This window comes from Micromonospora sp. NPDC000089 (assembly GCF_042899365.1).
Taxonomy (GTDB): domain Bacteria; phylum Actinomycetota; class Actinomycetes; order Mycobacteriales; family Micromonosporaceae; genus Micromonospora.
Map to the genome: position 1 here is coordinate 1 of NZ_JBIAZT010000003.1, position 225880 is coordinate 225880.

General features: G+C 73.1%; 208 protein-coding genes, 4 tRNA genes, 2 pseudogenes and 1 riboswitch (1 of these 215 cut by a window edge). Of the genes and pseudogenes, 118 read left to right on the forward strand and 96 right to left on the reverse strand.

Features of this window, described 5'->3' with window-relative positions; all coding sequences use genetic code 11:
* Positions 1-123: 123 nt before the first annotated feature.
* Positions 124-726, reverse strand: a complete 603-nt coding sequence (locus ACFY3U_RS06575) for a bacterial proteasome activator family protein (RefSeq protein WP_387196010.1) — start codon at positions 724-726, stop codon at positions 124-126.
* Between the two features lie 84 nt (positions 727-810).
* Here ACFY3U_RS06575 and ACFY3U_RS06580 point away from each other — a divergent pair, with 84 nt between their 5' ends.
* Together ACFY3U_RS06580 and ACFY3U_RS06585 are read left to right on the forward strand one after the other, a co-directional pair.
* The gene (locus tag ACFY3U_RS06580) at positions 811-1656 is read left to right on the forward strand and encodes an alpha/beta hydrolase family protein (protein WP_387196013.1); all 846 of its coding nucleotides are present in this window, start codon (positions 811-813) and stop codon (positions 1654-1656) included.
* A gap of 29 nt (positions 1657-1685) precedes the next feature.
* The gene (locus tag ACFY3U_RS06585; protein WP_387196016.1) at positions 1686-2906 is read left to right on the forward strand and encodes an ABC transporter substrate-binding protein; all 1221 of its coding nucleotides are present in this window, start codon (positions 1686-1688) and stop codon (positions 2904-2906) included.
* Positions 2907-2978: 72 nt separating this feature from the next.
* Here ACFY3U_RS06585 and ddaH read toward each other — a convergent pair whose 3' ends face one another.
* On the reverse strand, positions 2979-3812 hold the full coding sequence (gene ddaH / locus ACFY3U_RS06590) for a dimethylargininase (protein WP_387196019.1): 834 nt from the start codon (positions 3810-3812) through the stop codon (positions 2979-2981).
* Between the two features lie 59 nt (positions 3813-3871).
* Between ddaH and ACFY3U_RS06595 the strand changes: the two genes are divergently transcribed.
* Positions 3872-4330 (forward strand): Lrp/AsnC family transcriptional regulator, encoded by a 459-nt coding sequence (locus tag ACFY3U_RS06595; RefSeq protein WP_387196022.1) that lies wholly within the window; start codon positions 3872-3874, stop codon positions 4328-4330.
* A gap of 2 nt (positions 4331-4332) precedes the next feature.
* On the opposite strand, the gene ACFY3U_RS06600 is transcribed toward ACFY3U_RS06595, so the two are convergent.
* The 4 genes from ACFY3U_RS06600 to ACFY3U_RS06615 all read right to left on the reverse strand — a co-directional run bounded on the left by ACFY3U_RS06600 (position 4333) and on the right by ACFY3U_RS06615 (position 7411).
* Entirely contained in the window at positions 4333-5466 is a 1134-nt protein-coding gene (locus ACFY3U_RS06600; protein ID WP_387196025.1) for a hypothetical protein, read from the reverse strand.
* Positions 5467-5673: 207 nt separating this feature from the next.
* Positions 5674-5934: a DUF6457 domain-containing protein gene (locus ACFY3U_RS06605; protein ID WP_387196028.1), complete on the reverse strand. Its 261-nt coding sequence runs from the start codon at positions 5932-5934 to the stop codon at positions 5674-5676.
* The gene (locus tag ACFY3U_RS06610; RefSeq protein WP_387196031.1) at positions 5931-6545 is read right to left on the reverse strand and encodes a molybdenum cofactor guanylyltransferase; all 615 of its coding nucleotides are present in this window, start codon (positions 6543-6545) and stop codon (positions 5931-5933) included. The genes ACFY3U_RS06605 and ACFY3U_RS06610 overlap by 4 nt, the downstream gene beginning before the upstream one ends.
* A gap of 113 nt (positions 6546-6658) precedes the next feature.
* Complete coding sequence (locus ACFY3U_RS06615) at positions 6659-7411, reverse strand: TetR/AcrR family transcriptional regulator (protein WP_387196034.1); 753 nt, start codon at positions 7409-7411, stop codon at positions 6659-6661.
* Positions 7412-7413: 2 nt separating this feature from the next.
* Between ACFY3U_RS06615 and ACFY3U_RS06620 the strand changes: the two genes are divergently transcribed.
* Together ACFY3U_RS06620 and fdhD are read left to right on the forward strand one after the other, a co-directional pair.
* Complete coding sequence (locus tag ACFY3U_RS06620; protein WP_387196037.1) at positions 7414-8310, forward strand: alpha/beta hydrolase family protein; 897 nt, start codon at positions 7414-7416, stop codon at positions 8308-8310.
* Positions 8311-8662: 352 nt separating this feature from the next.
* Positions 8663-9517: a formate dehydrogenase accessory sulfurtransferase FdhD gene (fdhD, locus tag ACFY3U_RS06625; RefSeq protein ID WP_387196039.1), complete on the forward strand. Its 855-nt coding sequence runs from the start codon at positions 8663-8665 to the stop codon at positions 9515-9517.
* A gap of 24 nt (positions 9518-9541) precedes the next feature.
* Here fdhD and ACFY3U_RS06630 read toward each other — a convergent pair whose 3' ends face one another.
* The 5 genes from ACFY3U_RS06630 to ACFY3U_RS06650 form a co-directional block, all read right to left on the reverse strand.
* On the reverse strand, positions 9542-10249 hold the full coding sequence (locus tag ACFY3U_RS06630) for a GAP family protein (protein ID WP_387196043.1): 708 nt from the start codon (positions 10247-10249) through the stop codon (positions 9542-9544).
* A 118-nt stretch (positions 10250-10367) separates the two neighbouring features.
* Complete coding sequence (locus ACFY3U_RS06635; RefSeq protein WP_387196046.1) at positions 10368-10766, reverse strand: hypothetical protein; 399 nt, start codon at positions 10764-10766, stop codon at positions 10368-10370.
* Positions 10763-11014 (reverse strand): hypothetical protein, encoded by a 252-nt coding sequence (locus ACFY3U_RS06640; RefSeq protein ID WP_387196049.1) that lies wholly within the window; start codon positions 11012-11014, stop codon positions 10763-10765. Before ACFY3U_RS06640 ends, ACFY3U_RS06635 begins: the two co-directional genes overlap by 4 nt.
* Positions 11015-11060: 46 nt before the next feature.
* Positions 11061-12107, reverse strand: a complete 1047-nt coding sequence (locus tag ACFY3U_RS06645) for a DUF4192 domain-containing protein (RefSeq protein WP_387196052.1) — start codon at positions 12105-12107, stop codon at positions 11061-11063.
* Between the two features lie 127 nt (positions 12108-12234).
* Positions 12235-12483 carry a flavin reductase gene (locus ACFY3U_RS06650; protein ID WP_387196055.1) on the reverse strand — a complete coding sequence of 83 codons (249 nt, stop codon included), beginning with the start codon at positions 12481-12483 and terminating at the stop codon, positions 12235-12237.
* 384 nt (positions 12484-12867) lie between these two features.
* On the opposite strand from ACFY3U_RS06650, the gene ACFY3U_RS06655 reads away from it, so the two are divergent.
* The 8 genes from ACFY3U_RS06655 (at position 12868) to ACFY3U_RS06690 (ending at position 21752) form a co-directional block, all read left to right on the forward strand.
* On the forward strand, positions 12868-13614 hold the full coding sequence (locus ACFY3U_RS06655) for a helix-turn-helix domain-containing protein (RefSeq protein ID WP_387196058.1): 747 nt from the start codon (positions 12868-12870) through the stop codon (positions 13612-13614).
* Entirely contained in the window at positions 13602-13796 is a 195-nt protein-coding gene (locus ACFY3U_RS06660; RefSeq protein ID WP_387196061.1) for a DUF397 domain-containing protein, read from the forward strand. Before ACFY3U_RS06655 ends, ACFY3U_RS06660 begins: the two co-directional genes overlap by 13 nt.
* Before the next feature lie 48 nt (positions 13797-13844).
* Positions 13845-14912, forward strand: coding sequence for a helix-turn-helix domain-containing protein (locus ACFY3U_RS06665; protein WP_387196064.1), 1068 nt, complete (start codon positions 13845-13847; stop codon positions 14910-14912).
* Between the two features lie 45 nt (positions 14913-14957).
* The gene (locus tag ACFY3U_RS06670) at positions 14958-15869 is read left to right on the forward strand and encodes a fructosamine kinase family protein (RefSeq protein ID WP_387196067.1); all 912 of its coding nucleotides are present in this window, start codon (positions 14958-14960) and stop codon (positions 15867-15869) included.
* The gene (gene moaA / locus ACFY3U_RS06675; RefSeq protein ID WP_387196070.1) at positions 15866-16879 is read left to right on the forward strand and encodes a GTP 3',8-cyclase MoaA; all 1014 of its coding nucleotides are present in this window, start codon (positions 15866-15868) and stop codon (positions 16877-16879) included. The genes ACFY3U_RS06670 and moaA overlap by 4 nt, the downstream gene beginning before the upstream one ends.
* A 3-nt stretch (positions 16880-16882) precedes the next feature.
* Positions 16883-17128 carry a MoaD/ThiS family protein gene (locus ACFY3U_RS06680; protein WP_387196073.1) on the forward strand — a complete coding sequence of 82 codons (246 nt, stop codon included), beginning with the start codon at positions 16883-16885 and terminating at the stop codon, positions 17126-17128.
* 12 nt (positions 17129-17140) lie between these two features.
* The gene (locus tag ACFY3U_RS06685; RefSeq protein WP_387196076.1) at positions 17141-18463 is read left to right on the forward strand and encodes a metallophosphoesterase; all 1323 of its coding nucleotides are present in this window, start codon (positions 17141-17143) and stop codon (positions 18461-18463) included.
* Between the two features lie 94 nt (positions 18464-18557).
* Positions 18558-21752 (forward strand): UvrD-helicase domain-containing protein, encoded by a 3195-nt coding sequence (locus ACFY3U_RS06690; RefSeq protein WP_387196079.1) that lies wholly within the window; start codon positions 18558-18560, stop codon positions 21750-21752.
* 46 nt (positions 21753-21798) lie between these two features.
* Here the strand turns inward: ACFY3U_RS06690 and ACFY3U_RS06695 are convergent, their stop codons facing one another.
* Complete coding sequence (locus ACFY3U_RS06695; protein WP_387196082.1) at positions 21799-22770, reverse strand: EamA family transporter; 972 nt, start codon at positions 22768-22770, stop codon at positions 21799-21801.
* A gap of 321 nt (positions 22771-23091) precedes the next feature.
* On the opposite strand from ACFY3U_RS06695, the gene ACFY3U_RS06700 reads away from it, so the two are divergent.
* Together ACFY3U_RS06700 and ACFY3U_RS06705 are read left to right on the forward strand one after the other, a co-directional pair.
* On the forward strand, positions 23092-23727 hold the full coding sequence (locus ACFY3U_RS06700; RefSeq protein ID WP_387197564.1) for a hypothetical protein: 636 nt from the start codon (positions 23092-23094) through the stop codon (positions 23725-23727).
* Between the two features lie 140 nt (positions 23728-23867).
* The gene (locus ACFY3U_RS06705) at positions 23868-25106 is read left to right on the forward strand and encodes an AAA family ATPase (protein ID WP_387196085.1); all 1239 of its coding nucleotides are present in this window, start codon (positions 23868-23870) and stop codon (positions 25104-25106) included.
* Positions 25107-25134: 28 nt separating this feature from the next.
* Here ACFY3U_RS06705 and ACFY3U_RS06710 read toward each other — a convergent pair whose 3' ends face one another.
* Positions 25135-25680 carry a GNAT family N-acetyltransferase gene (locus ACFY3U_RS06710; RefSeq protein ID WP_387196088.1) on the reverse strand — a complete coding sequence of 182 codons (546 nt, stop codon included), beginning with the start codon at positions 25678-25680 and terminating at the stop codon, positions 25135-25137.
* Positions 25681-25814: 134 nt separating this feature from the next.
* Between ACFY3U_RS06710 and ACFY3U_RS06715 the strand changes: the two genes are divergently transcribed.
* On the forward strand, positions 25815-26360 hold the full coding sequence (locus tag ACFY3U_RS06715) for a DoxX family protein (RefSeq protein ID WP_387196091.1): 546 nt from the start codon (positions 25815-25817) through the stop codon (positions 26358-26360).
* A 204-nt stretch (positions 26361-26564) separates the two neighbouring features.
* The gene (locus tag ACFY3U_RS06720; protein WP_387196095.1) at positions 26565-28025 is read left to right on the forward strand and encodes a glycosyltransferase 87 family protein; all 1461 of its coding nucleotides are present in this window, start codon (positions 26565-26567) and stop codon (positions 28023-28025) included.
* On the opposite strand, the gene ACFY3U_RS06725 is transcribed toward ACFY3U_RS06720, so the two are convergent.
* The 5 genes from ACFY3U_RS06725 to ACFY3U_RS06745 form a co-directional block, all read right to left on the reverse strand.
* Entirely contained in the window at positions 28012-28437 is a 426-nt protein-coding gene (locus ACFY3U_RS06725) for a molybdenum cofactor biosynthesis protein MoaE (protein WP_387197566.1), read from the reverse strand. The two genes, ACFY3U_RS06720 and ACFY3U_RS06725, sit on opposite strands and share 14 nt — an antisense overlap.
* Positions 28434-29696 carry a molybdopterin molybdotransferase MoeA gene (locus tag ACFY3U_RS06730; protein ID WP_387196098.1) on the reverse strand — a complete coding sequence of 421 codons (1263 nt, stop codon included), beginning with the start codon at positions 29694-29696 and terminating at the stop codon, positions 28434-28436. The genes ACFY3U_RS06725 and ACFY3U_RS06730 overlap by 4 nt, the downstream gene beginning before the upstream one ends.
* Before the next feature lie 85 nt (positions 29697-29781).
* Entirely contained in the window at positions 29782-30252 is a 471-nt protein-coding gene (locus ACFY3U_RS06735) for a molybdenum cofactor biosynthesis protein B (protein WP_387196101.1), read from the reverse strand.
* Positions 30249-30740 (reverse strand): cyclic pyranopterin monophosphate synthase MoaC, encoded by a 492-nt coding sequence (gene moaC / locus ACFY3U_RS06740; protein ID WP_387196104.1) that lies wholly within the window; start codon positions 30738-30740, stop codon positions 30249-30251. Before moaC ends, ACFY3U_RS06735 begins: the two co-directional genes overlap by 4 nt.
* Positions 30741-30978: 238 nt before the next feature.
* Complete coding sequence (locus ACFY3U_RS06745) at positions 30979-33990, reverse strand: tetratricopeptide repeat protein (RefSeq protein ID WP_387196107.1); 3012 nt, start codon at positions 33988-33990, stop codon at positions 30979-30981.
* A gap of 506 nt (positions 33991-34496) precedes the next feature.
* Here ACFY3U_RS06745 and ACFY3U_RS06750 point away from each other — a divergent pair.
* The 5 genes from ACFY3U_RS06750 to ACFY3U_RS06770 all read left to right on the forward strand — a co-directional run bounded on the left by ACFY3U_RS06750 (position 34497) and on the right by ACFY3U_RS06770 (position 40196).
* Positions 34497-37031, forward strand: coding sequence for a putative bifunctional diguanylate cyclase/phosphodiesterase (locus ACFY3U_RS06750; protein ID WP_387196110.1), 2535 nt, complete (start codon positions 34497-34499; stop codon positions 37029-37031).
* Between the two features lie 29 nt (positions 37032-37060).
* Complete coding sequence (locus tag ACFY3U_RS06755; protein ID WP_387197568.1) at positions 37061-38356, forward strand: glycosyltransferase 87 family protein; 1296 nt, start codon at positions 37061-37063, stop codon at positions 38354-38356.
* Positions 38357-38366: 10 nt separating this feature from the next.
* On the forward strand, positions 38367-38999 hold the full coding sequence (locus ACFY3U_RS06760) for a phosphoribosyltransferase (protein ID WP_387196113.1): 633 nt from the start codon (positions 38367-38369) through the stop codon (positions 38997-38999).
* 31 nt (positions 39000-39030) lie between these two features.
* Positions 39031-39435: a zf-TFIIB domain-containing protein gene (locus tag ACFY3U_RS06765; RefSeq protein ID WP_387196116.1), complete on the forward strand. Its 405-nt coding sequence runs from the start codon at positions 39031-39033 to the stop codon at positions 39433-39435.
* An 86-nt stretch (positions 39436-39521) separates the two neighbouring features.
* On the forward strand, positions 39522-40196 hold the full coding sequence (locus ACFY3U_RS06770) for a maleylpyruvate isomerase N-terminal domain-containing protein (protein WP_387196119.1): 675 nt from the start codon (positions 39522-39524) through the stop codon (positions 40194-40196).
* Positions 40197-40213: 17 nt separating this feature from the next.
* Here ACFY3U_RS06770 and ACFY3U_RS06775 read toward each other — a convergent pair whose 3' ends face one another.
* Together ACFY3U_RS06775 and dnaB are read right to left on the reverse strand one after the other, a co-directional pair.
* Positions 40214-40963: a hypothetical protein gene (locus ACFY3U_RS06775; protein ID WP_387196122.1), complete on the reverse strand. Its 750-nt coding sequence runs from the start codon at positions 40961-40963 to the stop codon at positions 40214-40216.
* A gap of 185 nt (positions 40964-41148) precedes the next feature.
* Positions 41149-42537 (reverse strand): replicative DNA helicase, encoded by a 1389-nt coding sequence (dnaB, locus tag ACFY3U_RS06780; RefSeq protein WP_387197571.1) that lies wholly within the window; start codon positions 42535-42537, stop codon positions 41149-41151.
* A 413-nt stretch (positions 42538-42950) separates the two neighbouring features.
* On the opposite strand from dnaB, the gene ACFY3U_RS06785 reads away from it, so the two are divergent.
* The gene (locus tag ACFY3U_RS06785) at positions 42951-44492 is read left to right on the forward strand and encodes a hypothetical protein (protein WP_387196125.1); all 1542 of its coding nucleotides are present in this window, start codon (positions 42951-42953) and stop codon (positions 44490-44492) included.
* A gap of 120 nt (positions 44493-44612) precedes the next feature.
* Here the strand turns inward: ACFY3U_RS06785 and rplI are convergent, their stop codons facing one another.
* The 4 genes from rplI to rpsF form a co-directional block, all read right to left on the reverse strand.
* Positions 44613-45059, reverse strand: a complete 447-nt coding sequence (rplI, locus tag ACFY3U_RS06790; protein ID WP_387196129.1) for a 50S ribosomal protein L9 — start codon at positions 45057-45059, stop codon at positions 44613-44615.
* Positions 45060-45073: 14 nt separating this feature from the next.
* Positions 45074-45313, reverse strand: coding sequence for a 30S ribosomal protein S18 (gene rpsR, locus ACFY3U_RS06795; protein ID WP_007073789.1), 240 nt, complete (start codon positions 45311-45313; stop codon positions 45074-45076).
* A gap of 41 nt (positions 45314-45354) precedes the next feature.
* Positions 45355-45888, reverse strand: a complete 534-nt coding sequence (locus ACFY3U_RS06800; RefSeq protein ID WP_387196132.1) for a single-stranded DNA-binding protein — start codon at positions 45886-45888, stop codon at positions 45355-45357.
* 79 nt (positions 45889-45967) lie between these two features.
* Positions 45968-46258: a 30S ribosomal protein S6 gene (rpsF, locus tag ACFY3U_RS06805; RefSeq protein WP_067301247.1), complete on the reverse strand. Its 291-nt coding sequence runs from the start codon at positions 46256-46258 to the stop codon at positions 45968-45970.
* 559 nt (positions 46259-46817) lie between these two features.
* Here rpsF and ACFY3U_RS06810 point away from each other — a divergent pair.
* Together ACFY3U_RS06810 and ACFY3U_RS06815 are read left to right on the forward strand one after the other, a co-directional pair.
* Positions 46818-47600 carry a deoxyribonuclease IV gene (locus ACFY3U_RS06810; RefSeq protein ID WP_387196135.1) on the forward strand — a complete coding sequence of 261 codons (783 nt, stop codon included), beginning with the start codon at positions 46818-46820 and terminating at the stop codon, positions 47598-47600.
* Positions 47601-47603: 3 nt separating this feature from the next.
* On the forward strand, positions 47604-49751 hold the full coding sequence (locus ACFY3U_RS06815; RefSeq protein ID WP_387196139.1) for a hypothetical protein: 2148 nt from the start codon (positions 47604-47606) through the stop codon (positions 49749-49751).
* Here the strand turns inward: ACFY3U_RS06815 and ACFY3U_RS06820 are convergent.
* Positions 49748-51268 carry a glycosyltransferase family 87 protein gene (locus ACFY3U_RS06820; protein WP_387196143.1) on the reverse strand — a complete coding sequence of 507 codons (1521 nt, stop codon included), beginning with the start codon at positions 51266-51268 and terminating at the stop codon, positions 49748-49750. The genes ACFY3U_RS06815 and ACFY3U_RS06820 overlap by 4 nt on opposite strands.
* Before the next feature lie 107 nt (positions 51269-51375).
* On the reverse strand, positions 51376-53649 hold the full coding sequence (locus tag ACFY3U_RS06825; RefSeq protein ID WP_387196146.1) for a transglycosylase domain-containing protein: 2274 nt from the start codon (positions 53647-53649) through the stop codon (positions 51376-51378).
* Between ACFY3U_RS06825 and ACFY3U_RS06830 the strand changes: the two genes are divergently transcribed.
* On the forward strand, positions 53648-54304 hold the full coding sequence (locus tag ACFY3U_RS06830; protein ID WP_387196149.1) for a hypothetical protein: 657 nt from the start codon (positions 53648-53650) through the stop codon (positions 54302-54304). The two genes, ACFY3U_RS06825 and ACFY3U_RS06830, sit on opposite strands and share 2 nt — an antisense overlap.
* 127 nt (positions 54305-54431) lie before the next feature.
* Here the strand turns inward: ACFY3U_RS06830 and ACFY3U_RS06835 are convergent, their stop codons facing one another.
* Positions 54432-54890 carry a DUF5318 domain-containing protein gene (locus ACFY3U_RS06835; RefSeq protein WP_387196153.1) on the reverse strand — a complete coding sequence of 153 codons (459 nt, stop codon included), beginning with the start codon at positions 54888-54890 and terminating at the stop codon, positions 54432-54434.
* A gap of 174 nt (positions 54891-55064) precedes the next feature.
* On the opposite strand from ACFY3U_RS06835, the gene ACFY3U_RS06840 reads away from it, so the two are divergent.
* Both ACFY3U_RS06840 and ACFY3U_RS06845 read left to right on the forward strand, forming a co-directional pair.
* Complete coding sequence (locus ACFY3U_RS06840) at positions 55065-55703, forward strand: PadR family transcriptional regulator (protein WP_387196156.1); 639 nt, start codon at positions 55065-55067, stop codon at positions 55701-55703.
* A gap of 23 nt (positions 55704-55726) precedes the next feature.
* A complete protein-coding gene (locus ACFY3U_RS06845; RefSeq protein ID WP_387196159.1) occupies positions 55727-56806 on the forward strand; it encodes an inositol-3-phosphate synthase in 1080 nt (359 codons plus the stop codon).
* A 70-nt stretch (positions 56807-56876) separates the two neighbouring features.
* Here the strand turns inward: ACFY3U_RS06845 and ACFY3U_RS06850 are convergent, their stop codons facing one another.
* Both ACFY3U_RS06850 and ACFY3U_RS06855 read right to left on the reverse strand, forming a co-directional pair.
* Positions 56877-57824: a hypothetical protein gene (locus ACFY3U_RS06850; protein ID WP_387196161.1), complete on the reverse strand. Its 948-nt coding sequence runs from the start codon at positions 57822-57824 to the stop codon at positions 56877-56879.
* A 179-nt stretch (positions 57825-58003) separates the two neighbouring features.
* Positions 58004-58483, reverse strand: coding sequence for a methylated-DNA--[protein]-cysteine S-methyltransferase (locus tag ACFY3U_RS06855; protein ID WP_387196163.1), 480 nt, complete (start codon positions 58481-58483; stop codon positions 58004-58006).
* A 39-nt stretch (positions 58484-58522) separates the two neighbouring features.
* Here ACFY3U_RS06855 and ACFY3U_RS06860 point away from each other — a divergent pair, with 39 nt between their 5' ends.
* The 3 genes from ACFY3U_RS06860 to ACFY3U_RS06870 all read left to right on the forward strand — a co-directional run bounded on the left by ACFY3U_RS06860 (position 58523) and on the right by ACFY3U_RS06870 (position 61219).
* On the forward strand, positions 58523-59044 hold the full coding sequence (locus ACFY3U_RS06860; RefSeq protein WP_387197575.1) for a hypothetical protein: 522 nt from the start codon (positions 58523-58525) through the stop codon (positions 59042-59044).
* A 27-nt stretch (positions 59045-59071) separates the two neighbouring features.
* The gene (locus ACFY3U_RS06865; RefSeq protein WP_387196166.1) at positions 59072-60598 is read left to right on the forward strand and encodes a flotillin family protein; all 1527 of its coding nucleotides are present in this window, start codon (positions 59072-59074) and stop codon (positions 60596-60598) included.
* Positions 60599-60733: 135 nt separating this feature from the next.
* Entirely contained in the window at positions 60734-61219 is a 486-nt protein-coding gene (locus ACFY3U_RS06870) for a SigE family RNA polymerase sigma factor (RefSeq protein WP_387196169.1), read from the forward strand.
* A 12-nt stretch (positions 61220-61231) separates the two neighbouring features.
* Here ACFY3U_RS06870 and ACFY3U_RS06875 read toward each other — a convergent pair whose 3' ends face one another.
* Genes ACFY3U_RS06875 through ACFY3U_RS06885 form a run of 3 tightly spaced genes read right to left on the reverse strand, consistent with a single transcriptional unit; the run spans position 61232 to position 65102 of the window.
* Positions 61232-63223: a hypothetical protein gene (locus ACFY3U_RS06875; RefSeq protein WP_387196172.1), complete on the reverse strand. Its 1992-nt coding sequence runs from the start codon at positions 63221-63223 to the stop codon at positions 61232-61234.
* Positions 63223-64377, reverse strand: a complete 1155-nt coding sequence (locus ACFY3U_RS06880) for a purine phosphorylase (RefSeq protein ID WP_387196175.1) — start codon at positions 64375-64377, stop codon at positions 63223-63225. The genes ACFY3U_RS06875 and ACFY3U_RS06880 overlap by 1 nt, the downstream gene beginning before the upstream one ends.
* On the reverse strand, positions 64374-65102 hold the full coding sequence (locus ACFY3U_RS06885) for an NUDIX domain-containing protein (protein WP_387196178.1): 729 nt from the start codon (positions 65100-65102) through the stop codon (positions 64374-64376). The genes ACFY3U_RS06880 and ACFY3U_RS06885 overlap by 4 nt, the downstream gene beginning before the upstream one ends.
* Before the next feature lie 98 nt (positions 65103-65200).
* Here ACFY3U_RS06885 and ACFY3U_RS06890 point away from each other — a divergent pair.
* Together ACFY3U_RS06890 and ACFY3U_RS06895 are read left to right on the forward strand one after the other, a co-directional pair.
* Positions 65201-65296 (forward strand): annotated as a pseudogene (locus tag ACFY3U_RS06890) (SigE family RNA polymerase sigma factor); the annotation flags it as partial.
* Positions 65297-65575: 279 nt separating this feature from the next.
* Entirely contained in the window at positions 65576-66409 is an 834-nt protein-coding gene (locus tag ACFY3U_RS06895) for a TolB family protein (RefSeq protein WP_387196181.1), read from the forward strand.
* A 4-nt stretch (positions 66410-66413) separates the two neighbouring features.
* On the opposite strand, the gene ACFY3U_RS06900 is transcribed toward ACFY3U_RS06895, so the two are convergent.
* Entirely contained in the window at positions 66414-67874 is a 1461-nt protein-coding gene (locus ACFY3U_RS06900; RefSeq protein ID WP_387196185.1) for a CCA tRNA nucleotidyltransferase, read from the reverse strand.
* Positions 67875-68003: 129 nt separating this feature from the next.
* On the opposite strand from ACFY3U_RS06900, the gene murJ reads away from it, so the two are divergent.
* From murJ to ACFY3U_RS06935, 7 genes are all read left to right on the forward strand, one after another.
* Complete coding sequence (gene murJ, locus ACFY3U_RS06905) at positions 68004-69755, forward strand: murein biosynthesis integral membrane protein MurJ (RefSeq protein ID WP_387196188.1); 1752 nt, start codon at positions 68004-68006, stop codon at positions 69753-69755.
* 441 nt (positions 69756-70196) lie between these two features.
* Entirely contained in the window at positions 70197-71795 is a 1599-nt protein-coding gene (locus ACFY3U_RS06910) for a protein kinase family protein (protein ID WP_387196191.1), read from the forward strand.
* A gap of 43 nt (positions 71796-71838) precedes the next feature.
* Positions 71839-72642 carry an RNA polymerase sigma factor SigM gene (gene sigM, locus ACFY3U_RS06915; protein WP_387196194.1) on the forward strand — a complete coding sequence of 268 codons (804 nt, stop codon included), beginning with the start codon at positions 71839-71841 and terminating at the stop codon, positions 72640-72642.
* Positions 72639-73616: a hypothetical protein gene (locus ACFY3U_RS06920; protein ID WP_387196197.1), complete on the forward strand. Its 978-nt coding sequence runs from the start codon at positions 72639-72641 to the stop codon at positions 73614-73616. The genes sigM and ACFY3U_RS06920 overlap by 4 nt, the downstream gene beginning before the upstream one ends.
* Positions 73617-73794: 178 nt before the next feature.
* Positions 73795-74748, forward strand: coding sequence for a thioredoxin-disulfide reductase (gene trxB, locus ACFY3U_RS06925; RefSeq protein WP_387196201.1), 954 nt, complete (start codon positions 73795-73797; stop codon positions 74746-74748).
* Between the two features lie 38 nt (positions 74749-74786).
* Positions 74787-75110, forward strand: coding sequence for a thioredoxin (gene trxA / locus ACFY3U_RS06930; RefSeq protein ID WP_387196204.1), 324 nt, complete (start codon positions 74787-74789; stop codon positions 75108-75110).
* A gap of 211 nt (positions 75111-75321) precedes the next feature.
* Complete coding sequence (locus ACFY3U_RS06935; RefSeq protein ID WP_387196207.1) at positions 75322-76479, forward strand: N-acetylmuramoyl-L-alanine amidase; 1158 nt, start codon at positions 75322-75324, stop codon at positions 76477-76479.
* Positions 76480-76515: 36 nt separating this feature from the next.
* Here the strand turns inward: ACFY3U_RS06935 and ACFY3U_RS06940 are convergent, their stop codons facing one another.
* The gene (locus ACFY3U_RS06940) at positions 76516-77181 is read right to left on the reverse strand and encodes a GNAT family N-acetyltransferase (protein WP_387196210.1); all 666 of its coding nucleotides are present in this window, start codon (positions 77179-77181) and stop codon (positions 76516-76518) included.
* 294 nt (positions 77182-77475) lie between these two features.
* Between ACFY3U_RS06940 and ACFY3U_RS06945 the strand changes: the two genes are divergently transcribed.
* Both ACFY3U_RS06945 and ACFY3U_RS06950 read left to right on the forward strand, forming a co-directional pair.
* The gene (locus ACFY3U_RS06945) at positions 77476-78783 is read left to right on the forward strand and encodes a PLP-dependent aminotransferase family protein (RefSeq protein ID WP_387196213.1); all 1308 of its coding nucleotides are present in this window, start codon (positions 77476-77478) and stop codon (positions 78781-78783) included.
* Positions 78784-78791: 8 nt separating this feature from the next.
* Positions 78792-79793 carry a D-alanine--D-alanine ligase gene (locus ACFY3U_RS06950; protein WP_387196216.1) on the forward strand — a complete coding sequence of 334 codons (1002 nt, stop codon included), beginning with the start codon at positions 78792-78794 and terminating at the stop codon, positions 79791-79793.
* Positions 79794-79799: 6 nt separating this feature from the next.
* On the opposite strand, the pseudogene ACFY3U_RS06955 reads toward ACFY3U_RS06950, so the two are convergent.
* The 10 genes and pseudogenes from ACFY3U_RS06955 to rpmH form a co-directional block, all read right to left on the reverse strand.
* Positions 79800-80722, reverse strand: a pseudogene (locus tag ACFY3U_RS06955) (hypothetical protein).
* A 2390-nt stretch (positions 80723-83112) separates the two neighbouring features.
* The gene (locus ACFY3U_RS06960; RefSeq protein ID WP_387196219.1) at positions 83113-83313 is read right to left on the reverse strand and encodes a hypothetical protein; all 201 of its coding nucleotides are present in this window, start codon (positions 83311-83313) and stop codon (positions 83113-83115) included.
* 267 nt (positions 83314-83580) lie between these two features.
* Complete coding sequence (locus tag ACFY3U_RS06965; protein ID WP_387196222.1) at positions 83581-84603, reverse strand: ParB/RepB/Spo0J family partition protein; 1023 nt, start codon at positions 84601-84603, stop codon at positions 83581-83583.
* Positions 84604-84630: 27 nt separating this feature from the next.
* Positions 84631-85980 carry a ParA family protein gene (locus ACFY3U_RS06970; RefSeq protein WP_387196224.1) on the reverse strand — a complete coding sequence of 450 codons (1350 nt, stop codon included), beginning with the start codon at positions 85978-85980 and terminating at the stop codon, positions 84631-84633.
* 201 nt (positions 85981-86181) lie between these two features.
* Positions 86182-86925: a 16S rRNA (guanine(527)-N(7))-methyltransferase RsmG gene (gene rsmG / locus ACFY3U_RS06975; protein ID WP_387196227.1), complete on the reverse strand. Its 744-nt coding sequence runs from the start codon at positions 86923-86925 to the stop codon at positions 86182-86184.
* Between the two features lie 202 nt (positions 86926-87127).
* A complete protein-coding gene (locus ACFY3U_RS06980) occupies positions 87128-87715 on the reverse strand; it encodes a protein jag (protein WP_387196230.1) in 588 nt (195 codons plus the stop codon).
* Between the two features lie 212 nt (positions 87716-87927).
* Positions 87928-88920 carry a membrane protein insertase YidC gene (gene yidC / locus ACFY3U_RS06985; RefSeq protein WP_387196232.1) on the reverse strand — a complete coding sequence of 331 codons (993 nt, stop codon included), beginning with the start codon at positions 88918-88920 and terminating at the stop codon, positions 87928-87930.
* Between the two features lie 3 nt (positions 88921-88923).
* Complete coding sequence (yidD, locus tag ACFY3U_RS06990; RefSeq protein WP_387196235.1) at positions 88924-89211, reverse strand: membrane protein insertion efficiency factor YidD; 288 nt, start codon at positions 89209-89211, stop codon at positions 88924-88926.
* Complete coding sequence (gene rnpA, locus ACFY3U_RS06995; RefSeq protein ID WP_387196238.1) at positions 89208-89624, reverse strand: ribonuclease P protein component; 417 nt, start codon at positions 89622-89624, stop codon at positions 89208-89210. The genes yidD and rnpA overlap by 4 nt, the downstream gene beginning before the upstream one ends.
* 36 nt (positions 89625-89660) lie before the next feature.
* A complete protein-coding gene (gene rpmH, locus ACFY3U_RS07000) occupies positions 89661-89798 on the reverse strand; it encodes a 50S ribosomal protein L34 (RefSeq protein WP_067300964.1) in 138 nt (45 codons plus the stop codon).
* A 634-nt stretch (positions 89799-90432) separates the two neighbouring features.
* Here rpmH and dnaA point away from each other — a divergent pair.
* From dnaA to ACFY3U_RS07025, 5 genes are all read left to right on the forward strand, one after another.
* Complete coding sequence (dnaA, locus tag ACFY3U_RS07005; protein WP_387196243.1) at positions 90433-92394, forward strand: chromosomal replication initiator protein DnaA; 1962 nt, start codon at positions 90433-90435, stop codon at positions 92392-92394.
* Between the two features lie 785 nt (positions 92395-93179).
* Complete coding sequence (gene dnaN, locus ACFY3U_RS07010; RefSeq protein WP_387196246.1) at positions 93180-94313, forward strand: DNA polymerase III subunit beta; 1134 nt, start codon at positions 93180-93182, stop codon at positions 94311-94313.
* Positions 94314-94351: 38 nt separating this feature from the next.
* Positions 94352-95224: a phosphogluconate dehydrogenase (NAD(+)-dependent, decarboxylating) gene (gene gnd / locus ACFY3U_RS07015; protein ID WP_387196249.1), complete on the forward strand. Its 873-nt coding sequence runs from the start codon at positions 94352-94354 to the stop codon at positions 95222-95224.
* Between the two features lie 16 nt (positions 95225-95240).
* Positions 95241-96374: a DNA replication/repair protein RecF gene (recF, locus tag ACFY3U_RS07020; RefSeq protein WP_387196252.1), complete on the forward strand. Its 1134-nt coding sequence runs from the start codon at positions 95241-95243 to the stop codon at positions 96372-96374.
* A 274-nt stretch (positions 96375-96648) separates the two neighbouring features.
* Positions 96649-97173, forward strand: a complete 525-nt coding sequence (locus ACFY3U_RS07025) for a DUF721 domain-containing protein (protein WP_387196255.1) — start codon at positions 96649-96651, stop codon at positions 97171-97173.
* A gap of 35 nt (positions 97174-97208) precedes the next feature.
* Here ACFY3U_RS07025 and ACFY3U_RS07030 read toward each other — a convergent pair whose 3' ends face one another.
* Positions 97209-97793, reverse strand: coding sequence for a hypothetical protein (locus ACFY3U_RS07030; protein WP_387196258.1), 585 nt, complete (start codon positions 97791-97793; stop codon positions 97209-97211).
* A gap of 525 nt (positions 97794-98318) precedes the next feature.
* On the opposite strand from ACFY3U_RS07030, the gene gyrB reads away from it, so the two are divergent.
* The 7 genes from gyrB to ACFY3U_RS07065 all read left to right on the forward strand — a co-directional run bounded on the left by gyrB (position 98319) and on the right by ACFY3U_RS07065 (position 106346).
* Positions 98319-100265 carry a DNA topoisomerase (ATP-hydrolyzing) subunit B gene (gene gyrB, locus ACFY3U_RS07035; RefSeq protein WP_387196260.1) on the forward strand — a complete coding sequence of 649 codons (1947 nt, stop codon included), beginning with the start codon at positions 98319-98321 and terminating at the stop codon, positions 100263-100265.
* 271 nt (positions 100266-100536) lie between these two features.
* Entirely contained in the window at positions 100537-104181 is a 3645-nt protein-coding gene (gene gyrA / locus ACFY3U_RS07040) for an intein-containing DNA gyrase subunit A (protein ID WP_387197578.1), read from the forward strand.
* A 4-nt stretch (positions 104182-104185) separates the two neighbouring features.
* Positions 104186-105073 carry a DUF3566 domain-containing protein gene (locus ACFY3U_RS07045; RefSeq protein WP_387196263.1) on the forward strand — a complete coding sequence of 296 codons (888 nt, stop codon included), beginning with the start codon at positions 104186-104188 and terminating at the stop codon, positions 105071-105073.
* A gap of 136 nt (positions 105074-105209) precedes the next feature.
* A tRNA-Ile gene (locus tag ACFY3U_RS07050) sits at positions 105210-105283 on the forward strand.
* A 46-nt stretch (positions 105284-105329) separates the two neighbouring features.
* Complete coding sequence (locus ACFY3U_RS07055; RefSeq protein ID WP_387196266.1) at positions 105330-105458, forward strand: DLW-39 family protein; 129 nt, start codon at positions 105330-105332, stop codon at positions 105456-105458.
* A 12-nt stretch (positions 105459-105470) separates the two neighbouring features.
* A tRNA-Ala gene (locus ACFY3U_RS07060) sits at positions 105471-105546 on the forward strand.
* A 275-nt stretch (positions 105547-105821) separates the two neighbouring features.
* Positions 105822-106346 carry a fasciclin domain-containing protein gene (locus tag ACFY3U_RS07065; RefSeq protein ID WP_387196269.1) on the forward strand — a complete coding sequence of 175 codons (525 nt, stop codon included), beginning with the start codon at positions 105822-105824 and terminating at the stop codon, positions 106344-106346.
* A 376-nt stretch (positions 106347-106722) separates the two neighbouring features.
* On the opposite strand, the gene ACFY3U_RS07070 is transcribed toward ACFY3U_RS07065, so the two are convergent.
* Complete coding sequence (locus ACFY3U_RS07070) at positions 106723-107469, reverse strand: phosphotransferase family protein (protein ID WP_387196272.1); 747 nt, start codon at positions 107467-107469, stop codon at positions 106723-106725.
* Between the two features lie 49 nt (positions 107470-107518).
* Positions 107519-108649 (reverse strand): LysR family transcriptional regulator, encoded by a 1131-nt coding sequence (locus ACFY3U_RS07075; protein ID WP_387196275.1) that lies wholly within the window; start codon positions 108647-108649, stop codon positions 107519-107521.
* A 273-nt stretch (positions 108650-108922) separates the two neighbouring features.
* Here ACFY3U_RS07075 and ACFY3U_RS07080 point away from each other — a divergent pair, with 273 nt between their 5' ends.
* From ACFY3U_RS07080 to ACFY3U_RS07100, 5 genes are all read left to right on the forward strand, one after another.
* Positions 108923-109489: a hypothetical protein gene (locus ACFY3U_RS07080; protein WP_387196278.1), complete on the forward strand. Its 567-nt coding sequence runs from the start codon at positions 108923-108925 to the stop codon at positions 109487-109489.
* Positions 109490-109566: 77 nt separating this feature from the next.
* Complete coding sequence (locus ACFY3U_RS07085) at positions 109567-110430, forward strand: hypothetical protein (protein ID WP_387196281.1); 864 nt, start codon at positions 109567-109569, stop codon at positions 110428-110430.
* Positions 110431-110562: 132 nt separating this feature from the next.
* On the forward strand, positions 110563-111003 hold the full coding sequence (locus ACFY3U_RS07090) for a helix-turn-helix transcriptional regulator (protein WP_387196284.1): 441 nt from the start codon (positions 110563-110565) through the stop codon (positions 111001-111003).
* Positions 111004-111013: 10 nt separating this feature from the next.
* Positions 111014-111424, forward strand: coding sequence for a VOC family protein (locus ACFY3U_RS07095; RefSeq protein WP_387196287.1), 411 nt, complete (start codon positions 111014-111016; stop codon positions 111422-111424).
* 81 nt (positions 111425-111505) lie between these two features.
* On the forward strand, positions 111506-112459 hold the full coding sequence (locus ACFY3U_RS07100) for an L-threonylcarbamoyladenylate synthase (protein ID WP_387197581.1): 954 nt from the start codon (positions 111506-111508) through the stop codon (positions 112457-112459).
* A 22-nt stretch (positions 112460-112481) separates the two neighbouring features.
* On the opposite strand, the gene ACFY3U_RS07105 is transcribed toward ACFY3U_RS07100, so the two are convergent.
* Positions 112482-113999 carry a protein kinase gene (locus ACFY3U_RS07105; RefSeq protein ID WP_387196290.1) on the reverse strand — a complete coding sequence of 506 codons (1518 nt, stop codon included), beginning with the start codon at positions 113997-113999 and terminating at the stop codon, positions 112482-112484.
* A 118-nt stretch (positions 114000-114117) separates the two neighbouring features.
* On the reverse strand, positions 114118-118575 hold the full coding sequence (locus ACFY3U_RS07110) for an HAD-IC family P-type ATPase (RefSeq protein ID WP_387196293.1): 4458 nt from the start codon (positions 118573-118575) through the stop codon (positions 114118-114120).
* Between the two features lie 215 nt (positions 118576-118790).
* Here ACFY3U_RS07110 and ACFY3U_RS07115 point away from each other — a divergent pair, with 215 nt between their 5' ends.
* The 5 genes from ACFY3U_RS07115 to ACFY3U_RS07135 all read left to right on the forward strand — a co-directional run bounded on the left by ACFY3U_RS07115 (position 118791) and on the right by ACFY3U_RS07135 (position 121860).
* Positions 118791-119051 carry a hypothetical protein gene (locus ACFY3U_RS07115; protein WP_387196296.1) on the forward strand — a complete coding sequence of 87 codons (261 nt, stop codon included), beginning with the start codon at positions 118791-118793 and terminating at the stop codon, positions 119049-119051.
* A 68-nt stretch (positions 119052-119119) separates the two neighbouring features.
* Positions 119120-120490 carry an MFS transporter gene (locus ACFY3U_RS07120; RefSeq protein WP_387196299.1) on the forward strand — a complete coding sequence of 457 codons (1371 nt, stop codon included), beginning with the start codon at positions 119120-119122 and terminating at the stop codon, positions 120488-120490.
* A 37-nt stretch (positions 120491-120527) separates the two neighbouring features.
* Positions 120528-121019 carry an SDR family oxidoreductase gene (locus tag ACFY3U_RS07125; protein ID WP_387196302.1) on the forward strand — a complete coding sequence of 164 codons (492 nt, stop codon included), beginning with the start codon at positions 120528-120530 and terminating at the stop codon, positions 121017-121019.
* The gene (locus ACFY3U_RS07130) at positions 121013-121207 is read left to right on the forward strand and encodes a hypothetical protein (protein WP_387196305.1); all 195 of its coding nucleotides are present in this window, start codon (positions 121013-121015) and stop codon (positions 121205-121207) included. Before ACFY3U_RS07125 ends, ACFY3U_RS07130 begins: the two co-directional genes overlap by 7 nt.
* Before the next feature lie 104 nt (positions 121208-121311).
* Positions 121312-121860 carry a YbaK/EbsC family protein gene (locus ACFY3U_RS07135; RefSeq protein ID WP_387197584.1) on the forward strand — a complete coding sequence of 183 codons (549 nt, stop codon included), beginning with the start codon at positions 121312-121314 and terminating at the stop codon, positions 121858-121860.
* A 49-nt stretch (positions 121861-121909) separates the two neighbouring features.
* On the opposite strand, the gene ACFY3U_RS07140 is transcribed toward ACFY3U_RS07135, so the two are convergent.
* From ACFY3U_RS07140 to ACFY3U_RS07170, 7 genes are all read right to left on the reverse strand, one after another.
* Entirely contained in the window at positions 121910-122539 is a 630-nt protein-coding gene (locus ACFY3U_RS07140) for a DsbA family protein (protein WP_387196308.1), read from the reverse strand.
* A 20-nt stretch (positions 122540-122559) separates the two neighbouring features.
* Positions 122560-122985 (reverse strand): SufE family protein, encoded by a 426-nt coding sequence (locus ACFY3U_RS07145; RefSeq protein ID WP_387196311.1) that lies wholly within the window; start codon positions 122983-122985, stop codon positions 122560-122562.
* Positions 122986-123046: 61 nt separating this feature from the next.
* The gene (locus ACFY3U_RS07150) at positions 123047-123472 is read right to left on the reverse strand and encodes a CBS domain-containing protein (RefSeq protein ID WP_387196314.1); all 426 of its coding nucleotides are present in this window, start codon (positions 123470-123472) and stop codon (positions 123047-123049) included.
* Between the two features lie 57 nt (positions 123473-123529).
* On the reverse strand, positions 123530-125299 hold the full coding sequence (locus tag ACFY3U_RS07155) for a proline--tRNA ligase (RefSeq protein WP_387196317.1): 1770 nt from the start codon (positions 125297-125299) through the stop codon (positions 123530-123532).
* A 76-nt stretch (positions 125300-125375) separates the two neighbouring features.
* Entirely contained in the window at positions 125376-125555 is a 180-nt protein-coding gene (locus ACFY3U_RS07160; RefSeq protein ID WP_387196320.1) for an HAD hydrolase-like protein, read from the reverse strand.
* Positions 125552-125746 carry a hypothetical protein gene (locus ACFY3U_RS07165; protein ID WP_387196323.1) on the reverse strand — a complete coding sequence of 65 codons (195 nt, stop codon included), beginning with the start codon at positions 125744-125746 and terminating at the stop codon, positions 125552-125554. The genes ACFY3U_RS07160 and ACFY3U_RS07165 overlap by 4 nt, the downstream gene beginning before the upstream one ends.
* A gap of 150 nt (positions 125747-125896) precedes the next feature.
* Complete coding sequence (locus tag ACFY3U_RS07170) at positions 125897-127021, reverse strand: LPXTG cell wall anchor domain-containing protein (RefSeq protein WP_387196326.1); 1125 nt, start codon at positions 127019-127021, stop codon at positions 125897-125899.
* 238 nt (positions 127022-127259) lie between these two features.
* Here ACFY3U_RS07170 and ACFY3U_RS07175 point away from each other — a divergent pair, with 238 nt between their 5' ends.
* The 4 genes from ACFY3U_RS07175 to ACFY3U_RS07190 all read left to right on the forward strand — a co-directional run bounded on the left by ACFY3U_RS07175 (position 127260) and on the right by ACFY3U_RS07190 (position 130218).
* A complete protein-coding gene (locus ACFY3U_RS07175; protein ID WP_387196329.1) occupies positions 127260-127790 on the forward strand; it encodes a SigE family RNA polymerase sigma factor in 531 nt (176 codons plus the stop codon).
* Entirely contained in the window at positions 127787-128884 is a 1098-nt protein-coding gene (locus tag ACFY3U_RS07180; RefSeq protein ID WP_387196332.1) for a hypothetical protein, read from the forward strand. The genes ACFY3U_RS07175 and ACFY3U_RS07180 overlap by 4 nt, the downstream gene beginning before the upstream one ends.
* A gap of 111 nt (positions 128885-128995) precedes the next feature.
* The gene (locus tag ACFY3U_RS07185) at positions 128996-129769 is read left to right on the forward strand and encodes an SGNH/GDSL hydrolase family protein (RefSeq protein ID WP_387196335.1); all 774 of its coding nucleotides are present in this window, start codon (positions 128996-128998) and stop codon (positions 129767-129769) included.
* Between the two features lie 2 nt (positions 129770-129771).
* Positions 129772-130218, forward strand: a complete 447-nt coding sequence (locus tag ACFY3U_RS07190; RefSeq protein ID WP_387196338.1) for a hypothetical protein — start codon at positions 129772-129774, stop codon at positions 130216-130218.
* A 16-nt stretch (positions 130219-130234) separates the two neighbouring features.
* On the opposite strand, the gene ACFY3U_RS07195 is transcribed toward ACFY3U_RS07190, so the two are convergent.
* Together ACFY3U_RS07195 and ACFY3U_RS07200 are read right to left on the reverse strand one after the other, a co-directional pair.
* Positions 130235-131455, reverse strand: a complete 1221-nt coding sequence (locus ACFY3U_RS07195) for a WD40/YVTN/BNR-like repeat-containing protein (protein ID WP_387196341.1) — start codon at positions 131453-131455, stop codon at positions 130235-130237.
* Positions 131448-131978, reverse strand: coding sequence for an RNA polymerase sigma factor (locus ACFY3U_RS07200; RefSeq protein ID WP_387196344.1), 531 nt, complete (start codon positions 131976-131978; stop codon positions 131448-131450). Before ACFY3U_RS07200 ends, ACFY3U_RS07195 begins: the two co-directional genes overlap by 8 nt.
* Positions 131979-132094: 116 nt before the next feature.
* Here ACFY3U_RS07200 and ACFY3U_RS07205 point away from each other — a divergent pair, with 116 nt between their 5' ends.
* A complete protein-coding gene (locus tag ACFY3U_RS07205) occupies positions 132095-132997 on the forward strand; it encodes a sulfurtransferase (protein WP_387196347.1) in 903 nt (300 codons plus the stop codon).
* Here the strand turns inward: ACFY3U_RS07205 and ACFY3U_RS07210 are convergent.
* The gene (locus ACFY3U_RS07210) at positions 132963-134255 is read right to left on the reverse strand and encodes an MFS transporter (RefSeq protein ID WP_387196350.1); all 1293 of its coding nucleotides are present in this window, start codon (positions 134253-134255) and stop codon (positions 132963-132965) included. The genes ACFY3U_RS07205 and ACFY3U_RS07210 overlap by 35 nt on opposite strands.
* 111 nt (positions 134256-134366) lie before the next feature.
* Between ACFY3U_RS07210 and ACFY3U_RS07215 the strand changes: the two genes are divergently transcribed.
* From ACFY3U_RS07215 to ACFY3U_RS07225, 3 genes are all read left to right on the forward strand, one after another.
* The gene (locus ACFY3U_RS07215) at positions 134367-134993 is read left to right on the forward strand and encodes a TetR/AcrR family transcriptional regulator (protein ID WP_387196353.1); all 627 of its coding nucleotides are present in this window, start codon (positions 134367-134369) and stop codon (positions 134991-134993) included.
* Between the two features lie 100 nt (positions 134994-135093).
* Positions 135094-136431: an acetyl/propionyl/methylcrotonyl-CoA carboxylase subunit alpha gene (locus tag ACFY3U_RS07220; RefSeq protein ID WP_387196356.1), complete on the forward strand. Its 1338-nt coding sequence runs from the start codon at positions 135094-135096 to the stop codon at positions 136429-136431.
* A 161-nt stretch (positions 136432-136592) separates the two neighbouring features.
* Entirely contained in the window at positions 136593-137513 is a 921-nt protein-coding gene (locus ACFY3U_RS07225; protein ID WP_387196359.1) for a hydroxymethylglutaryl-CoA lyase, read from the forward strand.
* Positions 137514-137611: 98 nt separating this feature from the next.
* Here the strand turns inward: ACFY3U_RS07225 and ACFY3U_RS07230 are convergent, their stop codons facing one another.
* A complete protein-coding gene (locus tag ACFY3U_RS07230) occupies positions 137612-138175 on the reverse strand; it encodes a snapalysin family zinc-dependent metalloprotease (protein WP_387196362.1) in 564 nt (187 codons plus the stop codon).
* Between the two features lie 152 nt (positions 138176-138327).
* A complete protein-coding gene (locus ACFY3U_RS07235; RefSeq protein WP_387196365.1) occupies positions 138328-138666 on the reverse strand; it encodes a rhodanese-like domain-containing protein in 339 nt (112 codons plus the stop codon).
* Positions 138667-138700: 34 nt separating this feature from the next.
* On the opposite strand from ACFY3U_RS07235, the gene ACFY3U_RS07240 reads away from it, so the two are divergent.
* The 4 genes from ACFY3U_RS07240 (at position 138701) to ACFY3U_RS07255 (ending at position 145089) form a co-directional block, all read left to right on the forward strand.
* On the forward strand, positions 138701-139342 hold the full coding sequence (locus ACFY3U_RS07240; RefSeq protein ID WP_387196368.1) for a TetR/AcrR family transcriptional regulator: 642 nt from the start codon (positions 138701-138703) through the stop codon (positions 139340-139342).
* 121 nt (positions 139343-139463) lie between these two features.
* The gene (locus tag ACFY3U_RS07245; protein ID WP_387196371.1) at positions 139464-140996 is read left to right on the forward strand and encodes an acyl-CoA carboxylase subunit beta; all 1533 of its coding nucleotides are present in this window, start codon (positions 139464-139466) and stop codon (positions 140994-140996) included.
* 103 nt (positions 140997-141099) lie between these two features.
* Positions 141100-142254: an acyl-CoA dehydrogenase family protein gene (locus ACFY3U_RS07250; RefSeq protein ID WP_387196374.1), complete on the forward strand. Its 1155-nt coding sequence runs from the start codon at positions 141100-141102 to the stop codon at positions 142252-142254.
* A 105-nt stretch (positions 142255-142359) separates the two neighbouring features.
* Positions 142360-145089, forward strand: a complete 2730-nt coding sequence (locus ACFY3U_RS07255) for an ATP-binding protein (RefSeq protein WP_387196378.1) — start codon at positions 142360-142362, stop codon at positions 145087-145089.
* A 91-nt stretch (positions 145090-145180) separates the two neighbouring features.
* Here the strand turns inward: ACFY3U_RS07255 and ACFY3U_RS07260 are convergent, their stop codons facing one another.
* Complete coding sequence (locus ACFY3U_RS07260; protein WP_387196381.1) at positions 145181-145687, reverse strand: MarR family winged helix-turn-helix transcriptional regulator; 507 nt, start codon at positions 145685-145687, stop codon at positions 145181-145183.
* Between the two features lie 103 nt (positions 145688-145790).
* Between ACFY3U_RS07260 and ACFY3U_RS07265 the strand changes: the two genes are divergently transcribed.
* Both ACFY3U_RS07265 and ACFY3U_RS07270 read left to right on the forward strand, forming a co-directional pair.
* Positions 145791-146372, forward strand: coding sequence for a YceI family protein (locus tag ACFY3U_RS07265; RefSeq protein WP_387196384.1), 582 nt, complete (start codon positions 145791-145793; stop codon positions 146370-146372).
* Positions 146373-146612: 240 nt separating this feature from the next.
* Positions 146613-148091 carry a glutamate--cysteine ligase gene (locus ACFY3U_RS07270; RefSeq protein ID WP_387196387.1) on the forward strand — a complete coding sequence of 493 codons (1479 nt, stop codon included), beginning with the start codon at positions 146613-146615 and terminating at the stop codon, positions 148089-148091.
* A gap of 35 nt (positions 148092-148126) precedes the next feature.
* Here ACFY3U_RS07270 and ACFY3U_RS07275 read toward each other — a convergent pair whose 3' ends face one another.
* The gene (locus ACFY3U_RS07275) at positions 148127-149437 is read right to left on the reverse strand and encodes a hypothetical protein (RefSeq protein ID WP_387196390.1); all 1311 of its coding nucleotides are present in this window, start codon (positions 149435-149437) and stop codon (positions 148127-148129) included.
* Positions 149438-149627: 190 nt separating this feature from the next.
* On the opposite strand from ACFY3U_RS07275, the gene ACFY3U_RS07280 reads away from it, so the two are divergent.
* A complete protein-coding gene (locus ACFY3U_RS07280; protein ID WP_387196393.1) occupies positions 149628-150335 on the forward strand; it encodes a PASTA domain-containing protein in 708 nt (235 codons plus the stop codon).
* Positions 150336-150458: 123 nt separating this feature from the next.
* Positions 150459-151280 (forward strand): PASTA domain-containing protein, encoded by an 822-nt coding sequence (locus tag ACFY3U_RS07285; protein ID WP_387196396.1) that lies wholly within the window; start codon positions 150459-150461, stop codon positions 151278-151280.
* Between the two features lie 33 nt (positions 151281-151313).
* Here ACFY3U_RS07285 and ACFY3U_RS07290 read toward each other — a convergent pair whose 3' ends face one another.
* Complete coding sequence (locus ACFY3U_RS07290; RefSeq protein ID WP_387196399.1) at positions 151314-151745, reverse strand: hypothetical protein; 432 nt, start codon at positions 151743-151745, stop codon at positions 151314-151316.
* Between the two features lie 107 nt (positions 151746-151852).
* Positions 151853-152137, reverse strand: a complete 285-nt coding sequence (locus ACFY3U_RS07295; protein ID WP_387196403.1) for a hypothetical protein — start codon at positions 152135-152137, stop codon at positions 151853-151855.
* Between the two features lie 632 nt (positions 152138-152769).
* On the opposite strand from ACFY3U_RS07295, the gene ACFY3U_RS07300 reads away from it, so the two are divergent.
* The 3 genes from ACFY3U_RS07300 to ACFY3U_RS07310 all read left to right on the forward strand — a co-directional run bounded on the left by ACFY3U_RS07300 (position 152770) and on the right by ACFY3U_RS07310 (position 154420).
* Positions 152770-153651, forward strand: a complete 882-nt coding sequence (locus ACFY3U_RS07300; protein WP_387196406.1) for a helix-turn-helix domain-containing protein — start codon at positions 152770-152772, stop codon at positions 153649-153651.
* A complete protein-coding gene (locus tag ACFY3U_RS07305) occupies positions 153621-153842 on the forward strand; it encodes a DUF397 domain-containing protein (RefSeq protein ID WP_387196410.1) in 222 nt (73 codons plus the stop codon). Before ACFY3U_RS07300 ends, ACFY3U_RS07305 begins: the two co-directional genes overlap by 31 nt.
* 170 nt (positions 153843-154012) lie before the next feature.
* Entirely contained in the window at positions 154013-154420 is a 408-nt protein-coding gene (locus ACFY3U_RS07310; protein ID WP_387196412.1) for a hypothetical protein, read from the forward strand.
* On the opposite strand, the gene ACFY3U_RS07315 is transcribed toward ACFY3U_RS07310, so the two are convergent.
* The 4 genes from ACFY3U_RS07315 to ACFY3U_RS07330 form a co-directional block, all read right to left on the reverse strand.
* The gene (locus tag ACFY3U_RS07315; RefSeq protein WP_387196415.1) at positions 154403-155071 is read right to left on the reverse strand and encodes a hypothetical protein; all 669 of its coding nucleotides are present in this window, start codon (positions 155069-155071) and stop codon (positions 154403-154405) included. The genes ACFY3U_RS07310 and ACFY3U_RS07315 overlap by 18 nt on opposite strands.
* A 106-nt stretch (positions 155072-155177) precedes the next feature.
* A complete protein-coding gene (locus ACFY3U_RS07320; protein ID WP_387196418.1) occupies positions 155178-155987 on the reverse strand; it encodes a WecB/TagA/CpsF family glycosyltransferase in 810 nt (269 codons plus the stop codon).
* Entirely contained in the window at positions 155984-157099 is a 1116-nt protein-coding gene (locus ACFY3U_RS07325) for an NAD-dependent epimerase/dehydratase family protein (protein WP_387196421.1), read from the reverse strand. The genes ACFY3U_RS07320 and ACFY3U_RS07325 overlap by 4 nt, the downstream gene beginning before the upstream one ends.
* A 65-nt stretch (positions 157100-157164) precedes the next feature.
* Positions 157165-157250: transfer RNA gene (locus tag ACFY3U_RS07330), tRNA-Leu, on the reverse strand.
* 227 nt (positions 157251-157477) lie between these two features.
* Here ACFY3U_RS07330 and ACFY3U_RS07335 point away from each other — a divergent pair.
* From ACFY3U_RS07335 to ACFY3U_RS07370, 8 genes are read left to right on the forward strand one after another with little or no spacing between them, the layout of a single operon-like run.
* On the forward strand, positions 157478-158272 hold the full coding sequence (locus tag ACFY3U_RS07335) for an FhaA domain-containing protein (RefSeq protein WP_387196424.1): 795 nt from the start codon (positions 157478-157480) through the stop codon (positions 158270-158272).
* A 6-nt stretch (positions 158273-158278) separates the two neighbouring features.
* A complete protein-coding gene (locus ACFY3U_RS07340; RefSeq protein WP_387196428.1) occupies positions 158279-158767 on the forward strand; it encodes an FHA domain-containing protein in 489 nt (162 codons plus the stop codon).
* Positions 158764-160185 carry a protein phosphatase 2C domain-containing protein gene (locus ACFY3U_RS07345; protein WP_387196431.1) on the forward strand — a complete coding sequence of 474 codons (1422 nt, stop codon included), beginning with the start codon at positions 158764-158766 and terminating at the stop codon, positions 160183-160185. Before ACFY3U_RS07340 ends, ACFY3U_RS07345 begins: the two co-directional genes overlap by 4 nt.
* Before the next feature lie 28 nt (positions 160186-160213).
* A complete protein-coding gene (locus ACFY3U_RS07350) occupies positions 160214-161704 on the forward strand; it encodes an FtsW/RodA/SpoVE family cell cycle protein (protein WP_387196434.1) in 1491 nt (496 codons plus the stop codon).
* Positions 161701-163206: a peptidoglycan D,D-transpeptidase FtsI family protein gene (locus tag ACFY3U_RS07355; RefSeq protein ID WP_387196437.1), complete on the forward strand. Its 1506-nt coding sequence runs from the start codon at positions 161701-161703 to the stop codon at positions 163204-163206. Before ACFY3U_RS07350 ends, ACFY3U_RS07355 begins: the two co-directional genes overlap by 4 nt.
* Before the next feature lies 1 nt (position 163207).
* Positions 163208-164644 (forward strand): protein kinase, encoded by a 1437-nt coding sequence (locus tag ACFY3U_RS07360; protein ID WP_387196439.1) that lies wholly within the window; start codon positions 163208-163210, stop codon positions 164642-164644.
* Positions 164641-166464 (forward strand): Stk1 family PASTA domain-containing Ser/Thr kinase, encoded by a 1824-nt coding sequence (pknB, locus tag ACFY3U_RS07365; protein WP_387196441.1) that lies wholly within the window; start codon positions 164641-164643, stop codon positions 166462-166464. The genes ACFY3U_RS07360 and pknB overlap by 4 nt, the downstream gene beginning before the upstream one ends.
* 24 nt (positions 166465-166488) lie before the next feature.
* Positions 166489-167166 (forward strand): vancomycin high temperature exclusion protein, encoded by a 678-nt coding sequence (locus ACFY3U_RS07370; protein ID WP_387196444.1) that lies wholly within the window; start codon positions 166489-166491, stop codon positions 167164-167166.
* Between the two features lie 3 nt (positions 167167-167169).
* On the opposite strand, the gene ACFY3U_RS07375 is transcribed toward ACFY3U_RS07370, so the two are convergent.
* The 4 genes from ACFY3U_RS07375 to ACFY3U_RS07390 are packed head-to-tail and all read right to left on the reverse strand — an operon-like array spanning position 167170 to position 170896.
* On the reverse strand, positions 167170-167820 hold the full coding sequence (locus ACFY3U_RS07375) for an aminodeoxychorismate/anthranilate synthase component II (RefSeq protein ID WP_387196448.1): 651 nt from the start codon (positions 167818-167820) through the stop codon (positions 167170-167172).
* A 5-nt stretch (positions 167821-167825) separates the two neighbouring features.
* Positions 167826-168122 carry a hypothetical protein gene (locus ACFY3U_RS07380; RefSeq protein ID WP_387196451.1) on the reverse strand — a complete coding sequence of 99 codons (297 nt, stop codon included), beginning with the start codon at positions 168120-168122 and terminating at the stop codon, positions 167826-167828.
* Positions 168123-168128: 6 nt separating this feature from the next.
* Positions 168129-170093, reverse strand: a complete 1965-nt coding sequence (locus ACFY3U_RS07385; RefSeq protein WP_387196454.1) for a class E sortase — start codon at positions 170091-170093, stop codon at positions 168129-168131.
* Entirely contained in the window at positions 170090-170896 is an 807-nt protein-coding gene (locus ACFY3U_RS07390) for a DUF881 domain-containing protein (RefSeq protein ID WP_387196457.1), read from the reverse strand. Before ACFY3U_RS07390 ends, ACFY3U_RS07385 begins: the two co-directional genes overlap by 4 nt.
* A gap of 231 nt (positions 170897-171127) precedes the next feature.
* On the opposite strand from ACFY3U_RS07390, the gene ACFY3U_RS07395 reads away from it, so the two are divergent.
* Positions 171128-171391, forward strand: a complete 264-nt coding sequence (locus ACFY3U_RS07395; RefSeq protein ID WP_387196460.1) for a cell division protein CrgA — start codon at positions 171128-171130, stop codon at positions 171389-171391.
* A 326-nt stretch (positions 171392-171717) separates the two neighbouring features.
* Complete coding sequence (locus ACFY3U_RS07400; RefSeq protein WP_387196463.1) at positions 171718-173919, forward strand: heterodisulfide reductase-related iron-sulfur binding cluster; 2202 nt, start codon at positions 171718-171720, stop codon at positions 173917-173919.
* A gap of 253 nt (positions 173920-174172) precedes the next feature.
* On the opposite strand, the gene ACFY3U_RS07405 is transcribed toward ACFY3U_RS07400, so the two are convergent.
* A complete protein-coding gene (locus ACFY3U_RS07405) occupies positions 174173-174847 on the reverse strand; it encodes a GPP34 family phosphoprotein (protein ID WP_387196466.1) in 675 nt (224 codons plus the stop codon).
* A 107-nt stretch (positions 174848-174954) separates the two neighbouring features.
* Between ACFY3U_RS07405 and ACFY3U_RS07410 the strand changes: the two genes are divergently transcribed.
* From ACFY3U_RS07410 to ACFY3U_RS07425, 4 genes are all read left to right on the forward strand, one after another.
* Positions 174955-176259, forward strand: a complete 1305-nt coding sequence (locus tag ACFY3U_RS07410; protein WP_387197587.1) for a hemolysin family protein — start codon at positions 174955-174957, stop codon at positions 176257-176259.
* On the forward strand, positions 176252-177256 hold the full coding sequence (locus ACFY3U_RS07415) for a hemolysin family protein (protein ID WP_387196469.1): 1005 nt from the start codon (positions 176252-176254) through the stop codon (positions 177254-177256). The genes ACFY3U_RS07410 and ACFY3U_RS07415 overlap by 8 nt, the downstream gene beginning before the upstream one ends.
* A gap of 177 nt (positions 177257-177433) precedes the next feature.
* On the forward strand, positions 177434-178435 hold the full coding sequence (locus ACFY3U_RS07420) for an NlpC/P60 family protein (protein WP_387196472.1): 1002 nt from the start codon (positions 177434-177436) through the stop codon (positions 178433-178435).
* Positions 178436-178599: 164 nt separating this feature from the next.
* Positions 178600-178736, forward strand: a riboswitch (cyclic di-AMP (ydaO/yuaA leader).
* Between the two features lie 13 nt (positions 178737-178749).
* Positions 178750-179790: an NlpC/P60 family protein gene (locus ACFY3U_RS07425; RefSeq protein ID WP_387196475.1), complete on the forward strand. Its 1041-nt coding sequence runs from the start codon at positions 178750-178752 to the stop codon at positions 179788-179790.
* A gap of 58 nt (positions 179791-179848) precedes the next feature.
* On the opposite strand, the gene dcd is transcribed toward ACFY3U_RS07425, so the two are convergent.
* Positions 179849-180427, reverse strand: coding sequence for a dCTP deaminase (gene dcd / locus ACFY3U_RS07430; RefSeq protein ID WP_387196478.1), 579 nt, complete (start codon positions 180425-180427; stop codon positions 179849-179851).
* Positions 180428-180505: 78 nt separating this feature from the next.
* Between dcd and ACFY3U_RS07435 the strand changes: the two genes are divergently transcribed.
* Complete coding sequence (locus ACFY3U_RS07435) at positions 180506-181066, forward strand: pyridoxamine 5'-phosphate oxidase family protein (protein ID WP_387196482.1); 561 nt, start codon at positions 180506-180508, stop codon at positions 181064-181066.
* 85 nt (positions 181067-181151) lie between these two features.
* Here ACFY3U_RS07435 and ACFY3U_RS07440 read toward each other — a convergent pair whose 3' ends face one another.
* Positions 181152-182162: a zinc metalloprotease gene (locus ACFY3U_RS07440; protein WP_387196485.1), complete on the reverse strand. Its 1011-nt coding sequence runs from the start codon at positions 182160-182162 to the stop codon at positions 181152-181154.
* 232 nt (positions 182163-182394) lie between these two features.
* Between ACFY3U_RS07440 and ACFY3U_RS07445 the strand changes: the two genes are divergently transcribed.
* The 4 genes from ACFY3U_RS07445 to ACFY3U_RS07460 all read left to right on the forward strand — a co-directional run bounded on the left by ACFY3U_RS07445 (position 182395) and on the right by ACFY3U_RS07460 (position 186576).
* Positions 182395-182468 (forward strand) — tRNA-Gly (locus ACFY3U_RS07445).
* Positions 182469-183131: 663 nt separating this feature from the next.
* Positions 183132-184253, forward strand: coding sequence for a hypothetical protein (locus tag ACFY3U_RS07450; RefSeq protein ID WP_387196488.1), 1122 nt, complete (start codon positions 183132-183134; stop codon positions 184251-184253).
* A 352-nt stretch (positions 184254-184605) separates the two neighbouring features.
* Complete coding sequence (locus ACFY3U_RS07455) at positions 184606-185661, forward strand: MerR family transcriptional regulator (RefSeq protein WP_387196492.1); 1056 nt, start codon at positions 184606-184608, stop codon at positions 185659-185661.
* A 30-nt stretch (positions 185662-185691) separates the two neighbouring features.
* Positions 185692-186576: an LLM class flavin-dependent oxidoreductase gene (locus ACFY3U_RS07460; protein WP_387196495.1), complete on the forward strand. Its 885-nt coding sequence runs from the start codon at positions 185692-185694 to the stop codon at positions 186574-186576.
* Positions 186577-186601: 25 nt separating this feature from the next.
* Here ACFY3U_RS07460 and ACFY3U_RS07465 read toward each other — a convergent pair whose 3' ends face one another.
* From ACFY3U_RS07465 to ACFY3U_RS07475, 3 genes are read right to left on the reverse strand one after another with little or no spacing between them, the layout of a single operon-like run.
* A complete protein-coding gene (locus ACFY3U_RS07465) occupies positions 186602-187033 on the reverse strand; it encodes an ASCH domain-containing protein (protein ID WP_387196498.1) in 432 nt (143 codons plus the stop codon).
* A gap of 45 nt (positions 187034-187078) precedes the next feature.
* Positions 187079-188215 (reverse strand): hypothetical protein, encoded by a 1137-nt coding sequence (locus ACFY3U_RS07470; protein WP_387196502.1) that lies wholly within the window; start codon positions 188213-188215, stop codon positions 187079-187081.
* Between the two features lie 33 nt (positions 188216-188248).
* Positions 188249-188800 carry a phosphoribosyltransferase gene (locus ACFY3U_RS07475; protein ID WP_387196505.1) on the reverse strand — a complete coding sequence of 184 codons (552 nt, stop codon included), beginning with the start codon at positions 188798-188800 and terminating at the stop codon, positions 188249-188251.
* Positions 188801-188984: 184 nt separating this feature from the next.
* On the opposite strand from ACFY3U_RS07475, the gene ACFY3U_RS07480 reads away from it, so the two are divergent.
* From ACFY3U_RS07480 to ACFY3U_RS07495, 4 genes are all read left to right on the forward strand, one after another.
* Positions 188985-189638: a septal ring lytic transglycosylase RlpA family protein gene (locus tag ACFY3U_RS07480; protein ID WP_387196508.1), complete on the forward strand. Its 654-nt coding sequence runs from the start codon at positions 188985-188987 to the stop codon at positions 189636-189638.
* A gap of 88 nt (positions 189639-189726) precedes the next feature.
* On the forward strand, positions 189727-190854 hold the full coding sequence (locus ACFY3U_RS07485) for a PP2C family protein-serine/threonine phosphatase (RefSeq protein WP_387196511.1): 1128 nt from the start codon (positions 189727-189729) through the stop codon (positions 190852-190854).
* Positions 190855-191008: 154 nt separating this feature from the next.
* Positions 191009-192865 (forward strand): acyl-CoA dehydrogenase, encoded by a 1857-nt coding sequence (locus ACFY3U_RS07490; protein WP_387196514.1) that lies wholly within the window; start codon positions 191009-191011, stop codon positions 192863-192865.
* A gap of 766 nt (positions 192866-193631) precedes the next feature.
* On the forward strand, positions 193632-193901 hold the full coding sequence (locus ACFY3U_RS07495; protein ID WP_067300694.1) for a DUF6458 family protein: 270 nt from the start codon (positions 193632-193634) through the stop codon (positions 193899-193901).
* A gap of 119 nt (positions 193902-194020) precedes the next feature.
* On the opposite strand, the gene ACFY3U_RS07500 is transcribed toward ACFY3U_RS07495, so the two are convergent.
* A complete protein-coding gene (locus ACFY3U_RS07500; RefSeq protein WP_387196518.1) occupies positions 194021-194560 on the reverse strand; it encodes a SixA phosphatase family protein in 540 nt (179 codons plus the stop codon).
* Positions 194561-194678: 118 nt separating this feature from the next.
* Between ACFY3U_RS07500 and ACFY3U_RS07505 the strand changes: the two genes are divergently transcribed.
* Positions 194679-194966 carry a DUF6458 family protein gene (locus tag ACFY3U_RS07505; protein WP_387197590.1) on the forward strand — a complete coding sequence of 96 codons (288 nt, stop codon included), beginning with the start codon at positions 194679-194681 and terminating at the stop codon, positions 194964-194966.
* Positions 194967-195153: 187 nt separating this feature from the next.
* Here the strand turns inward: ACFY3U_RS07505 and ACFY3U_RS07510 are convergent, their stop codons facing one another.
* Entirely contained in the window at positions 195154-195831 is a 678-nt protein-coding gene (locus ACFY3U_RS07510; RefSeq protein ID WP_387196521.1) for a hemolysin III family protein, read from the reverse strand.
* Between the two features lie 107 nt (positions 195832-195938).
* Here ACFY3U_RS07510 and ACFY3U_RS07515 point away from each other — a divergent pair, with 107 nt between their 5' ends.
* Genes ACFY3U_RS07515 through ACFY3U_RS07525 form a run of 3 tightly spaced genes read left to right on the forward strand, consistent with a single transcriptional unit; the run spans position 195939 to position 198128 of the window.
* The gene (locus ACFY3U_RS07515; RefSeq protein WP_387196524.1) at positions 195939-196550 is read left to right on the forward strand and encodes an allophanate hydrolase subunit 1; all 612 of its coding nucleotides are present in this window, start codon (positions 195939-195941) and stop codon (positions 196548-196550) included.
* Positions 196448-197395 carry a biotin-dependent carboxyltransferase family protein gene (locus ACFY3U_RS07520; protein WP_387197593.1) on the forward strand — a complete coding sequence of 316 codons (948 nt, stop codon included), beginning with the start codon at positions 196448-196450 and terminating at the stop codon, positions 197393-197395. The genes ACFY3U_RS07515 and ACFY3U_RS07520 overlap by 103 nt, the downstream gene beginning before the upstream one ends.
* Positions 197379-198128: a LamB/YcsF family protein gene (locus ACFY3U_RS07525; protein ID WP_387196527.1), complete on the forward strand. Its 750-nt coding sequence runs from the start codon at positions 197379-197381 to the stop codon at positions 198126-198128. The genes ACFY3U_RS07520 and ACFY3U_RS07525 overlap by 17 nt, the downstream gene beginning before the upstream one ends.
* Positions 198129-198144: 16 nt before the next feature.
* On the opposite strand, the gene ACFY3U_RS07530 is transcribed toward ACFY3U_RS07525, so the two are convergent.
* Positions 198145-199983, reverse strand: a complete 1839-nt coding sequence (locus ACFY3U_RS07530) for an NHL domain-containing thioredoxin family protein (protein ID WP_387196530.1) — start codon at positions 199981-199983, stop codon at positions 198145-198147.
* 58 nt (positions 199984-200041) lie between these two features.
* Entirely contained in the window at positions 200042-200233 is a 192-nt protein-coding gene (locus tag ACFY3U_RS07535; protein WP_387196533.1) for a helix-turn-helix transcriptional regulator, read from the reverse strand.
* A 338-nt stretch (positions 200234-200571) separates the two neighbouring features.
* On the opposite strand from ACFY3U_RS07535, the gene ACFY3U_RS07540 reads away from it, so the two are divergent.
* On the forward strand, positions 200572-200823 hold the full coding sequence (locus ACFY3U_RS07540; protein WP_387196536.1) for a flavin reductase: 252 nt from the start codon (positions 200572-200574) through the stop codon (positions 200821-200823).
* Positions 200824-200896: 73 nt separating this feature from the next.
* On the opposite strand, the gene ACFY3U_RS07545 is transcribed toward ACFY3U_RS07540, so the two are convergent.
* The 10 genes from ACFY3U_RS07545 to ACFY3U_RS07590 all read right to left on the reverse strand — a co-directional run bounded on the left by ACFY3U_RS07545 (position 200897) and on the right by ACFY3U_RS07590 (position 214710).
* Entirely contained in the window at positions 200897-203902 is a 3006-nt protein-coding gene (locus ACFY3U_RS07545) for a hypothetical protein (protein ID WP_387196539.1), read from the reverse strand.
* A gap of 344 nt (positions 203903-204246) precedes the next feature.
* Positions 204247-204384, reverse strand: coding sequence for a hypothetical protein (locus ACFY3U_RS07550; RefSeq protein ID WP_387196542.1), 138 nt, complete (start codon positions 204382-204384; stop codon positions 204247-204249).
* A gap of 221 nt (positions 204385-204605) precedes the next feature.
* The gene (locus ACFY3U_RS07555; RefSeq protein WP_387197596.1) at positions 204606-206120 is read right to left on the reverse strand and encodes a dihydrolipoamide acetyltransferase family protein; all 1515 of its coding nucleotides are present in this window, start codon (positions 206118-206120) and stop codon (positions 204606-204608) included.
* A 5-nt stretch (positions 206121-206125) separates the two neighbouring features.
* Positions 206126-207115, reverse strand: a complete 990-nt coding sequence (locus tag ACFY3U_RS07560; protein WP_387196545.1) for an alpha-ketoacid dehydrogenase subunit beta — start codon at positions 207113-207115, stop codon at positions 206126-206128.
* Positions 207115-208293, reverse strand: coding sequence for a pyruvate dehydrogenase (acetyl-transferring) E1 component subunit alpha (gene pdhA, locus ACFY3U_RS07565; protein WP_387196548.1), 1179 nt, complete (start codon positions 208291-208293; stop codon positions 207115-207117). Before pdhA ends, ACFY3U_RS07560 begins: the two co-directional genes overlap by 1 nt.
* Before the next feature lie 651 nt (positions 208294-208944).
* Positions 208945-209106 carry a hypothetical protein gene (locus ACFY3U_RS07570; protein WP_387196551.1) on the reverse strand — a complete coding sequence of 54 codons (162 nt, stop codon included), beginning with the start codon at positions 209104-209106 and terminating at the stop codon, positions 208945-208947.
* Positions 209107-209109: 3 nt separating this feature from the next.
* Positions 209110-209748, reverse strand: a complete 639-nt coding sequence (locus tag ACFY3U_RS07575) for a hypothetical protein (protein ID WP_387196554.1) — start codon at positions 209746-209748, stop codon at positions 209110-209112.
* 86 nt (positions 209749-209834) lie between these two features.
* Complete coding sequence (locus ACFY3U_RS07580) at positions 209835-211061, reverse strand: hypothetical protein (protein WP_387196557.1); 1227 nt, start codon at positions 211059-211061, stop codon at positions 209835-209837.
* 41 nt (positions 211062-211102) lie between these two features.
* On the reverse strand, positions 211103-212764 hold the full coding sequence (locus tag ACFY3U_RS07585; protein WP_387197600.1) for a GTPase: 1662 nt from the start codon (positions 212762-212764) through the stop codon (positions 211103-211105).
* 17 nt (positions 212765-212781) lie between these two features.
* Positions 212782-214710, reverse strand: coding sequence for an ABC transporter (locus ACFY3U_RS07590; protein WP_387196560.1), 1929 nt, complete (start codon positions 214708-214710; stop codon positions 212782-212784).
* Between the two features lie 209 nt (positions 214711-214919).
* Between ACFY3U_RS07590 and dnaK the strand changes: the two genes are divergently transcribed.
* The 5 genes from dnaK to ACFY3U_RS07615 all read left to right on the forward strand — a co-directional run bounded on the left by dnaK (position 214920) and on the right by ACFY3U_RS07615 (position 219731).
* Entirely contained in the window at positions 214920-216788 is a 1869-nt protein-coding gene (gene dnaK / locus ACFY3U_RS07595) for a molecular chaperone DnaK (RefSeq protein WP_387196563.1), read from the forward strand.
* Between the two features lie 48 nt (positions 216789-216836).
* Complete coding sequence (locus ACFY3U_RS07600) at positions 216837-217592, forward strand: nucleotide exchange factor GrpE (protein WP_387196566.1); 756 nt, start codon at positions 216837-216839, stop codon at positions 217590-217592.
* Between the two features lie 82 nt (positions 217593-217674).
* Positions 217675-218874, forward strand: a complete 1200-nt coding sequence (dnaJ, locus tag ACFY3U_RS07605) for a molecular chaperone DnaJ (RefSeq protein ID WP_387196569.1) — start codon at positions 217675-217677, stop codon at positions 218872-218874.
* Between the two features lie 29 nt (positions 218875-218903).
* Positions 218904-219341: a heat shock protein transcriptional repressor HspR gene (locus ACFY3U_RS07610; protein WP_387196572.1), complete on the forward strand. Its 438-nt coding sequence runs from the start codon at positions 218904-218906 to the stop codon at positions 219339-219341.
* 180 nt (positions 219342-219521) lie between these two features.
* Positions 219522-219731, forward strand: a complete 210-nt coding sequence (locus tag ACFY3U_RS07615) for a hypothetical protein (protein ID WP_387196574.1) — start codon at positions 219522-219524, stop codon at positions 219729-219731.
* Between the two features lie 91 nt (positions 219732-219822).
* Here the strand turns inward: ACFY3U_RS07615 and ACFY3U_RS07620 are convergent, their stop codons facing one another.
* The 3 genes from ACFY3U_RS07620 to ACFY3U_RS07630 all read right to left on the reverse strand — a co-directional run bounded on the left by ACFY3U_RS07620 (position 219823) and on the right by ACFY3U_RS07630 (position 222139).
* On the reverse strand, positions 219823-220251 hold the full coding sequence (locus ACFY3U_RS07620; RefSeq protein WP_387196576.1) for a hypothetical protein: 429 nt from the start codon (positions 220249-220251) through the stop codon (positions 219823-219825).
* Between the two features lie 173 nt (positions 220252-220424).
* Complete coding sequence (locus ACFY3U_RS07625) at positions 220425-221633, reverse strand: cation:proton antiporter (RefSeq protein ID WP_387196578.1); 1209 nt, start codon at positions 221631-221633, stop codon at positions 220425-220427.
* A 5-nt stretch (positions 221634-221638) separates the two neighbouring features.
* Positions 221639-222139, reverse strand: coding sequence for a cation:proton antiporter regulatory subunit (locus tag ACFY3U_RS07630; protein ID WP_387196581.1), 501 nt, complete (start codon positions 222137-222139; stop codon positions 221639-221641).
* A 30-nt stretch (positions 222140-222169) separates the two neighbouring features.
* On the opposite strand from ACFY3U_RS07630, the gene ACFY3U_RS07635 reads away from it, so the two are divergent.
* Positions 222170-223279, forward strand: coding sequence for a hypothetical protein (locus tag ACFY3U_RS07635; RefSeq protein ID WP_387196584.1), 1110 nt, complete (start codon positions 222170-222172; stop codon positions 223277-223279).
* 89 nt (positions 223280-223368) lie between these two features.
* A protein-coding gene (gene clpB, locus ACFY3U_RS07640) for an ATP-dependent chaperone ClpB (protein WP_387196587.1) crosses the window boundary here: on the forward strand, positions 223369-225880 show its 5' portion. The gene runs 80 nt beyond the window's last position; 2512 of the gene's 2592 nt are visible here — the first part of the coding sequence; it begins with the start codon at positions 223369-223371; the stop codon falls past the right edge of the window.

Genomic DNA, 225880 nt, shown 5'->3' on the forward strand with positions numbered 1-225880 from the left:
GTGCGGGGCCGGGGGGGGGGGGGGGGGGGGGGGGTTTTGTGGGGGGGGGGGGGGGGGGCGGGGGGGGTTGGGGGGGGGGGGGGGGGGGGGGGGGGGGGGGGCCCCCCCCCCCCCCCCCCCGCCTCAGAGGTACTGGCCGGTGTTGTGTCCCTCGCCGCCGGACGGCTGGCCCATGCCGGGCATGCCCGGCACCATGCCGGCCGGGCCGCTGGGCAGCGCCTGCCGGCCGGAGCGCATCTGCTCCAGCTGCACCCGGGCGGCCATCTGCTGGGCGACCAGCGCGGCCTGGATGCCGTGGAACAGCCCCTCCAGCCAGCCGACCAGTTGGGCGTGCGCGATCCGCAGCTCGCTCTCGCTGGGCGCCTTCTCCTCGGTGAAGGGCAGCGAGATCCGCTCCAGCTCGTCGCGCAGCTCGGGCGCCAGGCCCTCCTTGAGCTCGACGATCGAGCGCTGGTGGATCTCCCTCATCCGGTGCCGGCTGGCGTCGTCGAGCGGGGCGGCCTTGACCTCCTCGAGCAGCTGCTTGATCATGCTGCCGATCCGCATCACCTTGGCCGGCTGCTCGACCAGGCGGGTCGGGTCCTCGCCGGCGGCCTCGTCGGTCTGCACGGTGCCGACCGGCCGGCCGTCCGGCCCGACCACCACCACGGTGCCCGGCTGCGCGGCGTCGTCCCGGTGCGGTCCGTCGTTCTGTCCAGCGGAATGCGCTTCGGTCATGGGTCCCATCCTTACCCACGCCGGCCCGGCCCACGCGCCCGGTCCGGCTCCCCCGCCCCCGGCCGGGCCGCCCGGCGCGCTAGCGTCGCCGGCATGGCCGCCGACCCCCGCGAGGTGCTCACCCGTCCGGCCCCGCCGCCCGATTCCACCGTGCCGTACGGGGACCACCCGGAGCAGGTGGTCGACCTGCGCCGACCGGCCGGCGACGGCCCGGCCCGGCCGCTGGTCACCGTGCTGCACGGCGGGTTCTGGCGGGCCGAGTACGACCGGACCCACACCGGCCCGCTGGCCGCCGCGCTCGCCGCCGCCGGCTGGCCGGTCGCCCAGCTGGAGTACCGGCGCACCGGCCAGCCCGGCGGCGGTTGGCCGGGCACCCTCACCGACGTGCTGGCCGGGGTGAGGGCGCTGCCCCGGCTGGTCGCCGACGCGCTGCCGGGCGTCGCCGCCGCCGGAGCGCCGCTGCTGCTCGGGCACTCCGCCGGTGGTCAGCTCGCCCTCTACGCCGCCGCGCACGCCCCGGACGCGGTCGCCGGGGTGCTCGCGCTGGCGCCGGTCGCCGACCTCGCCGAGGCGTACCGGCGGGACCTGGACTCGGGGGCGGTGGCCGCGCTGCTCGGCGGCGGGCCCGCCGACCACCCGCAGCGGTACGCGGCGGCGGATCCACGGGTGTTGGTGCCTCTGCGGCCACGCACGGTGATCGTGCACGGCGGGCGCGACCGCCAGGTCCCGGCCGACCTGAGCCGCTCGTTCGTCGCCGCCGCCCGCGCCGCGGGAGCCGCCGTCGACCTCATTGAGCTGCCGGAATGCGAGCACTTCGGGCTCATCGACCCGGAGTCGGCGGCCTGGCCGCGGGTGGTCGCCGCGTTGCAGTCGCTGCACAAAGATCAAGAGGCATTGACGCAGCGTCGCGGAGCAGGTAGAACGCCGGAGGGGCGATGACGCCCGGCAACTCCTCCGGAGGGATTTGGGTGTCGCAGATGAACCGCAGGCAGGCCCTTCAACTCCTCGCCGCGCTCGGGACCACCGGGATGCTGGCCGGCTGCGGCTCGAACGACGACGACACCAGCGCCACCGACGGCTCGCCGATCAAGATCGGCCTGGTCGCACCGCAGACCGGCCCCGGCAAGACGGTCGGCGCGGAGCTGATCAACGGGTTCCAGCTGTACCTCATGCTCAATGACCAGCGGCTGGGCGGCCACCCGGTCACCCTGGTCACCGCCGACGAGGGCGCCAACCCCAAGAGCGGCCAGGCCGCCATCGACGGCCTGATCAAGCAGGGCGTCCTCGCGCTCACCGGCGTGGTGAACGCCGCCGTGCTCTCCGCCGTACGGGACCTGGTCGAGAAGGCGCGGGTGCCGCTGGTCGCCTCCAACGCCTCGGCGTCCAGCCTGCAGAGCGTGGTCTACATCTGGCGCACCGCGTACGTGCTGGACGAGCCGGGGCGGGCGCTCGGGGCGTACCTGAAGGAGACCATGCCGGCCGGCGACCGGATCGCCGTCATCGCGCCAGAGGGAGCCGCCGGCCAGGACGTGGTGAAGGGCTTCCAGGAGGCGTTCGGGCCCGACGACCCGCGGCTGGCGGGCCAGCCGGTCTGGACGACCGCCGCGGCCAACCCCGGCGACAACGCCTTCGGCTACGACCTCAACCAGGTGCTCGCCCGCAAGCCGGACGCCCTGTTCTGCTCCTTCGCCGGCACCGCCGCCGCGCAGTTCCTCCGCCAGCTGCGCGCCCGCTCGTGGAAGGGCGCCCTCTACGGGCCGGGCTTCCTCACCGAGGGGACGGTGCTCAACGAGGTGGCCAGCAGCCTGGCGGACGTGGAGACCCAGCGGCTGCGGCCGGGCACGATCCAGACCGCGATGAACTACTCGGCCGACCTCAACAACTCGGCCAACCGGATCTTCACCTCGGAGTACCGGCGGGCGTTCAACGCCTCCCCGACCGCGTACGCGGTGGCCTCGTACGACGCGGCGCAGGCGCTGGACAAGGCGATCCAGCTGGCCGGGCCGAACCCGAACCCGCAGCAGGTCAACCTGGCGATGGGCAAGGTCGGCCAGATCGACAGCCCGCGCGGCGTGTGGCAGTTCAATCAGCCGCGCACCCCGCAGCAGCAGTGGTACCTGCGCAGGGTCCAGTACGACGGGCAGCTGCTGTCCAACGTCCTGGTCACCGAGATCGCCACGCTCGGCTGACCTTCGTACGACGAAGGGCCGGCACCCCCCGGGTGGGGGCCGGCCCTTCGCGGTGTCCGCGCGAGGGTTGGCTCAGTGGCGCAGCTCGGCGATGCAGCACTTCACGCTGCCGCCGCCCTTCTTCAGCTCGGCCAGCTCGACCGGCACCGGGGTGTAGCCGGCCGCCTTGAGCTTGCCGGCCAGCCGGGTCGCCTCGCTGTTGAGCACCACGTTCGCGCCGTCGCTGACCAGGTTCAGGCCGAAGGCCAGGGCGTCCTCGTCGTCCGCGACGACGGCGTCCGGGAAGAGCTGGGCGAGCACCCGCTGGCTGGCCGCCGAGAACGCGCCCGGGAAGTACACCACGTTCCCGTCGTCGATCGAGGCCAGCGCCACGTCCAGGTGGTAGAAGCGCGGGTCGACCAGGTGCAGCGAGATCACCGGACGGCCCAGCGCCTCCTGCGCCTCGGCGTGCGCCGGCAGCTCGGTACGGAAGCCGTGCCCGGCGAGGATCAACCCGCCGTGCGCCTCCGGCAGGTACGCGAAGTCGCCCTCGCCCTCGTTGGTCTCGCTCGGGGCGATGAAGTGCCAGCCCTGCGCCTCGTAGAAGGCCCGGTGGGCGGCGGCCTCGGCGGCCCGCTGCTCGTGCTTGAACTGGGCGCCGTAGACCGTCCCGTCCACCACGAACGCGCCGTTGGCCGCGAAGACCATGTCCGGCAGGCCGGCCTCGGGAGTCAGCAGGTGCACGTCGTGACCGAGACCGACCAGGGTCTCGCGCAGCCGGTTCCACTGCTTGACCGCCAGGTCCACGTCGACGGCGGTGGTGACGTCCATCCACGGATTGATCGCGTACTCGACGGCGAAGTGCTCCGGGGCGCACATGAGATATGTCCGCTTACGCGGGACTCGCTGCTGGTTCACGGTGACCAAGGGTAGGTAGCCTGGAACGTCGATAACAGCCAGAACCATTGCTTCCCAGAGGCGGAACGTTGCAGATAGACGCGGTGGACCAGCGAATCATTGCGCTACTCGTCGCCGACGCCCGGGCGTCGTACGCGGATATCGGAACCCGCGTCTCACTCTCCGCGCCGGCGGTCAAACGTCGCGTGGACCGACTCCGCGCCGCCGGGGTGATCCGGGGATTCACCGCCGTCGTCGACCCGGCCGCCGTCGGCTGGACCACCGAGGCGTTCGTCGAGCTCTTCTGCGCCGGCCGGACCACGCCCGCGCAGATCGGCGTGGCCGTCCGGCGGCACCCCGAGGTGGTCGGGGCGTACACCGTCTCCGGCGAGGCGGACGCGCTCGTGCACCTGCGCGCCGCCGACATCTCGCACCTGGAGGAGGCGCTGGAACGGCTGCGCGCCGAGTCGTTCGTGACGTCCACCCGGAGCACCATCGTGCTCTCCCGGCTGGTCGAGTCGCCCGGCGTCGGGCCGTCCGGCGGCTGAGGTCAGAGATACATGCCGGTGCGGTGCTCGGTCTCCCCGCGGCCCGGCTTGTCGCCCTCGCCGAAGAAGCGCCTGCCGCCGAACTCGCCGTGCAGCCGGTCGTCCAGCTCGTCGGCCAGCCCGGTCATCACCTGCACGGCCAGCATAAGGTGGGTGGCCTGGAAGTTGCGACCGAACACCGGGATGGACGCCCAGACCGTGTCGTCCGCGCAGTACAGCCGGCCGATCGGCATCCGGTTGGTCAACTCGGAGAGCTTCACGTAGAGCCGCTCGGTCGGCTCCACCTCGGTCAGCACCGGGGACAGCACGTCGACCAGCGGCGGATTGTCCCGCACCCGGACGAAGACCATCGCCGAGCCGGCCCGGATGTTGATGTCCCCGTCCGAGTCGACCTGCAGCTGGTCGGCCTCCGACTTCAGCATCGTGGAGACCACCGTGCGGACCCGCTCCTCCAGCGCCAGCACGTCGTTCCCGCCCACCTGGGCGCTCGCCGCAGCGGCCAGCGCCTCGTCCAGGTCGGCCTCGACGTCCCGGTCCGGGCCGAACTCGCTGCGGGCGGTGCCGAGCGGCTGCACCGGCAACGGCTCACCCTCGGCATCCTGCGTCAGGTAGACCAGGAAGGCCGGGTGCGGCGCCCCGTAGACATCCCGCAGCGTGCGGGAGAGCAACCCGGCCAGCTTGCCCGCGTCGGCGACGACCGTGTCCAGGCCGAACTGCGCGCCGGAGCCCTCCGCCACCCCGGGCGGCGACCAGCCGAGCGCGACCATGTCGGCGACCGCGGCCCGGTCCAGCCGGTAGCCCTGCGGCAGGGTGGCGTTGCCGACCGCGCGCGCCGAGAGCCGGCCACCGTCGGCGGCGTCGACGCTGATCGAGTAGACCGCGTCACCCGTGCCTGACGCGGTCGGGTCGAGCGTCAGCTCCAGGTGCGCCCCGGCCGGCAGGCCACGCAGCAGCTCGGCGAGCGCCCGGGCGAACTCCCGCCACGCGTCGGTGACCTTCGCCCGCAGGTCGGCCGTGGTCGGCTCGTCCAGCAGGACCGACTCATACTGCTCCGGCGCGCCGCCGGGCTGCTCGCCCTGCTCCGGCGTGCCGCCAGGCTGCTCGCCGGTCGGCACCGGGGGGTGGTCTGCCGTCATGATCGCCTCCGTCCGTCAAGGTCACCCTACCCAGACGTGCCGGGGGTCGAATCCACCGCGACCGGGATCGGACACCCGCGCGCCGCCGGTCACTCCTCGCGCGCACAGTGCCCGCTTCGCTCGCGACTGCGGGGCTCGCAAACCCGGCTCACTCCTCGCGCTCACAGTGCCCGCTTCGCTCGCGACTGCGGGGCTCGCAAACCCGGCTCACTCCTCGCGCTCGGGTCCGCCGCCCAACTCCACCGGCCAGCCGCCGGCCAGGGCGCTCAACCGGGCCGCCGCCTCCGCCGGTGCCGCGCCGCGTCCCACGGCGACCCCCAGCAGGTACGCGGTCACCGGCGCGCCCGGCCGCAGCACCTGGTGGGCGACGTCCTTGGCCAGGTCCAGCACCATCGGCACCGACACGTCGGCCGGGTCGAGGTCCAGCTCGGCGCAGGCCGCCGTGACCCAGTCGTCCATCACCGTCATCGCGTCCACTCCTCCGCCCGGCGTACGTCCGAGTCAGTGTCGCAGTCGAACCACGGTGGCGGGCCCGCCCCGCGCCAGGCCACCTCCCGGACGGCCAGCTCGGAGAGGAGCTCCCGCATCGCCGCGCCGTCGAGCGTGCCACCGCGCCGGCCGGCGATCCGGTCGAGCGCGGCGCGCAGCGGGGCCACCCGCCACACCCCGCACAGCGGCTGCCGGCGACCGTCGTCGTCCAGGAAGCAGGCCCCGTCGGGGATCGGACCATCGGGCGCCGATCCGGGCCCGGCCGCTTCCAGCAGGGCGCCGATCGCCTCCCGGGTGAGCAGCGGCAGGTCGGCGGCGAGCAGGGCGACGGTGGTCGTACCGGGTGGGAGCAGGGCCAGTCCCGCCGCGGCGGCGGCCACCGGGCCCCCGCCCGGCGGCTGTTCCCGGGTGGACAGCACGTCGGCGAGGGCCGGGGCGGGCCCCACCAGCACGCGTGGCGCGGCGTCGGCCACCGCGGCCAGCACCCGGTCGCGCATCGGCCGGCCGGCCACCGGCAGCGCGGGCTTGTCCCGACCACCCATCCGGCGGGCCGCGCCGCCGGCGAGCACCACCGCCGCGTACGCCGCCACCCGGCCACCGTAGCCCCGTCCCGCGTCCGGGTCAGCTCGCGGACTGGGCCGACTGGGCGGACTGGGCCGACTGGGCCGACTGGGCCGACTGGGCGACTCAACTCGACGGAGTCTCAGTCCGGCGGATCCGACCGTGCCGGTAGCCACCCAGGTTGGGTCTGACGAAGGCCCGCGACAAGCAGCGTGACGATTCGCCGTACGTCATAGTCGGGGTCCTGCACGGTCCACGCGACGAGGTCACCGACGGCTCGGATCAGCTCGTACGGCCGAATGTCCGCGACCACCTCGCCGGACTCGGTGGCCGCGTCGAGCAGGTCGGACAGGACCGGGACCAAGCGGTCGAGGAAGAGCTGGTGCAGCGCCGTGTAGCCGGCGTCGTCGCCCTGCCACACCTTCGCCAGGCCGTGCTTGGCGCCGAGGAAGTCGACGAAGAGGTGGATCCAGTCGAGCAGCGCGGCGAACGGTGACGGCGCCGAGGCGAGCAGCGCGGGACCGGCCTCCGCGCAGGCGTCTATCTGGTGTCGATAGACCGCCACCATGAGATCCGCCCGCGTCGGGAAGTGGCGGTAGAGGGTGCCCATCCCCACACCGGCGGCCGCAGCCACCTCGCGGACCGGGGCGTCGACGCCGGAGGTCGCGAACACCTCGGCCGCCGCGTCGAGCAGCGCGCGCTCGTTCCGCGCGACATCCGCCCGGCGCTTCGGCGCCGCACCACCTGGTTCCGTCGTCGCCACCCGACGATTGTGCCACGCGTCCCGGTGAAGCGGAGCGATGTTCCGTTCCGCCTTGAAAACCGGAGCAAGGCTGGGTACGTTGATATGGAGCGTTGCTCCGCTTCGCTGCAGAACGCCTCTCGTGAAGGACATCCATGCCCATCCTGTCCCTTAAGCCTGTCGTACTCACTGCACCCAGCCGCGGCGATGACCTCCAGGTCCGCGTCTCCGCGCCCACCTCCGGCACCGACCTGCCGGTGATCGTCTTCGCGCACGGCTTCGGCGGCGCGATGGACTGGTACGACCCGCTCGTCGACCACTGGGCAGCGAACGGTTTCGTCGTCGTGCAGCCCACGTTCCTGGACTCCACGACGTTCGGCCTCACGCCGGCTGATCCGCGATATCCCACGATCTGGCAGACCCGGGTCGACGACCTGGCCCGCGTCATCGACGACCTCGCCACGATCGTCGCCGCGGTGCCCGGCCTCGCCGACCGCGTCGACCACGAGCGCCTGGCGATCGCCGGTCACTCGTGGGGAGGCCAGTCCGCAGGAATGTTGCTTGGCGCACGCGTCCTCGGGACCGATGGGCAGCCAGGCGAGGACCGCACCGACCCCCGCGTGAAGGCCGGCGTCCTGCTGGCCACCACCGGGCTCGGCGGAGCGGAGTTGGCCCCGTTCGCGCGGGAGCACTTCTCGTTCATGAACCCGGACTTCGACTCCCTGAAGACTCCGACCCTGGTCGTCGCCGGCGACGACGACCAGTCGGCGCTCTCGACGCGCGGACCGGACTGGTTCACCGACGTATACCGCCTCAGCCCGGGAGCGCAGAGCCTGGTCACGGTGTTCGGCGGGCAGCATTCCCTCGGCGGCATCCACGGCTATCGCGCGGCCGACACGACCGACGAGAGCCCCGAGCGTGTGGACCTGATCCGCCGAACCTCGACCGCGTTCCTGAGGATGTCACTCGACATCGACGCCACCGCGTGGAACACCGAGATCGCAGCTGTCAGCGCGGAGCCGAACCCGGCCGGCCGCATCGACTCGAAGTGAGCCAAACGCGCACCGGGTCCTCGGATCCGGTGCGGCCGCGGCCAGCGGTTTCCGGAACACCGGGACGACCCTCACCGGGCTCAAACCCCTGGTGGGCGCCCGCGCCCGCTCGCTGCTCGAACACGACCCGCCAGACATGTGTCAGCAGCGGTAGATCCACCCTCGGCTGGGCTACCGGCTGAACGCGATCCGGGAGATCCCGAGGCAGGTCCCCCACAAGATCGGCAGGACGCGCCCCAGTCGGCCTGCGGGCGCCTCCGGGCCGAGGAGGAGCCAGGCGTACGCGGGGTGGCCGGGGCGGAAGCGGTGGCGCGCCGTGCGGGGTGGCCGGGGCGCGGGGCAGGATGGCGGGATGGGACGGGCGACTGACCGGCGTGGCGTGCTCCGAATCGACCTCGACGCGGTGGGCGACGGACGCCCACCGGTACGCCGCCCGGACACCCTGTCGGTGGAGGAGCCGTTCGAGATCCGGGTCGGTCCGGCCGGTCCCGGGCGGCGCCGGCCGCTCGCGGTGACCATGCGAACGCCGGGCGACGACATCGATCTGGCGATCGGGTTCCTGCTCACCGAGGGGCTGATCCGGTCGACCGAGGACGTGCTGACCGCCCAGCTCTGCGCGGGCGCCGAGACACCCAACACGTACAACGTGGTGGACGTGGTGCTCGCCCCCGACGTGCCGGAGCCGACCACCGACCCGTCGCGGAACTTCTACACCACCAGCTCGTGCGGGGTCTGCGGCAAGGCCAGCATCGACGCCATCCGCACCCGCTCGCCGTACCCGGTGGCCGGGGACGGCCTGCGGGTCCCGGCGGAGCTGCTGTCCGGGCTGCCGGACCGGCTGCGGGCGGCGCAGCGGGCGTTCGACCGCACCGGCGGGCTGCACGCGGCGGGACTGTTCACGCCGGACGGCGAGCTGGTGGTGCTCCGCGAGGACGTCGGCCGGCACAACGCCGTCGACAAGGTGGTCGGCTGGGCGGTGCGGGAACGCAAGTTGCCGCTGGCCGGGCACGTGCTGCTGGTCTCCGGTCGGGCCAGCTTCGAGCTGACCCAGAAGGCGTGGATGGCCGGGGTACCGCTGCTCGCCGCGGTCTCCGCGCCCAGCTCGCTCGCCGTCGACCTGGCCGAGGAGGCCGGGATGACGCTCGTCGGTTTCCTGCGCGGCCGGACGATGAACGTCTACGCCGGCCCGCAGCGGATCGTGGTGTGACCGCGTCGGGCCGGCCGCCCGATCTCAGTCGAAGATCCGCTCCAGCAGGCCGAGCTTGACGGTGGCGTCCCGGGCCACCAGGAACCCGGCGATGCCCAGCACCCAGCCGAGGGCGCTGCCGGCCCGCTTGTCGATCCAGGCGTTCAGCCGGACGAGCAGGGGCTCCAGCAGCCCGGGCAGGCCGACCCGCGCCGCCGTCAGCAGCACCGCCGGCAGGACCATGACCAGGCAGTACGCCCCGAGCAGCGCCACCATCGTCGGGCCGCCCAGCTCCGACGTGGTGAGCAGCCCGATCGCACCCAGGTACGGCAGCATCGTGGCCACCTCGACGAGCGCGGCGAACAGGGCCAGCCCGACCAGCGCGCGTACCGAGGCGTTCCCCGCGGTGGCCCGGTCCCGCCAGCGCAGCATCGCCCCGCGGCCCGAGTCGCGCCTGCCGTCGTACCGGAAGCTGAGCAACAGCAGGAGGATGCCGACGACGAGTTGCGCCCAGAGCACCGGTCGGGCGTCCAGCGCCCCACCGAGGCGGTCGACGATCCAGGTGCCGGCGAACATCAGCACCAACCCGACGGCGAAGTAGAAGACCGTGATGGTCGCCAGGTACGCCAGGATCCGCGCCACGCTGACCCGGCCGGGGGCGAGCAGCAGCCAGATGGGGATGAAGAGGGTGCCGATGCTGGTGCTGTCGATCAGCGCCAGGCCGGCGAGCGAGAGGAGCAGGCCGTAACTCATCGGGGAACGGAGGGGTCGGGCATCGGCCCATTCTCCCGGATCCCGGTGAGACGGCGTCAGCCCGAGGTGTGATGGCGGGGTAGCTCGCCCGGTGGATGCCCCAGGCGCGTGGGCCGGATCAGTCCAGCGTCAGGATGCTCCAGTTGCCGGGTAGCGCCTTGGCGGCCTCGGTGGGCCGGGTGGTGACGTAGTGCGCCTCGTGGGCCAACGCCACCTGGACCGCGTGACCGACCGCGAGGTCGGCACCGGCCGCCCGAGCCAGCACGCCGGTCTCCTCGGCGTCGTTCCCGGACAACGGCAGCAGCCGAACGACGGGCGTGGTCATCAGCAGGCGCAGCAGCGCGGCGTCGATGTCCGAGCGGACGTTCGCCTGGGCAGCGGCAAGGCACACGGCAGGGACGGCGACCTGTCGCCCCTGGTCGGCGACCTCCGCGACCAACTCGCCGACGGCGACCCGGCCCTCGACGTACGCGGTGAGGGCGGTGGCGTCCAGCACGACCGCGATGTCGGCGCTCACGTCGGCTCCCCCCGCATCCGCCGCCCCTCGGCCAGCGCGTCGGCCGGGATCGGCGCGGCGAGCCGCTCCCGCCAGCGGGCCTTGCCGGCCTCGGTGACCTCGATGCCAGCCCGCCGCAGCACCTCGTCCAACTGGGTGCCGGCCATCTGGACGCGCACGGCGGCGGCGATCGCGGCGGAGACGTTGGGCTGCCGGTCGAGCCACTCCGCGACATCGTCGGGCAGGCTCACCGAGCGCTTCGAGGTCATGCCCGCGAGTGTACCAGTAGTAGCACCGGCGGTGCTACCGATTCGGTCAACGGGGACGGCGGCGCCCCCGTCGACGCGGGCGGCGGCGCAGCACCCCCGGCTCGCCCACCGCCGGCCAGCCGTCCAGCTCCGACGGCGGCACCCCGCGGCGCAGCAGGTCGTCCAGCAGTTGGGCCAACGAGTAGTCGGGATGGGCGGCCAGCACCCGCTCCAACGCCACCGCGGCCAGCGCGCCCTGCCCGGCCCGCCAGGCACCGAACGCCAGCAGGCTGCCGGGGCCGGCGATCAGCTCCTCCTCGGCGCGGCGCAGCACGTCACCCCAGAGGTCGATGTCCTCGTCCCGGCCGTCGGTGCGCTCCCACGCGTGGTCCCGCACCGGCAGGTGGGTGAGCAGCAGGCTCAGCCAGGCCACCTCGTCGTCGGTGAGCCGCTCGCCCCGGCGGTGCCGACGCATCGCGGCCCGGACCGCGGCCACCCCCGCCGCCCGGACCGACCGGCCGCCCACCACGTCGGCGCTGGGCGCCTCCCGCAGCAGGTCGAGCAGCCGCCGCTCGGCCCGGACTCCGGCGGCGCGCATCGCGCCCCGGTCACCGGCCGGGGCCACCTGGGCGGTCAGCGCGGCCCGGTCGGGCAGCGCCACCTGCCCGGCGAAGACCGCCGCGGCGGCGACCTGGCTGGCCCCGGGGTCGTACGCGGTGCCGTCGGGCGGGCAGCAGTCCACCTCGGTGCAGAGGTACGACCAGAACCGCCCGTCGGTCACCCGCAACGCCTCCAGCACCGGCAGCCCGGTGTCGGCCAGCGTGGCCCGGAGCGCGTCGACGGTGGAGGTCACCCGCTCGGCCGGCCCGTAGCCGATCACGGTGACCGTCTCGGCGTCCTGCCGGTGCAGCACCCCACCGAGGTGGCGGGCGGGCAGTCGCGGGTCGGTGTCGTGGTCGGGCAGGTCGGCGCGGGCGGCGAAGATGATCCGCCGGCCGCGCAGCGCCAGCACCACCACGCTGTCGGCGGGGTGGAAGCCGAGCAGGTACGGCACGGCGGCGATCAGGTCGGCGGGCGAGCGGACGGTGAGCCGGGGGCGGTCGGTCGCGTTCATGCAAGCAGCGTCCGGCGGACCGGGCGGCGACGACAGCCCCTGTGGACGACACGCCGCTCATCCACAGCTACGGAGAGTATTACCGCAGGTGGACGCGTTTCGCGACGGTCCAGCATGGCCCACGCCACTACCGGGCCCGCGCCCAGGACAGGAAGCGCTCGGTCAGATTCTCCGGCATGGCGTGCCCGTTGAGCTGGGAGAGCTGCGCACCCGCCTCCGCCATCAGCGTGCTCAGATAGATGAGCAGCGCCGTCCGGTCGGCGCGGTACTCCACCAGCAACGCGAGCCGGGCCGGCTGGCACGGCCATTCGGCACCACAGTTCCGGCAGCGCCAGAGCGGGCGCATCGGCAGGTGCGGCGGCGCCGACCGGATCACCTCGGACCGCCGTTCCCGCGCCACCCGCCGGCCCGCCAGCGCTGCGCCGGAGTCAGGTTGCCGGCACGACCCGGGCCGCTGGTGGGATAGACGTAGGTCGGTTGCGTCACTTAGCTCGGCCGCGCGGTCGGCGGCACCGGCGGTGGCGACGGCGGGCTGGGCTTGCGGCGCAGGAAGTGCACGGCGATTCCTCCTTCAGCAGCGATGGAAGGGGGCCGTCCCGCCACCCCTGCCGGGACGGCCCCACTGCGAACGCGACCGCCGGGTCTCGGGTCCTCCACCGGCCGCGCCACCTGCAGGCAAGACTTCCAACCGTTGCCAGACGAATACACAGCGTTGCACTATGCACTTCGGACGTTCGCGAGGCAGGGGGATGAACACGGGATGAATCGGATTGTCATGGCAGCGATGCATCAGGCCGGGGAGACGGCCGAAAGCTTGGCAGGTCAGATAGGCGTCGACCCCAAGACCGCTCAACGCTGGGTGAGCCAGGGACGAATTCCTCAGACTCGACATCGCGCCAAGGTCGCCTCCATCCTCGGCAGGGATGTAGACGAGCTCTGGCCCGAAGCGATGAAGCGACGCGAGCCGACATGGTTCCGGCCATGGACGGACGTCGAACGAGAGGCCACCGGGCTGCGTTGGTTCGAGTCGTCGGTGCTGCCCGGCCTGCTGCAGACAGAGGCGTACGCCCGAGCGGTGCTCGCCAGTGGGCCGCTCAACGCTGATGCGGACGCCCATGTCGAGTCGCGCCTTCGGCGTCAGGCCGCGGTGTTCGAACGCCCCCGTCCCCCACTGACGGTCTTCGTGATCGATGAAGCGGCGTTACGCCGGGGCCGAAGGGACGTGATGAGTGATCAGCTCGACCATCTGGCGGTGATGGCCGAGCGGCCAACGGTGATGGTGCACGTGCTACCGCTGAGCGCCGGCCTCCACCCAGGCCAGGCTGGGCCGTTCATCATCGCGACCGTGGCCGACGGCGAAGAGGTCGGCTACCTCGACGACCAGGCCGAGGGCAGGGTCAGCAAAGACGTTGCCCCACTGTGGGCGGTCTGGGATACCGTTAGGTCCCTAGCCCTTCCGCGAGACCAGACCATCGACTTCCTGAGAGCGCGAGCATGGATGACCTGATCGGCGTGCAGTGGCGCACCAGCACCCGCAGCAGCTCGAACGGCGGCGCGTGTGTCGAGGTCGCCGACAATCTCTCCGGCGTCGTCGCCGTACGGGACAGCAAGGACCGAGCCGGCGGGACGTTGACGTTCCCGCCGGCGGCATGGCGGGCGTTCATCGCTCAGGTCGCCCAGCAGGGCTGAGCGACCCGGCGACGCGACGATGCCCTCAGCGCTTCAGCAGGAGGGCCAGTGGGGGACCTCGGCGCGCAACTACGGCAGGCTCGCACCGAGGCCGGCGTCTCGCTGGCATCGGTGGCGGTCCGGTCGTGCTATTCGGCGTCGCACCTGAGCAACGTCGAGGCAGGGCGCCGGACCGCGACTCCGGACATCGTGCTCGCCTATGCGCGGGCCCTCGGGGAGGGCGACGTGAACCGTCGGCAAGTGCTCGGCCTGGCGGCCGGCGTCGTCGGCCCGGTCGTGGCCGGTGAACTCATCCGAGCCGGCTTCACCGCTGCGCTCGACGGCCGCGGGGCGGAGGAGGACTGGCGCGAGCGGGTCGACCAGTACGGCCGCGATTACATGGCGGTCGGGGCGGCGGCGCTCCAGGCCCGGTTGGCGGGCGACCTGGTGATCCTGCAGCAGCATCTCGACACCCCACGCATGTGGTCGCACGCCGCGCGGGCCCTGGTGACGTACGGGAAGACGACGTCCAACCCCGCCGAGGCGATCCGCTGGTACGACCTGGCGGCGACGGCCGCGGATCGGTCCGACGACCTGAGCGTCCGGATCTGGGTGCGGGGGCGGGCGGCCATCGCCCTCGCATACGAAGGCGCGGCCCTGCCCAGCGCGCAGCGGTACGCCGACCACGCCCTGGGGTTGTCCGACCGGCCGTCGCTCGGCCGCGTCCAAGCCCTCATGGCGGGCGCGCACGTCGCGGCCGGGCGCGGAAACAGGGAGGCCGCGATCGCGCTGGACACCGACGCGCGGCGGGCCTTCGACCACGTCGCCTCCGCCGACGGTGAGGTGTCGGACACCGCCGTACCGCCGTGGCGGATGGCGACCTTCCGCAGCATGCTCTACGCGCGACTGGGCATGCCGGGGCCCGGCGGCGAAGCTCAGGAGGAGGCCGACCGGACGCGGCCGGTGGGACTGCCGCGCTTCGCGACGCATGTCGAGCTGCACCGGGGCCTCACGATGGCGAAGGCCGGCGACCGGGCCGGTGGCGTGGCGTACGCCCGGCGGGCCTGGGAGGCGCTTCCCGCCGAGCGACGGTCGCAGAGCCTCGCCCTGATGCTGCGCGAGGTCGAGCGGGCGTAGTCCGACCGGACCCCTGGTGTCGGGCCGAGCGGTTACCGTGCGCGGATGGACCTGGCGTACCTGCGGGCGCATCCGGAGCACCTGCCGACGTTCCTCACCCACCAGCGGATCCGGGAGACGCCGGTCTCCGGCGGGGACATCTGCGCCGCGTCCCGGCTCACCCTGGACGACGGTCACTCGGTCTTCGCCAAGAGCTGGCCGGAGCGGGCCGGCCGGCCGGTGCCGGAGCACTTCTTCGCCACCGAGGCGGCCGGGCTGCGCTGGCTGCGCGAGGCCGGCGCGGTGGCCGTACCGGAGGTGGTGGTGGCACTGCCGGAGCTGCTGGCGCTCGACTGGGTGGAGCCCGGCGAGCCGACGCCCGAGGCGGCCGAGCGGTTCGGCCGGGAGCTTGCCGCGCTGCACCGGGCCGGCGCACCCGCGTTCGGCGCGGACTGGCCGGGCTTCATCGGCGCCCTGCCGCAGGACAACACCCCGGACGACGGGCCGTGGTCGCGCTGGTTCGCCGAGCGCCGGCTGCTGCCGTACCTGCGGATGTCGGTGGCGAACGGCGCGCTGACCGGCGCGGAGGCCGCCCTGGTCGAGCAGCTCATCGGCCGGATCGACGAGTTCGGTGGCGACGAGCCGCCGGCCCGGGTGCACGGCGACCTGTGGCCGGGCAACCTGCTCTGGGCGCACGACCGGGTGTGGCTCGTCGACCCGGCGGCGCACGGCGGCCACCGGGAGACCGACCTGGCCCAGCTCGCCCTCTTCGGCGGCCCGCCGCACCTGGACCGGATCCTGGCCGGGTACGACGAGGCGTGGCCGCTGACCGACGGATGGCGGGCCCGGGTGCCGTTGCACCAGCTGCACCTGCTGCTGGTGCACACCGCGATGTTCGGCGCGACGTACCGGGACGCGGTCGCCGGGGCCGCCCGCGCCGCGCTGCGCGGGCCCGGTCGCGCTACGGTCGACAGGTGACCGCCGCCCCGACGACCGACGGCGTCCTCGTCGACCGGTACGGCCGGGTCGCCCGGGACCTGCGGGTGTCGTTGACCGACAAGTGCAACCTGCGCTGCACGTACTGCATGCCCGCCGAGGGGTTGCCCTGGCTGGCCGGCTCGCAGCTGCTGAGCGACGAGGAGATCGTCCGGCTGGTCCGGGTGGCGGTGGAGCGGCTCGGGGTGACCGAGGTGCGGTTCACCGGCGGTGAGCCGCTGATCCGGCCCGGGCTGGTCGGCATCGTGGCCGCGGTGGCCGGGCTGCGGCCCCGCCCGCGGATCTCGGTGACCACCAACGGCCTGGGGCTGGAACGGCTCGCCGACACCCTGCGCGACGCCGGGCTGGACCGGGTCAACGTCTCGCTGGACACCGTCGACCGGGAGCGGTTCGCCCGGCTGACCCGCCGGGACCGGCTGGCCGACGTGCTCGCCGGGCTGGCCGGGGCGGCCACCGCCGGGCTGACCCCCGTGAAGATCAACTCGGTGCTGATGCGCGGGGTCAACGAGGACGAGGCGCCGGCGCTGCTGCGCTTCGCCCTGGCGCACGGCTACGAGCTGCGGTTCATCGAGCAGATGCCGCTGGACGCACAGCACGGCTGGGACCGCACGACGATGGTCACCGCGGACGAGATCCTCGCCTCGCTGGCGGCGGAGTTCCACCTGACCGCCGATCCGGCCGAGCGGGGCGCCGCCCCGGCCGAGACCTGGCTGGTCGACGGCGGCCCGGCCCGGGTCGGCGTCATCGCCAGCGTGACCCGGCCGTTCTGCGGAGACTGCGACCGCACCCGGTTGACCGCCGACGGTCAGGTCCGGGCCTGCCTGTTCGCCACCGACGAGTCCGACCTGCGGGGCGCGCTGCGGGCCGGCGCCGACGACGCCGAGCTGGCCCGCCGCTGGCAGGCGGCGATGCGCGGCAAGCGGGCCGGGCACGGCATCGACGACCCGACCTTCCTGCAGCCGACCCGGCCGATGTCGGCGATCGGCGGCTGAGCGGTGTCAGTGACCGTCCGTTACTTCGCCGGCGCCCGGGCCGCCGCCGGCCGGCCTGAGGAGACCGTGCCCGCGGCCGGCGGGCTGGACGACCTGGTCGGTGAGCTCGGCCGGCGGCACGGGCCGCGGCTGGCAGGGGTGCTGCACGTTTCGAGCTTCCTGGTAAACGGCGTGACCTGGCATGATCGCCGGACACCGCTGCCGGCCGGGGCCACGATCGACGTGCTGCCACCCTTCGCGGGCGGCTGAGGAAGAGGCGGCATGTTGGCGATCCTGGCGTTCGTCGCCACCATCGCGCTGGTCATCGGTCTGATCCACTTCTACCTGTGGAAGCGGCTGGTCCGGGACACCACCCGCTCCCGGTGGTGGCGCCGGGCCGGCGGGGTCGCCGCGCTGGTGCTGGCGCTGCTGGTGCCGGCCACCATGGTGGGCACCCGGGCCGGCGCGAACTGGCTGGCCTGGCCGGGCTACCTCTGGCTCGCGGTGATGTTCTACCTGCTGGTGCTGCTGCTGGTGCTGGAGGTGCCGAGGGCGGTCGTGACGCTGGTGCTGGGCCGCCGGGCCAGGGCCGCCACGTCGACCGACACCGCGCCGGACCCGGCGCTGATCGGGGCTGCCGGCCGCCCGACCGACCCGGCGCCGACCGACCCGGCCGCAGTGCGCGCCGGGACCGCCCCGACCGATCCGCCAGTCGACCCGACGAGCGCCGGCACCGCCGTACCGCCGGTCCCACCGGCGGACCACGACCCGTCCCGCCGGCTGCTGCTCGCCCGGGGGGCGGCGATCTTCGCCGGTCTCACCGCCGCCGGCATCACCGGGTACGGCGTCCGCACCGCGATGGGCCCGCCCCGGCTGGACCGGGTCCGGATCCCGCTGGCGAAGCTGCCCCGGAGCATGGACGGCCTGCGGATCGCCACCGTCTCCGACATCCACCTCGGTCCGCTGGCCGGCCGGTCGCACACCGAGCGGATCGTCGCCGCGATCAACCGGCTCGACGCCGACCTGGTAGCGGTCGTCGGTGACCTGGTCGACGGCACGGTCGCCGAGCTGGGCGACGCGGCGGCGCCGCTGGCCGACCTGCGTTCCCGGTACGGCAGCTTCTTCGTCACCGGCAACCACGAGTACTACTCCGGCGTTGAGGAGTGGGTGCGCGAGGTGGACCGGCTCGGCCTGCGGGTGCTGCAGAACGAGCGGCAGGAGATCCGCGCCGCCGGCGGCGTGCTGGACCTCGCCGGGGTCAACGACGTGACCGCCGCGGGCACCGGCCTGGCCGCCCCGGCGGACTACGCGGCGGCGCTCGGCGACCGGGACCCGAGCCGGCCGGTGGTGCTGCTGGCCCACCAGCCGGTCGCCGCGCGTGAGGCGGCGAAGTTCGGCGTCGACCTGCAGCTGTCCGGGCACACCCACGGCGGGCAGATGGCCCCGTTCAACCTGCTGGTGCCGCTGCAGCAGCCGGTGGTCTCCGGGCTCGGCGAGGTGGACGGCACGAAGGTCTACGTGACCAACGGCGCCGGCTTCTGGGGCCCGCCGGTACGCGTCGGCGCGCCGCCGCAGATCACCCTGGTGGAGCTGCGCACCCCATAGCGGGTACGGGCCGCCACGTCCAGCACCGCATTGCTCAGGTCACGCGTACGCGTGGCGGCGGGCGGGTAGTGCAGCGGCCGTGACAGGATGCGGCGTGCCTCCGTTCAACGCCGCGCCCTCCGGGGGCGTCCCGTCGTTCGTCGCGGACCTGCACATCCACTCGAAGTACTCCCGCGCGTGCAGCCGTGACCTGACCCTGCCGAACCTCGGCTGGTGGGCGCGGCGCAAGGGCATCGGCGTGCTGGGCACCGGCGACTTCACCCACCCCGCCTGGTACGACCACCTGCGGGAGAACCTGCACCCGGCCGAGCCGGGCCTGTACCGGCTGAGCCCGGAGGCGGAGGCGGACATCGCCCGCCGGTTGCCGCCCCGGCTGGCGAGCGGGGCCGAGGCGGACCCGGTCCGGTTCATGCTCAGCGTGGAGATCTCCACCATCTACAAGCGGGACGACCGGACCCGCAAGGTGCACCACCTGATCTACCTGCCGGACCTGGACGCGGTGGCCCGGTTCAACGCGGCGCTGGGCCGGATCGGGAACCTGGGCTCGGACGGCCGGCCGATCCTCGGCCTGGACTCCCGCGACCTGCTGGAGATCACCCTGGACGCCAGCCCGGACGGCTACCTGGTGCCGGCGCACATCTGGACGCCGTGGTTCTCCGCGCTGGGCTCGAAGTCCGGCTTCGACGCGATCGCGGACTGCTACGCCGACCTGGCCGAGCACGTCTTCGCGGTGGAGACCGGCCTGTCCTCCGACCCGGGAATGAACTGGCGGGTCGGCAGCCTGGACCGGTACCGGCTGGTCTCCAACTCGGACGCGCACTCCCCGCCGGCGCTGGCCCGGGAGGCGACCGTCTTCGACTCGGCGCGCGACTACTTCGCGATCCGCGAGGCGTTGCGCACCGGCGACGGGCTGGCCGGGACGATCGAGTTCTTCCCCGAGGAGGGCAAGTACCACGCGGACGGCCACCGGCTCTGCGGCGTCAACTGGTCGCCGGAGCGGACGCGGGAGGCCGGCGGGCGCTGCCCGGAGTGCGGCAAGCCGCTGACCGTGGGCGTGCTGAGCCGGGTGGCGGAGCTGGCCGACCGGCCGGAGGGGCATCGGCCGGCGCACGCCCGGGACGTCACCCACCTGGTGCCGCTGGCCGAGATCCTCGGTGAGCTCAACCGGGTGGGCGCCCGGTCGAAGAAGGTCGACGGGAAGCTGCACGAGCTGGTCGCCGCGCTCGGCCCGGAGCTGGAGATCCTCACCGGCACGCCGCTGGACGAGATCGGCCGGGTCGGCGGTGAGCTGCTCGCCGAGGGGATCGGCCGGCTGCGTCGGGGCGACGTCCGCCGGGTGCCGGGCTACGACGGCGAGTACGGCGTGATCAGCCTGTTCGACCCGGCCGAGCTGGACGCGTCCTCGACCCCGACCGGTCAGGACACCCTGTTCGACGTACCGGTGCCGGCGCAGCGGCGGCCCGCGGAGTCGGCGCCGCCGGCGAAGGCCCGGCGCCCGGCGGTGGCGAAGGCCGAGCCGAAGCGCAGGGTGACTCCCGCCCCGGCGCCGCCGATCGCCCCGGCGCCCTCGCCGCACGAGCCGTTCGAGCCGATGCTGGCCGGCATGGAGGAGGTCGGCACCGGCCTGCTGGACCGGCTGGACGCGATGCAGCGGGTGGCCGCCTCCGCGCCGGGCGGCCCGCTGCTGATCGTGGCCGGCCCCGGGACCGGCAAGACCCGGACGCTGACCCACCGGATCGCGTACCTCTGCGCCGAGCTGGGCGTCTTTCCCGAGCAGTGCCTGGCGATCACCTTCACCCGGCGGGCCGCCGAGGAGCTGCGGCATCGGCTGGACGGGCTGCTCGGCCCGGTGGCCGAGGACGTCACGGTGGGCACCTTCCACGCGCTGGGGCTGACCATCCTGCGGGAGAACGCCGCCGCGGCCGGCCTGCCGGCGGAGTTCCGGATCGCCGACGACGCCGAGCGCACGGCGGCCCGCGCCGAGGCCGGCGACGACGACGCCCGGTACGCGGCGCTGCTGCGCAAACAGGACCTGGTCGACCTGGACGAGCTGCTCACCCTGCCGGTCGCGCTGTTGAAGGGCGACAGGAAGCTGGTCCGGGAGTACCGGGACCGCTGGCGGTGGATCTTCGTGGACGAGTACCAGGACGTCGACGCGGTCCAGTACGAGCTGCTACGGCTGCTCAGCCCCGCCGACGGCAACCTGTGCGCGATCGGCGATCCGGATCAGGCGATCTACTCGTTCCGGGGCGCGGACGTCGGGTACTTCCTGCGCTTCTCGCAGGACTTCACCGACGCCCGGCTGGTCCGGCTGAACCGCAACTACCGCTCGTCGGCGCCGATCCTGGCGGCCGCGGTGCAGGCCATCGCGCCGTCGTCGCTGGTCCGCGGCCGCCGGCTGGACCCGGCCCGGCTGGACCCGGAGGCCCCGCAGGTCGGTCGGTACCCGGCGGCGTCCGTCGCGGACGAGGCCGATTTCGTGGTACGCACCATCGACGAGCTGATCGGCGGCCTGTCCCACCGCTCGCTGGACACCGGGCGGATCGACGGCCGGTCCACCGCGCTGGCGTTCTCCGACATCGCGGTGCTCTACCGCACCGACGCGCAGGCCGCACCGATCGTGGATGCGCTGGTCCGGGCGAACATCCCGGTGCAGAAGCGCTCGCACGACCGGCTGCGTGACCGGCCCGGGGTGGCGGCGATCGCCCGGGAGCTGCGGCACGCCGACGGCCTGGGTGGTGGCCTGCCGGCCCGGGTACGCCTCGCCGGCCAGGTGCTCGCCGAACGCTTCGCCGCCCCCACCCTGGACGGCTCCGGCGCGGTACGCCCCGAGGACGTCCGGACGGCGGTCGACCTGCTCACCCCACTGGCCCGGCGCTGCGGCGACGACCTGGAGCTGTTCCTGGCCCAGCTGGCCACCGGCGCCGAGATGGACGCCCTGGACCCGCGCGCCGAGGCGGTCACCCTGCTCACCCTGCACGCCGCGAAGGGCCTGGAGTTCCCGGTGGTGTTCCTGGTTGGCGCCGAGGACGGCCTGCTGCCGCTGCGCTGGCCCGGCGGCGAGCCGGACGCGGACGCGGTCGCCGAGGAGCGCCGGCTCTTCTTCGTCGGGCTGACCCGCGCCCAGGATCGGCTGTACGTCAGCCACGCGGCCCGCCGGGTCCGGCACGGCGCGGAGCGCGAGTGCCGCCCGTCGCCGTTCCTGGACGCGATCGACCCGGGCCTGTTCGAACGGTTCGGCGAGGCGGAACCGCGCCGGCCGAAGGACCGTCAGCTCCGGCTGATCTGAACCCGGGCGGCGTACGACACGGCGATGGCGGCCCCGGGTGGCCGGGTCAGCGCCCGGGCGCCTGGTCGGGGGCCGGGGCGGCCGGCCGGCGGGGACGCTCGGTGGTCACCACCAGCGCCACCCCGGCGACGATCACCGCGCCGCCGAGCAGCACCTGGGCGGTGATCGGCTCGGCGACCAGCAGCGCGCCCAGCGCCACCGCCACCGCCGGGTTGACGTAGGCGTACGTGGAGACCAGCGAGATCGGGGCGCGGGCCAGCAGCCAGACGTACGCGGTGAAGGCGATCAGCGAGCCGGCCACCGTCAGGTACGCCAGGGCCAGCCAGGACCGGGTGGTCACCTCGGCCGGGGAGAAGCCGCGCAGCTCGCCCCGGCCGACGGCCAGCACGGCGAGCAGCAGGCCGCCAGCGAACATCTCGTAAACGGTCGCCACGAACGGGTCGGCGGGCATCCGCAGCCGGTTGGAGAGGAACGACCCGACCGACCAGGACGCCGCCCCGGCGACCACGATCAGCGCCCCGGCCAGCGGCACCGCCCCCGTGCCGCCGGTCGGCAGGACCAGCAGCACCAGCCCGACGAAGCCGAGCGAGACCCCGACGAACGTCCAGGCCCGGGGCCGGTCGCCGGTGACGGTACGCAGCAGCACCACCAGCAGCGGCACGGTGGCGACGAGCAACGCGGCGATCCCGGACGGCACCGCCGCGCCGGCCGGGCCGGACTCGGCGAGCACCACCAGGCCGTTGCCCCCGGCCAGCAGCAGCGCGCCGACCAGGGCGGCCGAGCCGAGCTGGCGCCGGTCCACCCGCAGCGCGCCCGGCCCACGCCGCAGCCGCAGGACCGCGCCGAGCACCAGGCCCGCGGCGGCGAACCGGATGGCGGCCGAGGCGAGCGGCGGCAGCGACTCGACCGCGATCCGGATGCCGAGATAGGTGGAGCCCCAGAGCACGTACACCAGCAGCAGCGCGGTCCAGATCAGGGCGGGACGGGTGGGCGTCGCACTTCCAGGACGTGAGCTCATCGGTTGTGCACGCTACGGTGGCCGGGACGTCGGCGTCCCTCCCGGGGTGACCGGCCTTCGGTACTCGTACGCGGGAGGGCGTGCATGGTGAACTACGGACCCCCCGGTGGCGGTTCCCCGGAGCCGTGGGCCGGGCGACACCCCGAGGACGGGTACGGCGGACCGCCCGAGCAGCGCGGCTGGGACGGCTACCCGGGTCGGGAGCCGGCCGCGCCCGGTCAGCCCTATCCGCCCCAGCCGGGCCAACCTGGCCCGGCCGGTCACCCGGGCCAACCCGGCTATCCCGGCCAACCCGGCTACCCGGGCCAGCCCGGTGTTCCGGTGCAGCCCGGCTACCCCGGCCAGCCCGGCTTTCAGGGGCAGCCCGGCTATCAGGGACAGCCGGGCTATCAGGGGCAGCCGGTCGAATACCCGCCGACCACGGGCTTCCAGCCGTACCCGCCGAACGGGCCGGGAACGTACCCGGGAGGTCCACCGGCCGGCGCCACGGCGCCGAAGCGCGGCCGGGGCCCGCTGATCGCGGTGCTGGCGGTGCTCGCGGTGCTGGTGCTCGGCGGCGCCGGGATCATCTGGTACCTGCTCGGGCAGGACGACGATCCGGCGCCGACGGCGGACACCCCGCCGGTGGCGACCGCACCGGTCGAGCCGAGCGCGACGACCGCCGTCCCGGCGCAGCCGGCGCCCACCACGCCGGCGCCCGCCTCCTCCGCCGACCCGCGCTTCGTCAAGGCCGGTCAGTGCGTCCGCAACGACGCGCCGTCCGGCAGCAAGCCGAAGCTGCTGATCAGCCCGTGCGGCGCGAAGACGTACGAGGTGCTGCGGCGCTTCGACGGGGCGACCAGCGGGGAGAAGGACGCCGAGGCCAAGTGCGCCAAGGTGGAGGGCTACACCAACTGGTTCTTCTTCGACAGCGAGCTGGACACGCTGGACTTCGTGCTCTGCCTGAAGCAGCGCTGACCTGGCCGGTAAGCGAATCTGGGGCTGTCTAGCGTGAATGCTAGACAGCCCCAGATTTGTGTCGAGGGCGGCAGACACGCCGGTAGCTCCATCTATCCATTTCTAGCCTCCGGGCTAGACGGGCCGATACTGTGCGATGCGTGGATCCGGTCCGCAACCCGTACGCCCCCGGCGCCGGCCAGCGCCCACCCGAGCTCGCCGGCCGCGGCCGCGAGCTGGACGTCTTCGACGTGGTGCTGGAGCGCATCGCCCGGGGCCGACCCGAACGCAGCCTGATGCTCACCGGCCTGCGGGGGGTCGGCAAGACGGTGCTGCTCAACACGCTGCGCTCGCAGGCGATCAACCACCTCTGGGGCACCGGCAAGATCGAGGCCCGCCCCGACCAGTCGCTGCGCCGCCCGGTCGCCGCCGCGCTGCACATGGCGGTCCGCGAGCTGGCCCCCCGGCACCGGGCACCGGACCGGATCGACACCTTCCTCGGCGTGCTCAAGGCGTTCGCCCAGCGGTCCGCGCCGACCGGGCGGGCCGCCGCGCCGAAGCTGCGCGACCGCTGGCAGCCCGGCATCGACGTGCCGGCGGCCAGCGGCCGGGCCGACTCCGGCGACATCGAGATCGACCTGGTCGAGCTGCTGACCGACGCGGCCGGGGTGGCCAGCGACGTGGGCACCGGGGTGGCGATCTTCATCGACGAGATGCAGGATCTCGGCGCCGAAGACGTCTCCGCACTCTGCGCCGCCTGCCACGAGCTGTCCCAGCTCGGCGCGCCGCTGATCGTGGTCGGCGCCGGGCTGCCGCACCTGCCGGCCGTGCTCAGCGCCGCGAAGTCGTACTCCGAGCGGCTCTTCCGCTACCAGCGCATCGACCGGCTCGACCGGATCGCGGCCGACCAGGCGCTCTGCGCGCCGGCCGACCGGGAGCAGGTCGAGTACGAGCAGAAGGCCCTCGACCTGCTGTACGAGAAGTCCGGCGGCTACCCGTACTTCGTCCAGGCGTACGGGAAGGCGACCTGGGACCACGCCCCGCGCTCGCCGATCACCGCCGCCGACGTACGGGTCGCCGCGCCCGAGGCGGAGGCCGAGCTGGCGGTGGGCTTCTTCGGCTCCCGGTTCGAGCGGGCCACCCCCGCCGAGCGCGAGTACATGCGGGCGATGGCCACGTTGTCGCTGGTCGAGGGCGAGGCCGACGGCGGTGGCCGGGACGACATGGACGCCGCGGTGCCCACCGCGGAGATCGCCCGGGCGCTCGGTCGCAAGCCGGCCAGCCTCTCCCCGGCCCGGGACGCGCTGATCAAGAAGGGGCTGATCTACTCCGGCGAGCGCGGCACGGTCGCCTTCACCGTCCCGCACTTCGGCCGGTACCTGCGCACCCAGCCGGCCTGACGCCCCGGCCGGGCGAACCCACGCTCCGTCAGACCCGTGACCAGGGCTCGGGGAAGATCACCTCGCCGCGCGGCGGGGGCGGGTCGCCGCTGGTCGACGCCGGCAGCACCAGCGCCTGCCACGGCTCGCCCAGACCTGACCACGGGCTGGTCAGACCCATCCGGTCCGCTCGGGTGAACCCGAACCGCCGGTAGTACGCGGGATTGCCGAGCACCACCACCAGCCGCTCACCCAGCTCGGTGGCCGCGTCCAGCACCGCCTGCACCACCGCCGTGCCGTGCCCGACCCGCTGCCGGTGCGGCGCCACCCCGACCGGGCCGAGCGCCAACGCGGTCTCCCGGGTGTCGTCGGACTCCACCCGCACCCGGCTCAGCAGCGCGTAGCCGACCACCTCGCCGCCGTACTCGGCCACCATGGCCAACTGCGGGATCCACGCGTCGCCGCCGCGCAGCTCGTCGACCAGGGCGACCTCGCCCGGCACGCTGCCGTCCGGCCGCGCGAAGGCCCCGGCCAGCACCCCGCGGACCGGGCCGTCGTCGGCCGGGCCCTCGGGTCGTAACCGCAGGGTCGTCACCCGGGGGAGGTTACCCGCAGTGACGGGTCCATCAGTGACGGTCGCTCCGATCGGCGTGGCGGCACGTGCATGTCGGCCGATCCGGATCGGCCGTTGGCCGGGTACCGGCGCCCGGGAAGGGGTATGACTGATCCATGAAACCCGTGCGCTCCCTCGCCCGAGTCATGTTGAGCGGCATCTTCGTGGTCAGCGGCGTCCGCAACTTCCAGCACCCCCAGCGCCTGGTCCCGGCCGCCAAGTCGGTCACCGACCGGGTCGCCCCGCTGATCAACCAGGCCGCCCCCCAGCTGCCAACCGACACCGAGACGCTGATCCGCGTCAACGCGGCCGTCCAGGTCACCGCCGGCCTGATGTTCGCCACCGGCCGGCTCACCCGCCCGGCCGCCATGGTGCTGGCCGGCACGTTGGTGCCCGTCACGATCGCCGGTCATCCCTTCTGGAACAACGACGACCCCGCCGCCCGGAACAACAACCAGATCCACTTCCTGAAGAACCTCGGCCTCTTCGGCGGGCTGCTGCTGGCTGCCGCCGACACCGAGGGGAAGCCGGGCCTACGCTGGCGGACGAGTCACCGCATCGGCCACTCTCGACGTTCCCTGCAGCGCACCGTACGCACCGCCCGCCGGGAGGCGCGCATCGCCGTCCGCTCGGCGTCGGCCGGTCGGAGGCTTCCGGGCTGACCTGCGTCTATTCGGCCGCCACCCCCCGCAAGGCCGCGAATCACCTGAACCACCAGACATCCGTTAACGCGGTGAAAATGTCAAGAACATGTGTGGGATCGGACACGGTCGCATAACGCGGGAGGCATCGACGTGAGGCGCCGTTCTAGGCTCCGTACCGGACCTGGACGGGTGGGACGACGTTGGTACGGGGGTGGCAACGCCATGCCGACGACCGTCGGTAGCCGGCCGGACCGCATCGCCCCGACCCGGCCCGCACCGTTGGGGATCGACCGTACGACGGCCGTCCGGGTCGGTGTGGTGGCTGCGGTGTCCTACGCCGCCTGGCTGGCCATCGGCGTCTTCGGGCGGCCGTACAACTTCTTCGACATGAAGATCTACCACGGCGCGGTGGTGTGGTGGGCCAGCGGGCACGATCTCTACGAGTTCATCGCGCCCACCACCACCCTCGGCTTCACCTATCCGCCCTTCGCGGCGCTGCTGATGCTGCCGATGGCCCGGCTGCCGATCGCGGTCGCCGGTTGGATCAACGCGGTGGGCAGCATCGCCGCCCTGGCCGTGGTGCTCGCCGCCCTGCTCCGCCCGATCGTCGACCGGCTCGGCCGGCCGCTGTGGTTCACCGTGGCGATCGCGACCCCGATGGCGGTCGCCCTCGAACCGGTCCGCGAGACGCTCGGGTACGGCCAGGTCAACCTGCTGCTGTTCGCGTTGATCATGGCGGATCTGGTCGGGCTGCGCTGGCGCTCGCGGCGGGGCACCCACGGCCGCGCCACGGACGGGCCGCTGCTGCGGTTCGTCCACAGCGGAGCCTGGGCTGGCGTCGGCATCGGTCTGGCCACCGCGGTGAAGCTGACCCCGGCGCTGTTCATCGGGTACCTGCTGGTCACCCGGCAGTGGCGGACCGCCGCCACTGCCGTGGGCACCACCGTGGGCGTCACCATGGGCACGTTCGCGCTGGTCGGGACGGAGTCACGGGCGTACTTCGGCGGGGTGCTGTGGCAGACCGAGCGGGTCGGCGCCGCGGACATGACGCCCAACCAGTCGCTGGCCGGCCTGCTGGCCCGGCTCTACGACTCGATCGAGGCGCCCGGCCTGCTCTGGCTGGCGTTCGCCGTCGTGCTGCTGGCGCTCGGGTTGTCCCGGGCGGCCAGCGCGCGCGCCGACGGCGATGAGCTGACCGCCTTCACCCTGGTCGGGCTCACCGCCAACGTGATCAGCCCGATCTCCTGGTCGCACCACCTGGTCTGGGTCATCCCGGCGATCATCGTGCTGGCCGACGCCGCGGTACGCCGCCGCGAGGCCAGCCGAGGGACACCGGGCCGCCCCGGCCAGCTGTCCTCGTACGGCGGCCCGCCCGGGGTGGCCGGGCTGCGCCCGCCGATCTGGTACCCGACGCTCACCGGCCTGCGGCACGGCGTCGCCGCGGCGGTGCTCTACCTGCTCTTCGTGATCTCGCCGATCTGGCCGTACGAGCACCAGCTTCCCGAGGTGTCCCACTATCAGGACGGCCTGTTCGGCGCGCTGATGGAGAACTCCCTCGCGGTGGCGCTGATCGTGCTGGTGGCGGCGCTGCCCTGGCGGCCGGGCGCCGAGCCGGCGTTCTACACCGACCGGCCGGCCCGGCTCGCCGCCGCCGCCCGCCGCGCGGCGGTCAGGGGCAGTTGACCCACTCCTCGGTGCCGTCGGCGAAGACCTGCCGCTTCCAGATCGGCAACCGCGCCTTGACCTCGTCGACCAGCCGGGCGCAGGCCGCGAAGGCCGCCGCCCGGTGCGCCGTGCTGACCGCCGCCACCAGCGCCACGTCGCCGATCTCGAGCCGACCGATCCGGTGCGACACGGCCACCGCGTACACCTCGGGCTCGGCGGCGATCTCCGCGGCCACCTCGCGGAGCACCTCGGCGGCGCTGGGGTGACCCTCGTACTCCAGCAGGGTGACCGGCCGGCCGTGGTCGTGGTCGCGGACCACGCCCTGGAAGGAGACCACCGCGCCGGCCCGGCGGTCGGCGACCGCCGCCTCGTGCGCGGCCAGGTCGAGCGGGCGGTCGGTCACCGCCAGGACGGTGAGACCGGCGGTCACCACGAGCGCTCCCCGGGCAGCAGGGGCAGCGGCACGACCGGCACCCGCGCGCCGACCGCGCCACTGGTGCCCGGCCGGATCACCGCGAAGCCGTCCGCGCCGGCCAGCCCGCGCAGCATCGCCGAGCCGACGTGCCGGACCGGGTGGGCGGTGCCGGCGGCCCGGTCCAGCCGGACCAGGGCGAGATGGGTGTGGTCGCCGCGACCCGGCACCGCCTCGGCCAGCGTGGCGTGCGGCAGCGCCGGCATCGCCCGGCCCTGCAGGCCGGCCAGCAGCGGGGCGACCAGCGACACCAGCGCGACGATCGCGGACTGCGGGTTGCCGGGCAGCCCGGCGACGAAGCGGACCCGCCCGTCGTCGCCGGCCAGCCGGGCCAGCAGCATCGGGAAGCCCGGCCGGACTGCGACCGTGTTGACCACGTAGTCGGCGCCGAGCGCCTCCAGCGTGGGGTGCAGGTGGTCGACCGGGCCGTGCATGGTGCCGCCGGTGGTGCAGACCAGATCGGCGCCGGTCAGCGCGGCACGCAGCGCCGCGACGTGGGCGGGCAGCGTGTCCGCCACCGGGCCCACCACGTCGGCGGGGCGCACCTGGCAGCCGTACCGGCGTAGCCAGGCCGGGACCGCCGGGCCGAGCGCGTCCCGGACCCGCCCGGCCCCGGGCGGCCCGGCGGTGAGCAGCTCGTCGCCGAAGACCAGCAGCGCCGCCCGCGGCTGCCGGCGGACCCGCAGCTGGTCGTGCCCGCAGGAGGCGGCCAACCCGATCAGCGCCGGGTCGACCGGCGTGCCGGCGGGCAGCAGCTCCTCGCCGGCGGCCGCCTCCTCACCCGGCTCACGCCACTCCGGCGCCGGCCGCGGGGTGCCGGTCACCAACCCCTCGGCGGTACGGCCCGACTCCTCGATCCGCAGCACGGCCGCCGTCCCGGCCGGGACCATCGCGCCGGTGGCGATCTCCACCGTCGTCCCGTCGGTGTCCAACGGCTCCGGGGTGCCCCCGGCGAGCACCCGGCCGACGACCCGCCACGGCCCCTTACCGCGCACCGCCCAGCCGTCCACGCTCGAGGTGGGGAAGGCCGGCAGGTCGGTACGGGTGGTCAGCGGCTCGGCCAGGGTGTGCCCGTCGACGTCCGGGAGAGCGCGGTTGACCGGCGGCAACGCGGCGGCGAGGCCCACCGCGTACACCCGGGAGCGGGCCTCCTCCCAGCCGGCCGGCGGCGGCGCGGCGACCTGCGACGCGGCGGCGGCGGCGGTTTCGGTGCTCACCGGGCTGGCCCTCCGTTCGGCGAATCGGGCGACGGGAGTGCCGCGCCCACCCGGCGAGCCTATCGCCGCGCGGGTCGCGCCGCCGTCAGTGGTCGCCGCCGCCCAACTGGTCGACCGCGTGGCCGAGGATCGGACCGAGCACGGCCAGGCCGTCCCGCGCGCCGCCGGTCGAGCCGGGCAGGTTCACCACCAGCGTGCGGCCCACCACCCCGGCCACCCCGCGGGACAGCACGGAGGTGGGCACCCGGTCGCGGCTGTACGCGCGGATCGCCTCGGCGATCCCCGGAATCTCGTGGTCGAGCAGCCCGCGGGTCACCTCCGGGGTGCGGTCGGTGGGGTTGATCCCGGTGCCGCCGCTGGTCAGCACCACGTCCACCCCGTCGGCGACGGCGGCGCGCAGCGCCTCGCCGACCGGCTCGCCGTCGGGCACCACGACCGGCTCGTCGACCACGCAGCCCAGCTCACGCAGCCCCGCGACGAGCAGCGGGCCGCTGGTGTCGGCGTACACGCCGGCGGCCGCGCGGTTCGATGCCACCACCACCCGGGCCCGGATCACGGCCGGTCCTCCGGACGCGCCCAGCGGCCGGTCTTTCCGCCCTCCTTGCGCAACACCCGCACCCCGTCGACCGAGGCGGCCGGGTCCACCGCCTTGACCATGTCGACCAGCGCCAGGCCGGCGACCGCCACCGCGGTGAGCGCCTCCATCTCCACGCCCGTCCGGTCGGCCGTCCGGGCGGTGGCGGTGATCTCCACCGTGTCGGCGGTGAGCCGCAGGTCGACCGTGACGCCGTGCAGCGCGATCGGGTGGCAGAGCGGGATCAGGTCGGGGGTGCGCTTCGCGCCCATGATGCCGGCGAGCCGCCCCACCGCCAGCGCATCGCCCTTGGGCAGGCCGTCGCGGCGCAGCAGGTCGACCACCTCGGCGGTGGTGCGCAGCCGGCCGGCGGCGGTGGCCTCGCGGCCGGAGACCGGCTTGGCGGAGACGTCGACCATCCGGGCCGCGCCGGCCTGGTCGACATGGGTGAGCTGCGCGGGTTCCGTCACGGTCGCGAGCCTATCTTTCCGGTACGACCGCGGCGGCCGCCCCGGGATCGGGAGGGGTACCGCCGGGTGCCCCGGGCCGTACCCCTCCCTCTCCCTACCCGCCGTCGAAGTCGCTGGGGGGACCTTGACGCGCGGGGGTCTCGTCGGCCCGGTTATGACCCACGGCCAGAACCTCCCCCGTTACGCCGACGGACGGGGACGTTACCGAGGCGATCGATAAGAAATCGATAAACCGGCATCACAACTGGTCAGGCGGCAAAGGTGGACCGCTGGACCACTCGGGGACGACTCCCATTCGCTCGAAGATCGCCTCCGCCCGCTGACGGTAGCGCCGCGCCTCGGTCGGATCGTCGAGGTGTTCGGCGAGGGCCATCAACGCTCGTGCCTGCTCGTACGGATGACCGATCCGGGTGGCGAGGGTCAACGCCTGGGAGTGAGACTTCATCGCCTCGGCCGTCCGGCCGTCGGCTGCCGCGGTCCGGCCGAGGTCGTTGAGCACCGCCGCCTGGACATGTCGTTCCCCGGAGTCGATCGCCATTTCGAGTGCCAGATCGTGCTGTGCCCGAGCATCCTTCCATCGACCTAGGGCTCGATACACGACGGCCAGGTCGTTGCGGGTCTCCCCCTCCGCGAACCGGTGCCCGGTGCGGTCACGCAGCCGGAGCGAGGCGGTCAGCAGGCGGATCGCCTGCTGATGGCGACCCAGCCGGGCCTGCACCGCGCCCAGGTGGCCCAGGGCATTCAGGATGCCGAACTGATCCCCCACGCACCTGGCCAGGAACAGGTGCGTTCGGTGGACCTGCAACGCTTCGTGATGTCTGGCCGACGCCGCCAGGGCGATACCGAGGTTAGGCAGCGCGACGATCGATTCGCTGAGGGTGGCACGTCGCGCCCGCAGGAGTTGACGACCCAGCGTGACCGCCTGCTCCAGGTTTCCGACCAGCCAGTGCACCACCACCAGGTTCGACCGGTAGCGGTTCTCGTTGGAATGGTCGCCAAGCACCTGGCAGATATCGACCGCCGCCTCCAGGTGCCGCAGCGCGATCTGGTAGTTGGCGGTCCGGGTGTACGCGGAGGCCAGGTAGTTGTGCATAGCCGACTCGGCACGGCGATCTCCACCGCGCTGGGCGGCGGCCAGGCCGGTGCGATGGGTTGCCACGATGTCGTCGAAGTACCCGCGGATGTAGCTGAATCGCCATAGCGCGCGGGCGAGTCGCCAGGCGTACCCGAACGACCCGATCTCTTCGGCGACGCCGACCAGGGCGACGAGACTGGACCGCTCCCGCTCCACCCATTCGACATCGGCCGGTTTGGCGTGGTCCAGCAGGTCGGGACGCTCCGGCGGGCCGAGGTCGAGCTGCCGCCGCAGCCTGGCCGGCTCCAGGTGCTCGGTCCGGTGAACACTCACGTGCAGAACGTGGTCCAGAAGCCGCCGGACGGCGGCAATGCGCGCAGACTCCTCGTCGAGGTCCCGGGAGAGCTCGACCGCGTACTGCCGCATCAGGTCATGCAGTCGGTAGTGCCCACTTCCCGTCTCACCGAGCAGATGCCGATCGACAAGGTCGTCCACCACCCGGCTCGTCGCCTCGAGTGGCAGGTCGACGAGCGCGGCCGCCGCCGTGAGGGTGAAGTCCTGGCCGGGATGGAGCGCCAGCAGGCGAAATACGCGTCGGGCCTGCTCACTGAGTGGCTCGTACGAGGTGCCGAATGCCGAGGCGACGGTCTTCTGTTCGACGGCCAACTGGCTGACCGCGCTGTAGCCGTCGATGAGGCGCTGGGCCAGATCCGCCACCCGCCAACTTTTCCGATGTGCCAGCCGGGCGCCCGCGAGCCGGATGGCCAGGGGCAGATAGCCGCAGCGGCGGACGACCTCTGCGGCGGCGTCGAGTTCGGTTCGTACCCGATTCTCGCCCGCCGTCGCGGCGAGCAGGTCGACGGCCTCGTCCGGCGTCAACACGGACAGCGACTCGGGTAACCCGACCTCGGCGGCGAAGACCCGGCTGCGGGCGGTTACCAGGACCACGACGCCGGGAGCGGTGGGAAGCAGCGGTTGGATCTGCGCTCCGCCCGCAGCATTGTCCAGCACCACGATCGTCCGGCGAAGGGCCAGCTCACGACGCCACAACTCCACCCGGTCCGCGAATTCGACCGGCACCCGGCCTGCGGGCACACCAAGTTGTCGTAGCAACGTGAAGAGGATTGCTTCGGGCTGGAGCTGAGCCGCCTCGCCATGCCCCCTGAGGTCTATGAAGAGCTGAGCGTCGGGGTAGTCCTCGGCAAGCCGGCCGGCCAGATGCACGGCCAGGGCCGTCTTGCCGCAGCCCGCCATTCCGTCGATGACCCGGACGACCGGGCCGCCGGCGCTCGCGCGGCGGATGTCATCCAGCAGCCTGGCGACGACGTCCGCCCGTCCAATGAAGTCCGGCACAGCGGGCGGCAGCCAACTGGTCGACCGCCGGAGGTACGGAGCCCTCGCCTGGACCGGGCCGTCCGGCAGGGCGGGGCTGCGCCGGGCGCGGACGGCCGCGTGATGCAGTTGTTCCATCTCCTCGCCTGGGCGCACACCCCACTGCTGCTGCAGCGCCTGTCGGGTGGCCTGGTACACCGCGATCGCCTCGGTGTGGTCGTTCACCGCGAGCAGCGCCCGCATCAACAGGGTTCGCAGGCGTTCTCTGACTGGGTGCCGCGCTGTCCACGTTCGTAAAAGGGGTAGGGCCAGGTCGGGCCGACCTGAGTCGATCTGAAGACCTGCCAGGAGTTCCACGACCGACTCTGTCTCCCGTTCCACGGCCTCCCGCCAGCCGAGCAGCACCGGACCCGGTTCCAGGCCGGCAAGCAGGTGGCCCGGCTCTCGGTCGAGGACCGCAGCCAGGAGTGCCATCGCTGATTCGACCTGACCCGACCGAGCCAGGTTTCGCGCTCTGGCGTGATCGTCCAAGAGCCGTAGCACGTCCACCGATGAGCGGTCGATCATCAGGCGGTAGCCCAGGCCGTCCCGGACCAGCACGCCCGGCGTCGTACTCACCGCGTCGAAGGCGCGCCGCAGATTGGCCGCGTAGGTGCGAACGTTGGCCACCGCCGATCGGGGTGGTGCCTCCGGCCACAGCTCGTCGACCAGTTCGGCGACCGTGACGAGGCGGCCAGCGTGGACCGCCAACATCGCCAGGACGAGCTGTTGCTTCGGAGTACCGACCGGGATTGCCGCCCGCCCAAGCGATGCCTCTGCCGCCCCCAGCAGGCGAATGCCCATTGGCTCGACTCCGTCTGACCGGCAGGCCTCTCCCGGCATACTCAGCGCCATACCCCCTCAACCGGCTCTAGTTTCATGAACACCACACTCGATCAAACCAGAAACCTGCCGGAGAGCAACGGCGCCTTCTCGCTGCGTCAGACCGTCTTTCGCTCTGCCCGATCGTGGGGAGCGCCGGGCACGAACGGGGAGGGACAGCAGCATGGCCCGCTCCGATAATCGGCAGTGATCGTGCTGCCGATGGCGCGCTACGTCCTGAATCAAAGACGCTGAGTGAGAGGCGACAGCCACATTAGCGCAATATGCGCATATGGACACTTAATAGTCCTAACCCGGCGCAAGCTCCCATAGCATTGACTCCATCGACGGGCGCGCGACACGCGTCCCCCGGTTGAGAGAGGTGGAGCCGATGCGCGTCAACGACTGGCTGTGACTGAAGCCCTTCTCTGCGGCGGCGTGAACCCGTAGAGTACCGAGGCACGCATCGTGTTGAATGCCATGGAGGCATGCACGTGACCTCGGTCAACGCACGCGACAACGAGACCGATCAGCGGCTGCGTCTGCTTGTCGGTCTCGTCGTGCTCTCGGCCGCGATCGTTCAGTTTTTTGCAATTGCGACCATCGGCCGCCGGGGAATTTCGAGCTTCCACGAGATCGCACAGGCCGCTGCCGTCGCTTTCTTGGTAGCCGTCGGCGCCACGGTCAACGTCAGGATTCGAATCCGAGCAACCAATCACGGTGTCTCATGGACCGAGGTTGGATTCATTATCGGTCTCGTGCTCGCCCCAATACCCTGGGTCATCGTCGCCACCGGTCTTGGCGTAGGAATCGCTCGATCGGCCGGCCGGCTGGCTCCGATCAAGCTCGCCTTCGGAGTTGCCAAGGACACCCTGCTGGCGGCTGCCGGCGGTGCCGTCCTTATGCTCGCCGGCTGGGAGTGGCCGTGGCGGGACTCCTTCGCAACCGGCTTACCCGCCTTGGTCGGGGCGTATCTGACGATCGTCGTACTGGACGAGATCCTCACGATGCCGGTCATCGCCCTGGCCACCCGCACCCGCGCCCACGACCTGTTCCGTAGGCACATCGACCTGAGGCTCGCCAGCACTGTCGCCCGCTTCGTGGTCATCGTCGCGACGCTGCTGATCCTGCGAGGGAACCCCAGCTTCCTCATTGTTGTCCCTCCACTGGTGCTAAGCCTGCACCTCGCCTATTCGAGTCGAGTTCGCAACCGGGCCGAACGGGACGCTTGGCAGCGGCTCGCTCGGACCACCGACGCGCTCAACGTGGTCGACCTGGACAAGGTCCTCAGCACCGCGGTCACTCAGGCGGCCGAGCTCTTCTCCGCCGACGAGGTGGAGATCGAGTTGCACGACGGAGCCCGGATCATCCGGGGCGCCGGCGGGGACATCACCTACGACGGCACGGCCGGGGAGCCGAGCACCATCGACGGGTCGGTGGTGCCGGCCCGGCTGGAGGGGCACGACCGGACGGCCGACGTCGGGATGCTGCGGCTGCGCTTCCGCGGCCCGGTCGAGCTCTCCGAGCGCGAGCGGTACACCCTGCGTACCTTCGCCTCCGCGCTGTGCACCGCGGTGCGCAACGCCCAGGCGTACGCCGAGCTGGCCCGGGTGGCGCAGGAGCACGCGCACGCCGCCACCCACGACCCGCTCACCGGCCTGGCGAACCGCCGGCAGCTGATGGAGCGCGGCACCGAGCAGATCGCCGAACGGCACGCCGAGGGCGTCACCGCGCTGGTGCTGATCGATCTCAACCACTTCAAGGAGGTCAACGACACGCTCGGCCACGCCGCCGGTGACCAGGTGCTGATGCAGGTCGCCGACCGGCTGCGCGCCGCCGCGCGGCCGGACGACCTGGTGGCCCGCCTCGGTGGCGACGAGTTCGCCGTGCTGCTGCGCGGGTTGCCCGCGCCGGCGGTCGCCGCGCACCGGGCGGAGACCCTGCTCGGGGTGCTGCACGAGGCGCTGGACGTGGACGGGATGCGGATCAGCGTGGAGGCCAGCGGTGGGATCGCGGCGGCCCCGACCAGTGGCGGCATGCCGGAGCTGCTACGCCGCGCAGACGTGGCGATGTACCAGGCCAAGCGGACCGGCCAGCGGACCGCCACGTACGCCCCGACCCGGGACACCGCCGACCTGGGCCGGCTTACCCTCGGCGGCGAGCTGCCCCGGGCGGTCGCCGACCACGAGTTCACCGTGACCTTCCAGCCCATCGTCGACCTCGGCACCGGGGAGGTGACCGGCGCCGAGGCGCTGGCCCGCTGGCACCACCCGACCCACGGGGTGATCGACCCGCTGCGCTTCATCGAGGCGGTGGAGCGCTCCGGGATGCTCCCCGCGTTCGCCGAGGCGATCCTCGACCAGGCGCTCATCGCCGCCGTCGGCTGGCGGGACGCCGGCTTCGACCTGCCGGTGTCGGTGAACGTCTCCCCCCGCAGCCTGCTCGACGCCCGCTTCCCGGGGGCGGTGCTGGCCCGGTTGCGCGCCCACGACCTCCCGCCCGACCGGTTGGTGCTGGAGCTGACCGAGACGCTGACCCTGAGCCAGCTCGACGTGGTCGACCGGGTGCTCAGCCGGCTGCGGGACTCCGGCGTCCGGCTCGCCCTGGACGACTTCGGCACCGGCTACTCCTCGCTCTCGCTGCTGTCCCGCATTCCGGTGCACGAGCTGAAGATCGATCGGAGCTTCGTCACCGCGATGGAGAGCTCGGTGGAGGCGGCCGCGGTGATCCGCTCCACCCTCGACCTGGGCCGCAGCCTCGGCTTGGCGGTGGTCGCCGAGGGGGTGGAGAGCGAGCCGCAGCGCCGGGCGCTGTGGGAGCTCGGCTGCGGCGCCGGGCAGGGCCACCTCTTCGCCCGCCCGCTGCCCGCCGGCACTCTGCTCGCCGCCCTGCAACGCGGCTCGGGCGGCCGCCCCGGCGCCCTGGTCCCGCCGCTGCACGACACCGGCGCGGTGATCCGGCTTCCCGGCCGCCGCCAGCCCGGACGGACCCGTACGACCGGTCTGCCACACTTGCCCGCGTGACCGTCGCCGACCGAGCCGCACCCGCCCGCGTGCCCGCCGGTCGCGCCGCCCGAGGCTGGCGGGCCGTCGACTCCGCCGCCGGTGGCCTCGCCCTCGACCTGGGCCTGTACGCGGTGTCCGCCGCGTTCGCCGCGATCACCGCCGGCACCTCCACGCTGGCCCCGCACCGAGCCTGGGGTGGCGTCGCCGCGTACGGCTACCTGCTCGCCGCGCTGCTGGTCGGCGGCCAGCTGCTGGTCCGCCGGCGTCGCCCCGGCTGGGCGGGCACCCGGGCACGGGCACTGGTCACCGGGCTGACCTGGGTCACCACCGCGCTGCTGCCACTGGCCGTGCTGGCCGTCGCGCGGGCGTCGGGGCGTACCGACCGGGCGCAGGAGGAGGTGCTGGTGGTCGAGCACGCCGGCGACCGGCTCGCCCACACCGGCACGCCCTACCTCGGGCCGGACGCGATCGCCGCGCTGCCCGCCGACGAGCGGCTGCTCGGTTACACCCCGTACCAGCCGGGCATGGCGCTGTTCGGGCTGCCCCGGGCCGCCGTCGACGCCTGGTGGACCGACTCGCGGGTCTGGTTCGCACTGGTCAGCGCCCTGGCCCTGGGTCTGGCGGTGGCCGCCCTGCGTGACCGGCAACCGACGGCCGGCGAGCCGCACCCGGCGGCGGCGGTGCTGCGCGGGGTGCAGGCGGCGACCGTACTGCCCATCTGCGCGCTCACCCTCGCCACCGGCGGCGACGACCTGCCCGTACTCGCGCTCTGCCTGCTGGCGTTGGCGTCGGCCGCCGCCGGGCGGCCGGGCGCGGCCGGCGGCGCGGTCGGGCTCGCCGGCGCGTTGAAGCTGTTCGCCTGGCCGGTCGCGGTGGTGCTGATCTTCTGGGGCGCGACCCGGCGGACCGGTGGGCGGGTAGCCGTCGGCGCCCTCGGCCTGCCGCTGCTCGCACTGGTCCCGGCACTGCTGGTGGACCGCGCGGCGCTGGTCGAGAACGTGCTGCGCTTCCCGCTGGGCCACGGCCAGGTGACCAGCCCGGCCCAGTCACCGTTCCCCGGGCACCTGATCGCGACCGGGCTGCCCGCCGGCCGGGTGGTCGCCGCCGCGCTGCTCGTCGCGGTCGGCGCCGCGATCGCCGTACGGCTCGTTCGCCGCCCGCCGCGCACCGCCGCGACCACCGCGCTGATCTGCGGCTACGGCCTGCTCGCCGCGATCGCGCTGATGCCCTCGACCCGCTTCGGCTACCTGCTCTACCCGCTCGCGCTGCTGGCCTGGGCACCGGCGCTCACCCTGCCGGACGTTTCCGCCGACTCCCGGGCAAAGCCGCTCGCCAGGGCGTAGACCTGGAGACATGAGCACCTACCGCGACCGTTCCGACGCCGGCCGCCAGCTCGCCGACCGGCTCTCCGCGCTGATCGGCGAGCCCGACGTGATCGTGCTCGGGCTCGTCCGGGGCGGGGTCCCGGTGGCCCGGGTGATCGCCGACCGGCTCGGCGCGCCGCTGGACGTGCTGGTGGTCCGCAAGCTCGGCCTGCCGTGGGCGCCCGAGGTGGCCTTCGGCGCGCTCGGCCCCGGCGGGGTCCGGGTGCTCAACGAGGTGGTCGCGGACCGGCTGGAGGCCGACACCGTCACCGAGGTGCAGCGCCGTGAGCAGGCCGAACTGGAACGCCGGGAGGCCCGCTACCGGGGCGGCCGACCGCCGTTGGAGCTGTCCGGGCGTACCGCGGTGATCGTCGACGACGGCCTGGCCACCGGCGCCACCGCCCGGGCCGCGGTGGAGGTCGCCCGCCGGCTCGGGGCCCGCCGGGTCGTCGTGGCCGTGCCGGTCGGCGCGCAGGAGGCGTACGAGATGCTCAGCGCGGAGGCCGACCAGGTGGTCTGCGCGCAGCGGCCGGCCGAGTTCGGCGCGGTCGGCGCGTACTACGAGGACTTTCACGAGGTGGACGACGACGAGGTGACCGCCGCGTTGATCGCCACCGCCTGAACGCCTCGACCAGACCGGGTACGGTCGAACGATGCAGCAGCTCACCTGTCCCAAGTGTCACGCAGACATGCGCCAGTACGAGCGCAGCGGAGTGGTCATCGACCAGTGCGCCGAGTGCCGGGGGATCTTCCTCGACCGCGGCGAGCTCGAGAAGCTGTTCGAGGCCGAGGCGAACTGGAGCCAGCAGCAGGGGGCGCCCGGGCAGCAGCACGCCCACGCCCAGGGTGGGTACGCCCCGCCGCCCCCGCCGCCGCACCAGCCGGGTTACGGCGCGGTACCGCCGCCGCCCCCGCCGCCCGGTTACCCGGCGCAGCCGGGGCACGGCTACCCGCCGCAGCCCGCGTACGGCGGCCACGGCCAGCAGCAGCACTACGGTTACCACGGGCACTACAAGCGCAAGAAGCACAAGGGTTTCCTGGGCGAGCTGTTCGACTGAGCACCTCCGCCGCGGCCGGCCCGGTTCCCCTACCGTTCCGGCCGCGGGCGTGCCGGGGCGGTCGCCGTCGTGCGACCCTGGGCGACATGACGCTCGCCCGGCAGCACATCGCGCTGGCCCAGGCCTACGACGGGATCACCCGGGTGGTCGCCGACCTCGACGACGCCGAGTTGCAGCGGCCCACCCGCTGCCGGGGCTGGCTCGTGGCCGACCTGCTCTTCCACGTCCTCTGCGACGCGCAGCGCGCCCTGGTCACCCTGGCCAGCCCGCCCGACGGCCCGCCCGACGTGGACGACGTCAGCTACTGGCGGTCCTTCCCGGGCGGCCCGTCCGACGGCCGGCACGCCTGGTGGGCCCGCCGCTCCGCCGCCGCCTTCGACCGCCCCACCGGCGTGGTACGGCTCTGGTGCGACACCGCGCCGGCCGCCGTCCGCGCGGCCGCCGCGGCGGACCCGGACGGCTGCGTCACCACCCAGGGGCACGTGCTGCGGGTGCCGGACTTCCTGGCCACGCTGACCACCGAGGCGGTGATCCACCACCTCGACCTGGTGGTCGACCTGCCGGGCGCTCCGCCACCGGGCGAGGCGGCCGCCCGGGTCGCGGTGGCCACCATGGACGGCCTGCTCAGCGACGACGCCGTCCGCCCGACCGGCTGGAGCGACGCCGAGTACCTGCTCAAGGCCGCCGGCCGGGAGCCGTTGACCGATCGGGACCGGCAGGAGCTGGGCGAGGCCGCCGGCTGGTTCCCGCTGCTCGGCTGACGGCGTATCGCCGCCCCTCAACCTCCTACGCGCTGCCGCGCAGCCATCCGTGCGGCAAGCTCCGCCTTGCGCGCCAGAGCCGTCAGAGCATCCTCGTAGAGCAGGGCGGCTATTCTCTCAGCCGGCCCACACGTGGTGCCGACGGCGAAGATGCTTCGATGCGGCCGCACCGATAGCCCGGTAATCCCCTCGCGCTCAAGGAAGGCCACGAGCTCCTCCATGATGTAGCGCCGTCCGACCGCTCTGAACTGGGCGAACGAACGGGTGCTGGGAGCAGGGCGCTGGTAGATGCCGAGCGATCCGTCGCCATCGACGATGCCGCGCCAGAAGTCACGTGAGGCGAGCAGCCGTCTGTCAACCGGTTCACGGTAGCGGCCCAACTCGATGAGTCGTTCCGCCAAGCGATGTGAGCGCACTGAGAACTGGCAGGACCCGTGGGTCGGGCTCGTCCGCGAAATGCTGTTGTCGCAGCCCAGGAAACTCCGGAGGGCCACCAGATGCTCCCGGTCCCGCGCAGCCAACCCAACGGAGATCTGCGGGATGTGACCTGGGCGGTAGCTGACACATCCGTCAGCGAACAGGAAGCCGATCCAGTAGTCGGCATTCGGCTCCGGCTCGTCGAAGGCGTCGTGCCGCAACCCGTGCGATACCGAGCGGATCTCAATCCCTCGTCGGGTCACAAGGCCGCGAACAGACGGCTCAGACACGCCGAAGTGGTCAGACACCTGGCGAAGGGAAGTTCCTTCGAGCACCATGCTGACGGCCATCGCCCGCTGAGCGTCCGTTAGTTTGCCGACCCGGCGGGCTGGTACCCCATGTCGACGAAGGAGCGCTCGGATCGCCTGTCTCGTCACGCCGTAGCGTGCACCGATGGCAGTGTTGCTCTCGCCCTTGTTCGCTAGGCGGATGGCCTCTTCACGCTCGGCAGGCGTCAGATTACGAGCTGCCCCGGTCACACGATGGCCATGTCGACGAAGCGGGACAGGTGCAGCTGGGCGGCGACGGTAATGCTGTCGGTCGGGCCATTCCTGTGCTTCGCGATTATGAAGTCCGCCTCGCCCGCGCGCGGGGACTCCTTGTCGTAGTAGTCGTCCCGGTGCAGCAGGATGACGACGTCAGCATCCTGCTCGATCGAGCCGGATTCACGCAAATCGGACAGTTGCGGCCGCTTGTCGGTGCGCTGCTCCGGGCCACGGTTCAGCTGGCTGACCGCGATCACCGGGCACTCGACCTCCTTGGCCAGCAGCTTCAGGCCTCGGGACAGGTCGGCGACTTCCTGTTGGCGACTCTCCGTACGCTTCGGCGAGGTCATCAGCTGGAGATAGTCGACCACGATCATCTTGAGGTCGTGCTTCTGCTTGAGCCGGCGCGCCTTGGCCCGGATCTCCATCAGGTTCATGCTCGGGGTGTCGTCGACGAACAGCGGCGCCTCGCTGATCTCGCCCATGCAGCGGGCCAGCTTGGTCCAGTCGTCGTCGGAGAGCTGGCCACTGCGCAGCACGTGCAGCGGCACCCGCGCCTCGGCCGAGAGCAGTCGCATGACGATCTCGACCTTGCTCATCTCCAGTGAGAAGATCGCCGCCGCCTGGTTGGCCCTGATAGCCGCATTTCGGGCAAAGTCCATACTTGCCGTAGACTTGCCCAAACCGGGCCTGCCGGCCACGATGATCAATTGTCCCGGGTGCAGGCCGTTGAGCAGCCGGTCAAGGTCGGTGAACCCGGTCGGCACGCCGGTCATCACCCCGCCCTGGGCGCCGACCGCCTCGATCTCGTCCAGCGTCGGCTGGAGCATGTCGGCCAGCACCGCGAAGTCCTCGCTGACCCGGCGCTCGGTGATCTCGTAGACCGCCTGCTGGGCCAGGTCGACGACGTCGTCGACGTCCCGGCTGCCGCCGGCCGCGGTGCCGTAGCCGAGCTGGACGATCCGGGTGCCGGCCTCGACCAGCCGGCGCAGCACCGCCCGCTCGCCGACGATCCGGGCGTAGTAGGCGGCGTTCGCCGCGGTGGGCACCGCCGCCATGCAGGTGTGCAGGTAGGGCGCGCCGCCGACCCGGGCGAGGTCACCGGAGTCGGCCAGCGCCGCGGCGACCGTGATCCCGTCGGCGGGCTCGCCGCGGCCGTAGATGTCGAGGATCGCGTCGAAGATGGTGGCGTGCACCGGGCGGTAGAAGTCGCTCGACTTCAGGATCTCCACCACGTCGGCGATGGCGTCCTTGGACAGCAGCATGCCGCCGATGACGCACTGCTCGGCGGCGACGTCCTGGGGTGGGGTCTTGTCGAACTGCCCGTCGCGCGGGACGGGCGCGGGGGACGGGCCGCCGGCCCGGGGCTCCGCTCGCATGTCATCGGTGATCGACACGGAACCCCCTCCACTGCCACGTCTTCCACCAGCTTGGCCGCCGGGTGCGACAACTTCCGGCGGACCGGTCCTGCTCGATCGGGGGCCATCGCGCGACCGGTCGGTGCCCCACGATACGGACTCCGGGGCCGCACCCCAACCGGCCCGGTGGACGAGCCTCGGGACAACCTGTGGACGGGGCGGACCAACATGTGCGCAGCGTGTGCACAGCCCTGTGGAAAACTGTTGGGGATTTCCGCCGGAATCGTCCTTGAGCTGGGAAAACACGGTCCCCACCCTGTGGACGGGAAATTTCCGGTCGGGTCGCTCGCCGGGACTTCCCGTACTATCTCCTGCGGACGACCACACCTGTACAACGGATTGCGCTTTCGGTTGAGAAGGGTCACGCTCCGGCCGTGAGTTACCGGGACTGGGAGCGCGGGGAGGGCACCCCGCGCGAGCGCCAGCCGATCGCCCCGTGGGGCGACCTCGGCGAGACGATCCCGGCCGACCCGTACTCGTCCGGCACCGACCGATCCCGCACCCCCAGCCGTCGCCGCGCGGTCGAGCGCGGCCAGGAGGAGCCGGTCGACGCGTATCTGCCGCGCTGGGCGGTGGAGTCCGGGATCGCGCACGCCGACGGGCGCGGCCGGCACGCCGCGCCGGAGGACGCCGAGGACGCCGACCCTCCCGTCTCGGGCGAGGGCCGCCGCGCGGCCCGCCGGCGCCGGGAGGCCGAGCGCACCGAACTGCGCGCGATCAGCGCGGCCCCCGAGTCCGACCACACCGGCGGTTGGACCGTCGAGCGGCCGTCCGAGCAGGGGTACGTCGGGAGCCGGCGGGCCGATGCGTCCGAGGATGAGCCGGTGTCCGGGGTCGGGCCGACGACCCGCCCGCGCCGGGCCCGGTCCCGCCGGCCGGAGGTGATCTGGTCCGGCGTGGAGGATGAGCCGGGTGCCGGCTCGGCGGGTGACCAGCCGGAGCGGCGCACCCGGCGGGCCCGGCGGGTCACCGCGGACGCCTTCTGGGCCCGCCCGCCGGACGAGCCGCGGCGGCGCGGCGGCGAGCCGGTGGTGGAGCCGGAGCCGGAGTACCGGCCGGCGGTGGACCCCTGGGACGCCTCCGGTGTGCAGTCGTGGCAGGGCGCCGGTGCGCCCGACCGGTGGGACCGCGGGTCCGGGGTCGGGCGCCGGGACGAGCCGGACAGCACCGGCCAGTGGGACCGGTTCACCGAGACGGGCCAGTGGAGCCGCGGCGAGGTGGGGCAGTGGGGCGGCGCGGTCGACGCCGAGCGGTGGAGCCGTGGCGGCGCCGGCCGCTGGGACCGGACGGAGGCACCGGGCCCGGCGGAGCCGACGACCGGGGAGGGCTGGGGCTGGGCGGAGCAGCCGGAGGGGTTCTGGGCGGGGACCCGGTTGGCCGGGGACGATCCGCGGTGGATGGATCCGCCGCCGTCGGCGCCGCGTTCGCCGGTGGTCTCGTACACCGCTCCCCGACCCCGTACCGCCTCCCGCCGACGCGTGGAGCCGGCGCCCGCGCCGCTGCGGGATCGGTTCGGCGGTGGCGGGGTGTGGCACCGCCGGCTCGAGGACGACCTGCTCGATCCGGATCCGGGCGGTCCGTTGCGGCCGCTGGTCTACACCGCGGCGTGCTACGTGGTGCCGGCGGTGCTGGTCTTCCTGTTCCTGCTGACGCTGAGCGGTCAGGCGCCGGCCGGCTGCGTGACGGACATCAGCGGCGGCGGCTGCGACTCGCCGCGGGCGCACGCCTTCGCCTCGCTGGTGCAGGGCGGGCCGCGGTTCGGGTTGGCGCTGGTCAGCAGCCTGGTGGTGGCGGTGTTGTTGCGCCGGGTCGGGACGACCTGGCGGTCGACCACGGTCGCCCTGGCCGCCGCGGTGGTCGGCGGCGGCCTGTCCACGGTCATGATCAGCGCGGTGACCGGCCAGCCGATCGGCTGAGCGCCCCCTCGGGATCGACGGCGAAGCGACGCCCCGTGCTGTCCCCGCCCCGGGCGGGGGCGCAACGGCGAGGGCCCGCACCGGAGATCCGGTGCGGGCCCTCGCGTCGTACGGTCGGTGTCAGCCCTTGACGACGTTGAGGTCGAAGGAGGCGGTCACCTCGGGGTGCAGCTTGATCCGCACCGGGTAGGAGCCGGTCGACTTGACGTGACCGGGCACCTCCAGCCGACGACGGTCGAGGACCGGGCCGCCGGCCGCCTTGACGGCATCGACGATCTCGGCCGACGTGACCGAGCCGAAGAGCCGGCCACCGTCGCCGGCGCGGGCCTTCAGGTTGACCTTCAGACCCTCGAGCTGGGCCTTGACCTCGTTGGCGTGGTCGAGGTCCCGGATCTCGCGGGCCGAGCGGGCCCGCTTGATGACCGTGACCTGCTTCTCCGCACCCTTGGTCCAGCTGATCGCGAAGCCCTGCGGCAGCAGGTAGTTACGGCCGTAGCCGTTCTTCACCTCGACGATGTCGCCGGGGGCACCGAGACCGGAAACTTCCTGAGTCAGGATGATCTTCATGTCGGTGCCTCCTCTCAGCGGGCCGTTGCGGTGTACGGCAGGAGCGCCATCTCACGGGCGTTCTTGACCGCACGGGCGATCTGCCGCTGCTGCTGCGAGGTGACGCCGGTCACCCGTCGAGCGCGGATCTTGCCGCGGTCGGAGATGAACTTGCGCAGCAGCGCGGTGTCCTTGTAATCGATGTAGGTGATCCCGTCCTTGTCGAGCGGATTCACCTTCTTCTTCGGCTTGCGAAGTGCCGCAGCCTTGGCCATTGACCTTGCTCCTGGTTTGCGATCGCGGGCGCTCGGCGCCATTAGAACGGAGGCTCCTCGTCGAAGTTGGCGCCCGAACCAGCGCGGGACGGAGAAGGCGCGGCCGAAGCCCAGGGGTCGTCGAAGTTGCCTCCGCCGCCACCCTGGTTGCCACCACCACCGGAACCGAAGCCACCGCCACCGCCACCGGAGCGCGACATCTTCTGCACCTTCGCCGTGGCGTAGCGCAGAGACGGGCCGATCTCGTCGACCTCGAGCTCGATGACGGTGCGCTTCTCACCCTCGCGGGTCTCGTACGACCGCTGACGCAGCCGACCCGAGACGATCACGCGGGCGCCCCGCTGGAGCGACTCGGCGACGTGCTCCGCCGCCTGCCGCCACACGGTGCAGGCCAGGAAGAGCGGCTCGCCGTCCTTCCATTCGTTGGTGGTCTTGTCCATGAACCGGGGCGTCGAAGCGACCCGGAACTTGGCGACCGCCGCACCGGACGGGGTGAACCGCAACTCGGGGTCATCGGTCAGATTGCCGATGACCGTGATGGTGGTGTCTCCTGCCATGACCATCTCCTCGCGCACTCATCGTTGCGTCGTACAGGCTCTCAGAGCCCTACGACAACGCCGATGAGGCTGATCCGGGCGAACCGGGGTTGAATGCTTAGCGCATCTCCGGCCGGATGACCTTGGTGCGCAGCACGGACTCGTTGAGCCGCAGCTGACGGTCGAGCTCAGCCACGGCCTCAGGCGTCGCCTGAAGGTCGATGACGGCGTAGATGCCTTCGGCCTTCTTGTTGATCTCGTACGCGAGGCGCCTGCGGCCCCACACATCGGTCTTCTCCACCGAGCCGCCGGCAGTCCGGATCACGTTCAGGTACGTGTCGAGGGACGGGGCGACGGTGCGCTCCTCGAGGCTGGAGTCGAGGATCACCATGACTTCGTAATGACGCAAGACGTGCTCACCTCCTATGGGCTGTGCGGCCACGGTCCTTCCGTGGCAGGAGGTCGTGCGTCGTCGCCGCTCCGGGAACGGGGGGACCCGGCCGGACGCGGACAACCGGACCAGAATACCTGGTCCGGACGATCATGCCCGGGCAGGTCGGGGCGACCATCCCGGGCGCGGCGACAGGGGCCCGCCTCCGTCGCCCGAAGGCGGGTGGCGGACCCCTGTCCACGAGGCCGCGGGGCGTCCCGTCCGCATTCCTTGGGTGGGACCTGGGGAGGAACGACCACACCGATGAGGTTGGATCGAGGACACCCCGCGGAGCTTTTCTGTTGTTATCCCACCGTACAGCCGCAATCGACGCGGCATGGGCGAAATCCAACTATTCAGGGGAGAATTTCGCTGGTCCGGGTCGCCCGGCACGCCCTCGGCGGAGCGTCCACGGTCGATTCCACCCAGGTCAACGACCACCGGGCCGGTGGGTGACGCGACCGGTCCGGCAGCCCGCCCACCCGACTCCCCGCCACCGTCACCCGGATGGTCGGCGGCGGGACGTAGGCTCGCGGGCATGCGTATCGGAGCCCACGTGGACCAGACCGACCCGCTGGCGGAGGCGGCCGCCCGCTCCGCCGACGCCGTGCAGTTCTTCCTCGCCGACCCGCAGGGTTGGAAGGCCCCGAAACCCCGGGCGGACGCCGACCGGCTGCGCACCGCCGAGACGGACGTCTACGTGCACGCGCCGTACGTCATCAACGTCGCGACGCTGAACAACCGGATCCGGATCCCGAGCCGCAAGCTCCTGCTCGGGCACGCCGCCGCCGCGGCCGAGGTCGGCGCGAAGGGGCTCATCGTGCACGGTGGCCACGTCAACGCGGGTGACGATCTCGCCGTCGGCTTCGACAACTGGCGCAAGACCTTCGCCTACGCGGCGGACTCCGGCGGCTTCCCGTTGCCGGTCCTGATCGAGAACACGGCCGGTGGCGAGAACGCGTGCGCCCGGCGACTCGACGCGCTGGCCCGGCTCTGGGACGCGATCGGCGACCATGAGGTGGGCTTCTGCCTGGACACCTGCCACGCGTACGCCGGCGGTGAGGAGCTGCTCGACCTGGTCGACCGGGTCAAGGCGATCACCGGCCGGATCGACCTGGTGCACGCCAACAACTCCAAGGGCGGCTTCAACTCCGGGCAGGACCGGCACGACAACCTGGACGCCGGCACGATCGACCCGGAGCTGGTGGTGGCGGTGATCCGGGCCGCCGGCGCACCGGTCATCGTGGAGACCCCCGGCGGCGTCGACGGCCAGGGCGCCGACATCGCCCTGCTCCGCGACCGACTCGGCACGGGGGCCTGACGGATGACAGCGCGCGCGACCGGCGGCCAGCCGACCGGCCAGACCGGCCCCGACGCGACCCGGGCCGGGGCCAGCACCTCCGCGGACGCGACGAGCACCGCGGAGGCGGGCAGCGACCAAGCCGACCCGAAGCCGTCCGGCGCACCCGGGTCCAGCGGGGCGGAGACCGGCACCGTCCCGGACGCCGGCGCCGACTCCGCCGAACCGGTCGACTCCACGCCGGCCGGGACCAAGCCGGCCGCCACGGACACCGCGAGCAAGCCGGCCAGCTCCACCACGGACGCCGAGAGCAAGCCAGCCGACTCCGCCGAGGATGCCGAAGCGGCCGGGAAGGACAGAACTGCCGGGAAGAAGGACCCCGGCGACGACGTGGCAGCCGACCCCTGGTCGGCGTTCGCTCCCGCGCCCGAACGGCTGCCGGGTCGCGTGGGCCGGGTGACCCGGGCGACCGGCCGGGTGCTGCGCCACGAGTGGACCGTGGCCGCGCTCGGCGCGCTCGCCCTGGCGGTCGCGCTGACCTGGCCGACGCTGCGCTACCCGCTCTACACGCTGCCGCAGGACTACTGGGACCCGAGCCTCCAGTCGTGGCAGATGGCCTGGTCGGGGCACATCCTGCTGAGCAACCCCGGGCAGCTGTGGCAGGCCAACACCTTCTTCCCCGAGCCGTACAGCTTCGCGTTCTCCGACACCCTGCTCGGCTACGCGCCGGTCGGCATGATCGGCACCGGCCCGGACGCCGCCGTGCTGCGCTACAACATCATGTTCGTGCTGGCCCACGCGGTGGCCACGTTCGGCGCGTACGTGCTGGCCCGGCAGTTGGGCGCGGGCCGGGCCGGCTCGGCGGTGGCCGGGGTCTCCTACACGTACGCCCCGTGGCTGCTGGCCCAGGCCGGCCACCTGCACATCGTGTCCAACGGCGGGATCCCGCTGGCGCTGGCCATGCTGGCCCGGGGGCACGGCTGGTCGCTGCGGCACGGTTACCGGCCGGAACGCACCCGGATCGGTTGGGCGTACGCCGGCTGGGCGGTGGCCGCCTGGCAGCTGAGCCTGGGCTTCGGCATCGGCCTGCCGTTCGCGTACCTGCTCGCCGGCGTGGTGCTGGTCGCCGCGGTGACCTGGGGTCTGCGCCGGTGGGTGTTCGGCCGGCGGCGGCGGCCGTTCGGCGCCTGGCTGCTGGTCGCCGACGCGGTCGGCGGCGCGGTCTTCGCCGCGGTGGGCGCGCTGCTCGCGGTCCCGTACTTCCGGGTCGCCGAGCAGCACCCGAACGCGGCCCGCACGATCGGCGACATCGAGGTCTACTCGCCGCCGGTGAGCGGCTTCTTCACCGCACCGGCCGAGTCCCGGATCTGGGGCGGCCTGCACGAGGGGGCACGGGCGGCGCTGCCCTGGCACCCGGAGATGACCCTGCTGCCCGGCTTCGTGCTCTACGCGCTGGCCGCCGGTGGGCTGTTCTTCTCGGTCTGGCGGCTGCGGCACCGGCTGCTGCTGCTCGCCGGCGTGCTGCTCACCATGGCGCTCGGCATGGGCACCCGGTTCCTGGGCGGCCGGTTCACCTACGTGCCGCTGTTCGAGTACCTGCCCGGCTGGAACGGGCTGCGGACGCCCGGCCGGATGATGCTCTGGACCACGCTGCTGCTCGCTCTGCTCGCGGCCGGCGCGGTCAGCGCCTTCGCCGAGCGGGTACGAGAGATGTCCGCCGAGCGCGGGCCGACCCGCCCGTCACCGTGGTTGCGGGTGGCCCTCGTGCTGCCGGTGCTGCTGGTCGCCGTGGAGGGTCTCAACACGACGCCGCACCCGGTGGTGCCGGAACAGCCGGCGGCGCTGCGCACCGTGGACGGCCCGATGCTGGTGCTGCCCAGCGGTCAGAACCTCGACCAGCCGGTGATGCTCTGGACCACCAGCCGGTTCCAGCAGGTGGTCAACGGCGGCAGCGGCTTCACGCCGATCCGACAGGACGAGGCGCGCCGGGTGACGCTCTCCTTCCCCGACCGGACCAGCGTCGACTACCTGCGCTCGCTGGGCGTGCGCAACGTGGTGCTGCTGCGCGACCAGATCGTCGGGACGCCGTGGGAGTCGACCATCGACGCGCCGGTCGACGCGCTCGGCATCACCCGCGAGGAGGTCGGCAACGCGGTGGTCTTCCGCCTCTAGCCGCTCGCGGCGGTGGCCAGCGACCGGGTGCGGCGGCGGCCGGCGAGCCAGGGGGCGTCGGGGGCGCCGTCGAGGACGCCGCCGTCCGGGTCGTCGGCGTACGTCTGCCGCACGGCGTCCCGCTCCGGGTGCAGGACGTCCCGGATGATCAGCACGCAGAGCAGCGCGACGGTGCCCAGCCGGAGGGTGGCGGCGAGGACGAAGACGCCCTCGGGGAAGACCGGCCGGCTGGTGGCGGAGCCGAGCAGCTCGCCGTAGAACGCGGCGAAGTAGGCCACCTCGGCGAGCTGCCAGGCCAGGAAGGCGCCCCAGCGGGGGCGGGCCAGCACGGCCAGCGGCAGCAGCCAGAGCACGAACTGCTGGGACCAGACCTTGCTGAAGATCAGGAAGGCGGCGACCACCAGGAAGGCGAGCTGGGCCAGGCGCGGGCGGCGCGGCGCGAGCAGCGCCAGCGCGGCCACCCCCAGGCAGGCCAGCCCGAACAGGGCGTACGACAGGGTGTTGAGCGCCGGGATGTGGTTGTTCAGCCACTGGAACGGGCCCTGGGACTCGGCGCCGCCGAGGTTGATCCGGCCGTCCAGGTAGCGCCCGATGTACCAGAGCGTGCCCCAGTCGATCGGCCGGGTGCTGTTCAGCTCGAAGAAGCGTCCCCAGTTCTTCGGGTAGGGGATGGCCGCCGGGAGGTTCACCAGCACGACCGTCAGCACCGCGGCGGCGACGGACACCGCGGCGAACGCGAGCCGGCGGCCGCGGATCGCGAGCACCAGGATCGGCCCGAGCAGGAACAGCGGCCACATCTTCGCCGCACCGCCGAGCCCGAGCGACACTCCGGCCAGACCGGCCAGCAGGCCCCCCACCGGCCCCGGCCGGGTACGCCCCCAGGCGAGCAACCCGAACGCGGCCAGCCCGATGGCGAGGAAGTCCCAGTTGACGGTGGCGGTCAGGAACAGCGCCGGAGCCAGCGCGAAGAGGGCGGCGTCCCAGGGTCGTCGGCGGCGCAGGGCGAGGATCACCGCCGTGGTGGCGACGGCGAGCGCGCCGAGCGTCAGGGCGGTGAGGTTGTAGAACCACTGCCCCTGGTTGAGCTGCGGATCGTCCGCGCCGAGAGCGTGCACCGGCAGGCCGATCGCGCCCATGAAGTAGCCGGTGAGCACCGGGTACTCCACCGGGTGGTCGCGGTAGGGCACCTTGCCCTCGTTGAGCCCCTCGGCGTAGTAGAGCGCCAGCACGTCGGTGTAGCACATCCGGGTGTACTGGACGTTGTTCTGCCAGGCGCCGTCCTGGCAGGGCGACTTCTGCACCCAGTGCAGGGCCAGCGTCAGGCAGGCCATGGCCAGCACGATCCGGGCGACCGTCCAGAAGCGCCGCTCCCGGCCGGCGGGCCGGTCGAGCGCGACCGCATGGTCGCCGAGCGGTCCGCCGATCACCTCGGAGACGCCGCGGACGAAGCCGTCCGAGCGGGACGGGTGGTCGCTGGTCTCGGCGTCGCCGATGCCGGCCGTCGACTGGGTGCTCATGGGAAGGCATCCTGCCGTACGACGGGCCCTCCCGTGGAGTCCCGGACGGCAAAACGCCGCCGGCGACCGGACGCAAGGTCCGGTCGCCGGCGGCGGTGTCGAAGGTGCTACTGCTGCTTGGGCAGCAGGGACGGCAGGAGGCCGCCACCGTTGCCGCCGCCGCGGGGGCGGGGATCGGTCGGGTTGCCCGGTCCCTGGTTGCCCCCGGCGGGGTTGCCGCCACCCGGGTTCATCGGCGTGCCGCCCTCCGGGCAGAACAGGCCCAGCGGGCCGCAGTCCTGCGGCTGCTGCGGCTGCTCGGGGGCCGGCGGCGGGGGCGGCGGCGCGGGCGCGTTGCCGGAGTTCGGGTCGCCGACGTGCGCGGCGGGCGGGAACTTCAACTTGTCCTTGCCGTCGAGCGCGGCATCCATGAAGCGTTCCCAGATCGCACCGGGCAGCGTCGAGCCGCTGATCTTGTTGCCGCTCTTGTCGCGAATCGGCTCCCGGCCATTCAGGTTGCCGATCCAGACCGCGGTTGCGATCTGCGGGGTGTAGCCAACCGTCCAGGCGTCGCCGTTCTCCTCCGTGCCCGGCTTCTGCTCCCAGGTGCCGGTCTTGGCGGCAGCCTCCCGGCCACCCTCCAGCTTGTGCTTGATCCTGGCCGGGTACTTCTCCAGTACCGAGGTCACGTCCGCCACCACGTCGGAAGGAATCCGCTGCTCCGGCTTCAACTGCTCGCCGCCGAGCTTCTGCCAGGTGCCGGTCGCCGGGTCCTGCTTCTCGAACTTCTTCACGAAGTGCGCCTTGTTGTAGACGCCCCCGTTGGCGAAGGTGGCGAGGCCGTTGGCGTGGTCGAGGACGGTGATCCCGTACTGGCCGAAGCCGATGAAGTAGTCGAACGGGTCCCGGGTCAGTTCCTTCGGGTCCTTCATCTTGGTCAGGTCGTGCACCTTCGGGGTCCGGCTCTCCTGCATCGCGGTGATGCCGGCCTGCTTGGCCATCTCGAGGACCTTGTCCGCCCCGATGTCCTGGGTGACGTGGAAGAACGGCACGTTCAACGACTTCAGGGTCGAGGTCTCCAGGGTGCAGGAGTCCCCGCAGTCGGGGTTGTCGTCCCCGGCGTTGCTGATCCAGACCGACTTCGGATAGCCCTCGGGGTTGAAGCCCTTGCCCTTCCACCGGGAATCGATGGACTTGCCCGCCTTCAGTGCCGCCGCCAGGGTGTAGACCTTGAAGCTGGAGCCCGGCGGGTGCAGGCCGCTGACCACGCCGTTCTCGTAGTTCTTGCCCGCGTAGTCGGTGCCGGTGCCGTTGTCGCCGCCGTAGTAGGCGAGCACGCCGCCGGTCTTCGGGTCGACCGCCACCACGGCCGCCATCAGATTCTTCGGCTGCCCCTCCATCAGCGAGCCCTTGGCCTTGCGCTGCGCCAGCGCGACCGCCGACTGCTGCACCTTGTCGTCGATGGTGGTGGTGATCCGGTAGCCGCCGGCCTTCAGAGCCTCCGAGCAGAGCGGCTTGAGCTTGGTGACCGCGGCCTCGTCATCGGTGCACAGGCTCTTCTCCCGCATCTCCTGGGCCACGTAGTTGATCACGTTGCCGTACGGGGAGTCCACGCCGAACTTCACCCCGGCGTTCGCCAGCTTCGGGCTCTTGAGCTTCTTCGTCGGGTACACGGTCGGATGGGCTGGCTTGCCGGGGGCGTCGACCCAGTGCATCTGGATCATGTTCTGGACGACGTAGTCCCACCGCTCCTTGGCCGCGACCGGGTTGATCGCCGGGTCGTAGCCCTTGTGGCTGGCGCTCGGCTCCGGCTGCTTGATCAGCGCCGCGAGCACCGCCGCCTCATCCACGGTGATCTTCGATACCGTCGTGCCGAAGTACGCCTGCGCGGCCGCCTCGATGCCGTACGCGTTGCGCCCGAAGTAGATCGTGTTGAGGTAGTGCTCCATGATCTGGTCTTTGCTGAACTCGTCGTTCAGCTTGGAGGCCACGATCGCCTCCTTGACCTTCCGGGCGTACGAGTCGTCCTGGAGGTTCTCGTAGGCGTTGCGGGCGTACTGCTGGGTGATCGTCGAGGCGCCCTGCTTGTCACCGCCGGTGACGTTGTTCCAGGCGGCTCGGGCGATGCCCTTGTAGTCCACGCCGGAGTGCTCGTAGAAGTTCTTGTCCTCGGCGGCGGCCACCGCGTCCCGCATGAACTGCGGGATCTGGTTGATCGACACGAAGGTGCGGTTCTGCTCGCCGACCCGCGCGATGACCGTCTTGCCGTCGTTGGCGTAGACCGTGGTGGCCAGCGGGAGCTTGATCTGGTTCGGGAGCACCACGTTGGTCGAGTAGTAGGTGAAGCCGATCACGCCGACGCCGGCGAGCATGATGAAGACCGCGAAGGCGGCGATCAGCATGTTGACCCGCTTGCGCTTCTTCGCCCTGGCGGCAGCGCCCGGGTCACGCGCCGGACGGCCGCCGAAGCCGCCGTACCCCGGTCCACCCGGCCCACCGGGTCCGCCCGGGCCGCCGCCGGCGAAGCCCGGGGCGCCCGCCCGACCGACCGACGCCCGGCCGGCCGAGGCCGCGCCCACGGACGCCGCTCCCACGCTGGCCCGGCCCGCCGGCGCCGCGCCGACGCTCGCCCGGCCCGCCGGCCCGGCGGCCGGAGAGACCGGCACCGAGGCCCGCCCCGCGCCGGCCCGACCGGCCGCCGGAGCCGCCGGGGAGACCGGCACCGAGGCCCGGCCCGCGCCGGCTCGACCGACCGAGGCCGAACCCACGGACGCCGACCCGGTCGCGCCGCCACCACGCGGCGGAGGCACCGCCGCCGAGGCCCGCCCGGTGGGCGCGCCGTCCGCCGCGCCGACCGAGGCCCGCCCGGCCGGCGCGGCGGCCCGGGCCTCACCGGCCGGCCGCCGGTACGCGTCGTCCGCGCCGGGCCCGGGACCGCCGTTCGCGCCCGGTACCTGGGCCCGCGCGCGCGCGGAACTGGGATCGCCGTACGAGTTCATTCCTCACACCCTGCCGGTCGCGGTGGGACGCGGGGGCGCCACCACCGGGTTGCCGTGAGCTGACACACGCGACGAGGGCTCCCACGGGAGCCCGGACGACGTCACGTTATACGTACTAATCGGGCCAATCGGGCTGCCGAGCCGCCGGTCGTGCGGAGCAGGGGGGTCGACCGGTCCCGCCAGCGTCACCGTTGCGCCTCTCGCCTTCGCCCACCGGCCGGGCCGGCGCCCGGGACAACCGCGTCGCCCGCCGCACCCTGCTCCGGCCCCTCTTCGGTCAGCCCGTCCCGGCCGAGCGTGAACTGCTCGACCAGGTGGTTCCAGTCACAGCCGAGGCAGACCTCGACCACGAACACCTGAAACTCACGCAGCGTCATCGCCAACGCGGGCAACTCCGCCACGGTACGCGCCTGGCCGGCGGACTGGCGGAGTTCGTCGCCGTAAATGTAGTGGACGTGGGTGAGGTTCTCGCTGCGACAGATCGGGCAGCGCTCCTCGGTGGGCTCGCCGTGGAAGCGGGCCGCGTTCTTCAGGTAGGGCGACGCGTCGCAGACGTCGTACGTGCCGACCCGGCCGGCCAGGAGGTCACGCAGGACCGCTCGCTTCCGAAGCGAGTAGTCCACCACCTGACGCGACGTACGCATGCGGAGAAGGGTACGCGGTCCGGCCGGGCGAGGCGACCATGGTCACGATGAGTGACATGAACGGCGCGGAACGGGGGTTTGCCCTGGCGGCGATCGAGGTACTAACGTGCGATGTATCGGCCCGATACATCGAGGCGGTGAACGTCCGATGGCGGAGGTAGGAAGGGATGGCCCGTGCTCGAGCTCGCCATCCTGGGCCTCCTGCAGGAGTCGCCGATGCACGGCTACGAGCTCCGCAAGGAGCTCACGGCCAAGCTCGGCGCCATCCGGGCGGCGATCAGCTACGGCTCGCTCTACCCGACCCTGCGCCGGTTGCAGGCGGCGGGCTGGATCACCGAGGCCGCGGAGACACCCGCGACCGCCGAGGAGATACCCGCTCTGACCAGCCGACGAGGTCGGGTGGTCTACAAGATCACCGCAGACGGCAAGGAGCGCTTCGGCCAGCTGATCGGGCAGGCCGGGCCCGAGACGTACGACGACACGGGCTTCGGCGTGCACTTCGCGTTCTTCGCCCGGACCGACCAGGCGACCCGCCTGCGCATTCTGGAGGGTCGCCGCCGCACCATCGAGGAACGTCGCGAGGGCCTTCGCGACGTGCTGGGCCGGGCGGCCGAGCGCCTCGACGCGTACACCCTGGAACTGCAACGCCACGGGCTCGACGCCTGTGAGCGCGAGGTCCGCTGGCTGGAGGAGCTCATCGCCAACGAGCGCTCCGGCCGAGCCCCGACCGTCCCGCAACCCGGGACAGCCGGCGGTCGACGAGATGACAACAGCCCGCCTCCGCCTGGAACGTCCAGGAAAGAGCGGCCGTGATGAAGAAGAAGGAGGCAGACGCTATGGGCTCCGTCCGCGTCGCCATCGTCGGTGTGGGTAACTGCGCCTCTTCCCTCGTGCAGGGAGTGGAGTACTACCGCAACGCCGACCCGAACGACCGCGTCCCGGGTCTCATGCACGTCACCTTCGGCGACTACCACGTCTCGGACGTGGAGTTCGTCGCGGCGTTCGACGTGGACGCCAAGAAGGTGGGCATGGACCTCGCGGAGGCGATCGTCGCCAGCGAGAACAACACCATCAAGCTCTGCGACGTGCCGCCGACCGGCGTCAGCGTGCAGCGCGGTCCGACCTTCGACGGTCTGGGCCAGTACTACCGCGAGATCATCGAGGAGTCGGACGCCGAGCCGGTCGACGTGGCCCAGGCGCTGCGCGACGCGCAGGTCGACGTGGTCGTCTCCTACCTGCCGGTGGGCTCCGAGCAGGCCGACAAGTTCTACGCCCAGGCCGCGATCGACGCCGGTTGCGCGTTCGTCAACGCACTCCCGGTCTTCATCGCCTCCGACCCGGAGTGGGCGAAGAAGTTCGAGGACGCGGGCCTGCCGATCGTCGGTGACGACATCAAGAGCCAGGTCGGCGCCACCATCGTGCACCGCGCCCTGGCGAAGCTCTTCGAGGACCGCGGGGTCGAGCTGCTGCGCACGTACCAGCTCAACTTCGGCGGCAACATGGACTTCATGAACATGCTGGAGCGCAACCGGCTGGTCTCGAAGAAGATCTCGAAGACCCAGTCGGTCACCTCGCAGATCCCGCACGAGATGGTCAAGAGCGACGTGCACATCGGCCCGTCGGACCACGTGCCGTGGCTGGACGACCGCAAGTGGGCGTACATCCGCCTGGAGGGCCGCTCCTTCGGTGACACCCCGCTCAACGCCGAGCTCAAGCTCGAGGTGTGGGACTCGCCGAACTCGGCCGGCGTCATCATCGACGCCGTCCGGGCCGCGAAGATCGCGCTGGACCGCAAGATCGGTGGCCCGATCCTGTCCGCGTCGTCCTACTTCATGAAGTCCCCGCCGGTGCAGTACGCCGACCACGACGCGCACGCGGCCGTGGAGGGCTTCATCGCCGGTGAGGTCGAGCGCTGACCCGCTGACCACCAACAGCACCGCCGAGGGGGCAGGGTCCGGACGGACCCTGCCCCCTCGTCGTCTCCGGTCAGCGCCAGCTCGGGCGGCTCCACCGGGCCTCGAGGGAACGGGCCGCCGCCAGGTCCGCCACCGCCTGCTCGGTGTGCGCGGTTCCGGCGGGGAGCGGCAGGACGGCCGGGTTGACGGACCCCACACCGATCACGAACGCCGCCACGTCGATGATCACGTGGGTGGTCCGCTGGGCGTAGACCGAGATCCGGTCGCCCTTGAAGCTGATGCCGGACATGAAAGAGTTCGACAGCGTCTGGTTCGCCGTGAAGTTGATCGACGCGTAGGTCGTCGGACGACTCACGCCGTACGGGAAGATCTGCACGAAGCCCGCCGCGGTCGGGCCGGTGACGGTGACGTTGCCGAACAGCGCGTCGCCGAAGTGCACGAAGTCGGTCAGGTCGATGTGGATCGTGTGGCCGGCCAGCAACCGTCCGGAGCTGTCCAGATTGTCGGTGGGGTTGACGATCCGCGTCCGGCTAGCGGCGGACCGGGTGTCGATCAGCCGCTGCGGCACCACCGGCACGATGCGGTTGGCGTTGACGCTGGTGTGCACGGTCGCCACGACCGCCGAGGAACCACCGTCGTTCCTCCCGACGACCTGCAGCTCACCACGCCGGGTGAACCCGATCGAACCCGGCTCCATCTGCTCGTGCAGGGTGTCACCCTTCGGCAGCAGGCACAGCGGCGCCTCGGACAGCACCAACCCGTCCTGCCAGTCCTGCCCGGGCCAGGTCAGGGTGTTGGTCAGCTGGAGGGTGGCCTGCCCCGCGGAGTTGCTGATCCTGGTGGTGCCCGGGCCGGTCTCGTTGAGCTTGCCCTGGAGTACCGGATCGCCCACGGCGGCCTCCGCCGGCGCGGCGGCGGTGGCACCCACCGCCGCGGTCCCGGCCAGGCCCGCGGCGACCGTACCGGCCCGCCGCAGCAGCCGTCGACGATTGACGCTCTGGTGGTGATTGTCCTTCATTGTTCCCCCGTGTCTGAGGTGGGCGTACGGCGGTAGATGCTGCCAATCGACGGAACTGATACGCATCGACCGAACGGCCACCCTTGTCACGGAACCGAACCGGCTGCCCGGCGCGCCACCCCTGACCTCGGGTTCCGGCGGTCCACTCCCGGCTCGACCTACCGTCAGAGCAGCCCTCGTCACATCCAGGCGAGGCGCAGCGCCACCCCGGCCTCCAGCTCCAGCAGCGTGACCTTGCGGTCCAGCCCGCCGCCGAAGCCGACCAGCTTCCCGCCCGCGCCGACGATCCGGTGACACGGCACGATCACCGGGATCGGGTTGCGGTTGCAGGCCACCCCGACCGCCCGCGCCCAGCCGGCGTCCCCGACCCGGCGCGCGACCTCGCCGTAGGTGAGCGTCTCCCCGTACGGGATGCGGGTCATCTCCCGCCACACCGCCCGCTCGAAGTCCGATCCGCGCGGCGCCGCCACCGGCACGTCGAACTCGGTCAGCTCGCCGGCGAAGTACGCCCGCAGCTCGTCGACGACGCGTCGGGCCAGCGGGTCGCCGGGCTCCTCGAGCGCCGACGCCACCCGGCCGAAGTGCGCCCCGCACACCGCGTCGGCGTCGGTGGCCACGGAGAACTCGCCGATCGGTGAGTCGAGCACGGTCCAGCGCATGGCCTCATTGTCGCCGATCGGTTGCGACGTATCGATACCGTGCGGGTCGTGGCCACGGGGACGCTCATCTTTCTGATCATCGGCGGGGCGGGTGTCGCCGTGCTGGTGCTCTCCCTGCTCGGCGCGGAGCTCCTGCACCTCGGCCACCCCGACCTCGACGGCCCGGTCTCGGTCGAGGCGGTCACCGGTTTCCTCGGCGCTTTCGGCTTCGGCGCGGCGATCGTCAACGAGCTGCTGGGTGGGCGTACCCCGGGAATGATCGCGGCGGCGGTGGCCGGCGGCGTGCTCGCGGCCGTGCCCACCGCGTGGCTGGCCGCCCGGCTGAGCCGGGCGGCCCGGAACATGCGCACCGACCCCACCCCCACCCGCGACGACATGGTCGGCGCGATCGGCCTGGTGGTCACCCCGGTCCCCGCCGACGGGTACGGCGAGGTCCGGGTCCGCTTCGCCGGCCAGCCGGTGAAGCTCAACGCACGCGCCGACCGGCCGATCCCGGTCGGCGCCCGGATCTTCGTGGTCCAGGCGCTGAGCGAGACCAGCGTCCATGTCGAGTCCTACTGACCCTCTCGCAGAGACGGAAGTCTGCCCATGCTCCTCGTCATCGCCATCGGCGGCGCGGTCCTGCTGGTCCTCGTCCTCGTGCTCTTCGTGCTCTCCCGGATCAAGGTGGCCGGGCCCAACGAGGCGTTCATCGTGACCGGCCGCAAGGGCCGGACCACGCAGACCGCCGACGGCGGACGCTCCACCGACAACTCCGGCCAGAAGGTGGTCCTCGGCGCCTCGGTCTTCGTGCTGCCGGTGGTGCAGAAGCTCCAGTCGCTCGACCTGTCCAGCCGGCGGATCGACGTGGGCATCCGGGGCGCGGTCAGCAAGCAGGGCATCCGCGCCGACCTGCACGGCGTGGCGATCGTCAAGGTGGGCGGCACCGAGGACGCGATCCGGGCCGCCGCCCAGCGGTTCCTGCACCAGCAGGCCGAGATCGACAACTTCACCCGGGAGGTGCTGGCCGGCGCGCTGCGCTCGATCGTCGGCCGGCTCACCGTCGAGGAGGTCATCCGGGACCGGGCGGCGTTCGCCAGCGCGGTGGCCGAGGAGGCCGAGCACTCGATGACCAACCAGGGCCTGGTGCTCGACACCTTCCAGCTCCAGGACATCCTGGCCGAGGGTTCCTACCTGGCCGACCTGGGCCGGCCGGAGGCGGCCCGGGTGCTCAAGGACGCCGCCATCGCCGAGGCCCGGGCCCGGCAGGCCGCCGAGCAGGAGCGGCTGCTCGCCGAGGAGGCGATCGCCGAGGCGAACCGGAACCTGTCGCTCAAGCAGGCCGGCATCCAGGCCGAGATCGACGCTGCGAAGGCCCGCTCGGCGGCGGCCGGCCCGCTCGCCCAGGCCGAGCGGGACCAGGCGATCCTCACCGAGCAGCAGAAGGTGGCCGAGCGCAACGCCGAGCTCAAGCAGCGCCAGCTCGACACCGAGGTGCGCAAGCCGGCCGACGCGGCCCGGTACAAGGTCGAGCAGGAGGCGGAGGCCTCGCGCAACGCGGCGGTGCTGAACGCCGACGCCCGCCGGCAGGCCACCATCGCCGCCGCCCAGGCCGAGGCCGAGCAGGCCCGGCTCACCGGTGAGGGCGAGCGGGCCCGCCGGGCCGCGCTGGCCGAGGCGAACGCGATCGAGGGCGCCAAGGAGGGCGAGGCCGAGCAGCGCCGCCGGTCCGCGATCGCCGAGGCGGTCGAGCGGGAGGGCCAGGCCGAGGCCGCGGCCATCCTGGCCAAGGGCCAGGCCGAGGCGGACGCGATGGCCCGCAAGGCCGACGCCTTTGCCGCGTACGGGGAGGCGGCGGTGCTGGACCTGCTGGTCAAGGTGCTGCCGCAGGTGGTCGAGGCGGCCAGCGCCCCGATCGGCGCGATCGACAAGATGACGGTCATCTCCACCGACGGGGCGTCCTCGCTGACGAAGTCGGTGGCCGGCAACGTGGCGCAGGGGCTGCAGCTCGGCTCCGACCTGACCGGCATCGACCTGCCCGGGCTGTTGGCGAAGCTCGGCTCGGCCTCCTCATCCGCCGCGCCGGCCGGCAACGGCAAGACGCCGGTCGAGGGAGGCGCGGTCGAGCGCCGCTGACCGGGCGTACCGCCGGGCGCCGTCCTCCCACACCGGGAGGGCGGCGCCCCCGCCTGTCCGACGGGGGCGGAAACCCGTCGGCATGTCGAGGCAAGGTTCCGCCGCTCCGGCGCGTCTTGGGTACGGAGGTGAGCGGTGGCTGAGGTGATCGACGGGGAGTTCACCGCCTTCGTCGACGAGCGGGGTCCCGCCCTGCTGCGCGTCGCGTACGCACTCGCCGGCAACCAGCACGCGGCGGAGGACCTGCTGCAGAACGCGCTGGCCAAGGCGTACGCCCGGTGGCCCCGGATCCGGGGCGACGCCGAGCCGTACGTGCGCCGGATCCTCTACCACGACCAGATCTCCGGCTGGCGGCGGTTGTCCCGTCGGCGGGAGGTGTCGGTCGCCGTGCTGCCCGAGCGGGCCGAGGACCGCGACGGCGGCCACGACGCCGACCTGCGCCTGCTGCTGCGGGACGCGCTGCTGGCGCTGCCGCCCCGGCAGCGGGCGGTGCTCACTCTGCGTTACCTGAAGGACATGAGCGTCGAGCAGACCGCCGCCGTGCTGGGTTGCCGGCCCGGGACCCTGAAGGTGCACCATCCAAATGCATTTGCTCCCGCCCAATCTCGACAATGGTGTTGATACCAGCCTGACCTAGTCGAGCAGCCCGCGTATGGCGCTCGCGAGGTTGGCAAGCCTTTCGTCTGCGCGGTCGCGTCGGTGTTTGACCCATTCCTTGCCTTCGGCGGCGACGCCTTCGAGGACGTGCAGGGTGTGACCGAGCCCGGCAGCGTCCAGCGACAGCTCAGCGATCTTGGTTGGGTTCTCGTCGTGCTGGAGCGTCCCGTTGTCAGGATCGCTCACTCGGATTGAGATCGGTTCTCCGTTGAACAGGGTCAGCTCGAAGGTCTGCTGTCGGGTGGCGATGCCGTCGATCCGTACGGCGGCGACGGCGTCGAAACGGTAGTTGAGCCGTTGGGTGGTGCGGCTTACGGAGGTTTCGAAGTCGAGATTGATGTTGACCTGCCGGACGCCGTCGGCGGTGAGTAGAAACAGCAGCAGTCGATACCGGGAGTACCGCCATGGTCCTTGCGGGTAGCGGGCCTTTTTGCATGAGGGTGCCGGCGCCTCGATGAAGGCGTGTGCGATTACCTGGCTGGGGCGGAGTCGGTATTGCTGCATGGCCTGGTCGACCTGGACTTTGCGGTCGCTTTCCAACCAGGTGGCCATCTCGGTGTCCGACGGCTTGTCGGCCAGCTTGTGGCACCACCGGTGGTATGCCGCCCAGCGGGCCGTGTCCTTGTCGTTGCGTTCCGCATGGTCGTCGGCGACCCTGCGTCGCTCGGCGATGATCCGAAACGACGAGCGCATCGCCGGCACCGCGGACGCCACCGCGAGCACGAACCAACCTGTGCCGGACAAGGGGGCGCTGGTCACGACGGCAGGAACGGCCCAGAGGCTCCCCCCGGCAAGGAGGGCCAGTCCCCCGACGTGGAGGGCCTTGGTCCTGGCAGGGTTACGCAGCTGCTGGCGGTACGCCGTCAGTGTGTCTCGTTCCCATTGCCCTCGGACATCTCCCACCAGGTGTCGGACGAGCCAGGCGACCCGTTCGGCCTCAATGCGCTGTTCCCGGTAGAGCTCGACCACCTCGTCGCGGAGGTGCCGCCGGATCCCCGCCGTCTGGTCGAGCCAGTAGGCTCGGTCGGTTCCTTCGGGCACGTACCGGCGGAAGTAGCGGTCGAAGAGCCGGTCCACCTTGCGGGCGAAGCCTCCCGGTGGCGCCTCTCGTCGCCGCTGCCGGGGTGGACGGATCAGTGCTTCCTTCGCGCGCAGCCGTGTTCCGCGGTAGTACCGGTCCGCCCCACCGACGCAAAACGCGGCCAGTCCGACCAGGGCGGCGAGTAGACCGAGGAACGGGTCGAGCGTGCCGCGGGCCGCCACCAGCACGATCATTTGCACCACGGCGAGGGCGAACACAGCAGTGCCGGCGCCGGCGCGTAGCCAGTCGCGCAGCGCAACAGCAGCGGGCTGCACCGGCAGGGTCCGAGGCGGTACGGGTGTGGGGTGGAAGAACTTCCAGATCCGGTTGAATCGGTCGCCGTCTGTGCGCTGCGAATCCGCCAGGGCGACGGACTTCCGCCACATCTCTTCTTCCATCGCGCCTTCAAGTAGCGCCTCGAGGTGGCCGTAGATTCCGTCGCGTTGACGCTGGTTCAGCGCGTCGATCTCTTTGACCACGAGATCTGTCTCGGCGGCGCTGACGGGGGCCAGGAGGCGGATGATTACCTTCAACCCCGCCGTCCACTCGTCATGGTCGTCGAGGTGGGGCAGGCTGGAGCAGATAGCGGTGAGGCGATCCAGCTCCTCGGAGGCGAGTTGGCGAAGGGTACGTCCGCTCAACAGGGCGATGAGCCGGTAGAACTGGACCTCGGTGGTCCCATACCCACCGGCGACAGCCTTTTCGATGAGATTGCGCGCCTGATCACGAACTCGCGCGTCGAGATACTTCAGCGCGAAGGCGAACTGCTCCTCTGGACTCGGGTTTGGCGGCAGCCGGTAGAAGTTGATGTCACCGTGGACTACGCCTGCCTGTACGTCGACGTGCGCATCTCCTTGGGCGAGGTTGGTCGGGGTCGGGGTCGTCATCACATGCCCCGCACCACGGCGATGATCGCCGCAAGCCGCGCCGCCAGCTCAGACACGTCGGCTACCAGGCCCCGCAACCGCTTGAGCGCGACCATCAGGCCACTCTTCTTTTCGGCTGTGCCCGCCGAGACGCATGCCGTCGCCGCCTCCAGTTCCGACTCGGCCGCGGCGTAGGTTTCTTCGTCCAACTGTCCGTCGAGGTGGGCCTGCTTGAGGTTGGTTCGCAGGTCTGCGATGCTCGCTGCCAGATCGATCGGCTGCTCGGCGCCAGCGCCGACGGTGACGTTGCCGTAGATCTGCCCGGCTTGCACCCCGACGTGGGCGTTCCCGGTGGCGATGTTGCGGTTGGTCGTCGGCATCGTGGGGCTCCCGTCCCGGTCCGCGCCGCCTCGGCTGGCCGGCCCGTCGATGATCAGTTCTCGCGCCAGTGCGGTGGCGAACGCGGCGGCGTGGCGTGCGGCCTTCGGTTGCCAGTCCTGTCCGTCCGTGGCTGCCTTGCTGCCGTCGGCGTGGTCGCTGATGCCGCGCACGACCACTACGGGCAGGGCACGGTTGAGATGGCCCGCCTGGGCCACACCGGCCGCTTCCATCTCGATCGCTACGGCGTCGTTGTAGTGCTGGCGGATCCAGCGGGCCTGCTCGGAGATTCCCGAGTCTTGCACCACTTCCCCTGCGGCGATCGGCCCGAAGTGGACTTTGGGTGCTGCGCCTACGGGAAGACCACGGCGCCACGCGGCGGACCTGTCGACGTGGTGGGCGATCTGGTCGGCCTCGTGGGGGATCTCCCATGCCTTCGGTCGGGCCTTCAAACCGTCGTCCTCGCTGGTGCCGCCGTGGTAGGCGTAGATTTTGCTGGCGACGACGACGTCACCGAGTCGGATGTTGGGCCAAAGGCCACCGGCGACTCCCACGAAAAGCACAGCGGCCGGGGAGAACTCGGCCATCGCCCGCTCGGCGAGCACCGCGGCCGGATGATTGCCCTTACCGACCAGCCCGAGGGCGACCCGGCAGTCGCTTTGGCTGATGCGGCCGACCTCGAAGCGGGTGCCGGCGGCGTGCCGCCGTACACGTAGGTCGGTCAGTTGGTCGCGGACCGCTGCGTATTCGAGGTCCAGCGCCGTGAGGATCACGACGAGACCGCTGTTCGTGCTCACGCTGTCTCCCTGTCTGCCTGGCTGAGGGGTCGGATCATCGGAGGGTGAAGAGTCGTGCGGGGCCCGGGACGGAATAGCCGAGCGGGACGCCCACCATCGGTCTTGCGACTCGGCCCGGCGGGGACGATGAAGCCGTCCAAGCTCTGCACTTTCCGGTAGAAGTTCCGCGCATCGAGCGGCACGCCCCACACCGCCTCGTAGACGTCCTGAAGCTCGGAGATCGTGAAGGTCGGACCACAAAAGGCGGTGGCGAGCGCTGAGCGCTCCAACTTCTCCCGTGCCCGGTCGATCCCATCGGTCAGGATCTGCTCATGATCGAAGGCGAGTTGCGCGTAACTGGACAACGCCTGCGCCACTGGGGTCCAACATGCCCGGGATGCGTCGCTGCCGGCGACCGGCTCGGGTAGCCGAGGGGCGATGGCCAGGTAAGCCGCAGAGACCACCCGCCCTCGGGGGTCACGATCCGGCGCACCGTAGACGCCAAGTTGTTCGAGGTGCAACCGGTCCGGCCCCAAGCCCGCCTCCTCGGCAAGCTCTCGATGGGCAGCCGTCACGAGGTCTTCCTTCTCGTGGCCGAGGAAACCGCCAGGCAGGGCCAAGGTGCCCTGATAGGGCTCAATCCCGCGCTCGATCAACAGCACATGTAGGCAGGATTCCCGCAAGGTGAGGATGACGAGGTCAACCGCAAGAAGAACAGTCGGCGGAACCCAGCGATCGTCAGACATGAATCGACCATAGACTTATTGTCACTCTGACAGGAAGACCTCCGAGTGTCGGATTTCGGCATCCATACACGCGAGCTGGCTTCTTTCGGCCCTTGACTACGGTGGCGAGTCAGGCGTCCCGGGCGCTGGCCCGGCTCCGCGAGCTGGTGCCGGCCCTCGACGACCTGACCACCCGCCCGGAGGTGAAGCGATGAGCAGGCAGGTGGAGGACGCGCTGCGGTCCGCCGTACACGAACTGTCGACGCAGGCGCGGCCGGTGCCGGGCCTGGCGGCGGTGGCCATCCGACGCGGTCGCCGGTTGCGGGCCCGCCGCCGGGCCGCGACGACCGGGGCGGTGCTGGCGGCGGTGGCCGCGGTGGTGCTGCCGTTCGCGCTGCTCCGGCCGGACCGCCCCGCCGGCCCGGCCCACGCCGACCCCGACGCCCAGCCCTCGGCTGCTGCCCGCGCCGGGCCCGGACTGGACCGCCCGGCCGTTGGCACTGCCCGGGGGCTGGGTGGTCAGCGGCGCGGTGTCCGGCGGCGGGCTGTCCGCCGGCGTGCCCGGCGGCGGGGTGGGCCAGGTGCTGGACCGGGCCCACTCCCGCTACGTGCGCACCGCCGGGTACGACGAGGTGCTGCCGGCGCCGACCGGCACGGTCACCGCCGTCCGGGACGAGTCCCGGCCCCGGCAGGTCGGCTTCATCGACACCAGGCGGGCGACGGTGCGCTGGGTACGCGTCGGCGCGGGCGCCCGGTTGCCGCAGTGGTCGCCGGACGGCCGCCGGCTCGCCCTGACCGGCTTCCACCAGGGCCGGAACTTCCTGGGCGTGCTCGACCTGGACGGCCGGTACCGGGACTTCACGATCGACCCGGCCCGGTACTTCTGCACCGACGTCTGCGCGTTCACCTGGACCCGCGATGGTCGTGAGCTGACCCTGCCACTGACCGACAGGCCCGTGCCGTTCTCCGAACGCGATCTCCGGCGCGTCCGCCGGGGGGTGCAGTTCTTCTCCGCCGACGACGGCCGGCCCACCCGGTTCGTGGCGATCCCCGGCGACCCGGCCGGACCGTGGGCCTGGTCACCGGACGGGCGGTACGTGGTGGTGCAGGGGAAGCTCGAGCCGCAGCTGGTCGACGCGGTCACCGGGGCGGTGCTGCGGACGGTGCCGACCGCCGATGTCGCGTGGGTGACCGCCGACCGAATGCTCTACCGGCTCCCGTACGGCAGCGGCGACGTGGTGCTCGCCGGCGTCGACGGCCGGCAGTGGGAACGCCAGCCGCTGCCGAAGGAGCTGGTCGGGCGGACGCTCACCGTGGCGCCGCGATGAGCCCTCAGGCGACGATGCCCTGTTCGCGGGCCCAGCGCAGCAGCTCCGCCTCGGCCTCGTCGCGGTCCAGCGGGCCGCGCTCCAAGCGCAGCTCCTTCAGGTGCTGCCAGGCCCGGCCGACCACCGGCCCCGGCGGCACGCCGAGCAGCTCCATGATCGCGTTGCCGTCCAGGTCGGGGCGGACCCGGGCCAGGTCCTCCTCGGCCGCGATCCGGGCGATCCGCTCCTCCAGCGCGTCGTAGTCGGCCGCCAGCTGGGCCGCCTTGCGCCGGTTGCGGGTGGTGCAGTCCGACCGGGTGAGCTTGTGCAGGCGGGGCAGCAGGTCACCGGCGTCGGTCACGTACCGGCGGACGGCCGAATCGGTCCACTCGCCCCGGCCGTACCCGTAGAAGCGCAGGTGCAGCGCGACCAGCTCGACCACCTGCGCGGTCACGTCCTTCGGGTACCGCATGGCCTTCATCCGGGCCTTGGTCAGCCGGGCGCCGACCACCTCGTGGTGGTGGAAGCTGACCCGGCCGTCCGGGCCGACGGCCTTGGTGCCGGGCTTGCCGACGTCGTGCATGAGCGCGGCCATCCGCAGCACGAAGTCGGGGCCGTCGGTCTCGTACGACACCGCGTTGCTCACCACGGTCAGCGTGTGCTCGTAGACGTCCTTGTGCTGGGCGTGCTCGTCGATCTCCAGCTTCAGCCCGGTCAGCTCCGGCAGGAACCGCTCGGCCAGCCCGGTGTCGACGAGCAGCCGCAGCCCGGTGATCGGGTCGGCGCCGCAGAGCAGCTTGGTGAACTCGTCCCGGATCCGCTCGGCGGTGATCCGGTCGAGGTCAGTGGCCATCCGGGTCATCGCCGCGTGCACGTCCGGGTGGACGGCGAAGCAGAGCTGGGCGGCGAACCGGGCGGCCCGCAGCATCCGCAGCGGGTCGTCGCCGAACGACTCCCGCGGGGTGCCGGGGGTACGGATCACCTTGGCCGCGAGGTCGTCGAGCCCGCCGTACGGGTCGGTGAAGCGGTGGTCGGGCAGGCTCACCGCCATCGCGTTGACGGTGAAGTCCCGCCGCCTGAGGTCGTCGGTCAGGTTGTCGCCGTACACCACGACGGGGTTGCGGCTGACCTGGTCGTACGCCTCGGCGCGGAAGGTGGTGACCTCCAGCCGCAGGCCGTCGCGCTGCAGCCCGATGGTGCCGAACTCGCGCCCGGTCTCCCAGATCGACTCGGCCCAGCCGCGGACGATCCGGATCGTCTCGTCGGGGTGGGCGTCGGTGCAGAAGTCCAGGTCGTCGCCGAGCCGGCCGAGCAGCGCGTCGCGGACCGAGCCGCCCACCAGGTGCAGCTCGTGACCGGCGGCGGCGAACCGGCGGCCGAGCTCGTCGGCGACCGGCGAGACGCGGAGCAGTTCGGCGACGGCGTTGCGCTGCGCGGCGGTGAGTTCGCGGCGGTCGGCGGCGTGGGGTGCGGAGGCTTCGGACATGGGATCGCCAGCCTATCGGTCGAGGGCGGGATCCGATCCGCCGGGCGCGGGTATGACGCGGGGGTTGACTATGGTTCTGGGCGTGCGAACCGGTGGTCCGGTTCTGACGTACCCCCTGGGAGGCTGGAGATGAGCGGCGGGCTCTACCGCAGCGCGAACGCCACGCCGGACGGCGCGATTCCGCCGACCGACGAGGCGACCTTCATCTCGGCCGAGCCGCTGAACCAGCCGGCGGTGGAGGCGACCGCGCCGCCACCGGAGGTGGTGGCGGAGACCAGCGCCGCGGCGAACAGCGCGGTGATGGCGGTCGGCAGCCTGATCAGCCGGGGTACCGGCTTCATCCGCAACCTGATGATCGGCGCGGCGCTCGGCACCGCCCTGGGTGACGCGTTCACCACTGCCCAGTTCCTGCCGAACCAGGTGTACGAGTTCCTGCTCGGCGGGGTGCTGACCAGCGTGCTGATCCCGGTGCTGGTACGCCGACGCAAGACCGACGCCGATCGCGGGGAGGCGTACGCCCAGCGGCTGTTGACCCTCGCCGTGCTGGCGCTGGCCGCGACGGTGGTCATCGCGCTCGTGCTGGCCCCGGCGCTTACCGCGATCTACGCGGCCGGCAGCGACGACGGCGACTACAAGGGCCTGGTCACCAGGCTGTCCTTCCTGATGCTGCCGATGCTGTTCTTCACCGGGGTGAGCGCGCTGATCGCCGCGGTGCTGAACACCCGGGGGCACTTCGCCGCGCCGATGTGGGCGCCGATCCTGAACAACCTGGTGGTGATCGGCACCTTCGGCCTCTACATCGTGGTGTTCGGCGCGCAGGCGCTGCGCCCGGGCGAGGTGGGCTGGGACCGGATCCTGCTGGTCGGCGGGGGCAGCCTGCTCGGTGTGGCGGTGCAGGCGATCGGGCTGTTGCCGGCGCTGCGCAAGGTGGGCTTCCGGTGGAAGCTCCGGTTCGACTTCCGCGAGCTGGGCCTGCGCGAGCTGGCGAAGCTCGGCGGCTGGATGTTCTGCTACGTGGCGGTCAACCAGCTCGGCCTCTTCGTGGTGGTCAACCTGCTCGGCCGGGCCACCGGCGGCGACGGCAAGAACGCCGGCCTGCTGATCTACAACAACGTCTTCCTGCTGCTGATGATGGCGCACGGCATCATCGCCGTCTCGATCATCACCGCGCTGATGCCGCGGATGAGCGCGGCCGCCGCCGAGGGTCGCTTCCACGACGTCACCGCCGACCTGTCCCGGGGCACCCGGATGGTCACCGCGGTGCTCGCCCCGATCGCGGTCTGCTACGCGGTGCTGGCCGGCCCGATCTCGGTGGTGGTCTTCCGGTACGGCGCGTTCACCGGGGAGAACGCGGTCGCCACGTCGACCGTGCTGCTGGTGGCGGCGATCGGGCTGGTGCCGTTCGCGATCAGCCAGCTGTTCACCTTCGCCTTCTACGCCCTGCCGGACACCCGGATGCCCGCGCTGATCAACATTCCGGTGGTGGTGCTGCGGGTGCTGCTGCAGGTGGGCCTCTTCCTCGCCTTCTCGGCCACCTTCGCCGCCGCCGGCATGATGCTCGGCAACGCCGTCTCCTATCTGGCCGCGGCGATCGTCTCGGCGATGCTGCTGCGACCGAGGGTCGGCCGGATCGGGCTGGGCGGGATCATGCGGACCATCGGCAAGGTGGTCCTCGCCGCGCTGGGAGCGGCCGTGGTCGGCCTGCTGGTGGTGAAGGTGCTGCCCGGTGACCCGGCGCAGCTGAGCTGGCTCGCGGCCGCCGTCCAGCTGCTGATCGGCGGCGCGGTGATCGGGGCGACCTACCTCGGGCTGGCCATGGTGCTGCGGATCGGCGAGATCACCGAGGTGGTCGGGATGGTCCGCCGGCGCCTCGGCCGCTGACCCGCCAGCGCGGCGGGAGCAGCGCGCACGGAGGGTGAACGAGGATCACCAGCCTGGGGACACGGCTGTGGATAACTCCGCGTTTCCCGGGTCAGTGACCGAATCGGCCTGTGGACAACCAGCCGTACGGACGAGCATGGCGGACCGTACGGCGGGAACCTGACCGGACGGCGCCGCCACCGTGGCGTCGGGGCCGGGCCCCCACGGAGACCGCTTGCGGTCGCCCTCTAGATTGGCCAGTACATGTGCCAGCAACGTGGCCGAGAACGGGCGAAACTCGACGCTCCCCGGAGAATCGGACGGTCTGCCGGGCGCGGCGGGAAGATGACATGTCGGGATGAGGGGCAGTCCGGGTAAGGTCGCTCTCGACGGACACGGCGAACGGCCGACGCTCGCGTCGGCGGCGCAACCGGTTCCTTCGAAGGCGGAGCGGGAAGCCACATGCCCAGCAGCGTGGGTCCATCGATCGACACGATCACCGAGGGAGGACGGGTGACCCAGGTCGGCGAGGGTCAGGAGGCGGAGGAGACTGCTCCGCCCGTCATGACCTTCGGTGCTCCCACGGCCGGTGAGATCCTCGCCGAGCGGTACGAGCTCGTCGAGCACATCAACAACGACAGCGCCGGCCGGCTGGTCTGGCGCGGGGTCGACGTCATCCTGCGCCGCCCGGTCGCCGTGGTGCTGCGCTATCCCGGCGGCGACTCCGCCACCGAGATGCTCCAGGCCGCCGTCGCGGCCAGCCGCGTCGTCCACCCCAACCTGGTCGGCGTCTACGACGCGATCGACGAGGACGAGCGGGCGTACGTCGTCCGCGAGTGGGTCGACGGCCGTTCGCTGCGGGAGCTGGTCGCCGAGGGTCCGCTCGACCCGGCCCGGGCCACCGCCGTCGGCAACGCCGCGGCGAGCGCCCTCGCCGCCGTGCACGCCACCGGCATGCTGCACGGCAATGTGCACCCCGGCACCGTGATGATCAGCGACGACGGCCGGGTGGTGCTGGCCGACGCGCGCACCGACGGCGCGGACAGCCAGGAGAGCGACGTCCGGGCGGTCGGCGGCATCCTCTACTTCGCGCTGACCGGTCACTGGCCGCACGCCGAGGTGCCGCTGCACGGCGCCACCGCCGGGCACGGCCGGGCCGCCATCCCCGACGCGGTACGCGACGGCAGCGGCGCGATCGCCGCCCCCCGGCAGGTCCGCGCCGGCGTTCCCGCGTACCTCGACGACCTGACCATGGACCTGCTCGACGTCGAGATCGCGCCGCCCTCGTCCGACGTGCTCGCCGCCGAGCTGGCCCGCCTCGACGTGCCCTCCGAGGACCACTTCCTCGACCATGGCGGTCCGCTGCGCTTCACCGCCGATCCGGGCGACGAGCCCTCGCCGCTGGCCGGCGCGGGTGGCCGGAAGGTCGCGATCGGCATCGCCGGGCTGCTGGCGGTCGCCCTGGTCGGCCTGCTGATCGGGATCAGCACGCTGGGCGGCGACGACAAGACGCCGAAGACCGAGCCGGTGGCCCGCCCCTCGGCGAGCGCCCCGGCGGCCGGCGACACCCCGCCCGCCCCGGCCGTCCGCCCGCTGCCGATCCAGGACGTGCGGATCATCGACCCGGACAGCAGCAAGCGCGACGAGCTCAACGGCGCCGAGAAGGTCAGGGACGGCGACGACACCAAGGGCTGGGGCACCCAGACCTACACCAGCGCGAACTTCGGCAACATCAAGAGCGGCATGGGGGTCTGGATCGACCTCGGCTCGCCGCACACGGTCAAGTCCCTGCAGGCCGTGGTCTCGAACGACGGCATCACCGCCCAACTGCTCGCCGGCAACGCCGAGTTCCCGCCCACCTCCAAGGGCGACAAGGACCTGGTGAAGAGCTACCTGGGCAACAAGATCGGGGATCCGTTCGAGGACTACGACGGCACCACGATGACCTTCAACGGGTTCGACCCGGAGAAGAAGTACCAGTACCTCCTCTTCTGGATCACCAAGCTGCCGGCGGACGACTTCCAGATCGACGTGCTGGAGATCAAGGTCCAGGGCTCGTGAGTCGCTCGCCGCGTCCCCGTCACCGCCCTCACCGGGTGCGGTGATGGCCGGCCGCGGCGGGCGTACCCCCGATCCGGCGGCCGGCGACGCGGTACCCGTGGCCGCCCCCCGGTCGGTGCCGCTGGCCGAGGCCACCGACGCCGACCTGCTCCGGGCCCACGTGGCCGGTGACCGGGACGCCTTCGCCGAGCTGTTCCACCGGCACCGCGACCGGCTGTGGGCGGTGGCGCTGCGGACCATCGGCGACCGGGAGGAGGCGGCGGACGCGCTCCAGGACGCGCTGCTGTCCGCCCACCGCGCCGCCGCCCGCTTCCGCGGCGACTCCGCCGTCACCACCTGGCTGCACCGGATCGTGGTGAACGCCTGCCTGGACCGGATCCGACGGCGGCAGGCGCACCCGACCGTGCCGCTGCCCGACGGCACCCGCACGGAGGACGGCGGCAACGGCAGCGTGGAACCGGCCGCGCCGGCCCACGACCACGACACCGCCCTGGTGGTACGCCAGGCGCTCGCCGCCCTGCCGGCCGAGCAGCGGGCCGCCCTCGTCCTGGTGGACGTGCAGGGCTACTCGGTCGCCGAGGTGGCCCGGATCCTCGGGGTGGCCGAGGGGACGGTGAAGAGCCGCTGCGCCCGTGGCCGGGCCCGCCTCGCCGGGCTGCTCGGTCACCTGCGGACCGGCGAACAACCGACGGGCGGCGGCACCCCGCCGGCGGCCGGTTCCGGCGGCGCCCCCACCCGGGCGGGCCGGGACGAGTCGGGCGTCACGGTCGGGAACCCCGGGCCGGCCGACGGCGTCCGATCGGGGTCGGGGCACGCCCGGCGGGAAGCCCACCAGGAGGAGCCGTGACGGCCCGGGAGTTCGGGGAGGTCGACCACGACCTGCTCGCCGACTACGTCGGCGGGGCGCTGGACGGCACCCCGGAGGAGAGCACCGTCGCGCGGCTGGTCGAGGCGGAACCGGCGTGGGCGGACGCGTACGCCGCCCTGGCGCCGGCCGTGGCGCGGGTCACCGCCGACCTGGCCACCTGGGGCGAACCGGCTCCCGAGATGCCGATGGCGGTGCGGGATCGACTCACCGCCGCACTCGCCGGCGCCGGTCCGGCCACGCAGCCGGACCACGTCGCCGCCGTCGGGCAGCCGGACGACGGCACCGCCGCGGGTGGCCGTACCGTGCCGGCGCAGGGCGGCGGGCCGGCCCGGCGTACCGGCGGCTCCCGGCCCACCGAGCAGCGTCCGGAGCCGACCGGCCCGGGGCGCGGCGGACGGCGGTGGACCCGGCTCGCCGGGCCGGTGGCGCTGGCCGCGGCGTCACTCGCCGCGGTGGGCCTGGGGGTGGGGCAGCTGATCGACCGGGCCGGGGACGGTGCCGCCGACCGTACCGCGGCCCTGCCGGCCGGCACCGCGGCCGCCGACGGGGCGGCCGTCCGGTTCAGCGGTGAGCCGCTGCGCACCGGCACCGACTGGACGCCGGAGACGCTGGCCGGCGGCACCCCGCCGCCGCAGATCGCCAGCGGCGGCCCGCAGCTGCAACCGGGGGACGGGCCGAGTGGCCGCCCCCAGCAGAAGCGCACCGCGCCGGGCGGGCTGGACCGGCTCACCGACCGGGCGGCGCTGGACGCCTGCCTCACCGAGGTCTCCGCGGCGCACGGGCGCGGGCCGGTCAGCGTGGAGCTGGTCGACTACGCCGCCTTCCGCGGTGAGCCGGCGCTGGTGGTCCGCTTCGTCGACCCGGCGGGGGAACGCTGGGCCTGGGTCAGCGGCGCGGAGTGCGGGGTGCCGGGCTCCGGCCCCGACACGCGCTACCAGGCGCGGGTAGGGTGAGGACGCGGGCGGCGACCGTCCGCCCCCGCGTGACGTGACCCACCGGACGACCGGTCCGGGAATTCCCACTTCGTACGATGGCGTTCTGTAGGTCAGTCGCCGACGTCGTCGAGCCGTCGGCACTCGGATCGACATCGGTGCGCATGCCGGTGCCGAACACACACATCGGGAGACGGCAGTGGACGAGGTCCGCAACCTGATCATCATCGGCTCCGGGCCGGCCGGTTACACCGCGGCGGTGTACGCCGCGCGTGCCAACCTCAAGCCGCTCGTGATCGAGGGCGTGCAGTCCGGCGGCGCGCTGATGACGACGACCGAGGTGGAGAACTTCCCCGGTTTCGCCGACGGCATCCTCGGTCCTGAGCTGATGGACAACATGCGCAAGCAGGCCGAGCGGTTCGGCGCCGAGTTCCTCACCGACGACGTCACCCGGGTCGAGCTGGCGGACACCGGGATGGTGGGATCGGACGCGGTCAGCACGGTGTGGGTCGGCCAGGCCGCGTACCGGGCTAAGTCGGTCATCCTCTCCACCGGTTCCGCCTGGCGCCCGCTGGGCGTGCCGGGCGAGCAGGAGTACCTGGGCCACGGCGTGTCGTCCTGTGCCACCTGTGACGGCTTCTTCTTCCGCAACCAGCACATCGTGGTGGTCGGCGGCGGTGACTCCGCGATGGAGGAGGCCAGCTTCCTGACCCGGTTCGCCGAGTCGGTCACCATCATCCACCGGCGGGACTCGTTCCGGGCCAGCAAGATCATGGCCGACCGGGCGCTCAGCAACGACAAGATCAAGGTCGAGTGGAACACCACCGTCGAGGAGGTCCTCGGCGAGGACGGCAAGGTCAGCGGCGTACGGGTCCGCAACGTGCACACCGGCGAGACGAAGGTGCTGGACGTCACCGGCGTCTTCGTGGCGATCGGTCACGACCCACGCAGCGAGCTCTTCCGCGACCAGGTCGAGCTGGACGACGAGGGGTACGTGAAGGTCCAGGCGCCCAGCACCCGGACGAGCGTCCCGGGCGTCTTCGCCGCGGGCGACGTGGTCGACCACACCTACCGTCAGGCGATCACGGCGGCCGGCACCGGTTGCGCCGCGGCGCTGGACGCCGAGCGCTTCATCGCCACGATCAGCGGCTGAACAACCGAACATCCGAAAGTCTGAGGAGGAGGGTCATAGTGGGAGCAACGAAGGTCGTCACCGACGCGAACTTCGCCACCGACGTGCTGAAGTCCGACAAGCCGGTTCTGGTGGACTTCTGGGCCGAGTGGTGCGGGCCGTGCCGCAAGGTCTCGCCGCTGCTGGAGGAGATCGCCGGCGAGATGGCCGACCAGGTCACCATCGTCAAGCTCAACATCGACGAGAACCCGGAGACCGCCCGCACCTACCGGGTGATGTCCGTGCCGACCCTGACCATCTTCAAGGACGGCGAGCCGGTGCAGTCGATCGCCGGCGCGAAGCCGAAGGGCGAGCTGGTTCGGCTGATCGAGTCCGCGCTGTAGTTCCCCCGTACCACCGGAACCCCGCACCCCGCCCGGTGCGGGGTTTCCGCGTATCCGGGCCGGGGTTCGGGGGCCGCCACCTGCGGGAACAGCGGACCCCACCGGGACCGCTCACGGTACGCTCCGTAAGCGTCCGCTACGCGGAGTGCCCGTGTCGGAGGTCCGGTCGTCGACCGTGCCGCCCGGCCGGCCGGTGCAGAGGGGGTCGAGCGTGCATCCGATCCGACCCGGCGACCGGGGAGCCGCGGTGACGGAGATCCGTACCGTCCTGACCGGCCTGGAGCTGCTCCCCCCGTCGCCCGGCGACGAGTTCGACACCGACACCGAGCGGGCCGTCCGCGCCTTCCAGCAGTCGCGCGGGCTCAGCGTCGACGGCCGGGTCGGCGCGGAGACCTGGCGGGCCCTGGACGCCGCCCGCTGGCGGCTCGGCGCCCGCACCCTCTACCACGCGGTGCCCGAGCCACTCACCGGCGAGGACGTCCGCTCGCTGCAGGAACGACTCCTGGAGATGGGGTACGACGCGGGCCGCGCCGACGCCATCTACGGCGTCCGGACCGCCCGGGCGGTCGCCCAGTTCCAGCGCGAGGTCGGGCTGAAACCGGACGGCTCCTGCGGGCCGCACACCATGGGCGCGCTGCGCCGGCTCGGCCGCAAGGTGGTCGGCGGCCGACCGCAGTGGCTGCGCGAGTCCGACGCGATCCGCCAGTCCGGGCCCACCCTGGTCGGCCGAACCGTGGTCATCGACCCCGGCCACGGCGGCACCGACCCGGGCGTGGTGGTCGCCGACGGTCCGCTGCGCTGGACCGAGGCGGAGCTGGTGCACGACCTGGCCAGCCGGCTGGAGGGGCGGTTGGCCGCGGCGGGGGTACGGGTGCAGCTGACCCGGGGGCCGGCGCCGGAGAGCTGCCTGCCGGACACCGACCGGGCGCAGTTGGCCAACTCGCTCGGCGCGGACGTCTTCATCTCGCTGCACACCGACGGGCACGCCAACCCGGAGGCCGACGGGGTGGCCACCTACCACTACGGCACCGACAACGGGGTCACCTCGGCCACCGGTGAGCGGCTGGCCGGGCTGGTGCAGCGGGAGATCGTCGCCCGGACCGGGCTGCGCGACTGCCGCACCCACGCCAAGGCCTGGGACCTGCTGCGGCTGACCCGGATGCCGGCCGTCCGCGTCGAGGTCGGCTACCTCACCTCGCCGCGGGACCGGTCCCGGCTGGTCGACCCCCGGTTCCGGGACACCCTGGTCGAGGCGATCGTGGCGGCCGTGCAGCGGATGTACTTCCCGATCGAGCGGGACGTGCCGACCGGCTCGATCGACGTCAGCGAACTGCGCGCGGTGGTGGCCGCCGGCGCGGTGGTGGACTGACCGCTCAGCGGGTGGCGCGGTGGTGGACCGACCCGCTCAGCGGGTGGCGCTGCTGGTCGCCGGGGCCGGGCGGACCGGGCGCAGCAGAGACTCCGGGCTCATCGAGCCGAGCAGCTTCTCCAGCGCGTACTCCACGTCCGACTTCCAGCTCAGCGCGGTGCGCAGCTCCAGCCGCAGCCGGGGGTAGCGCGGGTGCGGCCGGACGGTCTTGAAGCCGACCGAGAGGAAGAAGTCGGCGGGCGCCACGCAGGCCCGGGTGGGGTCGTCCCCGTCGCCGAACTTCGCGTCGCCGAACGCCTCGATCGCCTTGATGCCGCGCTTGGTGAGATCCCGCGCGACGCCCTGGACCAGCATCCGGCCCAGCCCGCCACCGGCGAACGCGGGCACCACGTTGGCGGTCATCAGCAGCGCCGCGTCGGCCGAGACCGGGGAGGTGGGGAACGCCATCGAGCGGGGGACGTAGGCGGGCGGCGCGTACATCACGTACCCGGCGGGCATGCCGTCGACGTACGCCAGCTTGCCGCAGGAGCCCCACTCCAGCAGGGTCTGCGAGACCCACGCCTCCTTCTCCAGCCCCGGGTCACCGGCCGCGCAGGCCCGGTCGGCGGAGACCGGGTCGAGCTCCCAGTAGACGCACTGCCGGCACGGGCGGGGCAGGTCTTCCAGGGTGTCCAGGGTCAGACTGACCAGGCGTCGCGACATCGGTGGCCCCCACAATAGGCTCGGAGGTGGAACCGGCGCGGAGGTACGCGGCCGTCATCCGGCCCCCGACGAGCGATCGTACGCCGCCCCTCGACCGTACGGGAGGGGACGCGCGAACGCCCAGCCGAGCCGGTGACCCGGCGCCCGGGATGTGGACGTACGCCACGTGCGAGCGACCGGGGGCGGCCGGCCGGACTACCATCGGGCAACCGGCGTCCCCGCGCCGCCATGGTCGCCGGCACCGCGGGTACCACACCGGGCGGCAGCCCGACCGACACCCGACGAGGTGATGTCATGACCGGCACGACGCTCGACGACTACACCGACCGGTACGCCCGGCGGGTCCGGGGAATGACCGCCTCGGAGATCCGGGCGCTCTTCGCGGTGGCCAGCCGACCGGAGGTGGTGTCGCTCGCCGGCGGCGCGCCGTACATCGCCGCGCTGCCGCTGGACGCGGTCGGCGAGATGCTCGGCCGGCTCGGCTCGGAGCACGGCGTCACCACCCTGCAGTACGGCATCGGTCAGGGCACCCTGGAGCTGCGCGAGCGGATCTGCGAGGTGATGGCGCTCTCCGGCATCGACGCGGCCTGCGGTGCCTCCCCGGAGGACGTGGTGGTCACCGTGGGCGGCCAGCAGGCGCTCGACCTGGTGGCCCGGCTCTTCCTCGACCCGGGTGACGTGGTGCTCGCCGAGGGCCCCACCTACGTGGGCGCGCTCGGCGTGTTCCAGGCCGCCCAGGCGCAGGTCGCGCACGTGCCGATGGACGACCAGGGGCTGATCCCGGAGGCGCTGGAGGTGGCGATCGCCGACCTGGCCCGGGCCGGCCGGCGGGTGAAGTTCCTCTACACCATCCCCACCTACCAGAACCCGACCGGCGTCACGCTGAGCGAGGAGCGCCGGGAGCGGGTGCTGGACATCTGCGAGCGCGCCGGCCTGCTGGTGGTGGAGGACGACCCGTACGGTCAGCTCGGTTTCTCCGGTGACGCCCCGGCGCCGCTGCGGGCCCGCCGCCGCGACGGGGTGTTCTACCTGAGCACCTTCTCCAAGACGTTCGCGCCGGGGCTGCGGGTCGGCTGGATCCTGGCCCCGCACGCGGTGCGCGACAAGCTGGTGATCGCCAGCGAGGCGCAGATCCTCTGCCCGAGCGGCTTCGCGCAGGCCGCCGTCGCGACGTACCTGTCCACCATGCCGTGGCGTCAGCAGCTGAAGGTATACCGCGAGGTCTACCGGGAGCGGCGGGACGCCATGCTCTCCGCGCTGACGGACCTGATGCCCGCCGGCACCACCTGGACCACGCCCGCCGGCGGTCTCTTCGTCTGGGCGAACCTGCCCGACGGGTTGGACGCCAAGGCGATGATGCCGCGGGCGATCGCCGCCCGGGTGGCGTACGTGCCGGGCACCGGCTTCTACGCCGACGGCTCCGGCGCCGGCAACATGCGGCTGAACTTCTCCTTCCCGCCCCCGGAGCGGATCCGGGAGGGGGTGCGCCGGCTGGCCGGCGTGATGGAGCAGGACATCGCCATGCGCAAGGTCTTCGGCCCGCTCGGACCGGCCGGGCGCCGACGGGGCGGCCCGGACGCCCCCGGCCCCGACTTGGCATGATTCCCGGCATGGCTGAAACCGTCGCCGAGCGCTCCCCGGTCACCGATCCCGCCACCCTCACCGACCTCCGGGTCCTGGTGCTCGCCGGTGGCCTCTCGTACGAGCGGGACGTCTCGCTGCGCTCCGGGCGCCGGGTGCTCGACGCGCTCCGCACGGTCGGCGTGGAGGCGGAGCTGCGCGACGCGGACGTGGCCCTGCTGCCGGCACTCGCCGCGGACCCGCCGGACGCGGTGGTGATCGCCCTGCACGGCGCCACCGGCGAGGACGGCTCGCTGCGCGGCGTGCTCGACCTGTGCGGCGTGCCCTACGTCGGCTGTGACGCCCGTGCCTCCCGTCTCGCCTGGGACAAGCCGTCGGCCAAAGCGGTGCTGCGGGAGAACGCCATTCCCACGCCCGACTGGGTGGCGCTGCCGCACGACCGTTTCTCGGAGCTCGGCGCCGTGGCGGTGCTCGACCGGATCGTGGACCGGCTCGGGCTGCCGCTGATGGTCAAGCCCACCCAGGGTGGTTCGGGCCTGGGCGCCGCGGTGGTCCGGGACGCCGCGGCCCTCCCGGCCGCGATGGTCGGTTGCTTCGCGTACGACTCGACAGCGCTGGTCGAACGGTACGTGCCCGGCATGGACGTGGCGGTCTCCGTGGTCGACCTGGGCGACGGCCCGCAGGCGCTGCCACCGGTGGAGATCGTGCCGCGCAACGGCGTGTACGACTACGCGGCCCGCTACACGGCCGGCCGGACGACCTGGCACGCACCGGCCCGGCTGGAGCCGGCGGTCGCCGACACCGTCGTCGAGGCCGCCCTCTCCGCCCACCGGGCGCTGGGTCTGCGTGACCTCTCCCGGGTGGACCTCATCGTCGACGCCGACGGTCGTCCGCACGTGCTGGAGGTCAACGTGTCGCCCGGCATGACCGAGACGTCGCTGCTGCCACTGGCGATCCAGGCCGCCGGGATGGACTTCGGGCGGGTTCTCGGGTCGCTGGTGGCCCGGGCCGCCACCCGCCGCTCCGGCTGACCCGAGTCAACCGCCGCTCAGGCTGACCCGAGCCGACCGCCGCGTCGGGGCGATAACCGCGGTCTCGTCGCATCGGCCGGAATTGAGTGACGCCGCCGGGCCCCACTCAGGCGGGCCCGGCGGCGCCTTCTGCCTCCGGTGGCTGGGCGCCCGGCTGACCTGGCGGCCGGAGGGCGCTACCGCTCTTCGGTGGAGTCGGCCGCACTGGGCGGACCGTCCGACCCGGCGTCGGATTCGGCCTCCTCGGGCGCCGGCTCGGGGATCTCCTCGGCGGCCTCGATCACCGACACCGGCTCCTCGTTGGCGTCCGGCGCGTCGGTGGTGGGCTGGGCGGTGAGGCTGGACGGTGCCTGCCACTGGATGCGCGGCGGCTCGGCCAGCGGGCGACCGCCGAACTCGGCCAGCCAGGCCGCCACCATGGCCAGGTTCTCCCGCCACTGCGTCTCGGAGATCGGGGGCAGGATCGAGTCCCACAGCGAAAGGAAGGTGCCCCGCAGCTGAAGCCGCCCGTACGGCCGGGCGAGGAACCACATGTGCAGGTGGGCGGAGCCGTCGCCCCAACGGTTCACGTGAACCCGGGCGACACCGTCCAGCGACCGGATGGCGCGCTCCAGGCGTACCGTCATCACGCCCAGTTCGGCCGCCAGCAGGTTCGGCAGGTCGCCGAGATCGAGGTGCGAACGGGACTCCAGGATCAACACCATCGGCAGACCGGTGGGGCGGTCCATCGCGCGCACCCGCCAGCGTTCGCCGACCCAGATGTAGGCGTCATCGGGGGCGTTGCAGGCCGTGCAGTCACGGTGCCCCTCGCCCTTGCGAGGAGGCTCCACCGAGACCGGATCATCAAGGTGCTTGACGCGAAGGTCGCCTTCGAAGGGAAACGAGGGCCACTGGGTGAAGTCCGGGACTGAGGGAGGGGTGTCGTGCACGACGCTGACCCTAACCGAGTCGGCGACCGCTGTCCCTACCGAGAACCCCGGCGTTCGCGAGGAGTTTTCGGGCACCGGAAACCGTCACTCACGGCGTGCGAAGACGACCTCTGCGCAGTTGTCCACAGGCCAACATCGGTGTCTGTGCGGGCCGTCATCCACAGGTCAGGACGCTGTTTCACGCCTCGTTTCACGTGAAACGGCGGGTGCCTGTGGACAACCGCTGTGGATAACTTCGTGGCTCATCCACAGCGCTCGCCAGGCCGGCACCGGACCCTTCCTTCCCAACGACCGAGGGTGCGGTTGGCTGCTGTCACGGGAGGACCTTTCCGGCGGGGCTTCCCTCCCTGGTGCCTCTCGCCGCCGCCGTGGACCGTCGTCGACGACGCGGTCGACGATCCCTCCAGACGCCCGGCGTCTCCGCCGTGTTCAGCAGGCAAGGCCGATCGCCTCGTAGCAGGAATATCGAGCGAGCCTGCGGAGGGGCGGCCCTTGCCGTCGTGGGCCAGGAGCGGGTGAGGGTTCGGCGATGGGCGTGGTGTCGACCGGCCACTTGCACGGATCGGCGTCGCTAGCCGATCGGGGCGACGCAGTGGGGATGTGGGGATCGCCTTCTCGCCACGACGGCACGGGAGACGGGAGCGGTTGGCACCCGGCTGTAGACGTTCCACGTGAAACGGCCTGGGCGACCCATCCGGCACTGGATGCGTCGAGCCCGTCGAGCTGCCCGGCGGTGCCACCATCACGGTGTGCAACTCGCGGCGAACGGCGCGATCGGCATCCGACCCACCGGCCTGGCCGACCTTGATGCATCGGCATGTGAGCCGCGGGCCCGGTCGGCCGACCGGAGTGCCAGTGGCTCCCACCTCCACCGTCACGCTGCACCGCATCCACCCGGCGCTCCGACCGCACCATCCCCCGTGGCCCCACCCCCTAGCGCGGGCTACCGGGACACTGCCGGTTGCCGGCAATCGCGCCGCCGCCGTCAGCCACCTGGTACGGCCCGGAGAACCCGGGAGGGAGGGCGCTAGCCATCGCGATCGAAGCGACCTGCAGGGCGAGTCGACTCGAATGAGGTGGGACGGGAGAGCGTAGGTCAAGCCCTCCGGCAAACGTGGCGCTCCCGTTTCACGTGAAACCGGATTCGGACCCCGCGCGTACGACCATCGCGCCCTCACGTCCTCGCTTCCTCACGTCCTCGCTTCCTCACGTCCTCGCTTCCATGCGCCCCGCGTCCCCGCCTCCCCGCGTGCTCGTGTGCTCGCGCCTCTGCGCCCCTCGCGGCCCTTCTGCCCCCTTGCGTCCCGCTCTCAGGATTCTTCGCCCGCCCATCGCCCCGGCTTGCGTGCGTCGTCGGGCCGCCGGCTAGGGCCCCGGTCGAACGGACCCTCAGCTCGCGCTCCGGCTGCCTGGCCCTTCGGTCGGTGCCCGCCCTCAACTCTGCCGAGTGCGTGCTATCGCTTCCGACCAACTCCACGAACTCCACGACGCCCCGTGACTCTGGCGCGGTCGGCGTGGGTCAGCGCGGCCCGTCAGTTCGCCCGGACCCGACGGCGCGCGTAGGCCGCCTGGCCCTGCCTTGGAGGTCCTCGCCGGGCTGCCGCCCTCACCGCCCGCGCGAAGCGCGCCGACCTCGCTGCCCCGCGCCGACCTCGCCGCTGCTGCGCGCCGACGTAGCCGCCCCTGCACCGCCCGACCGCCCGAGAAAAGTCGCGCACCGCACGGACTTGCAACGCCCTGCACCACTTCGCGCCGAGGCGCGCCGGCCCGCGTGGCATAACCATGCCCGGCCCCCGTGCCGCACGACTTTGGCCACGCTGGCGGTCGCTTCAACCGTTTCACGTGGAACGCAGCTATGAGCCGCCAACCGCCCGCGCCTCTCTTAGCGTCGTGGCGAGGAGGTGCCCCGACCCCGCGAACGGCCCGACGCGGAGGCGAACGAATTCCCGAGCCGTTCCAGGGGCCGGCTGTCGTCCCCGAGTGCAGACTCCATCGCCTCCCGGCGCGGACTCCCTCGCCGTTCCACGTGAAACGAGTACTCGCGCTGGCACGGGTTTTCCACCGGAGGGACAGCCAGTTCAGTGGGCAGCCACCGCACCTCTGCGCCAGGGCGGTTCCCGATCCGTGGCCACCCCGACGGGTCATCCCGCGAGGCGGCAACAGCTCAGTGCGGTGTGCTATCGCGGGCGCCGAGCGTAGGTGCGAAGAAGGCAGGCTCTGTCGTCGGCCACCCCGCTGCCCGGTCGCCCAGTCATGGCACCCAGACGGGTCGCTTCACGGGCTGTCGGAAGCGCCCGCCGGAAAGACGAGCCCCCACAACCCATCGGCCACCCGAGCGTCCACACCCCACCGTTCGGCGAGATCGAGGATCGTCGCGTACTCCTCAGCCGTCAGCCACACCGGTAGTCGAGGACGTTGGCGCAGAGCTTGTCGAGCCCGATCTCCTCCTCGCCCGCCCGCACATCCATCAGCGAGTCGGCCGACCGCGGATCCAGCGGCGCACCCATCTCCACCTCACCCGACGCGTTCGCCCGGCCCGACAGCGCCTCGACCAGGTGCTGAAAACGTCGACATTCCTCGGCCCAGTACACGGATCGGAGCCTTGCACAGCGGGACCTGATGGCCCCACGACCGGAAGACCGCACGGGCCGAGGACCCAACAGCGGCCAGCCAGTTGACCGCGGTTCGCGGCGGCCCCGTGCTACGCCACGACAACGTGGGTGACCACAGGCTCGGCGAACCCGTTCGCACCGACAGGGCACCCCCCCCTCCCGAGCACCCCAACTACGGCTCGAGATGAGAACCGGCCGCGCATCCTGAGAAAGCGGAGTCGCGGCCGGTGTCCTCATAGGATCGGGTCAGCCCTCGGGCTCCTGCTGCTCGACGCCGATGATGCCGACGATCCGTTCCAGGTCATCCACCGTGGCGAACTCGATCGTGATCTTCCCCTTGCTCCGGCCGATGTCGACCTTCACCCGGGTGTCGAAGCGGTCCGAGAGCCGATCGGCGAGATCGGTGAGGGCCGGGGCGTGCGGCCGCGACCGGCGCTTCGCGGGCGTCTTCGCCGGCCCGTCGTTCAGCGCCAGGGCCACCACTTCCTCGGTGGCGCGTACGGAGAGGCCCTCGGCGACGATCCGGAGGGCGAGCTGCTCCTGCGCCTCGGCGTCGTCGAGGCTGAGCAGCGCACGCGCGTGCCCCGCCGACAGCACGCCGGCCGCCACCCGCCGCTGCACCTGCGCCGGCAGGTTCAGCAGGCGGATGGTGTTGGAGATCTGCGGGCGGCTGCGGCCGATCCGCCGGGCCAGCTCCTCATGGGTGGCACCGAACTCCTCCAGCAGCTGCTGGTACGCGGCCGCCTCTTCCAGCGGGTTGAGGTTGGCCCGGTGGATGTTCTCCAGGAGCGCGTCCCGGAGCATCGCGTCGTCCTTGGTGTCCCGGACGATGGCGGGGATGCTGTCCCGGCCGACCGCCTGCGCGGCCCGCCAGCGCCGCTCGCCCATGACGAGCTCGTACTTCTCGCCGTCGAGCTGGCGTACGACGATCGGCTGAAGGAAGCCGACCTCCTGGATCGAGGTCTTCAGCTCCTCCAGGGCCTCCTCGTCGAAGACCTGCCGTGGCTGCTTCGGGTTCGGCACGATCGAGTCGACCGGGATCTCGGCGAAGCGGGCACCGGGCACCGGGCTCAGCTGTGCCTCGGGTGCGTCCGACCCCAGCGGAGCCGGTGCCGGCGTGGGCGCCGCAACGGGCGCCTGCTCGTCGGTGATCCGCACGGTGCCGTTCGTCGGCGCAGCGGCGGCAGTATCCGGCTCCTCGATCACCGGCGCGGTGGGGATCAGCGCCCCGAGTCCTCGACCCAGACCGCCACGGGGTCGGTTCTTCATGCCACGCCTCCCAGCGAATCGTCCGCGTCACGCATTACGGCTCACCGGCTCCTTGGCGCCGCGCTCCGCGATCTCCTGGGCGGCCTCGAAGTAGCTGGTGGCCCCCCGCGAACCGGGATCGTAGGTCATCACCGACTGGCCGTAGCTGGGCGCCTCGGACACCCGCACGTTCCGCGGGATGACGGCCTGGAGCACCTTGTCCCCGAAGTGGTTCCGGACGTCCTGCTCCACCGCGTCGGCCAGCCGGGTGCGGCGGTCGTACATGGTGAGCAGGATCGTGGAGACCTCCAGCTTCGGGTTCAGATGCTGGCGGACGAGGTTGATGTTGTTGATCAGCTGGTTCAGTCCCTCCAGCGCGTAGTACTCGCACTGGATGGGGATCAGCACCTCCTGGGCCGCCACGAGCGCGTTGACCGTGAGCAGCCCGAGCGAGGGCGGGCAGTCGATGAAGACGTAGTCGAAGTGCCCCGGGTACGCGTTGATGGCCCGGGAGAGCCGCGACTCGCGCGCCACCACCGAGACCAACTCGATCTCCGCACCCGCGAGGTCGATGGTGGCCGGCACGCACCAGAGGTTCGGGATGCCCTCGACCTCCTGGGCGACCTCCGCCAGCGGCTCGCTGTTGATCAGGCAGTCGTACACGTCCGGGATCCCGGTGTGGTGCGGGACGTTGAGCCCGGTCGAGGCGTTGCCCTGCGGGTCGAGGTCGACCACCAGCACCCGGTTGCCGTGCAGGGCGAGCGCCACCGCCAGGTTCACCGTGGTCGTGGTCTTGCCCACGCCGCCCTTCTGGTTGGCGACGCACATGACCCGGGTCCGCTCGGGGCGCGGCATGGTCACCTCGCCACTCGGATTAAGGATCTGCACGGCGCGCATCGCCTCCATAGCCAACGGTGGGTCATCCTCTTCGCGCGTCGGGGTTTCACGTGAAACGTACGCGGCTCCGGCGGACTCGCCGGCCACCATGTCGGTCATCGCGGCCGGCGTGTCGACGGCGACGGACCCGTTGTCCGCCGCCGCGCTCGCGGGCGGCTGGGACGGCACCTGCGGCGGCACGTTGCCGGCGACCGGGGTGTCGAACCGGGAGGGCACCACCGCGTTACGTGGCGCCGGCGCGGATCGATCGCTCGGGGCGTTCGCGGGCCGACCGTCCGGGGTGGACGCCGACACCGCGCCGTACGCCTCGGCGTGCGAACGTGCGGAGCCAATCGCCGGCACGTCCCGGCGAACCACCGGGTCGCACTCCGGTGGGTCTTCCGCGGGCCGACCCTCGGTCGGCCACCGAGGGTCGGTTTCACGTGAAACGGGGCCCGGACCGGAGGGTGGGCCCTCGGGTCGACTCACCCGTGGATCGTCGTACCTGCCGTCGTCATGCACCTGTCATCCCTGCCCGCTCCGGATGGTCGGTCCGCACCTCGTCAACTGATCGCGACCGCGCGAACCGCGCGGCGGAAGCGGTCGCGACCGGCACCCGGCACGTCGCCCGCTCCACACTATCGACGCGCGGTCAGCCTACGGGGACCGGCGCGGCCGGTCCATCGCGGCGACCCCCGTGACAGCGATCACGCGCCGCGCGGATCAGCGAGTCGGCTTCCGGCCGCCGCGGGAACGCTTCGGCGGCTTCACCCCCGCCGGGCGGACCAGCCGCTCGCGCACAACCTCCACCACGGTGGTGGGTGGGTCGATCGTGCCCACTCCGCACAGCTCGACGCTCGGCTCACCGCCGCCGAGCCGGCGTACCGCCTCGGCGTGCTCGGCGATCTCCTCGCCGGCGGACGCGCCCTTCAGGGCGACCAGGCGGCCACCACGTACGGCCAGCGGCAGGCACCAGCCGGCGAGCCGGTCGAGCGGTGCGACCGCCCGTGCGGTGACCACGTCGGCCGTGAACGGGCCGACACCGCTCGCGCCCGAGGCCGCCTCGTCAGCACGCCCGCGGAAGACCCGAACCGTCCGGGCCAGGCCGAGGCGCTCCACCGCTTCCACGAGGAACGAGGTACGCCGGGCCAGCGGCTCGACAAGGACGACCGTCAGGTCGGGGCGGGCGATCGCCAGCACCAGTCCCGGCAGGCCGGCACCGGAGCCGACGTCGATCACCGAGGCGCCCTCCGGGATCCGCTCGGCCACCGCAGCGCAGTTGAGCAGGTGACGGTCCCAGATCCGGGGTGCCTCCCGGGGGCCGATCAGGCCGCGGACCACCCCGTCGGTGGCGAGCAGTTCGGCGTACCCGGCCGCCAGGTCGAGCCGGTCGCCGAAGAGCGTGCGCGCCGCGCCGGCGACCTCGGCGGGCAGCGCGGCGTCCTGCGGCGAGGGCTGGGCCCGCACCGCCGAGGAGTCAGCTCCGGCGGGCGAAGGGTCAGACCCGCCAGACCCGGCCAGTGAAGGCTCGGCCGGGCCCGACGAAGGATCCGGGCGGTGCGCGGAGGCCGTGGACGGGGCGGTCGCGGGGCGGACAGGCGACGGCCCGGGCGGCGTGCCGCCCGGGCCGGTCACGGCGGCCGCCGCGTCGTGGTCGGGTGTCACCAGGTCAGTCCGCCGGCCGTACGACGATGCGCCGGTTCGGCTCGACGCCCTCGGACTCGCTCTCGACGCCGCTCATGGCGTTCACCACGTCGTGCACGCACTTGCGCTCGAAGGCCGACATCGGCTCCAGCCGGACGGCCTCGCCGTGCTCCTTGACCTTCTCGGCCGCGTTCTTGGCGACCGCGGCGAGCTCCTTGCGCCGGTTGGCGCGGTAGCCGCCGACGTCGAGCAGCAGCCGGCTCGGGGTGCCGGTCTGGCGGAAGACCGCAAGCCGGGCCAGCTCCTGGAGCGCCTCCAGGGTGGCGCCGCGCTGACCGACCAGGTTCTGCAGCCGGGCGCCGACCACCTCGACGACCGGGCGGCCGGCGGAGACCAGCTCGTCGATGTCGCCGTCGTAGTCGAGGATGTCGAGCAGGCCCTCGATGTAGTCCGCGGCGATCTCGCTCTGCGCGAACAGCTCGCTCTCGCCGGGGGACTTCTTCTCCCGGGTGCCCGGCTCCGCGTCGGTGTCCTCGGCGTCGCCGTCGGCGGTCGCGACGGTCTCCTCCTCGTCCAGGTCGGCGTCCGTGCGGGGGATGCTGGTGTCGGTCACGGTTCATCTCCGTACTCGCTCGGCGGACCGTCGGATCCGCTGGTTTCCCGGGGGACCGGCGGGAGCCGGCCGGTGCCCACGGGCACGTCCTGTACGGGCAGTCTCGCCCGCGACCGCGGCACGCGCGGCGGGTTCCGGCCCGGCGCCGGCCGTACGGCGGCTGCGCGGTACCGGAAGGCCGCCGTCGGTGTCCCGACGGCGGCCCGGGTGGGTCAGCCCTGGCGCTTGGCCGGCCCCTTCTTGGGGTTGGCCGGCTTGGCACCCGGCTTCGGGCCGGCCACCTTCGGCGCGACGGGCTTCGCGGGCACCTGCGCGGCCGGCTTGTTGCGGTTGAGGAAGCCGGCGGCCTTGGCCGGCTGCACGGGACCGCGGTTGGGGGTGCCGGCCTTGTTCGGTACGCCCTTGTTCGTCACCAGCGGCGGGAACTTGCGCAGCACCCACTGCTGCTGGCCGAGGGTGAAGAGGTTGTTGGTGACCCAGTAGATGATCACGCCGATCGGGAAGATCGAGCCGGAGATCAGCAGGGAGAGCGGGATACCGTAGAGCATCAGCCGCTGCACCATCCGCTGCTGCGGGTCCTCCGCCCAGCCGGTCTTGAGGATCATCTGACGGCTGGTCAGGTAGGTGGTGCCCATCATGACCAGCACCAGGATGCCAGCGATGGTCTTGACGGCTGTGCTGTTCGCACCCAGTTCCGCAAGCTCCTGGGGAGTAGAGCCGAACTTCCCGGAGATCGGCGCGGTGAAGAGCTTGGCATTCGACGCGCTGTTGAACTGGTCGACCGACCAACCGTAGAGGGTCTTCAGCGGGTTGTCGGGGTTGAGCCGCTTCAGCGTGTGGAAGAGACCGAGGAAGACGGGGATCTGAAGGAACATCGGAAGGCACCCCATCAGCGGGTTGGCCTTCTCCTTCTTGTAGAGCTCCATCATCTCTTTCTGGAGCGTCTCCCGGTCACCCTTGTGCTTCTCCTGCAGCTCCTTGACCTTGGGCTGGAGCGCCTGCATCGCCCGCTGGGACTTGATCTGCTTCACGAAGACCGGGAACAGGATCACCCGTACGGTGACCACCAGGAAGACGATGGAGAGGATCCACGCCCAGTTGGTGCCGAGGAACGCGTTGACCGGCACCCCGATGGCGTCCCAGGCCGAGTGCCAGGTCAGCAGGATCCACGAGATCGCGTAGTAGATCCAGTCAAGACTGAACAATTCTCAGGCTCCAGTCACATCGGCACGGCGGCGGCCGCCCGGCTCGGGCACCGGGTCATGTCCACCTGGGTGGAAGGGGTGGCAGCGCAACAGCCGCCGGACCGTGAGGCCGGCCCCCCGGAGCGCACCGTGCCGGGTCACCGCCTCCAGGGCGTACGCACTGCACGAGGGGTAGAACCGACAACGGGCCGGCAGCGCCGGGCTTATCCAACGACGGTACGCGATGACGGGCGCGATCAGCACCCGGGCACCCCGGCTGGCCGGCCTCGGCACGGCGGACTCCCCGCTCATCGCGGCCGCCGTCCCCGGGGCGCCGAAGCCGCGACGATCGCCGCGTCCAGGTCGCCGCCCAGCCGGGCGAACGACGCCTCGGCGGCGGCCGGCAGCGCCCGCACCACCAGGGTGCTTCCGGGCGGCAACCCGGCCAGGCGCTCGCGGACCAGGTGTCGCAGTCGCCGCTTCACCGCGTTGCGGACCACCGCGGGGCCGACGGCCTTGGACACGACGAAGCCGGCGCGGGTCGGTGCGGAGATCAGCTCCGCACCGGATTCCCGCGCCGGCTCCGGCGAGGTTGTCGCGGTGGGGTCGGGCCCCGGCGGCAGGGTCAGGTGGACGACGACCGCGCCGCGGCCGGCGCGTCGACCACCTCGGACCGCCGCGGCGAAGTCGGTGCTACGCCGCAGTCGCTGTGCGGCCGTCAGCACGACTGCCCACGCCCTCCGGACCGGCCCCGGTCGGCCTCAGGCCGACAGGCGGGTGCGGCCCTTGGCCCGACGGGTCGACAGGATGGCGCGGCCGGCACGGGTGCGCATGCGCAGCCGGAAGCCGTGGGTCTTCGCGCGCCGGCGGTTGTTCGGCTGGTAGGTGCGCTTGCTCACGTCAGGCTCTCCGTTTTCGTACGTCCCCGGCACGGGTTCGCCCGGGGTCGTGTGGCGGTCCAGGTCACCTCGGCGGTGGCCCCCGATCGGTGCTGCCCGGCGATGCGGAACCTCGACGATGCCGGAGGCGACCGCGGGCAGCAAGCACCCATCACCCTAGCAGAGGGCAACAGAGCAGCCGTTCCAGCCTACGCAGGGGGGCAACGACCGTCAACCGACCCGCGCGGGCCGGCACTCCGGGCGCCGACCCGACCGATCAGGTGGTTTTCGCGGATACCGACAAGCGTGGCGGGGTGCCGTCGGTTGATGGTGCACCACCGTCGCTGTTACCGTGCGCGTTTGCGGTCGGCGTCGGGGGTGCGAGATGACGCCGACCGGCTACCGGACAGGGCAGTGAATCGTTCGGCACGGTGAACCCGCTTCAACGCCCTCCCGACAGGGGGCACAGGCCGACCCGCGTCCGGTGGGCGGCCCCCGTCGCTCGGTACCCACAGCCTGTGGATAACTTGTGGATGCCGGTCGGCCAGCCGTCCGGCGGGTCAGGCACCACCCGCTCGAACGCGGTGGCGGGCCCGGTACGGCCGACTGGACCACAGCGGCGGCCGGGAGCAGAGGCGAGGGGGGTGGCACGACGGTGGCTGGAACGATCGACCTTGCCGCGGTGTGGACCGCGGCGACGGACGAGCTCGCCGACGAGATCATCTCCGCGCAGCAGCGCGCGTACCTTCGGCTCACCCGGCTCCGCGCGATCGTCGAGGACACCGCCCTGCTCTCCGTGCCGGACGCCTTCACCCGGGACGTGATCGAGTCCCGGCTGCGGCCGGCGATCACCGAGGCGCTCACCCGCCGGCTGGGCCGGCCGATCCAGGTGGCGGTCACCGTCCGGATCGCCGAGGACGGCACCGGCCGCCCCGCCGGGACGGTCTACCGCAGCGGCCCGGAGTCGACGCAGTCGGAGTTCGACGCCGCCCCGCCCGGGTTCGACGGCCCGGAGCCGGGCCTCCGCGACCAGCCCGAGCAGCAGGCCTTCCCGGACGCGCCGGACCAGCAGCGGTATCCGCACCAGCCCGGCCCTCACGAGCAGCGCGGATACCGCGACCAGGACGCCTCCCCGGCGTACCAGCAGCAGGTCTTTCCCGGGGCCGACCAGCAGTTCCCCCGGGCGGACCAGCAGGAGCAGGGCTACCCGCAGGAGCAGGGCTACCCGCAGCGGGCCGCCGAGCCGGCGGCCGGCCGGCCGGCCCACGACGGGCAGCGGCCCGGGTTCATCCCGGCCAGCCGCAACGGCGGCCAGGAGAGCCTCTTCGGGGCCGCGTTCGCCGAGCCGGTGCCGCAGAGCCGCCCGCCCGAGCGGCGCGGCTTCGAGGACCGCTCGCGCCCCGACGCCCACGACCCGGACCGGCGCGGCTACGAGCCGCCGTACCGGGACCAGGGGCGCCCGCCGTCCCGGGACACCCAGCCGCCGCGCGGCCTGGCCCGCGACGGCGGCACGGACAGCGGTCCCGGCCGGTCCGGCGCCGACCACCGGCCCGGTGGTGGCGGCGACCGGCGCCCGGACGGCGGCAGCGGCAACCGGCTCAACCCGAAGTACATGTTCGAGACGTTCGTCATCGGCTCGTCCAACCGGTTCGCGCACGCGGCGAGCGTGGCGGTCGCCGAGTCACCGGCGAAGGCGTACAACCCGCTGTTCATCTACGGCAGCTCCGGGCTGGGCAAGACCCACCTGCTGCACGCCATCGGGCACTACGCGCAGACCCTGGGCAACGCCCGCTCGGTCCGGTACGTCTCGACCGAGGAGTTCACCAACGACTTCATCAACTCGCTGCGGGACGACAAGACCAGCGCGTTCCAGCGCCGCTACCGCGACGTCGACATCCTGCTGATCGACGACATCCAGTTCCTGGAGAACCGCGAGCGGACCCAGGAGGAGTTCTTCCACACCTTCAACACCCTGCACAACGCCAACAAGCAGATCGTGATCACCTCCGACCGGTCGCCGAAGCAGCTGGCGACGCTGGAGGACCGGCTGCGGACCCGCTTCGAGTGGGGACTGCTGGCCGACATCCAGCCGCCGGACCTGGAAACCCGGATCGCGATCCTGCAGAAGAAGGCGGCCCAGGAGCGCCTGTACGCCCCGCCGGACGTGCTGGAGTTCATCGCCTCCCGGGTGTCGAACTCGATCCGGGAACTGGAGGGGGCGCTGATCCGGGTCACCGCGTTCGCCAGCCTGACCCGCTCGTCGGTCGAGCTGTCGCTGGCCGAGGAGGTGCTGCGGGACTTCATCCCGGACGGCGCCGGCCCGGAGATCACCGCGGACCAGATCATGGTCTCCACCTCCGAGTACTTCGGGGTGAGCCTGGAGGACCTGCGCGGGCACTCCCGCTCCCGGGTGCTGGTGAACGCCCGCCAGGTGGCCATGTACCTGTGCCGGGAGCTGACCGACCTGTCGCTGCCGCGGATCGGCCAGGCCTTCGGTGGCCGGGACCACACCACGGTGATGCACGCCGACCGCAAGATCCGCCAGCAGATGGCGGAGCGGCGCTCGCTCTACAACCAGATCGCCGAGCTGACCAACCGGATCAAGCAGAACACCTGAGCCCCGCGGGGTGGCGTACGCCACTTCCGCGCGATGTCCACAGCGCCCGGCCGGATCTCCGGCCGGGCGCTGCGTCGTTCGCGGGCCGACCGGATTGACCCTCCACCCGGTCGAGGGCCCAGCATCGGTGTCGTGTTCGTCCACAGGATCGCCCGGTTGTCCACATGCCCTGTTCCACAGGCGGTGGATAACGACGCTCGGTCCCGACCCGGTTACCCACAGACTGTGGACAAACCCTGGGGACGAGCCTGTGGACGCCTGGGGACGACGGTGAAGTTGTCCACCGACGGACGTCCACCTGTGGGCGGCCTGTTGAAGGTTCTGGGGACAACGTCGATCCGACCCGCCGGCAATATCCACAGCACTGGGGAGAAACCCCGTGGACAACCGGTGGACAACCGGTGGACAACTGTGGACAACTGTGGGGACGACGCCGGCTGTGGACACGCGGCCCGGTTGACCCCCCGGTTCTCCACAGCCAACCCACCGGTGGATAACCTGTCTGACCTGCGCGGACGCGAGTTCTCCACAGTTTGCACAGGTGCGATGAAGACGATGGGTTTATCTCTACTAAGAATCAAAAACCAATCATCACCGTTGGACTTCCTGTGGATCGGGCCGGAGCACTGCCGTCGGCAGTCGCCGAGGCAGCTGGATCAGGAGGGTCGGGCGCACAGCCGATGCCCTCGCGCCCTAAGGTGCGATGGGCACCCGCACGGTCGGGCGGGGTGGTGGGCAGCGGTCGGCATGAGAGAGTTGTCGTCGACGTCGACGCGGAGGCATTGATGAAGTTCCGAGTGGAGCGCGACGCGCTCGCCGAAGCGGTGGCGTGGACCGCGAAGAGCCTGCCCAGCCGGCCGTCCGTACCGGTGCTGGCCGGGGTGATGCTCCGGGTCACCGACGGCAACCTGCAGGTCTCCGGCTTCGACTACGAGGTCTCCAGCCAGGTGACCGTCGAGGTGCAGGGGGACGCCGACGGCGCCGCCCTGGTCTCCGGTCGGCTGCTCGCCGAGATCACCAAGGCGCTGCCGGCCAAGCCGGTGGACATCGCCGCGGTCGGCGCCCACCTGGAGCTGGTCTGCGGCAGCGCCCGGTTCACCCTGCCGACCATGCCGGTCGAGGACTACCCGGCCCTGCCGGAGATGCCGGAGAGCGCCGGCACCATCGACGCCGCCGCCTTCGCGGCCGCCGTCGGCCAGGTGGCCGTCGCCGCGGGCCGGGACGAGACCCTGCCGATGATGACCGGGGTACGCCTCGAGCTCTCCGGCGGCACGCTGGCCATGCTCGCCACCGACCGCTACCGGCTGGCGCTGCGCGAGATGGACTGGAACCCGGACGACCCCGACATCAGCCTGAACGCCCTGGTGCCGGCCCGCACCCTGAACGACACCGCCAAGGCGCTCGGCCCGCTCGGCGGCCAGGTCACCATGGCGCTGTCCCAGGGGGCCGCCGGCGAGGGCATGATCGGCTTCACCGGCGGCACCCGGCGCACCACCAGCCGGCTGCTCGACGGCGCGAACTACCCGCCGGTGCGCTCGCTCTTCCCGGCCAACCACAACGCCGAGGCGCGGGTCCCGGTCGCCACCCTGATCGAGGTGGTCAAGCGGGTCGCCCTGGTCGCCGAGCGGACCACCCCGGTGCTGCTGAGCTTCAGCTCCGACGGGCTCGTCGTCGAGGCCGGCGGCACCGAGGAGGCGCGGGCCAGCGAGGCGATGGAGGCCACCTTCACCGGCGAGCCGCTGACCATCGGCTTCAACCCGCAGTACCTGATCGACGGCCTGGCCAACCTGGGCGCCCAGTTCGCGCTGCTGCGGTTCGTCGACGCGTTCAAGCCCGCGGTGATTTCCCCCGCCGGCGAGGATGGCGAGGTCGTCCCGGGGTACCGGTACCTCATCATGCCGATCCGCGTGTCCCGCTGATCGCGCCCCACGGAACCAACGCACGGAGGTAGGACCAGATGCAGCTCGGCCTGGTAGGACTCGGTCGGATGGGCGGCAACATGCGCGAACGCCTGCGCGCCGCCGGTCACGAGGTGGTCGGCTTCGACCGCAACCCGGAGCTGAGCGACGTCGCCAGCCTCGCGGAGCTGCCCGCCAAGCTGGATGGGCCGCGCGCGGTGTGGGTGATGGTCCCGGCCGGTGTCACCGATGCGACCATCGACGAGCTCGCCGGCGTGCTCGGCGAGGGTGACATCATCATCGACGGCGGCAACTCCCGGTTCAGCGACGACGCCCCCCGCGCCGAGCGGCTCGCCGAGCGCGGCATCGGCTACCTCGACGTCGGCGTCTCCGGCGGCGTCTGGGGCAAGCAGAACGGGTACGCCCTGATGGTCGGCGGCGCGCAGGAGCACGTCGAGCGGCTGATGCCGATCTTCGAGGCGCTCAAGCCGGAGGGCGAGTTCGGCTTCGTGCACGCCGGCCCGGTCGGCGCCGGCCACTACGCCAAGATGGTGCACAACGGCATCGAGTACGGCCTGATGCACGCCTACGCCGAGGGCTACGAGCTGCTGTCCGCCTCCGAGCTGGTGACCAACGTGCCGGGCGTGTTCAAGTCCTGGCGCGAGGGCACCGTGGTCCGCTCCTGGCTGCTGGACCTGCTCGACCGGGCCCTCGACGAGGACCCGGAGCTGGCCGAGCTGAGCAGCTACACCGAGGACACCGGCGAGGGCCGGTGGACCGTCGACGAGGCGGTCCGGCTGGCCGTCCCGCTGAACGTCATCACCGCGTCGCTGTTCGCCCGGTTCGCCTCCCGGCAGGACGAGTCGCCCGCGATGAAGGCCGTCGCCGCGCTGCGCCAGCAGTTCGGCGGGCACGCCGTCCACAAGCGCTGAGCGGTATCCACAGCCTGTGTACGTCCGCCGGCTCGAACTGGTCGACTTCCGCTCGTACGAGCGGGTCGGCGTCGACCTGGAGCCGGGACCGAACGTCCTGATCGGCGCCAACGGCGTCGGCAAGACCAACCTGGTCGAGGCGCTGGGCTACGTGGCGACCCTGGATTCGCACCGGGTCGCCACGGACGCCCCGCTCGTCCGGATGGGCGCCACCGCCGCGGTGATCCGCTGCGCGGTGGCGCACGACGGCCGGGAGCTGCTGGTCGAGCTGGAGATCGTCCCGGGCAAGGCCAACCGGGCCCGGCTCGGCCGCTCCCCGGCCCGCCGGGCCCGGGACGTCATCGGTGCGCTGCGGCTGGTGCTGTTCGCCCCGGAGGACCTGGAACTCGTCCGCGGCGACCCGGCCGAACGCCGCCGCTACCTGGACGACCTGCTGGTCCTGCGGCAACCGCGGTACGCCGGGGTGCGCGCCGACTACGAGCGGGTGGTCAAGCAGCGCAACGCCCTGCTGCGCACCGCGTACCTGGCCCGCAAGACCGGCGGCACCCGGGGCGGGGACCTGTCCACCCTGGCCGTCTGGGACACCCACCTGGCCGGGCACGGCGCTGAGCTGCTCGCCGGCCGGCTTGAGCTGGTGGCCGCGCTCGCCCCGCACGTGACCAAGGCGTACGACGCGGTGGCCGCCGGCCGGGGCGCCGCGGGGATCGCGTACAAGCCGTCGCTGGAGCTGACCGAGCCGACCACCGACCGGGCGGCGCTGGCCGAGGCCCTGACCGCCGCGCTGGCCGACGCCCGCTCGGCGGAGATCGAGCGCGGCACCACCCTGGTCGGCCCGCACCGCGACGACCTCACCCTCACCCTCGGCCCACTGCCCGCCAAGGGGTACGCCAGCCACGGCGAGTCCTGGTCGTACGCGCTGGCGCTGCGGCTGGCCGGGTACGACCTGCTGCGCGCGGACGGGATCGAGCCGGTGCTGGTCCTCGACGACGTCTTCGCCGAGCTGGACGCGGGCCGGCGGGAACGACTGGCCGAGCTGGTGGGCGGGGCCGGCCAGCTGCTGGTGACCTGTGCGGTGGACGACGACGTGCCGGTGGCCCTGCGCGGCGCCCGGTACGCCGTCGGCGAGGGGACGGTGCGGCGTGTCGACTGATCCGGACGCGACCGGCCGGCGGACCACGGGTGAACCGGGCCGCGTGGCATCAGGCGGGGAGGGCGGTGCGCGTACCCCCGGGGGAGCAGGCGGGGCCGGCGGACGCCGGGCGGCCCGACCGCCCGGCGCCGACGCGGACGCCGCCCGGGTTGGCCGCGATTCCGGCGCCGGCCCGGGTGGGCGCGGGGCGGACGCCGGCCGGGGCGGGCGCGACGCCGGCGGAAGCCCGGGGAGCGCGGACGCCGCAGTCGGCGGTTCGGCTCCCGGTGACGGGTTGGGCGCGGCGGGGGACGGCGCCGCGGCGGGGCCGGAGCTGGCCCGGGCGGTCCTGGAGGCCGCGAAGGCCCGGCGCAACGCCGCGGCACAGACCCGCCGCCGCAGCGCGGTCTCCGGCGACGGCGGCGAGCGGCGGCTGCGCGGCTACTCCGGCGCGGGCCCCGACCCGCGCGACCCGCAACCGCTCGGCGTGGTGCTGGAGCGGCTGATGAAGGCCCGCGGCTGGCAGCAGCCGGCCGCCGAGGCCACCGTCTTCGGCGCCTGGGAGAAGGTCGTCGGGCCGGAGATCGCCCAGCACAGCCGCCCGGTGAAGCTGGAGGACGGCGAGCTGACCGTGGAGGCCCGCTCGACCGCCTGGGCCACCCAGCTGCGGCTGCTGGCCGGCTCCCTGCTCAAGCGGATCGCCGGCGAGGTGGGCCACAACGTGGTCCGCAAGCTGCACATCCACGGGCCGGCCGCGCCGTCCTGGGGGCGCGGCCCGCGCCGGGTGCGCGGGCGGGGCCCCCGCGACACCTACGGCTGAGCCCTGCACCGGGCCTGGTCGGGCCGGAGGGTGGCTCAGACCGGGGTGCCGGGCCGGCGGCCGGGCTCGGCGTCGGCGTAGACGGCGAACCCGCGGTCCGCGCAGCGCCGGTAGAACGCCGCCAGCACGCCCAGCTCGGCGCAGGTGAAGTTCCACTGCGGCGGCTCGCCCTTCTCGTCCCGCAGCCGGTCCAGCCGGCTGTCCAGCCAGCGCAGCTGCTGCTCGGCCAGCCGGCCGTCGCCCAGCAGGGCACGCAGCACCTCGCCGACCGACTCGAAGGTCACCACCTCGCCGTACGGCCGGTGCTGCGCGACGAACTTCTCCACCCCGCCGGCGATCCACGCGCAGCCGTCCGGGTCGATCACCGGGTCCTCGTCCTCGGCGGCGGCCTCTGTGGCGTAGAGCACATTCTCCAGCCCGAGGATCAGGTCGACCAGCTCCGTGTAGACCGTCGCCCGGACCGAACCGGTCTTGGCGATGTGCTCGGCCAGCGCGGCGGTCGGCGCGGAGATCCGGGGAATGTCCACGATGTCGCCGAAATCCACGAACTCGGCCGGTGCGACCGGGTCGTAGAAGCGGCCGGTCCGCGGCCAGTGCACCGCGACGTTGTCCAGCCCCATCTGGCCTCACCCCTTGAGAGCGCGTGTCGGTTCGTTCGGGTCGATCGTCCCGGTTACGGATGGAAAAGATCAAGACGAGCACCGCCGGCGCCGCAAAGGTACGGTACGACCGTCCCGCGCGCGACCCTCGGCGGGGCGGCCGGCGCCGGTCGATTCTCCACGCGGCGCCGCCCTCGATCCTCCCCGGCCGTGTAGGGGGAGTCGCGGACAGCGCGGTTCGGCCCGCTACGGAGTTCTCAGCCGCCGCGAAGGGGTGCCGAGTGGTGGTTCTGTCACGCGCGCACAGTAAGATTGACGGCGAGACGAAGACCCGGCACGGAGCGACGGACACGGGCCCGCAGCGGCCCTTGATCAACGTCCCGTGACGGGTCGAGCCGATCGCGATCCGCGGGCACACCGCGGCGACCGCGCGCGCACCGTGACCTGGGACGACCCCGGGCCGGTCCACGCGCCGACGTCGCGTCCTGTCCGCCGAACCCGCGCCCCCGCGCCCCGGCGCGACCCGGCGCGAGAAAGTGGCCGAGGGTGGCAGCGCAGGACAAGCAGGAGTACGGCGCCGAGTCGATCACCGTCCTCGAGGGGCTCGAGGCGGTCCGCAAGCGGCCCGGCATGTACATCGGTTCGACGGGCGAGCGCGGCCTGCACCACCTCGTGTGGGAGGTCGTCGACAACGCGGTCGACGAGGCGATGGCCGGCTACTGCGACACCATCGACGTGGTGCTGCTCGCCGACGGCGGCGTCCGGGTCACCGACAACGGCCGCGGCTTTCCGGTCGACCTGCACCCCAAGCTGAAGAAGCCGGGTGTCGAGGTCGCGCTGACCGTGCTGCACGCGGGCGGCAAGTTCGACGGCAAGGCGTACGCGGTCTCCGGCGGCCTGCACGGCGTCGGCGTCTCGGTAGTGAACGCGCTCTCCACCAGGATGGCCGTGGAGATCCACAAGTCCGGCTTCGTCTGGCGGCAGACGTACGACCACTCCAAGCCGTCCGCGCTGGACAAGGGCGAGACGACCGACCGCACCGGCTCGGCGGTCTCCTTCTGGCCGGACGCCGAGGTCTTCGAGACCGTCGACTTCGACTTCCAGACCATCTACCGGCGCCTGCAGGAGATGGCCTTCCTCAACCGGGGCATCACCATCCACCTGCTCGACGAGCGGGTCGCCGAGGGCGAGGAAGGCAAGATCCGCGAGGTCACCTTCCGCTACGACGGCGGCATCGCCGACTTCGTCCGGCACCTCAACGCCTCGAAGAACCCGATGCACAAGACCGTGGTCGAGTTCGACGCCGAGGAGGAGGGCATGTCGGTCGAGATCGCCATGCAGTGGAACGAGTCGTACGGCGAGTCGGTCTACACCTTCGCGAACAACATCAACACCCATGAGGGCGGCACCCACGAGGAGGGCTTCCGCTCCGCGCTGACCAGCGTCGTCAACCGGTACGGCACGGAGAAGAAGCTGCTCAAGGGCGACGAGAAGCTCTCCGGCGAGGACATCCGCGAGGGGCTCGCCGCGATCATCTCGGTGAAGCTGACCAACCCGCAGTTCGAGGGGCAGACCAAGACCAAGCTGGGCAACACCCCGGTGAAGAGCTTCGTCCAGCGGGTCTGCAACGACCGGCTGGTCGACTGGTTCGACCGGAACCCGGCCGAGGCCAAGACGATCATCCAGAAGGCGTCCCAGGCCGCCCGGGCCCGGATCGCCGCCCAGCAGGCGCGCAAGCTGGCCCGGCGCAAGTCGCTGCTGGAGTCCGGCTCGATGCCGGGCAAGCTGGCCGACTGCCAGTCCACCGACCCGCGCGAGTCCGAGGTCTTCATCGTCGAGGGCGACTCGGCCGGCGGCTCGGCCAAGCAGGGCCGCGACCCGCGCACCCAGGCGATTCTGCCGATCCGCGGCAAGATCCTCAACGTGGAGAAGGCCCGGATCGACCGGGTGCTGAAGAACAACGAGGTCCAGGCGCTGATCACCGCGCTGGGCACCGGCATCCACGACGACTTCGACATCGAGAAGCTGCGCTACCACAAGATCGTGCTGATGGCCGACGCGGACGTCGACGGCCAGCACATCCAGACGCTGCTGCTCACCCTGCTGTTCCGCTTCATGCGGCCGCTGGTCGAGCTGGGCCACGTCTACCTGGCCGCCCCGCCGCTCTACAAGATCAAGTGGAACAAGAAGGGCGACGACGCCCAGTACGCGTACTCCGACCGGGAGCGCGACGGGCTGATCGCGCTGCGCCAGCAGAAGAAGGCCAACGCCCGGCCGGACGACATCCAGCGGTTCAAGGGTCTCGGCGAGATGAACTACCCCGAGCTGTGGGAGACCACAATGAACCCGGCCACCCGCACCCTGCGCCAGGTGACGCTCGACGACGCCGCCACCGCCGACGAGCTGTTCAGCGTGTTGATGGGCGAGGACGTCGAGGCCCGCCGTTCGTTCATCCAGCGCAACGCCAAGGACGTGCGGTTCCTCGACATCTGACGGACCTCGCGTGGCCGGCCGGGGTTCGCCGGCCGGCCACCTGTCCACTGGGTTATCCACAACTTGGCCGGTTTCCACAGACTTATCCACAGCACGAAGCCGACTCTGAGTCTGATAAGGGTTAACAGTGACCGATACTCCCGAGTCCACCCCGAACGAGCCGGAGGCGCCGGAGGCGGCCGTCGCGGCCGTCGCGGCCGTCGTCCAGCACGACCGGATCGAGCCGGTCGGCCTCGAGGTCGAGATGCAGCGCTCGTACCTCGACTACGCGATGAGCGTCATCGTCGGGCGGGCGCTGCCGGACGTCCGGGACGGGCTCAAGCCGGTCCACCGCAAGATCCTGTACGCCATGTTCGACTCCGGCTACCGGCCGGACCGCGGGTACGTGAAGTGCTCCCGCGTCGTCGGTGACGTGATGGGTCAGTTCCACCCGCACGGCGACTCGGCGATCTACGACGCGCTGGTCCGGATGGCCCAGCCGTGGTCGCTGCGGTACCCGCTGGTGGACGGCAACGGCAACTTCGGTTCGCCCGGAAATGATCCGGCTGCGGCCATGAGATACTGCATTACCCCAGATGTCCGGATTCGTACCGCTCAGGGCAGCGTGCGGGTCGGCGACATCGTCCCGGGTGCCGCGCCGAGCAGCGAGACCGACGTCGCGCTGAAGGTCCGCGACCGCAACGGCGACCTGGTGCACGCCAGCAAGTTCTTCCACTCCGGCGAGCACCCGACGCTGCGGCTGCGCACCCGCGAGGGGTACGAGCTGACCGGCACCCAGAACCACCCGGTGCTCTGCCTGGTGAGCGTGGCCGGCGTGCCGACCCTGCTGTGGAAGCTGCTCGCCGAGATCGGCCCGGGTGACCGGGTGGTCCTCCAGCGCACCGTGCCGGACGAGATCGGCTACCCGACGCTGGAGCACGTCGAGGCCGCCGTCCTGGCCGGTGCCTACGTTAGCGAGGGTTGGACGTCAGGCAACCGGGTCGGCTTCGACAACTGCGACCGGGAGTTTTTCGTCCGGGTCCTCGCCGCCTACGACCTCGCGGTCGGGGGTCAGCGCTGGGTTGGAACCGAGACCACCGTCACGGGCAAGACTCTCCACAAGATGCGTGGCTGGATCAGCGATTTCGATGGGTCCATCCTGGGCGAGCTGGTCGGCGTACGCAGCGCCGGCAAGTTCGTCCCCGAGTTCGTCTGGCAGGGCACCGCGGCGGTCAAGCGGGCCTTCCTCCAGGCCCTGTTCGAGGGCGACGGCTCGTCCTCGCTGCTGCCCCGCAGCACCATCCAGATCTCGTACTCCACCCGTAGCGTGCGGCTCGCCCGTGAGGTGCAGCAGCTGCTGCTGGAGTTCGGCGTCGTCAGCCGACAGTGCCGGTACGACAGCGGCGAGATCAAGGTCGTGGTGACCAACCGCCGCGACGCCCGGATCTTCGCCGCGCACGTCGGCTTCCTCGGCCGCAAGCAGGCCAAGCTGGCGTCCGAGCTGGCCCGGGTGCCGGCCACCAGCCGGGCCCTGGCCGGCGACTTCGTGCCGTTCGTCGGTGACTTCATCCGCGAGCACGGCGCGAGCCGGTGGACCGAGCGGGACTGGCTGCGTCGGCACAACGTCGACCGGGTCGAGCGCTGGGAGCGGGACCGCGACGAGATCGCCGCCCGGATCACCGAGTCGGGCATCCTGGACGTGGTGGAGCCGCTGGTCGACGGCCGGTTCTACTACGCCGAGGTGGCGTCGGTCGAGGACGCCGGTGTCCAGGCGGTCTACAGCATCCGGGTGGACACCGAGGACCACTCGTTCGTCTCCGACGGCTTCGTCAGCCACAACACCGAGTGCAAGCTCGACCCGCTGGCGATGGAGATGCTGCGGGACATCGACGAGGACACCGTCGACCTGCAGGACAACTACGACGGCCGGGCCAAGGAGCCCACCATCCTGCCGTCGCGGATCCCCAACCTGCTGGTGAACGGCTCCGAGGGCATCGCGGTCGGCATGGCCACCAAGATCCCGCCGCACAACCTGCGCGAGATCGGCGCGGCGGTGCAGTGGTGCCTGGAGAACCCGGACGCCGACGAGGAGAGCACCCTCGAGGCGCTGCTGGAGATCGTCAAGGGTCCGGACTTCCCGACCTACGGCCTGATCGTCGGGCAGCAGGCGATCCAGGACGCGTACCGGACCGGGCGCGGCTCGATCCGGATGCGGGCGGTGGTGGAGGTCGAGGAGGACAAGCGCGGTCGGCCCTGCCTGGTGGTCAGCGAGCTGCCGTACCAGGTCAACCCGGACAACCTGGCCGAGCGGATCGCCGAGCTGATCAAGGAGGGCAAGCTCGCCGGCATCGCCGACATCCGGGACGAGTCCTCCGGGCGTACCGGCATGCGGATCGTGCTGGTGCTCAAGCGCGACGCGGTCGCCAAGGTGGTGCTGAACAACCTCTACAAGCACACCCAGCTCCAGGAGACCTTCGGCGCCAACATGCTGGCGCTGGTCGACGGGGTGCCGCGCACGCTCAACCTGGCGCAGTTCCTGCGCTACTACGTCGAGCACCAGATCGAGGTGATCCGCAGGCGGACCGCGTTCCGGTTGCGCAAGGCGGAGGAGCGGGCGCACATCCTGCGCGGTCTGTCCAAGGCGCTGGACGCCCTGGACGAGGTGATCGCGCTGATCCGGCGCTCGCCGACGGTGGAGGACGCCCGGCAGGGCCTGATCCGGCTGCTGGACATCGACGAGATCCAGGCGACCGCGATCCTGGACATGCAGCTGCGCCGGCTGGCCGCCCTGGAGCGGCAGCGGATCCTGGACGACCTGGCCAAGCTCGAGATCGAGATCGCCGACCTGAAGGACATCCTCGCCAAGCCGGAGCGGCAGCGGAAGATCGTCTCGGAGGAGCTCGGCGAGATCGTCGCGAAGTGGGGCGACGACCGGCGGACGAAGATCATGCCGTTCGACGGCGAGGTCTCGATGGAGGACCTGATCGCCCGCGAGGACGTGGTCGTCACCATCACCCGCACCGGGTACGCCAAGCGCACCAAGGTCGACCTGTACCGCTCGCAGCGGCGTGGCGGCAAGGGTGTCAGCGGCGCCACCCTGAGGCAGGACGACATCGTCAGCCACTTCTTCGTATGCTCCACCCACGACTGGATCCTGTTCTTCACGAACAAGGGCCGCGTCTACCGGGCCAAGGCGTACGAGTTGCCGGAAGCCAGTAGGGTGGCCAAGGGCCAGCACGTGGCAAACCTGCTCGCCTTCCAACCGGACGAGCAGATCGCGCAGATCATCGAAATCCCGAACTACCAGGTGGCTCCCTACCTGGTACTGGCCACGAGAAACGGCCTGGTGAAGAAGACCCGACTCGAGGAGTTCGACTCCAACCGGTCCGGCGGCGTCATCGCGATCAACCTGCGCGATGAGGACGAGCTGGTCGGTGCTGTCCTGGTGGCCCCGGAGGAGGACCTGCTGCTGGTCTCCAAGAAGGCGCAGGCGATCCGGTTCAACGCCACCGACGAGGCGCTGCGCCCGATGGGCCGGGCCACCTCCGGCGTGATCGGCATGCGCTTCACGGACGACGACGTCCTGCTGGCGATGGAGGTCGTCCGGGAGGGTCTGGACGTTCTGGTGGCCACGAACGGGGGATACGCGAAACGCACCCCGATCGAGGAATACCCGGTGCAGGGCCGGGGAGGTAAGGGCGTGCTGACTGCGAAGATCACCGAGCGACGCGGTGGTCTGGTCGGTGCGATCGTGATCGATCCGGACGACGAGCTGTTCGCGATCACCAGCAACGGCGGCGTCATCCGGACTCCGGTGAAGCCTGTACGCCGTACGCGTGACCGGAACACAATGGGGGTCAAGCTGATGGACCTCCCGGACGGCGTGACTATCGTGGCGATTGCTCGCAATGCCGACGAGCCTGACGAACAGGACTAGTTGAATGACGGAGACACAGGCGAAGTCGGGGAACAAGGGGACCTCGGCCACCCCGGTCGACGAGGAGGCCGCGAAGAGCGGCACAACCGCGGCCGGCCGCGCTGCCGTGGGTCGGGCGACCGTCCCCGCCGACGCGCCTGCCCCGAAATTCACCCGTGCCCCCGGCATGTCACCGCCGCCGGGCAAGCCCGGTGAGGACCAGGGGACGAGCGAGCGGCCGCCGGCGGCGGCTGGGGTGGACGCGCCGAGTTCGGGCACCACCCCGGTGGTCACCTCGGCCAAGTCGCCGAACGCCACCCAGCCGATCACGCCGGGGAGCGCCACCTCCCCGTCCAGCACCGGCACCCAGCCGCGGATCGGCGGGGGCGCCCGCCCCACGCCGGACGCCGGCCGTCCGAGCGGCACCGCCCGCCCGGCGAACGGCGGGGGCCTGCCGCCGGGCGTCGGTGGCGCCGTCGGGGCCGCGCGGGTGGGTGAGGCGGTACGCGCCGCGCGTACCTCGGTCAGTTCGGCCGCGTCCCGTGGGCCGCGCCGGGCCCGGCTGAACCTCAAGCGGATCGACCCGTGGTCGGTGATGAAGTTCGCCTTCTCGGTCTCGGTGGTGCTGTTCATCGTGGTGGTCGTCGCCACCTCGGTGCTCTACCTCGCCCTGGACGCGATGGGCGTGTTCGAGAGCGTGAACTCCAGCCTGACCGACCTGGTGAACGCCGGCGGTGGGCAGAGCACCAGCGGCTTCCAGATCACCGCCAAGGGCGTGATCCTCAGCTCGGCGTTGATCGGCCTGGTCAACGTGGTGCTCTTCACCGCGCTGGCCACCCTCAGCGCGTTCATCTACAACGTCTGCGCCGACCTGGTCGGCGGCATCGAGCTGACGCTGGCCGAGCGCGACTGACGTACGTGACGCCGGGGCACCGCAAAAGCGGTCGCCCCGGCGTTCCGCATCCGGGTACGGTCGACCCGGCGCGGGCACGCCGGACCCCGATTTGGGGCCCGGGAACGCGATGGGTTAACCTTGCTCGTCGCCACGCGGGGCTATAGCTCAGTCGGTTAGAGCGCAGAGCTGATAACTCTGAGGTCGCTGGTTCGATTCCAGCTAGCCCCACCGCACATTCGTTCGGACGGCACGGTCGAGCGCAAGGGGACGCCCCATGGTCAAGAAGCTGCTGGTCCTGGTCGGCATCGTCGGCGTCGCCGCCGTGCTGGCCAAGAAGGTCAAGGCTTCCAACGACGAGCGCGCCCTCTGGCACGAGGCGACCACCGCTCCCGACCTGCGCTGACCCGCTCGTCCAGGGGCCCTAGCTCAACTGGCAGAGCACTGCCTTTGCAAGGCAGGGGTTAGGGGTTCGAGTCCCCTGGGCTCCACCAGCACTTTCACCGGTTGATCTCGGTCCCGAGTACAGCCATTCGTACAGCCAAGCGGTCACGCGGTCTCCTCCTCACCGAGAACGCGGTCGATGGCCGAGGCAGCCTGACGAGACCGCGTCGGCAGGACGTGACCGTAGGTGTGGCCGTCATCCGGATCGTGGAGTGCCCGAGCAGCTCCATCACCGTGCGCAGCTCCTCGCCCGCCCAATCGGGCAAAAGCTAGCTGCGCGGAACTCTCACGAACTGAGCCGCTCAAGACCAGGTCCCTGGCCGCGGTGCTGACCGCCGACAAGAGCGGTTTCGACCACAATGGCCACGACTACGACATCCTGGGCGCCGCGGTGAAGGCGGTACTCAAGGCCAAGCCGGGCAGCAAGGTCGCCGTGCTCGCCGACGGCAAGACCGCCCTGACCGCCTTCCTGCCCAACGACCGAGCCTTCGAACTGCTCGTCCAGGACATCACCAAGGCTGAGAAGCTGCCCAGCGAGAGCAAGGCATTCAGCGCCGTCGCCGGCCTCGGCATCGACACAGTCGAGGCCGTGCTGCTCTACCACGTGGTGCCGGGCGCCACGATCACCAAGAAAACCGCACTCAAGTCCGACAACGCCAAGCTGGTGACCGCCACCGGCGCGAAGATCAAGGTCGACGTGTACGTGCCGCACGGGCACAAGCGGATCGCCCTGATCGACGCCGATCGTTCCGACCGCAACCCGCGCATCAACCGATTCGACATCAACAAGGGCAACCGCCAGATCGCCCACGGCATCGACCGCGTCCTGCGCCCGATCGACCTGCCCTGACCTATCTCACCATCGGGAACGACCTCGGACGCGGGCTGCCCCTCGCGTCCCGGGGTCGTTCGCGCCCGGCCTTCCTCGCCCAGCACCCGGTCGATGGCGCGCCCACACTGGGACAGTCAGGCCAGCCGCTTAGCGCGGGTGGCAGTCAGCGTCGCGGTGCCGCTGGTGAACAGGCCGGAGACCAGGTACGCCCGGTAGGTGCGGTTGGAGAGCACGTCCACAGGTCGGGGGCGCAGGGCCGCCGATTTCGGGCAGCGCGGTCAACCGGCTGGTGGTGATGGACGGGGTGCCGATCAGCGAGGCGCTGGCCCGGTGCGACGCTCGGTTCGCCCACGCCTGGTTCCACTGGCTGCACCGCTTCCTCGGCTGAACCGCCTCACATCCGAGCTCGGAGCACGTCCCCCTCACAGCCGGGCGTGTACGGGTCGAAGCCGTGCTCGGCCAGCCAGCGGAACGCCACCAGGCTGCGCCACGACCACCATCCGCGGATCACGTCGAGGTCGACGTCGGCGCCGTAGCCGGCGACGACGTCGGCCAGGTGCTCCTCGTGCCCGAGGGTCAGGACGGCGAGGTCGTACAGGGCGTCGCCGCGGGCGGCCTCGGACCAGTCGAGCACGCCGGTGACCCGCGCACCGTCGACGAACACGTGGGTGAGCTGCAGGTCGTTGTGGGCGAACACCGGCCTCCAGGGCCGCAGCGCGGCCTCGGCCACTTGGCGGTTGCGGGTGACCAGGTCGGCGGGCAGCAGCTCCCCGCGGAGCAGCAGCTCGCATTCGGTGTCGAGGCGCGCCACGAGCTGGTCCAGGCTGCGGCCGGGCCACGGCGGCAGCGGCGCCTCGTGCAGCGTCCGTAGGGCGGCGCCCGCCGCGGCCCATGCGGCCGGCGACGCGGGCGACGGCTCACCGAGGCGGCCGAGCGCCGCGCCGGGAAGGGCGGCGATCGCGAGTACGGGCGGCCGGCGCCACAGGACCCGCGCGGTCGGGACCGGGGCCAGGGCCATCGCCTCGACCTCGACGTCGAGGCGGGTCTGATCGGCGTCGACCTTCAGGAACACGTCGCCGACCCGCAGCGTGGCGCGCTCGTCGTGGGCGACGACGACCTCGATATCATCCACGCCGGCCATTGTCGCGGGGGATCGACCGCCGTCGCCACCGGCTTTGCGCAGCCGCGTGTCACGGCCTCGCCGTCGGCCGGGATTCCGCGTCCCGGACCATGGCCTCGACGGCCGCCAGGCGGTCCGGTGGCAAGAGGCTGAGCGCCGCCCGCAGGGTGGGATGGGCATCGGGGCGGAGCAGTTGACTCAGCCAGGGTGACCGCGCGTCGAGGAGACCGTCGACGTACCACCGTCGGACCGCGCGAATCAGGGCATCGGCCCGGTCGGCCGTCATGCCGGGGCCGACGTACAGGGCGAAGACGCTGTCGACCGGTTCCGTCATGGACTTGAGTATCACGCCGTCGTTCGGCCGCATCAGCGGCGTCGAGAGATCGACCGCCTGGCCGGAGGCGATCAGGAAGCGCTGCACCTCGTTGCTGGACGTCACGTGGGTGACCAGTGGTTCGACGCCGTACCGCAGCAACAGGGCGAGCACCTGCTTTCGTAGCACCTCCTCCTGGGGGATCACCCACGGGTCGCCGACGAGCTCGGTGACGGAGACCGTCGGACGCGCGGCCAGCCGGTGGGTCCTCGGCAGCAGCACGTGCAGCCGTTCCCTCAGGACCGTGCAGGTGTACAGGGTCGGTGGCGGGGCCGGCATGGTGGAACCATCCACGATGTACGACAGCAGAGCGTCCGCCTTGCCGGCGACGACGCTGTCCACCCCGGCCCGGACGCTGTCCTGGATGAGGAACCGGGTGTCGCGCACCTCGGGCGACTCGGCCAGGTACGCGGGCATGCGTACCGGATTGATGTCGTAGACGGCGAGCCGCAGCGGGGCTCGGGCGGCTCGCCGCGCACCGGTCGGGCTCGCCGCCACGTCGCCCCGGTCGGTCTCCCGTCCCGGCAGGTCACGGACCGTCCGGTCCCACAGGGTGCTCACGTCGACGACGAACCCCAGCAGGCGGTGCCCGGCCGGGGTCAACCCCACCTGGTGGCGGTTGCGCCGGAACAGCGACACCCGCAGCCGGCGCTCCATCCGGGCGATGCGCTGCGACATCCACGGCTGGGACACGCGGGCCCGTTGGGCGGCTCGGGTGAACGACAACTCCTCGGCCAGCAACCGGAACAACCGCAGGTCCTCCCACTCCACCTGGTCGGCGGCCGGCCGGAGAGCTTCGGTGCCGGGCGCGCCCGGGGTCCTGTCCACGGGACAACCGTACGTACGTGCTTCGATGAACAGCCCTGTTGCCGGTCTTACGGAACCGTGACCCCGTGTGCGCGGGCACGGCCGCGGGCGGCGTCCCGCCCCGGATCGTCGGCAGCAATAACGGGCGCGGGGTTATTCGTACCTCGGTATTTCCGTGGTCGATTCGAACGAGGAGGGTGAATACCGCCAACCTCTCCGCTTCTCCCGATCAGAGGTGCCATGGTAATCGACACCCTCACCGTCCCGGCGCGAGCCGGTCGGTCCCGCTCCCGCGTGTTCCGCATCCTGCTGGTGGCCCTGGCCGCCCTCGGCGCGGTGTTCGTGCCGCAGGCGGCGCAGGCCGCGCCGCTCACCGGCTGCTCGACCACGGATTCCGCCTACGTCTTCGTCCGGCCCAACGGCGCCAACGGCCTCGGACACGTCGGCTGGGGGTACCGGGTCACCTGCACCGGCACCTTCTACTTCGGGTCCGTCGAGAACCCCTCTGGGTCGGCCGTCGTGCTGCCCGGTGGGGACAACGGATTCTGGTGGGCCCAGGGCAGGCAGTCGCAGATGTTGGCGGAAATGCGTAGTCGTGGCTACACGAACTACCGGTTTGCCCGTCTGTACGGTCCGATCCCCGATCCCGATTCGGCCACCCAGTTCGCCGCCGGCTCGGCCGGTCGCGGTTATCAGGTGATCGGCAATAACTGCGCCGACAACGCGTACGGCGTGCTGTCCCGGCTCGGAGTGCGCGATCTGCCGAGCCTTTTCGACTATCCCCAGCCGAACAACTGGTACCGCATGTTGGAGTTCAGCCCCTCCGACACCACTGACTGGTCCCTGTCTTGGTCCCTGTGATGTCTGCCGCGGTCCGTAACGGATCCCCTACCCGCGACACCAACTTCTTCCCGAAGGAGCTCCCAACAGTGAACAGAGTGATTCGACCACGCGTGCGTGCGGCGCGGTTGTCCGCGGCGGCGGTGGGCGCCCTGCTGCTCGGCCTGCTGCCGGTCAGCGCCGGCGTGGCCCACGCCGACGACGTGGTGACCTGGTACGTCGACGGCAACGGCAACCCGACCCTGGACGATCCCGGTACCGGGACCGAATCGGATCCCGTCATCGCGCAGAGCGTCGACCCGGGTTCGTCCATCATCGGTACCTGGTACAGCAGCAACGGCGCGGTCCTGCGGTTCGACGCCAACAACGGCTACGCCGAGCAGGGCGCGCCGTGCCCGCCGCCGGGCAACGTGTGGTTCCGCAGCCTCCGTCCGCTCGGCGTCAACGTCTTCGGCGCCAACGGGGTGTCCAGCTGGAGTGAGGACTACCGCGGCACCACCACCTCCACCTGCACCGGGACGCGCGACTGGAAGTACCAGAACGGCTACACCCTCACCGTCAACGGCAACACGCTGACGATCTCCGGCAGCGGCGCCTTCGTCGGCACGTTGACGAGGGCTGTGTTCGACCGGCCGGCCGAGGGCTACCTGGACGGCTGCAACGTCGACGTCTGCTGGGGATGGGCCCGGGACGCCGACTTCGGGGGCGCCGTCGACGTGCACTTCTACGCCGACTATCCGGCCGGCCAGGGCGGCCAGTTCATCGGCGCGGTGACGGCCAATCAGCCCGCCGAGCCAGCCGTGGGGGGCGCGCACCGGTTCACCTTCGCGCACGGGATCGCCGTGCCCGGCGGTGATCGCCAGATCTACGCGTACGCGATCGGACGCAACCCCGACGGCAGCGGCAGTGGCGCGAATCCGCTGCTGTTGAGCGCCCCCGCGTGGGTGCCCGCGCGCGGCTGACGATCCGGACGACCGCGCCCGGGGCTCCTGGGAGCCCCGGGCGCGAGCCTAGGTCCCCAACCCGGCCGCCCGGGACGGGCATGCCAGGTCGATGTCCGCGGTGGGGCGGGGTGCGGGTGGTAGCGTCCGGCCATGGACCCGCAGGACCTCGCGAACCTCGCGCACCTGCGCCGGGCGCGGGATCTGATCGACCGGGAGTACGCCCGCCCGCTGGACGTGCCGACGATGGCCCGGCACGCGCTGATGTCGCCGGGTCACTTCTCCCGACAGTTCCGGGCGGCCTACGGCGAGACGCCGTACAGCTACCTGATGACCCGCCGGATCGAGCGGGCGATGGCGCTGCTGCGCGGTGGGATGAGCGTGACCGACGCGTGCATGACCGTGGGCTGTACCTCGCTCGGCTCGTTCAGCTCCCGGTTCACCGAGATCGTCGGCGAGACGCCGAGCGCGTACCGAAGCCGGGAGCACAGCGCGGTGGCCGCGATGCCGCCGTGCCTGGCGAAGCTGAACACCCGGCCGACCAGGGACGGGTCGGTCAGGATCCGAGAAGCCTCGCCCGCCGCCGGCACCTAGCGTGAGCTGCATGACGATCGCACTGCAGTACTGCCATCTCACCGTCAACGACCCCGACGAGGCGCTCCCGTTCTACCGCGACGCGCTCGGCCTGGAGGTGCGCAACGACGTCGCCTCGGGCGGGCACCGCTGGGTCACCCTCGGCACGCCGGCCCAGCCGGGCCTGGAGATCGTGATCTCCGACCCGCACGCCGGCCGCTCCCCGGCCGACGGCGACGCCCTCCAGGAGCTGCTCACCAAGGGTGTCCTGCCGATGATCGTGTTCCGCACCGACGACCTCGACACCGTGTTCGAGAAGGTCCGGGCCTCCGGCGCGGAGGTGCTGCAGGAGCCCATGGACCAGCCCTGGGGGCCGCGGGACTGCGCGTTCCGCGACCCGTCCGGCAACCTGGTCCGGATCTCTCAGACGCCCAAGTCGTAGTCACCGGGTCGGCGGCCGGTCCGGGCCGCCGGCACCGGACCGGCTAGCGTCGGTGCCGTGAGCACCGGAGATCCCCGCGTCCTGCCCGCCGACACCGGCATCGCCGAGGCCGCCGCCGTGCTGCGCGCCGGCGGTCTGGTCGCGTTCCCCACCGAGACCGTGTACGGGCTCGGCGCGAACGCGCTGGACGCGCGGGCCGCCGCCCGGATCTTCGAGGCCAAGGCGCGACCGAGCTTCGACCCGCTGATCACCCACCTCGCCGACGCCGCCGACCTGCCGATGCTGGTCGGGCCGGTGGCCCCGGCGGTGACCCGGCTGGCCGAACGGTTCTGGCCGGGCCCGCTCACCCTGATCGTCGACCGGCCCGTCGGGATCCCGCCGATCGTGACCTCCGGGCTGGACACCATGGCCGTCCGGGTGCCGGACGAGGCGTCCGCCCGGGCGCTGATCCGGGCCGCCGGGGTGCCGGTGGCCGCCCCGAGCGCCAACCGGTTCGGGCAGCTCAGCCCGACCCGGGCCGAGCACGTGGTACGCGGGCTCGGCGCCGCCGTCGACCTGGTGCTGGACGGCGGGTCGACCCGCTGCGGGATCGAGTCGACCATCGTCGACGCGCGCGGCGACCGACCGGTGGTGCTGCGGCTCGGGGCGCTGCCGGTGGAGGAGCTGACCGACGTGGTCGGGCCGGTGAGCGTACGGTCGGGCACCTCCGGCCAGCCGGTGGCGCCGGGGACGCTGGCCGCGCACTACGCCCCGCGTACCCCGTTGCGGGTGGTGGGCGACGCCGAGCCGGCGGCCGGCGACGGCGCCCGGGTCGGCTACCTGGCCTTCCGGGCGGCGCCGGCGGACGGGTACGCGGCGGTGGAGGTGCTGTCGGCGACCGGCGACGTCACCGAGGCCGCAGCCCGGCTCTTCGACGCCCTGCACCGGCTCGACGCGGCCGGGGTGACCGAGATCGTGGCCGAGTCGGCGCCCGAGGTGGGGGTCGGCCGGGCGATCAACGACCGGCTGCGCCGGGCCGCCGCCACCTGGCGCTGACCCCGCGCCGGCAGCGGGCCGCTCACACCTCGGCGGCGATCCGGTCGACGCCGGCGCTCAGCTCGGCGTACCCGGTGGCGCCGAGCTTCCCGCCGCCGCGGAGCTCGGTGAGCTTGTCGCGCAGCTTCTTGATCTGGTCCGTGGCCGCCCGCCGGTCGCCCTCGGCGATCTCCTTGGCGACCGCGTCCACCTTCTTGTTCAGGTCCCGGGCGGCGTCCGGGTTGAGCTGCCCGGTGGCCACGTGCTTCTGGATCGACAGCCGCATCGCCACCACGGGGTCGGCGGGCGGGGCCGGTGCCGGCGTGGCGGACGGCGGGCCGGGCCGTCGGCTCGCCGTCGCGGTGGTCGTGGTGGTGGTCGGGACGCTCGGCGCGGCCGGGGCGACCGTCCGGGTCGGGCGGGTGGTCGACGCCGTGCCCGGCGTGGCTGCCGGTGCCGCCGGCGCGGTGGTCGTGCTCGGGGGCGTCGACGCACTGCTGGGCGTAGCGGACAGGCCGGTGGGCGGGGCGCCGGACGGACCGGAGTCGGGGCGCAGCAGCACGACGGCGGCCAGCGCGAGCAGCGTGGCGCCGAGGACGCCGGCCGTTGTCAGGAGCGCGGCACGTTGCCGTCCTACCGGTGGTGGTGCCGCAGCCGCAGCCGCCGCTGCCGGCGCCGCGATCGGGTCGGCTTCGGCGCGCTGAGCGGGCAGGGCGGGCGCCGGGGAGGCGGGCCGGGCGGACGGCGGCGCCAGCGCCGCGAGCCGGTCCCGGACCGTCGCGGCGTCGCTCGGCCGGTCCGCCGGATCCTTGGCGAGGAGCTCGGTGACCAGGGACTCCAGCGCGGCGGGGAGGCCCGGGCGGAGGTCGCGCAGCGGTGGCGGCGACTCGTTGACGTGCTGGTGCAGGACGGCCAACGGGTCGCCCAGGTACGGGGGCCGCCCGGCCAGCATGGCGTAGAGGGTGCAGCCCAGGGCGTACAGGTCCGACCGGTGGTCGGCCGGCCGGCCGAGCGCCTGCTCCGGCGACATGTAGGAGCTGGTGCCCAGCTTGGAGACCGGCCCGGTGAGAGTGGCGACCCCGGCGGCGGGCGCCAGCCGGGCGATGCCGAAGTCGCAGATCTTCACCGTGCCGGGCGGCGTGACGAGCAGGTTCGCCGGCTTCACGTCCCGGTGCACGACGCCCGCCGCGTGCGCCGCGGCGATCCCGTCGGCGGCCTGCGCCCCGATCGCGACGGCCCGGTCCACCGGCAGCGGGCCGTCGGCGATGAGCGCGGAAACCGTCCGGCCCTCCACCAGCTCCATCACCAGGAAGGAGCCGTCCTCATCGGTGCCGAAGTCGTAGACCGCGACGATGTGTGGATGGTTCAGCCGGGCCGCCGCCCGCGCCTCCCGGTCGAACCGTTCGGCCGCCTTCGGCTCGCGCAGGGCGGCGGCGGAGAGCACCTTGATCGCCACCGACCGGTCCAGGCGTAGGTCGTGGCCCCGCCAGACCTCGCCCATCCCGCCGCTACCCAGCAGCTCGTCGGGCCGGTAGCGGCCGTCCAGCACACGTTTCGACACGCGATCAGCTTTTTCCCGTCCCGGGCACCGCTACACCCGTCGTAGCGACCTGTACGCATGGCCGTCCGGCGCGAGGGTACCGACATCGACGACCCGGACCCGACCCCGGAAGGTGACCTCAGGCTGGTCCGTCGCCATGCTCGGTCCGTACCCCCGGATCGGGGGTCGAACCGGGCGGGGCGGGCATCCGGTCGACCAGCCGGGTCAACGCCCCGTTGGCGAACGTGGCGCCGAGCGCCGAACCGGTGGCGATGGTCCAGCCCACCGGCCCGAGCGGGGTGCAGCCGAAGAACTGGCTCACCCCCGGCGTCTGCACCACCAGCGCCAGCACGCCCATCGACGCGGCGGTGGACGCGAGCACCGTCGGGCTGGTGCCCCCGGCGAGGACCGTCTGGCCGAGCTGGGTGCCGACCAGCGACACCAGCGCCACCGTGCCGGCCCGCCGCTGGGTGCCGGTGAACCGGGCCAGCGTCCAACCGGCCGTCGCGCCCAGCGTGGTCGCCGCCGCGCGCAGCCCGATCTCCCGGTTCATGGTGCCGCCCAGCGAGGTGTCCGGGCCCTCCCGCAGCAGCCCGTCCGCGTGGTCGGCGGCGGGTGGGCGGACCGCGATGGCCAGCGCCGGCGCCAGGTCGGTGAGCAGGTTGACCAGCAGCAGTTGCCGGCCGTTGAGCGCCGACCGGCCGGTCGCCGCGGCCGTGAGTACGCTGAACGCGATCTCGCCGAGGTTGCCGCCGACCAGGATGCTCAGCGCGTGGCGTACCGACGACCACATGGCCCGGCCCTCGACCAGGGTGGCGATGATGGTCTCCAGCCGGTCGTCGGTGACCACCAGGTCGGCCGCGGCGCGGGCCGCCGGGGTGCCCCGCTGGCCCAGCGCGATGCCCACGTCGGCCAGCCGGATCGCGGGCGCGTCGTTGGCCCCGTCACCGGTCATCGCCACGGTACGCCCGCACTTCTGCAGCGCCTGGATGATCCGTACCTTGTGGGTGGGGGTGCAGCGGGCCACCACGTCGGTGCGGGCCAGCCGCTCGCCCAGCGCCTCGTCGTCGAGCTGGTCCAGCTCGGTGGCGGTGGCCACCCGCTGGCCCCCCTCGTGGTCGGGGCTGATCTTCGCGGCGATCGCCTCGGCGGTGGCCGGATGGTCCCCGGTGATCATGATGGTGTGCACGCCGGCCTGCCGGATCCGACGGACCGCCGGGGCGGCGCTCTCCCGGATCCCGTCGGCCAGCGCGACGAAGCCCACGAAGGTCAGGTCGTGCACCTGGTCGTCGGTCACCGTCGGCGCGTCCACCCGGCACTCGGCGACGGCGAGGATCCGGTGCCCGGCACCGGCCCGGCCGGCCAGCATCTCGGTCAGCCCGTGCCGGGTGTCGGAGTCCATCGGCTCGTTCCGCCCGCCCGGGGTGCGCCAGGACGAGCAGCGGGGCAGCACCGACTCCGGCGCCCCCTTGACGTCCAGCAGCAGCCGCCCCCCGGTGCGCCCGATGGCGGCGAGGTAACCGCGGGACGGCTCGAACGGCAGCCCACCGACCGCCTCCCAACCGTCCGCGCCGGTCGACTCGGTCACGCCGGCGTCCCGGGCGCCGTACCGGATCGCCCGGTCGGTGTGCTGCGGCAGCTCCTCCGGGTCGTCCGCGTACGGGGTGGCCCGCAGCGCGGCGGCCAGGGTGGACCGGAGGTTGTCGTCCAGCCGGTCGAGCGGCTCGTACCGCCCGTCGTCGCCGACGCCGGCGAGCAGCAGCTTGCCCTCGGTCAGGGTGCCGGTCTTGTCGAAGCAGAGCACGTCCACCCGGCCCAGCGCCTCGATGGTGCGCGGGTTGCGCACCAGCGCGCCGTGCGCGGCCAGCCGCCGGGCCGCCGCCAGCTGGGCGGCGCTGACCAGGAACGGCAGCCCCTCCGGCACGGACGCCACCGCCAGGTTCGCGGCGGTCGCCGCCGTCTCGGCCAGCGGTACGCCCCGCAGCAGCCCCGCGCCGGCGACCGCGATCGCCGAGCCGGCCGCGAGCGGGATCGCCGCGCTGGTCAGCTTGCCGAGCCGGGCCTCCACGCCGCTGGCCGGCGGCGCCTGCTTCGCCAACGCCAGGCTGCGCCCGGTCTCGGTGTCCGCGCCCACCGCCACCACCACCGCGGTGCCGTGCCCGGCGGCGATCGTGGTGCCCTCGTAGAGCATCGAGCTGCGGTCGGCGACGGTGGCCGCGACCACCGGGTCGGGATTCTTGCCCACCGGCAGCGACTCGCCGGTCAGCGACGACTCGTCCGCCTCCAGCCCGTCCGTGGTCAGCACCCGGCAGTCGGCGGGCACCGCGTCCCCCGGGCCGAGGGCGATCACGTCGCCGGGCACAACGTCCTCGGCCGCGAGCACCTGCTCGGCACCGTCCCGGCGGACCCGGGCGGTCACCGCCGAGCGGGACAGCAGCTCCGCCAGCGACCGCTCGGTGTTGCGCTGGTGCACCGCACCGACCAGCGCGGAGCCGCCGACCACCCCGCCGACCAGCGCGGCGTCGACCAGCGAGCCGAACGCGGCGGAGAGCACCGCCCCGGCGACCAGCACCGGGGTGAGCGGGTTGGCCAGCTCGTCGACGAAGGCGCGCAGCAGGCCGCCGGTCGCCGGGCCGCCGCCGTCCGCACCGCCGTGTCGGCGCTGGGCCTCCGCGCCGGTGAGCCCGTCCGGCGTGGTGTCCAGCTCGTGCAGCACCGTCTCGGCCGGCATCAGGTGCCAGGCCGTGGTGGTCGGGGTCGGGGTGCCGGTCGGGTCGGGCAGTCGGCGGGCCCGCCACACGCCGTTGGCGAACGCCAGCGCTCCGGCGCCGTTGACCGCTGCCAGGGAGCGGCCGGGCAGCAGGTGCGGGGCGGTGGTGAACGCGCCGAGCGCGCCGAGCCCGGTGCCGGCCAGCGAGAACCGGATGTTCTGCCCCGCCATCCGCCGGGCCACCCCGGCCGCCTCGATCAGCAGCGCGGGAATCCGCAGGTCGGTGCCGACCAGCAGGTGGGCGCCCCAGGGCGGCAGGTCGTCCGGGCCGGCCACGCCGAGCCCGCAGTCCGCGGCGGCCAGCGCCCGGCGGTTGCCGGAGACCAGCATCACCACCGCGCCGTCGCGTTGCAGTCCGCGGACCGAGTCGGCCAGCCGCTCGCCGCCGGGCAGCACCGCGTCGGCGAAGCCGTACCGGCCCGGGTCTTCGCCGGCCACGACCAGCCGCAGGCCGGCGGAGCGGGCGGCGGTCGGCAGCGTGTCCACGCCGGGCGCGGGCTCCGGCTCCACCCGCATGACGGCGACCAGGGCGCCGCCGTGGGCGAGGCCGAGCAGCGGACCGTCCCCGTCGCGCAACCGGCGACTGTCCGGCGTGTCGCCCGGGTCCGTCGCGGCCAGGTCGTCGAGCGGGGCGAGCCGCCAGCCGTCGGCCTCCCGAACGGCGGCCGGTTCGGCGGGATCGAACAGCGCGAACGCCCGCCCGGCCACCTCGCCGGTGTCCGCGCCGGCCAACGGGGCCAGGTCGGCGAGGGTGCCGCGCTCGGAGCCGAGCACCGCCGCGTCGAGCACGACGGTGTCGATCCGGTCCAGTTGGCGCAGCACCCCGCGGTCCATCGCGATCACCCCGCGCCGGGCCAGCATCCGGCCGAGCTGCGCGGCGTACCCTTCACGGCCGCTGCCGGGGGCCTTGGGCAGCGAGGCGAGGGCGAGCGCGGCGCCCCGCTTGCGGCCGACGACGGGTACCGCGACCGCGCCCGCGGCCGCGCCGGTGGCCAGCATCGACGAGACGAACTTCTCGACCGGGCCGTCGGGGCGGGGCCGGGGGCGTTCCTCGGTGAACGCGCGCGCCTTCGCCCGCTCCGGGTCGCCGGTCAGCCGCGGCTCCGCCCGCTCCCAGGCGGTCAACTGCGCCCGCGCCTCACCCCACTGGACGATCCGCTGGGCGCCGTCGAGCACTATCCCGGCCCAGCCGCCGGTGAGGCCCTGCACCACCGCCTCGGCGAGCGGGAACAGCAGGTCCGCGCGCGGGTCGGCACGCAGCCCCCGGCCGGCGAGCGCGTGCAGCTTCGGGTGCAGGTCGACCGCGGTGAGCAGGCCGGCGACCTCGCCGGGAACCGGCGTGAACGGCAGGATCCGGGTGGCCGCGGAGATGGTCAGCCCGAGCGCGTCGGAGGCGAGCGCGCCGAGCGTCCGGGGCGTACGCGGGCCCTCCTCCGGCGGGTGTGGCGGCGGGATCTCCGGGTCCGGCTCGTACGGGCAGGTGCGTTCGGCCCGCTCCACCGTGGCGATCAGGTCGCGCAGTGGAGGTTTCGGGTCCGCGACCGCGACCACGACCCGGCCGGAGGGCGCGTTCACCCGCGCCCAGGTCACCCCGGGCATCGCCTCCAGCGCCCGCTCGACCTGCCGGGCCAGCCGGTCCCCGCCGTCCTGGCAGACCCCGTGCACCACGATGTGGTGACGCCCGTCCCGGGTCCAGACCGGCCGGCTGCCCAGGCCCGCCGACCGGGCCAGCCGCTTGGCGGTCGAGCCGACCGTCCGGGGCGCGTCGGCGACCAGGGACGGCAATGGCGGCAGCACGCGACCGGCGAGCCGGCCCAGCGTCGTCATCGAGCGGTACGGCCGAGACGTCGGCCCCGTTCCCTGCCGCTCACCGCATGCCAGCCGCTCGCCATGTCGCCTCCCGCGATCGTGAGACGGCCCGACTTCCCGGCGAGCCGCCCGTTATGCCCCGGTGAGCGGGGGAAGTTCCACCGGCGTCCGGGCATGGATCGGGGCCGGGGTGGAATGCGGCCGGTACGGGAACGCGAATCCGAGGAGGCCGGATGGGCACGCTCACGCGACACCTCAGCGGAGGCCACGAGAACGTCCGGGCGTACGCGCACCGGGTGGAGGTCCCGCTGCTGGGCGAGGTGGCGGTGCCGCCACCGGACAAGGTCGCCTACTACGCCGGGCTGGGCGTGCTCGCCGCCCTCCAGGTGATCGAGTGGCCGTTGGCGCTCGTCATCACCGCCGGCCACGTGCTCGCCGACCAGCACCTGTCGGGGCTGGCCAAGGGGGTCGGGGAGGCGCTCGAGTCGGCGTGACCGGCTTGACCTGAACCCCGCTTGAGGATGCAGGCTGGGTCGGTGCGTAACCAGCCAGGGGCCCGCCGATGACCATCGCCACCGCCCCCGCCCCGCCCCACGCCCGCCTGTACGACCCCCGCCTGCGCGCCATGACGGTGGGGGTCGTCGCGCTGGTGTCCCTGTTGGCGTTCGAGGCGCTGGCGGTGGGCACCGCGATGCCGACGGTCGCCCGGGCGCTGGACGGGTTGGCCCTCTACGCCCTCGCCTTCGGCGGTCCGTTCGCCGCCGCCGTGCTGGCCATGGTGGTCTCCGGCGTCTGGTGTGACGCACGGGGGCCGCGGGCGCCGATGTGGGCGGGGGTCGGCCTGTTCGTGGCCGGGCTGGTGCTGGCCGGCACCGCCCCGGCGATGGCGGTGCTGGTCGTCGGGCGGGCCGTGCAGGGGCTCGGCTCCGGCCTGCTCTCCGTCGCGCTGTACGTGGTGATCGGCCGGGCGTACCCGGATCACCTGCGGCGGAAGGCGTTCGCCGCGCTCGCCGCGGCCTGGGTGGTGCCGTCGTTGGTCGGCCCGGCGGTGGCCGGGCTGATCGTGGAGCACCTCGGCTGGCGCTGGGTGTTCCTCGCCGTGCCGCTGGTGGCGGTGCCGGCGGTGCTGCTGGTGGAGTCCGGCCTGCGGACCGTCGCCGCGCGGGCGGCGGAGCGACCGCCGGCCGGGGCGGTGGCCCGGATCGGTTGGGCGGCCGGGGCGGCGGTGAGCGCCGCACTGCTGCACCACGGGGGCCAGCAGCGTGGACCGCTCGCCGTCGGCCTGGTGCTGGCCGCGCTGGCCGGGCTCGGCTGGTGCGCACCCCGGTTGCTGCCGACCAGGTTCCTCCGCGCCGGCCGCGGGCTGCCCAGCGTGGTGCTGCTGCGCGGGCTGTCGGCCGCCGCCTTCGCCGGCGCGGAGGTGGTCATTCCGCTGATGCTCTCCCGCGAGCGCGGCCTGTCGCCGACCGCCGCCGGGCTGGTGCTCACCGTGGGCGCGCTCGCCTGGTCGTTCGCGTCGTGGCTGCAGGGGCGGCTGCCGGAGCCGGGCTCGCCCGCGCTGCTGCCGCGGCTGGGGCTGCTCGGCGTCACCGTGGGGACCGCGACCGTGGCGTTGACGGTCGCGCCGGCCGTGCCGGTCGCGGTGGGCGTCGCCGGGTGGGCGGTGGCCGGGCTGGGGATGGGGCTGGCCTACCCGTCGCTGTCCACGCTGACCCTGGCCCTGTCGGCCGCCGACGAGCAGGGTCGTAACAGCTCGTCGTTGCAGCTGGCCGACTCGCTGTTCACCGCCACCGTGTTGGCGCTGACCGGGGCGGTGCTGGCGGTCGGCGCGGCTCCCGGCCGGGCGAGTTACGCGGGGACGCTGGCGGTGGCGGTGGGCTGCGCCCTGCTCGGCGCGCTGCTGGCCGGCCGGGTGGTGCCGACCCGCCGGTGACCGGGCCGGCTCACGACGCGACCGGCCGGCGACCTGGGTGGTGGCCGACGTCGGCAGGGCGGTCGACGGGGTGGACGCGATCCTGCACCTGGCGTCGCAGCCGGGCGGCGGCGCGCGTACCCATCGGGTGGACATGCTCGCCACCCGCCGGCTGGCCCTGGCGGCCGGGCACGCCGGGGTCGGCCAGCTGGTGTACGTCTCGACCGTCGGCGTGGACCGGGTGCCGCTGGCGTACTACCGGCACAAGCTGGCCGCCGAGCGGGTGGTGGCCGCCGGTCCGGCGCCGTGGACCGTGCTGCGGGCCACCCAGTTGGGCCTGGCGGACGGCCCGCCGCGGCTACCGCCCCCAGCTGCCGGTACGCATGCCCGGCCGGCTCGGGCGCGAGCTGCGGGCCGGCGCGCTGACCACCACGGCCACCCCGACCGGGGTGCGTACCTGGGCGGACTGGCTGGCCGACACGTACGGGGGAACCGGCCGAAGATGAGGCGTCCGCCGGTTCACGTTCGCCCTACCGTGGCGCCATGCTGATCCTCATCGCCGCCGTGATCCTCTACGTCTTCGGGTTCGTCTTCCTCTACGGGGTGATCCGGCTCGCCGTCCGGCACGGCATGGAGGATCTGGAGGCGCGCCGGGATCAGGTGCTGCACACCGAGCAGTTGGCGACCGTGCAGGACCGCGCGTTCGCCCGGGAGAACGCGTTCCTCACCCGCGGCTGACCGCCTCCGCCGCCGGCCGACCGCGGGCGGGGCGGCTCGGCGGGGCAACCGGAGGGGCGGCTCGACGGGCGGATCCCGGCGGTGGGTGCGAGGATCCAACCGTGATGGGGACGCTGAAGACCGAACCCGCCCGGAGTCGGCTCGACCTGCTGGCGGCGCCGGTGGCGACGGCCCTGCAGCAGTGGCCGGTCGAGGCGCCGGTGGACGTGGACGACGTGCTGGTCGCCCCGATCGACGCCGACCTGGCCGACACGGCAGCCTTCTGCGCCGCGTACGAGGTGGGCCTGGACGTGTCGGCGAACTGCGTGGTGGTGGCCGGCAAGCGCGAGGGCGAGATCCGGTACGCCGCCTGCGTGCTGCTCGCCACCACCCGGGCGGACGTCAACGGGGTGGTGCGCCGGGCGTTGGACGTGCGCAAGGCGAGCTTCGCCCCGATGGGCGAGGCGGTCGAGCTGACCGGGATGGAGTACGGCGGGATCACCCCGATCGGGCTGCCGGAGCCCTGGCCGATCCTGGTTGACGCCCGGGTGATCGCCGCGCCGCACGTGATCATCGGTTCGGGCGTCCGGCACAGCAAGATCGCCATCCCCGGGCCGGCGCTCGGCGCCCTGCCCGGGGCTCGGGTGGTCGAGGGGCTGGCTCGGGAAGCGTAGTTACGCCCGCCGATACCGTTGCACGTGAAACATCATCGCCGTCGATGGGTCAGGCGGCTTCGCGCTGCTCCACCTCGCGCAGGGCGGCGAGGAGGGTCTCCGGCTCCTGCGCGCCGGTCACCCCGTACTTGCCGGCGAGCACGAAGGTCGGCACGCTGCTCACCCCGAGCCGGTGGGCGGAGGTCAGTTCGGCGGCCAACTCGCGGCGGCCGGCGTTCGACTCCAGGTACTCCCGGGCCTCGCCCTCGTCCAGGCCCACCGAGCCGGCCACCGCGACCAGCGCTTCCCGCGCGCCCACGTCGACCCCGTCGGTGAAGTGCGCCCGGTAGAGCGCCTCGATCAGCTCACCGGCCCGGCCGCGCTCGTCGGCGAAGCGGACCAGCCGGTGCGCCTCGAAGGTGTTGGCGCTCACCGCGCGGTCGAAGCGCAGCTTCAGCCCGACCCCGGCGGCGACCTCGGTGACCTGGGCGAACATCTGCTCGGCCCGGCCCCGGCCGCCGAACTTCTCGGCCAGCGCGTCGACCAGCGGACGGGGCTCGGCCACCGGCGACGGGTCGAGCTGGAACGGCCGGTAGCGGACGGTCACCTCGCCGTCGTACGAGGCGAGGGCCTGCTCCAGCCGGCGCTTGCCGATGTAGCACCACGGGCAGACCACGTCGGCGTAGATCTCGATCTCCATGAGAGGAGACAACCCGCAGCTCAGCCGGCTTGTTCCCGGACCTGCCGCTTGAGTCGGGCCAGGATCGCCGTGCCGCCGCGCACCCGCAGCGGGCTGATCGCCTGGGCCAGCCCCATCCGCTGGTAGAGGTCGTCCGGCACGGCCAGCACCTGCTCGGCGCTCGCCCCCGCCAACCCCTCGGCGAGGATGCCGGCGAAGGCCCGGGTGGTCGGCGCCTCCGGCGGGCAGTCGAAGACGGTGCTCACCGTGCCGTCCGGGTTGACCTCGGCGCGGAGGAAGAACGAGGTCTGGCACTCGGGGACCTGCTCCAGGCCCTCCCGGTCGACACCCGGGGGCAGGGGCGGGATGACGTCGGCGTACTCGAGCAGCAGCTCCAGCACCAGGTCCTTCGGCGCGGCGGCGAACTCCTCGACGATCTCGGCCAGCTTCGTCGGCATCTCGGGCATTGCGCCAGGTTACCGCCGCTCGCCCGGCGCTCCCGATGGCCGGGGGCGCCGGGCGGACCGGTCAGTTGTTCGGCGGGGCCTCGCTGATGTCGGCCAGCGCCGAGGTCGGGTCCAGCCGCATCGCCATGTCGCCCAGCGAGACGATGCCGACCAGCTTCCGCTCGTTGTCGCAGACCAGCACCCGGCGGATGTTGCGCTCCCGCATCAGGGCGACGGCCTCACCGGCGGTGCAGTGCTGGTCGATCATCACCACCTCGCGGGTGACGATCGAGCCGATGGTGGTGGACTCCGGGTCGCTCTTCTCTGCGACGGCCCGCACCACGATGTCGCGGTCGGTCAGCACGCCGGCCAGGCTGGCGCCGTCGGTGACCACCACGTCGCCGATGTCCGCCTCCTTCATCACCCGGGCCGCATCGTCCAGGGTGGTTTCCGCCGGCAGGTAGACCACCTGCTTGGTCATCACGTCGCTGACCCGGTAACCGGTCATGAGAGCCTCCGAAATGCGCATACGCCGATCGGGGACGATTACCCCCGGGTGGACCCGTTACACCCGCTCGCCGGTGGCCCGGCGCACGTCGTCGACCAACCGCTCCACCAACCCGTCCAGCGGCACCTCGACGCGCTCGCCGGACGCCCGGTCGCGCAGCTCGACGTACCCGTCGGCGAGCCGGCGGCCGACCACGACGGCGCGCGGGATGCCGATCAGCTCGGCGTCGGTGAACTTCACCCCGGCCGAGACGGTCGTCCGGTCGTCGACCAGCACCCGCAGGCCGGCCTCGCTGAGGCGTTCGCCGAGGTCGAGCGCCGCCTCGACCTGCGGCCCCTTGCCCGCCGCGACCAGGTGTACGTCGCACGGCGCGACCGCCGCCGGCCAGACCAGGCCCCGCTCGTCGTGGTGCTGCTCGGCGATCGCGGCGACCGCCCGGGACACCCCGATGCCGTAGCAGCCCATGGTGGGCCGGACCGGCTTGCCCTGGGCGCCCAGCACGTCGACCGCGAACGCGTCGGTGAACCGGCGACCGAGCTGGAAGATGTGCCCGATCTCGATGCCCCGCCGGGTGGTCAGCGCGCCGTCGCCGCAGGCGGGGCAGGGGTCACCGGGGCGTACCTCGGCCGCCTCGATCGTGCCGTCCGGGGTGAAGTCGCGCCCGCAGACCACGTCGGTGGCGTGCCGGCCCGGCTCGTTCGCGCCGGTCAGCCAGCTGGTGCCGGTGACCACCCGGGGGTCGACCAGGTAGCGGATGCCCAGCTTGGCCAGCAGCTGCGGGCCGATGTAGCCGCGGATCAGCTCGGGGTGGGCCGCCCAGTCGTCGAAGACCGCCACGGTGGCCGGGTGCACGGCCGCCTCGACCCGCTTGAGGTCCACCTCCCGGTCGCCGGGCAGGCCGATCACCAGCGGCTCGGCGGTCTCGGCCCCGGGCCGGCGGACGGTCAGCACCACGTTCTTCAAGGTGTCCGCGGCGCTCCAGTCGACGCGGTCGCCGAGCGCCCGGGAGTTGGCCAGCTCGACCAGGGACGCGATGGTCGGCGTCTCCGGGGTGTCGTGCACGGCGAGCGCGGGGCGCGCGTCCGGGTCGGTGTCGGCCGGCGCGCGGGTGGTCACCGCCTCGGTGTTCGCCGCGTAGTCGCAGGCCGTGCAGCCGACGAAGGTGTCCTCGCCGACCGGCGTCGCGGCCAGGAACTCCTCAGACGCCGAGCCGCCCATCGCCCCCGACATCGCGCGCACCACGGTGAAGTCCAGGCCGAGCCGGGTGAAGACCCGCCGGTACGCCTCCCGGTGCCGGTCGTACGCCGCCTGCAGGCCCGCCTCGTCGAGGTCGAAGGAGTACGCGTCCTTCATCAGGAACTCGCGCCCGCGCAGCAGACCGGCCCGGGGCCGGGCCTCATCGCGAAACTTCGTCTGGATCTGGAAAATCGTGATCGGGAAGTCCCGGTACGAGGTGAACTGGTCCTTGACCAGCAGCGCCGCCAACTCCTCGTGGGTCGGCCCGAGCAGGTGCTCGGCGCCCTTGCGGTCGGTCAGGGTGAAGATGTCGTCGCCGTACTCCGCCCACCGCCCGCTGGTCCGGTACGGCTCCGCCGGCAGCAGCGCCGGGAAGTGCACCTCCTGGTCACCGACGGCGGTCATCTCCCGCCGGACGATCTCGGTCACCCGGTCCAGCACCAGCTTGCCCAGCGGCAGCCAGGCGTACCCACCCGGCGCGACGCGTCGGACGTAGCCGGCGCGCACCAGCAGCCGGTGGCTCGGCACCTCCGCGTCCGCCGGGTCCTCGCGCAGGGTCCGCAGCAGCGTGGTCGATGTACGTAGCAGCATTGGCGCAGCGTACGGCCGCCCGCGCCGGCCGGGCGATCGAATTGGGCCGCCGCCGGCGTGCCGTCGCGTCGCCGGTTCAGCTCCCGCGTTCCGCCACCGCGTCCTGGAGCACCCGCACCCCGGCCAGCAGGTCCTTCACGGTGTGGTCCGGCGGCGCGAGGTGATCCGGCCAGTCGGTGCCCCGGCTGACCCAGACGGTGGCGAGCCCGGCCGCACGGCCCCCGCCGACGTCCAGGGTCGGGCTGTCCCCGATCACCCATCCGCCCGCGCTGAGGTCGAGCCCGCAGGCGCGGGCGGCGGTCCCCCGTCCCGGTCGGTGGCGATCAGCCAGGCCAGCGCGTCGTCCGGCAGGTGGCGGTCGGCGCAGAACTCGGCCGCCCAGCGGCGGAACGCGGCCGACCGGTCGACGAGCGTGTTGTCCAGGTCGAAGAGGGCGAGCCGCTGCACGGCATCCGACCATAGTGGATCGCGGGGGTGGCGTCTCGGCGGTACGGCCCCGGGGTCACTCCGGCGGTCGCTGTCGACCTGATGACGTAAACGGATCGGCGAGGCGGTGTGTCCGCCCCGCCGATCCGTGTGCGGACGCCTGAGCGTCGGTCAGGCTGCGGCCAGGCGCCGGCGGAGCACCAGCAGGCCGGCTCCGAGCGCCACCAGCGCCGCGCCGACCAGGGCGATCAGCGTGGTCGGCGTACCGGTGAGGGGCAGTTCCGGCCCGCCGGCCGGGGCGGTGGAGTCCGGCGAGGCGGCGGCGCCCGCACCCGCACCGGACTCGGCGGCGAGGCGCAGGGTCACCGAGGTGTCCTTGTTGGTGTACCGGTTGGTCGGGGCGAGGTACAGCCGTACCGTCTTCGGCGCGCCGGTGACCGCCAGGCGGACGTCGAAGCTGTCCGTCGCGCCGTCCTTGAGGCCGCCGTTGCGCACGATCTCGCAGCCGACCCCGTTCATCCGGCCGCTGGTGGAGCATCCGGGGCTGGTCACCCGCACCCCGTCCGGCGTGACGATGTTCAGCGAGTATCCGCCGATGTCGAACGTCCCGGTGTTGGATACCCGCACCCGTACGGTCGCCGTGCCGTTCACGACCGGGCCGCTGGTGGCCCGCAGGCGCAGGGACGTCCGGTCCGGCCAGTTGATCCGGAAGTCGTCCGGCCTGTCGGTCAGGCCGGTGGCGTCCCGCCCGGCGACCGAGCCCCACGCGGTCACCCCCCACACCGGCTCACCGGCGACCGACCTGATGGTCAGCTTGTCGAACCGACTGCCGCCGGCCGGGAGTAGCGCGCCACCGCAGATCCAGGCCTGCCCGGCCGACCCGGTGGCCGCGCACTTGCCGGGGGAGTCGAGCTTCACCCCGGACGGCAGGCGCAGCAGGAACCAGGCCTGCGCCGGCCGCGCCCCCGTGTTGGTGACGGCCACCTTCAGCTCGCCGGAGGGACGCCACGGGTCACCACCGAGGAAGGCGATGTCACCCCGCGCGAGGATCGTCGGCCGGGTGGGGGCGGGAGGCGTCCCGGTCGGCTGCGTGGAGGCGGTCGGCGTCGGGGCCGCGGTCGGCTGCGCGGTGGCGGTCGGCGTCGGGGCCGCGGTCGGGGGCAGGGGCGACGCGGTGGCCTGGGCACCGGCCGTCGAGGGGGTCGGCGGGGCGGCGGCGTGGGCGGCGGGCGAGGCGACGGCCGTCATGGCGAGGGCGACGATGCCGAGGCCGGCGGCGGTGGACAGGCGGTTCATGGGAACTCCCCAGGCGATCAGCGGTGTGTTGCCGGTAGCACAGGTGACCCGGCCCTCCGGTTGCCGGCCGTCGGATGTCGCACAGTTGCCCGGCCGGGTGCAACCGGAGCGGCCCGCCGCGACACTGTCTGCCCGCCGGCCGGAAGCGGGCGATGTGGCGCGGCAACCATCGGGTGTACGGGCAGCGTCTTGGCAGATGTCAGGACGGTGCACCACCTCATCCCAAGGACCGGCTCGCGTGGACCCTGAACTCAGTGAGTTCGACTCCTTCGTCCGTAGTCGTACGCCGGCGTTGCTCCGCTCGGCGTATCTGCTGACGGGGGACCAGCACCTGGCCGAGGACCTGGTTCAGTCGGCGCTCGCCCGAGTGCACCGCGCCTGGTCCCGGTTGCACGACAGCGGCAACGCCGAGGCGTACACCCGCAAGGTCATGTACCACCTGCAGGTCTCCTGGTGGCGACGCCGCCGGGTGCCCGAATCGATGCCGGGCGAGCTGCCCGAGCCGCGCGGGGGCGGCTCGGGACCCGACCTGGCCCACCAGGCCACCCTGCGGCTGACCCTGCGGACCGCGCTGGCCCGGCTCTCCGCGAAACAGCGCGCGGTGCTGGTGCTGCGCTTCTTCGAGGACCGCAGCGAGGCGGAGGCCGCCGAACTGCTCGGCGTCAGCGTCGGCACCGTCAAGAGCCAGACCTCGAGAGCCCTGGCCAAGCTGCGCGCTGTCGCCCCGGAACTCGCCGAGCTGTACGTGCTGGAAGGAAGCACCCGATGAACGAGGACCGTCTCCGGTTCGACCTGGCCGAGCTGGCGGACGACGTGAACCAGGTGGACCTGCGGGATCGTGCCCTGCGGACGTCCCGCCGGATCGGCCTCCGGCGGACGGTCACCACCTCGGCCGCCGCGCTGGTGATGATCGCCGCCGCCGGCACCGCCCTGGCGATCCGACCGGACGCGGAGGCGCCTGCGCCCGCCCCGGCCGGCCCGTCGGTCGCAGCCACCCCGCGGCCCACTCCCTCCGCGTCGCCGGGCCGCCCACCGACCGGCGAGGTGGCCGGCCCGGCGGCGATCAAGGGCTTCCGCTACTACCTGGGGATCATCGACACCGAGGTGCGCATTCACCGGGTGGGACCCACGATTCACGAGGTGAAGCTCCTGCCGCTCGACCGGAGCGGTTGCACCGCCAACTCGGTGACCGTCTCACCGGACGGCAAGCAGTTGGCCTGGGTGAAGAGTGACAGCGCCGACGGGTCCAGCGGCACCCTGGTCACCACCGGCTTCAACGCATTCACCGAGCGGACCCTCGCCACCGGGGTCACCTGCGTCGGCGCCCGGCCGCTGGTCTGGCAGGACGGCAGACACCTGATGGCGACGAAGGGCAACCGGTCGGTGCTCTTCGACGCGGTGGCCGGCAGGCCGGCCGGCGGAGTTCCGGGGCGGGGAAGAAACCGCTGCTGGTCGGCCGACGGGACGTGGCAGGCCGGGGTCGACGCGGGCGGGCCCTTCGTGACGAACGGCAGGCAGACGCACCGCTACACCTACGCGCCGCCGACGGACGGGGCGACGAACCTCGACGGCTGGCAGGTGCGGAGCGTCTCGATGGACGGCCGGTACGTGTCGATCGGCTGGAGCGGCACCGACCCGTCCCGCCAGGACGGCAGCTTCACCGTCGTCGACACCACCACCAGCAGGGTCGTCGACCTGCCCGGCGGCCCCGGGATCCGGACTGTCGTGTTCACCGCCGACCACCGGGCGATCGTGCAGCGGGAAGCGTCCCTCACCGTGCTCGACGCGGACCTCCGCGAGCTCAGGACCGCCCCGGAGTCGCCCCTGCTCTACGGGAGGCAGTTGCTGACCTGGGTGCCGTGACGCGTCCGGGCGCTGTCTACTGCGCCACGTTCGGCCGCCGGGTGGCGGCGAGCGGCACCGCCGTGGTGACAAACTGGTCGCCGCAGGCAACCAAGGCGTGAGGAGGCGGCCGTGCGCTGGCGCAGCTTCGTGGCGGTGGGGGACAGCTTCACCGAGGGCATGGACGACGCGTACCCGGACGGCAGCTACCGCGGCTGGGCCGACCTGGTCGCCACCCGGCTGGCCGCCGAGGCCGGGCCCGACTTCCGGTACGCCAACCTGGCCATCCGCGGTCGGCTCTTCCCGAACGTGGTGGCCGAGCAGGTGCCCGCCGCGCTGGCCATGAAGCCCGACCTGATCAGCTTCGCGGCCGGCGGCAACGACGTGCTGCGGCGCAACTTCGACCCGGAGGCGCTGGGCAGCCGCTTCGACGACACCATCCGCGAGCTGCGGTCCGGCGGCGCCGACGTGATCCTCTTCCGGTTCGCCGACGTGATGGCCCGGCTGCCCGGCCAGCGGCTGGTCGCCCCCCGGATCGAGCTGGTCAACCGGCTGGTCGGGGAGACCGCCGACCGGCACGGCGCGATCCTGGTCGACCTGTACGCCGACGACACGTTCCGGATGAACAACCTGCTCTGGAGCACCGACCGGCTGCACCTGTCGGCGGCCGGCCACCGCCGCGTCGCCGCCCAGGTGCTCACCGCGCTCGGCGTGGGCGCCGACGAGGAGTGGCTGCTGGTGCCGGAGCAGCCCGCGACGACCCCGTGGCTGGCGGCCCGCGCCGCCGACCTGCGCTGGGCCGGCCAGCACCTCGCCCCGTGGATCAAGCGCCGGCTGACCGGCCGTTCCTCCGGCGACCTGGTCACCGCCAAGCGTCCGGTGCTCGGCCCGGTCACCGGCGACTGACCGTGCGGACCATCCACCTGGCCGAGCGGCTGCGCACCACGCACGAGACCGAGCCGGTGGCGGGTCTGGCCGTACTCGTCGAGGGTGACCGGATCGGCGCGCTCGGCACGGCGGACGAGCTGACCACGGCGTATCCGGGGGTGCGGGTGCGGCGCTGGGCCGGCACCCTCGGGCCGGCGCTGGTGCACGACGGGCCGCTGCCCCCGGCGCCCAGCCCGCGCGAGCGGGTGCACGCCCTGTTCCGGGCCGGCGGGGTGGCGGTGACCGCCGCCGCCGTCACCGATCCGCGGCTGCGGGCTGCCGCTACCCGGAACGACGTGCTCGTGGGTGACGATCAGCGCCCACCGGCGCTGGTCACCGGTGGGCGCGCGGACCTCGCCGTCTTCCTCAACGACGGCACCTGCGTGGCCACCGTCGTCGCGGGTCGGCTGGTGCACCGGCGCGCCTGACCGGCGGGCGAACCGCTCAGGAGAAGCGGGTCCAGGTCCGGACCAGCCCTTGGCCGACGCCGAGGATCCGCGTCGTGCCGTACTCGACGAGCACCGTGTCGTCCGGCAGCACCGAGACGCTCGCCGGCGCGTCGGGGTCGTCCCTCAGCGCGTCCCGTAGCAGCGGGAGGTCGAGGTAGCCCCGGTCGGTCACGAAGCCCGCCCCGCCGTACGCGCTGGTCACCACCAGCAGGCCGCCGTCGGCCGCGGCCACCGTGGCGGTGTCGTCGGGCAGGCCTGGGCCGGGCCGCCAGCGGTCGTCGACCAGCCGCCACACCCGGCTCGGCCCTTCGGTGCTCATCAGCCACACGTCCTGACCGTTCGGCGATAGGGCGAGCTGCCGGGCACCGGCAACCACGGGCAGCTTCCGCCACGGGCCCTCGCCGTTCCAGGCGAAGACCGACAGCCGTGCGCCGTCGCGGACGGTGAACCAGTACCGCCCGTCGAGGCCCGAGAACGCGGCGGCGTCGGCTCCCGGGCGCAGGGTCACCGGAGGTTGGTATGCGAACGGGGTGCCGTCGAGCAGCACCACCTTCAACCGGTCGCAGGTCAACGGCGGCGGCGTGTCCTCCTGCAGGGACGCGCAGCCGACGTACGGACCGCCCTCGTGCTCGACCGTGCGGTGGACGTCGTCGGGCGGCGACGTCAGCGGATGGCTGGTCCAGGTGCGGCCACCGTCGTCGGTGACCAGGTAGCCCGTGGCCGCCCGGACGGTGAGCGTCGAGTTGTCGACGGGCATCAGCTGCACCGCGCCGTCGGGCACCCGGGGCAGGGCGGTCCGCTGCCAGGTCCGGCCGCCGTCGGTGGTCCGTGCCAGGGCGCGCCGACAGCCCCGGGCGCCGGGGTCGGACGAGTCACAGGTGTCGAAGAGCGCCCAGCCGCTGTCGGCATCGACGAGGTGCAGCGCGGTGAGCCGGCCCGGCACGCCGGGCAGGGCGACCTTCCGCTCGGCCAGCGTCGGTGACGGAGAGGCGGTCGGGGTGGGCGACGGCGTCGGCCGGTCGTCCCGGTCGGCGGTGACGTATCCGCCGGCCGAGCCGGCCAGCAGCAGCGCGGCCACCCCGGCCAGCACTCCACGGCGACGCCGGCGGCGGGTGACGACGCGGCGTCGCGCCTCCGGTACGCCGGGCGGGCGGAAGGTGTCCCGGGCCGCCGCGTCGAACTCGACGAACAGCTGCTCGATGGTGGTGTCAGGCACGGTGGGCCTCCGATCCGGTCTCGGCGAGCTGGCCGGCGAGCGCAGCCCGGCCCCGGGAGAGCCAGGAGCGGACCGTGCCCTCGGGCGCCCCGACCTGTTCGGCGATCTCGGCGACGCTCAGTTGCGCCAGGTGGTGCAGCACGATCGCCCGGCGCTGGTTGGTGGGCAGGGTGGCCAGCGCGCGGGTCAGCGCCACCCGGTCCGGTCCCGGTCCCGCCACGTGCTCCTCGCGCTGCCGCGCCAGGTGTCGTACGGCGGTGCGCATCCGGCGCAGCCGACTGGTCGCCAGGTTCCAGGCCACCCGGCGGACCCAGGCGGACGGGTCGCCGTAGCCGCTGACCCGCTCCCAACGCTCCAACGTGCGACAGAACGCCTCCTGGGTCAGGTCCTGCGCCTCGGCGTGGTCCCCCAGGTACGCGTAGAGCTGCACCGCGATGCGGTGGAAGTGGGCCCGGTAGAAGTCGGTGAACTCCACCGGCGCGGCCGCGGAACCGGGTGGCCCGGTCTGCTGGCGTACGGTCATCGCGATCCCCTGTGGTCGGCGTGTTCCGTCCCTGTCACGTGCGTACCGCCACATCCGCTGCACCCGATTCCGCGCAGCCCGGTGGACGGTCGGGGATCGGGCGTACCTTGGGGATCATGCCTGTGCCGAGCGATCCGAATCCCCGCCTCCAGTCGTACGCCGACCCGCAGCGCCTGGTCACCACCGAGTGGCTGGCCGAGCACCTGGGCGACGAGGGCCTCGTGGTGGTCGAGTCCGACGAGGACGTGCTCCTCTACGACACCGGCCACCTCCCGGGCGCCGTCAAGGTCGACTGGCACACCGAGCTGAACGACCAGGTCACCCGGGACTACCTCGACGCGACCAGCTTCGCCGAGCTGTGCGCCGCCAAGGGCATCGGCCGGGGCGACACGGTGGTCTTCTACGGCGACAACTTCAACTGGTGGGCCGCGTACGCCCTATGGGTCTTCTCGCTCTTCGGCCACGCCGACGTGCGGCTGCTCGACGGTGGCCGGCAGAAGTGGGTCGCCGAGGGGCGCGAGCTGACCCGCGAGAAAGTGACCCGGCCGCGCGCCGAGTACCCGGTGCCGGAGCGCAACGACGCGCCGATCCGGGCGTACCGGGAGCAGGTCATGGCGCACATCGCCGCCGGCCGGCCGCTGGTCGACGTGCGCTCGCCGGGCGAGTACACCGGCGAGATGCTGCACATGCCGGACTACCCGCAGGAGGGCGCGCTGCGCGGCGGGCACATCCCGGGCGCGCTGAGCAAGCCGTGGAAGTCCGCCGCGAACGACGACGGGACGTTCAAGTCCGCCGACGAGCTGCGGGCCATCTACGCCGACCAGCTCGGGCTGAGCCCGGCGGACGACGTGGTGGCGTACTGCCGGATCGGCGAGCGGTCCAGCCACACCTGGTTCGTGCTGCACCACCTGCTGGGCTTCCCGCAGGTGCGCAACTACGACGGCTCGTGGACCGAGTGGGGCAACCTGGTCCGGGCGCCCGTCGTCAAGGGCGACCAGCCCGGCGGCCTGGTCGGCTGACCGGCCCGCCGACGGCCGCGGCCACCGCGCCGCGGCCGTCGCCCGGGTCCCCCGCGTCGATGGCCGAGGGTCGCAGCAGCCGCCAGGCCACCGCGGTGACCAGCCCGAACACCGCCGCCACCGCCACGACGACCGGGCCCACCCCGTACGCCGCCCCGCCCAGCCCGGCGAGCGTCGCGCCGACGGGCGCGGTGAGCAGGCCGACCACCCGCTGCGCCGCGCCGACCCGGCCGAGCAGGTCGGCCGGCACGTGCCGCTGCCCGTACGCCGCCCACAGGCTGTTCCACACGCCGGTGCCGGCGGCCAGCACGGTCAGCGCCAACCCGCCGGGCACCGGGTGCCGGGCCAGCGCGAACGTCACCAGCGCGACGGTCTGGGCGAGCAGCACCAGGCGGAGCGCGCCGGTGGTGCCGAGCCGGCCGGCGAACCGCGCCGCGCCGAGCGCCCCACCGACGGTGCCCAGGATCGCCCCGGCCAGGAAGAGCCCGTACCCGTCGGCCGGCACCGCCAGCACGTCCAGCGCGTAGAGCACCAGCACCGCCATCAGGCCGCTGATCGCCAGGTTCGACCCGGCGGACAGCAGCGTGACCCGCCACAGCACCCGGTCCCGGCGGATCCACCGCACCCCCTCGAACCCGGTCCACCCTCGTCCGGGACCGGGCCTGGGCGTACTCCCGGCCGCTCGGTCGGAGCCGACCAGGGCGAGGGTCAGCGCGGTGGCCACCGCGAAGGTGGTGGCGTCGACCGCGAACGGGAGGGCGGCGGCGAGGGTGAACAGCACCCCGGCGACCGGGACGCCGACGAAGCCGCCGGCCACCGCCGCACCGGCCTGCAGGAGCCCGTTCGCGGTGGGCAGGGCGGTGGGCGGGACGAGCGCCGGGAGCAGGGCGAAGGAGGCGGCGTCGAAGAGGGCGCCCAGCGTGGCGAGCAGGAAGGCCGCACCGGCCAGCACCGCGATCCCGGCCCGGCCGGTGGCCACCGCGACGGCCAGCGCGCCGACCACCGAGGCGCGCAGGGCGTCCACCGCCGCCATCGTCCGCCGCCGGTCCCAGCGGTCCGCGTACACCCCGCCGAGCAGGCCGAACAGCAGCGGCGGCAGTTGCCCGGCCACGGTCACCGCGGCCACCGCGCGCGGGTCGCGGGTGAGCGTGGCGGCCAGCAGCGCCAGGGCCGGCGTACGCAGGGCGTCGCCGAACCGGGAGGTGACGGTGGCGGACCAGAGCAGCCGGAAGTCGCGGCCGAGCGCGGGGGTGGTCATGCCGACCGACCCTGTGCCCTGAACCGGGTGCAGGGTCAAGGGGTGGGATGTGAGGCGACCGACGGGTAACCAACGGCCCGTCCGGCCCCGCCCGCGGTCTAGGCTGGCCCGGTGGCGGTGGAACAGCAGGCGCGGGGCGGGGCGGGCGGCGCTACGGGCGCGGGTCGTCGCCGGTCCCGGCGGGACGAGATCCTCGAGATCGCGGTCGGCCTCTTCGCCGCCCGGGGCTACCACGGCGTGTCGATGGACGACATCGGCGCCGCCGCCGGGGTCACCGGGCCGGCCCTCTACCACCACTTCGCCGGCAAGGAGGCGATGCTGGTCGCCGCGCTGGTGCCGGTCAGTGAGGGCCTGCTCGCGGGCGGCCAGGATCGGGCCGCCGGCCGGCCCGGCGAGCCGCGCGCCGCGCTGGAGTCGCTGATCGACTTCCACGTCGAGTTCGCGCTGGCCAACCCAGCGGTGATCGCCCTGCACCTGCACGAGCTGGACCGGCTGCCGGACGAGCCGCGGCGGCGGATCCGCAAGCTCCAGCGCCTCTACGTGGAGGAGTGGGTGACCGTGCTGACCGCGCTGCACCCCGGCCTGCCCGCCGGGGAGGCCCGGGTGCTGGCCCACGCCGCGTTCGGCCTGATGAACTCCACCCCGTTCCTCGGCGGCGAGGTCGACCGGCGGCGGCGCGCGGCGCTGCTGCGTGCGGCCACCCTCGCCGCCCTGCTCGCCCCCACCGACCCGGCCTGACCCGCGGGCCCCGTCGCCGCGTGGGGACGGGCGGGTCGTGCGCGACCGGCGGCTCGTGGTTCCCTAGCATCCGTCCCCACCCCCGGACGCTGGAGGAAACATGATCGAGTCGTTGCTGGTCGCCAATCGCGGCGAGATCGCGCGCCGGATCATCCGTACCGCGAAGAAGCTCGGGATCCGGGCGATCGCGGTGTACTCGGAGGCCGACGCCGAGCTGCCGTTCGTCGCCGAGGCTGACGAGGCCGTCCAGATCGGCCCGGCCAACCCGGCCCAGAGCTACCGCAACGCCGACGCGATCCTCGCCGCCGCCGCCAAGACCGGCGCCCGTGCGATCCACCCCGGCTACGGCTTCCTGTCGGAGAACGCGGAGTTCGCCCGTACCGTCGAGGCCGCCGGCCTGATCTGGGTGGGGCCCGGCGCGGACGCGATCAGCGCGATGGGCGACAAGATCAACGCCCGGAACCTGATGGCGGCGGCCGGGGTGCCGGTCGCGCCCGGCACCACCGACCCGGCGGCCGACCTGGACGCGGCCGTGGCGGCCGCCGCGGAGATCGGCTACCCGGTGATGGTCAAGGCCGCCGCGGGCGGCGGCGGCATGGGCATGGGCGTGGCGAACGACGAGGCCGCGCTGCGCACCGAGTACGACAAGGTCCGCGCGTTCGCCGAGCGGATGTTCGGCGACGGCTCGGTGCTGATCGAGCGCTACTTCCCCCGGGTACGCCACGTCGAGGTGCAGATCCTCGGCCTGGCCGACGGTCGGGTGGTGGCGCTCGGCGAGCGGGAGTGCTCGGTGCAGCGGCGCAACCAGAAGCTGGTCGAGGAGTCCCCGTCCCCGGCGGTCTCCCCGGAGCTGCGGGAGCGGTTCCTGGCGGCGGCGGTACGCGCCGGCGAGGCGGTGAACTACCGCAACGCGGGCACGGTGGAGTGCCTCCTCGATCCGGCCACCGGCGAGTTCTTCTTCCTGGAGATGAACACCCGGCTGCAGGTCGAGCACCCGGTGACCGAGTACGTCTACGGCATCGACCTGGTCGAGGAGCAGCTGCGGGTGGCGGCCGGCCTGCCGCCGACCTTCGACCCGGACGCGCTCGCCCCGCGCGGGCACGCCATCGAGCTGCGGATCAACGCCGAGGACCCGAAGCGCTTCCTGCCCGGCCCCGGCGTGATCACCACCTGGGTGGAGCCCACCGGCGAGGGCGTCCGCGTCGACTCCGGCTACACCGAGGGCAACACCGTGACCCCGTTCTACGACAGCCTGCTGGCCAAGCTGATCCTCACCGGCGCCACCCGCGCCGAGGCGATCGACCGGGCAAGGGCAGCGGTGGCCGACTTCCAGATCGCCGGCCCCAAGAACAACCTCCCCTTCTTCGCCGAGCTGCTGCAGAACGACGAGTTCCTCTCCGGCACCTACGACACCGCCCTGATCACCCGCATGCGCTGACCCTGCGCCCCCGCCTCGCCCCGCCCCGCCCCGTTGATCAAGAAGTTTGCGTCGGATCCGTGCCCGAACGAGACGCAAACCTCTTGATCGACAGGGACGGTGGCGAGGGTGGGATGCTGGGGGGACCAGCACAGCACTACGTCACAGTGAGGTGACCCCTTATGGCGGGACTGCCGGGATCCGTTTCCATCCGAGAGGTGGGGCCGCGGGACGGGCTGCAGAACGAGGAGCCGATCCCGACCGAGGCCAAGGTGCGGCTGCTGGACGCGCTCTCGCGCACCGGGGTGCGGCGGATCGAGGCGGTGTCGTTCGTGCACCCGAAGGCGATCCCGCAGATGGCCGACGCGGACGAGGTGTGGCGGCAGGCGACGAAGGCCGACGGGGTGCGCTACTCCGCGCTGGTGCCGAACACCAGGGGCGCCCAGCGGGCGCTGACGGCCGGGTTCACCGAGATCGAGGTGGTGGTCTCCGCCAGCGACACGCACAACCGGCGCAACGTCAACCGCTCCACCGCCGAGTCGCTGGACGACATCGCCGAGCTGATCGACCTGCTGCACGGCGCGGGCGCCCGGGCCGAGGTGATCGTGGCGACCAGCTTCGGCTGCCCGTACGAGGGGGACGTCGACCCGCAGCGGGTCGCCGGCATCGTCGAGCGGGTGGTCCGCGACGGCGCCGACCGGGTCGCGTTCGGCGACACCACCGGCATGGGTACGCCCCGACGGGTCCGCGAGCTGGTCACCGCCGTACGGGACCGCGAGGCGCACGTCCCGGTGCTGCTGCACTTCCACAACACCCGGGGCACCGCCCTGGCCAATCTGCTCACCGCGATGGAGCTGGGCATCACCGAGTTCGACGCCAGCGTCGGCGGCCTCGGCGGCTGCCCGTACGCCCCGGGCGCCAGCGGCAACCTGGCCACCGAGGAGGCGGTGCACATGCTGCACGACATGGGCATCGACACCGGCATCGACCTGGATGCGCTGATCGAGGCCGCCGAGCTGGCCGAGAGCCTGCTCGACAAGTCTCTGCCCAGTGGCGTCCTGCGCGCCGGGCCGCGTACCCGGTTGACGCCGATGCCCGCCTGACGCCGCGCGCGAGACGGCAGGAGGCACCCGGCGGAAGACACCGGGAGAACGGCGGGAGGGGCCGGCGGGATGCCGGCCCCTCCGTCGTGCCGGTGCGGTCAGCGCCCGGTGGTGAGCAGGGCCGGCCAGCTGTCCTGGAAGACGGCGCTGCCGGTGCTGGCGGTGCCGCGGAAGCTGCCGGCGAACAGGCTGCTCACCCGGTTCGCCTCGGTGGTGCTCGGGTACGGGTTGGTGCAGCTGGTGCCGGCGCTGCCGCCGGACATCAGGATCGCGCAGTTGCCGTTGTAGTTGTCGGGCAGGCCGAGGATGTGCCCGATCTCGTGCGTCATGATCCGCAGCGGGCTGTACTGCGCGGCCTGCTGGGTGTCGATGTAGACGCTTCCGTTGCCCAGGCTGGTGCGCACCGCGTACGAACCGCCACCGGTGATCTGGTAGATCCGCAGGTTGGAGCCGCAGTTCGCGGTGAGGGTCAGGTTGGTGGTGGCGTTGTTCCAGATCGAGGCGGCCTGGTTGGCCACGTTGACGTAGCTCGGCGCCTGGCTGGTGTTGTAGCAGATGGTCGCGGCGGCGGACGCGGGTGCGGGGTTGGCGACCGTGACGCCGAGGGTTGCGGTGGCCGTGGCGAGGGCGGCCACGGCGAACCGGCCGATACGTGAGTTCATGGCTCACTCCAATCGGGTGGGGGTGCCGAGAAGCCTAGCCGCATCAATAGCTATTCATCAATATGATGTCCGGAAACTCGTCGGGGCTCGGGCCATCCTCGGCGGCCCGCGGTCGACCCGGGGCGCGCGTGGTCGCGCGCCCCGGGTCGGGTTCAGCGGGTCAGCGCGCCGGACTCGGTGGGCAGGCCTGCGGCCACCCAGTCCTCGATGCCCTCGGCGTACTTGCGCACGTCGGTGTAACCGAGGGCGGTGAGCCGGTCGGCGACCCGGCCGCTGTTCGGGCAGGACGGGTTGGAGCAGTAGGTGACGATCGGGGCGTCCCGGTCCGGCAGCAGCTCGCCGGCCCGGTCGGCGACATCGGCCTCCACCAGCGGGACGGCACCGGGCAGGTGCTGCCGGGCGTAGTACTCGCCGCCGAGCGCGTCGACGACGGTCACCCTGCCGGCGTCGACGGCGGCCCGCAGCTCGTCGCGGGTGATGAGAGCGGTCATGGCAACCTCCGATGAAGTGGACTAAGGTCCGTTTATGCCTCGGAACCATAGCGGACCACAGTCCGCTTCCGCCACCCCTCCGGTGGAGCTGCTGGAGTTGCGTGCGACACCACCCCGCGAGCGGGCGGACGCGGCCCGCAACCGGGCGGTCGTGCTGGACGCCGCCGCCACCCTCTTTCGGGAGCGGGGCGTGGAGTCCGTCTCGATGGACGCGGTCGCGGCCGCCGCCGGGGTTGGGAAGGGGACGCTGTTCCGGCGCTTCGGTGACCGGGCCGGCCTCGCCACCGCGCTCCTGGACGAGCAGGAGCGAGGGCTCCAGGAGGCGATCCTGTTCGGTCCGGCGCCACTCGGGCCAGGGCCGGCCGACGCGCGGCCGGCGGCGCGCGAGCGGTTGACCGCCTTCGTCGACGCGTACCTCGACTACCTGCTCGAACATCTGGACCTGGTCCGGGTCTCCGAGACGGCCACCCCCGGCGCGCGGTACCGGATCGGGGCGTACCGGTTCTGGCACCGGCACGTGACCCTGCTCCTCGCCGGCCGGCCCGACCCAGCCGCGGACGCGCACACGCTGCTCGCCGCCCTCGGCGCCGAGCACGTCCGGGCCGTACGGGGGGAGATCGGCGCGGACCGGCTGCGGGCGGCGGCTCGGGGCCTGGCGGTGGTGCTGACCTCATGAGACGCGCCGCGTGGCCGGTGGCGGCTCGCCGGGCTCGCCGGAGCGGGCCCGGATACGCTAGCCTAACGATCGTTCAGGTCGGTCGAGCGCGCCCCGCGGCGCGTGGGGTGAGGGAGTCGGCGTGACGCTCGACGGTGAGGCACTGGAGCAGCTGCGCAAGCGCGCCCGGGCCGGCGGTGCGGACAAGTACCACGCGGCCAACGCCGCCAAGGGCAAGCTCTTCGCCCGCGAGCGGGTCGCGCTCCTGGTCGACGAGGGCTCCTTCGTCGAGGACGGTCTCTACGGGAACGCCATGGCCGAGGGGTTGCCCGCCGACGGCGTCGTCACCGGCACCGCCACCGTCGACGGTCGCCAGGTCTGCCTGATGGCCAACGACTCCACGGTCAAGGCCGGCAGCTGGGGCGCGCGTACCGTCGAGAAGATCATCCGGATCATCGAGCGGGCGTACGCCACCGGCGTGCCGATGGTCTACCTGGTCGACTCGGCCGGTGCCCGGATCACCGACCAGGTCGACCTCTTCCCCGGCCGGCGCGGCGCCGGCAAGATCTTCTGGAACCAGGTCCGCGCCTCCGGGGCGATCCCGCAGGTCTGCGCGCTGTTCGGGCCCAGCGCGGCGGGCGGGGCGTACATTCCGGCGTTCTGCGACGTGGTGGCCATGGTGGACGGCAACGCCAGCATGTACCTCGGCTCCGACCGGATGGTCGAGATGGTCACCGGCGAGAAGACCACGCTGGAGGCGATGGGCGGGGCCAAGGTGCACTGCGCCGAGTCCGGCGTCGGGCACTTCCTCTGCAAGACCGAGGCCGACGCCCTGGACGTGGTGAAGACCTACCTGTCGTACCTGCCGTCCAACTGGCAGCAGCAGCCGCCGGCCGCCGAGGCGGTGCCGGCGTCCGACAAGGTCGACCTGGCCGCGCTGGTGCCGGCCAGCGAGCGGCAGGCCTTCGACATGCGTCGGTACGTCAGGGGCCTGCTCGACGACAGCAGCTTCTTCGAGATCCAGGCGCTCTGGGCCAAGGAGTTGACCATCGGCTTCGGCCGGCTGAACGGCGAGGTCGTCGGCGTGGTCGGCAACAACTCGATGTTCAAGGGCGGGGTGCTCTTCGTCGACTCGGCCGACAAGGCGACCCGGTTCGTGCAGCTCTGCGACGCGTTCAACGTGCCGCTGCTGTTCCTGAGCGACGTGCCAGGGTTCATGGTCGGCAGCGCGGTGGAGAAGCAGGGCATCATCCGGCACGGCGCCAAGATGATCACCGCGATCTCCGAGGCGACCGTACCCAAGATCTGTGTGGTGGTCCGCAAGGCGTACGGCGCGGGCCTCTACGCGATGGCCGGCCCCGGCTTCGAGCCGGACGCGACGATCGCGTTGCCCACCGCGAAGATCGCGGTGATGGGCGCGGAGGCCGCGGTCAACGCCGTCTACGCCAACAAGATCGCCGCGATCTCCGACGAGGCCGATCGGGCCGCGTTCGTGGCCGCGAAGCGCGAGGAGTACGAGCGCGACATCGACGTGGTCCGGCTCGCCAGCGAGCTGGTGATCGATGCGATCGTCGAGCCGCACGAGCTGCGCGACGAGCTGGTCCGCCGGTTCACCGCGGCCCGCGGCAAGGAGCGGCACTTCTCCAGGCGCCGGCACGGCGTCACTCCGGTCTGACCGGCGCGCCTGCCGCATCCCGGCCCGACGCGCACCCCGCACCGCACGAGCGACCCGTTCCGGCGTCACGAGCGCCGGCGGACCAGCCACACAGGAGGATCAGATGGACTTCCGGCTCAGCGAGGAGCAAGAGGCGCTGCGGTCCAGCGTGCGGGACTTCGCGCGCGAGGTGGTCGCACCGGTCATCGCCGAGCACTACGAGCAGCACACCTTCCCGTACGAGATCGTCCGGCAGATGGGCAAGATGGGCCTGTTCGGCCTGCCCTTCCCCGAGGAGCACGGCGGGATGGGCGGCGACTACTTCGCGCTCTGCCTGGCCCTGGAGGAGCTGGCCCGGGTCGACTCCAGCGTGGCGATCACCCTGGAGGCGGCGGTCTCCCTCGGCGCGATGCCGATCTTCCGCTTCGGCACTGACGAGCAGAAGGCGACCTGGCTGCCGAAGCTGCTCAGCGGTGAGGCGCTGGCCGGCTTCGGGCTGACCGAGCCGGGCACCGGCTCGGACGCCGGTGGCACCCAGACCCGGGCGGTGCTGGACGAGTCCACCGACGAGTGGGTGATCAACGGGTCGAAGGCGTTCATCACCAATTCCGGCACCGACATCACCGCGCTGGTCACCGTCACCGCGGTCACCGGCACGAAGCCGGACGGCTCCAAGGAGCTCTCCACCATCATCGTCCCGTCGGGGACGCCGGGCTTCACCGTGGCGCCGGCGTACTCGAAGGTGGGTTGGAACGCCTCGGACACCCACGAGCTGACCTTCGACGACTGCCGGGTGCCGGCGGCCAACCTGCTCGGTGAGCGGGGTCGCGGCTTCGCCCAGTTCCTGCGGATCCTCGACGAGGGCCGGATCGCCATCGCCGCGCTCGCCGTCGGCCTCGCCCAGGGCTGCGTCGACGAGTCGCTGAAGTACGCGAAGGAGCGGCACGCGTTCGGCCAGCCGATCGGCAACTACCAGGCGATCCAGTTCAAGATCGCCGACATGGAGCTGAAGGCGTACACCGCCCGGCTGGCGTACTACGACGCCGCCGCCCGGATGCTCGCCGGCGAGCCGTTCAAGCGGCAGGCCGCCATCGCCAAGCTGCACGCCAGCACCATCGCGGTGGACAACGCCCGGGAGGCCACCCAGATCCACGGCGGCTACGGCTTCATGAACGAGTACCCGGTGGCCCGCTTCTGGCGGGACTCCAAGATCCTGGAGATCGGCGAGGGCACCTCCGAGGTGCAGCGCCTGATCATCGCCCGGGACCTGGGCATCTGACCGGAGGGCGGGGTTCACACCGCCCTGTCGGATATCCGCAGCCCTGCGTCGGTGAGCCGACGCAGGGCTGCCGGCTGTCGGATCCGGTCCGTAGATTCCCTGCCCATGACTCCGGATCATGATCATCCGTCCGGGCCGGGTGGTCGTACCCCGATCGGGGAGCTGGTGCGCCGGCACCGGCTGGCCGCCGGGCTCACCCAGGCCGAGTTGGCGCAGCGGGCCGGGATCGGCGTGCGGACGGTCCGCGACCTGGAGCGCGGCCGGTCCCACCGGCCGCAGCGCACCACCGCCGCGCTGGTCGCGGACGCCCTCGGGTTGACCGCCGGGTCGCGCGCGGCGTTCCTCGCCAGCGCCCGCGGCCGGGCCGTCCCGCCGCCCCGCCGGCCGGTCGGGCCGCGGCAGCCCGACCCGTCCGGTACGCCGACCGCCCTGCCGCCGCCGGTCGAGTTGATCGGCCGGGAACGCGACCTGGCCGAGCTGGTCGGGCTGTTGACCGCGGACGGGTCGCCGCCGGTGGTCAGCCTGGTCGGGCTGGCCGGCGTCGGCAAGACGGCGCTGGGCCTGGCGGCGGCGCACGCGGTGACCGACCGGCATCCCGGTGGGGTGGCCGGGGTGCTCGTCGGTGAGGGCTCGGACGCGCCCGACGTGCTCGCCGCCGCCGGCGCGGTGCTCGGCACCGCCCGGCTCACCGAGCTGGCCGTCCGGCTGCGTGGCCGGCCGGCGCTGCTGCTGGTGGACGCCGTCGAGCGGGCGCCCGACCCGGCCGCCGAGGCCGTCCGGCGGCTCGCCGACGCCGTACCCGACCTGCGGGTGCTGGTGACCGGCCGGCATCCTCTCGGCCTGCCCGGCGAGCTGGTCCGCCCGGTGGCGCCGCTGGACGTGCCGCCGCCGGACGTCGACCCGGACCGGCTGGACCGCTGGCCGGCCGTGGTGCTGTTCACCGACCGGCTGCGCCGGGTGCGGCGGGAACCACCCGGCCCGACCGAGTTGCCCGCGCTCGCCGCGCTGGTCCGCCGGCTGGGCGGGCTGCCGCTGGCGATCGAGCTGATGGCGGCCCGCGGCCGGATCCTGGACCTGCCCGAACTGCTCGACCGGTACGGCGACCGGGTGCTCGACCTGGCCGCCCCCGACCCCGGCCGGCGCGGGTGGGAGGCGGCCCCCCGGGCGGCCGCCCCGCCGGCTGATGCCCGGGCCGCGGTGGCGGTGACGCTGCGGGACGCGGTCGCCACCAGCTACCGGCTGCTCGCCGAGCCGGAGCGGGCCGCCCTGCGCCGGCTCGCGGCGTTCGCCAACCGGTGGTCGGTGGAGCTGGCCGAGGAGCTGCTCGACCCGGCGGACACCGGGGACCCGGACGGGCCCGCGGTCGAGCCCGTGCCGCTGCTCGACCGGCTGGTTCAGCTCGGGCTGCTCAGCGTCCGGGGTGCCGGTGAGTTCCGGTTCCGGCTGCTCGACGCGGTCCGGGACTTCGCCGCCGAGCAGGCCACCGGCCTGGGTGAGGCGACCCCGATCCGGCGCCGGCACGCGACGGTGGTCGCCGGGCTGGTCGTCCGTACCGCGCCGGACCTGGTCGGCGCCGAGCAGGCCGAGGCCGTGCACCGCCTCGACGAGGTGACCAGCGACATCAGCGCCGCGCTCGGACACGCGGCCACCGACGACCCGCTGACCGCGCTGCGGCTGGCCACTGCGCTGACCCGCTGGTGGCGGCTGCGCGGCCGGGACGTCCCCGGTCGGCAGTGGCTGCGACGGCTGCTGGCCGATCCGCGGACCGCCGACGCCGACCCGGTGCTGCGCGCCTGGGCCGAGCTCGGGGTGGCCAGGTTGGCGGCCGAGCACGGCGCCGGGGCGCAGGAGCTGCCCGCCGCCCGGGCCGCGCTCGCCGCCTTCGTGGCGGGCGCCGACGTGCCGGGTGAACTGGAGGCGCGGACCGTGCTCTGCGCGCTGCTGCACGCCACCGGCGGGTACGACGAGGCCCGTGAGCAGGCCGAGCTGGTGCTCGCCCTGGCCTCCCGACACGGCCGGACCCGGGACATGGCGGTCGCCCAGAACAACCTCACCTGGCACGACATCCGGCTCGGCGACCTGACGGGTGCCCGGCGGCGGCTGGCCGCGGTGGACCGGCTCGCGGCCCAGTGCGGTGAGCGCCGGTTGCGGGTGCTGGCCCGGGCCAACCTGGCCGAGGTGTCCCGCCTACAGGGCCGGTACGCCGAGGCGGTCGAGCAGGGCGGCCGGGTGGCCGCCGCGCTCGCCGAACTGGGCGACCCCGGGCACCGGCGCCGGGTGCTGGGCACGGTCGGGCTGGCGCTGGCCCGCGCCGGGCGGGCGGACGAGGCGGCGGAGGTGCTGGCCGACCTGCGCTGCGACGGACGGCCGGCGCTGCCGTCCCCGCGCGGCGCCCGGCCGACCGGGTCGCCCGCCGATAATGAAGGCCCGACGGTGGGACCTGCCGGGTCGCCGGCGGATCCGGCCGGCGGGCGGCCCGAGGAGGGGATCTGCGCGCTGATCGAGGGCATGGTGGCGCTGCGGCGCGGTGACCGGGAGTTGGCAGCCGAGTGGTTCGGGGCGGCGGTGCGGGCCGGCGCGCGCGGGCAGGACCGGCGGGAGGTGGTCGAGGCGCTGGTCGGGCTGGCCGCGAGCACCGGCGACGCGGCGGCGCGGGAGCGCCTTGAGCGGGTCTGTCGGGACAGCGGGATCACCCTGCTGCCGGACGAGCGGGAGCTGCTGGGCGAGCGGGTGGGTGGCGCGGGGGAGGCGCGAGCGATGAACCCCCTGGACACACCCCTCGCTCAATCGCTCGCGCCGGCACCCCCCGGTGCGCCCCCGCAGCACGAAGGCTAGCCAGCCGGCTCGCCCGATTCGCGGGCATTGACGAGGTTGGCCAGCCGGGTGGCGCAGTTCTGCCGGTGGTTCTGCCGGTGGGGTCGGGCGGTCAGGCCCGGCTGGCGGCCTCGTCCGTGCACCCGGGCGCGGTGCTGCCGGCGACCGCGCCCGGGTGCACGGCGTCGCGCACCCGCCGCAGCCCCTCCAGCAGGGCGGCGAGCGCCGCTGGCTCCAGCTGCCCGGTGAACCACTGTTCGATGATCCGCAGGTGCCCGGGCAGGGTCTCGTCCAGCCGCCGCAGGCCGGCGGCGGTGACCACCGCGTACGAGCTGCGCCGGTCCGACGGGCAGGCGCGACGGCAGAGCAGGCCGTCCCGCTCCATCCGGTCGACCACCCGGGTGACGCCGCTGGTGGAGAGCGAGGTCTGCGCGGCCAGGTCGGTCATCCGCAGCTGGTGGCCGGGGGAACGGGCGAGCCGCATCAGCACCTCGAACTCCACCCCGGAGAGGTCGTGCTCCTCGAAGTCGGCGTTGAACCGGGCGGACAGCCCGGCGTACACCTCGAAGAACAGGCCGATGGCGGTGATGCGGGGGTCGTCGAACACGTTCTCGTCCACCTGGCCATCCTAACAGTGCTTGACACACGGAATATTGCTACGGCTATAGTTGCTACGTCAGTCGTTGGGCTACTAAACAATCTTTCCCCCGGAGGGCAGTTCCATGACCAGCAGCACCGAGTCGGTTACCCGCGACTGGGAAGGCCTTACCATCCCCACCCCGGGCACCTACCTGCTGGACGCGGCGCACAAGCGGGTCGGCTTCGTCGCCCGGCACATGATGGTCAGCAAGGTCCGCGGCGAGTTCGCCGACGCGACCGCCACCGTCACCGTCGCGGAGGACCCGCTGCAGTCCTCGGTCACCGCCACCATCCAGGCGGCCAGCATCGACACCAAGCATGCCGACCGCGACGCCCACCTGCGCAGCCCGGAGTTCCTGGACGTCGAGGCGTTCCCGACGCTGGAGTACCGCAGCACCGGGGTCAAGTCCCGCAACGGCAACGAGTTCGTCCTGCTGGGCGAGCTGACCGTGAAGGGCGTGACCCGTCCGGTCGAGCTGGAGGTCGAGTTCGAGGGCGTCGGCCGTACCCCCTTCGGCACCGACGTCTTCGGCTTCACCGCCACCACCGAGATCGACCGTGAGGAGTTCGGCCTCACCTGGAACGTGGCGCTGGAGACCGGCGGCGTGCTGGTCGGCAAGAAGATCAAGATCGAGATCGAGGGCGAGGCCGTACGCCAGGCCTGACCTCCCGCTGCACGCCTCGCGGCCCCTGCCCTCTCCCGGGCGGGGGCCGCGTCGTCTGTCGTGTGCATCGTCACCGGTTGGCCGCCGGTCGCCCGGGTGGGGGCGCCGGCCGGTGGGTAGAGAGGGCCCGAGCACCCGCCGGTCCGGCTCTGGCCCCGGCGCGGGGGGCGCTCTTACGGTGGTGTTCCACACGCGCGGCGGGACGGCACGATCCCGCGGCGCCTCGCGCCTGGAGGGCACATGGGCAGGGACGTCGAGCAGGGCGCGTTCTCCCGGGAGGACCGCGTCCGCTACCGGCAGAAGGTCCGGCGCTGCCTGGACGTCTTCGCGTTGATGCTGGACGACTTCGGCTTCGATGCGGACCGGCCGATGACCGGGCTGGAGATCGAGCTCAACCTGATGGACCCGGCCGCCGAGCCGGCGATGCGCAACGACCAGATCCTCGCCGACATCGCCGACCCGCTCTTCCAGACCGAGCTCGGTCAGTTCAACCTCGAGTTGAACGCCGAACCGCGGCTGATCGAGGGCACCGGCTTCGCCGACTACGAGCGGGACCTGCGCCACAGCCTCGACCGCGCGGACGAGCGCGCGGCCCGCTCCGACGCCCGGATCGTGCTGGTCGGCATCCTGCCCACCCTCACCGAGCGGCACCTGGTGGTCGACAACCTCTCCACCGACGAGCGGTACCGGGTGCTCAACGACCAGATCGTCGGGGCCCGGGGGGAGGACATCGAGCTCGACATCCGGGGCGTCGAGCGGCTGCAGACGCACACCGACTCGATCGCCCCCGAGGCCGCCTGCACCAGCCTCCAGTTCCACCTCCAGGTGGCGCCGGACAGCTTCGCCGACTACTGGAACGCCTCCCAGGCCATCGCCGGCGTCCAGGTCGCCGTCGGCGCGAACTCGCCGTACCTCTACGGCCGGCAGCTCTGGGCGGAGACCCGGGTCGCCCTGTTCGAGCAGGCCACCGACACCCGACCGGACGAGCTGAAGGCCCAGGGCGTACGCCCCCGGGTGTGGTTCGGCGAGCGTTGGATCACCTCGATCTTCGACCTGTTCGAGGAGAACGTCCGGTACTTCCCGCCGCTGCTGCCGATCTCCGAGGAGGAGGACCCGGTCGAGGTGCTGCACGCCGGCGGGGTCCCGCAGCTGGCCGAACTGCGGCTGCACAACGGCACGGTCTACCGCTGGAACCGCCCGGTGTACGACATCATGAACGGCCGCCCGCACCTGCGGGTGGAGAACCGGGTCATGCCGGCCGGCCCGACCGTGGTGGACATGCTGGCCAACGCCGCCTTCTATTTCGGGCTCGCCCGCGGGCTGGCCGAGTCCGACCGGCCGATCTGGAGCCAGCTCACCTTCAGCTCCGCCGAGGAGAACTTCCACGCCGCCGCCCGGCGCGGCATCGACGCCGTGCTGCGCTGGCCGCAGCTCGGTGACGTGCCGGTGACCAAGCTGGTGCTCGACACGCTGCTACCCGCGGCGGCCACCGGGCTGGACCGGTTCGGGGTGGCGCCGGCCGAGCGGGACCGGCTGCTCGGCATCATCGAGCAGCGGTGTCGTACCGGTCGTAACGGCGCGGTGTGGCAGACCGAGGCCGTCCGGGCCGCCGAGCGCCGGCACGGGATGGACCGGGACGCCGCCCTGCACCACATGGCCGGCCGCTACGCCGAACTGCAGCGCACCAACGAGCCGGTGCACACCTGGCCGGTCGACTGACCGCTCCGCGGCCGGACCGGCCCGCCGACCGCGGGTCAGCGGCTCCGGCGTGCCCTGGGCACCGGCCGGTCCCCGGTGGTGGGCGGCGGTGGGGCGGCCGTCGTCGCCGACTCATCGTCCGGGTCGGCCGCCGGGTCGGTCCGGCTGCCGAGCGGCGGTCGGGCCCGCCCGGTGGCCGGCCGGGTGTTCTCCGGCTCGGCCGCCGTCGGCGCTCCGAGCGGCTCGGCCGTCGTGGCCGGTGCCCCGCCGACCGGCTCCGATGCCGGCCGCCCCGGCTTCGCCCCGCTCGCCGCCGTGCCGCTCGTGGACGGACCCCGGGTCGCCGGGCCGTCCGCCGCCGATCCGGCGGCACCGGTCCGGACCGGCGCCGCCGGGGGACGGCCCGCCGGCGCGTCGAGCGCTCCCCGGTCGTCCGGTCCGCCCGTCCGCTGGCGGGGCACGGGCCCAGGGTCGCGTACCGCCCGTCGCTGCTCGGCCCGCTGAGCGAGCGCGGCCACCAGCAGCGAACCGGCCGCCCCGACGATCACCGCGTACGGCGCGACGAGGTGGGCGGAGACCTGTTCCGGCGCGATCGTCGCCAACCGGGGCACGGCGAGGAGGTAGGCGATTGCCACCAGCAGCGGACCGGCCGCCCCGGACACCGCGGCGCCCAGTCGTCGGTGCGGCAACCGGGCCGTACGCCGGGCGGCGAGCGCGCCGATCACCAGCGCGGAGCCGGCCGCGAGCAGCGCGCCGGGCAAGTAGAGGTAGTCGCGGAGCCAGAAGGCGGGACGGTCCGCGCTGATCTGCCAGATGCCCAGCTGGGCGGTGCGCACGCCGCGGCCGGCTAGCACCCCGTCCACGACCGAGACGACGGCGAGCAGCCAGAGCCAGCCGACCGTGCCGACGATGTTGTGGGCGGCGGCCCTCGACCGCAGCGCCCAGACCGCCGCCAGCAGGCCCACCAGCACTCCGAGGCCGGCGTACCCGGCCGCGAGGCTCTGCGGGGAGAAGGTGCCGGGCACCACCGCCGCGCGGGCGGGCACGGCGACCAGCAGGACGGTGATCAGCCCACCGACCGCGGCGGCGACCGCCAGGGTCACCCGCTGCAGGCCGCCGCCCGGCTCGGTGTCCTCGCCGCGCTCGTACAGTCGTTGGGCGCAGACCGCCCCGCCGACGGTGGAGACGGCGGCGACCCAGGTCGCCCAGGCCAGACTCGCGAACCAGGTGGCCTCGGTGGTGCCGGCGCCGGCCGGCGCCCAGTTGACGATGCCCAGTCCGTAGCCGAAACCCAGTTGGGCCGCGCCCAGGCCGGCAGCGACACCGATCGCGGTGGCGACCGCGCCTCCCCAGCTCCGTGCAGCCATGCCGGGAGCGTAACGTCCGCCGATCGGCGCGGCGAGCGCTGCCGGCCGGGACCACGAGCGGTGACCGGTGGGCGCCGCGCGGTGTGGGGAACGGCGGCCGGGGCGGTGAGCGGCCGGGGCGGTGACCGGTGTGCCGCGCAGGCCCCGGTGCGTCGCCCGGTACCGTCGCCGGTGACGAGGTGGGGGCGCCATGACGGACGTAGACGACGGGTCGGCCGGGCGGCCGGGCCGGGCCAGGTTGCTGCTCGGCGGGGCGTTGGCGACCGTCCTGTTGGCCGCCATCGGCGGGAGCGTCGGCTGGGTGTTGGCCGGTCAGGACGGGCAGCCGTCCGCCGCGCCGACGGCACCGGCCGGGGCGGCGTCACCGAGCGCCGACGAGACGTCCGACCCGGGCGAGACGTCCGACCCGGGCGAGACGTCCGCCTCGGCGCCGCAGCCGTCCACCGCCGAGCCGACCACCACCCGCCCCACCACGCCGCCGACGTCCGCCGGCGGGCTGACCGTGCCGCCCCTGGTGGGTACGGACTTCGAGCGGGCCCGCGACGAGCTGCACCAGCGCAAGCTCGGCTGGCGACTGGTCTTCGGCGCTGGCGCCGGCCGCGAGGTGGTGCGCACCCAGCCCGCCGCCGGCGCACCGGTCCGCCGGGGCACGACCGTCCAGGTGTACGTCAGCGGCCCCGCGCCCGAGGTCACCGTTCCCGACCTGGTCGGTGAGCGGTGCGCCAAGGCCGCGGACGAGCTCGGCGAGCAGGGGCTGTACCCGCGGTACCGGACCGGCCGGGTCGGTCGGGTGACCGCGCTGGACCCGGCGGCGGGCAGCACGGCGCACTGGAACGACGCGGTGGCGCTCTCCTGCGGCGACGAGTCGCCGGCACCCACCGGCTCCCCGGAGCCCTGACCGACCGCGCCCGGGTCGCTGCCGGGCGGGTCGCCGCGCCGGTCCCGGCGACCGGTGCACCGGACGGCTACCTTGGACGATCGGGGGTCGTGCCCGCCGCGCCCCGTGCGGAGAGGACGTGCGATGAGCGACGACCGTCAGGAGCCCCCCGCCGACGACGCCACCCGGCCGCTGCCCCGCGGCGACCAGCCCGGCGCCGATCCGACCCGTCCGCTGCCCCACCCCGCCGGCCAGCCGGCCGACCAGCAGCCGCTGGACGCGACCGCCCGGCATGAGCCGCTGGACGCGACCGCCCGGCATGAGCCGGTCGACGCGACGCGTCCGCTGCCGCCGGACGCGGCCGGCACCCCGCCACCCGCTCCGCCGGTCTGGTCCGGGCGGGCCGGGGTGCCGGTGCCCCGGCCGGCCGACTACCGCGAGCCCGCCGAGTGGTACCCGGACGACCAGCGTGGCCGGCGCTGGTGGCTGCCGATCCTGCTCGGCATCCTGGCCCTGCTCCTGGTGGCGGTGATCGGTACGGGTGTGTGGTTGGTGCTGCGGTCGGCCCGGGACGACGCGCCGACCCCGACGCCTCCGCCCGTGCCGACCAGCGCGCCGGTGACCAGCGCGGCGCCGACCACCACCGCGCCGACCACCGAGCCGCCGAGTTCCCCGCCGACCACGACGGCCGCCGCCCGGATTCCGATGCCGGCGCTGACCGGCCTGTCCCGGACGACGGCGCAGTCGCTGCTGGACCGGCTCGGGCTGGCGTACCGGGTCCAGACCCGGCCGTCGGACCAGCCGGCCGGCACGGTGATCGAGACCGATCCGGCCGCCGGCGAGCCGGTGGCCCGGGGTGACGAGGTGACGCTGGTGGTCGCGGAGGCGACGGAGTCACGGTCGCCCTCGGCGTCCACCTCCGCCAGCTCGGGCCGGCCCTCGCCCGAGGCCACCGCCACGCGCTGACGCAGCGGCGCGGCCGTCACCCCATCCCGGCGGTCACCACATCCGGCGTCTGGTGCCGACCAGCCCGAGGCCGGCCAGCGAGATGGCCAGCCCGAGCAGGCCGGAGTAGAAGAGCGACTGGCTGAGTGTCTGCTGGGTCGGCGCCGGCCGGGTGGGGCCGGCCGCCGCCGTGACCCCGTCCTGCGCCGCCTGGCCGCCGGTCCCGGCTTCGTCCGCGGACGGAGCGGTCTCAAGGCCGGCTCCGCCGGTGCCGTCGACGGCCAGGGCGTCGTCCGGAGGCGTGTCGCCCTCCCGGACCACGGTGATCTCCGGCGCGGGGACCGGTTCGGCGAGCCGGGTCGCGGACTCGGCCGGATAGCGCACCACCAGCACGAGGGCGGTGACGGCTCCGACCAGCACCAGCAGCCCGAAGGCGTAACCGATGCGGGACCTGTGCTGCCGGCGCGCGGCGGGCATAGTGACCATTTCCATCCCAGGTTCGGGGTCCGGGACGCGCGCGGGTGGTGACTTCGCCGGGGTGGGCGTACCGATTCTATGGCGAACGGCACGCCCCCCGACCGGGATTCGCCCGGTCAGCCGACCGGGATCGGGCTGCGGTTGACCGGCCGCCGCGTCCGCACGGTGTGCTGTCGCGGGGCGGGCGCGGCCCGCAGCTGCCGGAGCCCGGCCTGCTGTACGAAGATCGAACGCCGGTTGACCGCGTCCCCCGCCGCGTTCAACTCGTAGCCTTCGATCCAGAGCCAACCGTCGTACGTCGGCCAGTCGAGCACTCGGATCACCCGGAAGGTGATCGGTCTGAGGAACTGGACACTCGCCGCGCGAGTCACGTGCAGTACGTCACCGGAGCGGGGAAGCACATGGGCTCCTGGGGAGACATGGCCGGCTCGCGGGCCGACCGGAGCTGATCGGGGGGAAGATGCTGCTGGTCCGGCTGCCGGGGTCGTGCCTCGCGTACCGGTGGATCGGTGGTGGTGGCCGGGCCGTACCCGCTGGTGGCGAACCGCCACCCGACCAGCACCGGAGTTGCTTCCGGGCACCGCTCCCACCGCCGCAGTCCCTGGGACGTGCAGCGGCGGGGTCATTCAGCCCGGAGCAGGTCTCGTTGCGGTGTGGCCGGGCTGGCGCGAGGGTCGTCCGACGCGGGTGGGGTCACCACGCCTGGGAAGCGTTCGGAGACTGTGCGTAACCCGAGCCATACGGACAGCCTGCATCAGTGGCGTGCTTCATGCAAGTTGCACGTCGAGTTTTGCCGATACGTGAGCACGACACGGAATCGAGGCGCTTGATGGCGGTGACCTCCGGGCGGCACACTGGTGCCGGGTTTCGCCCGCCGCGGCCGGCCGACGACCGGCACCACCCCCTGCCGCGAACGATCGTCCGCCGTTCGTCGGTCGCGCCCTCGGCGGCTGTCGACGCAGGCGCGAGTGACCGGAGGTAACTCGGTGAGCGTCAGGAACCGGCCCCGGCCGGCAACGTCCGAGGTGGCGCGGTGACCGAGCGCCGCAGCCCCACCATCCGGCGTCGCCGACTCGGCGCCGAGCTGCGCCGGCAGCGGGAGTCCGCGGGGATCACCATCGAGGCGGTGGCCGAGCAGCTGGAGTGCTCGGCCTCCAAGATCTCCCGGATCGAGACCGGGCACACCTCGGCCACCCCGCGCGACGTGCGGGACATGCTGCGGATCTACGGCGTCATCGGGGCGGAGAGCGACGAGCTGGTCCAGATCGCCCGGGAGGCCCGCCAGAAGGGGTGGTGGCATCCGTACAGCACCGTGCTGGTCGGCGCGTACGTCGGGCTGGAGGCGGCGGCCAGCTCGATCCGGGCGTACGAGCAGCAGGTCGTTCCCGGCCTGCTGGAGACCGAGGAGTACGCCGGGGCGATGATCCGGGCGGCCCGCCCGGACTTCACCGTCGATCAGGTGCAGCAGCGGGTGCGTGTCCGACTGGGCCGTCAGTCGTTGTTGACCCAGGACGATCCGGTCGATCTGTGGGTGGTGCTCGACGAGGCGGTGCTGAGCAGGCCGGTGGGCGGCGACGCGGTGATGCGTGGTCAGCTCAGGCGGTTGGCGGAAGTGGCGGAGTTGCCGAACGTGACGCTCCAGGTCCTGCCGTTCGAGGTGGGGGCGCACGCCGGCATGGATGGCACGTTCACCATTCTCAGCTTCCCCGAGCAGAGTGATCCCGATGTGGTGTACGCGGAGAACGCCACGGGTGGGCTCTTCCTCGAGAAGAGCGATGAGCTTCAGAAGTACAGCTTCATCTTCGATCACATTCGAGCAGCGGCCATCCGACCGGAGGAGTCCATCGCTCACATCGCAAAACTGGCAGAGGAGCCGTTGTGGAAATGGCGACCAAGAGGTTCCCCGGGGACCTGACGCGCGCGACGTGGTTCAAGAGCTCGAAGAGCGGGCCGAACTGCGACAACTGCGTCGAGGTGGCGTACGTGCCGGGGGCGGTCGGGGTCCGTGACTCGAAGGACAAGACCGGCCCCGCCCTGGTCTTCGCACCCGGGGGTTGGCACGCCTTCGTCGCCGGCGCCCGGAACGGCGCCTTCGTCCAGCACTGAACGACGCAGTCCAGCACTGAACGACGCAGCGTGGCGTCGACCGCGGGCCGGCCGGGAGTTCCCCGGCCGGCCCGTCGCCACATCCGCCCCCGTGTCGTTGAACCCACCGGTACGGCGCGGGGACGACATCCGCCGCACCGATCGACGACCGAGCGAGGCAGGCGAGACGGATGACGACGATCGGTTCTGAGAACCTCACGAGCGGCCCGGGCAAGAGCGAGCGGTTCGGCGGCAAGTACCGCGGCGCGCGGCGGGACACCGTGCTGACGGAGGTCGGGTCCACCGACACCGAGATCGGTGGCCGGGACATCGGCTCGCCGGCGCCGGAGCAGGCGGGGCCGCCGCTGTCGCTGCCCTCGCTGGACCCGAACCCGCTGACCGAGCCGTCGTTCCCGCCGGCGGGTTGGCCGGCGGAACCGGCCGAGTCGCTGACCGACCATCCGCTGCTGCGCGGCCTGCTGCTGGAGTTGCCGCCCCGGGGCAGCGTCCCGCCACCCGGCTGGCTGGACCGCTGGTTCGAGGCGACCCGGGCGATCCTGGAGCTGCTGTACGTGCCGGGCTCAGGCCACGGCCGCTGACACCGCCACCGGGGCCGCGGCGGGCACGGGGGTCGGCGCGGGCGCGGGTGCCTGGGCGGCCGGCCGCGTCCGGACCAGGCCCGGGGTGGGCGCCTCGGCCATCGTCCGCTCGACGAACCGGCTGTGCCGCAGCGCGTGACGTACCCCGACGGCGACGGCGGCGAGACCGCCCACGGTGAGCGCCGGCCCGGCCACCGCCGGGTCCGTGGTCAGGTCCAGCCCGCCCGCGGCGAGCAGCGGCGGCACCGTGGCCAGCGCGGTGAGCTGCACCGGTAGGCCGATCAGCGGGTGCGCGGCGGCGGCCCGCAGGCCGTGCGGCGCCGGCGCGGCGGGCGCGGTCGCGAACGCGCCGGCCCCCGCCCACACCCGACGGACCCGGCGTAGGGTGCCGGCCGCGACGGCGATCGCCGGGGCGGCCGCCAGCGCCAGCCCGCCGGCCGCCCGATCGACCGGCGTGTCGCCGGCGCTGACCAGGCCGGCCGCCAGCACGGCCGCGGTCAGCCCGAGGCCGGTCGCGGTGAGCGCGAGCAACCAGCCGGTACGCCGACGGAGCGCGGCCGCCCGGTCCAGCCGGGGCAGGCCGTCCGCGGTGACCCCGGCGGCGAGCCAGACCGCGGCGATCGGCAGCAGCACGATGAGATGGCCGTCCATGCCGACAGCCTTCCCCGAATTCCGCCGCGGCGAATCCGGGGCGGCCCCTCGTCCGTCCCCGAACCGCTCCCCGTAGGGGTGCCGTCCGGGTCGCTCCGGGGCCGGGTCAGACCGCGAAGGTCGGCGGGCGCTCGGTGGCCGGGGCCGGCGGGGCCGCCTTCCACAGGCCGGTCTTCTGCCCGGCGAGCCGGGTCAGGTAGGCCGGGTTGAGGATGACGTAGCGGCGCCAGAGCCGCTTCGGCTCCAGGCCGAGCCGCCAGAACCACTCCAGGCCGGCCCGCTGCATCCACGCCGGAGGCTGCTTGAGCAGGCCGGCGTGGTAGTCGAAGGCGGCGCCGACGGCCATCAGCGGCATGTCCATCAGCGGCCGCATGGCGTACGCGAACACCTCCTGGCGCGGGCAGCCCAGGCCGACCAGGACGAGCCGCGCGCCGCTGGCCTTGATCCGGTCGGCGATCTCGATGTCCTCGCCCGGCTGGACCTGGCGGAACTTCGACGGCTCCACGCCGGCGATCTTCAGCGCCGGGAACATCCGCTCCAGCGCCGGGATCAGCTTCGCCAGGGTCTCCTCGGTGGAGCCGTAGAGGTAGACCGGCAGGCCCTCATCGGCGAACCGGCGCAGCACGTGCAGGGTCAGCGTCGGGCCGTAGACCCGGTCGGCCAGGCCGGCGTGGTGCAGCAGGTTCAGCGCCCAGCGGACCGGCTGGCCGTCCGGGGTGACCACGTCGAAGGAGTTGAGCCGGGCGTTGTGCGCCGGGTCGAGCACGCCGGTCATCACCCCGTGCACGGCCAGCGCGGTCAGCGCCAGCGGGCGGCGCTCGTGCGCCGCCGCCACCACCTGCTCGGTCGCCGCGGCGTAGTCGGTGGCGTCGACCAGCACGCCGAGGACGTTCTGCTTGCCCTGCGCGGCGGTCATGCCTGCGGCACCCACTTGTCCACGTTGGCCTCGTAGGTCTCGCGCATGATCATCGGCACGTCGTAGACCTGCTTCCACTCCGGGTAGTCGGCCTGGAACGCCTCGTTCGAGCCGATCCACCACTTGTGGTCGCCGATCCGGTTCGCCTCGACGTACTCGGAGATCATCTCCCGGCCGGTGATCTCCTCGGCCAGGGTGAACGCCTCCCGCATCGAGGTGTTGGAGTGTCGGCCGCCGCCCAGGTTGTAGACGGCCGCCGAGCGCGGGTTGCGGAAGAACGCCTCGAACGCGGCCACCACGTCCGAGCTGTGGATCGCGTCCCGGACCTGCTTGCCCTGGTAGCCGAAGATCTTGTAGGTGCGGCGCTCCATGTTGGCCCGCATCACGTACGCCAGGAAGCCGTGCAGCTCGGTCGCGGAGTGCGCCGGGCCGGTCAGCGTGCCGCCCCGGAAGCAGGCGGTGCGCATCCCGAAGTAGCGGCCGTACTCCTGCACCATCACGTCGGCGGCGACCTTGGACGCGCCGAAGACCGAGTGCAGGCAGGCGTCGATCGACATGTCCTCGCGGATGCCCTGCTCGTACGGGTGGCCCGGTTCGATCTCCCAGCGGGTCTCCCGCTCGACCAGGGGCAGGCTGTTCGGCCGGTCGCCGTAGACCTTGTTGGTCGAGCAGTGGATCACCGGCGCCTCGATGCAGTGCTCGCGCACGTTCTGCAGCACGTTGAGGGTGCCGCCGGCGTTCACGTCGAAGTCGGTGAACGGGTCGCGCACCGCCCAGTCGTGTGAGGGCTGCGCCGCGGTGTGGATCACCACGGCGATGTCCGAGCCGTAGCGCGCGAAGAGCTTCGCCAGCGCGTCCCGGTCGCGGATGTCGATGCTGTGGTGCGCGTACGCCGACCCCAGCTCGTCGGTCAGCCGCCGGACGTTCCAGGCGGTGGACGCCTCGGCGCCGAAGAACTCCTGGCGCATGTCGTTGTCGATGCCGACGACGTCCAGGCCGAGGCCGGCGAAGTGCCGGACCGCCTCGGAGCCGATCAGACCGCCCGACCCGGTCACCAACGCGACACTCACACGAGACTCCTGGTCATGAGGAGGCAGAAACCATCGGAGCATAGCGTGATGCCCGACACGCCCCGATACGAGACGAGGGCCCCGCGACCGCGGAGCCCTCGTGGACCTGGTGGGGATGGGGGGAGTTGAACCCCCACGTCCTTTCGGACACACGGACCTGAACCGTGCGCGTCTGCCATTCCGCCACATCCCCGTGGCACGACCCGAAACACTCTAGTCGGCACCGGTCCCGCCGTTTCCGGCGGGGCCCGGACCCCCTGCGGAGTTTCCGGTCTCGGCCTCGACCGGATACCGTCTTTCCAGGCGGTCACCGTTCGTGGCGGACGAAAGAGTAGCACGGCCCGAGGGGCCGCTCCGAACGGGTTGCCGCGCGCCGGCCGAGCGGCGCGCGAGCTGCATGCGCGCTGTGCAGATACCATCATGTCCTCGGGACCCGAGGAGGAGCCGGTGAGCGTGCTGCAACGCTTCGAGAAGCGTCTGGAAGGCCTGGTCGAGGGGGCCTTCGCCAAGGTCTTCAAGGGTGTGGTCCACCCAGTGGAGATCCTCAACGCCATGCAGCGGGAGGCTGAGGCGCACAAGGCCATCCTGGCCGGTGGGCGCACTCTGGTGCCGAACCGCTACGTGATCGATCTCTCGCCGTACGACCACAGTCGGTTGGCGCCGTACGCCGCCGCGCTGGCCCAGGAGCTGGCCCAGTCGCAGGCGGAGTTCATCGGCGAGCAGGCCTGGACGGTCTACGGCGACGTGATCGTCGAGATCGAGCGCGGCGAGGGGCTGGACACGGGCATGTTCCGGGTCACCGCCGAGGTCTACACCGGTGGCGAGGTCGCGCCGGTGTCGTCGCCCGGTGGCTACGACCCCGGCCCGCCGGCCTACCCGGCGTACGACCAGGGCGGTGGCTACGGCCCGCCGCCGGGGCACGGTGGCGGGGCGCGCAACGTCCGGCTGGTCTCCGGTGACGGCCGCACCTACCCGCTGCAGATGGGCTCGACGGTGATCGGCCGCGGCGACCAGGCCAACCTGCGCCTACCGGACGTCGGGATCTCCCGGCGACACGCCCGGCTGGACTTCGACGGCGGTCAGGTCGTGCTGACCGATCTCGGGTCGACCAACGGCACAATGGTCAACGGCCAGCGGGTGTCGGCGGTCGCCCTCAACCCGGGCGACATGATCCAGCTCGGCACCACGACGCTGACCTTCCGCGTGGACGGCTGATCCGCGTTGCCGGAGCTCGTCATCACGGTCGCCCGCTTCGGGTTCCTGATCCTGCTGTGGATCTTCGTGTTCACGGTGGTCGGCGTGATCCGTCGCGACCTGTTCGCGGGGGCCCGGTCGGGTCGGCTGGTGGCCGCGCCGCGCGCGGTCGGCGCCTCCACCGGGCAGCCGGCGGCCAAGCCGGCGAAGGTGAAGCGGGGTCGGGCGGCCCACCAGCTGGTGGTCACCGCCGGGCAGTTGGCCGGCACCCGGATCACCCTCGGTGAAGCGCAGATCACCATCGGTCGGGCCGAGGACTCCACCCTGGTCATCACCGACGACTACGCCTCCGCCCGGCACGCCCGGCTGGTGCCGCGCGACGGCCAGTGGTTCGTCGAGGACCTCGGCTCGACTAACGGCACGTACCTCGATCGCGCTAAGGTCACCGGACCAACCCCCGTCCCCCTCGGCGTGCCGATCCGGATCGGTCGCACCTCTCTCGAATTACGGCCATGACTCTGACCCTGCGCTATGCGGCCCACAGCGACCGCGGTCTGATCCGAGACGGAAACCAGGATTCCGTCTACGCCGGGCCGCGGCTCCTCGCCGTCGCCGACGGCATGGGCGGCATGGCCGCCGGTGACGTCGCCAGCAACATCGTCATCGGTGCCATGGCGCCGCTCGACGAGGACGTCCCGGGGGACGCGCTCGTCGACGCCCTGCGTTCGGCCGTCGGCACCGCCAACCAGCAGCTCCGCGACACCGTGGACGCCAACCCGCAGCTGGAGGGGATGGGCACCACGCTCACCGCGACCCTCTTCTCGGGCAGCAAGCTCGGCATGGTCCACATCGGTGACTCGCGGGCCTACCTCCTGCGCAACGGCGAGTTCGCGCAGATCACCAAGGACGACACCTACGTCCAGATGCTCGTGGACGAGGGGCGGATCAGCGCGGAGGAAGCGAGCAGCCACCCCCAGCGCTCGCTGCTCACCCGCGCCCTGGACGGCCGGGACATCGACCCGGAGTACAGCGTCCGGCAGGTGCTCCCCGGCGACCGCTACCTGATCTGCAGCGACGGGCTCTCCGGCGTGGTCAGCGCGGAGACCATCGGCGACACCCTGCGGGAGTACCCCGACCCGCAGCAGTGCGTGGAGCGGCTGGTGCAGCTGGCGCTGCGCGGCGGCGGCCCGGACAACATCACCGTGATCATCGCGGACGCCACCGACCAGGACATCGTCGAGGCGAGCCCGATCGTCGGCGGCGCCGCCGCCCGCGACCGGGGGATGGCCACCTCGGCCGACGACTCCACCCCGGCGGCCCGCGCCTCGGCGCTGTCCAGCCCGCGGCCGGCGGCCCCGGAGGACGAGGCCCCGGGCCGGGACGACGAGCCGGACGGCCCACGCCGCCGGCCGCTGCGTACGGTCGCCATGCTGGTGGCGCTGCTGGTGATCCTCGGCGGCGGCCTCTTCGCCGGCTGGAGCTACACCCAGCGGCAGTACTACGTGGGCGCGACCGCGGAGGGGCAGCTCGCGGTCTTCCGCGGCGTCCCGGGTCAGGTCGCCGGGCTGGATCTCTCCAGCGTGCACTCCACCAGCTCGGCCAAGCTGGACGACCTCACCCTGGCCGCCCAGGAGCAGGTCAAGCAGGGCATCCAGGCCAAGAGCCGGCCGGACGCGCTGCGTCGGTTGAGCGAGCTGACCACCGAGGACCCGGCCAACCCCAACCTCAAGCCGATCTGCCCGGGCACCCCCACCCCGGTGGCGAGCACCGCCCCGATCACCCCGACCGCCACCCCGGTGGCGCGCACGCCGGCCGCCAGCGGCAGCCCGGTCGCCCCCTCCGTCACCCCCGCGCCGACCACCACGCCCGACGCCTCGGCCTCCGACGCGGTTCCGCCGGCCGGAGATCCGGCGGGCTGCCGGTCGCCCGAGTGACCGTCGGGCCGAATCCGAGGGACCGATCGTGACCGCAGCGGCCACACCGGCAGCATCGCCGGCCAGCACGGGCGAGCAGCCCGGCGTACGTCTGGCGCGGTCCCGGCGCAACGCCGAACTGTCGCTGCTGCTGCTGGCGATGGTGCTGGTCGCGGCGTACGGGGCGATCGTCGAGGCGAACATGCTCGACACGGTCACCCCGGACTTCTGGATGCCGGCCGCCGTGCTGGGCGCGCTCTTCCTCGGCATGCACCTGGTGATCCGCTGGCTCGCCCCGTACGCCGATCCGGCGCTGCTGCCGGCGGTGGCCCTGCTCAACGGCATCGGGGTGGGCTTCCTGCGCCGGCTGGACCTGGCCAAGGCCACCCCGCCCGAGCGGGAGACGCTGGCCATCTTCGCCGGGACCGGGGGCCGGCAACTCGCCTGGACCCTCGCCTCGGTGGTGCTGGCCGCCCTGCTGCTGTTCATCATGAAGGACCACCGGGCGGTCTCCCGGTACGCGTACACCCTGGGCCTGGCCGGCATCGTGCTGGTGATGATTCCGGCGGTGCTGCCGGCGCAGTACTCCGAGATCTACGGCGCCAAGCTGTGGATCCGGGTCGGCGGGTTCAGCATCCAGCCGGGTGAGTTCGCCAAGCTCGCCCTGCTCGCCTTCTTCGCCTACTACCTGGTCCGCAAGCGCGAGGTGCTCTCGCTGGCCAGTCGGCGGGTGCTCGGCATCGACTTCCCGCGCGGGCGGGACCTCGGGCCGGTCATCGCGGTCTGGGCGTTGTCGCTGCTGGTGCTGGTCTTCGAGAAGGACCTGGGCACCTCGCTGCTGTACTTCGGCATGTTCGTGGTGACCCTCTACATCGCCACCGAACGGGTCAGTTGGCTGATCATCGGTCTGCTGCTGTTCTTCGGCGGCGCCTACCTCGCGTACGTGCTGGGCGGCACGATCGGCGGCCCGTTCGCCAACTTCCACCTGCGGGCCGAGATCTGGCTCGACCCGTTCTCCGACCCGACGGACAAGGGCTACCAACTCGTCCAGGGCCTGTTGGCGCTGGGCAGTGGCGGCCTGTTCGGCACCGGGCCGGGGGCCGGTGAGCCGCTGCTCACCCCCGAGGTGCAGAACGACTTCATCTTCGCCGGCATCGGCGAGGAGATCGGCCTGTTCGGGCTGACCGCGCTGCTGGTCACCTACCTGCTGATCGTGGAGCGCGGGCTGCGGGCCGGGCTGGCCGTCCGGGACTCGTTCGGCAAGCTGCTCGCCGGCGGTCTCGCCTTCACCCTCGGCCTCCAGGTGTTCGTGATCGTGGGCGGGATCAGCAAGCTCATCCCGCTGACCGGCCAGACCACCCCGTTCCTGTCCGCCGGCGGCTCGTCGCTGATGGCCAACTGGCTGCTGATCGCGGTGCTGCTGCGGGTCTCCGACGCGGCCCGCCGGCCGGTGACCACCGCCGGTGGCCCGGCGGCCCGCCCCGCCGGCACCCCGCCGGAGCAACTGCACGGTGCCCCCACGGAGGTGATCAAGCCGTGAACGCACCACTGCGCCGGGTCGGCGTCGTCGTCCTGATCCTGTTCGGCCTGCTTTTCGCGAACCTGAACTGGATCCAGGCCTACAAGGCCGACGAGTACCGCAACAGCGACTACAACGGCCGGGTCCAGGTCGCCGAGTACAAGAACCGCCGGGGCAACATCGAGGCCGGCGGCACCGCGTTCGCCACCAGCAAGGAGACCGGCGGCAAGCTGCGCTTCCAGCGGGTCTACCCGGGCGGGTCGAAGTACGCGCACGTGCTCGGCTACAAGCCGGTGAACCTCGGCGAGGTGGGCATCGAGCGGACCGAGAACGACTTCCTGGCCGGCACCAGCGACGCGCTGATCGCCAACCGGATCAAGGACATGTTCACCGGCGACGAGAGCGGCGGCGGCAACGTGCTGCTGACCATCTCCAAGCGTGCCCAGGACACCGCGTACGCGCAGCTGCGCGACAACAACGTCGGGGCGGAGAAGGGCGCGGCGATCGCCATCGACCCGCGTACCGGCGCGGTGCAGGCGCTGGTGTCGATGCCCAGCTTCGACCCGAACCCGCTGGTCAGCCACGACACCGACGAGGCCGCTGCGGCGTACAACCGGTACAACAAGGACCCGGACCGCCCGCTGGCGAACCGCGCCCTGTCCGAGACCCTGCCACCCGGCTCCACCTTCAAGATCGTGGTGGCCGCCGCGGCGCTGGAGAACGGCGTCACCAAGACCACCCAGATCCCGGCCGGGTCGAGCTACACGCCGCCCACCTCGGGCGCGGCGATCAAGAACGCCGCCCCGTCGATCTGCCCCGAGCCGCAGGTCACCCTGATCGAGGCGGTCACCGAGTCGTGCAACACCGGCTTCGCCCAGCTGGGCGTGAAGCTGGGCGCGGACGCCGTCAAGAAGAAGGCCCGGGAGTTCGGCTTCGGGCAGGAGGACCTCACCGTCGGGCAGCTCAACGAGGGCGGGCTGACGGTGGCGGCCAGCGAGACCGGCGACATCACGGCGCCCGGCGGCGGCACCGACCCGGCCGCGCTGGCGCAGTCCTCGATCGGCCAGCGGGACGTGCGGATGACCCCGCTGGAGGGCGCGATGATCGCCGGGGCGGTCGCCAACGGCGGCAGCCAGATGCGGCCGTACCTGGTCAAGCAGCTGCTCGCGCCGGACCGCACCACCAGCATCTACAACGCCGACCCGCGCGAGCTGCGCCGGCCGGTCACTGGCCAGGTGGCGAGCGACCTGCGGGACATGATGGTCAGCGTGGTGAAGAACGGCACCGGCAAGCGGGCGCAGTTCGAGGGCTACACGGTGGGCGGCAAGACCGGCACCGCGCAGTCCGCGCCCGGCCGGCCCGACCACGGCTGGTTCATCGGGTTCGCGCTCGACGCCAACGGCAACGCGGTCTCCGCGGTCTGCGTCGAGCTGGAGGAGGCCGGCGCCGGCGGCAGCTCCGAGGCGGCCCGGATCGGCGGCCAGATCATGCGGGCGGCGATCTCCGACTCCGGGGGGCGCTGACATGCTCAGCCCCGGCGTCCAGCTCGGCAACCGCTACCGCCTCGACGAGCGGATCGCCAGCGGCGGCATGGGCGACGTCTGGCGCGGCACCGACCAGGTGCTGGGCCGTACGGTGGCGGTGAAGAGCCTTCTCCCGGCGCTGCTCGACGACCCCGACTTCGCCGAGCGGTTCCGCGGCGAGGCGCGCACGATGGCCACCATCAACCACCCCGGCGTGGTCGACGTCTATGACTTCGGCAGCGACCAGCAGATCGCCTTCCTGGTGATGGAGTACATCGAGGGCGACGCGTTGTCGGCCACCCTGAGCCGGGTCGGCCGGCTCACCCCGGCCCGCACCATGGCGCTCGTCGCGCAGGCCGCCGAGGCGCTGCACGCCGCCCACGAGAAGGGCATCGTGCACCGCGACGTCAAGCCGGGCAACCTGCTGGTCCGGCCGAACGGCACGCTGGTGCTGACCGACTTCGGCATCGCCCGCTCGGACATGGTCGCCCAGCTCACCGCCGCCGGCTCGGTGCTCGGCACCGCCTCGTACATCTCCCCCGAGCAGGCCACCGGCGCGGTCGCCACCCCCGCCTCGGACGTGTACGCGCTCGGCGTGGTCGCGTACCAGTGCCTGGCCGGCCGGCGCCCGTTCGAGGGCGACAACCCGCTCGAGATCGCGATGAAGCACGTCCGGGACACCCCGCGACCGCTGCCCGGTGACATCCCGCCGCAGGTGCGGGCGATCGTGGAGCGGGCGCTGGCCAAGGACCCGGCGCACCGCTGGCCGAGCGCCGCCGCGCTGGCCTCGGTGGCCCGGCAGGCCAAGGCCGCGCTCTCCCAGCAGGCCCGCACGACCGGCCAGGCCCGACCGGTCTCGGCCGCGCCGGCGTCAGCGACCGGCCAGGCCCGCCCGATCTCCGCCGCGCCGGCCTCCCCGGCGGCGCCGTCGGTGGCCCGCGCCCAGGTCCCGACCGGGCCGCACCAGCAGCAGCACCGGCCCACCGGGCAGCAGCACCGGCAGCCGGTGAGCGGCCAGGCCCGACCGCCGGTGGCCGCGCGGCACCCGCAGCAGCCACCGCGCCCGCCCGCCGCCGCGGTGCAGACCCGCGGCGCGGCGAGCGTGCCCCCGCCGCCCACCCGATCCGACCGATCGGTCGGGTACGCCCGGCAGCCGGTGCCCGCCCCGGCGCCGGCGCGGCGCTCCCGGTCCGGGATGGTCACCCTCGCCATCCTGCTGGCCGTGCTGGTGGTGGTCTGCTCCGGGGTGATCTCCTACCGGGCCCGGCAGGGAATGGGCGCCGGCGATCCCGGCGCGACGAACCAGCCGAGCGTGACATCCGGCGCGGTGCGGGCCTACGGGGGCGACGATGCCGCCCGGACGTCGTACCGTCGGGTGGTATGGATGCGACCGGGTGGCGGCGAGACGACGACGAGCGAAGGACGACGAACGCGATGACAGCGCAGGCCCGCCTGCTCGGTGGCCGGTACCAGGTCGGCGAGTTGCTCGGCTACGGCGGCATGGCCGAGGTGCACCGCGGTCGTGATCTCCGGCTCGGGCGGGACGTCGCGATCAAGATGCTCCGTACCGACCTGGCCCGGGACGCGACCTTCCAGATGCGGTTCCGCCGCGAGGCGCAGAACGCCGCGTCGCTGAACCACCCGGCGATCGTGGCCGTCTACGACACCGGGGAGGAGACCGCCCCGACCGGCGAGACGTTGCCGTTCATCGTGATGGAGTTCGTCAACGGGCGGACCCTCAAGGAGCTCCTCGGCGTCGAGGGCCGGTTGCAGCCGCGCCGGGCGCTGGAGATCTGCGCCGACATGTGCGCCGCGCTGGACTTCAGCCACCGGCACGGGATCATCCACCGGGACATCAAGCCCGGCAACGTGATGCTCACCCAGACCGGCCAGGTCAAGGTGATGGACTTCGGCATCGCCCGGGCGCTGGCCAGCGGCGCCACCACGATGACGCAGACCAGCGCGGTGATCGGCACGGCGCAGTACCTCTCCCCGGAGCAGGCGCGCGGCGAGGCCGTCGACGCCCGCTCCGACGTGTACGCCGCCGGCTGCGTCCTGTTCGAACTGCTCTGCGGGCACCCGCCGTTCGTCGGTGACAGCCCGGTGAGCGTGGCCTACCAGCACGTACGGGAGGCGCCGCCGACGCCGAGCGACATCAACCCGGACGTCAACCCGGCGGTCGACGCGATCGTCCTCAAGGCCCTGTCGAAGAACCCGCTGAACCGCTACCAGAGCGCCGGCGAGATGCGCGCCGACCTGCTGCGCGCCGCCGCTGGTCGGCCGGTGCTCGCCACCCCGGTGATGCCGCAGGACGAGACGGCGCACCTGGCGCCGGCCGCCGGCGGCTACCCGACCCAGGTGGTCGGCGGTGCCCAGACCCGGCAGATCCCGGCCCGGGTCGGCGACCCCGGTCGGCGCAAGAGCTCGGCGTGGGTGATCGCGGCGTTCGCGGCGGTGGGTGTGCTGGCGGTGATCGCGCTGGTCGCGGCGCTGCTGATGCAGGACAAGGGCAAGGAGAAGGCCACCGTCCCCGATCTCACCGGCCAGTCCCAGGTCGCGGCCTTCCAGACGATCCAGCAGGCCGGCCTCAGCCCGGTTGCCGGCAACCCCGTCTTCAACGCCACCTGCAAGAAGAACACCGTGGTGCAGCAGGATCCGAAGCCGAACGCGGTGGTGGAGAAGAGCGACCGGGTCACCGTCCAGGTCTGCGGCGGCCCGCAGAGCGTCACCGTGCCCGACAACCTGGTCGGCGGGACCTTCGAGAGCGTGGATGCCACGCTGAAGGACAAGCACCTGAGGGTCATTCGCAAGGATGAGGACAGCGGCCGGGAGAAGGGCACCGTCACCAGGTTGGACCCACCCTCCGGCACTCAGACGACCGAGAACGCGCCGGTTACGGTCTACGTGTCGAAGGGCAACCAGGAGGAAGTCCCCAAGGTCGTCGGCCTCGACGAGGCCGAGGCGAAGGCGATCCTGGACGCTCGCGGATATGACGTGAAGAGGCGGAACGGCGACGAGGCGCGGACGCCCGGCGACGCCGGCAAGGTTCAGAGCCAGAACCCTGACCCGGGAACGAAGCTGAACAGGGGTAAGACCGTCACCATCGACATCTGGACGGCGCCGCCGACCGAGGAGCCGACCCCGCCGGCCACCCCCACGCCGACCGCCCCCACACCGCCCACCCCCACCCCGACGGGCGGCACCGGCGGCGGCCAGCCCCTGCCGACCCTCCCGCCGGTACGCCTGCCCGCCGAGTGACCCGGCCACGCTGAGGGTCGGCCCGTGATCGCGCTGCTAGTCCGCCGTCACCGGCGACGACTCGCCCTGCTCGCCGGGCTGACTCTCGTCGCGGTGCTGCTCACCAGCCTGCCGTGGCTCTGGACCACACTCAGCGCCCGCGGTCACCGGTACGACGTGGCCGACGCGCCGACCGCCGACGTGGTGATCGTGCTGGGCACCGGGGTGGCTCCGGACCGGCGAGAGCCGGACGACCGGCTCGCGGGTCGACTGGAGACCGCCGCCGAGCTGGTGAAGGCGGGTCGGGGCCGGGCGCTGCTGGTCTCCGGTGACGCGGGCGGGACGTCCGGCGACGAGCCGGCGGTGATGACGTCCTACCTGACCGAACGGCTGGGGATCGACCCACGTCGGGTGGTCGCCGACCCGTACGGGCTGGACACCTACGACACCTGCATCAGGGCCCGGGACGTGTACGGGGTCCGGCGAGCCCTGATCGTGACGCAGTCGTACCACCTGTCCCGGGCGGTCACCCTCTGCCGGCACCTCGGCATCGACGCCGACGGCGTGGCCGCCCGCTGTTCCGGCTGCGATCCCGGGGTGCTGCTGGGCAAGGCGGTCCGGGACTACCTGGCCAGCGGCAAGGCGGCCTGGGACGTGCTCCGGCAACGCCCTCCCGCGGTGCGCTCGCCCGCCGACACCACCCTGCGGGACGCGCTGGGCTGAGGCTCAGTTCGTGGCGAAGGCGGAGCGCCGCCGGGCGTCCACCTCGGCGGCCAGCTCCGGTGCCCGCTCCAGCGCCTCCGGGTGCCCGCACGAGGCCAGCCAGTTCGCCAGCATCAGGTGGCCGCCCTCGGTCAGCACCGACTCCGGGTGGAACTGCACGCCCTCGATCGGCAGCGTCCGGTGTCGCATCGCCATCACCACGCCGGAGCTGGTCCAGCCGGTGACCTCCAGCTCGTCGGGCAGCGTCTCGGGCAGCACCGCCAGCGAGTGGTAGCGGGTGGCGGTGAACGGGTCGGGCAGCCCGGCCAGCACCCCGACGGAGTGGTGCCGTACCTCGGAGGTCTTGCCGTGCAACAGCTCCGGGGCGCGGGTGACGGTCGCGCCGAACGCCTCGCCGATCGCCTGGTGACCGAGGCAGACGCCGAAGATGGGCAGCTTCCCGGCGTACTCCCGGATCACGTCCAGGCAGATGCCGGCGCGGTCCGGGCTGCCCGGCCCGGGCGAGAGCAGCACACCGGCGGCGCCGGCGCGGCCGACGTCGGCGACGTCGATCTCGTCGTTGCGGCGCACCTCGCACTCCACGCCGAGCTGGCCGAGGTACTGCACCAGGTTGAACACGAACGAGTCGTAGTTGTCGATGACCAGGACGCGCATGCGGCTCACTCGCTCGGTGACGCGGACGGGGGCGGGGTGTTGTTCTGATCGGTCTCGTACGGCAGGTCGTGCTCGTCCCCGGTCGGCGCGTTCCCGGTCGGCGCGTCCCGGTCCACGCCGGAGTCGCCGCCTGGGGTGCCCGAGTCCTGGGTGACCTGCACGTCGTCGAAGGGCAGCAGCGGTTCAGCCCACGGGAAGACCACGTACCACAGCAGCGCCACCGTGGCGGCGGTGAGCAGCAGCGAGCCGATCAGCTTGCCGGGCAGGCCGAAGGGCAGCTTGCGCCAGATCCAGGAGTACATCTGTCCTCAGGCTCCCAGCTCCGCCGGTCGTCCCGCCGACTTGGCCTGGGCGTGGTCCAGCTCGGCGTGCACGATCAGGCGCTGGTAGTTGTCGAACTTCGGGTTGCAGGTGGTCAGCGTGAGCAGCTTCTGGGTCGGCTTGGCGCTCGGCTCCATCGGCACCGGAGCGACCACCTCGACCTGGTCGGGCCGGACGATCCGGGTCTTGTAGATTTTGTAGATGTACCACTCGGTCTGGGTCTCCAGCACGACCGTGTCACCGGTGTCCAGCTCGTCCAGCCGCCAGAAGGTGGCCCGGTTGCGGTGCCCGGCAACCGAGAAGTTGCCGACCTGGCCCGGCAGCGCGCTCTTCGGGTAGTGGCCGGGCGCGTACCGGATGTCCTGCGGGGTGACGCCCTCGACCACCACCCAGTTCTTCTGCAGCTTGGGGATGTAGAGCCCGGCGATCGGCTTGCCCTCCACCGGCGCCTTGGGCTTGGCGGGCTGACCCGGGCCGACCGTCGGGTCGCCGGTCGGCCCCCAGGCCTGCGCCAGCTGCTGGCTGAGGTCGTTCTGGTGGGCGTCGACGATCGCCGACTTGCCCCAGATCTCGTAGCCGGCGAAGAGCAGCACCACCAGCCCGAACGTGATCAGCAGCTCGCCGCTGACCCGTACGCCGGTGCGCAGCCGGGAGGCCAGCGACGGTCGGGTCAGCTCCGAGTAGACGCTCTTGTAGCCCTCGCCGGTCTGGTGCGGGCGCAGCTGCACCACCCGCTCGCCGCGCCGGGGTGCGGGCGGCTCGGCGGGGACGGCGGCGTCGCTGTCGGCGATCTCCGGCTTGGGCGGCACGGCGCCCATCAGCGCGGTGGAGTCCAGCGGCGGCTGCGCGGGGCGCGGTCGGCCCGGCACAGCGGGGATCACCGCGGTCGCGGCCGGGTCCGCCGGTGGCTCCTGGCCGCCCCACCGCCCCGGTCCGCGTTCCGGTCCCGTGGGCCCGCGCTCCGGTCCCGCCGGGCCGCCTTCCGCTCTGGCCGAGCGGGGTACGCCCTCGGCCGCCGCCGCGCGGAACGCCCCCTCGGCCGCCGCCGCGCGGAACGCGCCCTCGGCCTGCGGTGAGCGCGCGGTGCCGTCGGCCGGTGGCGACCGGAAGGTGTCCGGAGTCGCGCTGGGCCGGCCTGCGTCGGCACCGGCGGGGTGGCCGGTGACCTTGGGGATGAACGCCGTGGGCGCCTCCGCCGGTGGCCGTACGACCTCCCAGGGCTGCTCGGGCGGTGGCGAGCCGGGCCCGACCTGCTGGGCCGGCCGGGACGCCGGCCCGGGCTGCTGGGCGGGGCGGGACGCCGATCCGCGACCGGTGACCTCGTCGGTGCCGGCCGACGTCGGCGGAGCCGGCGAGACCGGTGGGGCGGCGGGCCGGCCGGCGAACGACGGCCCCGGTGCGGCGGCCGCGGGGCGCTGCCCGGGGGAGGTCGGTGCGGACGCCGGCGAGCCGGTGGGCCGGTGGGCGGTGTTGCCCGGCCAGGCGGGCGGGGCGGACCGGGCCGCGTCCGAATCGGGCGGGGCGGAGCGCGTGGGCCCGCTCGACTGGGGCGCGGCCCGGGCCGGCGACACGGGCGCGGAAGGAGCGGCTCGAGTCGGACCGTCCGGCGCCGGCGGCGACCCGGCCGGGGACGACCAGCCCGGGCCGACGTCCGACCGCGGCGGCCGGCGGCCCTGCTCGACGCCGGGCGCGCCGGCAGCGGTGGACCGGCGGGGCGGCAGGACCGGGTCGGGCCAGCGCCCCGTCGGGCCGGGCCGGGCGGTGGTCGGCGACCCGGAGCGGCCGTTCGGCTGCGCCGCCGAGCGGTCGGGCGCGTTCGGCGCGGCGCGGTCGGGTGCCCGGGGCGCGGAGCGGTCGGGGGTGCGCGGCGTCGAGCGGTCGACCTTGGGGATGAAGGCGGTCGGGTCGTCAGCCTGGTCGCGGTGCCGGGGGCTGCCGCCCTCGTGGGTCATCGCGGCACCGTCGCTGATCGCAGCGCGGTCGAGTCCTCAAAGGCCGGGACGGTCACCGAGGAGACGGTCTCGGAGTAGCCGAGCCCGTATTGGTCGGCCGCCTGCTTGAACCACATGACTCCCTCAGACCCGGCGAGGGCCTGCTGGAGGGCAGCGGGATCGCCGATTGCTACGATCTTGAAAGGTGGCGAGTACACCCGCCCGTGCAGCAGGAGGGTGTTACCGACGCAGCGTACCGCGCTGGTGGACAGCACGCGGACGTTCATGATTGACATGGCCTCGGCGCCACCGGCCCAGAGCGCGTTGACCACCGCCTGCACGTCGCCCTGGTGGACGACCAGCTCGTCGTTGGTGGCGCCCTTGGGTAGCTTGCCGTCGGGGCGCGGGGGCGCGTCGTCCAGCTCGACCACCAGCCCCTGGCCGGCCAGCGCGGTGAAGCCGGCCGCCTGCTCGCTGCGGGCGGCCCGGTCCCGCTGCTCCTTGACCGGGCCGTTGGTGTCGGCCAGTGCCGCGGTCAGGCCCTCCACGTCGGCGCGCAGCCGGGCCGCGCGCAGCTCGCTGGCCGCCACCTGCTCGCGCCGGTCCTCGATCAGCTGGGTGAGCTCGGGTCGCCGGTCCTCCCGCAGGGCGGTGCCGCCCGCGGTGGTCGCGGTGGTGGTGAACAGCAGCCCGGCCGCGGCGGCGATCAGTGGCACACCGAACGTCCAGCCGGACCGGCGAGGCCCGCCGCGCCGCGGCAGCAGCCCGACGACCGCCCGTCGCATGGCCTTCTGCCAGGACGCCGCGCCGGATGTGTACTCCACCGAGCGTTCCTTCCCCGTCGTCTGCCTGGTGCCCGCCACGCCGCGGGCCGGTACGTCCGACCGGAACGCCGCCACCCGATCCGGTCACTCCGTGCACCGGAGAAGACCCCATTCGTGGCTTGGACGGCCCGTCGGGACTACGCTAGCTGTCGAACATTATTGGCCATGGACCGTCGCCCCCGCGCCCGGTTGTCAGGCCGGACGAGGTCGTCACCCCCTCTGGAGAGCGTCGTGCCCAAGTCTCAGGTCCGCAAGAAGAAGGTGTACACCCCGCCGACGGACGTGCGTCCGACGACGGCGGCGGCGACGCGCAAGCCTAGCCCGGTGTGGCTGCCGGCGACCGCGGTCGCGCTGATCGTCGGTGGCATCGGCTGGCTGGTGGTCTACTACCTCTCCGAGCAGCAGTACCCGGTCGCCTCGTGGCACTACTGGAACCTCGCGGTGGGCTTCGGCGCGATGGTCGCCTCGCTGATCCTGCTCTCCCGCTGGCGCTGACCCGCTGACGCCCGGCCCGGTCCCCCGCCCGGGGGCCGGGCCGACTCCTGTCGGCGGTCGCGGGGGTACGTCACGCCCGGACGCCCCTGTCCGGCGGGTGCGTGCGGGCCCACCTAAGGTGTGGCGCAGGGCGGCGCGGCCCGCTGCGAGATGACTCACGTTACTGCTGGGTAACCTTGCGCGTAGGCTGCACTGCATGACCGAGCGGAGCGAGGTCATCGACCGGTCCGGTCGTCGGTGCGGCAGCGGCGTCACGCCGACACCGCCCTGACCCGGCCCCGGTCGCCGAGCCGCTCGACCAGGCAGCAGACCGGGAGGCCAACTCGATGGGCAGCGTCCAGATCGTCACAACGATCCTCGCGGCCGCCATCACCGCCGTGGCGGTGTGGCTTGCGGTACGCGCGATCATGAAGATGACGGCGGTCATCCGGCTGGGGCAACCCGCGCCCGAGCGCTTCGGCGACAAGGGCACCCGGACGAAGACCATGCTGACCGAGACCCTCGGGCACACCCGCATGCTCAAGTGGGGCGTGGTGGGTGCGGCGCACTGGACCGTGATGGTCGGTTTCATCGTGCTGTCGCTGCTGGTGCTCGAGGCGTACTTCGAGGTGGTCACCCCGACCGGCGGCCTGCCGATCATCGGGAGCTGGACGATCTTCGGCCTGGCCACCGAGTGGATCGGCATCCTCGGCCTGGTCGGCATCCTGGTGCTGATGGCGATCCGGCTGCGCAACCGGCCCGCCCGCCCGGGGAACCGGTCCCGGTTCACCGGCTCGACGATGTGGCAGGGCTACTTCGTCGAGTGGATCGTGCTGCTGGTGCTGATCTTCGGCTTCGTGATCCGGGGCTTCAAGGTCGCCACCGACCACTTCGAGTACCCGGTCTGGGCCACCCCGCTCAGTCACGCGGTCGGCGGACTGCTGCCGGCCTGGCAGAACGGCGCCAGCGTCGCCGCGCTGATCAAGATCATCATTTCGATGACCTGGCTCATCGTCATCTCGCTGAACGTGACCATGGGTGTCGCCTGGCACCGCTTCCTGGCGTTCCCGAACATCTTCTTCAAGCGTGAGCCGGCCAAGGCCGCCGGCTCCGGTCTCGGCGCGCTGCGCCCGATGATGAGCGAGGGCAAGCCGCTCGACTTCGAGGAGGCCGACCCGGAGAAGGACCAGTTCGGCGTCGCCCAGGTCGAGCAGTTCACCTGGAAGGGCCTGCTGGACTTCAGCACCTGCACCGAGTGCGGCCGCTGCCAGTCGCAGTGCCCCGCGTGGAACACCGGCAAGCCGCTGTCGCCGAAGCTGCTGGTGCTCAGCCTGCGCGACCACGCGTACGCCAAGGCGCCGTACCTGCTGGCCGGCGGCGGCAAGGACCTCACCGGCGAGGAGAAGGCCACCCAGGCGCAGCTGGCCCACCTGGACGTGCTCTCCCTCGCCGAGGGCGACAAGCCGCTGATCGGCACGGCCGAGGAGGGCGGGGTCATCGACCCCGACGTGCTCTGGTCCTGCACCACCTGCGGCGCCTGCGTCGAGCAGTGCCCGGTCGACATCGAGCACGTCGACCACATCGTCGACATGCGCCGCTACCAGGTGCTGATCGAGTCGAGCTTCCCGTCCGAGGCCGGCGTGATGCTGCGCAACCTGGAGAACAAGGGCAACCCGTGGGGCGCCCCGCAGAACACCCGCGAGGACTGGACCAAGGGCCTCGACTTCGAGGTGCCCCGGGTCGGCGAGGTCGAGGACTTCGAGTACCTCTTCTGGGTCGGCTGCGCCGGCGCGTTCGAGGACCGGGCCAAGAAGACCACCCGGGCGGTCGCCACGCTGCTCAACGAGGCCGGCGTGAAGTTCGCCATCCTCGGTGAGGGGGAGACCTGCTCCGGTGACCCGGCCCGCCGGATCGGCAACGAGTTCGTCTTCCAGATGCTCGCCCAGCAGAACGTGGAGACGCTCAACGAGGCGTTCGAGGGCCGCGAGAAGGCCAAGCGCAAGATCGTCGCCACCTGCCCGCACTGCTTCAACACCCTGGGCAACGAGTACGGCCAGCTCGGCGGTGAGTTCGAGGTGGTGCACCACACCCAGTTGCTGGCCCACCTGGTCGCCACCGGCAAGCTGACCCCGGTGCAGCCGGTCGACGGCGGGGTCACCTACCACGACCCCTGCTACCTGGGCCGGCACAACCGGGTCTTCGCCGCCCCCCGTGAGGTTCTGGGCGACGCGATCAAGGGCGAGATCACCGAGATGCCGCGCAACAGCGAGCGCTCCTTCTGCTGCGGCGCCGGCGGCGCCCGGATGTGGATGGAGGAGAAGATCGGCAAGCGGATCAACGTGGACCGGGTCGAGGAGGCCATGTCCACCGGGGCCCGTACGGTCGCCGTCGGCTGCCCGTTCTGCTCGACGATGCTCAACGACGGGGTCAACGGCAAGGGCGCGGGCGAGGACGTCGAGGTCATCGACGTGGCGAGCGTGCTGCTGCGCTCGGTGAAGCCGGAGGGCGCCCCGGGCGACGAGCGCGAGGACGCGCCGGTCGCCGGCTGAGGTCGTACCCCTGGAACGTCGACGGGGGGGGCCCCCCCCCCCGGGGGGGCCCCCCGGGGGGGGCGGGGGGGGCGGGGGCCCCCCCCGGGGGGGCCCCGGGGGGGGGGGGGGCCGGGGGGGGGGCGGGGGGGGGGGGGGGGGCGGGGGGCCCCCCGGGGGCGGGGGGGCGGGGCGCCGCGGGGGGGGGGCCCGGGCCGCCCCCCCCCCCGGCGGGGGGGGCCCCCCCCCGCGGGGGGGGCCCCCGCCGGTCGCGTCAGGAGCTGCCGGTGATGACCACGGTGGTCGCCGCGGTCGTGGCGATCATGATGGCGGCCTGGGTCTGCTCGATGGCCCTGCGGGTCGCCGCGGACGCCCAGTCGCCCGCGCTGATCTCCGCCAGCCGGGCCTTGACCCGGTCCTTCGGCAGGTCGCGGAAGAGCTTGCGGTCCAACCCGACGGCGCGGGTCAACGCGACCAGCGCGGCCGTCCGGGCGTCCACCGGCCCGTCCGCCGCCACCGCGGCGAGCATCCGCTGCCGGGCCGCCGTCTCCGCCGCCGGCTCCGCGCCGGTCGGCGACGGATAGCGGGTACGGGGAAAGAGCCCGAGCACCCGGTCGGCGTCCCGGCGGAGCACCCCGCGGTCGACCAGCCCGTCGAGCACCCGGTCGGGCAGCTGCTTGGCCAGCCGGCCGATCCAGTCCTTCGGCTTGCGGGCCCTGCCCTCGGCCGCCAACCGGGCCAGGGCGTCGTCCAGCACCGGGTGCCCCACCGGGGTGGGGTCGGTGACCACCAGCCGGTCGTCGACCACCTCGACCCGTCGGGCGAGCGCGAGCTCCAGCAGCAGCGCCCCGGCGAGCCCGTAGTCCAGGTGCGGTCGGCCGAGCCGGTTGGTGCCGGCGTCGTCGTAGGCGAGCAGGACCAGCTCGTCGGCGAGGGTGAGAGTGTCCATGCGTCCACGCTAGCTTCGGCCCGCCAGCCGGACGGTGGGTGAACTACTGCCGCGGGGCGACCCGTGGAACAATCTCGCTCATCGACGGTCTGCTGCTCGGCGCGCTGTTGCCCCTGGTCGGCTTCGTGCTGCTGACCGCCGGCAACGCGTTCTTCGTCGCGGCCGAGTTCGCCCTCGTCACGGTGGACCGCGCGGAGATCGACCGGCGGGCCGACGCCGGCGACGGCGCGGCCGCCACCGTGCGCCGGGCGCTGCGGGAGCTGTCCTTCCAGCTCTCCGGTGCGCAGCTCGGCATCACCCTGACCGCGCTGCTCACCGGCTATCTCGCCGAGCCGGCGCTGTCCCGGCTCTTCGACCCGCTGCTGCGGCGCCTGGGTGACGCCGACCGGTTCAGCCCGCTGCTCGCTCTGGCCCTGGCCACCCTGATCTCGATGCTCTTCGGCGAGCTGGTGCCCAAGAACCTGGCGTTGGCCCGGCCGATGCCGGCCGCGCTGGCCACCGCCGGGCCGATGCGCGGCTTCGCCCGCGCGTTCGGCTGGCTGATCTACGGGCTGAACACCTCGGCGAACCGGCTGGTCCGGCTGCTCGGGGTGGAGCCGCAGGAGGAGCTGGCCAGCGCCCGCTCTCCGGAGGAGCTGGGGCTGCTCGCGGCGATCTCGGCCCGGGCCGGCGCGCTACCGCCGGACACCGCGATGCTGCTGCGCCGCACCATCCGGTTCGGCGACAAGCGGGCCGCCGAGGCGATGACCCCGCGGGTGGACGTCGTCGCGCTGCGCGCCACCGCCACCGTCGCCGAGCTGCTGGAGGCGTCCCGGCAGACCGGTCGTACCCGGTTCCCGATCTTCGAGGAGACCCTGGACCTGGTCACCGGGGTCGCCGGGGTGCCCGACGCGCTCGGTGTCCCGCTGGCCCGGCGGACCTCCACCACGGTCGCGGCGGTGGCCCGCGAGCCGGTGTACGTCCCGGAGAGCCTCGACCTGGACGGCGTGCTGGCGGCCCTCAAGGACGCGGGCGCCGACCTGGCCATCGTGGTTGACGAGTACGGCGGCACGGACGGCGTGGTGACCGTCGAGGACCTGGTCGAGGAGCTGGTCGGGGAGATCGCCGACGAGTTCGACCCGGCCGCCGTGGACGACGCCGGGGCGGTGGAGTTGACCGCCCCGGGCGGCGAGCCGGTCCTGGTGGACGGGGTGCTGCGCTCCGACGAGCTGGCCGAGCAGACCGGCTTCCCGCTGCCCGAGGGCCCGTACGAGACGCTCGCCGGCTTCCTGATGGCCCGGCTGGGGCACATCCCGGTGCCCGGCGAGACGGTCGACGAGTCCGGGTACGAGTTCACCGTGGTCGAGGTGGAGCGGCACCGGATCGAGCAGGTCCGGGTGGTCCGTCCCGAGGAGCCGGACGGCGATGACTGAGCTGTTCGTCGCGGTACTGCTGCTGTTGGGCAACGCGTTCTTCGTGGGCAGCGAGTTCGCCCTGATCGCCTCCCGCCGGACGGCGGTGGAGCCGCTCGCCGCGACCTCGAAGCGGGCCCGCTGGGCGCTGTCGGCGATGAACCAGATCCCGTTGATGATCGCCGGGGCCCAGCTCGGCATCACGGTCTGCTCGCTGGGCCTGGGCGCGATCGCGGAACCGGCGCTGGCCCACCTGATCGAGCCGGTGTTCCACGGGGTGGGGCTGCCGGACGGCGCGGTCCACCCGGTCGCCTTCCTGATCGCGTTGGCCGTGGTGGTCTTCCTGCACACCGTGGTCGGCGAGATGGTGCCGAAGAACATCACCCTGGCCGGGCCGGAGCCGTCCGCGCTCTGGCTGGGCCCCGCCATGCTGGCGTTCTGCGTGGCCACCAAGCCGCTGCTGCTGGCCATGAAGTGGGCGGCACGCCAGGTGCTGCGGCTGTGGGGGGTCGAGGCGACCGAGGCGGTGAAGACGGTCTTCACCGCCGAGGAGCTGGCCGGCCTGGTGTCGCAGGCGCGCACCGAGGGGCTGCTCGACGCCGAGGAGCACGCCCGGATCACCGGGGCGCTCGCGCTGCACCGGCGGACGGCCGCGGACGCCCTGCAACCCTGGTCGACGGTGACCACGGTGGCCGAGGACGTCTCACCGGCGTCGCTGGAGGTGCTGGCCACCCGTACCGGCCGGTCACGGTTTCCGGTGGTGCAGCGCTCGACCCGCCGGGTGCTGGGCTTCGTGCACGTCAAGGACGTCCTCGGGTACGCCGGGACGTCCCGGCGGGCCCCGGTGCCGGCGGAGATCTACCGGCCGCTGGCGGTGGTGCCGCCGGACCGCACGCTGGCGGATCTGCTGCTGGCGATGCGGCGCGAGCGACGGCACATGGTGCTGGTCAGCGACGGTCGCCGGCCCCTCGGGGTGGTGACGCTCGATGACGTATTGACGGCCATCGTGGGAAATTGAGTGCACACCCTTTGTGCGCAAGCGATTGCGCACACGTGATGGTGTGACCGCCCACCTTGATTCCGCTGCGCGCCTTCCCTAATGTTGCACCGGCCGCTGTGGGTCGTCTGCCTCCGTCTTCCCCTCTGCGAGGCGCCCGGCGGTCGGTTGCAAAGGAGTCGATGACCGGTGGCAACCATGCCCCCCCATCGTCACGCCCAGGGCCAGCGTTCGGCTCGACCGGCGGGCCTGCGCCGGGTCGTCCACCGCCTGCTCACCCTGGTCGCGGCCGCTGCCGTCGGCGCCGGGATGCTCGCCGTGCCGGCGCACGCCGCGCCCTCGCCGGAGGAGATCGAGGCGGCGATCGACAAGCAGTGGGAGCAGCTCGAGCCGACCATCGAGCAGTACAACGAGGTCCGGGCCAAGCTGAAGGTCAACCGCAAGAAGTCGGCGGACCTGCAGAAGAAGATCGAGCCGCTGGCGCTGCAGAGCGAGCTGGCGATGAGCCGGGTCGGCGACCTGGCGTCCCGCTACTACATGACCGGCCCCTCGCAGGAGCTGGGCGCGCTGCTGGTGAGCGCCAAGCCGAGCACCCTCACCGAGCAGCTGACCATGCTGGACCGCCTCGCCGCCAAGGAGCACAAGGACGTCGAGGGCGTGCTGGCGGTCCGCCGCAAGTACGACGGCGAGAAGCAGAAGCTCGACGCGCTGATCGCCGACCAGGCCGCCCAGGAGAAGCTGCTGGCGACCAAGAAGACGCAGATCAACGCCGAGATCAAGCGGCTGCAGGCGGCGATGCCGAAGACCACCGTCAAGGTGGACGGCTGCCCGACGGTCAACGGCGTGGTGAGCAGCGCGGCGCGTACCGCCATCCGGACGGCCTGCGCGCAGGTCGGTGACCCGTACGTGTGGGGCGCCACCGGGCCGAGCTCGTTCGACTGCTCCGGGCTGACCCAGTTCGCGTACAAGGCGGCGGGGATCTACCTCACCCACTTCACCGGTGCGCAGTGGGGCGAAGGCAAGTCGGTGTCCCGCTCGGAGGCGCGCCCCGGCGACCTGGTCTTCTTCTTCAGCGACCTGCACCATGTCGGCCTCTACCTGGGCGACGGCAAGATGGTGCACGCGCCGCGGACCGGTAAGCCGGTTCAGGTCACCAACATCGACTACATGCCCGTCGCGGGCTTCCGCCGGGTCAGCTGACCCGTCTGGCAATGGCGTGGGCCCCGGCGAGAGCCGGGGCCCTTTCGCCATCTGAGAACCATCAGTACGGAGCGTCACGGCAGGGCGGGTTGCGGATCGATAACGGTCGTCTCTACTCTGGTCCTTCGTCGGCCGCCATGAGGTCCGTCCATCCCGGGCGGTAACGGCCGGCACCGCCGAGTCGCCTCCGGGCGAGCCGGGGACCCAGGTACGCCGGGGTGAATCCGCAGCCACTGCGGTAGGGCGCTCCCTTCCCGCCCGAACCCGTCAGCTAACCCGGTAGGCGGTCGCGGAAGAAGGAGCACCGAAGCCCGGTGGCACACCATGCCCCGCGGCGACCGTCGCTCCGGTCGACACTCGTCGGCCGGCGCCCGGCTGCGCCGCGTTCCCGCTGGTCCCGCTGCACCGTCGCGCTGGCCGCGCTGGCCGGGGCCGCCGTCGTCCTGACCGGCGGCGCCACCGCGGCGCACGCCCAGCCGTCGGTCGCCGAGATCGAGAACCAGATCGACCAGGACTGGAACCGCCTCGAGCCGCTCATCGAGCAGCACAACGCGACCCGCCAGGACCTGGCCGTGAAGCGCCGGCAGGCCGCCGCGCTGGCCCGGCAGATCGAGCCCCTGCAGCTGAAGGTCGACCTGGCGATGAACCAGGTCGGCGGGCTGGCCGCGGAGGCGTACAAGGGCGAGCAGGTCTCCACGGTCAACGCCCTGCTGGGTAGCCGCTCGCCGAGCGAGCTGGTCGGCGAGCTGGAGCTGCTGGACCGGTTCGCGTCCCGGCAGCAGCGCGAGGTGCGCACGGTGGTCGAGCTGCGCGACGAGCTGGTCGCCAAGAAGGCGCCGCTGGACGAGATGGTCGCCCAGTTGGCCCGCACCGACGCGCAGCAGGCGGCGAAGAAGAACCAGATCAACGCCGAGATCGCCAAGCTGCAGAAGCTGCGGCTGTCGGTGTACGGCAACGGCGGCGGCGGCCCGCTGCGGCCGGCCCCGTGCCCGGCCGGCTATCCGGGTGGCCCGGCCGGCGTGGCGGTGAAGTTCGCCTGTGCCCAGATCGGCAAGATCTACGTCTGGGGCGCCGCCGGGCCGGACAACTTCGACTGCTCCGGCCTGACCATGGCCGCCTGGGCGAAGGCGGGCGTCTCCATGCCGCACAACGCCCGGGCGCAACGGGCGGTGACCGCCCGGGTGAGCCGGACCGACCTGCGCCCGGGTGACCTGGTCTTCTACTACAGCGACATCCACCACGTCGGCATGTACGTCGGCGGGGGCTGGGTGGTGCACGCGTCCCAGGCCGGCAAGCCGATCACCATGAAGCGGGTGGACGACGGCCAGGTCAACAGCTACGGCCGACCGGGCTGACGGCGGTGGCCGGCGTCCGCCGTACCAGCGGGGGCGCCGGCCCCTCGGCGGCCCGCGGTCAGCGGGTCGGCCAGGTGCGCCAGTTCTGCCAGGAGCGGCTCGGCGTCGGCCCGCGCTGCCCCTGGTAGCGCGACCCGTAGACGGCGGAGCCGTACGGGTGCTCGGCCGGCGACGAGAGCCGGAAGATGCAGAGCTGCCCGATCTTCATGCCCGGCCAGAGGGTGATCGGCAGGTTCGCCACGTTCGACAGCTCCAGCGTCACGTGCCCGGAGAAGCCGGGGTCGATGAAGCCGGCGGTCGAGTGGGTGAGCAGCCCCAGCCGGCCCAGGCTGGACTTGCCCTCCAGCCGGCCGGCGAGCTGGTCACCGAGGGAGATCACCTCCAACGTGGAGGCGAGCACGAACTCGCCCGGGTGCAGCACGAACGGCTCGCCCTCGGGCACCTCGACGACCGAGGTCAGGTCGTCCTGCTGCTGCGCCGGGTCGATGTGCGTGTAGAGGTGGTTGTTGAACACCCGGAAGAGCCGGTCGAGGCGTACGTCGATGCTGGACGGTTGCACCAGGGTCGGCTCGAACGGCTCCAGGGCGAGCGTTCCCGCCTCGATCTCGGTGACCAGGTCCCGGTCGGAGAGCAGCATCGGCACACCATATCGAGCGGGCCGGCTGACCTGCGTGTCGGACTGCGCGTTCGTACACCAGTTCGATAGAATGTCGGCATGGCTTCCTGGTCCGCATTCGCCGCCGACGAGCCCCGCCTCGCCGACGGGATCCGCCTTCTCCTCCAGCAGTACGGTCCCGGCTTCGGTTACCTGGCCACCGTCCGCGCCGACGGTGGGCCCCGGGTGCACCCGGTCTGTCCGCTGATCACCGACGAGGGGATGTTCTGCTTCGTCGTCGACTCGCCCAAGCGGCGCGACCTCGAACGCGACGGGCGCTACGCGTTGCACTCCTTCCCGCCGGAGGAGAGCGACGACGAGGCGTACGTCGCCGGTCGTGCCCGGCTGGTGGTCGACCCCGCCCGGGTGGCCCGGGTGGCCGAGATCGGTCGCGCGGCGCCGCAGGTCGACTGGCGGCTCTTCGAGTTCGACGTCGAGGCCGCGATGCTCACCCGACGTGGGAACGGTGGGGCGTGGAGCCCCGAGGGGGGCAGGCCAGCCGTCCAGGTCTGGCTCGACCCACACTCCCCGACGCACCGCGCCGGAAGCGTCGGCGTGCCCGATCAACGCCCGTCCCGGCGCGGCCGGCACGGTTTCGACACCCGGCGCACCGCCGCCTGAGCTCGGCCGTCGGCAAGCGGCCCGAGAAACGCCGGTGCCGGCCCCGTCGCGAAGACGGGGCCGGCACCGGTGTTCGTTCGAGCGATCAGGCCGCGCGGTAGGCGTTCCATGCGGTGATCATGCGGCTCGCCTGACCAGGGGTGAACTGGTACATGCACGAGTCGTAGGTGTAGTCCATGAAGTTGGTGATCGGGTCCTTGCCGGTCGCGGTGCAGGTGTCCCGCCCGGTCGGGCACTGGTACGCCGGCGACGCCTCGGCCGGCGTGTCGCCGACGCTGTCGCCCGAGCCGGAGCAGCCGCCCTGGAAGGTGTGGTAGAGGTTCAGCCAGTGGCCGATCTCGTGGGTGCCGGTGTCGCCCTGGTTGTAGTTGGTGGCGGTGCCACCCGGCAGCGACTCGTTCAGCGCGACCACGCCGTCCATGCTGTCCAGGCTGCGCTTCGGGAAGGTCGCCCAGCCCAGCAGGCCGTCGCTCAGCTCACCGAGGTAGAGGTTGAGCGTGTTCTTGCCGCCCTCGCGCAGCGAGGACTTCATGCTCCGCTCGGCGCTCGAGCCCTGCACGATCGGGTACCAGGCCGCGTTGGTCACGTGGTGGACCTTCTGCAGCTGGAAGCTGAACGCGGTCGGGGCGCCGCCGGTGGCACCGCTGTAGGCCTTGTTGAGCACGTCGATCTGCGAGGTGACCAGCGAGTCCGGGATGTTGCCGCCGGCCCGGGTGGAGTCCCGCTGGATCACGTGCACCACGACCGGGACGGTCACGCTGGCCAGCGTGCTGCCCGAGCCGGCGCCGGCGCGGAAGCTGGACGGCACGCCGGACCGCCGCTGGCCCAGCACCGAGGCCAGGTCGGCCTCCCGCTCACGGACCTGGGCGGCGGTCAGCTCGTTGGGTTCGTGCTTGGCGACGGCACCCTTCTTGACCCGGGCGTCCGCATGGGTCGACGGGGCGTCGGCCGACCCGCAGGAGGGCGCCCCGGCGGGCGCGGCGGAGACCGAAGCAGCGGGAACGGCGCCGACCGCGGCCGTGCTGAGCAGCAGCGCGAGGGTCGTCGACGCGACACCGGCGGTACGCCGGGTCAGCAGGTTGGGACGGAGTCCCATGGGCCCACCTCTTTCTTCCGGCACGACAGGGGGTGTGTCGCACCGGGTTCGGGAACGTGCGGCAGACGTTACAACCGATCGACGGATTTGAGAACGGCCCTATGTTGCCGGCAGGAAACTTTTCCCGCGGCTGGTGACGGTCGGTGATCCATCGATGACCTTGCGCCCTGGGTCGGCGGCCGGGGTGCCTGCGTGCGCGGGGGTGGTCACCTCAGGTACAGTGGTGCCGCCTGCGGGTGTAGTTCAATGGCAGAACATCAGCTTCCCAAGCTGACAGTGCGGGTTCGATTCCCGTCACCCGCTCCACGCGCGAAGGCCCTGCCCAGGACGAGAGTCCTCGGCAGGGCCTTCGACCTTCCGCGGTCCGCAACCGCGCCCTTCCTTCGCCCCGCCTTCTTCACCTTGCCGGTGCCCTCGCGGCCACCTCGTCCGGATTCCTGCCAGAGTCGGTTTCCACACCGTTCGCGGCCGCCGCTGGTCAGCCTCGGCGTCATCTCGCACCGAGCCGGCCCGGCTCCGACGCCCGCCCACGGATGGCCTCGACCCGGCCAGATTCGCGTCGCATCCCTGGAACCGAGCTCGCTGTGCGCGCCGTACTGCACGGGTGATCGCCCCTTGAGCGAAGAATGGACCACGGTCGCTGATGAGCCCTCTTCCCCGTGGCAGGGCTGGCGACTCGCGGCGCGAACCGGTCTTCCACCGCGCATCGAGTCCGGCCACGCCGGGCCGTCGACAAGCCCCGGCACCTGTCGGCCTCGCCGCGTTGACGGTTCAAGGATCGGCCGAGGTGAAATCTGGGCTCTTGGGCGTTCCCTGCCGTCGTTCGTCATGGACCGTGTGGCGGCCGAGGGGCTGGCCCCTACCGTTTCGCCCGCTAGGACGGGCAGTAAAGGATCAGGTGACGAGACATTGAAAGCCTCTCAGCTTCTGGGGCGCTCCGCTTCTGTCGGTGCCCGGGTACGAGTAGGAATGCGACGCGGCCGCGTAGCGTCCGCCTTCGTTCTTACCGGCCTGCTCGGTTCACTGGTGACTCTCCCCGCCGCGGCTCCCGCCGCGCCGATTGATACGACCGCGACGAGCGGAACCATCAACCACGTCGCCAGTGTGGGTGCTACGGCTCTGGCGTTCGGCAGTGATCTGGTGGTGGCGGGCCGCACGGTCGAGAACCCGGTGAATCGGAGGTACGCGTACACCTTCGGCGGGGGAGGCAGCACGCCCAGCTGGACGTCGGACTGGCAGGAGATTCCTGGCGGCTTTCTGGGTTGTACACCCAAACCGGGTGTCGCCGGGGACCTGTTCCAGGCTTATGTGGTGGTCACCGACGACTGCGGCAACTCTGCCGGGCGTCTGTGGATGCAGGTGGGTCGCTGGGATTGGAACACCCCGTTCTTCAACAACGGCTGGGTCCAGATTCCGATGAACTTCGAGGCCTTCAGCCCGCGGGTGATGCTGAGCAAGGCCGGAAAGCTGTACGTCGTCGTCACCGCCGAGGACGGTAAGGTGCTCTGGCAGAATCTGAACACTCTCACCGGCGTGTGGAGCGGTTGGACCGAATTGAGCACGCCGTCGATGTCCCCCGACTCAGCGACCCCAGCTATCGTGGAGTTCAAGGGCGCTCCTGCCTTCGCGGTCGTGGGCAGTGACCGGAAAGTTTACGTGGGGTCCTTCGTGGGCAGGGAGAACCCGAGCTGGAAAGCCCTTGAGGGACTGGTTGCCTTCGGATCCACCCCGGCTCTTGCGGTGACGGGCGACAATACGTTGGCCGTTTTCGCGTTGACCGACGAACTCAGTCCCAAGATGTACTACCAGGCGGCCAACGCGCCCCAGAGCCTCTATAGTGCCCAGTGGCGTACCAGTTTCAAGCAGGTGCCCGGGCAAGGTGTCTTCTCCGACTTGTTCAGCGAGGGTCCCACGGCTGTCACGGTGCCCGGCGGAGAGGTGCACCTCTATCAGACGAGTTGGATTCAGTCGTCCGCTCTGACGCAGCAGTTGCGTACGCTCTCGGTGGAGAGGATCAGCGCGACGGATCCGGACTTGAAGTTCAGCAACGGATACCAGGGCTGGCAGACCGTTCCCGGGGTGACCGGCTGAGGCGGTCCCCGCCCCAGACGCGAGCCCCGGTCAGGGTCCCTCGACGGTCCAGGATCGGGCCGGTCGGGCCCGCGAAACAGGCGATCTGAAGGTGGTATGACCCAGAGTCATAAACATGACTCTGGGTCATACTGTTTTTCACCGGGGTTTTCCTGGGCCGACCCGCCCACACGTTCCACGTTGGCCGGGCCGCGAGCAAGGCCGCCTGCGGAGCGCCGCACCCGCGCCGGGTACCGGCGCAGTCGCCGGACGCCGATGAATCCGGCAGCCGTCATGCCTTGACCCGGCCCCTGCGGTAAGGCCCAGCGTGGTCCGTGCCGGCCACCGGGGCCGGCGCGCGGAGGAGAGCACTGTGCGGTTGCTGACCATCGGGGCGTTCGCCCGCGCGGCCGGACTGACCGCCAAGGCGCTGCGGATCTACGACGACTGCGGGCTGCTGCCGCCGGCCGCCGTGGACCCGCACTCCGGCTACCGCTACTACGCGCCGGAGCAGCTCGACCGGGCCCGGCTGATCGCCGCGCTGCGCCGCGCCGCCATGCCGCTGGCCGAGATCCGGGCCGTCTGCGGCCTGCCGCCGCAGGCCGCAGACGAGGCGCTGGACACCTGGTGGCGGCGGGTCAGCTCGGACACCGTGGCCCGCGGCCGGGCCGTCGCACTCCTCATCGACCAGCTCAGCGAGAGGGGCACCACCATGTCCGAGCACACCTTCCGGTACGCGGCGCGCTGCGAGACCGGCACGGTCCGCGACTCCAACGAGGACGTCGCGTACGCCAGCGGCACGCTGCTCGCGGTCGCCGACGGCGTACGCGGTCCGGGCGGGTCGGCCGCCAGCGCGGCGGCGGTGGACGCGCTGCGGCCGTTGGCGGCGGCCGACGCGCCGGCGGGCGACCTGCTCGCCGCGCTGGCCGACGCGGTGACCCGGGCCGACGGGGCGGTACGCGCGCAGGCAACCGGCGACGGCCGGCCGGCCAGCACGCTCACCGCGATCGTCCGGCGGGGTACCCGGCTCGCCCTGGTGCACGTCGGGGACACCCGGGCCTACCTGCTGCGCGGCGGCGAGCTGTCCCGGCTCACGCAGGACCACACGTACGTGCAGACGCTCGTCGACCAGGGGCGGCTCACGCCGGCCGAGGCCGGGGCGCACCCGCAGCGGGCGCTGCTGGCCCGGGCGCTGGGCGCGGGTGGCGAGGTGGAGGCGGACCTGGCGCTGCGGACCGCGCTGCCCGGTGACCGCTACCTGCTCTGCTCGGACGGCCTCGCCGCGGTCGTCGACCCGGGAGCGCTGCACGCCGCGCTGGCCGGGGCGGACGACCCGGAGACCGCCGTCGGAAACCTGGTCGAGCTGGCGTACGCGGCGGGCGCGCCGGACAACATCGCCTGTGTGGTGGCCGACCTGGTGACGACGTAGCGGAACGGTCCGGGCCGTAAGCTGGCGATCATGCGGATTGGCATCGTGATCCTTCCCGACCAGCGCTGGCCGGAGGCGCGGCGGCGGTGGCGGCAGGCCGACGAGTGGGGCTTCGACCACGCCTGGACGTACGACCACCTGGGCTGGCGGGATCTCGTCGACGGGCCGTGGTTCGACTCGATGGCGACGCTGACGGCCGCCGCGACGGTGACCTCCCGGGTCCGGCTCGGCACCCTGGTCGCCTCGCCCAACTTCCGGCACCCGGCGGCCTTCACCCGGCAGATCACCACCCTCGACGACGTCTCCGAAGGGCGGGTGCTGCTCGGCCTGGGCGCCGGTGGCATCGGCTTCGACTCGGCGGTGCTCGGTGGCGAGACACTGCCGCCGCGGCAGCGGGTGGACCGGTTCGGCGAGTTCATCGAGCTGCTCGACCTGACCCTGCGGGAGGACGGCACCACCTGGCGGGGTGACTGGTTCACCGCCGTCGACGCCCGGAACAATCCGGGTTGCGTGCAGCAGCCGCGGGTCCCGTTCGTCGTCGCCGCCAACGGTCCCCGGTCGATGCGCCTGGTCGCCCGGTTCGGGCAGGGCTGGGTGACCACCGGCAACACCGACGGCGACGATCTGGGCGAGTGGTGGGACGGCGTGGCGGGGCTCGCCGGGCGGATGGACCAGATCCTCGCCGACGCCGGCCGTGACCCGGCCACCCTCGACCGGCACCTGTCGCTGGACGCGGCGCCGGTCTTCTCGCTGCGCGATGCGGACTTCTTCGCCGAGCAGGTCGCCCGGGCGGCCGCCCTCGGCTTCACCGACGTGATCACGCACTGGCCCCGGGCCAGCAGCTGGTACGCCGGCGACGAGGCGGTGCTGGTGGACGTGGCGACCCGGTTGCTGCCGGAGCTGAGGGCGGGCTGAGGGCGGGCTGAGGGCGGGGCGTGCCTCAGGTGCCGAGGTCTCCGGTGGCGACGCCGCCGTCGCCGGCGGAGACCAGCCGGAAGCGCAGGCAGACGATCTCGGTGTCGTCGGTGACCGGCGTGCCGACCCGGGCCCAGTAGCCGGCGTGCCCCGCCCGCCACTCCTCGATCGACCGGTCGCCCTCCCCCTCGGCGCGGGCGAACTCCCAGGGCACGTCGGCGAAGCGGACCACCTCCACCCCGGTGACCTGGACGACCCCGACGAACGCGTCGTGGTCGTCCACCAGCACCAGCCGCTCGCCGACCCGCTCCAGCTCCTCGCCCTCCTCGGCGTACTCGCTGAGCTGGCCGGCCGTGGCGGTCTTCACCCCGGCCAGCACCAGCGTGTTGAGCCGGGTCCGCAGCTCCCCGGGGGTGCCGAGGTCGAGCGTGCGCAGTCCACCGATGCGAGGCCACATAGCCACCGACGCTACCCGGCGGGACGGTTCCCGCCGGGCAGCCGCTCAGATCAACCGGCCGGCAAGGTCGGGCGCGGCGAGCACCCGCTCGTCGCGGGTCGCGGCGTGCGCCGCCAGGACGGCGTCCGCCAGCTTCACCACGTGCTCGTCGCCGTGCCGGGCGGCCCGGTCGAAGACCTCGTCGGGGGTGCCGCTCGCCGAGGTGGGCAGCGGGGCGCCGACCGGTTCGGCGTACACCGCGGTGACCGCCGCGGTGGCCGACCACGCGGCGGCCAGGCTGGGCGCCCACAGCGCGGGGTCGAGCGCCGGGAGGGTACGCAGCACCGCGGTCGGCGCGGTGACCGCGTGCACCAGCATGATCGCGTTGGCCCGGCCGAACCGCAGGTAGTCCAACGCGGCCCGATGGGTCAGCGTGACCAGCCCCCGTTCCGCGTCGGCCGGCGTCCGCGCCGGGCGCAGCGCCCCCACCGCGCCCTCCCACCCGGGTACGTCGGCCAGCCGCTCCAGCCGTTCCACGATCCCGCCGGTGCGGTCGGCGATCCGGGGCACCCCGGCCAGCGCCTCCGCCACGTCTGGGCCGGCGTCCGGCGCCCCGCCGGCCTGGTGTCCCGGGGGACTCGCCACGCCGCCGCCCGAGGTGTCGGGCCCGCCGCCGGTGGCCGCCGCCGGACCGACGCCGCCCGGACCGTCCGGGGCCGGCAGCCGCAGCGGCGGTACGCCCGGCACCGGCTGCCAGCGGGCCGCCCAGTAGCCGAGTGCCTGGCCGAGCTCGGCCAGCCGGTCGGGGGTCGACCCGTCGCCGTGCAGCACCCGGACGGCGTGGCCGACCCGGATCACGCCGTGGGTGGCGCCGGCGGCGATGCCCGGCAGCAGCCGTGGCCACCACTCGCCCAGCACCTCCGTCCAGGGTCGGTCGCGCAGCTCGCGGTCGAAGTGGACGAGCCAGTCACCGGTCCGCTTCGGGTCGCCGAGCGCCTCCCGCCAGTCGTCGATCGGGCGCAGGCCGCGCGGCAGCTCGTCCAGCCGTCCCAGGTAGCCGTCCAGCCAGCGGTGCACGTCCCGCTGGTGGCCGTGCCGGATCAGCGCCTCGGCCGCCATCGGCCCGTGGTTGGAGAGCCACCCCTCGAACTCCGGGCCGGTCCGGTGCAGTCGGCGGTACGCCTCGTCCAGGATGTCGTCCATCCGTCGAGCCTCGTATCTGAAGCGAGGTTCAGGTCAACCGGCGAGCCGGTCGGCGTCGAGCAGGGCCCGGACGCCCAGCTCAGCGGCCTCGTCCGGCGGGCAGTCGACGACGATGGCGGCGGCGCCCAGCCAGTGCGCGCCCCGGGTGGCGCAGATCTCCCGGACCGCCCGGACCTGGGCGCCGGTCGCCACCCAGTCGTCCACCATCAGGACCCGGTCGGCCGGCCCGAGCCGGCGGTCCGCCACCGCCAGGTCGACCCGCCGGCCCCGGAAGTCGGGCGGGCTCTGCGCCCAGGTGAGCGGGCCGACGGGCAGCCGCCCGTCGCCCGGCTTGTGGGCCGGCACGAAGCCCACCCCGAGGGCGGTGGCGGCGAGCGGACCGAGCAGCAGGCCGGTCACCGCGGGGGCGACCACCACGGTCGGGGCCGCCGCGCGGAACGGCGCGACGAGGGCCGGGCCGAGCGCGGCCAGGACGTCGGCGTCCCGCCACCAGCCGGACACGTCGCTGACCAGATGGGTGCTGCCCGGGCCGGTGTCCACCCAACCGAACAGCTCGACGAGACGTTCGCGCAGCTCAGTGGTCATGTGCCCATTCTCCGGTAGGAATTCCATCGGTGGAATTATCGGCCGTACGGCCCAGGGCGACTCGGATGATCGGTCACACGTATCCCTGCAAATCGGGCGATACCATAATGATCACGTTGACTTCGGAAGTGCTTCTCTCGTTACGGTCCGACCCGCTCTGTTCATCGACGAAAGGACCCGGCCGGTGGCTGGCAGGCACTCCCGTACCCGCATGTTCTCCTCCCCGGCCGGCATCGCCGCCACCGCGGCGGTCGGCGTCGCGCTCGCGATCGGCGGCACCGTCGGCGCAGTGCAGCTGACCGGCAGCGAGGCACCGGCCCCGGCCGTCGCCGACCCGCTGCCCAGCGCGACCACCCCGAGCGCCACCGCCTCGCCGACCCCCAGCCTGTCGCCGAGCGCGTCGCCGTCCCCCTCGGCCACCGCCACCAGCCCGAGCCCGAAGGCGATCCGGACCCAGGCGGCCTCGCGCGGCAAGGCCCGCACCGCCGCGCCGAGGCCCTCGGCCACCACGAAGAAGGCGACCCCGAAGGCGACCGCCCCGAAGAGCACCGTGGTGGACAGCGGCAGCTGCGGCGCGTCGTTCTACGACGAGGGGCAGATGACCGCGAACGGCGAGACGTTCAACCCGGACGAGCTGACCGCCGCGCACAAGACGCTGCCGTTCAACACCAAGGTCCGGGTCACCAACCCGGCCAACGGCAAGTCGGTCGTGGTGCGGATCAACGACCGGGGCCCGTACGTCGACGGCCGGTGCATCGACCTGTCCCGAGCCGCGTTCCAGGCGATCGCCTCGGTCGACCTCGGCGAGCTGACCGTCCGGTACGAGGTGCTGGGCTGACGGTGTTCGGCCCGGCCGCTCGGTCCGGCCGGTCAGAACACCCTCGGACGACGGGCCAGGGTCGTTCCCGCCCTCCCGTCCATCAGGCATGCTGTCCCTCGTACGCAACCATGCCTTTCAGCCGGGTCGTGGCCCGCTGAGTCCCGGGTCCCGCGCCGGCGTCGGCGCGGCCCTCGGGCTGCTCGCGGTCGTCTCGATGGTCGAGCTGGCCGACGGGTGGACCGCGCACTACGTCTCGCTGATGGTGATCGCGCCGATCCTGGTGGCCGGCTTCGCATCCTGGCGGCTGGTACTGGCGGTCGGGGTGGTCGCCCTGGCGCTGGGCGCCGGCTTCGCGCTCGCCGAGCCGACGGCCTCCCTGGCCACCGCGGTCGACCTGGTCGGCATCGCGCTCGGCGCGCTCGTCGCGGCGGGTGTCGCGGCCGTCCGGCAGCGCCAGGCCGAGCAGATCACCGAGCTGTCGAAGCTGGCCACGGTCGCCCAGCAGGCCGTGCTGCGCCCGCTCGGCCCGCAGGTCGGCACGCTGGCGGTGGCCGCCCGGTACATCTCCTCCACCGCCACCGCGGAGATCGGCGGCGACCTGTACGAGGCGATCGACACCCCGTACGGCGTCCGGATGATCATCGGTGACGTACGCGGCAAGGGGCTGGACGCGGTCCGGCTGGCGAGCATCGTGCTGGGGTCGTACCGGCACGTGGCGTACGAGCGGGCCGACCTGCGGGCGGTGGTCACCGACCTGGACCGGGCGGTGGCCCGCAGCGTGGGCGACGAGGACTTCGTCACCGCCGCGCTGGTCGAGGAGCGGGGCGGCACGCTGACCATCGTCAACTGCGGGCACCCGGCCCCGCTGCTGCTGCGCCGCGGCGCGGTGATCCCGCTCGAACCGCCCGCCCCGGCGCCGCCGCTCGGCTTCATGCCGGTGGTCCGTCCCCGGGTGGAGCGGCTGGAGCCGGGCGACCGGCTGCTGCTGTTCACCGACGGGCTCGGCGAGGCCCGCCAGGAGGGCGAGTTCTTCCCCACCGCCGACCGGGCCTGGCGGCTGCTCGGCCACGGCACGGTCGGCGACGGGCTGGCCTCGCTGGAGACCGCGCTGGTCGAATGGGTGCACGGCCGGCTGGACGACGACATCGCGCTGGTCCTGATGGAGTACACCGGTCCGCGCAGCGGCGCGACCGTGCCGGTGCCCAGCTGGGAGGTCGGCGCGGCGGAGAGCTGAGGCCGCGCCGACCCCGATCACACCCCTACCGCCACCTGAACCGCAGGTGTGTAATGGCTGTCACTTCCGAGATCGGGTTGTCGTTACCTACCGACGAGTAATACAGTCGGGGTTACTGATCGGTAACACCTGTCCGGAAGCGGGGCCAGCGAGCATGACCCACTACAAGAGCAACCTTCGGGACCTCGAGTTCAACCTTTTCGAGGTCTTCGGGGCGGACCGGACGTTCGGCCAGCAGCCGTACACGGAGCTGGACGTCGACACCGCCCGTAGCTTCCTCTCCGAGGTCGACCGCCTGGCCCGCGAGGACCTGGCCGCCAGCTACCAGGACAGCGACCGCAACCCGCCGGTGTTCGACCCGGCGACGCACACCGCGCCCCTGCCGGAGTCGTTCAAGAAGTCGTACCAGGCGTTCATGGACTCCGAGTTCTGGCGGCTGGACCTCCCCGAGGCGCTCGGCGGCACCAACGCCCCGCGCGCGCTCTGGTGGTCCATCGCCGAGCTGGTGCTCGGCGCCAACGCGCCGATCTGGATGTACTCCTCCGGCCCGTCCTTCGCGCACGTGCTCGACGTCGAGGGCACCGAGCAGCAGAAGAAGTGGGCTCGGCTGTTCATCGAGAAGCAGTGGGGCTCCACCATGGTGCTCACCGAGCCGGACGCCGGCTCGGACGTCGGCGCCGGCCGGACCCGGGCGATCCAGCAGCCCGACGGCTCGTGGCACATCGAGGGCGTGAAGCGCTTCATCACCTCCGGTGAGCACGACCTGAGCGACAACATCGTGCACTACGTACTGGCCCGCCCGGTCGGCGTCGAGGGCGTCGGCGGCCCGGGCACCAAGGGCCTGTCGCTCTTCGTGGTGCCGAAGTTCCACTTCGACGAGAACACCGGCGAGCTGGGCGAGCGCAACGGCGTCTACGCCACCAACGTCGAGCACAAGATGGGCCTGAAGGTCTCCAACACCTGCGAGATCACCTTCGGTGAGCACGGTGTACCGGCCAAGGGCTGGCTGCTGGGCGAGAAGCACGACGGCATCCGGCAGATGTTCATGATCATCGAGTACGCCCGGATGATGGTCGGCACCAAGGCGATCGCCACCCTCTCCACCGGCTACCTGAACGCCCTGGAGTACGCCAAGAACCGGGTGCAGGGCGCCGACCTGGTCCAGCAGGCCGACAAGACCGCTCCTCGGGTCACCATCACCCACCACCCGGACGTCCGCCGTTCGCTGATGCTGCAGAAGTCGTACGCCGAGGGCCTGCGCGCGCTGGTCTGCTACACCGCCTCCTGGCAGGACAAGGTCGCGATTGCCGAGGCGGCCGGTGACGAGAAGGCGATCAAGCTGGCCAAGCGGGTCAACGACCTGCTGCTGCCGCTGGTCAAGGGCGTCGGCTCGGAGCGGGCGTACGAGCTGCTCGGCCACGAGTCGCTGCAGACCTTCGGCGGCTCCGGCTTCCTCCAGGACTACCCGCTGGAGCAGTACGTCCGGGACGCGAAGATCGACACCCTGTACGAGGGCACCACCGCGATCCAGTCCCTCGACCTGATCTTCCGCAAGATCGTCCGGGACAACGGCAAGGCCCTGATGGCGGTCGCCGGCGAGATCCAGGAGCACATCACCTCCGAGGCCGGCAACGGCCAGCTCAAGGAGGAGCGTCAGGCGCTCGGCAAGGCGCTCGCCGAGATCCAGAACATCCTCGGCACGATGACCGGCTGGCTCGGCGAGGCACAGGCCGGTGACACCCGCGCCCTCTACAAGGTGGGCCTGGGCAGCCGCCGCTTCCTGCTGGCCATCGGCGACCTGGTCGTCGGCTGGCTGCTGCAGAAGCAGGCGGACGTGGCGCTCAAGGCGCTGGCCGGCGAGGTCTCCGCCGCCGACAAGGCGTTCTACACCGGCAAGGTGGCCGCCGCCCGGTTCTTCGCCCGCGAGGTGCTGCCCCGCATCGGCGCCGACCGGCGGATCATCGAGGGCGCCGACCTGGAGCTGATGGACCTCCCGGAGGAGGCCTTCTGATCCCCCTCGGGACGAGCTGACCCGTACCGGGACGATCGTCCGGAACGACCCACGGCGGCCGGCGAGCTCACGCTTGTCGGCCGCCGTCGTGCTGTCCCGGCCGCGCGCGTCTCCGCCCGCGCGCCGTCCGGCGGTCGTTTCGCCGTCCGTTTCGCCGTCGGCGCCCCGCGGAGCCGACCAGCGCCGGGTGCATGGCGTTTGCCGGGTGCCCGGCGTTGAGCGCACAGTCGGGGAGCACGACGGCGCATGAGTAGGGACGCTGCACGAGTAGGGCGGTGGCCGACGAGCGAGGCGATCACCGTGCGTAGTGTGCCCCCGGCAGCCGTCGACCCGGCATGGACACTTTGCTCTGCCGCCACGGACGCGACAGGCACGTTCGGTGAGCGTTGCGTCCGTGGCGGCAGAGCAAAGCGTCGCGAGCGGTGTCCCAGCCCCTCACTCGCTGTCGGGAGTGTTGCCTGTTCAGCGCCTTTCAGGCCGGTCAGGCCCGGGATGAGCCGCAGTGAGCCACTGCTGGGCGGACCACGGATAGTGATAGCGGGCTCCAGCGGACGCTCATCACTCGGAGTCATCGGTCGTGGCACCCAACCGGCGGTGATTCCTCAGGGGGCGCCGGTTGTCCACCTGCTGGCCGCGCCTGGCCTGCCCTGGCCGGGCGGGCGGCGAATTGCGGGGCCCGTCGGATAGGTGGGGGCCAGGGCGGGTAACCGTCGCGGACCACGTCAGAGCACGCCCAAGGGCCATCGCACGGGGGAGTGCAGCGCACATGGGCATCGGTAGCGGCATCTTTCTCATCGCGCTCGGCGCGATCATGACCTTCGCCATCCGGGCCAACGTCTGGTGGATCGACCTGCGCGCGGTCGGCTGGGTGTTCATCCTCGCCGGGCTGGCCGTGCTGCTGACCACGCTCTGGTTCTGGCAGGACCGCCGCAAGCGGGCCCGCACGCTGATCGTGGAGGAGAACCGGCTCTCGCACCCGACCGCGATGATGCCGCCGCCGCCCGACCCGCCGCCGCCGACCGCCCCGCCCTCCTGACCACGCTGCGCCGTCCTCCGGGCTTCCCGCTGCCACGTCGGCGTCGGCCCGGGGGACGGCGCGATCTGACCCGTAGCGGTCCGGGCCCAGCGGGTACGCAGGAGCCGGGGGACGGCGCGTCAGCCGCGCGCGGTGTGCCGGTCGACGATCGGGGCGCCACCGGCGGCCAGGTCGGCCCAGGTGGACGTCGGGCGGTGCACCACCAGGTCGGTGGTGCGCAGCCCGTCCCGGTCCGCCCGCTCCGGGTCGAGTAGCGCCGAGAACAGCGAGATGCCCGGGTTGTGGGCGACCAGCAGCACCGTGCCGGCCTCGGGATCCACCGCCCGCACCAGCTCCAGCAGCGCGTCCGGGTGTGCCTCGTACGCGGCGGCCTCGTAGCGGATCGCCGGCCTGCCGCCCGCCGGGCCGCCCTCGGCGGGGGAGCCGGTCATCCCCAGCGCCACGTCGTGCCAGGTCTGCCGGGTGCGGCGGGCCGTCGAGCAGAGCACCACGTCGGGTAGCAGCGCGTGCCGGGCCAGCCAGGCGCCCGCGGCTGCCGCGTCGGCGTGCCCGCGGGCGGTCAGCCGGCGCTCCGCGTCCTGCGCGCCCCCGGCCGGCTGTTCCGCCTTGGCGTGTCGCAGCAGCACCAGCGTTCGTCTTCCGGTGTCGACGTGCGTCATGCGGACAGCTTGCCTGATTGGCGATCACGGTGCCCGGGTAAGTCGATGCGTGCCGCAACCTCACAGCGTGGCCGCGGCGGGTAGGAAACGCCAGTTGACCGCCAAGGAGGCGACCGTCATGGGCATCGGGGGCAGCATCTTCCTCATCGCGCTGGGCGCGATCTTCGCATTCGCCGTGGACGCCAACCTGGGTTGGCTCGACCTGCACGTGGTGGGCTGGGTGCTGATGCTCGCCGGCCTCGCCGGTCTGATCACCACCCTCTACTTCTGGAACACCCGGCGCCGCACGGTCGTCGCCCCGGTGCGCGCGGACCGGGTCGTCGCCGACCCGGTCGTCCCGGTGCAGGACGACCGGGTGGTCCGGGAGGAGTACCGCGAGGTGCGCCGCCCCGGTTACCCCGCCTGATCCCCCCAGATACGTCGCAGGGCCCCGCAACGGCGCGGGGCCCTGCGGCTGTCTCCGGCCGGGTCACGCCGGCTCGGGAGAACAGCGCCGGCTCAGGAGAACAGCGCCAGCTCGGGAGAACAGCGCCGGCTCGGGAGAACAGCGCCGGCTCGGGAGAACAGCGCCGGCTCGGGAGAACAGCGCCGGCTCAGGAGAACAGCGCGAAGTAGATCGCGATGTGGTGGCAGATCGCGGCCAGCAGCGTGCAGGCGTGGAAGAACTCGTGGTGACCGAAGACGGTGGGCCAGGGGTTGGGCCGACGCAGCGCGTAGAACACGGCGCCGACGCTGTAGATCGCGCCGCCGACCGCGAGCAGCACCAGCGCGGTCACCCCGCCGGCGTGCAGGATCTGCGGCAGCATCGCCACCGCCACCCAGCCGAGCGCAAGGTAGAGCGGCGCGGAGACCCAGCGCGGCGCGTGCGGCCAGACCAGCTTGACCGCCACGCCGGCGAGCGCCCCACCCCAGACCAGGGCGAGCATGATGGTGGCCATCCGCTGATCGAGCAGCAGCACGCAGAACGGGGTGTACGTGCCGGCGATGAACACGAAGATCATCGAATGGTCCATCCGGCGCATGACCTGGTAGCCCCGCTCGGACCACACCCGCCGGTGGTAGAGGGCGCTGGTGCCGAACAGCCCGCAGACCGTGAGGCTGTAGATCAGGCAGCTGACCAGCGGCGCCCAGCCCGGGCGGGCGGCCGCGATGGAACACAGCACGATGCCGCAGACCAGCGCGACGAAGAACGCGTACGTGTGCAGCCAGCCGCGCATCCGCGGCTTGCCGAGGTCGACCGGCTTGAGCCGGAGCGGTGCGGAGGTGCTCACGGACCAAGGCTACGGCACCGTAGGTTACCTCCAGGTAGTGCTGCTGGTCACCGTTACCGACGGGACGGTTGACCCTGGCGGAACCGTCGATCCGGCAGCATGGCGGGATGCGCACCCGACCCGTCGGCCGACACGCCCTGCTGCTCGACTGCGGCCACCCGGGCGAGGTGGAGGCCTGGCGCGCGGAGCTGTGGCGGCGTCGCGCCGCCGGCGAGCTGACCGCCGTCGAGATCGTCCCCGGCGCGGCGACCGTGCTGCTGGACGGCGTACCGGACCCGGCCGGGGCCGCCGCGCGGATCGCCGGCTGGACGCCCCGACCGGCCGCCGCCCCGGCCGCCGCCGACGAGGTCCGGGTCCCCACTGTGTACGACGGGGAGGACCTGCCCGTGGTGGCCGGCCACTGGGGGGTGGACGTGCCCGCGGTGGTGGACCGGCTGCGGCGCACCGAGTTCCGGGTGGCGTTCTGCGGCTTCGCGCCCGGGTTCGGGTACCTGACCGGGCTGCCGCCGGAGTGCGCGGTGCCCCGCCTGGCCAGCCCACGCCCCCGGGTGCCGGCCGGGGCGGTGGCGCTCGCCGGGCCGTACGCCGGGATCTATCCGACCGCCTCGCCCGGCGGCTGGCTGCTGGTCGGGCGGACCGACCTGGTGCTGTTCGACGTGCGCGCGGACCCGCCGGCCCGGCTTACCCCCGGCACCCGGGTCCGGCTGGAGCCGGCGTGATCGAGGTGCTGCGGGCCGGGGCCCGCACCACGATCCAGGACCCGGGCCGGCCCGGCTGGGCGCACCTGGGCGTACCCCGGTCGGGTGCGCTCGACCCGGCGGCGCTCGCGCTGGCGAACCGGCTGGTCGGCAACCCGCAGGACGCCGCCGGCCTGGAGATCACCCTGACCGGCTGCGAGCTGCGGCCTACCCGTGCGGTGACCGTCGCGGTCACCGGGGCGGCGGCGAGCGTACGGGTGGGGCGGCGCTTCGGGGACGTGGGCCGCCCGCTGTCCGTGCCGGCCGGCGCGGTGCTGCGGATCGGCCCACCCGCCGACGGGCTGCACAACTGGCTCGCCGTCGGCGGCGGGATCGCCGTCGAGCCGGTGCTCGGCAGCCGCGCCACCGACACCCTCTCCGGCCTCGGCCCACCCCCGGTACGCGACGGCGACCTGCTCCCGCTCGGCCCGCCGACCGGCCCACCCGCCCCGGTCGACGTGACCCCGGGCCGACCGGGGCCCGCCGAGGTGGCGTTGACCCTGCGCCCCGGCCCGCGGCACGACTGGTTCACCGCCGAGGCGCTGGGCCTGCTGTGCGGCACCGCGTACACGGTGAGCCCGGTGGGGGACCGGGTCGGCGCGCGACTGGTCGGCGCGGCCCTGCCCCGCGCGGTCGCCGGCGAGCTGCCCAGCGAGGGCGTGGTGCTCGGCGCGGTGCAGGTGCCCGGCGACGGCCAGCCGTTGATCTTCCTGGCCGACCATCCCACCACCGGTGGGTACCCGGTCATCGGGGTGGTGGACGACGTGACCGGGCTCGTGCAGGCCCGCCCAGGGACTACCGTCAGATTCCATGGACCTCAACGCTGACCTCGGGGAGGGCTTCGGCATCTGGCGGCTCGGCGACGACGAGGCGCTGCTTGGCCTGGTCACCTCCGCCAACGTGGCCTGCGGCTTCCACGGCGGCGACCCGTCCACCATGCGCCGGGTCTGCGCCGAGGCAGCCGTTCGCGGCGTCGCGGTGGGCGCCCAGGTCGGCTACCGCGACCTCGCCGGCTTCGGCCGGCGACACATCGCGTACGCCTTCACCGAGCTGCGCGACGAGGTCACCTACCAGCTCGGCGCGCTGGACGCGTTCTGCCGGCCGTTCCGCACCCGGGTCCGCTACCTCAAGCCGCACGGCGCGCTCTACCACGCCGCCTCGGTCGACCAGTCGCAGGCCGCCGCGCTGGTCGCCGCGGTCGGCGAGTGGGACGACCAGCTGCCGATCCTCTGCGCGCCCGGCTCCACCCTGGCCCAGCTCGCCGTCGGCGCCGGCCTGCGGGTGGTCGCCGAGGGCTTCGCCGACCGCGGCTACCTGCCCAACGGCGCGCTGGTGCCGCGCACCGCGCTCGGCGCGCTGATCACCGACCCGGAGGAGGTCGCCGAGCGGGCCGTCCGGATGGCCACCGAGCAGACCGTGGTCGCCGTGGACGGCACCGTCATCCCCTGCGCGGTCGGGTCGATCTGCCTGCACGGCGACACCCCGGGCGCGGTGGCGTCGGCGGCGCTGGTCCGGGCCGCGTTGATCGACGCCGGCATCACCCCGGCGCCGTTCGCCTGACCGGGCCCGGCCGGCCTCAGGCGTCCATGCCGCGCAGCACCAGCGGCAGCCGGGTCGCACCGCCCTCGACCACCCGCACCGGTACGCCCCAGTCCTGCCGGGTCAGGTGGCAGGCGGCGTGCTCGACGTCGGCGTCGCAGGTGGCCGCCTGGGCGGTCACCTGCAGGACCCCCTCGGTCACCGAGGGATCGACCACCAGCCGGCGGGACAGGTCCGTCGTCGTGCCCGCGCCCTCCACCAGCAGCTCCGGCGGCGACGCGGAGACCACCAACCGGGTGGACGGCCCGTACGTCTCGTCGAGCTTCTGCCCGGGTGCCGGCGTGAAGATCACGTCCAGGGTCAGCTCGCCGCCCGCCACCTCGGTCGGCTTGCGCTCCAGCCGGTGCCGCGGCCCGTCGACGGTGCTCGCCCCGGCGGCGGAGAGCGCGCCCGGCGCCAGCCGGGTCAGCCGGTGCGCGGCCGACTCGACCACCAGCACCCCGCCGTCGGCGGTCAGCACCAGGTCGCTCGGCTCGGCCAGCCCGTCGGCCACCGTGCCCACCTGGCCGGTCGCCGGGTCGAAGCGGCGCACCGCGCCGTTGTAGGTGTCCGCGATCAGCACCGACCCGTCCGGCAGCGCGCGGACCCCCAGCGGGTGCTGCAGCAACGCTGTCTCCGCCGGCCCGTCCACGTGCCCGAAGTCGAACAGCCCCTGCCCGACGGCGGTGCCCATCACGCCGTTCTCCACGTACCGGACGGCGCTGGTCTCGCTGTCGGCGACCCAGAGCCGGGCGCCGTCGGCCGACACCGACAGGCCGGACGGCTGGGCCATCCAGACGTCCGGCAGCGGGCCGTCGCGCAGCGCCTCCACGGTGGTGCCGGCGTACGTGCCGGCGGTGCGCCGGATCGGGTCGAACCACCAGAGCTGGTGGATGCCGGCCATCGCGATGACGACCTTGTCGTCGTACCAGGCCAGGTCCCAGGGGGAGGAGAGGTCGACCGAGAGCGCGTCGTGCGCGTGGTCGTCGACCGTGGACCGCCACTGCCGACCGGTGCCGGCCACCGTGACCACCTCGCCGGTGGCCAGCTTCACCCCGCGCAGCAGGTGGTTGACGGTGTCCGCGACGACCAGGTCGTACCCGGCGACCTCGGCGGCGTGCGCGGGCAGCAGGCACAGCCCCTGCGGCTCGGAGAAGCTGGCCGCCTCGGCCGGGCCGTCGGCGCGACCCCGCTGGCCGGAGCCGATCCGGCGGGCCGGCGTCTCACCGTCGGAGGCCAGCTCCACCAGCGAGTGCCGGGCCGAGTCGGAGACCAGCAGATTGCCGCCGTCGAGCAGCACGGCCTTGCCGGGAAAGCGCAGCGCCGTGTCCGGTTCCACCGGCGGGACGTACGGGCCGTCGCCGCGGTGCAGCGTGCCCTTCGCCTCGTGGGTGGCGATCAGGTCGTCGATCAGCCGGGCCAGCCCCTCGGCGTGCCCCTCGCCGGCCATGGTGGCCACCACGTAGCCCTCCGGGTCGACCACCGACAGGGTGGGCCAGGCCTTGGCCGCGTACTGCTGCCACATGTCCAGCTCGGGGTCGTCCAGCACCGGGTGGTGCACGCCGTACCGCTCGACGGCGGCGGCCAGCGCGTCCGGGTCCTTCTCGTGCTCGAACTTGGGCGAGTGCACGCCGACCACCACGAGCACGTCGCCGTACTTCTCCTCGAGCGGGCGCAGCTCGTCGAGCACGTGCAGGCAGTTGATGCAGCAGAAGGTCCAAAAATCCAGCAGAACGATCTTGCCGCGGAGGTCGGCGAGCTTCAGCTGCTGCCCGCCGGTGTTCAACCAGCCCCGCCCCCGCAGCTCGGGTGCGCGCACTCGGGATCCCAAGGTCATACCCGCAAGCCTGCCACGCCCCGTCGGCTGATCGAGCGGCGCGGCCGAGGGCGGTGAGCTAGCCCGCCCCGCCTTCGTTGCGCTCGCGGCGCTTCGCGGCGTACCTCCGGACCTCCGCGGCGTCCCAGATCCGCCCGACGGTCAGGGTGTCGATCGGGGCCGGAAAGTCGGGCCGGTCGACCAGGATCGCGGCGCGCTGCCGGGAGACGCCGAGCAGATCAGCAACCTCTGACAGGGCCATCACGCGCACGGCCGCACCCTCCGGTGACCTGAGTAGGCAACTTGTCACCAGGGGGGTTGACGACCTGTCAACAGGTCGGCCAGAGTTGAGCCTATGCATCTACGCCGAGCCACCGAGCCGATACCGTCCGATCTCGTGCACAGCCGACGCCGCTGGTCGCGGCGCTGCGTCTGTGGCCTGCGGTGGCGAGGCTGCCCCGACCGCCGGACGCCGCCCGCACCCGCCGAACCGGCGCCCCGACCGGCGTGGGCGACCGAGCCGACGGAGGTCTTCCCGCGCGTGGACGGCGGGCCGGTCTGGCTGACCCGCGCCGGGGAGTGGCGAGCCAACGGCGGGCGGTGGCCGACGTGACCGCGCACGTTCCGGTCCGGCCGTCGTGGGCGTGTGCGGCGTGCGCCGAGGACTGGCCGTGCGACGTACGCCGGGCCGAGCTGGCCGCCGAACCACGGACGTCGGTGATGGTCTTCCTCGCCGGGCACTTCGGCGAGGCCGTAGGTGACCTCCCGGCTGTCCCGGTCGGCGAGCTGTACCGGCGGTTCCTCGGCGGCTCGTCCACGGCACCCGCGCGCGACAACGCCAAGCCTTGGCGCCGGAGGTGAGCGGAGTTCCCCGGTCACCCCGGACGACGACGGCGGGGCCCCGGATCACCGTGGCCCCGCCGTGGAACGCTCGTTACTTCGCGGCCGGCCGCAGGCAGAGCACCCGGTCGGCACCGCTGCCGGGCAGCACGACGTGCGGCTGGGCCGGGTCGCCGCACTTCTCCTTGGCGTCGACCTTGGCGACCACGGTGAAGGCGTCCTGGTCGCCGCAGTTGGCCGCCGTGGCGCCACCGCCGGACTGCTTCACGCACGAACCGACGGCCGGGTTGAACGCGGCCGGCTTGTCGTCGCCGCCGCCGATCTTGCCCAGCAGGCTGAGCAGGCCCAGCGGCACGGCCAGGATCAGCACCGCCGCGATCAGCACGATGGCGAGCACCTTGCCGTTGCGTACCTTCGGCACCGGCTGCTCGGCCTTGGGCTCCGCCTCGGGCTTGAACGCGTCGAAGCGGCCCTGGTCCTGGTCGGACTCCACGGGCCAGCCGCCCGAACCGCCCGGGGACTGCGCCCCGGCCGGCGGGAAGGGCTGACCGGCGGGCGGGTACTGCCCCCCGGCCGGCGGGAACGGCGACGCGAAGCCGCCGTGTGCCGGGTCGTGGGCCGGGTGGCCGTAACCCGGCACGCCGCCCGGCTGGGGCCCGCCGGCGGGGGGACCGCCGAACGGATCGGCCGGGTGGTCGTCCGGGCCGTGCGGCCGTACGCCGTTCATCGGCCGGTTGCTGCTCGTCGGGTCGCCGAAGGCCGGCAGCGCGCCGGGGAAGGCCGGCGGCGCCGACGACGGCGCGCCGTTGACGGGCGGCGCGTCGAACCGGGTCCGGTCCTCCGGGGCGTCGAACCGCGGCCGCTCCGGCTCGTCGAAGCGCGGCCGGTCCTCCGGGCCGTCGAACCGCTGGTCCGGGCCGTCGAAGCGGGTGTGGTCCGGCTCGTCGAAGCGGGCGTGCGCGGCCGGCTCCGGCTGCTGGCTCTCCGCCGGCTCGTCGGCCGCCTCGGGACGGGTGGCGCGGCCGTACACCCGGGGCTGCGGGGTGGGCGGCCCACCCGGGCGCAGCGACTGGTCGGTCGGCGGCATCACTCGGCTGGCCAGCGGCACCGAGGCGCTCGCCGACGCCCGGCCGGCGGCCGGCTCGGCATCTGGTACGGCGGCACGTCCGGCCCCGTCGCCCTCCGGCGACACGCGCGGCGCGGGAACCGCGGGGCCGGCCGGCGAATGCTCCTGCTCGCCCCAGCCGGACGGGCCGGCGGAGCGTCCCGACTGGTGGCCGCCGCCGTCCCGACCGTTGCGCTCCTCCGGGTCGGCGTTGCCGCCGAACGCCGCCGGCGGCACGTAGTCCGCGGGCGGGGCCGCGGCGAGACTGGCCCCGGGGACCCGCTGTTCCTGCGGCGGAAGGGGCACGGCGTTGGCCGGCGAGATGCCGGGGCCCGGCGCGGGCTGGTACGCGGGCGGGTCGTCGCGCCGCGGCTCCCAGGAGTCCTCGTGCTGGGCGGGCTCCGCCTCCGCACGACCCCAGGCCTCACCCGGCGCCCATGGCTCGACACCCGCCGCACCGGTCCGCTGCGGCGGGTTGTCGGTGGGCGTACCCCAGGCGGGCGGGCCGCTCGGGGCGGCGACGGACGCGGACGCCCGGGCCGGCTGCTCCGGCGGGTTCCATCCAGCCGGCTCGGGGCGGTCGTCCTGGGTCGGAACGGCGGCCGAGCCCCAGCCAGCGGCCGGCCCGGACTCCTGCGCCGCCGGCCACTCCCGGCCCTGCTGGTCGTCCTGCGGCGGGGTCGGGCGCCACTCCGCCGGCTGCTCCGGCCGGGCGAAGCGCGGCGCCGGCGACTCCTCCGCGGCCCAGGGCTGCGGACGGTCGTCCGGCTGCCCGGCGGCCCAGCCGCCGGAGCGGGACGGGTCGTCCTGCTCGGCCCGCCCGGTGGCGCGCCAGCCGCCGGAGCGGGCCGGGTCGTCGTCCTGGTCGGGCCGGATCGCGGCGGGCCAGCCACCGGAGCTCTCCGGGTCGTCCTTGGTGGACCGGTCGGCCCGCCAGCCGCCGGAGCGGGACGGATCGTCCTGGGTGGACGCCGGCTCGGCCGGCCAGCCGCCGGAGCGACCGGGGTCGTCCTGGGCGGGCCAGGCGGCCGTGGCGGCGGGCTGCGGCACCTGGGCCGCGCCGTGGGCGCCGCTCTCCGGCTGCGCCCACGCGGCGACCGGCGCCGGCTGCGACGGCACCGAGGCCCGCCCGGCGGAGCGCGGGGCGTCGTCCTGGGTGGGCGCTCCGGTGGGACGGCCCGGGGCGTCCGCCTGACCGGTACGCCAGCCGCCGGAGCTGGCCGGGTCGTCCTGGTCGGCGGTGGCCCAGCCGCCGCTGCGGCCGGCGTCGTCCTGCCCGGGGGTCGGCCAACCGGCGGGCCGGTCGGCGTCGCCCTCGGCGGGGGGCCGGGCGGTGCCCCAGCCGTTCGCGCCGGCGTCCTGGTCGGGCTGGGTGGCCCAGCCACCCGAGCCGGCGGGGTCGTTCTGCGGGGTCCAGCCGTTCGCCGGACGCTCGTCGGCCTGCGGGACCCGGGCCGCGCCGCGGGCGCCGGACTGCGGCTGCGCCCAGGCCGGGTCGGCCTGGTCGGCCGGCGCCCAGCTCGGCTGCGCCTGCTCGCCCTGCCCGGCCGGGGTGCCGGACCACCCGTTCGCCGGCTGCTCGGCGCGGGCGGCCCAGGAGTCGGCCGGCGGCTCCGGCGAGGTGCCCCAGCCGTTCGCGGGCGGGTCGGCCGGCGCGGTGGCCCAGGCCGGCTCGGCCGGGCCGCTCTGCTGCCCCCAGCCGCCGGGCTGCGCGGGCTCGCCGTCCGACGGCACCCGGGCGGCGCCGCGGGCGGCGGACTGACCGGCCGGGGTGGCCCAGGCCGGAGGCTGGTCCGGCGCGCCGATCCAGGTCGACGCGGGCGGGTTCGGTCGGGCCGCCGGGGGTGGCGGCGCCCAGCCGAGGTCCGGTGCGGCGGAGTTGCCGTGCCCGGGGTCCTGCTGCGGCTGTCGCTCGCCGTACGGCGCCGGTCCACCGGCGCCCGACGGCACCTCGTCCGGCTCCTGGCCGGGGCGGTGCTGGCCCTCGGACGTCATGGGTCCGCCTCCTCCGTCACATGTCGGCCGCCGAGGCCGGTCCGTTCGGCTGTCGCCGAGCGCTCCGGCGGTTCGGCCGTTCGGGCTCCCCGCACCGTATCCGGTGGTGTCTGGGGCTGCCCGGGGAGCACCCGGCCGTCACTCCTCGTCGCCGGACGGTGTCGATCCGCTTCCATCCGGCTCGATCTCGTCGCGGGTCGGTGGGTGGCGACCGTGCCCCACCGTACCGGGCGTCGGGTCGGGGCGGAATCCCGGTCTCAGCGCCCCGGAAACGCCGACGACCCGCCCGGTCTGACCGGGCGGGTCGTCGATCTGGAGGAGGTGAGAAAAGTCTTTGGGGAGCGTCAGCTGATGTGACGCTGGGCGATCGCGAGGATCTCCTCGCGCACCGCGGGGGAGTTGGCGGAACGCAGCGCGTGCTCGATGGCGCGGGCACGGCGGGTGGCGTCGCGGCGGGTGCGGATTCGCTCGATCATGCTCATGGTGGTTTCTCCTCCGGCTATTCGGTTGTCAGCCCCTGGTGTCTCTATTCAACCGCAATCGACCGCCAACTTCCATCGATTATTAGGTGAGCTGAGACACCTGCCTAAGGATCGTAGGCAAACTGGCATGTCGGCCGAAGTTTTGGTTGCCTAACGGCCACGGCCGGTGTGCCGGGCGTTAACCCTGGGCACACCGGCCGTGGCCGTGGCGTGGTGACCGGTCAGGTCCAGGCGAGCAGCGCCGCCTCCGGGTCGGCCAGGAAGTCCCCGATGTCGCGGAGGAACTTCGACCCCAGCTCGCCGTCGATGATCCGGTGGTCGAACGACAGTCCCAGCGTCGTCACCTGCCGAATCTTGATCTCGTCCTCGTGCACCCACGGCATCTTGCGGACCGCACCGAAGGCCAGGATCGCCGACTCGCCCGGGGGCAGGATCGGCGTGCCGGTGTCGACCCCGAAGACGCCCACGTTGGTGATCGTCAGGGTGCCGCCCGACATGTCCGCCGGGGAGGTCTTCCCCGCCTTCGCCGTCTGCACCAGGTCGGTCATCGCGCCCGCCAGCTCGCGCAGCGTCAGCCGGCCGGCGTCCTTGATGTTCGGCACGATCAGCCCGCGGTCGGTGGCCGCCGCGATGCCCAGGTTGACGTAGTCCTTGACGATGATCTCGTCGCCGGCCCAGGTCGAGTTCACCATCGGGTGCCGCCCGACCGCGACCAGCACGGCCTTCGCCACCAGCAGCAGCGGCGAGACCCGCACGTCGCGCCAGTCCCGCCGACCCTTCAGCCGGTCCAGCGCCTCCATCGTCCGGGTGACGTCGACGGTGAGGAACTCCGTCACGTGCGGGGCGGTGAAGGCCGAACGGGACATGTTCTCCGCCGTGAGCCTGCGTACCCCCTTGACCGGGATCCGCCGCTCGCGGTCCGCGCCGAAGCTCGCGGCGGCCGTGACCGGCGCCGTGCCCGCCGCCGGCTCGGCCGCCGGAGTCGCCGTCAGCGCCCGCTGTACGTCTTCCCGGGTGATCGAGCCCAGCGGGCCCGAGCCGGTCAGCGTGGCGAGGTCGACGCCCAGGTCCTTGGCGAGCTTGCGGACCGGCGGCTTGGCCAGCACCGCTCCGCCGACCCGGCCGTTGCCGTTCATCGGAGCCGGAGCCGGAGCCGGAGCCGGAGCCGGAGCCGGCGGCTGCGGGACGACCGGCTGGGGCGCGGCCGGCTGGGCGGGCACCGGGGCCGGGGCGACGCGGGACGACGCCGGGGTGGCCGCGGCCTGGGCGGGGGCGCCCGCCTTGCGCGGCCGGCGCTTCGCCGCGGTGGTCCGCGGGCCGTAGCCGACCAGCACGGCGGTACGCCCACCCGGGGCGGCCCCGCCGATCAGGCCCGGCTCGACCATGCCCTCCTCGGGCGCGATCTCGACGGCGGCCAGCGAGGCGGCCGACGGGGTGGGCAGGGCGGCGGCCGGCGCACCGGTCGTCGACTGCTCGATCGGGCCGGCGCCCGGGTCGGTGTCGATCGCGATGATCGGCGTACCGACCTCGACCGTGGTGCCTTCCGGCTGGAAGATCGCCTGCACCTGACCGGCCCACTTCGCCGGGATCTCGACGGCCGCCTTGGCCGTCTCCACCTCGACGATCGGCTGGTTCAGCTCGATGACGTCACCCACCTTGACCAGCCAGGCCAGGATCTCGCCCTCGGTCAGGCCCTCGCCCAGGTCGGGCAGATTGAACTCCTTGATCCGCGACATGCCGGTCACCAGCCGAAGGAGCGGTCGACGGCGTCGAGCACCCGGTCGAGGTCGGGCAGGTACTCCTCCTCCACCCGGCTGGCCGGGTAGGGGGTGTCGAAACCGGTGACGCGCAGCACCGGGGACTCCAGGGAGTAGAAGCACTCCTCGGTGATCCGGGCCGCGATCTCCGAGCCCAGGCCCAGGTTGCCCGGGGCCTCGTGGACGACCACGCAGCGGCCGGTGCGCTTCACCGACTCGTACGCGGCGGTCAGGTCCAGCGGGGAGAGCGTGCGCAGGTCGACGACCTCCAGCTCGCGACCGTCCTCGGCGGCGGCGGTCGCCGCGTCCAGCGCCGTCCGCACCATCGGCCCGTACGCCAGCACGGTCGCGTCGGCGCCGGGCCGCACCACCCGGGCGGAGTGCAGCGGGTACGCCTCCGCGAGCGGGGCGTCCACGTCGACCGGACCCTTCTCCCAGTAGCGCCGCTTCGGCTCCAGGAAGACGATCGGGTCGTCCGAGGCGATCGCCTGCTGGATCATCGTGTACGCGTCCTGCGGGTTGGCGCAGGTCACCACCTTGAGGCCGGCGGTGTGCGCGAAGTACGCCTCGGGCGACTCCGAGTGGTGCTCGACCGCGCCGATGCCGCCGCCGTACGGGATCCGGATCACCATCGGGATCCGTACCTTGCCCTGCGAGCGGTAGTGCATCTTCGCCACCTGCGACACGATCTGGTCGTACGCGGGGTAGACGAAGCCGTCGAACTGGATCTCGCAGACCGGGCGGTAGCCGCGGATGGCCAGGCCGACCGCGGTGCCGATGATGCCGGACTCGGCCAGCGGGGTGTCGATCACCCGCTGGTCGCCGAAGTCCTTCTGGAGTCCGTCGGTGATCCGGAACACACCGCCGAGCTTGCCAACGTCCTCGCCCATGATGACGACCTTGGGGTCGTTCTCCAGGGCCCTGCGCAGGCCGGTGTTCAGGGCCTTGCCGAGGGTGAGCGTCTCCGTGGCCATCAGTGCGCGCTCCCCTCGAACGACTCCATGTACTTGGTGAACTGCGCCCGCTGTTCGTCCAGCTCGGGGGACCCGTGCGGGTAGACGTGGTCGAACATGCTCACCGGCTCCGGGTTGGGCATGTTGAGCACCCGCTCGCGCAGGTGCACCGACTCGGCGCGGGCCTGCTCGTCGACCTCGGTGAAGAACGACTCGTCGGCGATCTGCTGGTTGGTCAGGAACGCCTTCATCCGGGCGATCGGGTCCTTGGCCTTCCAGGCCTCGACCTCGCTGGCGATCCGGTACCGGGTCGGGTCGTCCGAGGTGGTGTGCGCCCCCATCCGGTAGGTGTACGCCTCGATCAGGCTGGGGCCCTGGCCGAGCCGGGCGTTGTCCAGCGCGTGCCGGGTCACCGCGTACGACGCGAGCACGTCGTTGCCGTCCACCCGGACGCCCGGGAAGCCGAAGCCCCCGGCCCGCCGGTACAGCGGCACCCGGGTCTGCCGCTCCAGCGGCTCCGAGATGGCGTACTGGTTGTTCTGGCAGAAGAAGACCAGCGGGGCGTTGAAGACGCTGGCCCAGACGAACGCCTCGTTGACGTCGCCCTGGCTGGTGGCGCCGTCGCCGAAGTAGGCGATCACCGCCTCGCCGTCCTCGGTGCCGGTGCGGCCGTCCATGTGCACGCCCATGGCGTAGCCGGTGGCGTGCAGGGTCTGCGCCCCGATCACGATCGTGTACATGTTGAACTTGAACTCGTTCGGGTCCCAGCCGCCCTGGTCGACGCCGCGGAACAGGCCGAGCGGCATGATCGGGTCGATGCCCCGGCAGTAGAGGACGCCGTGCTCCCGGTAGGTCGGGAAGGCCATGTCCTGGGTGCGCAGCGCGCGCCCGGAACCGACCTGGGCCGCCTCCTGGCCGAGCAGGCTGGCCCAGAGGCCCAGTTCGCCCTGGCGCTGCAGCGCGGTGGCCTCGGCGTCGAGCTTGCGAACCAGCACGAGGTCGCGGTAGAGCCCGCGGTACTCCTCGTCGGTGAAGTCGACGCGGTACTCCGTACCGTCGGGGCCGATCGCGCTCTCGATCCGCTCGCCCTCGGGCGTCAGCAGCTGTACGAGTTCCGGCTCGCCGGCCGCGGCGGCTCGCTTGGTGCGGGGTGCGGCCCGCCGGCCGCGGGTGGGTGCCCCGGGGTCGCCCTTTGCCATCCGTCTCTCCCTGTCGTGTCTACGCCGAACCGGGGGTGACCCGTCCGACGCAACTGCTGCGCCGGCCCGGCCGGTGCCGGGCTGGTTCCTGGCGGCCGCGCCTAGCCCCGGTGAGGGTTGCCGCGCGGCCTGAGCCGGATCCATGGGTCGAACCCGGTTCGGGAGCGCCGGCGCCCAACCGCGCCTGCCACGGGGTACGCGGAGATCGCGGCTGCGTTGCCGTCGTGCCTGAATGATGGCAGAGGAGGTGAGCGGTCCCACACTATGGCCCTCCCCACCTGTCGTGTTCCGTCCACTTCCCGACGAACTGAGGGATTTGCCGCCTGGAAGATTCACGGAGACGGACTTCTTGTGTGTCGACACGCGGTGCCGCCTGGTGAACTGAGCGTCACCGAGGCAAGCTGTGCGGGGCTGGATGAGCGTTAAGCGGTCTTTGTCCGAATAGGCGTTGCGGTCGCCACGGGACGTTCGCGCCGCCGCCGTCCCGTGCCGCAGCTGTAGCCGCGGCGTTCCGTGCCGACGACGAGGAGTGCGCGTGTCAGAGACAGGTGAGGGGCCCGTCGCTCCGCTGTTCGGCCGGCACCGGGCCGGCCCGGTCTACCGCCGGGTGATCGGCAGCCACCGCGCCCCCGGCGCCACCACCGGCCGGGGCTACCTCTTCACGGTGGCCCTGCTCGCCGGCACCGCCTCGATGCCGATCCTCGCGGCGATCAGCGCCGGCTCGGCCACCGTCGGCAGCGCGCTGCCGGACGGGCGCACCCCGTTCCTGCCCACGCCGTCCGTCGGGCCGGTGGTGGTGCCGGTGCCCGCCACCGGTCAGCCGGCCCTTCCGCCGCCCGCGGGCACGCCGTCCGGCCCGACCGCGGGCGCCGGCGGGACCGCGCCCGCGCCGCCCGACGCGTCGACCGAACTGCCGGCGGCCGCGCCCGCACCGCCCGCCACCGGCGACCCGGGATCGGCCTGGCTGCCCGCGTCCCCCAGACCGCGGACTCCCGCCGCGGGGCGTCCGACCCCGGCGCCGTCGCGCACCCCCGGGCCGGTCCGGCGCACCTCCTGGCCGGCGCCCGCGCCGCGCCCGTCCCCCAGCGCCACGCCGAGCCCCACCGCCGAGCCGAGCAGCACCTTCACCGAGCCGCCGCCCGATCCGTCGCCCAGCGGCACGCCGCTGCCCGAACCGAGCCCGACGGTCACTGCCGAACCGAGCCCGACGGTGACCGTCGTCCCGAGGCCGACGGCGACCGCCACCCGGAGCCCGAGGGCCACCCCGTCGCCACGCCCGACGGCAACCGCCTCGGCAAGCCCGACGGCCACCGCCGGGCCGAGCCCGACGATCACCGCCGGGCCGAGCGTGTTGCCCACTTCCGCCCCGAGCGCGACGGCGACACCCACGGCCCGGCCGGAGTCGAGCGTCACGGTGACCGTGGTGCCCACGATCCGACCCCGGGCCGCGGTCACCGCGATCCCCGCCGGCCGGCCGCGAGCCGCGGTGCAGGCGGGGCCGAGCCGCTGAGACGTTGGTCGCCCGCCCCGGTGGCGGGCGGTCAGCCGTTGTCGTCGCCGAGTCGCTGCCGGTTCGCGTCGATCCAGGCGTCCAGGGCGACCGGGTCGTCCGGGTCGACCCCGTCCGCCATCAGCTGCGCCACCGCGGCGGTGGCCGGGCTGCGCCGCTCGCCGGTGCTGTAGAGGCGGGCGAACTCCGGCACCAGCTCCTCGATCGCCTCGTCGGTCTGCGTGACGGCCCGATCCGGCAGCCCGCGCCGACGGCCCGCGTACCTCGCCCAGGCGCGCAGCACCCGGGGCAGCATGGCCGCGTCGTCCATGTCCAGCACGGCGCGTCGGTGCACCCAGTCCAGCAGGAACAGGCCGGCCACTGCCGGGCTCCAGCGCAGCGGGTCGGCGTCCGGGAAGCTCGCCGCGTGGTCGAGGAGCAGGCTGAGGCAGAAGTGCATCGAGGCGAGCTCGGCGTCGTCGTCCACCGCGGCCAGGCCGGCCCGGGCCGCCTCGGGCGAGCCCAGGAAGGCGCGGACCAGCTCGGTGCGCTGGTCGCCGCCGAGCGGCTCGGCCTCCCGCAGTTCCGCGTCGACGGGCGCGCCGGGCAGCATCGCCAGCCGGGCGCCGACCAGCACCCGGTCGGTGGCGAGCGAACCCTCGGTGGGCAGCTCCCCGAGGCCGTCGGTGACCGCCAGGTGCCGGCCCACCTCACGGTGCAGCCGCGCCGGGTCCTCCTCGCGGAACCAGGTGAGGTCGTCCGCGGCGCACATCTGCCGGACCTGCTCGATGATCATCTCGGCGGGGCCGCCGACGAAGACGTCCTTGGTGATGCCGATGTTGTGGTCCACCAGCGCGACCAGCGCGTGCTCCGGGCCGCCGACCGGGTCGTCGTACGCGAAGGTGGCCAGGTAGGAGGTCTGGTCGCCGTAGACGTCGCCGTACGACCAGGTGCCGGTGACGTGAACCCGGCCGAGCTGGCCCGCCCAGCCGGGCGCCTGGGCGCCGGGACGAACCTTGGCGACGCCCTCGGCGCTCGGCACCAGGGCGGCGAAGATCGACCGGAGGGTGGTGGCGGCGGCCGTCCGGCGGCGGGTCGTCGCGGCGAGGAAGCCGGCGACGAACTCGCGCACCGCCGCTTCCCGATCGGTCTCGGCGAGCTCGTAGACGCTGCCCAGCAGCGCGGCCCCGAGCAGCTCGGCGTCGAGGGCGCTGTCCAGTCTGGTCACGTCGCGCGCGGCGTGGAGCACCGCCTCGTAGGGGGTCTGTGGCGTGGCCATGGGACCGACCCTACGCCGCCGGGCGGTCGGCAGCGCCTTCCTCAGCGTCGGGCGTCGCGCAGGGCGTCCCGCGCCTGCCCGTACCGGTCGAGGACGGCGCGCACCGGGGTGACCACGTGATCGCCGCCGACCTCGGCCACGGCGGCGGCCAGCCGACGCTCGGCCCGCAGCCGGGCCCGCCGGGCCGCCCAGCGGACCACCGGCCGGGTCAGCGCGGCGATCAACAGGCCGGCGAGCAGGCCGCCGAGCAGCAGCAGGGTGGGCAGCGGCGCCTCGCCGACCCGGGGGTACTCCAGCGTGGGCAGCCCGAGCACGCGCAGCGCGTAGCCCAGCGCCAGCCAGCCGAGCCCGGCCACGGCGGCCAGGGTGACCAGCCACTGCAGGCCGCCGACGAGCCGCCACCAGACGGGCCGGCGGTCCATGCCCAGATCCGTACCGGCGACCGCGCGGTCCAGCGCGTCGGGCAGGTCGGCCAGCCGGGACCGAGCGGCCGTGGTGACCGCACCCGGCCAGGGCGCCGGCAACCCGCCGCCGGTCCGGTCGGCGACCGCGCGGATCGCCAGGGTGAGGGCCGACCGTTGGGCGGCCGTCGGGTCGGGCACCGAGGTGGCCGCGACCAGGCTCTCCTGCGGCTGGTCCGGCCCGATGGCCGGCCCGGGCAGGTGCAACCGGCGCAGCGGGTCCGGCCGCAGCCTGCGCCAGCCCCGCACCAGCGGCCAGCCGGTCGACGCGCCGGCCCGGTGCCGGTACGCCCCCTCGACCGCGTCCGCCACGGCCGGCACCCCGGCCGCGCCGGCGAGGGCCCGGTCCAGCTCGCGGACGGTGGTGGTGTCCGGGGCGCCCCGGGGCACCTCGACGGCGACCAGCTCGTCCAGCCCGGCGACCACGGTGTCCACGTCGCCGGCGAGCCGGCGCAGCGCGGCCTGCCGCTCGGCGACCGCCCGCTCCAGCGCCTCGCGCAGGCCCACCAGGCCGCCCGGGTCGATCGCCGTGGTGGCCAGCAGCGGCACCCCGTCCAGTCCGTCGCCGTCGAGCAACCGCCGCAGGTCGGTCAGCACCCGCGGCAGCTCGGCCGGGGGCAGCCGGTCGGCCTGGTTGAGCACCACCACGGTGACGTCCCGGTGGCGGTGGAACTCGCTCAGGTAACCGGTGTGGATCACCCGGTCGGCGTACTTCTGCGGGTCGACCACCCAGACCACCAGGTCGACCAGGCCGAGTAGCCGGTCCACCTCCAGCCGGTGGGCGCGCTGCACCGAGTCGAAGTCGGGCAGGTCGAGCAGGATCAGCCCGTGCAGGTCGGTCTCGTCGTCGGCGTCCAGCGCGCTCTCTCGGACGAACCGGTGCCGGGGCAGCACACCGACCCAGTCGAGCAGCCGGTTGGCGCCGTCGAGCTGGCCCCAGACGCAGGCGTGCGCCACCCCGGTGGTGGGCCGGCGCACCCCGACCGGGGAGAGATCGAGCCGGGCCAGGGCGTTGAACAGGCTGGACTTGCCGCTGCCGGTGGCGCCGGCCAGCGCCACCACGGTGTGGTCGCGGGAGAGGGCGAGCCGGGTGCCGGCCCGTTCCACCAGGGTGTGCGCGCCGACCAGCTGGGATTCGGGCAACTGGCCGTCCACCGCGTCGAGGAAGCGGCGTACCGCGTCCAGGCGGGCCACCAGGGCGTCCGCGTCCACCCGCTGCTCGCCACGGATCGCCTCGCGCATCCGGCCGACGATGTTGGTCACCGGGTGCCGCCCTCGGTGGTCGGGGCCGGCAGGGACCGGCCGTGGTCGTCGGCGAGGCCGCTGCGGTGCCGGGCCACCTCGACCCGGGCCGCGGCCCGGCGCAGCTCCCCGCCGCCGTCCGCGCCGGGGCGCGCGGCCGCGGTGCGGGCCAGGTAGCGCTCGGCCTCCTCGTCGAGCAGCACGCCGACCCGTTCCAACAGGTCGGCCCGGGCCTTGTTGGCCAGGGTACGCACCGCCTGGTCACCGAAGATCGCCTGGAGCACGGCCTGCGCGGCGACCGTGGTGCCGGCCCCGGTGGCGACCTCCAGGCCGGTCGGGATGAACGCGGTCGAGGCGAACACCGCGATCATCACGGCCAGCCCGGTGGCGTTGACCGCGTACGCGGCGGTGCGGGCCACGAACCGCCGGTCGCCGCCCTCCTCCTTGACCAGCTCCAGCACCCCGCGCTGCCAGTCGCGGACCATCCGTTCGGCCCGCTCGGACAGGTCGTCGGAGGGGTGGGCGAGCCCCGGCTCGAGCAGCGCCGCCCCGGCCGGGTGGGCCCGCCAGGCGGTGTACGCGTTCTCGGCCGCCTCGGAGGAGACCCCGCGCAGCAGGGTGACCAGCTGGGACTCGATCGCGTTGCGCAGGTCGGTCGCCGGGCTGGCCGGGCGCCCGGTCACCGCGGCGACGAAGCGGTCGCGCAGCCGGCCGATCCGCGCCTCCAGGGTGCGGAAGAACTCGCCGGTGCCGACGAACTCCTGCCAACGGGCGAGCACCTCACCGCGCAGCAGTCGGCCGTCCTTGAGCCCCTCCTGGACGTTCCGCCGCGCCCCCCGGTACGCCGAGCGCACCCGGTCGTCCAGCGCGTCGGCGGCTGCGACCTGCTCGTCGGCGGCCTCGGCCAGCGCCTCGACGGTCGGGTGCAGCGAGGCGAGTGCCCCGTCCAGCGTCTGCCGGACGACGGCGGCCCGGGCCTCGGCATCCGCGGCGAGCCGGGCGAACCAGGCGCTCAGCGGCGCGGTGACCTTCCCCGGCAGCAGGCCCTGCCCGTCGACCCAGGTCTCCGGCAGCACGAACAGCGGCGCGGCGCCCAGCTCCTGGGCGGCGAGCATCTCGGCCAGGTGGGCGGCGACCTCGTCGGCGGCCTCCGGCGGCACCCGGTCGAGCACCATGGCGATGGCCGCGCCCCTCGACCGGGCGCTGCGCAGCAGCTCCCACGGGACGGCGTCGGCGTAGCGGGCGGCGGTGGTGACGAAGAGCCAGAGGTCGGCCGCGGCCAGCAGCTGGCCGGCCAGCGCGCGGTTGGCGTCCACCACCGAGTCGATGTCGGGCGCGTCGAGGAAGGCCAGCCCGGCCGGCAGCGCGGGCGCGGTGACCAGGTGCAGGGTGCCCGGATCCTCGCTCGGCTCGGTGGTCCGGGTGAGGCCGGGCAGCAGCTCGCCCTGGCGGAACCAGGCGGAGTCGGCCGGGTTGCAGACCAGCACCGGAGAGCGGGTGGTCGGCCGGAGCACACCGGCGGCGCTGACCCGGGCCTGCACCAGGCTGTTGACCAGGGTCGACTTGCCGGCGCCGGTGGAGCCGCCGACCACCACCAGCAGCGGCGCGTCGAGCCGGGCCAGCCGGGGCAGCAGGTAGTCGTCGAGCTGGTCGCCGATCGCCGTGGCGGTGCGCCGGGCCGGCTCGGCCGAGGGCAGGGCCAGCGGGAAGCGGGTCTCCGCGAGAGCGGCCCGCAGGCCGGTCAGCGCGCCGGGCAGGCCGTCGGTGGTGGGCTCGGGCGCGTCGGTGGCCTGGGCGGGCGCGTCCCCGCCCGTGCCGGGTCGAGTCGCGCCGGGCGTGGGCTCCCCGCTGCTGGCGGGAGCGGTCTCGCCGGCCTCCGCCGGCCCGGTGCGGGCGGCGACGGTGGGCGCGCCGGACCGGGTGGCGGGATCGCCATGCGTCGTCACCGCTAAAGCGTGCCCGACCGATGCAAGGGAAGACAACCGGACGGTAATAACGGTCGGGTTGCGTCGGGGTGACTCAACCTCGACTTGCGGTTTCGCGGAGGCGTGGCACTATTGAGTCACGTTCACTCAACTTGTGGCGCGGTCGCTCCGGGCGGCCCGCCCGGCAGGCCCTCCGACCTGCCAACCCGTAACGAAGCGAGGAAGCGAAGATGGCACGTGCGGTCGGTATCGACCTCGGCACGACGAACTCCTGCGTCAGCGTTCTCGAGGGCGGTGAGCCCACCGTCATCGCCAACGCTGAGGGCTCGCGGACGACCCCGTCGATCGTCGCGTTCGCCCGCAACGGCGAGGTGCTCGTCGGTGAGGTCGCCAAGCGCCAGGCGGTGACCAACCCGGACCGGACGATCCGCTCGGTCAAGCGGGAGATCGGCACCAACTGGTCCGTCGACATCGACGGCAAGAAGTACACCCCGCAGGAGATCTCGGCGCGGACGCTGATGAAGCTCAAGCGGGACGCCGAGGCCTACCTGGGCGAGCAGATCACCGACGCGGTGATCACCGTCCCCGCCTACTTCAACGACGGCCAGCGCCAGGCCACCAAGGAGGCCGGTGAGATCGCCGGCTTCAACGTGCTGCGGATCGTCAACGAGCCGACCGCGGCCGCCCTGGCGTACGGGCTGGACAAGGGCTCCAAGGAGCAGACCGTCCTGGTCTTCGACCTGGGTGGCGGCACCTTCGACGTCTCCCTGCTGGAGCTGGCCGAGGGCGTCGTCGAGGTCAAGTCGACCAGCGGTGACAACCAGCTCGGTGGTGACGACTGGGACCAGCGGATCATCGACCACCTGGTGAAGACCTTCCGGGGCGAGCACGGGATCGACCTTGCCCAGGACAAGATGGCCCTGCAGCGCCTGCGCGAGGCGGCCGAGAAGGCCAAGATCGAGCTGTCCGCCGCCACCACCACCAACATCAACCTGCCGTACATCACCGCCGGCGCGGCCGGCCCGCTGCACCTGGACGTGACGCTCAGCCGCGCCGAGTTCCAGCGGATGACGCAGGACCTGCTGGACCGCTGCAAGGGCCCGTTCGAGCAGGCCGTGAAGGACGCCGGGATCAAGGTCTCCGACGTCGACCACGTGATCCTGGTCGGCGGTTCGACCCGGATGCCGGCCGTGACCGACCTGGTCAAGCAGCTCACCGGCCGCGACCCGAACAAGGGCGTCAACCCGGACGAGGTCGTCGCCGTCGGCGCCGCCCTGCAGGCCGGTGTGCTCAAGGGTGAGGTCAAGGACGTCCTGCTGCTCGACGTGACCCCGCTGAGCCTCGGCATCGAGACCAAGGGCGGCATCTTCACCAAGCTGATCGAGCGCAACACCACCATCCCGACCAAGCGCTCCGAGGTCTTCACCACGGCGGACGACAACCAGCCGTCGGTGCTGATCCAGGTGTTCCAGGGCGAGCGGGAGATCGCGGCGTACAACAAGAAGCTCGGCACCTTCGAGCTGACCGGCCTCCCCCCGGCACCGCGCGGCGTGCCCCAGATCGAGGTCACGTTCGACATCGACGCCAACGGCATCGTGAACGTGCACGCCAAGGACCTGGGCACCGGCAAGGAGCAGAAGATGACGATCACCGGCGGCTCGTCGCTGCCGAAGGACGACATCGAGCGGATGCGCCGGGACGCCGAGGAGCACGCCGACGAGGACAAGCGCCGCCGGGACGAGGCGGAGACCCGCAACGTCGCCGAGGCCCTGCAGTGGCAGACCGAGAAGTTCCTCGCCGAGAGCGGTGACAAGCTCCCCAGCGAGAACCGCGACCAGCTCAACGAGGCCCTCGGTGAGCTGCGCAGCGCCCTCGGCGGTCAGGACATCGACAAGATCAAGGCGGCCCACGAGCGGCTCGCCCAGGTCTCCCAGCAGGCCGGTTCGCTGCTCTACTCCCAGCAGGGCGAGCAGGGTGGCGAGCAGCCCGGCGCCGCCCCCGGCGGTGCGCAGGCCGGTGGCCCGCAGGCCGGTGGCCCGCAGGCCGGTGGTCCGGACGACGTGGTCGACGCGGAGATCGTGGACGAGGACAAGAAGTGACGGTCCGTCCCGGACCCCGACCCACGGCACAGAAAACGAGGTAGTCGCATGACGGAGAAGCCACGAGCCGCCGACCCGGAGAACACCGGGTCGACGCCGGGTGGCTCCACGCCCGCCGAGCAGGCAACCGGCGACGGGCCGCGGGTCGTCGTCCGCGACAATCGCAAGCTCGGTAGGACCGAGGAGGCGCCGGCCGCCGCCGACGCCGGGGCGGACGTCCCGGCCGAGGGCCTGGTCGAGGAGGCCGAGGTGGTGGTCGACGAGATCGAGGTCGAGGCCACCTCCGTCGACGGCCCGGCATCGGCCGGTCCGCCCGTGGTGGACGCCCCCGCGCAGCCGGTCGACGGCGGCGCGGCGGGCGCCCCGCTCGGGGCGGAACTGGAGGCGCTCCGGGCCGAGCTCGACGAGCGGACCCGGGACGTGCAGCGGGTGTCGGCGGAGTACGCCAACTACCGCAAGCGGGTCGACCGGGACCGCGGCGTGGTGCAGGAGCAGGCCACCGGCTCGGTGCTCGCCGCGCTGCTGCCGATCCTGGACGACCTGGACCGGGCCCGCGAGCACGGCGACCTGGTCGGCCCGTTCGGCACCGTGGCCGAGCAGCTGACCACCGCGCTGGGCAAGTTCGGCCTGACCCCGTTCGGGGAGCAGGGCGACCCGTTCGACCCCACCCGGCACGAGGCGGTCGCGCACCAGACCTCGCCGGACGTCGACGAGCCGACCTGCGTCCAGGTCATGCGCCGGGGCTACCAGCTCGGCGAGCGGCTGCTGCGGCCGGCGCTGGTCGCGGTCGCCGACCCGGAATAGTGCTCGACCATCCGGTCGCCCCACCCACCGCCGGTCGGTGGGCGGGGCGACCGGGCCACATCTTTCGGAAGGGGGTGGACCGGTGAGTTCCAAGGACTGGATCGAGAAGGACTACTACGCCGCGCTCGGCGTGCAGAAGTCCGCCTCCTCGGACGAGATCAAGAAGTCGTACCGGAAGCTGGCCCGGGAGTCGCACCCGGATCACAACCCCGGTGACCCGTTGGCCGAGGAGCGGTTCAAGACCGTCTCCGAGGCGTACGCGGTGCTCGGTGACGAGGCCAAGCGCCGCGAGTACGACGAGATGCGCTCGCTGTTCGGCTCCGGCGCGTTCCGGCGCAACGCCCGCGGCGCCGGCCAGCCGGGCGGTGGCGGTGCCCCGTTCGACGTCTCCGACCTGTTCGGCGGCGGCACGGCCGGCGGCGGGGACACCCGGTTCGGCGGCGGTGGCTTCACCGACCTGTTCAGCACGATCTTCTCCGGCGGCGGGGGCGGTGGCGCCGGTCCGACCCGGCCGCGCGGACCGGCCCGCGGCCGGGACGTGGAGACCGAGGTGGCGCTCGACTTCGGCGACGCGGTGCGCGGGGTCACGCTCCCGCTGACCCTGCGGGCGCCGGGGGTCTGCGACACCTGCCACGGCAACGGCGCGAAGCCGGGCACCCAGCCAACCACCTGCCCGGTCTGCCACGGCGCCGGCGTGACGACCCGCAACCAGGGCTCGTTCAGCTTCTCCGAGCCGTGCCGCAACTGCCAGGGCGTCGGCACGGTGGTCGAGGAGAAGTGCCCGGAGTGCCACGGCACCGGCGGGGTGACCAAGACCCGCACGCTGAACGTCCGCTTCCCCGCCGGGGTGGCCGACGGGCAGCGCATCAGGCTGGCCGGCCGGGGCGAGCCGGGCGATCGCGGCGGCCCGCCCGGTGACCTGTTCGTGCAGGTGAAGGTGCGCCCTGACGAGCTGTTCGGGCGTACCGGGGACGATCTGACCCTGTCCGTGCCGATCACCTTCGCCGAGGCGGTGCTCGGGGTGGACCTGCGGGTGCCGACCCTGGACGGCGCGGTGACCCTGCGGGTGCCGCCGGGTACGCCGTCCGGCCGGGTGCTGCGCGCCCGGGGCAAGGGCGTGGTACGGCGGGACGGGCAGGCCGGTGACCTGCTGGTCACGCTGGACGTGGTGGTGCCGGCGACGGTGTCGGACGAGGCCCGGGTGGCGCTGGAGTCGTTCTCCGGGTCGACCCCGCCGGCCGCTCGGGAACATCTCGACGCGCGGGTGCGTCGGGTGGGTTGACCGGTGAACGGGGTGCGGAGGTGAGCGGGATGTCGGGCGATTTCGTCGGTTCGGGTGACCCTGCCTACGAGGCCAAGGTGCTGATGATCTCGGTCGCGGCGCGGATGGCGGGGATGCACCCCCAGACCCTGCGCCAGTACGACCGGCTTGGCCTGGTGCAGGCCGGCCGGGCGGCCGGCGGCGGCCGTCGGTACAGCGTGCGCGACGTCGTGCTGCTGCGCGAGGTGCAGCGGCTCAGCCAGGACGACGGCATCAACCTGGCCGGGGTGAAGCGGATCATCGGGCTGGAGCAGCTGCTGGAGCGCGCGCAGCAGCGGGTCGCCCGGCTGGAGGCGGAGCTCGACGCCGCGTACCGGCGGATCGCCGAGCTGGAGTCGCTGGCGACCTTCCCCGGTCGCGACCTGGTGCCCACCAGTCGGGCCTCCACGGCCCTGGTGGTCTGGCGGCCCCGGCGCACCGATCGCTGACCCCCGGCCCGGTCCCGGGCCGGGGTGTGCACCCCGACATCGGCGAGACGGCGGCGTCCCTTGCGGGCGCCGCCGTCTCGCCGTCTCCGTTCCCGGTTTCGGCGTCCACCCGGGTGTGGTTCCACTATCCTGGGAACAGGTCCAACCGGATATTTCGGACTCCGATTGGCGGGGGGAGCCATGGCGGAATCGGCGAAGAACGTTGCCCAGCAGGCGGAGGACCGGCTCGAGAAGGTGGCCGAGACTGTCCGGGAGAAGTTCGACCGGGTGGCCAGGGGATCCTTCTCCGACAAGATCAAGAACGGTCGTTTCGCCGACCAGACCGACCACGGCATCGACCAGGGCCGCGACGAGGCCAGACACCGCAACCAGGGCGGATCGGAACGCTGACGATCAGCCGACGTGCGGGCCGGGACCCACGGGGGGTCCCGGCCCGTTCGCCATCAAAGCCGTTCGTTTTCCTGCAACAGCGCGGGGCGGTTCAGAGCCGCCGCCTTTCGCGGACCAGGCCGCCCTCGCACCAGTCCCGGTAGACGAACAGCTGCGGCCGGGCCAGCAGCATCCGGCTGTTGTGCGCCCAGGTCCGCATCGGCTCGTCGCCGTCCCGCTCGGCCTGCTCGACCAGCTTGCGGAAGCGGCGTTTCGGGTGGGCGCGGAAGTTCGTCCGGATGCCGTCGGCGGCGTAGATGTACAGGCAGTGCAGCGCGAACCGGCGGGCCGGGCAGGCCGGGTCCATCGCCAGGTCGAACAGGGTGGTCACCAGGTGGTCCCCGGCGACCAGCAGGTCCCAGTCCGGCGGCATCGAGGCGAGCGGCACCGAATCGGGCTGGTACGCCCAGGCCCGCAACTCCGCCGGCGACGGGTCGACGGGGTTGGCGAAGCCGCGGAACGTCGACTCCTGCACGTTCACCGGAAACCTTCCGCTCGCGCCCGCGGGTCGACCCGCAACCCGCAGCGCCCTGACCTGCTGGGGCGCCACGGTAGCGCGGGCTCCACGACCTGCGGAAGCCCCCGCCGGGAGCAATTCGGTGACGGTGCGGACCCGCCGGGTCGGCCGTCCGGCCGACCCGGCGGAAGCGCCGCTCAGTCCCCGGCCGGCACCGGCTCGGGACGGCGGGCCTGGCTGCGCGCGCGCAGCCAGCGCTTGAATCCGGCGGTGTCCGGCAACCGGGCCAGCATCGGCCCGGTCACCACGGTGATCAGCACGTACGCGGTGGCGAGCGCCGCCAGCCGGGGCTCCACCGGTTGCGCGGCGGCCACCGCCAACCCGGCGATCACGATGGAGAACTCGCCGCGCGGCATCAGCGCGAAGCCGGCCCGCCAGCGGCCGGGTTCGGCGATGCCGGCGCGCCGGGCGGCGAGGTAGCCGGTGAGCAGCTTCGTCCCCATCGTCACCACGGCCAGCCCGAGGGCGGGCAGCAGCACCGGCGGCATGTCCAGCGGGTCGGTGACCAGGCCGAAGAAGACGAAGAAGACGGCGGCGAACAGGTCCCGCAGCGGTGAGAGCAGCTCGGTGGCGTGGTGGGCCACCGGCCCGGAGAGCGCGATGCCGACCAGGAACGCGCCGACCGCGGCGGACACCTGCAGCTTGGCCGCGACGCCCGCGACCAGCAGGGTCAGGCCGAGCACGCCGAGTAGCAGCGCCTCCGGGTCCTTGGCCGACAACGCGGCGGAGATCAGGTGGCCGTACCGGATGGCGACGGCGAGCACCAGCACCACGGTCAGCACCGCGACGGCCAGCGCGATCCCGCCCTTGACCAGGCCGACGCCGGCCAGCAGCGCGGTGGCCAGGGGCAGGTAGAGCGCCATCGCCAGGTCCTCGATGACCAGCACGGACAGGATCACCGGGGTCTCCCGGTTACCAACCCGGCCGAGGTCGCCGAGCACCTTGGCGATCACACCGGACGAGGAGACCCAGGTGACCCCGGCGAGCACCACCCCGGCCAGCCAGCCCCAGCCGAGCAGCAGCGCGAAGGCGAACCCGGGCAGCGCGTTGAGCACCGCGTCGATCAGCCCGGCGGGCGCGGCGGAGCGCAGGTTGCCGACCAGCTCGTTGGCGCTGTACTCCAGGCCGAGCATGACCAGCAGCAGGATGACGCCGATCTCGGCGCCGACCGCGATGAACTCCTCGCTCGCATTGAGCGGGAGCAGGCCGCCGTGGCCGAAGGCGAGCCCGGCGAGCAGGTAGAGCGGGATGGGCGAGACACCGAAGCGCCGGCTGAGCCGGCCGAGCAGGCCGAGCAGCAGCAGCAGCGCGCCGACCTCGATGAGCAGCGTGGTGGTTTCGTGCATCCGCCTCAGCCGTCCGGGTCACTGTCGGCGAGGATGGCGGTCACGCCGTCGAGCCCCTTGCGGGTGCCGACCACGACCACCACGTCACCGGCCGCGAAGCGGAAGGTGGGATCGGGCGAGACGTTGACCTCGCCCTGGCGCAGCACCGCCACGATGGAGGCGCTGGTGCGGGTACGCGCCTTGGTGTCGCCCAGCCGCTTGTTGACGTACTTCGATCCGGCCGGGATGGCGATCTGCTCGGTGAGCAGCCCGGCCGCCTGCTCGCGCAGGCCGGAGAGCTGACCGAGCATCAGCGACGCGCCGAGGATGTCGGCGAGCGCCTCCGCCTCGTCGTCGGTGAGCGGGATGTCCGCCTGGCAGGCGTCCGGGTCGTCCGGGTCGTAGAGCACCAGGTCGCGACGGCCGTTGCGGTGGGAGACCACGCCGAGCCGGCGGCCGGATTCCGTCACCAGGTCGTGACGCACGCCGATCCCCGGTAGGGCAGTCTGTTCGACACGTACTCGCACCCGGCAAGACTACCCGCCGAGGAGACTCTTGTGATCTTCCGAGCGCCCCGGGCGCTGGTCGTGCTGGGGCTCGTACCGCTGCTGGCGGCCTGTTCGGCGGTGGGTGACATCCGGCGCGAGCCGGCACCCCGGCCGTCCACCTCGCCGCGCGCGATCGTCCCCGGGCCGTCGCCGGAGGCGGAGGGGGTCGAGCTGCGCCGCTTCGAGCCCGCCATCGCCGGCCGGCACGACTCCCCGTACGTGGAGTTCACCGACCGCAGCCACGGTTGGGCGCTGTTCGGCAGTTGCGGGGGCCAGCCGCCGAGCGGCAAGTGCCCGGCGCAGCTCTTCTTGACCCTGGACGGGGGACGCACCTGGTCGAAGGTGCGCCATCCCCGGCCGACGGCCCCCGATCAGCAGCTCTACGCCGCGCCGGGGCTGGTGGCGATCTGGCTCGGCGAGGGTGGTGGCGGCGCGGGCGACGGGTGGTACGTCTCCGCCGACGGCGGGGCCAGCTTCACGCACAGCTCGCAGGAGCCGGCGGTGTGGCGGGCGGCGCAGGGGCGCTTCCAGGTGGCGGAGGCCACCGGGCGGGTGGCGGAGTGGGACGGACGCAAGCTGCGGACGCTGCCCGCGCAACCGCGGATCCCCGCGCTGAACACGGTCGCGCAGACCAGGGACATCCTGGTGGCGGCCGGGGCCGACGGTCGCCGCCCGTACGCGGCGATCTCCGGCGACCAGGGACGCAGTTGGCAGACGACCCCGTTGCCGGCCCAGGTCGGCGAGGTGGACCTGCTGCGGGTGGTGGTCGCGCCGGACGGCGAACCGTGGCTGATCGGCGAGCGGGCGGACCGGCTCGATTTCCCCGCCCTGTGGCGATGGTTCGGGCGGTGGGTGGCGGTGCCGGCGGCCCGGCACCCGGCGCAGGTCAAGTCGGTGGTCCCGGTAGGCGGCGGGCGGCTCGCGGTGACCGGGCCGGACGGGGTGGGCGCGGTGATCGAGGGCCGGTACGACCCGATCGCCTGGCCGCTCACCCCCGACCACTACCTGACCGTGCTGGCCGACGGCACGGTGCAGGCGCGCGGGCCGCAGGACGTGCTGTTGGGCACCGGCTCAGGCACCACCCGGAAGTGGGCGCGGGTGGTGCTGCTGGACTCCTAGGTGAGCCAGCTCACACCGCCAGGGTTGAGCGGAATAGGCTCAACTCTGGTTGTGTCCTTCCTAGTGGACACACCGATCCAGGGGAGCCCATGAACACGGAACGCCTCACCACCAAGAGCCGCGAGACCATCACCGGCGCCGTCGCGCAGGCCAACCAGCGCGGGCACGCCACCGTCGAGCCCTGGCACCTGCTGCTCGCCCTGCTGGACACCGACGGTTCCACCGCCGCCGGCCTGCTGCGCGCCGTCGGGGCCGACCCCGCCGAGCTGCGCCGGGTCGCCCAGCGTTCGGTGGACGCGCTGCCCGCCGCGCGCGGCTCCAGCATCGCCGAGCCCACCCTGGCCCGCGAGTTCGTCAACGCCATCGGCGCCGCCGAGCAGATCGCCCGGCCGCTCGGCGACGAGTACACCTCCACCGAGCACCTGCTCGCCGGCCTGGCCCGGGTGGGCGGCGCGGTCTCGGTCGCGCTGAAGAACTCGGGTGCCACCGAGGAGAACCTGGTCGCCGCCTTCCCGACCGTGCGCGGCGGGGACCGGCGGGTCACCACCGCCGACCCAGAGCAGACCTACCAGGCCCTGAGCAAGTACGGCGTGGACCTGACCGCCAGCGCCCGGGACGGCAAGATCGACCCGGTGATCGGCCGGGACTCCGAGATCCGCCGGGTGATCCAGGTGCTGTCCCGGCGTACCAAGAACAACCCGGTGCTGATCGGCGAGCCCGGCGTCGGCAAGACCGCGATCGTCGAGGGCCTGGCCCAGCGGATCGTGGCCGGTGACGTGCCCGAGTCGCTGCGGAACAAGAAGCTGGTCTCGCTCGACCTCGGCGCGATGGTGGCCGGCGCGCAGTACCGCGGCCAGTTCGAGGAGCGGCTCAAGTCCGTGCTGGAGGAGATCAAGAACTCCGACGGCCAGGTCATCACCTTCCTCGACGAGCTGCACACCGTGGTCGGCGCCGGCAAGGGCGAGGGCTCGATGGACGCCGGCAACATGCTCAAGCCGATGCTGGCCCGCGGCGAGCTGCGGATGGTCGGCGCGACCACGCTGGACGAGTACCGCGAGCACATCGAGAAGGACCCGGCGCTGGAGCGCCGGTTCCAGCCGGTGCTGGTCGGCGAGCCGACCATCGAGGACACCATCGGCATCCTGCGCGGCCTCAAGGAGCGCTACGAGGTGCACCACGGCGTACGCATCACCGACGCCGCCCTGGTCGCCGCCGCCTCGCTCTCCGACCGCTACATCACCGACCGCTTCCTGCCGGACAAGGCGATCGACCTGGTCGACGAGTCCGCGTCCCGGCTGCGGATGGAGATCGACTCCCGGCCGGTCGAGGTGGACGAGATCGAGCGGGCGGTCCGCCGGTTGGAGATCGAGGAGATGGCGCTGGCCAAGGAGCCGGACGCCGCCTCCGCCGAGCGGCTGGAGCGGCTGCGCAAGGAGCTGGCCGACAAGCGCGAGCAGCTCACCGCGCTCTCCGCGCGCTGGCAGACCGAGAAGAGCCACATCACCAAGCTCTCCACCGCCAAGGAGGAGCTGGAGCGCCTTGGCGGCGAGGCCGAGCGGGCCGAGCGCGACGGCGAGCTGGAGCGCGCCGCCGAGCTGCGCTACGGGCGCATCCCGGCGCTCAAGGTCGAGCTGAAGCAGGCCGAGGAGGAGCTGGCCCGGCTCCAGGCCGACGGCGCCATGCTCAAGGAGGAGGTCGGCGCGGACGACATCGCGGCCGTGGTCGCCTCCTGGACCGGCATCCCGGCCGGCCGGCTGCTGGAGGGCGAGACCGCCAAGCTGCTGCGGATGGAGGAGTCGCTGGGCTCCCGCGTGGTCGGCCAGACCGAGGCGGTCGGCGCGGTCTCCGACGCGGTCCGCCGGGCCCGGGCCGGCGTCGCCGACCCGGACCGCCCGACCGGCAGCTTCCTGTTCCTCGGCCCGACCGGCGTCGGCAAGACCGAGCTGGCCAAGGCGCTCGCCGAGTTCCTCTTCGACGACGAGCGGGCCATGGTCCGCATCGACATGAGCGAGTACGGCGAGAAGCACTCGGTGGCCCGCCTGGTCGGCGCCCCGCCCGGCTACGTCGGGTATGAGGAGGGCGGGCAGCTCACCGAGGCGGTGCGTCGCCGGCCGTACTCGGTGATCCTGCTGGACGAGGTGGAGAAGGCCCACCCGGACGTCTTCGACATCCTCCTCCAGGTGCTCGACGACGGCCGGCTCACCGACGGCCAGGGTCGCACGGTGGACTTCCGCAACGCGATCCTGATCCTCACCTCCAACCTCGGGTCGTCGGTGATCAGCGATCTGACGCTCGCCGAGGAGCAGCGCCGCGAGGGGGTGCTCGCGGTGGTGCGGTCGCACTTCAAGCCGGAGTTCCTCAACCGGCTCGATGACATCGTGGTCTTCGCTGCCCTGCAGGGCGAGGACCTGCGGGCCATCGTGGACATCCAGCTGGCCCGGATGCGGCGGCGGCTGGCCGACCGCCGGCTCGGCCTGGAGATCACCGAGGCCGCCCGCACCTGGCTCGCCGAGCACGGGTACGACCCGATCTACGGCGCCCGTCCGTTGCGCCGGCTCGTCCAGTCGGCGATCGGCGACCAGCTCGCCCGGGCGCTGCTGG

Coding starts and splice junctions, on each gene's coding strand:
- ACFY3U_RS06575 (WP_387196010.1), bottom strand. CDS start 726: ATGGGACCCATGACCGAAGCGCATTCCGCTGGACAGAACGACGGACCG.
- ACFY3U_RS06580 (WP_387196013.1), top strand. CDS start 811: ATGGCCGCCGACCCCCGCGAGGTGCTCACCCGTCCGGCCCCGCCGCCC.
- ACFY3U_RS06600 (WP_387196025.1), bottom strand. CDS start 5,466: ATGACGGCAGACCACCCCCCGGTGCCGACCGGCGAGCAGCCTGGCGGC.
- ACFY3U_RS06605 (WP_387196028.1), bottom strand. CDS start 5,934: ATGACGGTGATGGACGACTGGGTCACGGCGGCCTGCGCCGAGCTGGAC.
- ACFY3U_RS06615 (WP_387196034.1), bottom strand. CDS start 7,411: ATGTCCTTCACGAGAGGCGTTCTGCAGCGAAGCGGAGCAACGCTCCAT.
- ACFY3U_RS06620 (WP_387196037.1), top strand. CDS start 7,414: ATGCCCATCCTGTCCCTTAAGCCTGTCGTACTCACTGCACCCAGCCGC.
- fdhD (WP_387196039.1), top strand. CDS start 8,663: ATGGGACGGGCGACTGACCGGCGTGGCGTGCTCCGAATCGACCTCGAC.
- ACFY3U_RS06630 (WP_387196043.1), bottom strand. CDS start 10,249: ATGAGTTACGGCCTGCTCCTCTCGCTCGCCGGCCTGGCGCTGATCGAC.
- ACFY3U_RS06640 (WP_387196049.1), bottom strand. CDS start 11,014: ATGACCTCGAAGCGCTCGGTGAGCCTGCCCGACGATGTCGCGGAGTGG.
- ACFY3U_RS06645 (WP_387196052.1), bottom strand. CDS start 12,107: ATGAACGCGACCGACCGCCCCCGGCTCACCGTCCGCTCGCCCGCCGAC.
- ACFY3U_RS06655 (WP_387196058.1), top strand. CDS start 12,868: ATGAATCGGATTGTCATGGCAGCGATGCATCAGGCCGGGGAGACGGCC.
- ACFY3U_RS06660 (WP_387196061.1), top strand. CDS start 13,602: ATGGATGACCTGATCGGCGTGCAGTGGCGCACCAGCACCCGCAGCAGC.
- ACFY3U_RS06670 (WP_387196067.1), top strand. CDS start 14,958: ATGGACCTGGCGTACCTGCGGGCGCATCCGGAGCACCTGCCGACGTTC.
- ACFY3U_RS06685 (WP_387196076.1), top strand. CDS start 17,141: ATGTTGGCGATCCTGGCGTTCGTCGCCACCATCGCGCTGGTCATCGGT.
- ACFY3U_RS06695 (WP_387196082.1), bottom strand. CDS start 22,770: ATGAGCTCACGTCCTGGAAGTGCGACGCCCACCCGTCCCGCCCTGATC.
- ACFY3U_RS06715 (WP_387196091.1), top strand. CDS start 25,815: ATGAAACCCGTGCGCTCCCTCGCCCGAGTCATGTTGAGCGGCATCTTC.
- ACFY3U_RS06720 (WP_387196095.1), top strand. CDS start 26,565: ATGCCGACGACCGTCGGTAGCCGGCCGGACCGCATCGCCCCGACCCGG.
- ACFY3U_RS06745 (WP_387196107.1), bottom strand. CDS start 33,990: ATGGGCATTCGCCTGCTGGGGGCGGCAGAGGCATCGCTTGGGCGGGCG.
- ACFY3U_RS06750 (WP_387196110.1), top strand. CDS start 34,497: ATGCACGTGACCTCGGTCAACGCACGCGACAACGAGACCGATCAGCGG.
- ACFY3U_RS06760 (WP_387196113.1), top strand. CDS start 38,367: ATGAGCACCTACCGCGACCGTTCCGACGCCGGCCGCCAGCTCGCCGAC.
- ACFY3U_RS06765 (WP_387196116.1), top strand. CDS start 39,031: ATGCAGCAGCTCACCTGTCCCAAGTGTCACGCAGACATGCGCCAGTAC.
- ACFY3U_RS06770 (WP_387196119.1), top strand. CDS start 39,522: ATGACGCTCGCCCGGCAGCACATCGCGCTGGCCCAGGCCTACGACGGG.
- ACFY3U_RS06775 (WP_387196122.1), bottom strand. CDS start 40,963: ATGGCCGTCAGCATGGTGCTCGAAGGAACTTCCCTTCGCCAGGTGTCT.
- dnaB (WP_387197571.1), bottom strand. CDS start 42,537: ATGCGAGCGGAGCCCCGGGCCGGCGGCCCGTCCCCCGCGCCCGTCCCG.
- rplI (WP_387196129.1), bottom strand. CDS start 45,059: ATGAAGATCATCCTGACTCAGGAAGTTTCCGGTCTCGGTGCCCCCGGC.
- rpsR (WP_007073789.1), bottom strand. CDS start 45,313: ATGGCCAAGGCTGCGGCACTTCGCAAGCCGAAGAAGAAGGTGAATCCG.
- ACFY3U_RS06810 (WP_387196135.1), top strand. CDS start 46,818: ATGCGTATCGGAGCCCACGTGGACCAGACCGACCCGCTGGCGGAGGCG.
- ACFY3U_RS06815 (WP_387196139.1), top strand. CDS start 47,604: ATGACAGCGCGCGCGACCGGCGGCCAGCCGACCGGCCAGACCGGCCCC.
- ACFY3U_RS06820 (WP_387196143.1), bottom strand. CDS start 51,268: ATGAGCACCCAGTCGACGGCCGGCATCGGCGACGCCGAGACCAGCGAC.
- ACFY3U_RS06830 (WP_387196149.1), top strand. CDS start 53,648: ATGTTGACCCGCTTGCGCTTCTTCGCCCTGGCGGCAGCGCCCGGGTCA.
- ACFY3U_RS06825 (WP_387196146.1), bottom strand. CDS start 53,649: ATGCTGATCGCCGCCTTCGCGGTCTTCATCATGCTCGCCGGCGTCGGC.
- ACFY3U_RS06835 (WP_387196153.1), bottom strand. CDS start 54,890: ATGCGTACGTCGCGTCAGGTGGTGGACTACTCGCTTCGGAAGCGAGCG.
- ACFY3U_RS06845 (WP_387196159.1), top strand. CDS start 55,727: ATGGGCTCCGTCCGCGTCGCCATCGTCGGTGTGGGTAACTGCGCCTCT.
- ACFY3U_RS06850 (WP_387196161.1), bottom strand. CDS start 57,824: ATGAAGGACAATCACCACCAGAGCGTCAATCGTCGACGGCTGCTGCGG.
- ACFY3U_RS06855 (WP_387196163.1), bottom strand. CDS start 58,483: ATGCGCTGGACCGTGCTCGACTCACCGATCGGCGAGTTCTCCGTGGCC.
- ACFY3U_RS06865 (WP_387196166.1), top strand. CDS start 59,072: ATGCTCCTCGTCATCGCCATCGGCGGCGCGGTCCTGCTGGTCCTCGTC.
- ACFY3U_RS06875 (WP_387196172.1), bottom strand. CDS start 63,223: ATGACGACCCCGACCCCGACCAACCTCGCCCAAGGAGATGCGCACGTC.
- ACFY3U_RS06885 (WP_387196178.1), bottom strand. CDS start 65,102: ATGTCTGACGATCGCTGGGTTCCGCCGACTGTTCTTCTTGCGGTTGAC.
- ACFY3U_RS06900 (WP_387196185.1), bottom strand. CDS start 67,874: ATGTCCGAAGCCTCCGCACCCCACGCCGCCGACCGCCGCGAACTCACC.
- murJ (WP_387196188.1), top strand. CDS start 68,004: ATGAGCGGCGGGCTCTACCGCAGCGCGAACGCCACGCCGGACGGCGCG.
- ACFY3U_RS06910 (WP_387196191.1), top strand. CDS start 70,197: ATGCCCAGCAGCGTGGGTCCATCGATCGACACGATCACCGAGGGAGGA.
- sigM (WP_387196194.1), top strand. CDS start 71,839: ATGGCCGGCCGCGGCGGGCGTACCCCCGATCCGGCGGCCGGCGACGCG.
- ACFY3U_RS06940 (WP_387196210.1), bottom strand. CDS start 77,181: ATGTCGCGACGCCTGGTCAGTCTGACCCTGGACACCCTGGAAGACCTG.
- ACFY3U_RS06945 (WP_387196213.1), top strand. CDS start 77,476: ATGACCGGCACGACGCTCGACGACTACACCGACCGGTACGCCCGGCGG.
- ACFY3U_RS06950 (WP_387196216.1), top strand. CDS start 78,792: ATGGCTGAAACCGTCGCCGAGCGCTCCCCGGTCACCGATCCCGCCACC.
- ACFY3U_RS06965 (WP_387196222.1), bottom strand. CDS start 84,603: ATGAAGAACCGACCCCGTGGCGGTCTGGGTCGAGGACTCGGGGCGCTG.
- yidD (WP_387196235.1), bottom strand. CDS start 89,211: ATGAGCGGGGAGTCCGCCGTGCCGAGGCCGGCCAGCCGGGGTGCCCGG.
- dnaN (WP_387196246.1), top strand. CDS start 93,180: ATGAAGTTCCGAGTGGAGCGCGACGCGCTCGCCGAAGCGGTGGCGTGG.
- gnd (WP_387196249.1), top strand. CDS start 94,352: ATGCAGCTCGGCCTGGTAGGACTCGGTCGGATGGGCGGCAACATGCGC.
- ACFY3U_RS07030 (WP_387196258.1), bottom strand. CDS start 97,793: ATGGGGCTGGACAACGTCGCGGTGCACTGGCCGCGGACCGGCCGCTTC.
- gyrA (WP_387197578.1), top strand. CDS start 100,537: ATGAGCGTCATCGTCGGGCGGGCGCTGCCGGACGTCCGGGACGGGCTC.
- ACFY3U_RS07045 (WP_387196263.1), top strand. CDS start 104,186: ATGACGGAGACACAGGCGAAGTCGGGGAACAAGGGGACCTCGGCCACC.
- ACFY3U_RS07055 (WP_387196266.1), top strand. CDS start 105,330: ATGGTCAAGAAGCTGCTGGTCCTGGTCGGCATCGTCGGCGTCGCCGCC.
- ACFY3U_RS07070 (WP_387196272.1), bottom strand. CDS start 107,469: ATGGCCGGCGTGGATGATATCGAGGTCGTCGTCGCCCACGACGAGCGC.
- ACFY3U_RS07090 (WP_387196284.1), top strand. CDS start 110,563: ATGGACCCGCAGGACCTCGCGAACCTCGCGCACCTGCGCCGGGCGCGG.
- ACFY3U_RS07095 (WP_387196287.1), top strand. CDS start 111,014: ATGACGATCGCACTGCAGTACTGCCATCTCACCGTCAACGACCCCGAC.
- ACFY3U_RS07110 (WP_387196293.1), bottom strand. CDS start 118,575: ATGACGACGCTGGGCCGGCTCGCCGGTCGCGTGCTGCCGCCATTGCCG.
- ACFY3U_RS07115 (WP_387196296.1), top strand. CDS start 118,791: ATGGGCACGCTCACGCGACACCTCAGCGGAGGCCACGAGAACGTCCGG.
- ACFY3U_RS07120 (WP_387196299.1), top strand. CDS start 119,120: ATGACCATCGCCACCGCCCCCGCCCCGCCCCACGCCCGCCTGTACGAC.
- ACFY3U_RS07130 (WP_387196305.1), top strand. CDS start 121,013: ATGCTGATCCTCATCGCCGCCGTGATCCTCTACGTCTTCGGGTTCGTC.
- ACFY3U_RS07135 (WP_387197584.1), top strand. CDS start 121,312: ATGGGGACGCTGAAGACCGAACCCGCCCGGAGTCGGCTCGACCTGCTG.
- ACFY3U_RS07140 (WP_387196308.1), bottom strand. CDS start 122,539: ATGGAGATCGAGATCTACGCCGACGTGGTCTGCCCGTGGTGCTACATC.
- ACFY3U_RS07145 (WP_387196311.1), bottom strand. CDS start 122,985: ATGCCCGAGATGCCGACGAAGCTGGCCGAGATCGTCGAGGAGTTCGCC.
- ACFY3U_RS07150 (WP_387196314.1), bottom strand. CDS start 123,472: ATGACCGGTTACCGGGTCAGCGACGTGATGACCAAGCAGGTGGTCTAC.
- ACFY3U_RS07155 (WP_387196317.1), bottom strand. CDS start 125,299: ATGCTGCTACGTACATCGACCACGCTGCTGCGGACCCTGCGCGAGGAC.
- ACFY3U_RS07170 (WP_387196326.1), bottom strand. CDS start 127,021: ATGAACCGCCTGTCCACCGCCGCCGGCCTCGGCATCGTCGCCCTCGCC.
- ACFY3U_RS07180 (WP_387196332.1), top strand. CDS start 127,787: ATGAACGAGGACCGTCTCCGGTTCGACCTGGCCGAGCTGGCGGACGAC.
- ACFY3U_RS07200 (WP_387196344.1), bottom strand. CDS start 131,978: ATGACCGTACGCCAGCAGACCGGGCCACCCGGTTCCGCGGCCGCGCCG.
- ACFY3U_RS07205 (WP_387196347.1), top strand. CDS start 132,095: ATGCCTGTGCCGAGCGATCCGAATCCCCGCCTCCAGTCGTACGCCGAC.
- ACFY3U_RS07210 (WP_387196350.1), bottom strand. CDS start 134,255: ATGACCACCCCCGCGCTCGGCCGCGACTTCCGGCTGCTCTGGTCCGCC.
- ACFY3U_RS07220 (WP_387196356.1), top strand. CDS start 135,094: ATGATCGAGTCGTTGCTGGTCGCCAATCGCGGCGAGATCGCGCGCCGG.
- ACFY3U_RS07225 (WP_387196359.1), top strand. CDS start 136,593: ATGGCGGGACTGCCGGGATCCGTTTCCATCCGAGAGGTGGGGCCGCGG.
- ACFY3U_RS07230 (WP_387196362.1), bottom strand. CDS start 138,175: ATGAACTCACGTATCGGCCGGTTCGCCGTGGCCGCCCTCGCCACGGCC.
- ACFY3U_RS07235 (WP_387196365.1), bottom strand. CDS start 138,666: ATGACCGCTCTCATCACCCGCGACGAGCTGCGGGCCGCCGTCGACGCC.
- ACFY3U_RS07240 (WP_387196368.1), top strand. CDS start 138,701: ATGCCTCGGAACCATAGCGGACCACAGTCCGCTTCCGCCACCCCTCCG.
- ACFY3U_RS07250 (WP_387196374.1), top strand. CDS start 141,100: ATGGACTTCCGGCTCAGCGAGGAGCAAGAGGCGCTGCGGTCCAGCGTG.
- ACFY3U_RS07255 (WP_387196378.1), top strand. CDS start 142,360: ATGACTCCGGATCATGATCATCCGTCCGGGCCGGGTGGTCGTACCCCG.
- ACFY3U_RS07265 (WP_387196384.1), top strand. CDS start 145,791: ATGACCAGCAGCACCGAGTCGGTTACCCGCGACTGGGAAGGCCTTACC.
- ACFY3U_RS07270 (WP_387196387.1), top strand. CDS start 146,613: ATGGGCAGGGACGTCGAGCAGGGCGCGTTCTCCCGGGAGGACCGCGTC.
- ACFY3U_RS07275 (WP_387196390.1), bottom strand. CDS start 149,437: ATGGCTGCACGGAGCTGGGGAGGCGCGGTCGCCACCGCGATCGGTGTC.
- ACFY3U_RS07280 (WP_387196393.1), top strand. CDS start 149,628: ATGACGGACGTAGACGACGGGTCGGCCGGGCGGCCGGGCCGGGCCAGG.
- ACFY3U_RS07285 (WP_387196396.1), top strand. CDS start 150,459: ATGAGCGACGACCGTCAGGAGCCCCCCGCCGACGACGCCACCCGGCCG.
- ACFY3U_RS07290 (WP_387196399.1), bottom strand. CDS start 151,745: ATGGTCACTATGCCCGCCGCGCGCCGGCAGCACAGGTCCCGCATCGGT.
- ACFY3U_RS07305 (WP_387196410.1), top strand. CDS start 153,621: ATGGCGACCAAGAGGTTCCCCGGGGACCTGACGCGCGCGACGTGGTTC.
- ACFY3U_RS07310 (WP_387196412.1), top strand. CDS start 154,013: ATGACGACGATCGGTTCTGAGAACCTCACGAGCGGCCCGGGCAAGAGC.
- ACFY3U_RS07315 (WP_387196415.1), bottom strand. CDS start 155,071: ATGGACGGCCATCTCATCGTGCTGCTGCCGATCGCCGCGGTCTGGCTC.
- ACFY3U_RS07320 (WP_387196418.1), bottom strand. CDS start 155,987: ATGACCGCCGCGCAGGGCAAGCAGAACGTCCTCGGCGTGCTGGTCGAC.
- ACFY3U_RS07325 (WP_387196421.1), bottom strand. CDS start 157,099: ATGCTCCGATGGTTTCTGCCTCCTCATGACCAGGAGTCTCGTGTGAGT.
- ACFY3U_RS07335 (WP_387196424.1), top strand. CDS start 157,478: ATGTCCTCGGGACCCGAGGAGGAGCCGGTGAGCGTGCTGCAACGCTTC.
- ACFY3U_RS07345 (WP_387196431.1), top strand. CDS start 158,764: ATGACTCTGACCCTGCGCTATGCGGCCCACAGCGACCGCGGTCTGATC.
- ACFY3U_RS07360 (WP_387196439.1), top strand. CDS start 163,208: ATGCTCAGCCCCGGCGTCCAGCTCGGCAACCGCTACCGCCTCGACGAG.
- pknB (WP_387196441.1), top strand. CDS start 164,641: ATGACAGCGCAGGCCCGCCTGCTCGGTGGCCGGTACCAGGTCGGCGAG.
- ACFY3U_RS07375 (WP_387196448.1), bottom strand. CDS start 167,820: ATGCGCGTCCTGGTCATCGACAACTACGACTCGTTCGTGTTCAACCTG.
- ACFY3U_RS07380 (WP_387196451.1), bottom strand. CDS start 168,122: ATGTACTCCTGGATCTGGCGCAAGCTGCCCTTCGGCCTGCCCGGCAAG.
- ACFY3U_RS07385 (WP_387196454.1), bottom strand. CDS start 170,093: ATGACCCACGAGGGCGGCAGCCCCCGGCACCGCGACCAGGCTGACGAC.
- ACFY3U_RS07400 (WP_387196463.1), top strand. CDS start 171,718: ATGGGCAGCGTCCAGATCGTCACAACGATCCTCGCGGCCGCCATCACC.
- ACFY3U_RS07405 (WP_387196466.1), bottom strand. CDS start 174,847: ATGGACACTCTCACCCTCGCCGACGAGCTGGTCCTGCTCGCCTACGAC.
- ACFY3U_RS07415 (WP_387196469.1), top strand. CDS start 176,252: ATGACTGAGCTGTTCGTCGCGGTACTGCTGCTGTTGGGCAACGCGTTC.
- ACFY3U_RS07420 (WP_387196472.1), top strand. CDS start 177,434: ATGCCCCCCCATCGTCACGCCCAGGGCCAGCGTTCGGCTCGACCGGCG.
- dcd (WP_387196478.1), bottom strand. CDS start 180,427: ATGCTGCTCTCCGACCGGGACCTGGTCACCGAGATCGAGGCGGGAACG.
- ACFY3U_RS07435 (WP_387196482.1), top strand. CDS start 180,506: ATGGCTTCCTGGTCCGCATTCGCCGCCGACGAGCCCCGCCTCGCCGAC.
- ACFY3U_RS07440 (WP_387196485.1), bottom strand. CDS start 182,162: ATGGGACTCCGTCCCAACCTGCTGACCCGGCGTACCGCCGGTGTCGCG.
- ACFY3U_RS07450 (WP_387196488.1), top strand. CDS start 183,132: ATGCGACGCGGCCGCGTAGCGTCCGCCTTCGTTCTTACCGGCCTGCTC.
- ACFY3U_RS07460 (WP_387196495.1), top strand. CDS start 185,692: ATGCGGATTGGCATCGTGATCCTTCCCGACCAGCGCTGGCCGGAGGCG.
- ACFY3U_RS07465 (WP_387196498.1), bottom strand. CDS start 187,033: ATGTGGCCTCGCATCGGTGGACTGCGCACGCTCGACCTCGGCACCCCC.
- ACFY3U_RS07470 (WP_387196502.1), bottom strand. CDS start 188,215: ATGGACGACATCCTGGACGAGGCGTACCGCCGACTGCACCGGACCGGC.
- ACFY3U_RS07475 (WP_387196505.1), bottom strand. CDS start 188,800: ATGACCACTGAGCTGCGCGAACGTCTCGTCGAGCTGTTCGGTTGGGTG.
- ACFY3U_RS07485 (WP_387196511.1), top strand. CDS start 189,727: ATGCTGTCCCTCGTACGCAACCATGCCTTTCAGCCGGGTCGTGGCCCG.
- ACFY3U_RS07490 (WP_387196514.1), top strand. CDS start 191,009: ATGACCCACTACAAGAGCAACCTTCGGGACCTCGAGTTCAACCTTTTC.
- ACFY3U_RS07495 (WP_067300694.1), top strand. CDS start 193,632: ATGGGCATCGGTAGCGGCATCTTTCTCATCGCGCTCGGCGCGATCATG.
- ACFY3U_RS07500 (WP_387196518.1), bottom strand. CDS start 194,560: ATGACGCACGTCGACACCGGAAGACGAACGCTGGTGCTGCTGCGACAC.
- ACFY3U_RS07505 (WP_387197590.1), top strand. CDS start 194,679: ATGGGCATCGGGGGCAGCATCTTCCTCATCGCGCTGGGCGCGATCTTC.
- ACFY3U_RS07515 (WP_387196524.1), top strand. CDS start 195,939: ATGCGCACCCGACCCGTCGGCCGACACGCCCTGCTGCTCGACTGCGGC.
- ACFY3U_RS07525 (WP_387196527.1), top strand. CDS start 197,379: ATGGACCTCAACGCTGACCTCGGGGAGGGCTTCGGCATCTGGCGGCTC.
- ACFY3U_RS07530 (WP_387196530.1), bottom strand. CDS start 199,983: ATGACCTTGGGATCCCGAGTGCGCGCACCCGAGCTGCGGGGGCGGGGC.
- ACFY3U_RS07545 (WP_387196539.1), bottom strand. CDS start 203,902: ATGACGTCCGAGGGCCAGCACCGCCCCGGCCAGGAGCCGGACGAGGTG.
- ACFY3U_RS07550 (WP_387196542.1), bottom strand. CDS start 204,384: ATGAGCATGATCGAGCGAATCCGCACCCGCCGCGACGCCACCCGCCGT.
- ACFY3U_RS07555 (WP_387197596.1), bottom strand. CDS start 206,120: ATGTCGCGGATCAAGGAGTTCAATCTGCCCGACCTGGGCGAGGGCCTG.
- ACFY3U_RS07560 (WP_387196545.1), bottom strand. CDS start 207,115: ATGGCCACGGAGACGCTCACCCTCGGCAAGGCCCTGAACACCGGCCTG.
- pdhA (WP_387196548.1), bottom strand. CDS start 208,293: ATGGCAAAGGGCGACCCCGGGGCACCCACCCGCGGCCGGCGGGCCGCA.
- ACFY3U_RS07580 (WP_387196557.1), bottom strand. CDS start 211,061: ATGGCCACGCCACAGACCCCCTACGAGGCGGTGCTCCACGCCGCGCGC.
- ACFY3U_RS07585 (WP_387197600.1), bottom strand. CDS start 212,764: ATGCGCGAGGCGATCCGTGGCGAGCAGCGGGTGGACGCGGACGCCCTG.
- dnaK (WP_387196563.1), top strand. CDS start 214,920: ATGGCACGTGCGGTCGGTATCGACCTCGGCACGACGAACTCCTGCGTC.
- ACFY3U_RS07600 (WP_387196566.1), top strand. CDS start 216,837: ATGACGGAGAAGCCACGAGCCGCCGACCCGGAGAACACCGGGTCGACG.
- ACFY3U_RS07610 (WP_387196572.1), top strand. CDS start 218,904: ATGTCGGGCGATTTCGTCGGTTCGGGTGACCCTGCCTACGAGGCCAAG.
- ACFY3U_RS07615 (WP_387196574.1), top strand. CDS start 219,522: ATGGCGGAATCGGCGAAGAACGTTGCCCAGCAGGCGGAGGACCGGCTC.
- ACFY3U_RS07625 (WP_387196578.1), bottom strand. CDS start 221,633: ATGCACGAAACCACCACGCTGCTCATCGAGGTCGGCGCGCTGCTGCTG.